This window comes from Curtobacterium sp. MCSS17_006, from assembly GCF_003234215.1.
GTDB classification, from domain to species: Bacteria; Actinomycetota; Actinomycetes; order Actinomycetales; family Microbacteriaceae; genus Curtobacterium; species Curtobacterium flaccumfaciens.
This window is the reverse complement of sequence record NZ_QKSO01000002.1, coordinates 57,672-288,357: the sequence shown is the minus strand read 5'-3', so window position 1 is coordinate 288,357 and position 230,686 is coordinate 57,672. Positions and strand designations below refer to the sequence as shown.

At 71.3% G+C, this 230,686-nt stretch carries 210 protein-coding genes and 7 tRNA genes (1 of these 217 running past the window's edge); 84 read left to right on the top strand and 133 right to left on the bottom strand.

Features of this window, described 5'->3' with window-relative positions; all coding sequences use genetic code 11:
• The 5 genes from DEJ21_RS03580 to DEJ21_RS03560 form a co-directional block, all read right to left on the bottom strand.
• On the bottom strand, positions 1–303 hold the 5' portion of the coding sequence (locus DEJ21_RS03580) for a hypothetical protein (protein ID WP_111022856.1). 12 nt of this gene lie to the left of the window's left edge; only the first 303 of its 315 coding nucleotides appear in the window; the start codon lies at positions 301–303; the stop codon falls past the left edge of the window.
• 191 nt (positions 304–494) lie between these two features.
• Positions 495–3,863 (bottom strand): ATP-binding protein, encoded by a 3,369-nt coding sequence (locus DEJ21_RS03575; RefSeq protein ID WP_111223714.1) that lies wholly within the window; start codon positions 3,861–3,863, stop codon positions 495–497.
• Entirely contained in the window at positions 3,860–4,648 is a 789-nt protein-coding gene (locus DEJ21_RS03570; RefSeq protein ID WP_111223713.1) for a DUF4194 domain-containing protein, read from the bottom strand. The genes DEJ21_RS03575 and DEJ21_RS03570 overlap by 4 nt, the downstream gene beginning before the upstream one ends.
• Entirely contained in the window at positions 4,645–6,210 is a 1,566-nt protein-coding gene (locus DEJ21_RS03565; protein WP_111223712.1) for a DUF3375 family protein, read from the bottom strand. Before DEJ21_RS03565 ends, DEJ21_RS03570 begins: the two co-directional genes overlap by 4 nt.
• A gap of 112 nt (positions 6,211–6,322) precedes the next feature.
• Positions 6,323–6,395, bottom strand: a tRNA-Val gene (locus DEJ21_RS03560).
• A 215-nt stretch (positions 6,396–6,610) separates the two neighbouring features.
• On the opposite strand from DEJ21_RS03560, the gene DEJ21_RS03555 reads away from it, so the two are divergent.
• The 3 genes from DEJ21_RS03555 (at position 6,611) to DEJ21_RS03545 (ending at position 6,960) form a co-directional block, all read left to right on the top strand.
• Positions 6,611–6,682: transfer RNA gene (locus DEJ21_RS03555), tRNA-Gly, on the top strand.
• A gap of 82 nt (positions 6,683–6,764) precedes the next feature.
• Positions 6,765–6,838 (top strand) — tRNA-Cys (locus DEJ21_RS03550).
• A gap of 47 nt (positions 6,839–6,885) precedes the next feature.
• Positions 6,886–6,960: transfer RNA gene (locus tag DEJ21_RS03545), tRNA-Val, on the top strand.
• A gap of 46 nt (positions 6,961–7,006) precedes the next feature.
• Here DEJ21_RS03545 and DEJ21_RS03540 read toward each other — a convergent pair.
• Positions 7,007–7,228 carry a DUF2188 domain-containing protein gene (locus DEJ21_RS03540; protein ID WP_111223711.1) on the bottom strand — a complete coding sequence of 74 codons (222 nt, stop codon included), beginning with the start codon at positions 7,226–7,228 and terminating at the stop codon, positions 7,007–7,009.
• A 169-nt stretch (positions 7,229–7,397) separates the two neighbouring features.
• Between DEJ21_RS03540 and DEJ21_RS03535 the strand changes: the two genes are divergently transcribed.
• A complete protein-coding gene (locus DEJ21_RS03535; protein WP_258374866.1) occupies positions 7,398–8,582 on the top strand; it encodes an MFS transporter in 1,185 nt (394 codons plus the stop codon).
• A 24-nt stretch (positions 8,583–8,606) separates the two neighbouring features.
• Here DEJ21_RS03535 and DEJ21_RS03530 read toward each other — a convergent pair whose 3' ends face one another.
• Complete coding sequence (locus DEJ21_RS03530; RefSeq protein ID WP_111223710.1) at positions 8,607–9,002, bottom strand: hypothetical protein; 396 nt, start codon at positions 9,000–9,002, stop codon at positions 8,607–8,609.
• A 225-nt stretch (positions 9,003–9,227) separates the two neighbouring features.
• Here DEJ21_RS03530 and DEJ21_RS18110 point away from each other — a divergent pair, with 225 nt between their 5' ends.
• From DEJ21_RS18110 to DEJ21_RS03520, 3 genes are all read left to right on the top strand, one after another.
• Positions 9,228–9,374: a hypothetical protein gene (locus DEJ21_RS18110; RefSeq protein WP_163343646.1), complete on the top strand. Its 147-nt coding sequence runs from the start codon at positions 9,228–9,230 to the stop codon at positions 9,372–9,374.
• A 76-nt stretch (positions 9,375–9,450) separates the two neighbouring features.
• Complete coding sequence (locus tag DEJ21_RS03525; RefSeq protein WP_111223709.1) at positions 9,451–9,945, top strand: hypothetical protein; 495 nt, start codon at positions 9,451–9,453, stop codon at positions 9,943–9,945.
• 246 nt (positions 9,946–10,191) lie between these two features.
• Positions 10,192–11,244, top strand: a complete 1,053-nt coding sequence (locus DEJ21_RS03520) for a BLUF domain-containing protein (protein WP_111223708.1) — start codon at positions 10,192–10,194, stop codon at positions 11,242–11,244.
• A 3-nt stretch (positions 11,245–11,247) separates the two neighbouring features.
• Here the strand turns inward: DEJ21_RS03520 and DEJ21_RS03515 are convergent, their stop codons facing one another.
• From DEJ21_RS03515 to DEJ21_RS03500, 4 genes are all read right to left on the bottom strand, one after another.
• Positions 11,248–11,748: a GNAT family N-acetyltransferase gene (locus DEJ21_RS03515; RefSeq protein WP_258374864.1), complete on the bottom strand. Its 501-nt coding sequence runs from the start codon at positions 11,746–11,748 to the stop codon at positions 11,248–11,250.
• Positions 11,749–11,778: 30 nt separating this feature from the next.
• A complete protein-coding gene (locus DEJ21_RS03510) occupies positions 11,779–12,081 on the bottom strand; it encodes a DUF4190 domain-containing protein (RefSeq protein ID WP_146247690.1) in 303 nt (100 codons plus the stop codon).
• Between the two features lie 244 nt (positions 12,082–12,325).
• The gene (locus DEJ21_RS03505; RefSeq protein ID WP_111223706.1) at positions 12,326–13,981 is read right to left on the bottom strand and encodes a catalase; all 1,656 of its coding nucleotides are present in this window, start codon (positions 13,979–13,981) and stop codon (positions 12,326–12,328) included.
• A gap of 159 nt (positions 13,982–14,140) precedes the next feature.
• Positions 14,141–14,893 carry an HpcH/HpaI aldolase/citrate lyase family protein gene (locus DEJ21_RS03500; protein ID WP_181435764.1) on the bottom strand — a complete coding sequence of 251 codons (753 nt, stop codon included), beginning with the start codon at positions 14,891–14,893 and terminating at the stop codon, positions 14,141–14,143.
• A 261-nt stretch (positions 14,894–15,154) separates the two neighbouring features.
• Here DEJ21_RS03500 and DEJ21_RS03495 point away from each other — a divergent pair, with 261 nt between their 5' ends.
• The 3 genes from DEJ21_RS03495 (at position 15,155) to DEJ21_RS03485 (ending at position 17,487) form a co-directional block, all read left to right on the top strand.
• Complete coding sequence (locus DEJ21_RS03495) at positions 15,155–15,748, top strand: HdeD family acid-resistance protein (RefSeq protein WP_111223704.1); 594 nt, start codon at positions 15,155–15,157, stop codon at positions 15,746–15,748.
• Between the two features lie 74 nt (positions 15,749–15,822).
• Positions 15,823–16,038 (top strand): hypothetical protein, encoded by a 216-nt coding sequence (locus DEJ21_RS03490; protein ID WP_181435763.1) that lies wholly within the window; start codon positions 15,823–15,825, stop codon positions 16,036–16,038.
• Positions 16,039–16,104: 66 nt separating this feature from the next.
• On the top strand, positions 16,105–17,487 hold the full coding sequence (locus DEJ21_RS03485) for a hypothetical protein (RefSeq protein WP_111223703.1): 1,383 nt from the start codon (positions 16,105–16,107) through the stop codon (positions 17,485–17,487).
• A 20-nt stretch (positions 17,488–17,507) separates the two neighbouring features.
• Here the strand turns inward: DEJ21_RS03485 and DEJ21_RS18105 are convergent, their stop codons facing one another.
• Positions 17,508–17,714 carry a hypothetical protein gene (locus tag DEJ21_RS18105; protein ID WP_181435762.1) on the bottom strand — a complete coding sequence of 69 codons (207 nt, stop codon included), beginning with the start codon at positions 17,712–17,714 and terminating at the stop codon, positions 17,508–17,510.
• A 133-nt stretch (positions 17,715–17,847) separates the two neighbouring features.
• Between DEJ21_RS18105 and DEJ21_RS03475 the strand changes: the two genes are divergently transcribed.
• Positions 17,848–17,919, top strand: a tRNA-Gly gene (locus DEJ21_RS03475).
• Positions 17,920–18,203: 284 nt separating this feature from the next.
• On the opposite strand, the gene DEJ21_RS03470 is transcribed toward DEJ21_RS03475, so the two are convergent.
• From DEJ21_RS03470 to DEJ21_RS03460, 3 genes are read right to left on the bottom strand one after another with little or no spacing between them, the layout of a single operon-like run.
• Positions 18,204–18,473, bottom strand: coding sequence for a DUF6510 family protein (locus DEJ21_RS03470; protein ID WP_111223701.1), 270 nt, complete (start codon positions 18,471–18,473; stop codon positions 18,204–18,206).
• Positions 18,473–19,264 carry a ferredoxin reductase gene (locus tag DEJ21_RS03465; RefSeq protein ID WP_111223700.1) on the bottom strand — a complete coding sequence of 264 codons (792 nt, stop codon included), beginning with the start codon at positions 19,262–19,264 and terminating at the stop codon, positions 18,473–18,475. Before DEJ21_RS03465 ends, DEJ21_RS03470 begins: the two co-directional genes overlap by 1 nt.
• Positions 19,261–19,854 (bottom strand): molybdopterin-dependent oxidoreductase, encoded by a 594-nt coding sequence (locus DEJ21_RS03460; protein ID WP_111022879.1) that lies wholly within the window; start codon positions 19,852–19,854, stop codon positions 19,261–19,263. Before DEJ21_RS03460 ends, DEJ21_RS03465 begins: the two co-directional genes overlap by 4 nt.
• Before the next feature lie 235 nt (positions 19,855–20,089).
• Between DEJ21_RS03460 and DEJ21_RS03455 the strand changes: the two genes are divergently transcribed.
• The 8 genes from DEJ21_RS03455 to DEJ21_RS03420 are packed head-to-tail and all read left to right on the top strand — an operon-like array spanning position 20,090 to position 29,156.
• Positions 20,090–21,691: an ABC transporter substrate-binding protein gene (locus DEJ21_RS03455; protein ID WP_111223699.1), complete on the top strand. Its 1,602-nt coding sequence runs from the start codon at positions 20,090–20,092 to the stop codon at positions 21,689–21,691.
• The gene (locus tag DEJ21_RS03450; protein WP_111223698.1) at positions 21,688–22,716 is read left to right on the top strand and encodes an ABC transporter permease; all 1,029 of its coding nucleotides are present in this window, start codon (positions 21,688–21,690) and stop codon (positions 22,714–22,716) included. Before DEJ21_RS03455 ends, DEJ21_RS03450 begins: the two co-directional genes overlap by 4 nt.
• Complete coding sequence (locus DEJ21_RS03445) at positions 22,713–23,600, top strand: ABC transporter permease (protein ID WP_111223697.1); 888 nt, start codon at positions 22,713–22,715, stop codon at positions 23,598–23,600. The genes DEJ21_RS03450 and DEJ21_RS03445 overlap by 4 nt, the downstream gene beginning before the upstream one ends.
• Complete coding sequence (locus DEJ21_RS03440) at positions 23,597–25,384, top strand: ABC transporter ATP-binding protein (protein ID WP_111223696.1); 1,788 nt, start codon at positions 23,597–23,599, stop codon at positions 25,382–25,384. Before DEJ21_RS03445 ends, DEJ21_RS03440 begins: the two co-directional genes overlap by 4 nt.
• The gene (locus DEJ21_RS03435) at positions 25,381–27,477 is read left to right on the top strand and encodes a CocE/NonD family hydrolase (protein ID WP_111223695.1); all 2,097 of its coding nucleotides are present in this window, start codon (positions 25,381–25,383) and stop codon (positions 27,475–27,477) included. Before DEJ21_RS03440 ends, DEJ21_RS03435 begins: the two co-directional genes overlap by 4 nt.
• On the top strand, positions 27,474–28,148 hold the full coding sequence (locus tag DEJ21_RS03430; RefSeq protein WP_071403870.1) for a TetR/AcrR family transcriptional regulator: 675 nt from the start codon (positions 27,474–27,476) through the stop codon (positions 28,146–28,148). Before DEJ21_RS03435 ends, DEJ21_RS03430 begins: the two co-directional genes overlap by 4 nt.
• Positions 28,149–28,177: 29 nt before the next feature.
• Positions 28,178–28,600, top strand: a complete 423-nt coding sequence (locus DEJ21_RS03425; RefSeq protein WP_071244660.1) for an SIP domain-containing protein — start codon at positions 28,178–28,180, stop codon at positions 28,598–28,600.
• A gap of 52 nt (positions 28,601–28,652) precedes the next feature.
• A complete protein-coding gene (locus tag DEJ21_RS03420) occupies positions 28,653–29,156 on the top strand; it encodes a Dps family protein (RefSeq protein WP_071244661.1) in 504 nt (167 codons plus the stop codon).
• An 86-nt stretch (positions 29,157–29,242) separates the two neighbouring features.
• On the opposite strand, the gene DEJ21_RS03415 is transcribed toward DEJ21_RS03420, so the two are convergent.
• From DEJ21_RS03415 to DEJ21_RS03390, 6 genes are all read right to left on the bottom strand, one after another.
• A complete protein-coding gene (locus DEJ21_RS03415; protein WP_111223694.1) occupies positions 29,243–29,905 on the bottom strand; it encodes a response regulator transcription factor in 663 nt (220 codons plus the stop codon).
• Positions 29,902–31,134, bottom strand: coding sequence for a sensor histidine kinase (locus DEJ21_RS03410; RefSeq protein ID WP_146247689.1), 1,233 nt, complete (start codon positions 31,132–31,134; stop codon positions 29,902–29,904). Before DEJ21_RS03410 ends, DEJ21_RS03415 begins: the two co-directional genes overlap by 4 nt.
• Before the next feature lie 11 nt (positions 31,135–31,145).
• On the bottom strand, positions 31,146–31,871 hold the full coding sequence (locus DEJ21_RS03405) for a DedA family protein (RefSeq protein WP_111223764.1): 726 nt from the start codon (positions 31,869–31,871) through the stop codon (positions 31,146–31,148).
• Positions 31,872–31,964: 93 nt separating this feature from the next.
• Positions 31,965–32,849: a glycosyltransferase family 2 protein gene (locus tag DEJ21_RS03400; protein WP_111223692.1), complete on the bottom strand. Its 885-nt coding sequence runs from the start codon at positions 32,847–32,849 to the stop codon at positions 31,965–31,967.
• Positions 32,846–34,339: a D-glycero-beta-D-manno-heptose 1-phosphate adenylyltransferase gene (gene rfaE2, locus DEJ21_RS03395; protein WP_111223691.1), complete on the bottom strand. Its 1,494-nt coding sequence runs from the start codon at positions 34,337–34,339 to the stop codon at positions 32,846–32,848. Before rfaE2 ends, DEJ21_RS03400 begins: the two co-directional genes overlap by 4 nt.
• Positions 34,336–35,895 carry an aldehyde dehydrogenase gene (locus DEJ21_RS03390; RefSeq protein ID WP_111223690.1) on the bottom strand — a complete coding sequence of 520 codons (1,560 nt, stop codon included), beginning with the start codon at positions 35,893–35,895 and terminating at the stop codon, positions 34,336–34,338. Before DEJ21_RS03390 ends, rfaE2 begins: the two co-directional genes overlap by 4 nt.
• A gap of 134 nt (positions 35,896–36,029) precedes the next feature.
• On the opposite strand from DEJ21_RS03390, the gene DEJ21_RS03385 reads away from it, so the two are divergent.
• On the top strand, positions 36,030–37,118 hold the full coding sequence (locus DEJ21_RS03385; RefSeq protein WP_111223689.1) for a glycosyltransferase family 9 protein: 1,089 nt from the start codon (positions 36,030–36,032) through the stop codon (positions 37,116–37,118).
• A 472-nt stretch (positions 37,119–37,590) separates the two neighbouring features.
• On the opposite strand, the gene DEJ21_RS03380 is transcribed toward DEJ21_RS03385, so the two are convergent.
• From DEJ21_RS03380 to DEJ21_RS03350, 7 genes are all read right to left on the bottom strand, one after another.
• Complete coding sequence (locus DEJ21_RS03380) at positions 37,591–38,295, bottom strand: SDR family oxidoreductase (protein ID WP_111223688.1); 705 nt, start codon at positions 38,293–38,295, stop codon at positions 37,591–37,593.
• Positions 38,296–38,336: 41 nt separating this feature from the next.
• On the bottom strand, positions 38,337–39,770 hold the full coding sequence (locus DEJ21_RS03375; protein WP_258374863.1) for a PfkB family carbohydrate kinase: 1,434 nt from the start codon (positions 39,768–39,770) through the stop codon (positions 38,337–38,339).
• Positions 39,767–40,390, bottom strand: a complete 624-nt coding sequence (locus DEJ21_RS03370) for an SIS domain-containing protein (RefSeq protein WP_035808290.1) — start codon at positions 40,388–40,390, stop codon at positions 39,767–39,769. The genes DEJ21_RS03375 and DEJ21_RS03370 overlap by 4 nt, the downstream gene beginning before the upstream one ends.
• Positions 40,387–41,715, bottom strand: a complete 1,329-nt coding sequence (locus tag DEJ21_RS03365) for a glycosyltransferase (protein ID WP_111022893.1) — start codon at positions 41,713–41,715, stop codon at positions 40,387–40,389. The genes DEJ21_RS03370 and DEJ21_RS03365 overlap by 4 nt, the downstream gene beginning before the upstream one ends.
• Entirely contained in the window at positions 41,712–42,713 is a 1,002-nt protein-coding gene (locus tag DEJ21_RS03360; RefSeq protein WP_111223687.1) for a glycosyltransferase, read from the bottom strand. The genes DEJ21_RS03365 and DEJ21_RS03360 overlap by 4 nt, the downstream gene beginning before the upstream one ends.
• Positions 42,714–42,800: 87 nt before the next feature.
• Positions 42,801–43,880 carry a glycosyltransferase family 9 protein gene (locus tag DEJ21_RS03355; protein ID WP_111223686.1) on the bottom strand — a complete coding sequence of 360 codons (1,080 nt, stop codon included), beginning with the start codon at positions 43,878–43,880 and terminating at the stop codon, positions 42,801–42,803.
• Positions 43,877–44,434: an HAD-IIIA family hydrolase gene (locus DEJ21_RS03350; protein ID WP_111223685.1), complete on the bottom strand. Its 558-nt coding sequence runs from the start codon at positions 44,432–44,434 to the stop codon at positions 43,877–43,879. The genes DEJ21_RS03355 and DEJ21_RS03350 overlap by 4 nt, the downstream gene beginning before the upstream one ends.
• 100 nt (positions 44,435–44,534) lie before the next feature.
• Between DEJ21_RS03350 and DEJ21_RS03345 the strand changes: the two genes are divergently transcribed.
• The 3 genes from DEJ21_RS03345 (at position 44,535) to DEJ21_RS03335 (ending at position 47,067) form a co-directional block, all read left to right on the top strand.
• A complete protein-coding gene (locus tag DEJ21_RS03345; protein ID WP_111223684.1) occupies positions 44,535–45,518 on the top strand; it encodes a glycosyltransferase family 9 protein in 984 nt (327 codons plus the stop codon).
• 50 nt (positions 45,519–45,568) lie between these two features.
• Positions 45,569–45,925, top strand: coding sequence for a PRC-barrel domain-containing protein (locus DEJ21_RS03340; protein ID WP_027465587.1), 357 nt, complete (start codon positions 45,569–45,571; stop codon positions 45,923–45,925).
• 185 nt (positions 45,926–46,110) lie between these two features.
• The gene (locus DEJ21_RS03335) at positions 46,111–47,067 is read left to right on the top strand and encodes an SGNH/GDSL hydrolase family protein (RefSeq protein ID WP_111223683.1); all 957 of its coding nucleotides are present in this window, start codon (positions 46,111–46,113) and stop codon (positions 47,065–47,067) included.
• Here the strand turns inward: DEJ21_RS03335 and DEJ21_RS03330 are convergent.
• Positions 47,024–47,893, bottom strand: a complete 870-nt coding sequence (locus tag DEJ21_RS03330; protein ID WP_111223682.1) for a universal stress protein — start codon at positions 47,891–47,893, stop codon at positions 47,024–47,026. The genes DEJ21_RS03335 and DEJ21_RS03330 overlap by 44 nt on opposite strands.
• Positions 47,894–48,069: 176 nt before the next feature.
• Here DEJ21_RS03330 and DEJ21_RS03325 point away from each other — a divergent pair, with 176 nt between their 5' ends.
• Both DEJ21_RS03325 and DEJ21_RS03320 read left to right on the top strand, forming a co-directional pair.
• Positions 48,070–48,534, top strand: coding sequence for an NUDIX domain-containing protein (locus tag DEJ21_RS03325; RefSeq protein ID WP_111223681.1), 465 nt, complete (start codon positions 48,070–48,072; stop codon positions 48,532–48,534).
• A 208-nt stretch (positions 48,535–48,742) separates the two neighbouring features.
• Positions 48,743–50,824, top strand: coding sequence for a collagen binding domain-containing protein (locus tag DEJ21_RS03320; RefSeq protein ID WP_111223680.1), 2,082 nt, complete (start codon positions 48,743–48,745; stop codon positions 50,822–50,824).
• A 520-nt stretch (positions 50,825–51,344) separates the two neighbouring features.
• On the opposite strand, the gene DEJ21_RS03315 is transcribed toward DEJ21_RS03320, so the two are convergent.
• Complete coding sequence (locus tag DEJ21_RS03315; RefSeq protein WP_111223679.1) at positions 51,345–52,706, bottom strand: MFS transporter; 1,362 nt, start codon at positions 52,704–52,706, stop codon at positions 51,345–51,347.
• A gap of 229 nt (positions 52,707–52,935) precedes the next feature.
• Positions 52,936–53,568 carry a hypothetical protein gene (locus tag DEJ21_RS03310; RefSeq protein ID WP_146247688.1) on the bottom strand — a complete coding sequence of 211 codons (633 nt, stop codon included), beginning with the start codon at positions 53,566–53,568 and terminating at the stop codon, positions 52,936–52,938.
• A 375-nt stretch (positions 53,569–53,943) separates the two neighbouring features.
• On the opposite strand from DEJ21_RS03310, the gene DEJ21_RS03305 reads away from it, so the two are divergent.
• Positions 53,944–54,159 (top strand): hypothetical protein, encoded by a 216-nt coding sequence (locus tag DEJ21_RS03305; RefSeq protein ID WP_027465592.1) that lies wholly within the window; start codon positions 53,944–53,946, stop codon positions 54,157–54,159.
• Here the strand turns inward: DEJ21_RS03305 and DEJ21_RS03300 are convergent.
• Both DEJ21_RS03300 and DEJ21_RS03295 read right to left on the bottom strand, forming a co-directional pair.
• Complete coding sequence (locus tag DEJ21_RS03300; RefSeq protein WP_111223677.1) at positions 54,156–54,893, bottom strand: membrane protein insertase YidC; 738 nt, start codon at positions 54,891–54,893, stop codon at positions 54,156–54,158. The two genes, DEJ21_RS03305 and DEJ21_RS03300, sit on opposite strands and share 4 nt — an antisense overlap.
• Positions 54,894–54,954: 61 nt before the next feature.
• Entirely contained in the window at positions 54,955–55,248 is a 294-nt protein-coding gene (locus tag DEJ21_RS03295) for a hypothetical protein (RefSeq protein WP_111223676.1), read from the bottom strand.
• 66 nt (positions 55,249–55,314) lie between these two features.
• On the opposite strand from DEJ21_RS03295, the gene ybaK reads away from it, so the two are divergent.
• The 17 genes from ybaK (at position 55,315) to DEJ21_RS03210 (ending at position 73,897) form a co-directional block, all read left to right on the top strand.
• Positions 55,315–55,800, top strand: a complete 486-nt coding sequence (gene ybaK / locus DEJ21_RS03290; protein WP_071244681.1) for a Cys-tRNA(Pro) deacylase — start codon at positions 55,315–55,317, stop codon at positions 55,798–55,800.
• Positions 55,801–55,896: 96 nt separating this feature from the next.
• Entirely contained in the window at positions 55,897–58,506 is a 2,610-nt protein-coding gene (locus DEJ21_RS03285) for an ATP-dependent Clp protease ATP-binding subunit (RefSeq protein ID WP_111223675.1), read from the top strand.
• A gap of 827 nt (positions 58,507–59,333) precedes the next feature.
• Positions 59,334–59,567, top strand: a complete 234-nt coding sequence (locus tag DEJ21_RS03280) for a hypothetical protein (RefSeq protein ID WP_146238520.1) — start codon at positions 59,334–59,336, stop codon at positions 59,565–59,567.
• A 180-nt stretch (positions 59,568–59,747) separates the two neighbouring features.
• Positions 59,748–60,290 carry an adenine phosphoribosyltransferase gene (locus DEJ21_RS03275; RefSeq protein WP_017887364.1) on the top strand — a complete coding sequence of 181 codons (543 nt, stop codon included), beginning with the start codon at positions 59,748–59,750 and terminating at the stop codon, positions 60,288–60,290.
• Positions 60,291–60,413: 123 nt separating this feature from the next.
• Positions 60,414–62,435, top strand: coding sequence for a threonine--tRNA ligase (gene thrS / locus DEJ21_RS03270; protein ID WP_110863745.1), 2,022 nt, complete (start codon positions 60,414–60,416; stop codon positions 62,433–62,435).
• Positions 62,435–63,088 (top strand): HIT domain-containing protein, encoded by a 654-nt coding sequence (locus DEJ21_RS03265; protein ID WP_258374862.1) that lies wholly within the window; start codon positions 62,435–62,437, stop codon positions 63,086–63,088. Before thrS ends, DEJ21_RS03265 begins: the two co-directional genes overlap by 1 nt.
• A 13-nt stretch (positions 63,089–63,101) precedes the next feature.
• Complete coding sequence (gene pdxS, locus DEJ21_RS03260; protein ID WP_017887361.1) at positions 63,102–64,022, top strand: pyridoxal 5'-phosphate synthase lyase subunit PdxS; 921 nt, start codon at positions 63,102–63,104, stop codon at positions 64,020–64,022.
• Positions 64,012–64,623, top strand: a complete 612-nt coding sequence (pdxT, locus tag DEJ21_RS03255) for a pyridoxal 5'-phosphate synthase glutaminase subunit PdxT (protein WP_071403846.1) — start codon at positions 64,012–64,014, stop codon at positions 64,621–64,623. Before pdxS ends, pdxT begins: the two co-directional genes overlap by 11 nt.
• 119 nt (positions 64,624–64,742) lie before the next feature.
• Positions 64,743–65,510, top strand: a complete 768-nt coding sequence (locus DEJ21_RS03250; protein ID WP_017887357.1) for a YebC/PmpR family DNA-binding transcriptional regulator — start codon at positions 64,743–64,745, stop codon at positions 65,508–65,510.
• Positions 65,511–65,512: 2 nt separating this feature from the next.
• Positions 65,513–66,160, top strand: a complete 648-nt coding sequence (ruvC, locus tag DEJ21_RS03245; RefSeq protein WP_035808297.1) for a crossover junction endodeoxyribonuclease RuvC — start codon at positions 65,513–65,515, stop codon at positions 66,158–66,160.
• Complete coding sequence (ruvA, locus tag DEJ21_RS03240) at positions 66,157–66,777, top strand: Holliday junction branch migration protein RuvA (RefSeq protein ID WP_111223674.1); 621 nt, start codon at positions 66,157–66,159, stop codon at positions 66,775–66,777. Before ruvC ends, ruvA begins: the two co-directional genes overlap by 4 nt.
• Positions 66,774–67,817, top strand: coding sequence for a Holliday junction branch migration DNA helicase RuvB (ruvB, locus tag DEJ21_RS03235; protein WP_071403843.1), 1,044 nt, complete (start codon positions 66,774–66,776; stop codon positions 67,815–67,817). Before ruvA ends, ruvB begins: the two co-directional genes overlap by 4 nt.
• 90 nt (positions 67,818–67,907) lie before the next feature.
• Positions 67,908–68,309 carry a preprotein translocase subunit YajC gene (gene yajC / locus DEJ21_RS03230; protein ID WP_051596726.1) on the top strand — a complete coding sequence of 134 codons (402 nt, stop codon included), beginning with the start codon at positions 67,908–67,910 and terminating at the stop codon, positions 68,307–68,309.
• Between the two features lie 91 nt (positions 68,310–68,400).
• Entirely contained in the window at positions 68,401–70,152 is a 1,752-nt protein-coding gene (secD, locus tag DEJ21_RS03225) for a protein translocase subunit SecD (RefSeq protein ID WP_111223673.1), read from the top strand.
• The gene (gene secF / locus DEJ21_RS03220; RefSeq protein WP_071403841.1) at positions 70,152–71,156 is read left to right on the top strand and encodes a protein translocase subunit SecF; all 1,005 of its coding nucleotides are present in this window, start codon (positions 70,152–70,154) and stop codon (positions 71,154–71,156) included. Before secD ends, secF begins: the two co-directional genes overlap by 1 nt.
• Positions 71,156–71,503 carry a rhodanese-like domain-containing protein gene (locus DEJ21_RS03215; RefSeq protein WP_111223672.1) on the top strand — a complete coding sequence of 116 codons (348 nt, stop codon included), beginning with the start codon at positions 71,156–71,158 and terminating at the stop codon, positions 71,501–71,503. Before secF ends, DEJ21_RS03215 begins: the two co-directional genes overlap by 1 nt.
• Positions 71,504–71,572: 69 nt before the next feature.
• The gene (locus tag DEJ21_RS03210; RefSeq protein WP_258374860.1) at positions 71,573–73,897 is read left to right on the top strand and encodes a bifunctional (p)ppGpp synthetase/guanosine-3',5'-bis(diphosphate) 3'-pyrophosphohydrolase; all 2,325 of its coding nucleotides are present in this window, start codon (positions 71,573–71,575) and stop codon (positions 73,895–73,897) included.
• A gap of 311 nt (positions 73,898–74,208) precedes the next feature.
• Here the strand turns inward: DEJ21_RS03210 and DEJ21_RS03205 are convergent, their stop codons facing one another.
• The 3 genes from DEJ21_RS03205 to deoC all read right to left on the bottom strand — a co-directional run bounded on the left by DEJ21_RS03205 (position 74,209) and on the right by deoC (position 76,797).
• Entirely contained in the window at positions 74,209–74,781 is a 573-nt protein-coding gene (locus tag DEJ21_RS03205; RefSeq protein WP_111223671.1) for a hypothetical protein, read from the bottom strand.
• A 196-nt stretch (positions 74,782–74,977) separates the two neighbouring features.
• A complete protein-coding gene (locus DEJ21_RS03200) occupies positions 74,978–75,931 on the bottom strand; it encodes an ROK family protein (protein WP_111223762.1) in 954 nt (317 codons plus the stop codon).
• Positions 75,932–76,065: 134 nt separating this feature from the next.
• Complete coding sequence (deoC, locus tag DEJ21_RS03195) at positions 76,066–76,797, bottom strand: deoxyribose-phosphate aldolase (RefSeq protein ID WP_111223670.1); 732 nt, start codon at positions 76,795–76,797, stop codon at positions 76,066–76,068.
• A 43-nt stretch (positions 76,798–76,840) separates the two neighbouring features.
• Between deoC and DEJ21_RS03190 the strand changes: the two genes are divergently transcribed.
• From DEJ21_RS03190 to DEJ21_RS03175, 4 genes are read left to right on the top strand one after another with little or no spacing between them, the layout of a single operon-like run.
• On the top strand, positions 76,841–78,373 hold the full coding sequence (locus tag DEJ21_RS03190; protein WP_175330830.1) for an SDR family oxidoreductase: 1,533 nt from the start codon (positions 76,841–76,843) through the stop codon (positions 78,371–78,373).
• On the top strand, positions 78,370–78,954 hold the full coding sequence (locus tag DEJ21_RS03185) for a GDSL-type esterase/lipase family protein (RefSeq protein WP_027465610.1): 585 nt from the start codon (positions 78,370–78,372) through the stop codon (positions 78,952–78,954). Before DEJ21_RS03190 ends, DEJ21_RS03185 begins: the two co-directional genes overlap by 4 nt.
• Positions 78,954–79,385 carry a DUF6804 family protein gene (locus DEJ21_RS03180; protein WP_111223669.1) on the top strand — a complete coding sequence of 144 codons (432 nt, stop codon included), beginning with the start codon at positions 78,954–78,956 and terminating at the stop codon, positions 79,383–79,385. The genes DEJ21_RS03185 and DEJ21_RS03180 overlap by 1 nt, the downstream gene beginning before the upstream one ends.
• 48 nt (positions 79,386–79,433) lie before the next feature.
• A complete protein-coding gene (locus DEJ21_RS03175) occupies positions 79,434–80,987 on the top strand; it encodes a stealth conserved region 3 domain-containing protein (protein WP_071403837.1) in 1,554 nt (517 codons plus the stop codon).
• A 520-nt stretch (positions 80,988–81,507) separates the two neighbouring features.
• Here the strand turns inward: DEJ21_RS03175 and DEJ21_RS03170 are convergent.
• The 5 genes from DEJ21_RS03170 to DEJ21_RS03150 form a co-directional block, all read right to left on the bottom strand.
• Positions 81,508–82,467 (bottom strand): phosphodiesterase, encoded by a 960-nt coding sequence (locus DEJ21_RS03170; RefSeq protein WP_111223668.1) that lies wholly within the window; start codon positions 82,465–82,467, stop codon positions 81,508–81,510.
• 167 nt (positions 82,468–82,634) lie between these two features.
• The gene (locus tag DEJ21_RS03165; protein WP_071403835.1) at positions 82,635–84,323 is read right to left on the bottom strand and encodes a ubiquinol-cytochrome c reductase cytochrome b subunit; all 1,689 of its coding nucleotides are present in this window, start codon (positions 84,321–84,323) and stop codon (positions 82,635–82,637) included.
• Positions 84,323–85,387, bottom strand: a complete 1,065-nt coding sequence (locus DEJ21_RS03160) for a ubiquinol-cytochrome c reductase iron-sulfur subunit (protein WP_027465615.1) — start codon at positions 85,385–85,387, stop codon at positions 84,323–84,325. Before DEJ21_RS03160 ends, DEJ21_RS03165 begins: the two co-directional genes overlap by 1 nt.
• A 33-nt stretch (positions 85,388–85,420) precedes the next feature.
• Positions 85,421–86,230 (bottom strand): cytochrome c, encoded by an 810-nt coding sequence (locus DEJ21_RS03155; RefSeq protein ID WP_071403834.1) that lies wholly within the window; start codon positions 86,228–86,230, stop codon positions 85,421–85,423.
• 21 nt (positions 86,231–86,251) lie between these two features.
• Positions 86,252–86,890, bottom strand: coding sequence for a heme-copper oxidase subunit III (locus DEJ21_RS03150; protein ID WP_027465617.1), 639 nt, complete (start codon positions 86,888–86,890; stop codon positions 86,252–86,254).
• A gap of 70 nt (positions 86,891–86,960) precedes the next feature.
• Here DEJ21_RS03150 and trpD point away from each other — a divergent pair, with 70 nt between their 5' ends.
• Positions 86,961–88,016 (top strand): anthranilate phosphoribosyltransferase, encoded by a 1,056-nt coding sequence (gene trpD / locus DEJ21_RS03145; protein WP_111030102.1) that lies wholly within the window; start codon positions 86,961–86,963, stop codon positions 88,014–88,016.
• Between the two features lie 484 nt (positions 88,017–88,500).
• Here trpD and glpK read toward each other — a convergent pair whose 3' ends face one another.
• Positions 88,501–90,012, bottom strand: a complete 1,512-nt coding sequence (gene glpK / locus DEJ21_RS03140; protein WP_071403832.1) for a glycerol kinase GlpK — start codon at positions 90,010–90,012, stop codon at positions 88,501–88,503.
• An 83-nt stretch (positions 90,013–90,095) separates the two neighbouring features.
• Entirely contained in the window at positions 90,096–90,821 is a 726-nt protein-coding gene (locus DEJ21_RS03135) for an MIP/aquaporin family protein (protein WP_111030103.1), read from the bottom strand.
• Positions 90,822–91,137: 316 nt separating this feature from the next.
• Between DEJ21_RS03135 and dhaK the strand changes: the two genes are divergently transcribed.
• The 3 genes from dhaK to dhaM all read left to right on the top strand — a co-directional run bounded on the left by dhaK (position 91,138) and on the right by dhaM (position 93,617).
• The gene (dhaK, locus tag DEJ21_RS03130) at positions 91,138–92,139 is read left to right on the top strand and encodes a dihydroxyacetone kinase subunit DhaK (RefSeq protein ID WP_111223667.1); all 1,002 of its coding nucleotides are present in this window, start codon (positions 91,138–91,140) and stop codon (positions 92,137–92,139) included.
• Between the two features lie 120 nt (positions 92,140–92,259).
• Positions 92,260–92,886, top strand: coding sequence for a dihydroxyacetone kinase subunit DhaL (gene dhaL / locus DEJ21_RS03125; RefSeq protein WP_111223666.1), 627 nt, complete (start codon positions 92,260–92,262; stop codon positions 92,884–92,886).
• Positions 92,883–93,617 (top strand): dihydroxyacetone kinase phosphoryl donor subunit DhaM, encoded by a 735-nt coding sequence (gene dhaM / locus DEJ21_RS03120; protein WP_111223665.1) that lies wholly within the window; start codon positions 92,883–92,885, stop codon positions 93,615–93,617. Before dhaL ends, dhaM begins: the two co-directional genes overlap by 4 nt.
• A 62-nt stretch (positions 93,618–93,679) precedes the next feature.
• On the opposite strand, the gene DEJ21_RS03115 is transcribed toward dhaM, so the two are convergent.
• Complete coding sequence (locus DEJ21_RS03115; protein ID WP_111223664.1) at positions 93,680–94,258, bottom strand: TetR/AcrR family transcriptional regulator C-terminal domain-containing protein; 579 nt, start codon at positions 94,256–94,258, stop codon at positions 93,680–93,682.
• Positions 94,259–94,312: 54 nt separating this feature from the next.
• Between DEJ21_RS03115 and DEJ21_RS03110 the strand changes: the two genes are divergently transcribed.
• Positions 94,313–95,533, top strand: a complete 1,221-nt coding sequence (locus tag DEJ21_RS03110) for a beta-ketoacyl synthase (RefSeq protein ID WP_111223663.1) — start codon at positions 94,313–94,315, stop codon at positions 95,531–95,533.
• On the opposite strand, the gene DEJ21_RS03105 is transcribed toward DEJ21_RS03110, so the two are convergent.
• Positions 95,520–96,353: a helix-turn-helix domain-containing protein gene (locus DEJ21_RS03105; protein ID WP_181435761.1), complete on the bottom strand. Its 834-nt coding sequence runs from the start codon at positions 96,351–96,353 to the stop codon at positions 95,520–95,522. The two genes, DEJ21_RS03110 and DEJ21_RS03105, sit on opposite strands and share 14 nt — an antisense overlap.
• Positions 96,354–96,455: 102 nt before the next feature.
• Here DEJ21_RS03105 and DEJ21_RS03100 point away from each other — a divergent pair, with 102 nt between their 5' ends.
• Positions 96,456–97,136, top strand: a complete 681-nt coding sequence (locus DEJ21_RS03100; RefSeq protein ID WP_111223661.1) for an SDR family NAD(P)-dependent oxidoreductase — start codon at positions 96,456–96,458, stop codon at positions 97,134–97,136.
• Positions 97,137–97,167: 31 nt separating this feature from the next.
• Here the strand turns inward: DEJ21_RS03100 and DEJ21_RS03095 are convergent, their stop codons facing one another.
• On the bottom strand, positions 97,168–97,608 hold the full coding sequence (locus tag DEJ21_RS03095; RefSeq protein ID WP_111103591.1) for a GNAT family N-acetyltransferase: 441 nt from the start codon (positions 97,606–97,608) through the stop codon (positions 97,168–97,170).
• 166 nt (positions 97,609–97,774) lie between these two features.
• Here DEJ21_RS03095 and DEJ21_RS03090 point away from each other — a divergent pair, with 166 nt between their 5' ends.
• On the top strand, positions 97,775–98,806 hold the full coding sequence (locus DEJ21_RS03090) for an alcohol dehydrogenase catalytic domain-containing protein (protein ID WP_111223660.1): 1,032 nt from the start codon (positions 97,775–97,777) through the stop codon (positions 98,804–98,806).
• Positions 98,807–98,821: 15 nt separating this feature from the next.
• Here the strand turns inward: DEJ21_RS03090 and DEJ21_RS03085 are convergent, their stop codons facing one another.
• From DEJ21_RS03085 to DEJ21_RS03065, 6 genes are all read right to left on the bottom strand, one after another.
• Positions 98,822–99,469 (bottom strand): copper resistance CopC family protein, encoded by a 648-nt coding sequence (locus DEJ21_RS03085; protein ID WP_111223659.1) that lies wholly within the window; start codon positions 99,467–99,469, stop codon positions 98,822–98,824.
• 190 nt (positions 99,470–99,659) lie between these two features.
• Entirely contained in the window at positions 99,660–99,815 is a 156-nt protein-coding gene (locus DEJ21_RS18100) for a hypothetical protein (protein WP_163343611.1), read from the bottom strand.
• A gap of 135 nt (positions 99,816–99,950) precedes the next feature.
• On the bottom strand, positions 99,951–100,235 hold the full coding sequence (locus DEJ21_RS03080) for a DUF4190 domain-containing protein (RefSeq protein ID WP_111223658.1): 285 nt from the start codon (positions 100,233–100,235) through the stop codon (positions 99,951–99,953).
• 123 nt (positions 100,236–100,358) lie between these two features.
• Positions 100,359–102,752, bottom strand: coding sequence for an excinuclease ABC subunit UvrA (locus DEJ21_RS03075; RefSeq protein ID WP_111223657.1), 2,394 nt, complete (start codon positions 102,750–102,752; stop codon positions 100,359–100,361).
• Between the two features lie 91 nt (positions 102,753–102,843).
• Complete coding sequence (locus tag DEJ21_RS03070; protein WP_111024421.1) at positions 102,844–103,296, bottom strand: NUDIX hydrolase; 453 nt, start codon at positions 103,294–103,296, stop codon at positions 102,844–102,846.
• Positions 103,297–103,306: 10 nt separating this feature from the next.
• Entirely contained in the window at positions 103,307–104,068 is a 762-nt protein-coding gene (locus DEJ21_RS03065) for an SDR family oxidoreductase (RefSeq protein WP_111054243.1), read from the bottom strand.
• A 154-nt stretch (positions 104,069–104,222) separates the two neighbouring features.
• On the opposite strand from DEJ21_RS03065, the gene DEJ21_RS03060 reads away from it, so the two are divergent.
• On the top strand, positions 104,223–104,696 hold the full coding sequence (locus tag DEJ21_RS03060; protein WP_111223656.1) for an NfeD family protein: 474 nt from the start codon (positions 104,223–104,225) through the stop codon (positions 104,694–104,696).
• Positions 104,697–104,701: 5 nt separating this feature from the next.
• Entirely contained in the window at positions 104,702–105,895 is a 1,194-nt protein-coding gene (locus DEJ21_RS03055; RefSeq protein ID WP_336620268.1) for an SPFH domain-containing protein, read from the top strand.
• A gap of 72 nt (positions 105,896–105,967) precedes the next feature.
• Here DEJ21_RS03055 and DEJ21_RS03050 read toward each other — a convergent pair whose 3' ends face one another.
• The 9 genes from DEJ21_RS03050 to DEJ21_RS03010 form a co-directional block, all read right to left on the bottom strand.
• On the bottom strand, positions 105,968–106,318 hold the full coding sequence (locus tag DEJ21_RS03050) for an RNA polymerase-binding protein RbpA (protein ID WP_027465636.1): 351 nt from the start codon (positions 106,316–106,318) through the stop codon (positions 105,968–105,970).
• A gap of 110 nt (positions 106,319–106,428) precedes the next feature.
• On the bottom strand, positions 106,429–108,021 hold the full coding sequence (lnt, locus tag DEJ21_RS03045; protein WP_258374857.1) for an apolipoprotein N-acyltransferase: 1,593 nt from the start codon (positions 108,019–108,021) through the stop codon (positions 106,429–106,431).
• Between the two features lie 11 nt (positions 108,022–108,032).
• Positions 108,033–110,471, bottom strand: coding sequence for an RNA helicase (locus DEJ21_RS03040; RefSeq protein WP_071244709.1), 2,439 nt, complete (start codon positions 110,469–110,471; stop codon positions 108,033–108,035).
• The gene (tatC, locus tag DEJ21_RS03035; protein WP_110863923.1) at positions 110,468–111,220 is read right to left on the bottom strand and encodes a twin-arginine translocase subunit TatC; all 753 of its coding nucleotides are present in this window, start codon (positions 111,218–111,220) and stop codon (positions 110,468–110,470) included. Before tatC ends, DEJ21_RS03040 begins: the two co-directional genes overlap by 4 nt.
• Positions 111,221–111,808: 588 nt before the next feature.
• A complete protein-coding gene (locus DEJ21_RS03030; RefSeq protein ID WP_111031702.1) occupies positions 111,809–112,780 on the bottom strand; it encodes a YafY family protein in 972 nt (323 codons plus the stop codon).
• Positions 112,773–113,825: a YafY family protein gene (locus DEJ21_RS03025; protein WP_111223654.1), complete on the bottom strand. Its 1,053-nt coding sequence runs from the start codon at positions 113,823–113,825 to the stop codon at positions 112,773–112,775. Before DEJ21_RS03025 ends, DEJ21_RS03030 begins: the two co-directional genes overlap by 8 nt.
• A gap of 71 nt (positions 113,826–113,896) precedes the next feature.
• Positions 113,897–114,817: an FKBP-type peptidyl-prolyl cis-trans isomerase gene (locus tag DEJ21_RS03020; protein ID WP_111039362.1), complete on the bottom strand. Its 921-nt coding sequence runs from the start codon at positions 114,815–114,817 to the stop codon at positions 113,897–113,899.
• 42 nt (positions 114,818–114,859) lie between these two features.
• Positions 114,860–116,059, bottom strand: a complete 1,200-nt coding sequence (locus tag DEJ21_RS03015) for a tRNA (adenine-N1)-methyltransferase (RefSeq protein WP_111223653.1) — start codon at positions 116,057–116,059, stop codon at positions 114,860–114,862.
• The gene (locus tag DEJ21_RS03010) at positions 116,056–116,814 is read right to left on the bottom strand and encodes an HAD family phosphatase (protein WP_258374856.1); all 759 of its coding nucleotides are present in this window, start codon (positions 116,812–116,814) and stop codon (positions 116,056–116,058) included. The genes DEJ21_RS03015 and DEJ21_RS03010 overlap by 4 nt, the downstream gene beginning before the upstream one ends.
• A gap of 147 nt (positions 116,815–116,961) precedes the next feature.
• On the opposite strand from DEJ21_RS03010, the gene DEJ21_RS03005 reads away from it, so the two are divergent.
• Positions 116,962–117,885 carry a proteasome assembly chaperone family protein gene (locus DEJ21_RS03005; RefSeq protein WP_027465645.1) on the top strand — a complete coding sequence of 308 codons (924 nt, stop codon included), beginning with the start codon at positions 116,962–116,964 and terminating at the stop codon, positions 117,883–117,885.
• A gap of 359 nt (positions 117,886–118,244) precedes the next feature.
• Here the strand turns inward: DEJ21_RS03005 and mshC are convergent, their stop codons facing one another.
• From mshC to DEJ21_RS02990, 3 genes are all read right to left on the bottom strand, one after another.
• On the bottom strand, positions 118,245–119,489 hold the full coding sequence (gene mshC, locus DEJ21_RS03000) for a cysteine--1-D-myo-inosityl 2-amino-2-deoxy-alpha-D-glucopyranoside ligase (protein ID WP_111223652.1): 1,245 nt from the start codon (positions 119,487–119,489) through the stop codon (positions 118,245–118,247).
• Entirely contained in the window at positions 119,486–120,316 is an 831-nt protein-coding gene (locus DEJ21_RS02995) for an undecaprenyl-diphosphate phosphatase (protein ID WP_111030121.1), read from the bottom strand. Before DEJ21_RS02995 ends, mshC begins: the two co-directional genes overlap by 4 nt.
• A 62-nt stretch (positions 120,317–120,378) precedes the next feature.
• The gene (locus DEJ21_RS02990) at positions 120,379–121,707 is read right to left on the bottom strand and encodes a M20/M25/M40 family metallo-hydrolase (RefSeq protein ID WP_111223651.1); all 1,329 of its coding nucleotides are present in this window, start codon (positions 121,705–121,707) and stop codon (positions 120,379–120,381) included.
• A 161-nt stretch (positions 121,708–121,868) separates the two neighbouring features.
• Here DEJ21_RS02990 and DEJ21_RS02985 point away from each other — a divergent pair.
• A tRNA-Leu gene (locus DEJ21_RS02985) sits at positions 121,869–121,954 on the top strand.
• A gap of 349 nt (positions 121,955–122,303) precedes the next feature.
• Here DEJ21_RS02985 and DEJ21_RS02980 read toward each other — a convergent pair.
• The 8 genes from DEJ21_RS02980 to DEJ21_RS02945 all read right to left on the bottom strand — a co-directional run bounded on the left by DEJ21_RS02980 (position 122,304) and on the right by DEJ21_RS02945 (position 131,959).
• Positions 122,304–122,888 carry a hypothetical protein gene (locus tag DEJ21_RS02980; RefSeq protein ID WP_111223650.1) on the bottom strand — a complete coding sequence of 195 codons (585 nt, stop codon included), beginning with the start codon at positions 122,886–122,888 and terminating at the stop codon, positions 122,304–122,306.
• Between the two features lie 11 nt (positions 122,889–122,899).
• A complete protein-coding gene (locus tag DEJ21_RS02975; RefSeq protein ID WP_111223649.1) occupies positions 122,900–124,039 on the bottom strand; it encodes a zinc-dependent alcohol dehydrogenase in 1,140 nt (379 codons plus the stop codon).
• 142 nt (positions 124,040–124,181) lie between these two features.
• On the bottom strand, positions 124,182–125,666 hold the full coding sequence (locus DEJ21_RS02970; protein WP_146247687.1) for an HD domain-containing protein: 1,485 nt from the start codon (positions 125,664–125,666) through the stop codon (positions 124,182–124,184).
• 154 nt (positions 125,667–125,820) lie between these two features.
• Entirely contained in the window at positions 125,821–127,149 is a 1,329-nt protein-coding gene (locus DEJ21_RS02965) for an NAD(P)/FAD-dependent oxidoreductase (RefSeq protein WP_111223647.1), read from the bottom strand.
• Positions 127,150–127,181: 32 nt separating this feature from the next.
• Entirely contained in the window at positions 127,182–127,391 is a 210-nt protein-coding gene (locus tag DEJ21_RS02960; protein WP_017887301.1) for a hypothetical protein, read from the bottom strand.
• A gap of 7 nt (positions 127,392–127,398) precedes the next feature.
• Positions 127,399–129,189, bottom strand: coding sequence for a DEAD/DEAH box helicase (locus tag DEJ21_RS02955; protein WP_071403990.1), 1,791 nt, complete (start codon positions 129,187–129,189; stop codon positions 127,399–127,401).
• 194 nt (positions 129,190–129,383) lie between these two features.
• Positions 129,384–130,628 carry a DNA polymerase IV gene (dinB, locus tag DEJ21_RS02950; RefSeq protein ID WP_111039369.1) on the bottom strand — a complete coding sequence of 415 codons (1,245 nt, stop codon included), beginning with the start codon at positions 130,626–130,628 and terminating at the stop codon, positions 129,384–129,386.
• Between the two features lie 167 nt (positions 130,629–130,795).
• Complete coding sequence (locus DEJ21_RS02945; protein WP_111223646.1) at positions 130,796–131,959, bottom strand: acyl-CoA dehydrogenase family protein; 1,164 nt, start codon at positions 131,957–131,959, stop codon at positions 130,796–130,798.
• Positions 131,960–131,982: 23 nt separating this feature from the next.
• Here DEJ21_RS02945 and DEJ21_RS02940 point away from each other — a divergent pair, with 23 nt between their 5' ends.
• Positions 131,983–132,777: an SGNH/GDSL hydrolase family protein gene (locus DEJ21_RS02940; protein ID WP_111223645.1), complete on the top strand. Its 795-nt coding sequence runs from the start codon at positions 131,983–131,985 to the stop codon at positions 132,775–132,777.
• Positions 132,778–132,823: 46 nt separating this feature from the next.
• Here the strand turns inward: DEJ21_RS02940 and DEJ21_RS02935 are convergent, their stop codons facing one another.
• Genes DEJ21_RS02935 through DEJ21_RS02920 form a run of 4 tightly spaced genes read right to left on the bottom strand, consistent with a single transcriptional unit; the run spans position 132,824 to position 137,433 of the window.
• Positions 132,824–134,158, bottom strand: a complete 1,335-nt coding sequence (locus tag DEJ21_RS02935) for a serine hydrolase (RefSeq protein ID WP_181435773.1) — start codon at positions 134,156–134,158, stop codon at positions 132,824–132,826.
• 42 nt (positions 134,159–134,200) lie between these two features.
• Positions 134,201–135,433 (bottom strand): D-alanyl-D-alanine carboxypeptidase family protein, encoded by a 1,233-nt coding sequence (locus DEJ21_RS02930; RefSeq protein ID WP_181435760.1) that lies wholly within the window; start codon positions 135,431–135,433, stop codon positions 134,201–134,203.
• Between the two features lie 25 nt (positions 135,434–135,458).
• Positions 135,459–136,127, bottom strand: a complete 669-nt coding sequence (locus DEJ21_RS02925) for a DUF1097 domain-containing protein (RefSeq protein ID WP_111223642.1) — start codon at positions 136,125–136,127, stop codon at positions 135,459–135,461.
• A complete protein-coding gene (locus tag DEJ21_RS02920; RefSeq protein ID WP_111223641.1) occupies positions 136,120–137,433 on the bottom strand; it encodes an amidohydrolase family protein in 1,314 nt (437 codons plus the stop codon). Before DEJ21_RS02920 ends, DEJ21_RS02925 begins: the two co-directional genes overlap by 8 nt.
• A gap of 147 nt (positions 137,434–137,580) precedes the next feature.
• On the opposite strand from DEJ21_RS02920, the gene DEJ21_RS02915 reads away from it, so the two are divergent.
• From DEJ21_RS02915 to DEJ21_RS02905, 3 genes are read left to right on the top strand one after another with little or no spacing between them, the layout of a single operon-like run.
• A complete protein-coding gene (locus DEJ21_RS02915) occupies positions 137,581–138,258 on the top strand; it encodes a FadR/GntR family transcriptional regulator (protein WP_111024984.1) in 678 nt (225 codons plus the stop codon).
• A complete protein-coding gene (locus DEJ21_RS02910) occupies positions 138,255–139,382 on the top strand; it encodes an acetamidase/formamidase family protein (protein ID WP_111223640.1) in 1,128 nt (375 codons plus the stop codon). The genes DEJ21_RS02915 and DEJ21_RS02910 overlap by 4 nt, the downstream gene beginning before the upstream one ends.
• A complete protein-coding gene (locus DEJ21_RS02905; protein WP_111223639.1) occupies positions 139,379–140,989 on the top strand; it encodes an AtzH-like domain-containing protein in 1,611 nt (536 codons plus the stop codon). The genes DEJ21_RS02910 and DEJ21_RS02905 overlap by 4 nt, the downstream gene beginning before the upstream one ends.
• Here DEJ21_RS02905 and DEJ21_RS02900 read toward each other — a convergent pair.
• Positions 140,986–141,804: an RNA methyltransferase gene (locus tag DEJ21_RS02900; protein WP_071403769.1), complete on the bottom strand. Its 819-nt coding sequence runs from the start codon at positions 141,802–141,804 to the stop codon at positions 140,986–140,988. The two genes, DEJ21_RS02905 and DEJ21_RS02900, sit on opposite strands and share 4 nt — an antisense overlap.
• Positions 141,805–142,058: 254 nt before the next feature.
• Between DEJ21_RS02900 and DEJ21_RS02895 the strand changes: the two genes are divergently transcribed.
• The 3 genes from DEJ21_RS02895 (at position 142,059) to DEJ21_RS02885 (ending at position 144,389) form a co-directional block, all read left to right on the top strand.
• Complete coding sequence (locus DEJ21_RS02895; protein ID WP_111223760.1) at positions 142,059–142,892, top strand: Sir2 family NAD-dependent protein deacetylase; 834 nt, start codon at positions 142,059–142,061, stop codon at positions 142,890–142,892.
• 76 nt (positions 142,893–142,968) lie between these two features.
• Positions 142,969–143,607 carry a histidine phosphatase family protein gene (locus DEJ21_RS02890; RefSeq protein WP_111024980.1) on the top strand — a complete coding sequence of 213 codons (639 nt, stop codon included), beginning with the start codon at positions 142,969–142,971 and terminating at the stop codon, positions 143,605–143,607.
• A gap of 50 nt (positions 143,608–143,657) precedes the next feature.
• The gene (locus DEJ21_RS02885; protein ID WP_111223638.1) at positions 143,658–144,389 is read left to right on the top strand and encodes a hypothetical protein; all 732 of its coding nucleotides are present in this window, start codon (positions 143,658–143,660) and stop codon (positions 144,387–144,389) included.
• Between the two features lie 147 nt (positions 144,390–144,536).
• On the opposite strand, the gene DEJ21_RS02880 is transcribed toward DEJ21_RS02885, so the two are convergent.
• A complete protein-coding gene (locus DEJ21_RS02880; protein ID WP_111223759.1) occupies positions 144,537–145,607 on the bottom strand; it encodes a glycosyltransferase family 1 protein in 1,071 nt (356 codons plus the stop codon).
• 5 nt (positions 145,608–145,612) lie between these two features.
• Positions 145,613–146,605: an alpha/beta fold hydrolase gene (locus tag DEJ21_RS02875; RefSeq protein ID WP_258374855.1), complete on the bottom strand. Its 993-nt coding sequence runs from the start codon at positions 146,603–146,605 to the stop codon at positions 145,613–145,615.
• Positions 146,606–146,718: 113 nt separating this feature from the next.
• On the opposite strand from DEJ21_RS02875, the gene treS reads away from it, so the two are divergent.
• Both treS and DEJ21_RS02865 read left to right on the top strand, forming a co-directional pair.
• Complete coding sequence (gene treS, locus DEJ21_RS02870) at positions 146,719–148,428, top strand: maltose alpha-D-glucosyltransferase (protein ID WP_111223758.1); 1,710 nt, start codon at positions 146,719–146,721, stop codon at positions 148,426–148,428.
• A gap of 35 nt (positions 148,429–148,463) precedes the next feature.
• Positions 148,464–149,210, top strand: coding sequence for a 3'-5' exonuclease (locus DEJ21_RS02865; protein WP_111223637.1), 747 nt, complete (start codon positions 148,464–148,466; stop codon positions 149,208–149,210).
• Positions 149,211–149,390: 180 nt separating this feature from the next.
• Here DEJ21_RS02865 and DEJ21_RS02860 read toward each other — a convergent pair whose 3' ends face one another.
• The 3 genes from DEJ21_RS02860 to glgA form a co-directional block, all read right to left on the bottom strand.
• Positions 149,391–149,639, bottom strand: a complete 249-nt coding sequence (locus DEJ21_RS02860) for a type B 50S ribosomal protein L31 (protein ID WP_017887280.1) — start codon at positions 149,637–149,639, stop codon at positions 149,391–149,393.
• A gap of 102 nt (positions 149,640–149,741) precedes the next feature.
• Positions 149,742–150,524 (bottom strand): ABC transporter ATP-binding protein, encoded by a 783-nt coding sequence (locus DEJ21_RS02855; RefSeq protein ID WP_017887279.1) that lies wholly within the window; start codon positions 150,522–150,524, stop codon positions 149,742–149,744.
• Positions 150,525–150,533: 9 nt separating this feature from the next.
• A complete protein-coding gene (gene glgA, locus DEJ21_RS02850; RefSeq protein ID WP_111223636.1) occupies positions 150,534–151,733 on the bottom strand; it encodes a glycogen synthase in 1,200 nt (399 codons plus the stop codon).
• Between the two features lie 47 nt (positions 151,734–151,780).
• On the opposite strand from glgA, the gene DEJ21_RS02845 reads away from it, so the two are divergent.
• Together DEJ21_RS02845 and serB are read left to right on the top strand one after the other, a co-directional pair.
• Positions 151,781–153,022: a glucose-1-phosphate adenylyltransferase gene (locus DEJ21_RS02845; protein ID WP_071403983.1), complete on the top strand. Its 1,242-nt coding sequence runs from the start codon at positions 151,781–151,783 to the stop codon at positions 153,020–153,022.
• Positions 153,023–153,194: 172 nt separating this feature from the next.
• Positions 153,195–153,833, top strand: coding sequence for a phosphoserine phosphatase SerB (gene serB, locus DEJ21_RS02840; protein ID WP_111039106.1), 639 nt, complete (start codon positions 153,195–153,197; stop codon positions 153,831–153,833).
• 12 nt (positions 153,834–153,845) lie between these two features.
• On the opposite strand, the gene fabG is transcribed toward serB, so the two are convergent.
• Positions 153,846–154,559 (bottom strand): 3-oxoacyl-ACP reductase FabG, encoded by a 714-nt coding sequence (fabG, locus tag DEJ21_RS02835; protein ID WP_027465673.1) that lies wholly within the window; start codon positions 154,557–154,559, stop codon positions 153,846–153,848.
• A gap of 165 nt (positions 154,560–154,724) precedes the next feature.
• On the opposite strand from fabG, the gene DEJ21_RS02830 reads away from it, so the two are divergent.
• Genes DEJ21_RS02830 through DEJ21_RS02820 form a run of 3 tightly spaced genes read left to right on the top strand, consistent with a single transcriptional unit; the run spans position 154,725 to position 156,435 of the window.
• Positions 154,725–155,147, top strand: a complete 423-nt coding sequence (locus DEJ21_RS02830; RefSeq protein ID WP_111223635.1) for a DUF3099 domain-containing protein — start codon at positions 154,725–154,727, stop codon at positions 155,145–155,147.
• A complete protein-coding gene (locus tag DEJ21_RS02825) occupies positions 155,147–155,455 on the top strand; it encodes a hypothetical protein (RefSeq protein ID WP_372439414.1) in 309 nt (102 codons plus the stop codon). Before DEJ21_RS02830 ends, DEJ21_RS02825 begins: the two co-directional genes overlap by 1 nt.
• Positions 155,452–156,435 carry an SURF1 family protein gene (locus DEJ21_RS02820; RefSeq protein WP_111223634.1) on the top strand — a complete coding sequence of 328 codons (984 nt, stop codon included), beginning with the start codon at positions 155,452–155,454 and terminating at the stop codon, positions 156,433–156,435. Before DEJ21_RS02825 ends, DEJ21_RS02820 begins: the two co-directional genes overlap by 4 nt.
• Positions 156,436–157,042: 607 nt before the next feature.
• On the opposite strand, the gene DEJ21_RS02815 is transcribed toward DEJ21_RS02820, so the two are convergent.
• Positions 157,043–158,641, bottom strand: a complete 1,599-nt coding sequence (locus tag DEJ21_RS02815; RefSeq protein WP_071403762.1) for an ABC-F family ATP-binding cassette domain-containing protein — start codon at positions 158,639–158,641, stop codon at positions 157,043–157,045.
• 115 nt (positions 158,642–158,756) lie between these two features.
• On the opposite strand from DEJ21_RS02815, the gene DEJ21_RS02810 reads away from it, so the two are divergent.
• Entirely contained in the window at positions 158,757–159,356 is a 600-nt protein-coding gene (locus DEJ21_RS02810) for a biotin transporter BioY (RefSeq protein ID WP_071403761.1), read from the top strand.
• A gap of 296 nt (positions 159,357–159,652) precedes the next feature.
• Here the strand turns inward: DEJ21_RS02810 and DEJ21_RS02805 are convergent, their stop codons facing one another.
• Genes DEJ21_RS02805 through sufB form a run of 5 tightly spaced genes read right to left on the bottom strand, consistent with a single transcriptional unit; the run spans position 159,653 to position 163,868 of the window.
• Entirely contained in the window at positions 159,653–159,982 is a 330-nt protein-coding gene (locus tag DEJ21_RS02805) for a metal-sulfur cluster assembly factor (protein WP_017887270.1), read from the bottom strand.
• Positions 159,982–160,755, bottom strand: a complete 774-nt coding sequence (sufC, locus tag DEJ21_RS02800; protein ID WP_071403760.1) for a Fe-S cluster assembly ATPase SufC — start codon at positions 160,753–160,755, stop codon at positions 159,982–159,984. Before sufC ends, DEJ21_RS02805 begins: the two co-directional genes overlap by 1 nt.
• 57 nt (positions 160,756–160,812) lie before the next feature.
• On the bottom strand, positions 160,813–161,139 hold the full coding sequence (locus DEJ21_RS02795) for a non-heme iron oxygenase ferredoxin subunit (protein WP_375342392.1): 327 nt from the start codon (positions 161,137–161,139) through the stop codon (positions 160,813–160,815).
• The gene (gene sufD, locus DEJ21_RS02790) at positions 161,139–162,449 is read right to left on the bottom strand and encodes a Fe-S cluster assembly protein SufD (protein ID WP_181435759.1); all 1,311 of its coding nucleotides are present in this window, start codon (positions 162,447–162,449) and stop codon (positions 161,139–161,141) included. The genes DEJ21_RS02795 and sufD overlap by 1 nt, the downstream gene beginning before the upstream one ends.
• On the bottom strand, positions 162,450–163,868 hold the full coding sequence (gene sufB / locus DEJ21_RS02785; protein ID WP_071403757.1) for a Fe-S cluster assembly protein SufB: 1,419 nt from the start codon (positions 163,866–163,868) through the stop codon (positions 162,450–162,452).
• Between the two features lie 251 nt (positions 163,869–164,119).
• Here sufB and DEJ21_RS02780 point away from each other — a divergent pair, with 251 nt between their 5' ends.
• On the top strand, positions 164,120–165,094 hold the full coding sequence (locus DEJ21_RS02780) for a heme A synthase (protein WP_071403756.1): 975 nt from the start codon (positions 164,120–164,122) through the stop codon (positions 165,092–165,094).
• Between the two features lie 507 nt (positions 165,095–165,601).
• Here DEJ21_RS02780 and DEJ21_RS02775 read toward each other — a convergent pair.
• A complete protein-coding gene (locus tag DEJ21_RS02775) occupies positions 165,602–166,528 on the bottom strand; it encodes a heme o synthase (protein WP_071403755.1) in 927 nt (308 codons plus the stop codon).
• Positions 166,529–166,952: 424 nt separating this feature from the next.
• Here DEJ21_RS02775 and tkt point away from each other — a divergent pair, with 424 nt between their 5' ends.
• The 6 genes from tkt (at position 166,953) to pgl (ending at position 175,268) form a co-directional block, all read left to right on the top strand.
• Positions 166,953–169,046, top strand: a complete 2,094-nt coding sequence (gene tkt, locus DEJ21_RS02770) for a transketolase (protein ID WP_071403754.1) — start codon at positions 166,953–166,955, stop codon at positions 169,044–169,046.
• Positions 169,047–169,184: 138 nt separating this feature from the next.
• Complete coding sequence (gene tal, locus DEJ21_RS02765; RefSeq protein ID WP_071403753.1) at positions 169,185–170,297, top strand: transaldolase; 1,113 nt, start codon at positions 169,185–169,187, stop codon at positions 170,295–170,297.
• Positions 170,297–171,895, top strand: coding sequence for a glucose-6-phosphate isomerase (locus DEJ21_RS02760; RefSeq protein WP_111223632.1), 1,599 nt, complete (start codon positions 170,297–170,299; stop codon positions 171,893–171,895). Before tal ends, DEJ21_RS02760 begins: the two co-directional genes overlap by 1 nt.
• A gap of 22 nt (positions 171,896–171,917) precedes the next feature.
• Positions 171,918–173,456: a glucose-6-phosphate dehydrogenase gene (zwf, locus tag DEJ21_RS02755; protein ID WP_027465683.1), complete on the top strand. Its 1,539-nt coding sequence runs from the start codon at positions 171,918–171,920 to the stop codon at positions 173,454–173,456.
• A complete protein-coding gene (locus tag DEJ21_RS02750; protein ID WP_027465684.1) occupies positions 173,453–174,397 on the top strand; it encodes a glucose-6-phosphate dehydrogenase assembly protein OpcA in 945 nt (314 codons plus the stop codon). The genes zwf and DEJ21_RS02750 overlap by 4 nt, the downstream gene beginning before the upstream one ends.
• A 100-nt stretch (positions 174,398–174,497) precedes the next feature.
• Positions 174,498–175,268 carry a 6-phosphogluconolactonase gene (pgl, locus tag DEJ21_RS02745; RefSeq protein ID WP_110864544.1) on the top strand — a complete coding sequence of 257 codons (771 nt, stop codon included), beginning with the start codon at positions 174,498–174,500 and terminating at the stop codon, positions 175,266–175,268.
• A 425-nt stretch (positions 175,269–175,693) separates the two neighbouring features.
• Here the strand turns inward: pgl and DEJ21_RS02740 are convergent, their stop codons facing one another.
• From DEJ21_RS02740 to uvrB, 11 genes are all read right to left on the bottom strand, one after another.
• Positions 175,694–176,062, bottom strand: a complete 369-nt coding sequence (locus tag DEJ21_RS02740; RefSeq protein ID WP_027465686.1) for an RNA polymerase-binding protein RbpA — start codon at positions 176,060–176,062, stop codon at positions 175,694–175,696.
• A gap of 3 nt (positions 176,063–176,065) precedes the next feature.
• A complete protein-coding gene (secG, locus tag DEJ21_RS02735) occupies positions 176,066–176,317 on the bottom strand; it encodes a preprotein translocase subunit SecG (RefSeq protein WP_017887256.1) in 252 nt (83 codons plus the stop codon).
• A gap of 108 nt (positions 176,318–176,425) precedes the next feature.
• Complete coding sequence (gene tpiA / locus DEJ21_RS02730; RefSeq protein WP_031259782.1) at positions 176,426–177,205, bottom strand: triose-phosphate isomerase; 780 nt, start codon at positions 177,203–177,205, stop codon at positions 176,426–176,428.
• Positions 177,202–178,419, bottom strand: a complete 1,218-nt coding sequence (locus DEJ21_RS02725) for a phosphoglycerate kinase (RefSeq protein ID WP_111223631.1) — start codon at positions 178,417–178,419, stop codon at positions 177,202–177,204. The genes tpiA and DEJ21_RS02725 overlap by 4 nt, the downstream gene beginning before the upstream one ends.
• Before the next feature lie 3 nt (positions 178,420–178,422).
• A complete protein-coding gene (gap, locus tag DEJ21_RS02720) occupies positions 178,423–179,427 on the bottom strand; it encodes a type I glyceraldehyde-3-phosphate dehydrogenase (RefSeq protein ID WP_111103024.1) in 1,005 nt (334 codons plus the stop codon).
• 269 nt (positions 179,428–179,696) lie between these two features.
• Positions 179,697–180,677 (bottom strand): DNA-binding protein WhiA, encoded by a 981-nt coding sequence (gene whiA / locus DEJ21_RS02715; protein WP_027465690.1) that lies wholly within the window; start codon positions 180,675–180,677, stop codon positions 179,697–179,699.
• Between the two features lie 75 nt (positions 180,678–180,752).
• A complete protein-coding gene (gene rapZ / locus DEJ21_RS02710; protein WP_027465691.1) occupies positions 180,753–181,652 on the bottom strand; it encodes an RNase adapter RapZ in 900 nt (299 codons plus the stop codon).
• Between the two features lie 103 nt (positions 181,653–181,755).
• Positions 181,756–183,810, bottom strand: a complete 2,055-nt coding sequence (gene uvrC / locus DEJ21_RS02705) for an excinuclease ABC subunit UvrC (RefSeq protein WP_111223630.1) — start codon at positions 183,808–183,810, stop codon at positions 181,756–181,758.
• Complete coding sequence (uvrA, locus tag DEJ21_RS02700) at positions 183,811–186,867, bottom strand: excinuclease ABC subunit UvrA (RefSeq protein ID WP_258374851.1); 3,057 nt, start codon at positions 186,865–186,867, stop codon at positions 183,811–183,813.
• A 48-nt stretch (positions 186,868–186,915) separates the two neighbouring features.
• A complete protein-coding gene (locus DEJ21_RS02695) occupies positions 186,916–187,833 on the bottom strand; it encodes an SDR family NAD(P)-dependent oxidoreductase (RefSeq protein ID WP_111223629.1) in 918 nt (305 codons plus the stop codon).
• Positions 187,823–189,895 (bottom strand): excinuclease ABC subunit UvrB, encoded by a 2,073-nt coding sequence (gene uvrB / locus DEJ21_RS02690; RefSeq protein ID WP_111223755.1) that lies wholly within the window; start codon positions 189,893–189,895, stop codon positions 187,823–187,825. Before uvrB ends, DEJ21_RS02695 begins: the two co-directional genes overlap by 11 nt.
• Positions 189,896–190,065: 170 nt before the next feature.
• Between uvrB and DEJ21_RS02685 the strand changes: the two genes are divergently transcribed.
• Entirely contained in the window at positions 190,066–191,394 is a 1,329-nt protein-coding gene (locus DEJ21_RS02685) for an MFS transporter (protein WP_111223628.1), read from the top strand.
• 216 nt (positions 191,395–191,610) lie between these two features.
• Here the strand turns inward: DEJ21_RS02685 and DEJ21_RS02680 are convergent, their stop codons facing one another.
• The 7 genes from DEJ21_RS02680 to polA all read right to left on the bottom strand — a co-directional run bounded on the left by DEJ21_RS02680 (position 191,611) and on the right by polA (position 202,163).
• Positions 191,611–192,888: an acyltransferase gene (locus DEJ21_RS02680; RefSeq protein ID WP_181435757.1), complete on the bottom strand. Its 1,278-nt coding sequence runs from the start codon at positions 192,886–192,888 to the stop codon at positions 191,611–191,613.
• A 14-nt stretch (positions 192,889–192,902) separates the two neighbouring features.
• Positions 192,903–194,399, bottom strand: coding sequence for an AMP-binding protein (locus DEJ21_RS02675; protein ID WP_111223626.1), 1,497 nt, complete (start codon positions 194,397–194,399; stop codon positions 192,903–192,905).
• A 22-nt stretch (positions 194,400–194,421) separates the two neighbouring features.
• A complete protein-coding gene (locus DEJ21_RS02670) occupies positions 194,422–195,465 on the bottom strand; it encodes a hypothetical protein (RefSeq protein ID WP_111223625.1) in 1,044 nt (347 codons plus the stop codon).
• Positions 195,462–196,064, bottom strand: a complete 603-nt coding sequence (gene coaE / locus DEJ21_RS02665; protein ID WP_111223624.1) for a dephospho-CoA kinase — start codon at positions 196,062–196,064, stop codon at positions 195,462–195,464. Before coaE ends, DEJ21_RS02670 begins: the two co-directional genes overlap by 4 nt.
• 92 nt (positions 196,065–196,156) lie before the next feature.
• The gene (rpsA, locus tag DEJ21_RS02660; protein WP_111223623.1) at positions 196,157–197,632 is read right to left on the bottom strand and encodes a 30S ribosomal protein S1; all 1,476 of its coding nucleotides are present in this window, start codon (positions 197,630–197,632) and stop codon (positions 196,157–196,159) included.
• A gap of 158 nt (positions 197,633–197,790) precedes the next feature.
• Complete coding sequence (locus tag DEJ21_RS02655) at positions 197,791–199,470, bottom strand: DUF885 domain-containing protein (protein WP_111223622.1); 1,680 nt, start codon at positions 199,468–199,470, stop codon at positions 197,791–197,793.
• 50 nt (positions 199,471–199,520) lie between these two features.
• Positions 199,521–202,163 (bottom strand): DNA polymerase I, encoded by a 2,643-nt coding sequence (gene polA, locus DEJ21_RS02650; protein ID WP_258374848.1) that lies wholly within the window; start codon positions 202,161–202,163, stop codon positions 199,521–199,523.
• A 128-nt stretch (positions 202,164–202,291) separates the two neighbouring features.
• Here polA and DEJ21_RS02645 point away from each other — a divergent pair, with 128 nt between their 5' ends.
• Entirely contained in the window at positions 202,292–202,660 is a 369-nt protein-coding gene (locus DEJ21_RS02645) for a PaaI family thioesterase (protein WP_051596794.1), read from the top strand.
• Between the two features lie 16 nt (positions 202,661–202,676).
• Here DEJ21_RS02645 and DEJ21_RS02640 read toward each other — a convergent pair whose 3' ends face one another.
• From DEJ21_RS02640 to DEJ21_RS02615, 6 genes are all read right to left on the bottom strand, one after another.
• Positions 202,677–203,147, bottom strand: a complete 471-nt coding sequence (locus DEJ21_RS02640) for a GNAT family N-acetyltransferase (protein WP_111109880.1) — start codon at positions 203,145–203,147, stop codon at positions 202,677–202,679.
• A gap of 109 nt (positions 203,148–203,256) precedes the next feature.
• Positions 203,257–203,862 carry an ANTAR domain-containing response regulator gene (locus DEJ21_RS02635; protein ID WP_017887240.1) on the bottom strand — a complete coding sequence of 202 codons (606 nt, stop codon included), beginning with the start codon at positions 203,860–203,862 and terminating at the stop codon, positions 203,257–203,259.
• A gap of 73 nt (positions 203,863–203,935) precedes the next feature.
• Positions 203,936–204,020 (bottom strand) — tRNA-Leu (locus DEJ21_RS02630).
• Positions 204,021–204,075: 55 nt separating this feature from the next.
• Positions 204,076–205,245, bottom strand: coding sequence for a helix-turn-helix domain-containing protein (locus tag DEJ21_RS02625; RefSeq protein WP_111223620.1), 1,170 nt, complete (start codon positions 205,243–205,245; stop codon positions 204,076–204,078).
• A 52-nt stretch (positions 205,246–205,297) separates the two neighbouring features.
• The gene (locus DEJ21_RS02620; protein ID WP_111223619.1) at positions 205,298–205,696 is read right to left on the bottom strand and encodes a DUF779 domain-containing protein; all 399 of its coding nucleotides are present in this window, start codon (positions 205,694–205,696) and stop codon (positions 205,298–205,300) included.
• Positions 205,696–207,237 carry an aldehyde dehydrogenase family protein gene (locus tag DEJ21_RS02615; RefSeq protein WP_071403735.1) on the bottom strand — a complete coding sequence of 514 codons (1,542 nt, stop codon included), beginning with the start codon at positions 207,235–207,237 and terminating at the stop codon, positions 205,696–205,698. Before DEJ21_RS02615 ends, DEJ21_RS02620 begins: the two co-directional genes overlap by 1 nt.
• Before the next feature lie 151 nt (positions 207,238–207,388).
• Here DEJ21_RS02615 and DEJ21_RS02610 point away from each other — a divergent pair, with 151 nt between their 5' ends.
• Positions 207,389–207,928, top strand: coding sequence for an HdeD family acid-resistance protein (locus DEJ21_RS02610; protein ID WP_181435756.1), 540 nt, complete (start codon positions 207,389–207,391; stop codon positions 207,926–207,928).
• Here DEJ21_RS02610 and DEJ21_RS02605 read toward each other — a convergent pair.
• From DEJ21_RS02605 to DEJ21_RS02525, 17 genes are all read right to left on the bottom strand, one after another.
• Positions 207,925–209,019, bottom strand: coding sequence for a VIT1/CCC1 transporter family protein (locus DEJ21_RS02605; RefSeq protein ID WP_111223618.1), 1,095 nt, complete (start codon positions 209,017–209,019; stop codon positions 207,925–207,927). The two genes, DEJ21_RS02610 and DEJ21_RS02605, sit on opposite strands and share 4 nt — an antisense overlap.
• 130 nt (positions 209,020–209,149) lie before the next feature.
• Complete coding sequence (gene pyk / locus DEJ21_RS02600) at positions 209,150–210,595, bottom strand: pyruvate kinase (RefSeq protein ID WP_017887208.1); 1,446 nt, start codon at positions 210,593–210,595, stop codon at positions 209,150–209,152.
• Positions 210,596–210,774: 179 nt separating this feature from the next.
• Positions 210,775–212,232, bottom strand: a complete 1,458-nt coding sequence (locus tag DEJ21_RS02595) for a glutamate synthase subunit beta (protein WP_111088757.1) — start codon at positions 212,230–212,232, stop codon at positions 210,775–210,777.
• The gene (gene gltB, locus DEJ21_RS02590; protein WP_375342391.1) at positions 212,225–216,829 is read right to left on the bottom strand and encodes a glutamate synthase large subunit; all 4,605 of its coding nucleotides are present in this window, start codon (positions 216,827–216,829) and stop codon (positions 212,225–212,227) included. Before gltB ends, DEJ21_RS02595 begins: the two co-directional genes overlap by 8 nt.
• Positions 216,830–217,053: 224 nt before the next feature.
• Positions 217,054–218,040, bottom strand: a complete 987-nt coding sequence (gene lgt, locus DEJ21_RS02585) for a prolipoprotein diacylglyceryl transferase (protein WP_181435755.1) — start codon at positions 218,038–218,040, stop codon at positions 217,054–217,056.
• 96 nt (positions 218,041–218,136) lie between these two features.
• On the bottom strand, positions 218,137–218,931 hold the full coding sequence (gene trpA, locus DEJ21_RS02580; protein ID WP_111023054.1) for a tryptophan synthase subunit alpha: 795 nt from the start codon (positions 218,929–218,931) through the stop codon (positions 218,137–218,139).
• Positions 218,928–220,142 carry a tryptophan synthase subunit beta gene (trpB, locus tag DEJ21_RS02575; protein WP_071244754.1) on the bottom strand — a complete coding sequence of 405 codons (1,215 nt, stop codon included), beginning with the start codon at positions 220,140–220,142 and terminating at the stop codon, positions 218,928–218,930. The genes trpA and trpB overlap by 4 nt, the downstream gene beginning before the upstream one ends.
• 100 nt (positions 220,143–220,242) lie before the next feature.
• Entirely contained in the window at positions 220,243–221,028 is a 786-nt protein-coding gene (gene trpC / locus DEJ21_RS02570) for an indole-3-glycerol phosphate synthase TrpC (RefSeq protein WP_111223751.1), read from the bottom strand.
• 19 nt (positions 221,029–221,047) lie between these two features.
• A complete protein-coding gene (locus DEJ21_RS02565) occupies positions 221,048–221,287 on the bottom strand; it encodes an HGxxPAAW family protein (RefSeq protein WP_017887200.1) in 240 nt (79 codons plus the stop codon).
• Positions 221,284–221,982, bottom strand: a complete 699-nt coding sequence (locus DEJ21_RS02560; RefSeq protein ID WP_110858960.1) for a Trp biosynthesis-associated membrane protein — start codon at positions 221,980–221,982, stop codon at positions 221,284–221,286. The genes DEJ21_RS02565 and DEJ21_RS02560 overlap by 4 nt, the downstream gene beginning before the upstream one ends.
• Positions 221,979–223,523 carry an anthranilate synthase component I gene (locus DEJ21_RS02555; RefSeq protein WP_111223617.1) on the bottom strand — a complete coding sequence of 515 codons (1,545 nt, stop codon included), beginning with the start codon at positions 223,521–223,523 and terminating at the stop codon, positions 221,979–221,981. The genes DEJ21_RS02560 and DEJ21_RS02555 overlap by 4 nt, the downstream gene beginning before the upstream one ends.
• Positions 223,520–223,918 (bottom strand): phosphoribosyl-AMP cyclohydrolase, encoded by a 399-nt coding sequence (gene hisI / locus DEJ21_RS02550; RefSeq protein WP_110864563.1) that lies wholly within the window; start codon positions 223,916–223,918, stop codon positions 223,520–223,522. The genes DEJ21_RS02555 and hisI overlap by 4 nt, the downstream gene beginning before the upstream one ends.
• Positions 223,919–223,943: 25 nt before the next feature.
• Positions 223,944–224,699 (bottom strand): imidazole glycerol phosphate synthase subunit HisF, encoded by a 756-nt coding sequence (gene hisF, locus DEJ21_RS02545; RefSeq protein WP_258374845.1) that lies wholly within the window; start codon positions 224,697–224,699, stop codon positions 223,944–223,946.
• 11 nt (positions 224,700–224,710) lie between these two features.
• Complete coding sequence (gene hisG / locus DEJ21_RS02540) at positions 224,711–225,550, bottom strand: ATP phosphoribosyltransferase (protein ID WP_027465727.1); 840 nt, start codon at positions 225,548–225,550, stop codon at positions 224,711–224,713.
• A gap of 70 nt (positions 225,551–225,620) precedes the next feature.
• The gene (locus DEJ21_RS02535) at positions 225,621–225,884 is read right to left on the bottom strand and encodes a phosphoribosyl-ATP diphosphatase (RefSeq protein WP_027465728.1); all 264 of its coding nucleotides are present in this window, start codon (positions 225,882–225,884) and stop codon (positions 225,621–225,623) included.
• 101 nt (positions 225,885–225,985) lie between these two features.
• Positions 225,986–226,645, bottom strand: coding sequence for a ribulose-phosphate 3-epimerase (rpe, locus tag DEJ21_RS02530; RefSeq protein ID WP_110864565.1), 660 nt, complete (start codon positions 226,643–226,645; stop codon positions 225,986–225,988).
• Between the two features lie 72 nt (positions 226,646–226,717).
• Positions 226,718–227,317 (bottom strand): TetR/AcrR family transcriptional regulator, encoded by a 600-nt coding sequence (locus tag DEJ21_RS02525; RefSeq protein WP_111223615.1) that lies wholly within the window; start codon positions 227,315–227,317, stop codon positions 226,718–226,720.
• A 62-nt stretch (positions 227,318–227,379) separates the two neighbouring features.
• Here DEJ21_RS02525 and DEJ21_RS02520 point away from each other — a divergent pair, with 62 nt between their 5' ends.
• On the top strand, positions 227,380–228,033 hold the full coding sequence (locus tag DEJ21_RS02520) for an NAD(P)-dependent oxidoreductase (protein ID WP_027465731.1): 654 nt from the start codon (positions 227,380–227,382) through the stop codon (positions 228,031–228,033).
• A gap of 24 nt (positions 228,034–228,057) precedes the next feature.
• Here DEJ21_RS02520 and DEJ21_RS02515 read toward each other — a convergent pair whose 3' ends face one another.
• Positions 228,058–229,563, bottom strand: coding sequence for an RsmB/NOP family class I SAM-dependent RNA methyltransferase (locus tag DEJ21_RS02515; RefSeq protein WP_111223750.1), 1,506 nt, complete (start codon positions 229,561–229,563; stop codon positions 228,058–228,060).
• Positions 229,564–229,622: 59 nt separating this feature from the next.
• Positions 229,623–230,558, bottom strand: a complete 936-nt coding sequence (fmt, locus tag DEJ21_RS02510) for a methionyl-tRNA formyltransferase (protein WP_111223614.1) — start codon at positions 230,556–230,558, stop codon at positions 229,623–229,625.
• Positions 230,559–230,686: the final 128 nt, after the last annotated feature.

The window sequence follows — 230,686 nt, the reverse complement described above, 5'->3', positions numbered from 1 at the left end:
GTCGGTCGTGACCGGCACCAGCTGACGACTCAGGACGGTCGCGCGCTCGAAGGGGCCGCGGCCGTCCTTCGTGTACGCGGGCTCATCGAAGGCGACGGTCCACGTGCGCTGTGTCCCGCCGATCTGACTCCCGCCGGGAGCCACGATCACCCCGATCGGCTCGTCGGCCCACTGCTCGCCACCCCGATCGGTGTCGATGACCTGCACGAGGGCACCGATGCCGAGACCGGGAGCGTCGTCGGGGCGGGGACTGGGGGAGCGGCGGCGTCCGAACACGCCATCGCCGTAGCGGCGCGTGGTCATGGAACGTCTGTGCGGCACCTGGCGACACGCTGACGGCCCGGCCGCCGGGTGGTCAGGACACCCCGCCTGCCGCGCGTCGAGTGGTCACGAACTGTCGGCTGCGCCGCCGCCATCCGACGGTTCGTGACCGCTCGGCGGAGGTGAGCGGGGTGTCTTGACCAGCCGACACGCGCGACCAGACCCGGCCCGCGTCAGACGGCGGCCGGCTCCACCCGGGCGATCTCGGTGACGGACGAGTGGCCCGTCTCGGGGTGCTTGCGCATCGACAGGAGCCGCTCCATCGACGGTTCGAGCGCCGTGACCTTGTCGAGCGGCGCACTCACGACGAGCTGGAACCCGAGCCGGAGCCACGCGGTGACCGCACGGCCGGCGAACTCCGAGTCCGCCTTGATGAACGCCTCGTCGAGGAACACCGGCGCGAACCGGGGACGGGGACGGGTCTCGTCACCGAGCTGGTAGCGCAGCGCGGCGCCGACGATGAACGCCACGAGCTCCTGCGTCTCCCCACCGGACTTGTCGCCGAGCGACGAGTACACGCCGAGGTCGTTGCCGTCGGTGTCGTACCGGACGGCCGTGATCTCCATGTGCCGTCGGACGTCGAGCACCGCGTCGCGCTGGGTGGTGCGGCCGCGGGCGGCGTCGGGGTCGGGCCGGATGACCGCCATGAACCGCCGGAGCCGTCGGAACCGGGTCTCGAGCACGTCGTCGGTCAGCTCGGTGTCGACCGAGGCGGACAGCGCGCGGAGCTCCCGACGGAAGGCGGTGACGTCCTCGCGGGTGACCCGGCGGATCTGGATCTTCAGGCGGTCCCGGTTCGCGCCGAACGGCAGCTCCCGCAGGATCTCGTTCACCGGCTCGAGGCGCTCCTCGATCTCGACGACGGCGCGGTCGAAGGCGCCGGCGAGCGGGACGAGGTCCTCGCCGCTCCACTGCGACAGGCGTCGACGCCACTCGCTCCGACGCGCGTGCAGGCCGGTCGCCACGATCTGGTCGAGGATCGCGTGGTAGTCCGGGTACGACGCGACGCCCGTGCCGAGGTTCGGGTCGGGCCAGGCGTCCTGGTAGCGCTGGAACGTCAGCGTCAACGAGGTCGAGGCCGCCGCGGCACCGTCGAGCGCCTGCGTGAGCCGCTCCTCGAGCCGGCGCTTCAGTCGTCGCGTGGCGTCGTCGAACCCGTCGACACCGTCCGGGGCACCGATCTCCTCGAAGGTCTCCTCGAGCAGACGGGACTGCTGGTCGTCCGGCAGCGAACCGGGCGAGGCCTCGAAGCGCTCCAGGATCTCGGCGGCGGCGTCCTGGCCGTCGACGAGCACCGCGTGGCGCTCCTCGAGCCGCTGGACGGACAGCCGTGCGGCGGAGCGACGGTCGGCCGCTTCGTCGAGGGACTTCCGGAGCCGCGCGACCGAGGCCCGCAGCGTCCGCAGGCCGTCGTCGGCGGCGAGCAGCGCCTGCCGTTCCTCGTCGAGCCGGGCGAGGGACGTCCCGAGCCCGTCGACGTCGATCGAGGCCCACGTGACGTCGACCACGTGCTGGTGCGCGGCGCGGAGCACGTCGAGCGCGGTGAGGTCCTGCGCGACGTCGGTGCGGCGGGCCTCGAGCGTGGCGAGGTCCTGCGCGATCGAGGCGAGCTCCTGCTCGACCGCGGCGACGCGGGCCTCGTTCGTGAAGCCGATGACGTTCGACTGGCGGCGGTCACCGTGCGCGCCACGACGGCCGTCGCGGAGCTGCCCGGACTCGGTGACCCGGCGGCCACCACCGCCGAGGTCCGACGCCGAGGCGACACAGCGGGCGTCGGTGCGGTCGGACTCGATCCGCTCGCGCACCCAGGTGCTGAACGGCGACGGCTTGATGGCGAGCTTGCCGGAGACCATCGCCGGGTCGCCGTCGAGGTCCAGGTGCGGGCCGGTCGGCACACCCTCGAACTGCACGCGGACGGGCAGGCGCAGTGCGTCGATCGCCTCGCTGAAGTCGCCGAGGCGGTCCTGGTCGACGAGCAGCGTGCGGGCGACGGGGGCCAGGACAGACTCGATGGCCGTGCGCCAGCGCTCCTCGCCGGGCAGCACGTCGAGCAGTTCCGCCACGAAGGGCAGTTCGGCCGGGTCGATGCCGGTGGCACGGGCCATCGCGAGCCGGGCCTCGTGCATCGGCAACGGCATGGCGCCCTGCCGGTGCTCGAGCGACTGGCGCTCCTGCCGCAGGGACCGTTCGCGGTCGAGGAGCGGGTACTCCTCGCGGGTCAGGGCGTCGCGGCGCTCGTCGAGGGCGGTCCGCGCGTCGGCGTACGACCCGAGGAACTCGTGCGCGGCACGCTGGATCCCGGTGAAGTCCTGCTCCGAGGAGACGGGGACCCCGAGCACCGCCGTGCGCTCGTCGAAGGTGGCGCGGGTGCGGACCACGGCGTCGCGCTCACGGGTGAGCCGTTCGATGCGGTCCTCGAGCTGGGCGAGTGCGTTGCCGCCCTGGTCGCGGAGCCGGGCCTCGGCGTCGCGCAGCTCGATCTCGACGGCGGCGTGCCGGGCCTCGGCCGCGGCGACCTCGGCGCGCGATGCCGTCCGCTCCCGGGCGTTGCGCGCGACCTCGGCATCGAGCAGGTCGCGCTTCCGCGAGGCCGTCCAGTGCGCGAACGGCGACACCTCGGCGCCGGTCGCGATGCCGTCCAGGGCCGCTGCGGCCTCGGTCGCGCGCGAGATCTCGTCGTGCAGGTCGGTGATGGGGGAGAGGATGCGGACCTTGCGCTCCTCGGTGTCCATCGCCTCGTACGCTTCGTCGAGGGCGGAGAAGTGCGCGAGGGCCCGGTCGGCCGCCTCGTACGTGCCGGGGGTCTCGAGCACGAGCGACTTGTACAGCGCGTCGACGGTCGGCAGGTGCTGACCGGCCTGGATCCGGGCGAGCAGGCGCATCGCTCGGTTGCCGCCGCCGGAGTCGCCGATGCCCAGCCGGGTCTGCAGCGTGTACGCGAGCTCCTGGTAGGTGTCGCGGATGACGAGCCCCGGCACACGGCCGGTCAGCTCGAGATGGTGGAACCGCGACGGCACGAACTCCTCGAGCCGACGCAGGTCGAAGGTGTCGTCGACCGTCGCCATGGTCATCTGGATGTCGCCGACCCCGCGGGCGCGCTTCGGCACGATGTACGCACGCAGCACCGTGAAGCGCCGCTCGTCGTCGTTCCGGAACGTGACCGCCGCCGCGCCCCAGGTGGTCTGGTCGTCGCCACGCAGGTTCACGTCGCGCAGGCTGCCGGTCTCCGGGTCGCGCCGGGTGTCGACCTTGCCGCGCAGGTACGTGAGCAGGTTGCGCTGGTCGGCGCTGCGGGCGCGGCCGGTGGTGGCGTCGTTTGAGGCGCCGTTGAACGGCACGTCGGACGGCATCATCACGGCCAGGTAGGCGTCCATCAGCGTCGACTTGCCGGTGCCCGAGGCGCCGGAGATGAGCGTCGCCGTGCCGGACAGCTCGACCTGCCGGTGGCCGTGGAAGCCACCCCAGTTGACGACCTGCATCGACTCGGCGCGCCACTGCGCGACCGTGTCGAAGAGCGCCGGGATCTCGAACGTGTCGGTCACGCTTCCGTCTCGCCTTCGTCGTCGGTGTCGGTCTCGGCTTCGCCGTCTGCCGGGAGGCCCGGGTCGTCCCCGTCGGTCGGCTCGCCGCCCGGGGCGGTCGCCTCACCCTGCGCGGTGGTGGTCCGCAGCCAGGTGTCCAGTTCGAGCAGGCGCTCCAGGGGGAGCAGCACCTCGACGACGCTCGCCACCCGGAAGCGGTCCGGGTCGGAGGTGCGGATCAGGATGCGCGCGGTGACGAGGCGCTCGATGGCCTTCGCCACCCGGCCCTCGTCGCGGGTGCGGTCCGTCGCGGTCGCTGGACGGAAACCCGCCACGTGCCCGAGGATCTCGGAGCGGTCGACGACGACCTGGTCCGGGCCCGGTCGGGCGTCGGCGCGCAGGCGCATCCGCAGGTAGACGAGGACGATCGTCTCCTCGCGGGTGTACGGCAGGTCGCGGAGCAGGGTCGGGAACGTGCGGCGCTGGCTCTCCGACCGCGCCTGGCGCTTCCACGCGACCTCGCGGTCGCGGTCGACGTGCAGCTCGAGGAACAGGTCGTTCAGGCGGGACCGCAGCTGGTACTCGGCGTCGAGCACCGCACGCCACTCGTCGGGGTGTGTGCGGGAGCTGACGTACGAGTGCCGCAGCAGGGCCACCAGGGCGCGTCGCTGGTGCTCGTCGAGCCGGCCCTCGTCGCCCTCGAAGAGGGCGAAGCTGGACTCGTCACGCTCGTCGTCCTGCATCACGGATGCGGGGTCGTCGTAGGGGACCGTGTCGTCGACCGGTGCCGGCGTCGTGTCGCTCACCGTGCCTCCTGTGCGTTCTCGTCGTGTGCGTCGCCGACCGGAGTGCGCTCGTCGTCGAGCGCAGCGGTGGGCATGTGGAAGGTGATCGCGGTGCCGTCGGGGCGGACCGTGCGGTGCTCGGCGACGTGGGCGGCCGACTCGAAGTCGTCGCGCCCCGTCAGCAGGTGCGCGAGGCCGAAGAGCTCGACCGGTCGGCGCTGCTCGGGCGGCAGCCCGTGGAACGCGTCGACGCTGGAGTCGGCCTCGGCGAAGCGGAGTGCCGCGCGCAGCTCGGTCAGGAGCGGCCCCCCGTGCTTGCGGAGCATCTCGACGTCGAGGTCCTCGAAGACGTCGTCGTCGGGTTCCTCGATGGGCGGTGGCACGGACTCGGCGTCCGGGTCGTAGAAGCGCTCGCGCAGCGTGCCGACCTCGGCCGCCGCCGGCAGGAGCGGCAGCGGGATCCGGTCGCGTGCACCGCCCTGGTCCATCAGGGTGGCGAGGCCGCGGTTGATCGAGCGGAGCACCGCGTCGAGCTCGCGGTCGCGCACCACGTCGTGTGCGACGATCTGGTCGCGGAGCGTGGCGGTGAGCTGACGGCGCTGGGCGAGGACGTCCTCGATGCCCTGGCGCAGGATCGTCACGGTGTTGCGGAAGGCCCGACGCTCGCCGGCCCCGAGGCCCTGCGCGAACGGGTGCGCCAGGATCGTCGCGATGTCGTCGCGGAGCCGCAGGAGCAGGGCGTCGTCCCGCAGCAGTTCGAAGGCGCCCTCGAAGGCACGGCCCTCGGGCGTCGCCTCCATCAGGTTGTCGGTGCGCGCCAGGTAGTCGTCGAGGATCTCGCCGATGGGGCGGACCTCTTGCCGGAAGTCCTCGACGATCGAGCGGTGCATCGTCGCGACCGCTTCTTCCACGCGCTTGAAGTCACTCGGCAGCTGCCGGATCAGGTCCGAGATGTTCGTGTACCCGTCGCGCATCCGGTCGTCGTCGACGGCCACGACGTCGTCGCCGTGCTCCAGGCGCTCCCGCTCTGCCTGCAGTTCGGCGATCTGGGCGTCGATCCGGCGGATCTGCACGTCGGGGTCGGGCTCGGCGCGGGCGGCCCACCGGTGCACGGCGTCGACGATCATCGCCAGCCGGCTCTCGCTGATGAGGGCGCGGTCGGCCGACAGGGCGTCGACGAGGCTCAGGGCTTCGAGCGCGTGGCTCGTCAGGGAGTACTGCTCGTCGCCGTCGGGGGAGTTCGAGCGGACGAGCCACTGGGCGCCGACCCACTCGCGGCACAGGGCGCGGCCGTTCGGGCGGGCCTCCTGCTCGCCCTCGGTCGGCTCGCTGTCGGTCTGCGCGCTGGCTGCCTGCACCGCCTGGTCGCTGGCGGGAACGCGGGCACCCGCCGCCTGCAGGCGCGCGACGTGTTCCTCGACCTGCAGGTGCATGCGGTCGGCGGGGACGTACTGCACGTCGCGATCGAAGACCGTGCGGAACACGGCCAGGACCGTGGCGCTGGTCGGCCGGGACATGAGCCGCAGGGTCGGACGGTCGAGGACCGCTCGGACCCGGGCGAACTCGAGGTCGACGTCGGTCATGCGCCCCTTCGTCCGATCGTGCTGGTGGTCTGGCCGCGTGCTGCGGCCTGATGAGATGACAAGAGCCCGACGCTGCTGCGTCGGGCTCTTGTCGGTGGTGGGTGTTGCTGTGTGGGCGATACCAGACTCGAACTGATGACCTCTTCGGTGTGAACGAAGCGCGCTACCAACTGCGCCAATCGCCCCCTGCACTGTTCGTGCGGATCGATACTAGCGGAAGTCCGGCGGTGCATCGAACACGTCGCGCGGCCCGGGTGTGGCGCGCTGTCCACAGGGGGTGTCGAACCGCCCCGATCCGCATGAACTCGGGGGACACGCCCGGTGAACGGGGAGGATTTTGGTGGAAGTGCCCCGGTGCGTATAGAGTTTACGTCGTCGCCGCGACAGCGGAACGACAAGTGCGGATGTGGCGCAGTGGTAGCGCATCACCTTGCCAAGGTGAGGGTCGCGAGTTCGAATCTCGTCATCCGCTCGAGTGTGGGTCTTCTCGAAGGCCCGCGACTCACCAGAGGGTATCCCACCGTTCGGGTACTCACGGAGACGTGAACCTCGATGGTGGGGTGGCCGAGAGGCTAGGCAGCGGCCTGCAAAGCCGTCCACGCGGGTTCGAATCCCGTCCCCACCTCCAGATCCACCCTCCAAGACCTTGATGGACTCCGGTCCACGCAGGGACCTGGGCGATTGGCGCAGCGGTAGCGCGCTTCCCTGACACGGAAGAGGTCACTGGTTCGATCCCAGTATCGCCCACCACCTGAAACCCCCGGCCTCGGCCGGGGGTTTCGTCGTTCCGACGGTGTCACCCGGGGATGTTCCGCGGATCGTGTCCGTACGTGGAGCGTTCGTGGATGGTGCCGTCCTCGTTGCGGATGATGTGCTCGACCTTCTCCGCCTTCGCCCGCTCCCGACCCAGCGCCACTGCCTCGCGCTTCGTGTGTGCGACGCCGAACACGTCGTCCGTCCCCTCGACTTTGCTCTGCCACTGCCCGTCCTGGTGGTACGTCTCGATGTCTCCTCGCATGGTTCCGACGGTGCCACGAGGTGGCCGAGCGGACGTCGAGGTGGGGCTGGTGCCGGCTCGCTGGCTCGTCGGTCAGCCTCGTCCGCCACCGCGGGTGCTCCGGGGCGCCGTACCCGCTCGGGGCCACGAGGAACTGGCGGCCTTGCGCCTGGTCGGCCAGGGTGGTCACGTGACCGCGCTGTCGACGACCACGCCCCCTCGGCTCGCTCCGCTGTACGCCGCGGGGTTCGTGACCGCCTTCGGGGCGAACGGCATCGCCGCGGCGGTCGGCGGCGAGCACCTCGAACTCGGCCTGACGCTCGCGTGGCTGGGGCTCTTCCTGGCGCTCTACGACGTCGCCGAACTCGTCCTCAAGCCGGTCTTCGGCGCACTTTCCGACCGCATCGGCCCGCGACCGGTGATCGTCGGCGGACTCATCGTCTTCGCGGCGGCTTCGCTCATCGGCGTCTTCGGGACCGGTCCGTTCTGGCTCGGGCTCGCCCGTCTGCTGCAGGGTGCCGGCGCCTCCGCGTTCTCGCCGGCATCTTCCGCCGCGGTCGCCCGCCTCGTGCCGGTGCACCGTCGCGGGACGTACTTCGGTCGGTACGGCTCGTGGAAGGGTCTCGGCTACGCCGGGGGACCGGTCATCGGTGCACTCGTGGTGCAGTTCGGCAGCACGCAGTGGCTGTTCGGGATCCTCGTCGTGATGGCTCTCGTGACGGCGGTGGCGGTGCTCGTCGCCGTCGAGCCGGTCGTGCCCCTGCCCCGGCAGCGGGCCACGCTCGCCGTGATGGTCCGAGCGGCCACGGACCGCCAGTTCCTGATCCCGGTCGTCGTCCTTGCCGTCGGCAGCGCTGCGATCGGCGCGCTGACCGGGATGCTCCCGGCGCTCGGCACCGAGGTCGGCATCCCGCTCCTGGTGTCGACGCTCGCGGTCGCCGTCCTCGCCGTGACGTCGTCGCTCGTGCAGCCGGTCGCCGGGCGGCTGCACGACGCCGGGCGTCTGGGCACCGGGGTCGCGGGGGTGGCCGGGACGGCCGCGGTGGCCGCTGCGTTCCTGGTGGTCGCCGTCGCACCCTCGGCGGTGGCCGTCTTCATCGCGGCCCTGCTCGCCGGGGCCGGTGTCGCCACGCTGACACCCGTCGCGTTCGCGCACCTCGCCGGGACGACTCCGCCGGATCGGCTCGGTCGCACCATGGGTTCAGCGGAGCTCGGGCGTGAGACCGGGGACGCCGTGGGGCCGCTCGTCGTCGGTGGTGTCGGCAGCGCGATCGGGCTGCCGTTCGGGTTCGCGGCCTTCGCGGTGGTGGCGCTCGTCGGGACGCTCGTGGCATCGCGGTTGCCGTCGAAGACAGACTCCGCACGGGACGCGTAGGGCACAGACGAACCCCATCGGGCGCTACGCGTACGGGTCAGCGGACACCGTCCCGTAGGCATTCGTCCGACGTCGACGATCGCGGCGCGCAGCGACCCAGCGAGCCACCGCGAGCGCGAGCAGCGCGGCGGACACCCCGGCGAGCAGCCACAACCACCCGTCGTCGTCCTCGATGAGCAGCCGCAGGGCCAGCACCCCGAGCGGTGCCGCGACCAGGATCCGTCGGAGCTCGCGCCAGGACGGCTTCCACAGCGTGGTGAGGCCCTTCTTCCACCGACCGACCACGACGTACGCGATCACACATCCTGGGATGCAGAGGGCGACCCAGTTCGCGACCGCCCGCACCCCGTCGTCGTAGAACGGATGCACCACTTCGCGGAGGACGCCGCCAGCAGCAGCCGCGACGAGCAGCACCCACATACGCGCTTCCCAGCGGCGAGGGTGCCACCAGGGCGTGCGCCACAACGGCACTCGCTCGCGGACCACCGGCATCGCGACTCCTCCCCGGTCGGGCGTCCAGCCTATGCGCGACGTCGATCGACGACGGGACCGACAGGCTGCCGTCCCTGGCGGGAATCCGGCCCGTCCGCGTACGGTGTGACGGGACGAGGCCGACACCGCAGGTCGGTCCGACGAGGGGGCGCCATGAGGATCTTGAGCACCGTGGCACGAGGGCTGGGCTGGTTGCTGACGACGGTCGCGAAGACGCTGGGCGGGATGCGGGGCGCGAAGCCGTACACCGATTCCCACGCGGCGCAGGTCCCGCCACGTCGCGAGGACTACCGCCCCTAGGATGCGCAACCGCGGTTCCGCGGCGTGACCGTAGGATCGTCGAGCCGCATCCAGCGGAACGACGGGGGAGCACCTGATGGAACAGCACGCCGATCAGCGAACGCGACCGCGGGTCGTCACGATCGCCGTGGCGCTCTGGTGGGCGTCCGTCATCATCAGCCTCGGGGCCGCCGCGCCCGGCATGGTCGTGTCCATGCGCGAAGCCGGCGGCGCGATCATCGGGGCGTCGCTCGGGCTCGTCCTCGTCCTCGCCTGGTCGGCACTGTTCGTGTGGCTGGCAACGCGGATGGGACGAGGCTCCGGGAACGCGCGTCTCTGGCTCGCGATCATCGCCGGGCTGAGTGCCTGCAGCACAGTGTTCGCCATCGCCACCGACGGCGTGGACTGGAGCTTCATCGAGGCCGTCTGCGTCGTCGTCGCCGCGGTGCTCAGCTACCTGCCCAGCGCCCGTCCGTTCTTCCCGCGGGACGAACGACGCCCGCGATCAGCGGAACCCCGCACCATCGGGTGGGACCCGACGACGGGCGAGCGCATCTTCGAGACGCACCCGTCGGGCGACCGCGCGAACTGAAGCGAACCCCCAGGAACAGCCGGAGAACGCCCGTTCCCCATTGTGGGGGTACCGCCGGACTCGGGCAGATGGTTCCATTCAGAGGTCGGCATCCTCCGGGTGCCGAACAGCCACGGACCGTCTTGCGTCGCAGTGAAGGTGGTCGCCGCTGGTTACGGTGACCACGAGGTGCCGTCGAGTCGATTCGGGTTCGACACGGCGGCGCCTCCCACACACCGGGGGACCGTCCGACCAGGAAGCAGCACCATGCGATCGCTCGTCTACACCAGCACCCAGACCCGTCCGATCACGGATTCCGAACTCGCCCAGATCCTGACGGTCGGTCGCGAGAAGAACACCCGGCTCGGCGTCACCGGCATGCTCGCGCACCGCGACGACAACTGCATCGGGATCATCGAGGGCGAGGACGACGTCGTCCGGGAGCGCTTCGACCAGGTCCGGGCCGACCCGCGGCACACGAACGTCCGGGTGCTGCTCGACGAGCCGATCGCCCAGCGCTCGTTCCCGGACTGGTCGATGGCGTTCCAGTCCCTCGACCCGCTGATGCACGACGTACCGGGGTTCAGCGACCTGTTCAGCCCGGGTCGCCCGACTGATCCGGCGTTCGGGGCCTCCCGCGCTCGCGCACTCCTGGACTGGTTCCGGAAGCACCCGCTGGCGCCACTGACGAACCAGAACGCCGCCGACGAGGAAGTCCCGCGCACCCGGGCGATCAACGGTGCGATCGCGGTCCTCCACGACGGGGGACTGTCACGCTTCTCGCTCGAGGGCGTCGCGTCCCGGTCGGGGATGCGGCAGGCCGAGCTCCTCGAGCTCTTCCCCTCCGAGCACGCACTGCTGGCCGCCGCGGTGATGCGGTGGACCCGTGCGGTGTCGGCACCGCTGCTGCCGCTCGCCGGTGAGAAGGGCACGGTCGCGTTCCTGCACGCGCTGCTCTCCGCCCACGCCGAGGACCCGTCCCTCATGCGTCTGATCGCCGCGACGCTGGCCATCTCGACCGACCCGTCGACGGACGGCGCCGACTACTACCGGTCTGCGTACCTGCAGTTCCGCGAGACCGTCCGCACCGCGCTGCAGGAAGACGTCCGCGCCGGCCGCGAACCGGCGACGATGGACCCGATCCGCGGGGCACAGCAGCTGCTCGCCCTCTACGACGGCATCCGCCTGCAGGCGCTGCTGACGCCGGACACCGACGTCGTCGACGCGTTCGACCGTGCCGCCGCACGGATGCGCCGCGGCTGGTCCGAGCAGTACGAGGAGACCACCGTGTGGGACATCTCCGCGCCGGCCGTGGACTGACATTCAGCGCACCAGACGCACGGTCCGGGGGATCGGTCCGAACGCCGACTCCGCGCCGTCGGGCGTGAAGCCGTTCCGCCGGTAGAAGGCGTGCGCCCGCGGGTTGTCCGCTGCCACCCACAGCGACGCCGGACGGTCGGCGAGCACGGTGTCGAGGAGTGCCTGGCCGGCGCCGGTTCCTTGCGCACGGGCCAGGACGTAGAGCGTCGTCAGCTCCTCGGGGCGGACGGCATCCGGCTCGGGGGTCGTCTGCGCCGCGGCGAAGCCCACGACGCCGCTGCTGTCCAGGGCGACCTGGACGGCTTCTCGGACGTCGGGACTCTCGAGCGTCGACCGCCACATGTCGACCCGGCGACCCGCGTCGAACCAGGGGCTCGTGTCCGGGTCGTCGACGAACCGGCCGTACGTCTCTCGCCACGACACCGTGTGCACGTGCGCGATCGCATCCGCATCGGCGAGCGTCGCCGGCCGGATCAGCGTCGAGACATCAGCATCGTTCCCCACTCGGTCAGGGTAGCGACCGGCGTCCGGTGCTCAGAGCTGGAGGTCCAGGTCGAAGAACCCCGTACCGCCGAGGAACAGCGGCACGATGACCCCGAACAACGTCAGCGTCGCCCCGATCAGGATCGCCGCGAACGCGATGCCGTCACCCCGCTCACCGGTCAGTCGCACGTCGCGGCGCGCGATGAACCCGACGACGAGACCGCCGATCGGTGCCACGAACGCGAGGGCGATCGCCACCACCGCGAGCAGGCTGAGGGGCGGTAGCGGCACGGCTGTCGATGCGGGGGACCCGGCGGCGCTCGGCGCGGTCTGGTCGGGAGCGAGGTCGGTCACGCCGGTCAGCCTAGGGTCGACGTCGACCGCTCCGCGCACCCCTGATCGAGGCTCACGCCGGAGGCCGCACCGCCCCGTCCACGTAGCGGACGAGGGCCCCCGCCACCGATCGTGCTCGGCGGGGGAGTCCTCACCCGTCGCGACCACGGTGACCGGCGAGCGGACGCTTGGGTCTCCACCCGGGACGGACGGGAGGCCCGGTGCCAGCTGGCACCGGGCCTCCCGTCCGTCCCGGGGTCGCGTCTCAGACGCGCACGGCGCGTTCGTCGGGGACGCAGTGCGTCATCATCAGGCCCTCGACGTCGCGGGAGCCGTTGTGACCGAGGTTCGCCAGGCGGGCGAGCTCGTCGTCGCTGAGCGTCTGGGACTGCAACGGGGGCAGGTCCTTGACCTCGTCGAGGGTGATGCCGAGTCCCTCGCCCACGCGACGACCCAGGTCGTCCTCGACCATGTAGAAGTGCCAGAGCATGCGCTCCTGCACCGGACGGGCCGCCTGCGAGATGAGGTCGACGAAGTTCGCGACGAGGTCGTCGCGCTCCCAGTCCTGCAGGAGCAGGTACCGCTGGCCGGCCTGGGTGTAGTCGTTCGTCCGGGGGATCCGCTTGCGGGTGAGGCGCCCGACGATCTCCGGCCCCTGGTCGTCGTGGGTCGGGTACTCCGCCTCGCGCAGGCCGCCGGTGATCGACGGCTCGTAGTTGACGTGCGGGTTCTCGCCGCCGTGGTCCTGGTGGTAGGCCATCTGCCCGTCGCGCTGGTTGGTCGCGACGGCGCCGTTCTTCGGGGCGTTCACCGGCAGCTGCAGGTAGTTCGGGCCGACGCGGTAGCGCTGCGTGTCCGAGTACGAGAACGTGCGTCCGACGAGCATCTTGTCGTCGGAGAAGTCGAGGCCGTCGACGAGCACGCCGGTGCCGAAGGACAGTTGCTCGTTCTCGGCGAAGTGGTTCGTGACGTTGCGGTTCAGGACCATCTTGCCGACGGGCTTCGGCGGGAACTCGTTCTCCGGCCACACCTTCGTGTCGTCGAGCGGGTCGAAGTCGAGCTCCGGGTGCTCGTGGTCGTCCATGAGCTGCACGCGGAGCTCCCACTCGGGGTACTCACCACGCTCGATCGCCTCGTACAGGTCCTTCGACGCGTGCCCGAGGTCGCCGGCCTGCACGGCGGCGGCGTCGGCCTCGGTCATCGAGGACACGCCCACCGACGGGATCCAGTGGTACTTGACGAGCTTGGTGTCGCCGTCGGCGTTCACCCACTTGTAGGTGTTCACGCCGAAGCCCTGCTGCGTGCGGTAGTTCGCGGGGATCCCGCGCGGGCTGAACAGGTTCACGAGCATGTGCATCGACTCGGGGGTCTGCGACATGAAGTCGAAGATGCGCGCCGGCTCCTGCCGGAAGGTCACGGGGTCGGGCTTGAGGGAGTGGATGACGTCGGGGAACTTGATGGCGTCGCGGATGAAGAAGACGCCGAGGTTGTTGCCGACGAGGTCCCAGTTGCCGTCCTCGGTGTAGAACTTCACGGCGAAGCCGCGCGGGTCGCGGGCAGCCTCGGAGGAGTCACGGCCGCCGATCACGGTGGAGAACCGGATCGCCAGGTCGGTGCGCTTGCCGGGCTCCTGGAACAGCTTCGCGCGGGTGTACGGCGCGATGGGTTCGTCACCCCACGTGCCGGTGGCCTCGAAGTACCCGAAGGCGACGGCACCGCGCGCGTGCACGACCCGCTCCGGGATCCGTTCGCGGTCGAAGTGGCTGATCTTCTCGAGGAACTGGTAGTTCTCGAGCGTCGCCGGGCCACGGGCCCCGACGGTGCGCTGGTTCTGGTTGTCGGAGACGGGGTGGCCCTGGCGGTTCGTCAGGATGCGGCGGTCGTCGCCCTCGGCGGGCGGTTGGCTGGAGACGTCGGTCATGTCTCGTCCTCTCTGCGGTCGCGGTCGGCTCGGGTTCCCGACCGAGTGTGGACCGGGGCGCGGGCACGCCCTCTCAGCGGCGTCGAGGACGCCGACGAGGACCGGTCGCCGGTGCGGCCGCCGCTGACGACCCGTCAGTACTTCGCCGCTGACGGCCCGTCAGTACGAGGTGCGACCGGTGGCCGCGGAGCCGAGCACCGCGGCCGCACCGTGCGCGAGCAGGGTCCCGTCGGTGACGACGGCGACGCGGTCGAAGCCGAGCGCGCGGAGCCGTTCGGCGCGGGCCAGGTCACCGGCGAAAGCGCCGGTGTGCTTGCCCGCGCGGCGGGCTGCGGCGACGATCGCGGGGAGGGGGTCCGTGGCGCTGTCGGCGTCGAGCAGCTCGCGCAGTTCCACGCCGAGCCCGATCGACAGGTCGAAGGGTCCGACGAACACCGCCGAGACGCCCGGGACCGCCAGGATCTGCTCGGCGGCACGGAGGCCCTCGCGTGTCTCGAGCATCACCCACACCTCGGGGTCGGCAGCGACGGCGGACGGTGCCGAACCGCCCCAGAGTCCCGCCATCGGCCCCCAGCTCCGCCGGCCCCGCGGTGGGTAGTGCGCGGCACGGACGGCGTGCTCGGCCTGCTCGACGGTCTCGATCATCGGGACGATCACGATGTCCGCGCCGAGGTCGAGCGCACGGCCGATGGCCGCGTCCGAGCCCTCGGCGACCCGGACGGCCACGGGGACCTGCGGTGCGACCGCGGCGAGCGCCGGCATCGTCGCCAGGAGCGTGGCGTCGTCGAAGGCGCCGTGCTGGGCGTCGAGGCCGAGCCAGGCGAACCCGTTCTGCGCAATCTGCGCGGTGGTGCGGGGTTCGCCGAGCGTGCACCACACGCCGTCGGCGCGGCCGTCTCCGAGTGCTGGCACCGTGGTCCTCCGTCTGGTCTGCGATCGCGAGCGCCGATGGTTCGGCGTCCGGCGCGCCAGGCTACCGCCCACGGGGACCTCGACGCTCACACGGCGGCGCCGGGGGACGGGCCGCGCCCCATGCGCACGCATGGGACATGGACAACCGCTCACCTCCGGGTGTAGTCCTGTGCGCAGGACGCACTCCACGGGCGGTCTCCGGTCGCCAGCACCAACCAGCACCACAGCACCAGTCGGGACCTGCAGGGAGGTCGGACGGACATGCGTGACGAACGTGACGTCGGCCAGCGGACTGGCTCGCTTCCGCCGGGCGGCGACGGGATCCGGGTGGCGTTCGGGATCGTCGGCGCGGTGGGCGTGCTCGCCGGACTGGCTGCGATCGTCCTGCCCCACGCGACGCTGTTCGCGGTGTCGTGGGTCTTCGGGATCTACCTGGTCGTGTCGGGGGCGGCGCTGGTCGTCCGGGGACTCCAGGTGCACCCTCGGGTCTGGTGGCGTCAGGTCGGGCTGGTGGTCCTCGGGGCAGTGGTGGTCGCCGGCGGTGTCGTCGCGATCGTGTTCCCGCCGATCGGGGCGCGGTGGGTGGCGCTGCTGCTCGGGTTCGCCTGGATCCTCGAGGGCATCGCACTCATCTACGCACCGTGGGTGGGCCGCCGTGCGCTGACCGTGGTGCTCGCCGTGCTCAGTGTGCTGAGCGGCATCCTGGTGATGAACCTGCCGGGCCTCGGCGCGCTGGTGACGGTGGCCGCGGTGGGGAGCGTGCTCATCGTGTTCGGTGTCGTCCAGCTCGCCGTCGCGTTCAGCTGGCCGCATCCGGACGGGGAGCGGGCCGGCCTGCCGGTCCCCGGCCCCTGATGCTCGCCGTCCGCTGGGAGCAACAGGGACCGAAGTCCTGGGTGGCGCGCGACCACGGGACCAGCCTGGGGCTCGTGCTGCACGTGCGTGAGCGGTTCCTGGCGTTCGACCAGGACGACCGCCCGCTCGGGAGCGCGGCGTCCCTGGCGGCGGCCCAGCAGCTCGTCGCCGGTGCCGTCCGCGCGAGTGCCCCGGCCCGGCGGGACACCGTCGCGGTGGTGCTGTCGGTGCTCGCGGCGCTGACCGTCGGGGGAGCGGCCGTCGTGCTCGCCGCTCGCGCGCTGATCTGAACGGCGATCATCGGCGGCGAGGCGGACCGGCGCACGCACGGCGGGTGCACCGGTACCGTTGCGTCCGTGAACGACGACCCCGATGCCGCCATCGCCCAGCACGTCCACGACGCCTGGGACGGTTCCCTGCGCCTGGTGCACATCACGATCTCGGACGAGGACGGTGACGCCTACCCCGGACAGGACGTCGACCGGTGGGTGATCGACGTCCGTGTCCCGATCACCGACGACGACGAGACCGAGGCGGTCTCCGTCGCCGAGGTCACCGCGTTCACGAGCCGTGCACCGGAGTCGCTCGAGGCACTGGTGCTCGGCTACCAGGTCTCCGACGTCGCCGGGTCCTTCGCGTCCGCCGTCGCCGCGCAGGACGCGACGGGGGAGACGTTCTTCTCGCTGCAGACCCACGCCGCCGAGATGCTCGGCAAGCCCGACCTGCTCGCCGTCGACCGGCTCACGGTCCGTCCCGCCTACCGGGGGCTGCCCGGACTGGTGCCGGCGATCGTCGAAGCCGTCCGCCACGGACCTGCCGGTCGCACCGCATCCTGGGTGCTCACCGACCCGACGGTGTGGGACGTGCCGTTCGGCGAGGACGACCGGTCCGCCGGCGCGTTCGTGCAGTGGGCCGACACCACGGTGCTCACCTCGATGAACGCCGCGCCGGACGACCTGGAACACCTGTCGCTCGTCCCGCCGGCCGGTGGCATCGTGATGGGGTCCCGGGCGGACGAGGTGCACCTCGGCGACGCGATCGACCACGCGATGACGCAACCCGCGATCGCGGTGCCCTTCGACCTGCCGCCGAAGCTCCCCGCCAGCATCTGGGCCGCCGCGCCCGAGGACGTCCACGGCGTGCACCCGGACGAGACCACCGGGTCGATCACGGTCGAGACGCACGACGAACAGCTCGAGGTCGTCGGTTCGCCCGGCACCGCACCGCAGCTCGTGGGGATCTCGGCCTCGGCCGACGCCGCGACCCAGGAGTGGCTCCGCACCGTGCACCAGCGCTGGTGGCAGTACGAGCCGGACCTGCACGCCCGCATCCACGACGTCGTCGACGAGTACCTGTCCACCGGACACATCGAGTCGGCGTCGGACGAGCTCGCCGGGCACCTGCACGCACCCGACCTGCCGCCGTACCGGACGGAGTGGCCGGGCACCGGTACCGTCCTGCTCGAGGAACTCGGTGAGGACACCGAGCCGATCGTCTTCGACGCCGTGCTCGAGGACGGCACCCGGCACGAGCACATCGGCGTGGTCGTCGTGCACGAGTCCGGACACGTCCGCGCGTTCCTGCACGACGAGTGGGAGCCCGGGTTCCCGGCCGCCGAGGCCGCGGTCGCGCACCTCATCAGCCTCGGTGCCGGCGAGTTCTTCGCGGACGCCCTGCACGACGAGCTGTCAGCGGGTGTCGAGCACGCGATCCTGACGGGTGACGTCCGCGGTCACTGACCGGGCCGCCCTGGGTCGGCTCAGACCGGGCGGTAGATCGCGATCGGCGGGGTGTCGTCGTCGCCCGCGTCGTGGGCGTCGCCCGTCGCGAACCAGGTGCGACCCTCGTGCTCGATCGTGGTCGGCAGGTCGCCGTGCACCAGGATCCGGATCGCGGGGGCGTCGCGGTCGACCAGGTCGACGCCGTGGGCCTCGGTCCCGCCTGGATTGTCGTGCACGTAGCTCATGGTCCGATCGAACTCCGTCGACCTGACGGACCGCCCGCGCCGCGCCGGACACGCCCGGAACCTCCACCGGAACCGGTGCTGCCGCCCTTCTTCGGGTAGAGTCATCTCCGCACGGCCAGGACGGCGTGTGAATGCGGATGTGGCGCAGTGGTAGCGCATCACCTTGCCAAGGTGAGGGTCGCGAGTTCGAATCTCGTCATCCGCTCAGAACAGGAAGACCGGAACCCCCGTCGCTCGGAAGAGCGGCGGGGGTTCCGTCGTTGCGGGGCGGCGTGGCACCGAAGGCGTGGGGGCCCAGCGGGCGCAGGCTTCGGGTTCCCGCGCCCACCGGGCGCGGAGGCGACCCTGCCCCCACCGGCACGCGCCGGGTGGGTGGCCCGGCGCAGTTCCGAGGATGTATCCGGAGCCGTCCCCCGTTCGGGTGGGAACCGGATCCAGGGTTGCGGGAACCCGCAAGAAACCCGCACGACCCGCCGTTCGAGCCTTGTGCTACTCGATGCCGTCCGGTAAGGACGCCGACATCGTGCGGGCGCCGGGCAAGCCGACCCACCGCCGGGCCCCGGACTCCACGACCGTGACGAGCACCGTGTCGCACCCGCGGCAGCGCGCCACCGACCCCATCGCGGTGCGGTGGACCGTGGTCTGCCCGAGCACCCCGAGCGAACCGCACCCGGCGCAGCGCAGGACAACCACGGTCGGCTCGGGTCCCAGGCTGTCGGCCAGCGTCCCCGCCAGCGCGTTGCCGTCCACGACGACCATCAGTTGCCCCCGAACCGTTCGGCGCGGACGTCACTCGTGTCGTGTCCGAGCTCGGCGAGCCAGCGCAGCACCTGCTCGACGAACGGCGTCGACCCGCACACGTAGACCAGGGCGGCCGCGTCCGGCGGGAACACCGCGGCAGCGAGGGCGTCCCGCGTCAGCCGTCCGGCCGGCACGGTCGAGCCTGGAGGCGCGGTGCGGCTGTACACGTGGGTCACCTCGAGCGGTGCCCGGCTCGCGAGCGCCTGGTCGAGTTCCGGACGGAAGAAGACGTCATCCGGTGTGCGGACGGCCGCGAGGAGCCGGAAGGGCGCCGGGTCGTCCGCCTCGGCGTGCGCGGTCACCATCGCGACGAGCGGCACGATGCCGGAGCCGCCGGCGATGAGCTGCACCGGCCGGGTGGAATCGCCCGGCCGCCAGACGAACCAGCCGCCCAGGGGTCCGTGGACCTCGAGCGCGTCGCCGACCTCGACGGCGTCGACGAGGAACGGCGAGACCTCGCCGCCGTCCACCCGGTCGACCGCGAGCACGACGTCGGTCGCGGGGCCGGCCGACGCGATGGAGTACGAGCGCTGTGCCTGGTAGCCGTCCTCGGCGGTCAGTCGCAGGTCCAGGTGCTGCCCGGGGTCGTTGCCCGGCCAGGTGGGGACGTCGAGGACGATCCGGCGCGCGTTCGTCGTCTCGCGGCCGACCGACGCGACGGTGGCGGCGTGCCAGGCCGGCCGCCTGCGGGTGGCGGGACGAGCGGAGGGGGTGCTCCGTGCCTCCAGGCCGGTGTCGGGGAGCGTCACCAGTACCGCTCTTCCTTCCACGGGTCGCCGTGCAGGTTGTAGCCCGCGTTCTCCCAGAAGCCGGGCTCGTCGTCGGACTGCATGACGATGCCGCGCACCCACTTGGCGCTCTTCCAGAAGTACAGGTGGGGGACCAGCAGGCGGGCGGGCCCACCGTGCTCGGGCGTCAGGGGCTCGCCGTCGGCCTCGAACGCGATCCAGGACTTGCCGTCGAGCAGCTCGTCGAGCGGGACGTTGGTCGTGTAGCCGCCGTAGCTGTGCACCATGCAGTAGTCGAGTTCGGTCTCGACGTCCTCGAACAGGCGGTCGAGCGGGACACCCCGCCACGGCATGTCGAGCTTGGTCCAGTGCGTGACGCAGTGGATGTCGACGGTGACGTCCTCGACGCCGAGTGCGTGCACCTCGTCCCAGGTCCACTGGTGCAGGCCGGACTCGGTGCGGATCGAGAAGGCCCAGTCGGTCGGCTCGATGTCGGGCGTCGCCCCGGCGGACAGGACGGGCCAGTCGCGGACCAGGGTCTGACCGGGCGGGATGCGGGTGTCGTCGCGGTCGTCGCGGCGACCGCCGAACCCGCGGGTGAACGTGGCCATGGTCCTCCTCGGGGACGTCGGTGCGTTCCCGATCATGCCGTGTGCCGGGCGGTGCCGTGTAACGGATTGGTAAACGTTCCACCCGTGGACGGAACGGACGTGCGCGGCGGCGGATCCGCGCGGGCTCGCCGATCGGGTCGGACGCGGTGGCGACCCGCGCGTCAGGAGCGGGCTTGGGGGATCGGCCCGGGACCTCTATCGTTCACCGGAACGATTACAGGAGGGGTCACCCCGAATGCAGCCCATCGTCCCCGAACCCCGCAATGCCCACGGTCCGAGCCGTCGGGCGCTCATCACCGGCGCCGCCGGTCTGGCCGGCCTCGGCCTGCTCACGCTCGCCGGATGCAGCTCCGGTGCGACCGCCGGCACCCCCACGATCCCCGAGGCCGCGGCCACCGGCGTCGCCCGTCGCGGCGGACGCCTGCGCATCGCCCGGCCCGCCGCGTCCGCCGCCGAGACCCTCGACTCCGCGAGCTCGCTGTCGGCCTACGAGTACCTCGGCGCGCTGTACAACCGGCTCGTCAAGCTCGACCAGCAGGGCACCCCGGTGCCGGACCTGGCCGAGGAGTGGTCCGCGAACGCCGACGGCACCGAGTGGACGTTCGCGCTCCGCCGGGGTGTGACCTTCCACGACGGGTCGCGGTTCACCGCCGACGACGCCATCGCGAGCATCCGGCACATCCTCGACGAGAAGACCGGCAGCCCGCAGGCCGGGGTGCTCGGCGAGGTCATGGACGCCGACTCGATGCGCGCCGTCGACCCGTACACGCTGCGCTTCTCGCTGACCAAGCCCAACGCCGAGTTCCCGTCGCTGCTCACGGCCTACCAGTGCTACATCGTGCCAGCCGACGCCGTCGCCGACATCGGCCGCACCGGGATCGGGACGGGGCCGTTCCGGCTGTCGTCGTTCACCCCCGCGGGTGCCGGCAGCGTCGAGGCGTTCGCGGAACACTTCGCCGGCCGCCCGGCGCTCGACGGCATCGACTTCTACTCGATCCAGGACACCACCGCGCGGGTGAACGCCCTGCTCGCCGGACAGATCGACCTCATCTCGCAGACCAACCTGGACTTCGCGACCGCCCGGGTGGTTTCGGCGTCCGACCGCGCCACCGTCGCCCGGTCGAAGAACGCCCAGTGGTACACGATCCCGATGCTCGCCACGAGCGACGAGTTCAGCGACCCGCGGGTGCGCCAGGCGATGAAGCTCGCCTACGACCCTCGGAAGATCGTCGACACCGCCCTGCAGGGCACCGGTTCGGCAGGTTGGGACAACCCCGTGCCGCCGCAGCTCGCCGCGTTCGTCGACGACCACCGCGAGTACGACCCGGACAAGGCCCGGGCGCTGCTCAAGCAGGCCGGGCGCGAGGACTTCCGCGCCGCGATCTACACGTCGAGCTACGAGTCGGTGTTCACCCCGATGGCCGTCGCCTACCGCGACGCCGTCGCCGACGCGGGCATCCGTCTGACCGTCCGCAACGCGAGTTCGGACTCGTACTACACGCAGATCTGGATGCAGAAGCCGCTCATGGTGAGCTACTGGTTCACGGGGCGGCCGATCGACCAGCTGCTCAACCAGATCTTCCGCTCGGGGTCGTCGTACAACGAGAGCGCCTGGTCGAACGAGACCTTCGACGGGCTGCTCGACGACGCCCGCGCCGAGATGGACGACGCCAAGCGGCTCACCCTGTACCAGGACGCCCAGCGGCTCGTCGTCGAGGACGGTGCCGACATGACGCCGATGTTCGGCGACCGGCTCGTGGGGCTGTCCCGCGACGTCGTGAACTACTCGGAGTACGGGTTCGAGTTCGACTACCTGCGGATCGGACTGCGCCGATGACGACCACGAACACGCCGTCGGACGTCCTCGTCCCCGTCCTCCGCCGCGTCGGCATCGCCGTGCTGACCGTGGTGCTCGCCTCGCTCTTCGTGTTCCTCGCGGTGCAGGCGCTCCCCGGTGACGTCGCCCAGCAACTGCTCGGGCAGAACGCCACCCCCGACGCCGTCAAGCAACTGCGCGAGACCCTCGGCCTCGACCAGAACGTCTGGCTCCGCTACCTGCAGTGGCTCGGCGGCGCCGTGCACGGCGACTTCGGCACCTCGCTCGTCAGCGGCGAACCGGTCGCCCCGACGCTGTTCACGGCCTTCCGGAACAGCATGCTCATCGCCGTGCCCGCGATGCTCGTCGGCGTCACGGTGTCCCTGACGCTCGGTGTCGTCGCCGGTGTCCGCCGCGGCCGTCCGAGCGACAAGGTGATCTCGATCGTCAGCCTGATCGTGATGAGCGTGCCGGAGTTCATGGTCGCCACCGTCCTGGTGCTGCTGTTCGCGATCGGCCTGCCGGTGTTCCCCGCCGTCGTGCTGCGGGGGAGCGACGCCACCGTCGCCGAGCTGCTGCCCACCATCTGGCTGCCGATCATCGTGCTGACGCTCGCGATGGCCGCCTACATCGTGCGGACGGCCCGCTCGTCGACCATCGACGTGATGGCATCGGAGTTCGTCACGACGGCCGAGCTCAAGGGGCTGACGATGCGCCGGGTGGTCTGGAAGCACGCGGTCCCGAGCGCCCTGCTCCCGACGCTGAACGTCGTCGCGCTCAACGTCGCGTGGCTGCTCGGCGGTGTCGTGGTGGTCGAGAACGTCTTCAACTACCCGGGCATGGGCAAGCTCATGCTCGAGTCGGTGTTCAACCGCGACCTGCCCACCATCGAGGCGATCGCCCTGCTGAGCGCCCTGATCTACGTCGTGTGCAACCTGGCCGCCGACCTCGTCGCGCTCGCACTCGACCCGAAGCTGCGGACCCGCCAGCGACGACCGCGCACGCGCACCCGCAGCGCCCGCAGCACCAGGAAGGCCGCCGCATGACCGCCACCGCACCCCGCCGCCGCGTCGGACGCGACGTGCTCGCCGGCGCGCTCGCACCCCTGCGCGGGTCGACGGCGCTGAGCATCGGCCTCGGCCTCATCGGCCTGCACGTCGTCCTCGCCCTGCTCGCGCCGGTCATCGCCGGGCACGACCCGGTCGCGACGAACGCCGGCGACGTGCTCGCCGGTCCGACGTGGACGCACTGGCTCGGCACCGACCAGTACGGGCGTGACGTGCTCTCCCGCACGCTGAACGGCGGCCGGTACGCGCTGTCCGTGACCTTCCTGGCCACCACGATCGCCGTCGCGGTCGGCACCGTGCTCGGCTGCGTCACGGCCTACGCCGACAACTGGTTCGACGAGGTCGTCATGCGCGTCGTCGACGCCCTGCTCAGCGTGCCGTCGATCCTCGCGCTCCTGGTCGTCGTGACGGTCTTCGACGCCGGCCTCTGGGTCATCGTCCTCGCCGTCACGGTCGTCTACGCCCCCGCGGTGACCCGGGTCGTCCGCGGCGCCGCCCGCACCGTGATCACCCAGGACTACGTCACCGCTGCCCGCGCCCGGGGCGAGCGGCCGCTGTCGATCGTGTTCCGCGAGATCCTGCCGAACGTGCTCGACGTCGTGCTCGTCGAGTACGCGATGCGGGCCTCGTGGATCGTGCTGCTCGTCGCGTCGCTGTCCTTCCTGGGCTTCGGCGCGAACCCGCCGACCCCGGACTGGGGCCTGATGGTGCAGGAGAACCGCACCGCGCTCACCGTGGTGCCGCTCGGCACGCTCGCCCCGATCGTGGCCCTCGCCACGCTGGTGATCGGACTGAACCTCGCGGCCGACGGCCTGAGCAAGTCGCTCGGCGTCGACCGTGCCAAGCAGGGAGTCAGCGCATGACCCGCACCGACACCGGCACGACGTCCGCCGCGACGGCGACCGTGCCCGACGCGATCGTCCGCGTCGACGACCTGTCCATCTCGTACGCCGCCGGCAAACGGCGCGTCCCCGTCGTCCGGGGTGTCTCGTTCACGATCGAGGCCGGTCGCACCCTCGGCCTGGTCGGCGAGTCCGGCAGCGGCAAGTCGACCGTCGCGCGGACGCTCCTCGCACACCTGCGCGCCGGGTCGGCGATCGACGGCGGGACGGTCCGCGTCGACGGTGCCGACGTGTTCGCCCTGTCGCCGGCCGGCCGCCGGGCGCTCCGCGGCGGCACCGCCTCGGTCGTCGCCCAGAACGCCGGACAGGCGCTCACCCCGTCGATGCGCGTCGGCGAACAGATCCGCGAGGCCCTCCGCGCCCACGGCGAGCCCGACGGCCCCGAACGGGTCGCCGAGCTGGTCCGGCTGGTCCGGCTGCCGGACCCCGACGCGATCGTCCGCCGGTACCCGCACCAGTTGTCCGGCGGGCAGCAGCAGCGCATCGCCATCGCGATGGCCGTCGCCGCCCGGCCGCGCGTGCTCGTCCTCGACGAGCCGACCACCGCCCTCGACGTGGTCACGCAGGCCGCGGTCCTCGACCTGGTCGCCGACCTCGGCCGGCAGCTCGGCATGGCCGTCCTGCTCGTCAGCCACGACCTCGGGGTGGTGTCCGCCATGGCGGACGAGATCGCCGTGATGCGCGACGGCGAGGTCGTCGAGCACGCCGCCACCGCGGCGCTCTTCGCCGCGCCGCAGCACGAGTACACGCGTGCCCTGCTGGCCGCGGTGCCGGACGGGCGGCGGCCTGGAGGCGCGGATCGCGACGCCCTGGACGCGACCGCCCCCGGGACGGTCGGCTCCACGGCCACCGGCACCGTGCCTCCCGAGCGCACAGCCCGCCCCGTGGTGACCGCGGACGACCTGGTGATCCGCTACGGCCGCGGCCTGCCGGCCGCCGTCGACGGCGTCTCGTTCACGATCGCCGCGCACGAGACGCTCGCCGTCGTCGGCGAGTCCGGCAGCGGCAAGTCGACGCTCGCCACGGCGCTGGCCGGCCTGGTACCGGCCGAATCGGGGACGTTCACGTACGACGACGGCACGACGAGCGGCGACCTGCGCGAGCCGATCGCCGGCCGCGCGCCCGCCCTGCGGCGCGCGGTGCAGCTCGTGTTCCAGAACGCGGACACGTCGCTCAACCCGCGGCGCACCGTGGGCGCAGCCGTCGCGCGGCCGCTCCGGTTGTTCAGCGGCTCGTCCTCGCGCGATCGCGTCGGGGCACTGCTCAGCCAGGTCGGGCTCGGGCCGGAGTTCGCCGACCGTCTGCCCGCGCAGCTGTCCGGTGGGCAGCGGCAGCGCGTCGGGATCGCGCGCGCACTCGCGGCCGAGCCGTCGCTCGTGATCGCCGACGAGATCACCACGGCGCTCGACGTGCAGGTGCAGGCGGGGATCCTCGCGCTGCTGGCCGACCTGCAGCGCGAGCGGGGCCTCGCCTGCCTGTTCATCAGCCACGACCTCGCGGTGGTGCGGGGCGTGGCGGACCGGGTCGCGGTGATGACCGGTGGCCGGATCGTCGAGATCGGACCGACCGAGCGGGTGTTCACCGGCCCGAACCACCCGTACACGTCGACGCTGCTCGCGGCGACCCTCGAACCCGGCAGCACGACCCTGCCCGACGTCGGTGACGGGGTGCCGCGCTGGCGGCACGCCGACGGCTGGACCGACCACGGCGACGGACACCGCACCCGCAACTGGGAGGACGCATGACGACCGACGACGGCACCGACCACGGCACCGCCGCCACCACCTTCACCGCCATCGGCAACCCCGGCTCGCTGCCCGCGGGCGTGACGGTCCGCGACGAGTGGATCCCGATGCCCGACGGTGTCCGGCTGCACGCCCGGATCTGGGCGCCGTCGCAGCCGCCGACGCAATCGGGTGCGCCCAGCGACCCGACGCCGGTGCTGCTCGAGTACCTGCCGTACCGGCTCGACGACTGGACCGCACCGCGCGACTCGGAGCGGCACCCCTGGTACGCCCAGCACGGCTATGCCTCGGTGCGGGTCGACATCCGCGGCACCGGGTCGTCCGACGGGTTCTTCGACGACGAGTACAGCGAGCAGGAGCTGCTCGACGGCGAGGCCGTGATCGCGTGGCTCGCCGAGCAGCCGTGGTCGACCGGTGCCGTCGGCATGTTCGGCATCTCTTGGGGCGGCTTCAACGCGCTGCAGCTCGCAGCCCGGGCACCCGCCGCCCTCAAGGCCATCGTGACGGTCTGCTCGACGGATGACCGGTACGACAACGACGTGCACTACGTCGGCGGCGCCGTGCTCGGCATCGACATGGCGGCCTGGGGCGCGACGATGTTCGCCTTCAACTCGCGGCCGCCCCGGCCCGAGGTCGTCGGTGCCGGGTGGATCGACCGGTGGCGGGAACGCCTCGAGGCGAACCGCCCGATGACGCCGGTGTGGCTCGCGCACCAGGAGCGCGACGACTACTGGCGGCACGGCAGCGCGGCCGAGGACTACGACGGCATCCGCGCCGCGGTGCTCGCGGTCGGCGGGTGGGCGGACCCCTACCGGGACGCCGTGCTCCGGCTCGTCGACCACGTCAGCGCCCCCGTGAAGGGCATCGTCGGCCCGTGGTCGCACCAGTACCCGGACCGTGGACTCGCGCCGGGGCCGTCGATCGGGTTCCTGCAGGAGACCCTGCGGTGGTGGGACCGCTGGCTGCGCGGGGTCGACACCGGCGTCGAGGACGACCCCGCACTGCGGGCCTGGATCAACGAGGGCGAAGCCCCCGCGCCCTACTACGCCGGCCGCCGCGGTCGCTGGATCGGTGCCGAGGCGTGGCCCTCCGCCGCGACCCACGAGCGTGTCCTGCCCCTCGCCGCCCTGCGCGGCGGTGACCTCGGGCCGGTCGTCGTGCGGTCGCCGCAGCACACCGGGGTGGACGCCGGTCGGTTCTTCCCGTTCGGCAACGCCACCGACCTGCCGACGGACCAGCGCGCCGAGGACGGCCGGTCGGTCACCTTCGACCTGCCCGTCGGCAAGGCGTTCGACCTGCTCGGCAACGTGCTCGTGCGGCTGTCCGTCACGAGCGACCAGCCCCGGGCCACCCTGACCGTGCGGCTCTGCGACGTCGCACCGGACGGCTCGTCGACGCTCGTCACGCGCGGGGTGCTGAACGCCGCGAAGCGTGACGGCATGGACCGCGACGACGTGCTCGTGCCCGGGACGCCCGCCGACCTGCCCGTGCGGCTGGTCTCGACCGGACACCGGTTCGCCGCCGGACACCGGCTGCGCATCGCGGTCTCGTCGTCGTACTGGCCGTGGGTGTGGCCGCACGGCGTCGAGGCCACCGTGACGATCGACCCGACCGCCTCGAGCGTCACCCTGCCCACCTGGACCCGGGAGACCGACGACGGGGTGGTCTTCGCCGAGCCCGAACGGTCCGAGCCGCTCGTGATCGAGCGTGTCGCGCCGGCCGACCCGCTGCCGCAGCGCACGGTGACGCACGACGTCGAGACGGGGGAGTGGACGCTCGACGTCGACCCCGGGTACGGCGGCGGCCGGGTCTACCCGGACGGCCTCGTGTTCACCGAGGACGCCCGCGAGACGTACCGGATCCGCTCCGACGACCCGACCAGCGCACGGGCGAGTTCCGGCTGGGCGATCGGGCTGACGAAGCCGGAGTGGGCCGCGCGCCTCGAGACGACGTCCGAGGTCACCGCCGACGCCCACACCTTCCACGTCGTCAACACCGTGCGCGCCTGGGCACGCGACGGCGGACCCGACGAACCCGAGGTGCTCGTCACCGAGCGGACCTTCGTCGACGACGTCCCACGGACCTCGGCGTGACCGCGGCGGCACGCGTCCGGCAGCGGCCGGAGGTCCGGCGCGCGATGATCGTCGAGGCCGCCCGCGCGGTGATCGTCCGGAACGGCGTTGGCGCCACCGGACTGCGTGACATCGCGGCCGAGGCCGGCGTCTCCGTCGGCACCGTGACGTACCACTTCGGCAGCGTCGCGGAGATCCTCAACGAGGTCGTGGTGCTCGAGACGGAGCGCTTCTACGGCGCCATCGTCGCGGCCGTCGACGCCGAACCCGACGTGCTGGTGGGGCTGCGGATGCTCGTCGCCCCGCTGTTCGGCGACACCGAGCAGGTCCGGCAGCACTGGCGGATCTGGTCCGACTACTGGACCGCGGTGGTGCGACGGCCCGAGGTCGCCGCCGAGTACGCCGAACGCATCCGCGTCTGGGAGGCCTGCCTGGTGCGGGTCATCCGGCGCGGGGTGGACGCCGGGGTGTTCGGTGGCACGCGCCAGGGCAGCGACGGCGGCGACCCCGTCGACGCCGACACCGTCGCGCTGCAGCTCGCCGCGTACAGCGACGGCGTCGCGACCCAGATCGCCCAGGGCGTGCCCGGCCTGACGAACACGGTCGCCCTCTCGTGGATGTGGCGGTTCCTGTCGCACGAACTCGGTGTGCCCGCTGTGGACATCGCCGGAACCGGTCGTTCCCCCTTGTGATGAGGTAAGGCTTCCCTTACCGTTGCCACATGGCACGGACCCGGCGACAGCCCAGCGAACGCATCCTCATCGCGGGCGGTGCCGAGGACCTCGTCGAGATCCACCGCCAGCTCGAGGAACTCCCCGAGAACGCGTACGGGCAGGTGTTCGTCGAGGTCGCCCTCGACGAGCAGATCCGCATCCTGCCGGCCCCGCCGCGCGTCACCGTGACCTGGCTGGTCCGGAGCGCCCGCAGCTCGGCCGTCGCCCCGCTGGTCTTCGCCGACCACGGCGAAGCGCTGGCACACGCCCTGACCGGGTGGGCCGCCGAGTGGTGCGTGACGGGCTGCGAGCCCCGCACCTCGGTGTGGATCGGGTGCGCGGACAGCCCGTGGATCGAGCGCGCTCGGTCCATGGTGCAGCTCGAGCTCACCGACGCCGGCCAGCAGGTCCAGGTCGAGTACGGCGGGTAAGGGCAGCCTGCTCTTCCTTGCAATGTGCAAAAGACGGGGGCATGGTTGTGCCATGACCACGCAGAGCAGCACCACCACCCCGAGCACCACGTCCCCGTTCTCGACCACGCCGGAGCTCGCAGCCGGGGTCGCCCAGTTCCTCGCCCCCGTCGTCATCGACCTCGAGGCGCTCGTCGTCAACGGCAAGCAGGCCCACTGGCACGTCCGTGGCCGCAACTTCGTCGGCGTGCACGAGCTCCTCGACGAGATCGTCGAGCACGCGCAGGACTACGCGGACAAGGCTGCGGAGCGCATCGTCGCCCTCGGCCTGCCGGTCGACTCGCGCATCGCGACCGTCGCCGCGAACACCACCCTGCCGCCGCTGTCGCAGGGCTTCCAGAACTCCGACGTCACCATCACCGAGGTGATCGCCCAGATCGACGCAGCGCTGCTGCAGGTCCGCCGTGCGGTCGACGGCCTGGACGAGGTCGACCTCAACAGCCAGGACGTCGCGATCGAGATCGAGCGCGCGCTGACCAAGGACCGCTGGTTCCTGCAGGCGCACCTCGCCGCCTGAGTCGCGACCACCCCGCTGACGGGAGGCCCGGTGCCAGCTGGCACCGGGCCTCCCGTCCGTCTCGGGTCGCGCTCCGGGCCCGCACCTCACGCGGACGGCGTGACCAGCCCGCTCTCGTACGCCAGCACCACGGCGTGCACCCGGTCCCGCAGCTGCAGTTTCGCCAGCACACGGCCGACGTGGGTCTTCACGGTCTGTTCGGCGATGAACAGCTCCGCCGCGATCTCCCCGTTCGACCGCCCCCGCGCCATCAGCAGGAACACGTCCCGCTCCCGGTCGGTCAGCACGTCGAGCACCTCGGTCCGCGGGGCCGCCGGCTGCGGACCGGCGACGAAGGCCTCGACGAGGTGCCGGGTCACCCTCGGTGCGAGCAGGGAGTCGCCGGCTGCGACGGTCCGCACGGCCTGCACGAGCTCCTCGGCGCTCGCGTCCTTGAGCAGGAACCCGCTCGCCCCGGCACGGAGCGCGTCGAACACGTAGTCGTCGATGTCGAAGGTCGTGAGCATCACCACGCGGACGGGCGACTCCGCGGGCGCCGCGGTGATCCGCCGGGTCGCCTCGATCCCGTCGAGCTCCGGCATCCGGACGTCCATCAGGATCACGTCCGGCCGGAGCCGGATCGCCATGACGACCGCGTCGGCCCCGTTCGCGGCCTCGCCGACGACCTCGACGTCGTCCTGGGCCTGGAGGATCGCCCGCAGTCCGACACGGAACATCTGCTGGTCGTCGACCACCATCACCCGCGTCATCGCGTTCCCCCGTCGGCCTTCGGCTGCGACGTGGTCGCGGTGGGCTGGGTGGGCAGACTGACGGCGACGCGGAAGCCGCCGTCCGGGTCCGGTCCGTGGTCGATGGTGCCGCGGAGCGCGGCGACCCGCTCGCGCATGCCCGCCAGACCGAAGCCGCCGTCGTCCGGCGGCGCACCGGGCACGCTGCCGGCCGGTGGCGCGGCGTTGGCGACCTCGACCGTGAGGGCCGACCCGTGCCTCCCGACCGTCACGACGGTGGTCGCACCGGGCGCGTGCCGGGCGACGTTGCCGAGCGCCTCCTGCACGACCCGGTACACGGTGAGCTGTGCGAGCCGGTCGACGTCGTCGAGGTCCGGGTCGAGCCCCTCGTCGAGTCGGACCTCGACGGGGATGCCGGCCGCGCGGGTGGCCTGCACCAGTGCGGGCAGGTCGGCGAGCCGCGGCTGCGGCGCACGCTCGGCGTCGGCGTCGCCACGCAGGGTGCCGAGCAGCTGCCGCATCTCCCGCAGGGCCGTGCGCGAGGTCTCGGCGATCGCGGCGAACTCGGTGCGGGCGTCCGGCGGCAGGTCCGCGACGCGGTACGGGGCGGACTCGGCCTGCATGTGCACGACGGACATGCTGTGGGCGACGACGTCGTGGAGCTCACGGGCGATCCGGGAGCGCTCCTCGACCGTCCGGCGTCGGGCCTGCTCGAGCTCGGTGTCGCGGCGGGCGGCGGCGAGTTCCTCGCGCACGGTCCGGCGCTGCCCGATGACGACCGCAGCGGCGGCCACGACGAGGGTGTCGCCGGCGCTCACCACGAAGCTCGTCGCCCAGACGTCGACCTGGCCCCACCGGTCGGGCGTCACGCCGATGAGCAGCAGGGTGAGCAGCGTCGCCGCAACCCAGACCACCGCGGTGAGCCGCCAGGTGGTGCGGACGCCCAGCACGACGAGCAGCACGCTCAGGCCGATGATGCTCGTGACCGAGACCGGCCAGGGCCCGATGGTGCCGGGTGCCGTCAGGACCCCGAGGCCGGCGAGGGCGACGAGGTGCGCGCCCGACGCCGTGCGGGGGAAGAGCGGTGCGAGGCCGATGCTCGCCGAAAGCACCGCGGTCACGAACAACGCGAGCGGCACGGGGACGCCGTAGAACACCGCGGTCACGGGTGCCGCGACGGCGAACAGGGACACCGCGACGACGACGAAGCCGATCTGCACGGCGGGCCGGACCCAGGTGGGTCGGGGCATCGGGACGACGGTCACGGGCGGGCGGTCTCTCCGGTTCGGGCGAGGCAGGGTTCGGGGGTGGGGGCGGTGGCTGTGGCGGGTGTGGCTGTGGTGCTTGTGGCTGTGGCTGTGGCAGCGGCTGCGGCGCGGGCGTCACGGGCTTCGCGCCTGCGGCTGATGCTACCGAGCACCCGGTCGACCGCGATCCCGAGCCCGGCGGCGACCACCATCGACACCAGGGCCGCGACGATCGGTTCGTGCAGCACGCTCGACGCGGCCAGGGCGATGCCGATCGACACCGCCGACCACGCCAGCCCCGCGATCGCGCTGATCGCCAGGAACCGGCGGTAGGACAGCCGGGTCGCTCCGGCGGTCATGTTGACCGCGACCCGGCCGACGGGGATGAAGCGCCCGGTCAGGATGAGGCTGGCGGAGCGGCGCTGCATCTGCCGCTCGGCGAACGCGAAGGCCGCCGCGATCCGTGGTCGCTTCGAACGGGCCAGCCGGGCGAACCCGATCCGGCGTCCGATCCAGTACGCGATCGAGTCGCCGGCGATCGCTCCGAGGGCGGCGGCGACGAGCACCACGGCGAGGACGGGCTGTCCGGACGTCGCGGCGATCGCGGCGACCGCGACCAGGGCGGACTCGCTCGGCACCGGCGGGAAGAAGCCGTCCACCAGGCACAGGACGAAGAGGACGACGTAGACGAGCGGACTCGCGGCCAGCTCGACGACGAGCGGGGTGATCTGGTCGAACACGGGGTGCTCCCTCCCGCCGACGGAACTCGTCGACGAGGACGACGCTACGGAGCCGATGCGCGCTGGCCATCCCGCGGCGGTCTCGACCACCCCCTACTGCGGTATGACGTTCCCGTCCGCGAAGACCACGTCGGGTGCGTCCACACGGCGGTCGACGACGGTGGTCGGTGCCTCCAGGTGTACGGCGCCCGAGGGCATGATGCCCGCGCCGCCGAACCGTTCCATCACCCGCCACTGCGCGACGACGTCCTCGCCGGCGTGCTCGGGCGGCAGGGTGTCCCAGAACCGGAAGCCCCCGACCTCCTCGAGAGCACGACGGTCGTACAGCGCGCAGGCACCGACCCACGCGACGCGGTAGGGCACCCACTCGCCGGGGTGCAGGTCGAGGTCGGCGGCGACGTGCGTCGGGTTCGCGGCGTTGTGCAGTGACCAGCGGTCGAAGCCGGGGGTCCCGCGGCGCACCACCTCGGGCACGACGGGGCCGTCCCACCGTTCGAACACCGCGGTCTCGTTCGGACGGCGGTCCTGCAGGTACGACAGGCCCTGCACGGCGCTGCCGACGAACCCGCAGCCCAGGGTGCGGAGCGCGTCGAGCATCCGCGCGATCGACCCCGGCTCGAGCCAGACGTCGTCGTCGAGGAACAGCACCGCGGCGGCCTCGGCGTGGTCGAGCAGGAACTGCCGGTGCTCTGCCAGGCCACGCCGTTCCGGGTGGGTGAGGAGCGTGACGGGCCGGCCCTGCGCCTCCAGGACGCGGAGCATCGCGGCGACCGCAGGCGCGCTGGCGGCGTCTCCGTCCGCGGACTGGTCGCTGAGCACGACGCGCAGGTCGACGTCGGTCTGGGCGGCGAGGCCGGCGAGCGTCGTGGCGAGTTCGGCCGGCCTGCCGACGGTCGGGATGAGCACGTCGACGTCGACCGTGCTCGTGTCCGCTGGATCGGGGGCCTTCGCCCAGGACCCGGACCAGCGGGCGGTCACGGTGCCGGGTCCGGTTCGGGCCGCGCAGCGGCTTCGCGGATCCGGCGCACGACGGCGCTGGTGGAGTGCTCGGGCACGTAATCGACCATGACGACCTCGCCGCCGTAGCCGCGCACGACCTCGGTCTCGGTCAGCATCTCGGGGGAGTAGTCGCCGCCCTTGACGTAGACCTCGGGGCGCAGCCGTTCGATGAGCGGGATGGGGGTGTCCGTCGCGAACACCGTGACCAGGTCGACGCAGGCCAGCGCGGCGAGCACGCCGGCGCGGTCCTCGGCCGGGTTGATCGGCCGCTCCGGGCCCTTCAGCCGGCGCACTGAGTCGTCGTCGTTCAGGGCGACGACGAGCAGGTCGCCCAGGTCACGGGCCTGGCGCAGGTACGTGGTGTGTCCGCGGTGCACGACGTCGAAGCAGCCGTTCGTGAAGACGACGCGGCGGCCGGCCTGGCGAGCGGCCTCGACGGCGGTGGCGAGCTCGTCGTGGTCGACGACGGTCGCCGCCGGAGCGGTCACCGAGTCGAGCAGGGCCGCGGCGGTGCAGACGGACGTGCCGGCCTCGCGGACGACGACGTCGGCAGCGGCCTGGGCGACGGCGACGGCGTCGCGCAGGGGTGCCTGCACGGCGAGGGCGACGGTCGCGGCGGCGCAGAAGGTGTCACCGGCGCCGGAGGCCTGCTGCTCCGAGGCGGGCGTCGCACGCGTGCGGAACCCCTGGTCGGAGCCGGGCTCGAGCAGCACGGTGCCGTCGCGGTCGAGCGTGACCACCGCGGCACGGGCGCCGCTGCGGGCGAGCACGTCGGCGCGGGCCGCGACGACCGTGCCGACGCGGTCGGCGCCGGTGCCCAGCTCCGTGCCGAGCAGTGCGGCGGTCTCACCGGCGTTCGGCGTGACGAGGTCGGGGTGCAGCGCGGCCCAGCGGGTCAGGTCGTGCGCGTCGACCACGACGGCACCGGGGCGGTCACGGTCGAGCATCGGCACGACGTCCTCGGCGCGGACGCCCAGGCCGTAGTCGCACACGACGGCGGCGTCGGCGCACCGGATGGCCCGGGACACCGAGCGGGCGAGGCGTTCGCCGTGCTCGGCGGTCGGGGTCGCGGCCAGTTCGTCGACCCGGACGACGACGCGGTCACCGCCGACCACACGCGACTTCGTCGTGGTGCGGGCGCCGGGGATCTCGACCAGGAACGACGTGTCGACGCCAGCTGCCTCGAGCCGCTGGCGCAGGACGTCACCGGCCTCGTCGTCGCCGATGAGCCCGACCATGCGGACCCGGGCGCCGAGGGCGCGGGCGTTCACGGCCGTGTTCGCCGCGCCGCCGGGCACCGCGATGGTCTCGGTGACGCGGACGACGGGGGCCGGGGCCTCGCGGGAGACCCGCTCGGCCTCGCCGACGGTCCAGCGGTCGAGGATGCAGTCGCCGATCACGACGACGAGGGGTTCGCGGTCGTCGATCGTGGCGACGAGGTCACGGACCAGCCGGACGTCGGCGGTCATCGGGTGCCTCCCACGGTGTCGGCGCTGCCGGCGGTCGCGCCGGCAGCGGCTGCGGGGCCGGTGGCGGTGCCGGTCGCGGTGCCGATGGTGGCTGCGGTGCTGCTGGTGGCTGCGCTGCTGCTGGTGGCTGCGCTGCTGCTGTCTGCTGCCGTCGACGGCTCGGCGGTGCGGCGCGGCGGGGCTGCCTCGAGGTGCACCACCGTCGTGGTCGTCATCTCGTCGAGCAGGTGCGGGCCGTACCCGAACCCGGCGCCCGAGGCACCGCGGGGCTGGGCGCTGCCGCCCGGAGCGCCGCCGAACACGGCGTTCACCTTGACAGTGCCGACGGGCAGCTCGGCCGCGGCACGGAGCGCGTGCGCGGTGTCGTTCGTCAGCACGGTGGCTGCGAGGCCGTAGCGGTCGGCCGCGGCGAGCCGGAGACCCTCCGCGAAGTCCGACACGACGCGCACCGGGGCGATCGGGCCGAAGGTCTCCTCGGTCAGCACGAGCATGTCGTCCGTGCAGTCGGTCAGGACGGTCGCCGGGTAGAACGATCCGAGCCCGCCGGGCGTCACGCCACCGGTCCGGGCCGAGGCGCCGCGGGCGATCGCGTCGTCGACGTGGTGCTGCACGAGCTCGCGCAGCCGGTCGTCCACGAGCGGCCCGAACTCGGCGGCGGGTGCGGCCGTGCGGCGCTCCGCCTCGGCGACGAGCGCGGCGACGAAGGGCTCGGCGACGTCCTGGTGCACGTACACCCGCTCGACGCTGGTGCAGATCTGGCCGGTGTTCGCGAACGCGCCGAGGGCGACCTGTGCGGCGGCCCACTCCGGGTCGACGTCGGCGTCGACGATGACCGGGTCGTTGCCGCCGTTCTCACGGATGACGTGGGCGCGGGTGGTCACGGACACCTCGCTCAGGCGGTCACCGGTCGCGGTCGACCCGACGTGCGCGTAGACGTCGATGCCCTCCTGCGCCAGGAGCAGCTCGCCGGTGGTCGCGTCGCCGTCGACCCCGATGAGCACGCCGTCCGGCAGGACCTCGGCGAGGAGCGCGTTGAGGCGGGCGAAGGTCGCCGGGCAGCGTTCGCTGCCCTTGTGCACGACGGTGTTACCCGTGACGATCGCTGCGCCGAGGACCCCGCAGGCCACGGCGACCGGGTCGTTCCACGGCGTCAGGGCGAGCACCACGCCGCGCGGGTGCGGCACCGACCAGTCGGCGGCACCGAACTGCCCGCGCAGGGCCTCACCGCGGTGCACCGGCCCGAGCTCGGCGTACTGCACGAGCGTGCCGATGCCGGCCTCGACCCCACCGAGGGCGTCGCCGGGCACCTTGCCGGTCTCGCGGGTGTTCAGGTCTGCCAGCTCCTGCGCGTGCGCACGGAGGTGCTCGGCCGCGGCGTGCAGCAGGGCACCGCGCTCGGCCGGCGCGGTCCGGGCCCAGGCACCGGCAGCGGCACGGGCGCGAGCGACGGCGTTGCGGACGTCGTCCTCGGTCGAGCGTCGCACGGTGGACGCGATCGATCCGTTCACGGGGTCGGTCACCACGAGGTCGTCGGCGGCGGGGGGTGCGATCGTCATGGGGTCCTTCCGGAGGCGGGCGGGGCCTCACACGGTGCTCGTGCTCCGCTGTGTGCGGTCACGGCATCGCGCTTCTCGTCCATCCGAGCGCGCTGCTGGGCGTCCGGACGGGTCCGACCGGTAGACGTGGAGCTGTGCAACAGATCGGTGTGGGCGGAGAACGGTTCGACGGTGTCAGCGAGATCGCGGTGCTCCGCGGCGGGGGACTGGGCGACCTGATGTTCGCCCTCCCGGCGGTCGAGGCCCTGGCCGCCGCGTACCCCGGAGCCCGGATCACGCTGCTCGGGGCGCCGACCGCGCGGCCGGTGCTCGAGGGCCGGAGCGAGGCCGTGCACGCCTACGAGGAGCTTCCCGTCGTGCCCGGGGTCCGGGACTCCGGCGAGGATGCACCGACCGAGCAGGACTTCTTCGACCGGCTGCAGGGGCGCTTTGACCTCGCGGTGCAGCTGCACGGCGGCGGCCGGAACTCGAATCCGTTCCTGCTCCGGCTCGGTGCCCGTCACACCGTGGGCACCGCCACCGAGGACGCCGAGGTCCTGGAGCGCTGGGTCCGCTACGTCTACTACCAGCACGAGGTCGTCCGGGCGCTCGAGGTGGCCTCGCTCGCCGGTGCCGAACCGGTCACCCTCGACCCCCGACTGCACGTCCCCGACGCCACGCGTGCCGGGGTCCGGCAGCGCCTCGGGGTCCGGGGACGACTCGTCGCGATCCACCCGGGTGCCACCGATCCACGTCGCCGCTGGAGCCCCTCGCGCTTCGCCGAGGTCGCCCGTGCCCGGCTCGCCGCGGGGGACGACGTCGTGCTCGTCGGCGACGACTCGGACGTGCCGGCGTCGTCCGCCATCGTCGCGTCGCTGCCGCTGGAGCTTCGGGAGCGCGTGCACGACCTCACCGGGTCACTGCCGCTCCGTGAGCTGCCCGACGTCCTCGCCGCTGCCGACGTCATGGTCGGCGACGACTCCGGCCCGCGGCACCTCGCCGTCGCCGTGGGGACCCCGACCGTCGGGGTGTTCTGGTTCGGCAACGTGATCAACGCCGGGCCGTTCGACCGTGGTCGGCACCGCGTGCACCTGTCCTTCGTGACGCAGTGCCCGGTGTGCGGCACCGACGTCACCCAGGTCGGCTGGACCGCCGAGCGGTGCGAGCACGACCCGTCCTACGTGGACCAGGTCGAGCCGGAGGCCGTCCTCGCCGACGTCGAGGACCTGCTCCGCACGCTCTGACGCTGCGCACGGCGCCACAAGCGCACGGTGCGAGCTTCCGCACTCCGTGGGACGCTTCGGCCCTTGCACGGAGTGCGGAAGCGCGCACCGAGCGGTGGGCGCGACCGGCTTCCGGCCTGGAGGCGCGGTGCCAGGCCGGCACGAGCCTCCCGTCCGCGCCGTGGCGCGTCACGAGCGCCCGGTGCGAGGTTCCACACTCCGTGCGGCGCTTCGGCCCCCGCACGGAGTGCGGAAGCTCGCACCGAGCGGTGGACGCGACCGTCGGACGGCCGGGAGGCGCGGTGCCAGCCCGGCACGTGCCTCCAGGCCGCGCCGCACACCGCCACGAGCGCCCGGTGCGAGGTTCCACACTCCGTGGCACGCTCCGGCCCTCGCACGGAGTGCGGAAGCCCGCACCAGTGCCCGGCACACGGCACACCGGGAGGCGCGGTGCCAGCCGGCACCGCGCCTCCCGTCCGTCAGCGGCGAGCGACTACGGCCAGCTCGGCTCCGTCGCAGGCATGATCGACAGCTCGCGGATCTCGCAGCCGGCCGGCTGCGACAACGCGAAGATGATCGAGTTCGCGACGTACTCCGGCTCGATGAGCTGCGCGTCCGGGCCCGGCTTGTACTGCTCGGTCCGGTCGGCGAAGAAGTTCGTGCGCATCCCGGCGGGGATGATGTTGGTCACGCCGATGCGACCGGCGGTCTCGGCGGCCAGCGCCTGCGAGAACCCGCGGACGCCGAACTTCGACGCCGAGTACGCGGTGCCGTCGCCGACGCCGCGCAGGGCGAGCGACGACGAGATCGTGACGACGCGGCCGTGCGTGGCCTCGAGGGCGGGCAGGGCGGCGCGCACGGTCGAGGCGGTGCCGATCAGGTTGACGCCGACGATCTGCTCCCACTTGCCGGACGAGATCGCGTCGATCGGGGCGGGGGTGTCGATGCCCGCGGCGGTGACGACGGCGTCGACGCCGCCGTGCCGCTCGGCAGCGTCACGGACCGCCTGCTCGACGGCGTCGGTGTCCGAGACGTCCACGGCGACGGCGTCGACGCCCTCGGGGACGGCGTCGATCCGCAGGTCGAGGACGATCGGGGTGCCGCCGGCCTCGGTGACGGCGGCCACGACGGCGGCGCCGAGTCCGGAGGCGCCGCCGGTGACGAGGACGCGGCCGATGGGGGTGGTGGGGACGGGCATGGATGTCCTTTGCGTAGTGGTGTGGAACGGCGAGCGGGCGCTCAGCCGACGCGTTCGATCGCGGCGGCGAGCCGGGTGGTCGACCGGCCCGGGTGGAACGGCACGGTGACGACGCGGCCACCCCACTCGGCGAGGGTCGCCGTCTCGGGCAGTTCGCTCGCGGTGTAGTCGCCGCCCTTCGCCCAGACGTCCGGACGGAAGCGGCGCAGGGCCTCGTCGGGGGTGGACTCGTCGAACACCACGACGGCGTCGACACAGTCGAGTGCCAGGAGCAGCTCGACCCGGTCGTCCTGGGTCATGATCGGCCGGTCGGGGCCCTTCAGAGCACGCACCGACGAGTCCGAGTTCAGGCAGACGACCAGGCAGTCGCCGAGCGCACGGGCGGCCGACAGGGTGCGGGCGTGCCCGGCGTGCAGCAGGTCGAAGCAGCCTCCGGTCGCGACGACGGTTCCGCCGGCGCTCCGGACGTCGTGCACCAGGCGCATGGCGTCCCGGTCGGCCCCGGGCACGGCGAGCGGCGCGGGGCCGTCGTCGGCGAAGAGCGCGGTGACGCCACCGGCGGCCAGGTACTCGGACGCGGCGACCACCCCGGCGGAGACGGCGTCGGGGACGTCCGCCCCGGACGCCAGCGCGACGGCGACGCCCGCGGCGAGCCGGTCGCCGGCACCGCAGGGGTCCCCGGCGCTGACGGACGGAGCCGGCACGAAGCGGCTGTCGCCCTGGGCGTCGGCGAGCAGCGCGCCGCGGTCACCCATCGTCACGGCGACGGCGCCGGCCTGCCACTGCTCGACGAGCCGGGCGGCTGCGACCGTCGCGAAGGGCACACCGTGTCCCTCGACGTCGGTGAAGCGTCGTGCCTCGGCCGCGTTCGGGGTGGCGACGGTGGTGCCGGGGACGGGGGCGGCGCCCTTGGGGTGCGGGTCCCAGACCACCGGCAGGTGCTCGGCCGCACGGGTGAGGGCGTCACGGAGTGCCGGGGCAGCGGCGACCCCGCGGCCGTAGTCGGCGACGACGATCGCGTCGACGCCGTCGAGGGCGGCGGTCATCGCGTCGGTGGCACCGGGCACGGGCGGGGTCGCGCAGCCCTCGTCGATCCGGACGAGGGCGTGGTCGACGACGCGCACGCGGGTCTTCACGGGGGTCGGGACTCCGGACGGTCCGGCGACGATCGTGACGTCGGGCAGCAGGTCGCGGATCTCCTGGGCACGGCCGTCGTCGCTCAGGACGGTGACCAGGGTGACGTCGTGGCCGTCGCGGGCGAGCATCGTCGCGACGAGTCCGGCACCACCGGCGCGGCGGTCGTCGGTGGCGACGTCCACCACGGGGACGGGGGCGTCCGGGCTCAGGCGCTCGCTCGTGCCGGACACGTCGACGTCGAGCAGGGTGTCCCCGACGACGGCGATGCGGAAGCGCGGAGAGGCGGCACGGCCACCGGCAGCACCGGAACGCGGAGCGACGGCAGCGGGCCCGCTCATCGACGGCCCCCGCGACGCAGCGTCGGCTCCATCGCCTTGCAGAGCGCGTGCACCAGGACGAGCTGCGCCTCCTGCACGTTGGCGGACGGCCCCTCGATGCAGATCGCGTCGTCGACCAGGTCGGCGAGCGGGTTCGGTCCGGACCCGGTCAGCGCGAGGGAGCGGGCACCCACGGCACGTGCGGCCTCGGCGGCCCGCAGCAGGTTGGGGCTCTTGCCACTCGTCGACAGCAGCACGAGGACGTCGCCGGCCCGGGCGTGCGCCGACACCTGCCGCGCGAACACCTGGTCGTAGCCGTAGTCGTTCCCGATGGCGGTCACGGCGGAGGTCTCGGCGTGCAGCGAGATGGCCGAGTACGCCGGCCGGTCGCCCTCGAAGCGGCCGGTGAGCTCGGACGTCAGGTGCTGCGCCTCGGCAGCGGAGCCGCCGTTGCCCGCGGCGAGCAGCCGACGCCCGGCGACGAGCCGCCCGGCGATGTCGTCCGCCCACTCGGCGATGTGGTCCCGGTGGTCGACGAGGGAGGCGATCACGGGGACCGACGCCGCGACGTGGTCGACGACGACGCGGGCGCTGTCGGTGACGGCGCGGTCCTCGAGCCCGGTCTGCTGGTCGATGGTCATCGTGCGGTCCTCTCCGTCGACTGCGCGGCGCGGGTGACCCGGCCGGCGTGGGTGGTGCGCGAGCGGCCGGCGGCGGGCCCGGTGGTGCTGGCGGACGAGGTCGTGCCGGCGAGCAGGCGCTCGTAGACGCGCTCGCTGTCGGCCGCGACCTTCTGCCACGTGTAGCGGGACTCGGCGCGCTGTCGACCGGCTCGGCCGTACGCCTCGCGGCGCTCCGGGTCGTCGAGCAGTGCGCCGACGGCCTCGGCCACCGCGGTCTCGTCGCGCGGCGGCACGTGCAGGCCGGTGGCGTCCTCGACGACGGTGTCGATGAGCCCGCCGACGCTCGACGCGACCACCGGGCGGCCGCAGGCCATCGCCTCGAGCGGCACGATGCCGAACGGCTCGTACCAGGGGGCGCAGACGACGACGTCGGCGCTGCGGTAGACGGCGGGCATGTCGTGCTGCCCGAGCTGCCCGCGGAACGTCACGTGGTCGCGCACGCCGAGCGACCGGGCGAGTGCGTCGAGGCGCTGGTACTCGGGGTCGTCCACCAGGTCGGCACCGGCGACACCGGCACCGCCCACGACGACGAGTTCGACGTCACGGCCCTGTTCGACGAGCGCGGCGAGTGCGGCGATCGTCGTCCCGACGCCCTTCCGCTGCACGAGTCGTGAGGCGGTGAGCACCCGGAGCGGACGGTCGCGCTGTTCGACGGGGCCGTCCGGACGGAAGAGCGACACGTCGACGCCGCACGGCACCACCGAGATGCGATGCAGCGGGACGCCGAGGGCCTTGAGCTCGAACGCCTCGTCCGAGCACGTCGCGACGACCTGGTCGACGCTGCGGCCGACGGCGGGTTCGACCCACTCGCGCTCGGCCGGGCTGGTGTCCGCGGCACCCTGGTGCCGGCGCTTCACGACACCCAGGGCGTGGAAGGTCTGCACCACCGGGATCCGCACGCCACCGGTCCGCGCCTGCACCTGCGTCACCGCGTCGAGGGCGGCGTGGCCCGACATCCAGAAGTGCGCGTGCACCACGTCAGGGCGGTCGAGGAACCACTCGGCGGCGAGCACCGACGCGAACGTCCCCATGAACGGGAACAGCTCGTCCTTCGGCACGGCACGCGCGGGACCGGCGTCGACGTGCACGACGTCCACGCCGGGACGCAGGGGCACACGGACCGGCTGCGACGCGTCGTCGCGCCGCGTGTAGACGGTCACGTGGTGGCCGCGGTCGGCCAGCGCACCGGACAGTTCGGCGACGTGGACGTTCTGCCCACCGGCGTCAACCCCGCCGAGCACGGCGAGCGGACTCGCGTGCTCGGACACCATGGCGATCTTCATCGCAGGCTCCCTTCGAGCGCGGCTCCCGCCGCACGGTTCCGTCGCGCACCGCGCGCGACCGCGTCGTCGAGCAGGTCGTCCCAATCGGCCAGGAACCGACCGAGCGCGTGCCGTGCGAGCACGGCCTCCCGCGCCACGAGCCCCCGTCGACGCGCCTCGTCCGGGTCCTCCAGCAGCAGCCTGGAGGCCCGCACCAGCTCCTCGACGTCGGTCGCGATGGCCCCGGCCTCACCAGGCACCGTGCGGGCCGCATCCGTCGTCGCGAGCACGAGGACCGGCATGGCCATGTGCATCGACTCGATGAGCGACAGGCCGAGTGATGTCCAGCGGTTCGGGTGCACGTAGGCCCGCCGTTCGGCCAGCGCCGCGTGCATGGGGTCGGCCTTGACGTCGCCCTGCGCGACCACGCGGTCGCCGAAGCCGAGCTCCGGCAGTCGTTCGGTGCCCATGCCCCAGACGTCGACCGGGGCGACCTCGGCGAAGCGGGGGAGCAGGTCGGTGCCGACGACGCGGTTGCGCCGGACGGGTTCGTTGATGACGACGCCGAGGCGCTCGAGCGCACCCGTGTACAGCGGGCCGGGGTCGACGACGCCGTGCTCGACGACGGTGGTCCGGGTGGTGCCGCAGTCCCACATCAGGGCGTTCCAGTGCGTCACGTGCGCGATCGTCAGGTCGTCGCGGTCGCGCATCGGGTGCAGGCTGTTCGGCACGTCGATCCGCGGGGCGTTGTGCTCCACGAAGACGATCGGGACGTCACGGTCGCCGAGCAGACGACGGGCTTCCTCGAGCTCTTCGGTGCGCTGCAGGACCACCACGTCGACCTCGGCCTCGGCGACGTCGGCCGGGTCGATCTCGATCGCGGAGTCCGGCCAGTCGCGCCCGCCACGGCCGAGTCCCCAGGCGTCGCGCGCCGGGGTGGTCGGGATGAGGTACTCGTGGGGGCCGCGGACGAAGGCGTCCATCCAGCCGCCGTGCACGTGCCACACGAGGATCCGCATGCAGGGCCTTCCGGTCGGTGTCGATGGGGTCGCTCCCCGCCACTGCCGGAGCAGCAGGAGAAGGAGCAGGAGAAGCAGTGGCGCACGCTACGCAGCGCCTTCTGAGCCGCCCCGCAGACTTCTCAGATCAGTCCGCGAAACGCGGTCGAGGAGCCGTTCGTGGGCCTCCAGGACGTCCGCGATGCGCACTCCGGACAGGCACGGGTGGCCGGGGACCGGGCACTCGCGAGCACGGCTGAGCCGGCACGGTGCGGCCTGGTCGCCGAGCAGTTCGACGAGCGGGGCGTACGGCGCCCACTTGACGGCGGGCACGACGGGCGAGAACAGACTCACGATGGGCGCTCCGACGGCCGCGGCGAGGTGGGCCGGACCGGTGTTCCCGACGACGACGACCTCGGCGCCGGCGAGGACGGCCGCGAGTTCGGCGGGGCTGGTGCGACCGCCGAGGTCGATGCCGGTGTCGCCCGCCACGGCGGCGGTCAGTGCACGTTCGCCGGGGGAGCCGGTGACGACGACGGGGACGCCGCGCTCGGCGTAGGCGGCGACGAGCGCACGGTGGTGGGACTCCGGCCACGACCGTGCCGGGACGCTGGCTCCGGGGTGGACGACCACGTAGCGGTCGAGGCCGGCCACGGGCGGGGGCAGGACGGCGTCGTGCCGCACCGCGAGCCTCCCGTCGTCGTCCGGCGGCAGCCGGAACCCGGCCGCCTCGGCCATCCGCAGCGCGCGCTCGGGCTCGGGGAGGTCCTCGGGCAGGTCCTCGCCGGGGCGCAGCCGCACGTCGAGCAGGGACCCGGGGTGGTCGACCGAGGCTCCGGAGACCCGGGGGACCCCGGCCAGGCGCAGGAGCAGCGCGAGGGGCAGGGGCGACTGGTGGAAGGACGTCAGGACGACGGCCTCGTCTGGTCGCTCCTCGGCGACCAGCGCACGGAACTCGGCGAGCAGGTCGTCGTCGATCGGGCGCGCGGTCTCGGTGACCCACGGTGCCGCCCACACCCGCACCCGGTCGATGCCGGGCAGCAGGTCGGCCGCCGGCGCTCCCTGCGGCCCGCACAGCATCGTCACGTGGGTGGCACCGGCGGCGACCGCGCGGACCGCTGGGCCGACGACCAGGACGTCGCCGAAGGAGTCGAGCCGGGCGACGAGGACGCGCCGACCCGCGCTCACGCCCGGTCCGCCACGCTGCCGACGTGCTCGAGCACCAGGGTGACGGCCTCGTCCAGGTCCGCGGCGACGGTGTCGGCCTCGTCGATCTCCTGAGCGCGGGTGCGCGGGGTGGGCACGAGGATCCCCTGCGCGCCGGCGTTCCGGGCAGCCTGCACGTCGGCGCCGATGTCACCGACGACGACGATCGACTCCGGCGGGATGCCGAGCCGCTCGGCGGCGTCGAGGACCATCCCGGGCCGGGGCTTCCGGCAGGCGCAGTCGTCACCGGCGTCGTGCGGGCAGACGCACCACACGTCGAACGGGCCGACGAGCTCGTCGACCCGGGCGTTGGTGGCGTCGACCTGTTCGCGCGTGGCCATGCCCTTCGCGATCACCGACTGGTTCGTGACGACACCGAGCGGCAACCCGGCGGCACGTGCCCGTTCGACGGCGCGCCGGGCACCGGGGACGGGGACGACCAGGTGCGGGTCGGCGTTGTACGGAACGTCCACCACGAGGGTGTCGTCGCGGTCGAGGAGCAGGCCGCGGATGACGCGGTCCGGTGCGAGGGCCATGCTCCGTGACTACCGGTCGACGGCCGGGGACCGCCCCAGGAAGAGCCGCGGAGCGCGGTCCCGGCAGGACCGTCAGCGTGTCGGGTCTACCGTCGCGGCGGTGACCGCCCTCGAGAAGCTGCCCGAACCCGACGGACGCCCGGAACTGCTCGTCCTCCGTGCCATCAAGCTCGGCGACCTGCTCGTCGCCGTCCCCGCACTGCACGCGCTCCGCCGCGCGTTCCCCGACCACCGCATCACCCTGGCCACCACGGCGTGGCTGGCGCCGGTCGTCGAACTCGTGCCGGCGGTGGACGTCCACCTGGCCCAGCACGGTCTCGACCACCCGATCGCGGTGCCGCACGGTGCCGTCGACATCGCCGTCAACCTGCACGGCGCCGGCCCGGAGTCCTCGGACCTCGTCGCCGCGCTCGCCCCGCGCCGGGTGATCGGGCACGCCGACCCGACCCACGACTACGAGGGCCCGGAGTGGCCGGACGACGTGCACGAGCGCGACCGCTGGGCGGACCTGCTCACGTGGCACGGCATCCAGGCGGACGCCACCGAGGTGCACATCGACCGCCCCGCCGAGCCGCCGGTGGTCGCCGACGCGGCCGTCGTGCACGTGGGCGCCTTCCACGGTGCGCGGCACTGGCCGACGGACCGCTTCGCCGACGTGGTGCGCGGACTGCGTGCGCGCGGTGCCGATGTGGTCCTGACAGGAGGCTCGGACGACGTCGTGCGCGCCCGTGCCGTCGCCGACGCGGCCGGTCTGGCGCCGGAGGCGGTCCTGGCCGGCACCCTGGACCTGCAGGCCTTCGCCGCGGTGATCGCCGCGGCGCGGCTCGTCGTCACAGTCGACACCGGCGCTGCGCACCTGGCGTCCGCGTACGGGGTGCCGTCGGTCGTGCTGTTCGGCCCGGCTCCGCCCGAGGCGTGGGGCCCGCCGTCGACCGGTCCGCACATCGTGCTCACCGACGCCTCGGTCCGTCGCGGCGACGTCTTCGCCGAGGACCCGGACCCGGCGATCCTGGCCGTGACCGCGGACGACGTGCTCGGCGCGGTGGACCGGCTCCGGGTGACCGCTCAGGCGGCCGGGCGGTAGCGTCGACCGAGAGCCACCCGGACCTGCCGGACGCTCGGAGGGAGTCCTTCGTGTTCGAAGCCGCGAACATCCGTGACTGGATCGGTCTGCCGGTCGTCGACGAGGCCGACGACAAGGTCGGCACGCTCGAGAGCATCTACTACGACACCGCCACGTCCGAGCCGGCGTTCGGTGCCCTGACCACCGGCATGGTCGGGTTCCAGAAGCTCGTCTTCGTCCCGCTGTTCGGCGCCACCGTCGCCCCGAAGCACCTGCGCGTGACGTTCCCGAAGAAGCTCGTCAAGGACGCCCCGTCGATCTCCACCGACGGCGAGCTCGACGCCGCGACCGAGCCCGAGCTGTTCCAGCACTACGGGCTGGAGTACCGCACCGGCAGCGGTGGCGAACGCCGACTCGGACGCCGCTGAGCCCGTCCCGCCCCACCGACCGACCACACCCGACCGACCGATCCGCCGCACCCGCCCGGAGGCCGCAACTGCTCCGCACCGCCCGTACGACGCTGCTCGCCGCCCTGGCGGCGGTCGCCGTGGTCGGGTTGGTGGTGGCCGGTGTCGCGGTTCCGGGCGGGGCGCATCCCGCGTCGGCCGCGCCGATGTGGCCCGTCCCGCAGCCCTACCCGGTGCCGGACGACCCGACCGAATCGCTCGCCGACCTCCCGCCCGGCAGCGAGTACGTCGCCCTCGGCGACTCGTACTCCGCCGGCTACGGACTCGGCGACCGGACCCGGCTGCCCACGAGCGCGTGCGTGCAGTCGGCCCGTGACTACCCGCACCGGCTCGCGGCGCGGTTCGGCCTCGACCTGACCGACGTCACGTGCGCGGGGGCCACCAGCGAGGACGTCACGACCGGACACCAGTTCACGGGCGTCCCCCCGCAGATCGAGTCGCTGTCCTCGCGCACCCGCCTCGTGACCCTGACCATCGGCGGCAACGACGCGGACCTGTTCGGCACGGCCGCGTCGTGCCTGGCGATCTCGGCCGACGGCCCGGTGTTCTCCGGACGTGACGCGCCGTCGTGCGAGAGCACGCTCGTGCAGGACGGTGAGGACCAGCTCAGCGTCAAGATCCAGTCGCGGGTCGCGCTCGGGATCGCCGACACCCTCGCAGCGGTGCAACGTGCCGCGCCGAACGCCGTCGTCGTGTTCCTCGGGTACCCGGCGATCTTCCCGGACGCCGAGCACACCCCGGCGAAGGGCTGCTTCCGTTCGGCGCTCGACCTCGGCACGCTCGCGGGGTCGTTCCCCTCGGACACCTTCCCCTTCACCGACGACGACGTGGCGTACCTCCACGGCGTCCAGGAGGAGCTCGACGCGGTGTCCGCGTCCGCCGCCGACGCCGCCGGGGTGCGGTTCGTCGACGTCCTCGAACGCACCGAGGCCCACTCGGCCTGCGCCCCGGCGGACGAGCGCTACGTCGCCGGCGTCAGCCTGACCGGCTCGAGCGACCTGCGACGCATCGACCTCAAGGCCGGCGCCCTGCACCCGAACGGCCGCGGTGTCGCGTACCTCACCGACCAGATGGCCGACGCGATCCGGGAACTCGCCGGCTGACCCGTCCGGACCCCGCGCTGTCCGTGTGCGCCGCCGGAGGGACGACACACACCGGAGCCGCCGTCTCACGAACGACGTCGTGGAGCAGTGCGCCGGACAGCACCCGCACGTGCCCCCGTCCGAGCACCACGAGCGACGCTTGCCGGGTGCGCGAGGCGATGGCGTGCCCCGGGTGTCCCTCCACGAGCAGCGGTCGGATCCGCACCGCCGGGAACCGCGCGGTCAGGTCCTCGGTGACCCGCTGCAGCAGTTCGGCGTTCCGGGCGCGCCACCGCAGGGGGTCCTCGGCGAAGTCGGTGAGCCCGGTCCGGGTCAGCACGGGCATCTCCCACGCCCGGAGCAGCGTCAGTCGTCGGTGCAGCCGGACGGCCTCGGCCACGGCGATCGAGACGGCCCGTTCGTCGATGGGTTCCTCGACGGCCAGCACCACGTCGCCGTCGATCGGGTGCGGGCCCTCGGGGACGATCACGGTCGGCACGGCCGCACGGACCGCGACGCGCGCCGGGTCGCCGCCGGCGGTCGAACCCCGTCGGCTCCGGAAGGTCCCGATCACCAGGAGGTCGCCGCCGTCCGACTCCTCGACCAGGGCGGTGGCGAACGGCCCCGCGTGCCGGTGCACCTCGACGGTCACTCCGGGCAGAGCGGCGCGCGCGGCCTCGGCCAGGCGGTCGGCGACCGGTCCGGGACCCTCGATCGCCGGGTCGGCTCCGATGATCCGGATCCGCTCGATCCCGCTGTCCGCGCGGGCGGCGATCCACCGCAGCGCCTCGTCGTGGGGCATCGCGGCGTCGGCGGCCAGCGTCACCGTCGTCCATCGTTCGTCCATCCCGATCGGCCTCCTCCATCGCAGGTCCTCCGGGGGCGTCACACGGCGCTCCGTGCGCCACACGGTACTCCCGGCGCGGACGTGGGGAACCGGCGGTGGAACCGGGCACGTCGGGTGGTGCGCGGCGCGCACGTGGTGATCCGGGCCTCCCGGCCGGGTCTGCGTAGTCTCGGGGCGTGGTCGTGAGCGCCGGACTGTTGCTGCACCGGACCGGTCCGTCCGGGCCCGAGGTCTTCCTCGCGCACATGGGTGGGCCGTTCTGGCGGAACCGGCCGCAGGCCTGGTCGATCCCGAAGGGGCTGGTCGAGGCGGGCGAGGAGCCGCTCGGCACCGCGCTGCGCGAGTTCGCCGAGGAGATCGGCGTGCCCGCACCGGTGACCGCCGCGGACCTGACCGACCTGGGGGAGTTCCGACAGGCGTCGGGCAAGCGGGTGCGGGTCTTCGCGGCACAGGCGTCGGGGTTCTCGGTCGACACCGTTCGGAGCAACACCGTGCGGCTCGAGCTGCCGCGCGGGTCGGGGCGGTTCGTCGAGGTACCCGAGGTGGACGACGCACGGTGGGTCGGCCTCGACGAGGCGCGGGAACTCGTGGTGGCCGGCCAGGTCGCGGCGCTCGACGCCCTGGTGGCGCGCGGTTCCTGACGCGCCGTTCGGTTTGGTCGAGGGGTCACGAACTGTCGTCCGGCGGCCCTCCAGCCGACACTTCTCGGCCACCCGGCGACCGGCACGCGGCAGGTCGTGACCACTCGGCGGGACCTTCTCGGCTGTGTCGGACACCGGACACGAGCCGCGCCCGCTGGATAGTCTGAGGGGGTGTCGGGTTCTCCGGCGCCACAGCAGGGGAGCACACATGCGGCGCTGGCGCGCGGTCACGGCTGGGCTGACGGCCCTCGCACTCGGAGCAGGACTCGCGATCGGCGGCGCGACCAGTGCGTCGGCGGAGCCGGTCGGCAACTGGGGGACCTTCACCCTCAGCGGAGCGAGCCGGGCCTACACCGGCACGATGACGCTCGCCGGGTTCCCCGAGACGACCTTCACGTCTGATTCGCGCCAGTCGACCGTCGTCAGCGGGGCATCGACCTGGCAGTCGGCGTCGACCCCGTCCGGCGCGGTCTACGGCACGAGCCGCGGCCAGACCTACATGAACCAGCGGCCGAACGTCGACTCGCCCACGTCCGGCGCCTCGACCACCACCTACACGTTCGCCGAGCCGACGCCGGGGGCCCAGAGCTGGTCGTTCGTGCTCGGCGACGTCGACGCCGACCGGGCGACCATCTCGGCCACCGTCTCCGGGGGCGGTGCCGCGACCGCGGAGCAGCTCGGCTACGTGAGCTCCTACAACTCGTGCTCGGCCGCCGTCGCCGGAGGACCGTCGTGCACCGCCGACCCCGACGGCACGACCGGGCAGGACCTGCCCACCTGGGACCCCGCCACCCGGACCCTGACGGGCAACACCGGGGCGGTCGACACCGCCGGCGCCACGGCCTGGTTCACGCCGACCGTCTCGCTCACCAGCCTGACGATCACGTACCAGCAGCGCAGCGGGTTCCCGGTGTACCAGACCTGGTTCGCCAACCGCACCGCCGCGATCACCGGCACGGCGACCCTCGACGGAGCGCCGATCCCCGGGGCGATCGTCCGTGTCACCGCTCCGCGCGGCACCGTCTACACGACGACCACCAACCCCGACGGCACCTACGCGTTCCCGCAGCTGCCGGTCATCGCCAACTACCGCGTCGAGATCACCCCGCCGGACGGCGCAGAGGGTCCTGACCAGCCCACGAGGGTCTCCCTCGCCCAGACAGGCTCCCCGGGCGGCGTGGACCAGCAGGCCGACTTCGCGTTCACGTCGCCGGAGGACACCGTGTCGGTCATCGGCACCGTGGTCGACGGGGACGGCCGACCGGTCTCGAACCTCGAGGTCGTCATCACCGACCCGGTCTCCGGGGACGTCCTCGTCGACACCGCGACGAACAGCGATGGCGTTTACACCGGCTCGGACCTGCCGGCGGACACCGATCTCGACGTGTCCGTCGCCGACGAGCCGCCCGTGACCATCACCACCGGCGACGTGGACGCGGCACCGGCAGTCCCCGACGAGATCGATGTGCCGGCCGCCGTCGTCGCGACGGTCGCGGGTGTGGTGTCGCTCGACGGTTCGCCCGTGCCCGCCGGAGCGGTGGTCGAGCTCCTCGACGGCACAGGCGTCGTGGTCGCATCGACGGAGACCGATGCCGACGGTCGCTACGTCTTCGCCACCGCGGCGGGAACGTACACCGTCCGGACCGAACGACCGGAGCCGGGGGCGACCGGGGCGACCTCGAACACCGGTGTGACGGCCGTCGCCGGCGAGCGTGCTGCATCCGACCTGCCGTTCGCCTCCGCCGCCGCAGCCGCCGAGGTCACGACCGACCAGCCCGGCACGGTCGTCGACACGAACGGCGAACCCCTTCCGGACGTCGAGGTCGTCGCGACTCCGACGGACACACAGTCCGGCGAACCCGTGTCGGTCGTGACGAACGACGACGGTGCGTTCGACCTGACCGGCCTGGAGCCCACGACCGAGTACGTCGTCTCGGTCGACGTCGAGGGGGCAGAGACGGCGACCGTCGTCACCCCGGAGTCCGGGGCTGCGACGCCGCTGGCGTTCGTGGTGCGGGCCGCGGCGGGTCCGGCGCCGGCTCCTGCTCCGTCGCCGTCGCCGAGCGGTTCTCCTTCGGCGGCTCCGACCGGCCCCGCTGCCGGCTCGGGCTCTGGCTCCGCGCCGGTGTCGGGCCAGGGCGACGCGGGGGACGGTGGACCGTTGGCGTACACGGGCGCGGACCTCGGCCCGGGTCTCATCGCCGCCGGGGTGCTCGTGCTGCTCGGTGCGGCGCTGCTGACCTACCGCGCGGTGCGCAACCGCCGCCGCACGGACCACCTGCAGGACTGACCGCGCGGCGGGCGCGGTGGCGGCGGTCGCGGTCGCACAACACGCCGCCCGCGTCCGCCGAGGGGCCACGAACCGTCGCCCGCCGACCCGCCAGACGACAGTTCGAGCGACCCCGACGCCCCACCAACGGCATGTCGTGACCACTCAGCGCCGGGCCGCACGCCTTCGTCGCGGTCGCACAACACGCCGCCCGCCTCCACCGCGGTCGCAGAACACGCCGCCCGCGTCCGCCGAGGGGTCACGAACCGTCGCCCGCCGGATCCGCAGACGACAGTTCGTGCGACCCCGACGCCACGCCAACGGCATGTCGTGACCACTCGGCGCCAGGCCTTCCGCCTCCACCGCGGTCGCACAACACGCCGCCCGCGTCCACCGAGTGGTCGCAAACCGTCGCCCGCCGACCCGCCAGAGGACAGTTCGTGCGACCTCGACGCCGCGCCAACGGCATGTCGTGACCACTCGGCGGGCCGACACGCCGCTCGGGCGCCGACCGCCGACCGCCCGCCGCCCGCGCCAGCCCCTACCGCGTCCGCGGCCGCCGCACCGAACCCGTGACGACGCCGATCGACCCCGTGACCGTCTGGATCGCCCGCCCGACGACCGGCACCGACGTGGTGACGACCGCGAGCGACGACGTGATCGCCTCGATGGACGAGGTCGACAGGTGCTCCTGCGTGTGCGAGTGCACCGGGAACCCACGGCGCGCCAGCACGACGACCCCGAGCGCCCCGACCAGCACCGCGGCACCGGCGAACGGCAGGTACTGCAGCCCGACGATCCCGAGGGCCTGCCCACCGAACGCCGCACCACCGGCGATGCCGATGTTCGACGCTCCGTTGACCAGTGCGCCGGCGATGTCGGGGGAGACGCCTCCGGCACGGATCGCCGCGGCCATGAAGAGCGTGCCGGTCGTACCGTTCGCGGCCATCCAGATGCCCGCGACGACCATCGTCCCGATCAGGGAGCCGTGCACGAACGGCATCGTCGCGAAGGCCACGGCCATCACGGCGACCGAGGCGATCAGCGTCTGCCGGGGCGCACGGTCGACGAACATGCCGGCGAGCCAGAGCCCGACGACACCGGTGCCACCGAGCACGAGCAGCGCTCCGCTGACCATGCCGGCGTCGAGCCCGGCGTCGATCGCGTACGGCCCGATGTAGGTGTAGACGACGTAGTGCCCGCCGAACAGGAGCATGTCGGCGATCACGACGGACAGCAGTCCGGTGCGCGCCCAGGCCTTCGGCGAACCGATGTGCGGCGACGAGGCTCCGCGGACGGCGGGCAGGAACAGCAGGGCGACGACCGCGAGTGCCGCTGCGGCGACACCGACGGAGAACACGGCCTGGCGCCAGCCGATGTGCTGCGCGACCCAGGTCGCGACGGGCACGCCGAGCACGAACCCGAGCGAACTGCCCGAGTACACGAACGCGATCGCCCGCCCGGCCAGCCGCGGCGGCACGATCCGGGTGGCGTACGCCGAGGCGACCGAGAAGAACAGCGCGTGCGCGATGCCGCCGACGACGCGTCCGGCGCAGACGACCGCGAAGGACGGTGCGAGCGCGACCATCAGGTTCGACACGGTGTAGCCGACGAGCGTGGCGACGAGCACGGTCTTGCGGGGCAGCTTCGCGGTCAAGGCGGTGAGCGGCAGCGCGAGGAGCGCGACGGCCGCGGCGTACACGGTGATGACGATGCCCATGGTGGCCTCGGTCACGCCGAGGTCGGCGCTCATCGTGCCGAGCAGCCCGACGGGCATGAGCTCGGTGGTGATGGCGAAGAACGTGGCCAGTCCGAGCACGGCGATGCCGACGATGGACTGGCTGGTGACGGTGATCGGCCGCGTGTGGGTCGACACGGCCGAGGTGGTGGTGTTGGTGGACACGCTGCTGACCTCCTCCGAGGCACGGTGGAGCGCGCGACGATGCCGATCGTTCTGACGGCGGTGACCGGGAGGGTCTGCGGGGCGCGCTCGCTGGCGGATGTGGATGATGTGGGTACGACTCCACGACGAGTGCGCTCATCCAGTGTTGCACGATGGAACGACTCTCGCGAGGGCATCCAGCAAATACATCGGAGCGCTCCAACGAAACACTCAGGTACTGATCGCCCGCTCAGTACTCGTTCGTCACCCGACCCTGCACACCGCCACCGCGCAGCTCGATCGTCAACGTGCCGCTCCTGGACTGCGCCGACATCGACACCGATCCGTGCAGCGCCGCCTGCCGCGGGAAGCACGCCGTCGACGACTCGATGCGGTCCGCCGTCGCCACCAGGCAGATCGTCGACCGGTCCGTCCCGATGCCGGCCCAGACGTTCCAGGGCGTCTCGGCGGTCCCGCCGTCGAGCGCCCGGTTCGTGAAGACCAGTCGCGTCGTGTGCAGGCTCACCGGCGCAGCGACCGGCCCCGGCAACTGGTCGGCGTACGTCTGCGGGACGTCGAGCAGCTGTTCGAGCGTCACCGTCCCCGCCGTCGGCGTGACACTCGGCGCCGCGGCGACGTCGGGTTGCGCGGTCCCGACGAGGGTCCCGGCGGCGAACGCGACGCCCACCGCCGCAGCCGCGCCGCCCGCGATCCAGGCGCGTGGTCGCTCCGTCCACAGCCACCGCCGCCACCGGGTCCGTCCGGTCGGCTCGGCCTGGAGGCCCGGCTCGTCCCCGCCGTCGCCCCCCGCGTCGTCGACGTGGTCGCCCCCACCGCCGTCGGTCGCCTCCGACACGTCGGCTCCGGCAGGCACGGCAGCCATGCCGGCGGGCGAGGACACGGGACCGGGCGCGGGCGCCTGCGTGGGCACGGACGCGTGCCCTGGCCCCGACCGCGTCGCGGACGGGACGGACGTCCGGACCGGACCCGGGCCTCCCGGCAGGAGATCCCGCGCCGTCGCGACCGCACGTGTGCGGGGTCGTCGTCCGCGTTCCAGGTCCTGCAACGCGATCCGGGCGCGCGCCGCGTCCGCCGGGCTCGACCCTGCTCCCCAGGCGACGGCTTCGAGCCGTGCCCGTTCCGCTGCCACGTCGTCGTGGGCCATGCGCACTCCCGCTCTGCCGGTCGCGTGGACAGGTCCATCGTGGCACCGCCGAGCCGTGCGCGCGCACCCAGAACGAGGGAGTAGGCGTGGTGCATGAGCACCGACCCCATGCCGCAGCACGACGCCGACGCCGAGACCCTCGAGCCGCTGAGCCACGACACCCAGTCCGGCGAGGCCGACTACGTCGCGACCAGCCCCGGCGGTGCCGGCACGGAACGTCACGTGCCGACCGCCGACGAGGAGCAGGGCCGCGGTACCGAGTACGACCCGGTCGACCAGGGACCGCAGCAGGAGGGCCAGGGCGGCTAGCGGACCACCCGGCGCAGCACGGCGCGTTCGCCGGAGGTCCAGGCCGCACTCGTGACGACGTAGAGCGCGGCGGCGAGCGGTGCGATCGCCGCGAACACGACCGTGACGAACGGCACGTACCGACCCACGGCGGCGGTCGCGCCGGCCCCGGGGACGCCCGGTTCCGGCGCCGACACCGGGTTCCAGTGCGCGTTCGACCGGCGGCTGAGCTCGACGACGACCGCGAGCACCGCCAGCAGGACCAGCACCACCCAGGCGTGCACCCACAGCGGCGACGTGAGCGTGACGACGAGCGAGTGGCCGAGCGGGACCCCGACGAGCGTCGCCTCCAGAAGGGCGTTCGCGGTGCCGCCGATCGAGGCGTGCGTGAACAGGGCGTAGACGAGCGACACGACGGGTGCCTGTGCCAGGACGGGCAGGCAGCCGGCCAGCGGCGAGACCTTCTCGTCGGTGTACAGCTGCTGCACCGCCCGCTGCAGGCGCTGGGTGTCGCGGCCGTACCGCTTCCGCAGCGCCGCGAGCTGTGGTGCGAGGCGCCGGCGGTCCCGCTCGGCCCGCACCTGCAGCACGGACAGCGGGACGAGCACCAGGCGGACGGCCAGGGTGAGGAGCACGACGGCGATCGCCGCGGCGAACGAGCCGGCGACTGGGGAGAGCGCCGCGGTGAGGGCGGCGACGAGATCCGCGCCGCCGTGCAGCAGCGGGCCGACGAGGGGCAGGGTGGACAGGTCCATGACGGTTCCGATCGGTGGTGGGTCAGCGGGGTGCGCGAGCGGCCCGGCCACCGGTCGGTGGTCAGGCCGGGGTCGCGACCCCCGGTGCCCGTGAGCGGACGTGCCCGTCGGCGTCGGGGTGGCTCCACCCGATCCGGGTGACCAGGTCGGGCACCGCCGACCGATCCGACACGGATGCCGAGCCGACCCCGAGGACGGCCGCCAGCACCGCGACGAGCAGCCGGGCGACGACGACGGTCACGGCGACGGCGGTCAGCCCGAGTGCCGCCACGGCCAGCAGGGGCAGCGCCCCGGCGGCCGGGTCGCCGAGCACCAGCGCGGCGGTGGCGCGGAGCAGCAGCAGGACGGCGGTCATGGTCCGTTCAGCGTAACGCCCGCGTGCCGTCGAGGACCGGAAGGTGCGGCGGGGGAGGATCACGGCATGACCGCAGGTTCGCCGAGCACCCCAGCGACCGTCGCGCTCGAGGCGGCCGGGGTCCCGTACACGCCGCACGTGTACGAGCACCACGAGAGCGCCACCAACTTCGGAGAAGAGGCGGCCGCCGCCCTCGGGCTGCGCGAGGAGCAGGTCTTCAAGACCCTCGTCGTCTCCGTCGACGGCACCCTTGCCGTCGCGATCGTGCCGGTGGCGAACCGGCTCGACCTCAAGGCGATCGCCGCCGCGGTCGGGGGCAAGAAGGCGACGCTGGCCGATCCCGCCCTCGCCGAGAAGCGCACGGGCTACGTGGTCGGCGGCATCAGTCCGGTCGGCCAGAAGACCCGGCTCCGCACCGTGCTCGACGAGTCGGCGCTGTCGTACGCGAGCATCTTCGTGTCCGGCGGACGTCGCGGCTTCGACGTCGAGGTGGCACCGACGGACCTCGCGCGGATCACCGAGGCGGTCGCCGCACCCATCGCGCGGACCTGAGTCGAGTCGCCGCAAGTTTTTTCGGCACCCGGGAATGACCCGAGCCCTCCTGCGTTGCATTGAGTCGAAGGCACTCAAGTTCCCCAGGAGGTCCCTTTGCCAGAGACGTTCGGCCCGACCGGTAGCAACGACTCGTTCGACGAGTTCCTCGCCCGCCTGCTCGCGGCACAGCGCACCGGTGACCAGCAGCGCGTCCGCGCGTTCGGTCGACCGGTCGACATCACCCGGCTGCTCAGCCGCCGGACCCACGAGCTGCTCCAGCACACCGCCGAGTACGCGGTCGCGCAGGGGCAGCACGAGATCGACGCACTGCACATCCTGCACGTGCTCGTCCGCACCGAACCGTTCGACGCCGTCGTGCGTTCCGCGGGGGTCGATCCCCAGCGACTCGCCGAGGAGATCGAGCAGCGCCTGCCGATGGCGCACGAGCCGCTCGCCGAGCAGCCCGGCCGCCCGGCGCTGACCGGCACCGCCCAGCGCATCCTCGTCGAGGCGACGCAGGCCGCGCGGGGCTTCGGCAGCACCTACACCGACCCCGAGCACGTCTTCTTCGCGCTCGTGATGGACCAGGAGACCGTGACCGGCCAGCTGCTCGCCAGCGCCGGGATCACCCCGCAGGTCATGCAGGACTACGCCCAGCAGGCCGCGGCAGCAGCACGAGAGGGGCGCCCCATGCCCGGAACCGGTGCGACGATCGGAACGGCCGAGTCCGGTTCCGACAGCGACACCCCGACGCTCGACCAGTTCGGCACCGACCTGACCGAGCGCGCCCGTGACGGACACGTCGACCCGGTGATCGGCCGCGCCGACGAGATCGAGCAGACCGTCGAGATCCTGCTCCGTCGCACCAAGAACAACCCGGTGCTGATCGGTGAGCCCGGCGTCGGCAAGACCGCGATCGTCGAGGGCCTCGCCCAGCGCATCGTCGACGGTGACGTCCCCGCCCTGCTGCAGGGAAAGCGGGTCGTCGCGCTCGACCTGCCCGGCATGCTCTCCGGCACCCGCTACCGCGGCGACTTCGAGGAGCGCCTCACCAAGGCGATGGACGAGATCGCGGCGCACGCCGACGAGCTCATCGTCTTCGTCGACGAGCTCCACACCGTCGTCGGCGCCGGTGGCGGCGGCGAGGGCGGCTCGATGGACGCCGGCAACATCCTCAAGCCCCGACTCGCCCGCGGCGAGCTGCACCTGGTCGGCGCGACGACACTCAACGAGTACCGCCGGATCGAGAAGGACGCCGCGCTCGAGCGCCGGTTCCAGCCCGTCACGGTGGGGGAGCCGAACGTCGAGGACGCCGTCGCGATCCTGACCGGCCTCGCCCCGCGCTACGAGGAGCACCACGGCGTCGCCTACACGCCCGAGGCACTCCGCGCGGCCGTCGAGCTCTCGCACCGCTACGTGACCGACCGACACCTGCCGGACAAGGCCATCGACCTCATCGACCAGGCCGGTGCACGCCGTCGCCTCGCCCTGTCGGGTGACGTCGACGTCGAGGCACTGCGTGCCCAGGTCGCCGACCTGACGGCCCGCAAGGACCGCGCGGTCGCCGAGGAGCACTACGAGGAAGCGTCCGACCTGCGCGACGAGATCGTCGGACTGGAGGCCCGGATCACCGCCGCCTCGTCGGCGGACGCCAGCCGCGCCTCCCGCCCGGAGTCCGCGGACACGTCGATCACGGAGGCCGACATCGCCGCGGTGGTGTCACGTGCCACCGGGATCCCGGTGACCCGCCTCGGCTCGGCCGACAAGACGCGGCTCGCCGCGCTCGAGAGCGAGCTGCACGACCGCGTCGTCGGTCAGGACGACGCCGTGCGGGCGATCGCGAAGGCGGTACGGCGCAGCCGGACCGGCATGGGCGACCCGCGTCGTCCGGTGGGCAGCTTCCTGTTCCTCGGCCCGACGGGCGTCGGCAAGACCGAACTCGCGAAGGCCCTGGCGTCGTCGCTGTTCGGTGACGAGTCCGCCATGCTCCGCTTCGACATGAGCGAGTTCGGCGAACGCCACACCGTGTCCCGCCTGGTCGGTGCCCCTCCCGGGTACGTCGGCTACGACGAGGCCGGCCAGCTCACCGAGCGTGTCCGCCGCAACCCGTACTCGGTGATCCTGCTCGACGAGGTCGAGAAGGCCCACCCGGACGTCTTCAACCTGCTGCTGCAGGTGCTCGACGACGGTCGCCTCACCGACGGGCAGGGGCGGACGGTCGACTTCCGGAACACCGTCGTCATCATGACGTCGAACATCGGCTCGGAGTTCCTGGCCTCCCGCTCGGGAGCGCTCGGGTTCTCCCCGGTCGGTGCCACCGACGGCTACGCGGAAGACGACCTGCGTGCCCGCGTGATGGGCAAGCTGCGCGAGGCGATGCGGCCCGAGTTCATCAACCGCATCGACGAGATCGTGCTGTTCCGCAAGCTCGACCGGTCCCAGATCGCGTCGATCGTGTCGCTGCTGCTGCAGGACACGGCGCTCCGGCTGGTCGCACAGGACATGCTCCTGTCGGTGTCCGACGCGGCGGTCGACTGGCTCGCCGAGCACGGGTACGAGCCGGAGTACGGCGCCCGCCCGCTCCGTCGGCTCATCCAGCGCGAGGTCGACGACCGCATCGCGACCCTGGTGGTCGAGGGCGGTGTCGCCGCGGGTGACACCGTGCGGATCGACGTCGAGGGTGACTCCCTGACGGCGAGCGTCGCGGAGCACGCGGCGGTCTAGTCCGGTCGCACGCACACGAAGGCCCGGTACCCATTCGGTACCGGGCCTTCGGCGTGCGCGGACCGCCGCCGTGCGCGCCGCCGCCGCGAACCGTGCCTGCTCCGTCACACGGTGCGAGGTTGCCCGCACCGTGCGCGCCTGCGATCCGGCACCGAGCGCGCAGGCTGCCACCGGTCCGCCGACGGCGCACGGTGCAGCCGGGAGGCCCGGCGCTGGTGCGCGACGGGAACGCGGCACACAGCAGGCTCGTCGACACGAGAACACGAACCTCGCACCGTGATCAGCCTGTTCGGGAATGCAATTCCGGAGGTTTTCCGGAAAAGGGGTTGCGCTCCGAATTGCGGTGCCGATAGTGTTCACTCGTCGCGAACGGTCGAACATTCGACCCGGACGACTCCGCCAGCTCGAGACCGAAAGGGGGCCGACCATGATGATCTCCGCAACCACTCCGTTCCGTGGAATCCGTGGACGCGTCGGTACCCCGTTCCGCGTCCGCTGACCCGGAGCGTCCCACTCTCCTGACACCTGTGCCTCCGGGCACCGTGCACTGAGCCGATCAGGCTCGTGCAGCACCGGTTCGTTCGTCTGCTGAACGGCTCGTCGACTCGTCGATGCGTGCCGTCCGATCTGCGCGGACGACGCCGGAAGAATGTCGGTGGACAGTGCGACGCTCTCGGTGTCGACGAGCATTCCGCGATCGTTGTCCGAACATTTCCGGACCATCCCGGAGTGCATTCTCACGCATTCAATTCCTGCTGCCCGCAACCCGGGCGGATTCGTCCTGCCCGACACCCGGGCAGCTCTGCCGTGCCCTGAAGGGGAACACCGTGTCCACGAAGACCACCACCCGTCCACCCGATACCCGCGCGGTGCGCCGCCGGGTCTCACTCGCCGACCGCATCGCACTCCGGGTCGGGATGTCGCTCATCATCTGGAGCCGACGCACCCGCAAGGAGCGGCCCGAGGTCGACCTCGCCACGCTGGCCCGCCTCGAGCGGGAGCGCCAGCAGCGCGAGGCCGACTGGATCACCCAGGGCGCCGCCATGCGGATGTGGCGCTGACCCGCGGCGCTGCGGCGCTGCGCGCCGGCGCCACACGCTCGCACGCATGGTGCGAGGTTCCGCACTCGGTGACCGCCCCTCGGGGTGGCACCACGTCCGGGACCTCGCACCATTCCTGGCACCCCTCGCACCGTGCGCCGACGTGTCGGACGCACCCCGGGCCTCCCGTACCGTTGGCGGGTGACCGAAACCGCAGCTGCACTCGTCGAACGCCTCACCGCCCTCGTGCCGGACTTCCCGAAGCCGGGGGTGCTGTTCCGTGACGTGACGCCGGTGTTCTCCGACGCCGTCGCGTTCGGCCGCGTGTGCGAAGCACTCGCGGCACCGTTCGCGGTCGGAGCCGGGTTCGACGCGGTCGCCGGCATCGAGGCCCGCGGCTTCGCACTGGCCGGGGGCATCGCCGCCCAGCACCAGGTCGGCGTGCTCACCGTGCGCAAGGCGGGCAAGCTCCCCGGCGAGGTCCTCAGCGAGCAGTACGCGCTCGAGTACGGCGAGGCCGAACTCGAACTGCGCCCGGGACAGCTGCCGGCCGGCACGCGGGTGCTCGTCGTCGACGACGTCCTGGCCACCGGCGGGACCGGCGCAGCCACCATCACGCTGCTCGAACGCGCCGGCTACCAGGCCATCGGGTTCGCCGCGCTGCTCGAGCTCGACGGCCTGAACGGGCGCGAGCGTCTCGAGCCGCGCCTGCCCGTCGCGACGCTCGGCGCCGTCCCGGCCTGATCGCGGGCAACCGCGCGGTCGGGGCGGCATCCGTTCTCTCCACAGGTGCGTCCCCGGCGTCCGCACGCGAGCACGTCTCGCACTAGTCTTGACGCACCATTTCGATCGAGGAGTCCCATCATCGTGACCGAGTCAGTCGCACCCGCGCCCGCCGAGCTTCCCCAGGCACCCGAGCCCCGGACCGCGACGACGACCACGACCGGCACCGAGCTCTTCGACGGTGAGCGCGGCGTCGTCGCGATCCGTGTCGACGGTGTCCTGAAGGACCTCGCTGCGGACGTGCAGGCCGGCGAGACCGCCGAGGCCGTCACCCTGCAGGAGCAGGACGGGCTCGACATCTTGCGGCACTCGGCAGCCCACGTGCTGGCGCAGGCCGTGCAGCAGATCAACCCGGACGCCAAGCTCGGGATCGGGCCGCCCGTCACCGACGGCTTCTACTACGACTTCGACGTCGCCGAGCCCTTCACCCCCGAAGACCTCAAGGCGATCGAGAAGGGCATGGACCGCATCGTCAAGCAGGCCCAGCGCTTCCGTCGCGTGGTCGTCACCGACGAGCAGGCACGCGAGCTGATGGCGGGGGAGCCCTACAAGCAGGAGCTCATCGGCCTCAAGGGTGCAGCGTCCGACGGTGACTCCGGCGAGAGCGTCGAGGTCGGTGCCGGCGAGCTCACCGTGTACGAGAACGTCGACCCGAAGTCGGGCGAGGTGCTCTGGCAGGACCTCTGCCGCGGCCCGCACGTCCCGCACACCCGCTGGATCGGCAACGCCGCCAAGCTCATGCGCGTCGCCGCCGCGTACTGGCGCGGCTCCGAGAAGAACCCGCAGCTGCAGCGCATCTACGGCACCGCCTGGCCCGACAAGGACCAGCTCAAGGCGTACCTGGTGCGCCTCGAGGAAGCCGCCAAGCGCGACCACCGCAAGCTCGGCGCCGAACTCGACCTGTTCTCGTTCCCCGACGAGATCGGTTCCGGCCTGGCGATCTTCCACCCGAAGGGCGGCATCATCCGCCGCGAGATGGAGGACTACTCGCGCCGTCGGCACGAGGAGAACGGTTACTCGTTCGTCTACACGCCCCACATCACCAAGGGCGACCTGTTCGAGACCTCCGGGCACCTCGGATGGTACAAGGACGGCATGTTCCCGGCCATGCACATGGACGAGGCGAAGGACGAGGACGGCAACGTCACCCGGCAGGGCGCCGACTACTACCTCAAGCCGATGAACTGCCCGATGCACATCCTGGCGTACCGGTCGCAGCCCCGCTCCTACCGCGACCTGCCGCTCCGGATGTTCGAGTTCGGCACGGTGTACCGCAACGAGAAGTCCGGCGTCATCCACGGCCTCACCCGCGTGCGCGGCCTGACCCAGGACGACGCGCACATCTTCACCACGCAGGAGAAGATGAAGGAGGAGCTGACCACGACCCTCGCGTTCGTGCTCTCGCTCCTGCGCGACTACGGCCTCGACGACTTCTACCTCGAGCTCTCCACGAAGGACCCGGAGAAGTACGTCGGCGACGACGAGGTCTGGGACGTCGCGACGGAGACCCTGCGCCAGGTCGCCGAGGAGTCCGGTCTCGAGCTCGTGCCGGACCCGGCCGGCGCCGCGTTCTACGGCCCGAAGATCTCCGTGCAGGCCCGCGACGCCATCGGTCGCACCTGGCAGATGTCGACCGTGCAGCTCGACTTCAACCTGCCCGAGCGCTTCGGCATCGACTACACCGCGGCCGACGGCTCCCGCCAGCGTCCGGTGATGATCCACCGCGCGCTGTTCGGCTCGATCGAGCGCTTCTTCGGTGTCCTCACCGAGCACTACGCGGGCGCGTTCCCGGCGTGGCTGTCGCCCGTCCAGGTCGTCGGCATCCCGGTCGCGGCCGAGTACGGCGACTACCTCGACGAGGTCATCGCGAAGCTCCGTGCGCACGGCGTCCGCGCCGAGGTCGACCACTCGGACGACCGCATGCAGAAGAAGATCCGCACGCACACCAAGGCGAAGGTGCCGTTCCAGCTCATCGCCGGTGGCGACGACCGCGATGCCGGCGCCGTCAGCTTCCGCTTCCGCGACGGCCGCCAGGACAACGCGGTGCCCGTCGACGAGGCCGTGGACCGCATCCTCACCGCGATCCGCGAGCGCACGCAGGTCTGATGGCACAGTCGGGAGGCCCGGAGCAGGCCGCGGGGACCGGTCACGTCGACGACGTGGCCGGCCCCACCGCCGCCGCGCCCTCCGAAGGCGCGGACACCGATCCGCTGGTGATCCGCGACGCGGCCACCGGCGCAGCCGTCCCGGACGCGTTCCAGCGGCTCTGGAACCCGCACCGGATGGCCTACATCGACGCCGGCCGCGAAGGCCGGGGACGCGGGCACGACGACGACTGCCCGTTCTGCGAAGCCCCGCGGAAGACCGACGAGGACGCCCTGATCGTGGCCCGGGGCGAGCACGCCTACGTGCTGCTCAACCTGTTCCCGTACAACAACGGGCACCTGCTCGTCTGCCCGTACCGCCACGTCCCGCTCTACGACGAGGCCACGCCGGACGAGCTGCGCGAGATCGGCGAGCTGACCCAGACCGCGATGCGGGTGCTGCGCGAGGTCTCGCACTGCGACGGCTTCAACATCGGCATGAACCAGGGCGAGGTCGCCGGTGCCGGCGTGGCCGCACACCTGCACCAGCACATCGTCCCGCGGTGGCAGTCGGACGCGAACTTCTTCCCGATCATCGCCCGGACGAAGTCCATGTCGCAGTTGCTCGGCGAGACCCGTCGACTCGTCGCCGACGGGTGGCCCCGGGCGCACTAGACTGGTCGGCATCATGAGCGACAGCACCAGCACCTCCGGCACCCCTGGCACCTCGATCACCGGCTCCGACCGCGTCAAGCGCGGACTCGCCGAGATGCTCAAGGGCGGCGTGATCATGGACGTCGTCGACGCCGAGCAGGCCCGCATCGCGGAAGAAGCCGGTGCGACCGCCGTCATGGCCCTCGAGCGCGTCCCCGCTGACATCCGTGCGCAGGGCGGCGTCGCCCGCATGTCCGACCCCTCGATGATCGAGGAGATCATCGCCGCGGTGTCGATCCCCGTCATGGCGAAGGCCCGCATCGGCCACTTCGTCGAGGCGCAGGTGCTGCAGGAGCTCGGCGTCGACTACATCGACGAGTCCGAGGTGCTGTCCCCGGCCGACTACGTGAACCACATCGACAAGTGGAAGTTCACCACCCCCTTCGTCTGCGGTGCCACCAACCTGGGCGAGGCGCTCCGTCGCATCACCGAGGGCGCGGCCATGATCCGTTCCAAGGGCGAGGCCGGCACGGGCGACGTGTCCGAGGCCACCAAGCACATCCGCACCATCACCAAGGAGATCGCGGCGCTCCGCAACCTGCGTGACGACGAGCTCTACGTCGCCGCCAAGGAGCTCCAGGCCCCGATCGACGTCGTGCAGGAAGTCGCCCGCACCGGCAAGCTCCCCGTCGTCCTGTTCACCGCCGGTGGTGTCGCGACCCCGGCCGACGCCGCGATGATGATGCAGCTCGGTGCCGACGGTGTCTTCGTCGGGTCCGGCATCTTCAAGTCCGGCGACCCGGCAGCGCGTGCCGCCGCGATCGTCAAGGCGACGACCTTCCACGACGACCCCAAGGTCATCGCCGAGGTCTCCCGTGGTCTGGGCGAGGCGATGGTCGGCATCAACGTCGCCGACGTCCCCGCACCGCACCGCCTCGCCGAGCGTGGCTGGTAGTCCGACGAGCGCCGCTCGGCCCCGCATCGGGGTCCTGGCGCTGCAGGGTGACTTCCGCGAGCACATCGCCTCGCTGACCGAGCTCGGCGCCGACGTGGTGCCGCTCCGTCGCCCCGAGGAGATCGAGACCCTCGACGGCGTCGTGATCCCCGGGGGCGAGTCGAGCGTGATGGACAAGCTGTCCCGCGCGTTCGGCGTCGCCGAGCCCCTCGCCGACGCGATCCGCGGTGGCCTGCCCACCTACGGCACCTGCGCCGGCATGATCATGCTGTCGTCGCGGATCACCGACGGCATCAGCGGCCAGCAGACCCTCGACGTGCTCGACACCACCGTGCGCCGCAACGCGTTCGGTGCGCAGAACGACTCGTTCGAGATCGACATCCCGATGCCCGACCTCGGCGAGGCCCCGGTGCACGCGGTGTTCATCCGGGCCCCCGTCGTGGAGCAGCGCGGCGACGACGTCCACGTCCTCGGCGCACTGCCCGACGGCCAGGTCGTCGCCGTGCAGCAGGGCAACGTCATCGCGAGTGCGTTCCACCCCGAGGTCGCCGGCGAGGACCGCTTCCACCGCCGGTTCCTCGACCTGGTGCGCAGCGCCTGAGGCGTGACCGTCCACCCGCCGCACCGACGGGACGGAAGCCGCGCCGCGCCTCCAGGCCGGTGTTCGGCCCACAGGGCCGCTAAACTGAGCGGGACTTTCCGCAAGACGCAAGGAGAACCGTGTCCGGGCATTCCAAGTGGGCAACGACCAAGCACAAGAAGGCGGTCATCGACCAGCGCCGTGCCAAGTCGTTCGCCAAGCTGATCAAGAACATCGAGGTCGCCGCGAAGATGGGCGGTGCCGACATGTCCGGCAACCCGACCCTGGTCGACGCCGTGCAGAAGGCGAAGAAGACCTCGGTCCCCAACGACAACATCGACCGCGCCGTCAAGCGCGGTGCCGGTCTCACGGGCGAGACCATCGAGTACACGACGATCATGTACGAGGGCTACGGCCCGAACGGCGTCGCGATGCTCATCGAGTGCCTCACGGACAACAAGAACCGTGCTGCGGCCGAGGTCCGGACGGCGATGTCACGCAACGGCGGCACCATGGCCGACCCGGGCAGCGTCGCCTACAACTTCTCGCGCAAGGGCGTCATCTCGGTCACGAAGACCGACGGCCTCGACGAGGACACCGTGATGACCGCTGTGCTGGACGCCGGTGTCGAGGACGTCATCGACCAGGGCGGCGGCTTCGAGATCATCACCGAGGCGAGCGACCTGGTCGCCGCCCGCACCGCCCTGCAGGACGCCGGCATCGACTACGACTCCGCCGACGCCGAGTTCGTGCCCGGCCTCAAGGTCCCGGTCGACGCCGAGACCGCCCGCAAGGTGTTCCGCCTGATCGACGCGCTCGAGGACTCGGACGACGTGCAGAACGTCTACTCGAACTTCGACATCCCCGCGGACGTCCAGGCCGAGCTCGACGAGGACGAGGGCGAGTAACCGTGCTCCGTGTGCTCGGGGTGGACCCCGGGCTCACCCGGTGCGGCGTCGGCGTCGTCGAGGTCGCACCGAACCGGCGCGCACGACTCGTCCACGTGACGGTCGTGCGCACCCCGCCGGACATGCCGCTCGAGCAGCGGCTGCTCCGCATCGCCGACGGCATCGCCGCCGAGATCGACGAGCACCACCCCGATGCGGTCGCCGTCGAGCGGGTGTTCGCGCAGGCGAACGTCCGCACCGTGATGGGGACCGCGCAGGCGGCCGGCCTGGCGCTGCACGCCGCGGCCGCCCGCGGCCTGCCCGTCGGGCTGCACACCCCGTCCGAGGTCAAGGCCGCCGTCACCGGCTACGGCAACGCCGACAAGCGTCAGGTGCAGACCATGATCGCGCGCGTGCTCGGGCTCGACGAGGCCCCGAAGCCGGCCGATGCCGCCGACGCGCTCGCGTTGGCCGTGTGCCATGCCTGGAGGCTCGGATCACCCGACGCCGCCGGCTCGCGTGCCACGAACCTCACCCCCGCACAGCGCGCCTGGCGGGACGCGCAGGGCGGCACCGTCGACTCGCCGCTGGCCCGCGCGGCCGCCGCCGCGGCCCGCCCGCAGCGTGGCAGGTCGGCGTCGTCGGTGGGCGGCCCTAGGCTCGGAGCATGATCGCGAGTCTCCGGGGCACCTGCATCGACATCGCCGGTTCGGCCGTGGTGATCGAGGTCGGGGGAGTCGGGTACGCCGTCACCGTGACCCCCGCGCACGCGCTGACGATGCGCCACGGGGCCGAGGTGTTCGTGCGGACCGCCATGATCGTGCGCGAGGACGAGCACCTGCTCTTCGGCTTCGAGTCGACCGACGCGCTGCAGGTGTTCGACCTGCTCCGCGGGGTCTCCGGCGTCGGCCCGAAGTCCGCGATGGGCGTCCTGGCCCACATGGACCCGGCGCAGATCGCGAACGCCGTCGCGAACGAGGACGACGGTGCCTTCCGCAAGGTCTCCGGCATCGGCCCGAAGACCGCCAAGCTCATCATCGTCGCGCTCTCCGGCAAGCTCGTGGCCTTCGAGCAGGCAGCCGTGGTCGCGGCCGCACGGGGGACCGCCGTGCACCCCGCCGCGGTCGACGTCGTCTCGGCGCTCATCGGCCTCGGCTGGCGCGAAGACGCGGCACAGTCCGCGGTCGACGACGCCGTGGCCAACGAGCCCGGTGCCGCCGCGATGGGCACCCAGGCCCTGCTCCGCGCCGCCCTCGGCGCACTCCGACCCGCGGCAGCCGGCCGGTGAGCGGCATCACGTCCGCCGGCGCCGAGTCGCAGGAGGAGCTCGCGTTCGAAGGCGCGCTCCGTCCGCGCTCGCTCGACGAGTTCGTCGGGCAGCGCAAGGTCCGCGGGCAGCTCGACCTGCTCCTCAAGGCCGCGGGCATGCAGGAGCGCACGCCCGACCACATCCTGATGGCGGGTCCTCCCGGCCTCGGCAAGACCACGCTCGCGATGATCGTCGCGCACGAGACCGGGCGACCGCTGCGCATGTCGAGCGGCCCGGCGATCCAGCACGCCGGTGACCTCGCCGCCGTGCTGTCGTCCCTGGTCCCGGGCGAAGTGCTGTTCATCGACGAGATCCACCGCATGGCCCGCTCGGCAGAAGAGATGCTCTACCTGGCGATGGAGGACTTCCGCATCGACGTGATGGTGGGCAAGGGTGCGGGTGCCACGAGCATCCCGCTCGACCTCGCACCGTTCACGCTCGTCGGCGCCACCACCCGGGCTGGCCTGTTGCCGAACCCGCTGCGCGACCGCTTCGGGTTCACCGCCCACCTCGAGTTCTACGAGAAGGACGAGCTCGAGCAGGTCCTGATCCGTGCGGCCCACCTGCTCGAACTCGACATCGACCGGACCGCCCTGCGCGAGATCGCCGGACGCTCCCGGGGCACCCCGCGCATCGCGAACCGCCTGCTCCGCCGGGTGCGCGACTACGCCCTCGTGCACCGCACCACCGACGGCATGGCCGCGGTCCAGGGTGCACTCGACCTGTACGACGTCGACGAACTCGGGCTCGACCGGCTCGACCGGGCCGTGGTCGAGATCATGCTGACCCGGTTCGACGGGGGCCCGGTCGGGCTGAACACCCTCGCCGTCTCCGTCGGCGAGGAGTCCGAGACGATCGAGTCCGTCGTCGAACCGTTCCTCGTCCGGGTCGGTCTCGTGACGCGCACGCCCCGTGGGCGCATCGCCACACCACGTGCCTGGCGGCACCTCGGCCTCACCCCGGGACAGGCCGACGGTGGGCAGCCGGGGCTCTTCGACGACCAGGACACCGACGACTGAACGCCGATCAGTCGAGTGACATGCCACGGACACCGGCGTGCCCTAGACTGCTACGGCCCGAAACCGAGCAACCAGAGAAGGCAACGCATCATGGGTCAAGAAGTCATCCTCATCGTCATCGTCGTGGCGTTCGCGGCCTTCATGTTCTACAACAGCCGCAAGCGCAAGAAGCAGCAGGCCGAACTCGTGGACAAGATGGTCCCGGGCGCCAAGGTCATGCTGTCCTTCGGCCTCTACGGCACGCTCCTCTCCGTGAACGAGGAGAAGGTCACCGCTGACGTCGAGATCGCACCGGGGACCATCGTCACCGTGCACCGCCAGACCCTGTCGCGCGTCGTCGACGACAACGCGTCCGACGTCGAGACCACCACGACCACCGAGGACGAGCCGAAGCCGGTGGCCGAGCTCAACGGTGAGCCGGTCTACGGCGAGCGTGTCGACACCGACCGCGTCGACGAGACCGACGCCACGAAGCGCAAGTCCGACGACTGACGCCCTCGGCCGCCGGGTCGTCTGACCCGGCGGCTTCCCTCTGCCGTCGCACGGTGTGCCGACGGTCCTGAACAGAAAGACGAGACGACCGGTGGCACGATCGACACCCGTCAAGAAGGCGCTGCGCTCGCTCACCTGGTTGGTGATCCTGATGGCGATCCTCGCCGGCGTGAACACCGCCGCGTCGATCCTCGCCGGCTCTTCGAAGGACGACACCGACAAGTGGTACCAGGGCGCGAGCTGGGTGCCGGAGCTGGCTCTGGACCTGCAGGGCGGCACGCAGCTGACCCTCGCGGCGCAGAACACCGAGGGCGACTCCGTCACCTCGCAGCAGCTGCAGCAGGCGGTGAACATCATCCGCCAGCGCATCGACGCCACCGGTGTCTCCGAGTCCGAGATCAACACCCAGGGCGCGAACAACATCGTCGTCTCGATCCCGGGTCGCCCCGACAAGGCCACGATCGACCGCATCGAGGCAGCCGCCAAGCTGACCTTCCGTCCGGTGCTCTTCACCGAGGCCGCGACGAACTCCGCCGTCGGTGACGACGGCAAGGGCACCGCATCGGCCACGCCGTACTCGCCGCCGGCCTCGCTCGCCGCGACGCCGAGCGCGAAGCCGACGAACGCGAGCGACCTGAACTGGGTCACGCCGAAGCTGCAGGACCTGTACACCAACTACAACTGCGCGGCTCCGGACGACGTCACCACGGCGCCCGACGACGAGCCCCTGGTCACGTGTGACCAGGACGGCGCGGGGAAGTACATCCTCGGTCCGGTCGAGGTCTCCGGTGCCGACATCAGCAACGCCACCTCGGGTCTCGCCACCGACTCGCAGGGCACGTCGACGGGCCAGTGGGCCGTCAACCTGACGTTCAACGGCGAGGGCTCGAAGGACTTCCGTACCGTCACGAACCGTCTCGTCTCGCTCCAGCAGCCGCAGAACCAGTTCGCGATCGTGCTCGACGGTTCGGTCATCACAGCGCCGACGACGAACTCCGCGATCACGAACGGCAAGGCGCAGATCACCGGGTCGTTCACGGCCGAGTCGTCGAAGACCCTGGCGGACCAGCTCAAGTACGGTGCGCTGCCGATCAACTTCCAGGTGCAGTCGAACGAGAACATCTCCGCGACGCTCGGCACCGCGCAGCTCATCGGTGGCCTCGTCGCCGGCCTGATCGGTCTGATCCTGGTGATCATCTACTCGGTCATCCAGTACCGGGCCCTGGCGTTCGTCACCGTGCTGTCGCTCGGGATCGCCGCCGTGCTCACCTACCTGGTGATCGCGATCATGTCGTGGCGCGTCGACTACCGCCTCTCGTTGGCGGGTGTGGCGGGTCTCATCGTCGCCATCGGCATCACGGCGGACTCGTTCATCGTCTACTTCGAGCGCATCCGTGACGAACTCCGTGACGGCCGTGCCCTCGAGAGCGCGGTCGAGTCCGGCTGGAAGCGTGCCCTCCGCACGATCCTGGCGTCGGACGCGGTGAACTTCCTCGCCGCCGTGACGCTCTACGTGCTCGCGGTCGCCGACGTGAAGGGCTTCGCGTTCACGCTGCTCCTCACGACCCTCATCGACATCGTGGTGGTCGCACTCTTCACCCACCCGATGATGCAGCTCATCGCCCGGACCCGGTTCTTCGGGGACGGCCACCGGTTCAGCGGGCTCGACCCGGCAGCACTCGGTGCCGTCTACCGGGGGCGTGCGCAGTTCCGCGCACCCGTCGTGGACGGCAAGCGCCAGCGCAGTGCCGGTGAGGCGCAGCGCCGACAGACGATCGCGGAGCGGAAGGCCCAGCAGGCCTCCGGCGACAACGGCTCGACGCCGGACGGGAAGGACGACTGATGGCCAGTTTCAGCCAGTTCGGCAGCGACCTCTACACGGGGAAGCGGTCGTACGACATCATCGGGCGCCGGAAGACCTGGTACCTCATCGCCCTCGCGATGATCCTGATCTCCCTGGTCACCCCGTGGCTCCGTGGCGGGTACCAGCTCGGCATCGAGTTCACCGGCGGCTCGGAGTTCACGATCTCCGACGTCAAGACGCTCGACCAGAACATCGCCACCGAGACCGTCGAGGACGTCGTCCCGGAGTCGATCCCGCGCGTCTCGCAGCTCGGCACGCACGGCATCCGGGTCCAGACCGGGCAGCTCACCGACCGGCAGACGACCGAGGTGCAGGACGCCCTGGCGAAGGCCTACGACGTCCCGGAGAGCCAGGTCGCCGCGACCTTCATCGGCGCGACGTGGGGTGCCGACGTGCTCGCGCAGGCCATCCGTGGTCTCGTGATCTTCCTCGCCCTCGCCGCGGTCTTCATGACGCTGTACTTCCGCACCTGGAAGATGTCGCTGTCCGCGATGGCGGCGCTGCTGCACGACCTGCTCATCACGGCCGGTGTGTACGGCATCGTCGGGCTCGAGGTCACGCCCGCGGCGGTCATCGGCTTCCTGACGATCCTCGGGTACTCGCTCTACGACACCGTGGTGGTCTTCGACAAGGTGCGTGAGAACACCGCGCAGGAGTCGATCCGGACGTTCAAGCAGTCGGTCAACCTCGCGGTCAACCAGACCCTCGTCCGATCGATCAACACCTCGGTCGTGGCACTGCTGCCGGTCGCGGCGATCCTCTTCATCGGGTCGTACGTGCTCGGCGCCGGTACGCTGCGCGACATCTCGCTCGCACTGTTCATCGGCATCATCGTCGGCACCTACTCGACGATCTTCATCGCGTCGCCGATGTACGCGCAGCTGCGCGAGAACGAGCCGAAGATCAAGGAGTCGGACGCCAAGAAGACCGCGGCGGCCGAGAAGCGCCGGCGTGAGGTCGACGCAGCGGAGGCGAACGTCTGATGCCCATCGAGATCCAGGACATCGACGTCGCCGAGGCCCAGCGCCGCATCGACGCCGGAGCCCGCCTGTTCGACGTCCGTGAGCAGGGGGAGTGGGACGAGGTCCACGCTCCCCAGGCCACGCTCGTGCCGATGTCGGAGTTCGTGGACCGCTGGCAGGAGATCGACGGCGGCGACCAGCCGGCCATCATCGTCTGCCACTCCGGCGGCCGTTCGTCGCGCATCGTCGCGGCGCTCGAGCAGTCGGGGGTCCCGGCCGTCAACCTCTCCGGCGGCATGCTCGCCTGGGAGCAGGCGGGGGCACCGGTGGAGCGCGACGCCCAGGGCGAACCGCGTCACGGGCACTGACCGGGGACGCGTAGTCTTGTCGGATCGAGCTCGGATCGAGCTCTCGGACCGAGTCCTGGGAGGCGCATCATGACGGACACCCGCGAAGAGCCGTCCGCGCCGAGCCGCCCGGGTTCCGCCCCGCGGCCCTCGAGCCCGATCGGTCCGAACACCACCGGCAACCTCGGTTCCCTCCGCTCGCTGCTGCCGCGCCTGTTCTCGCGCGCCCAGCCGGCCGGCGCCGTGGACACACTGATCCGCACGGTCCGCTCGCACCACCCCAAGGCCGACGTGACGCTCATCGAGCGGGCCTACTCGGTCGCCGAGCGCGCGCACGACGGGCAGAAGCGCAAGTCCGGTGAGCCGTACATCACGCACCCCGTCGCGGTCGCGCAGATCCTGGCCGACCTCGGCATCGGCACGATCACCATCGCGGCCGCCCTCCTGCACGACACGGTGGAGGACACCGACTACCAGCTCGACCAGCTGCGGGCCGACTTCGGCGACGAGATCGCGATGCTCGTCGACGGCGTCACCAAGCTCGACAAGGTCAAGTACGGCGACAGCGCCCAGGCCGAGACCGTCCGCAAGATGGTCATCGCCATGTCGAAGGACATCCGCGTCCTCGTCATCAAGCTCGCCGACCGCCTGCACAACGCCCGCACGTGGGGCTTCGTCGAGTCGACCTCCGCCACACGCAAGGCGAAGGAGACGCTCGAGATCTACGCGCCGCTCGCGCACCGGCTCGGCATCCAGATGATCAAGCTCGAGCTCGAGGACCTGTCGTTCGCGGTCCTGCACCCGAAGCTCTACGTCGAGATCGACAGCCTGGTCAAGGAACGCCAGCCGAAGCGCGAGCAGTTCGTCCAGAACGTCATCGGGACCCTGAAGAAGGACCTGAAGGCCGCCAAGGTCCGCGGCGACGTCATGGGTCGGCCGAAGCAGTACTACTCGATCTACCAGAAGATGATCATGCGGGGTCGCGAGTTCGACGAGATCTACGACCTCGTCGGCATCCGCGTGCTCGTGCCGACCGTGCGCGACTGCTACGCCATGCTCGGCTCGGTGCACGCCCGCTGGACCCCGCTGCCCGGTCGCTTCAAGGACTACATCGCGACCCCCAAGTTCAACCTGTACCAGTCGCTGCACACCACGGTGCTCGGACCGCAGGGTCGTGCGGTCGAGATCCAGATCCGCACGCACGAGATGCACCAGCGCGCCGAGTTCGGTGTCGCCGCCCACTGGAAGTACAAGCAACGCGCTGCCGGCCGTGACGCCGGCACCTCGTCGACCACGGACGACCAGGACATGGCGTGGCTCGCCCACATCACCGACTGGCAGGCCGAGACCAGCGACCCGGGCGAGTTCCTCGACTCCCTGCGCTACGAGATCGGCGCCAAGGAGACCTACGTCTTCACACCCCAGGGCAAGGTCATCGGACTCCCCGCGGGAGCCACGCCGGTCGACTTCGCCTACGCCGTGCACACCGAGATCGGCCACCGCACGATGGGTGCGAAGGTCAACGGCCGCCTGGTGCCGCTCGAGAGCCAGTTGTCCAGCGGCGACGTCGTCGAGATCTTCACGTCGAAGAACCCCGACTCCGGCCCCTCCCAGGACTGGCTGCAGTTCGTCCGCAGCCCCCGCGCGCGCAACAAGATCAAGCAGTGGTTCACCAAGGAGCGCCGCGAAGAGGCGATCGAGCAGGGTCGCGACGCCATCGCCCGGGCGATGCGCAAGCAGAACCTGCCGCTCCAGCGCATCATGAGCCAGGACAGCATCGCCGAGGTCGCCTCGTCGATGCGGTACGAGGACGTCTCCGCCCTGTACGCCGCCATCGGCGAGGGCCACGTCTCGACGCAGTCGGTGATCGAGAAGGTCCTCGGCAACGTCCAGACCGAGACCGAGACCGACGAACCCGAACTCGCGTTCCCGCGCCAGGTCACCAGTCGCCAGCTGCGCACGAGTGACAGCGGCGTGCTGGTCCGCGGTGCGCCCGACATCCTCGTGAAGCTCGCGAAGTGCTGCACACCGGTGCCTGGTGACCAGATCGTGGGCTTCATCACCCGCGGCCAGGGCGTCTCGGTGCACCAGTCGTCGTGCACCAACGTGAAGTCGCTCATGAACGAGCCCGACCGGATGATCGAGGTCGAGTGGGCCCCGTCGTCGAAGTCGGTGTTCCTGGTCCAGATCCAGATCGAGGCGCTCGATCGGTCGGGCCTGCTCAGCGACGTCACCCGGGTGCTGACGGACCACCACGTGAACATCCTGTCCGCGACGGTTTCGACCTCGTCCGACCGTCTCGCGCTGAGCCGGTTCGTGTTCGAGATGGGCGACACCATCCACCTCGACCGCGTGCTCAACGCGGTGCGACGCATCGACGCCGTCTACGACGTCTACCGCGTCAGCGCCGGCTAGCGGCAGGGCCCCGCGCGGCCCGGCCGTCGACCGGTCAGCAACCGTCGACTGCGGCCCCGCCAACCGACAGTCCGTGACCACTCGGCGGACGTGAGCGGGGTGTCGTGACCGCTCGCATGCGCCGGACCGGGAGGCCCGTGGCGGCCCCGCCCCGGGCCTCCCGCCCGCCGACCGGTCACGAATCGTCGCGCGGGCACCGTCGAGCGGTCAAGAACTGTCGCCTGCGGCCCTGCCAACCGACGGTTCGTGACCACTCGGCGGACGTGAGCGGGGAGTTGTGACCACCCGCGCCCGCACCCAGCGCGCAACCCCTACCGCACAGCACCCCCAGCCGCGCCCTGCAGCCCCCGCAACCGCCGCTCGGCCTGCCGCACCATGGGGATCGTCCCGAGCGACGTCAGGCGCGCCCGCAGCTCGGCAGCGGTGACCGCCCCGATCGCGAGCAGCCCGCGCACGGCCGTCGCCTCGGCCTCCCCGAACGCACCGGCCGAGGGGCCCGGCGTCCGGAGCAGGTCGACCGCGGTCCGCGCAGGCACCGTGACCCGCAGCCGCGAGAGCTCGACGGTGTCGTCGACGTCGATCCGGACCTCCCGCAGGCGCACGTCCGGCCCGACGTGGACGCGGATCTGCGGCGGGATGCAGGCCTCGAGCGGCACCGGCGGCCGCGACACCGCGCCCCAGATCCACGCGGCGGTCAGGGTGCAGGCGATCAGCCGCGCGTCCCGCAGGACCCAGACGGCAGCGGCGGCGCGCAACGACGGCGTCTGCGGCTCAGCGGGGGAGGCCCAGCAGGGACCGACGGCGACCAGCTCGCCGGCCAGGACCGCCGCGCGCAACTCGGGTTCCGGCCAGTCGTCACTGGTCAGCAGTCGCGGGCGGGGCACCCGCACATCCTGCCCGACCTGCGGCCGCGACCGACAGGCCTGTGGACAAGCCACGGGCAAGCCGGGAGGCCCGTGGCGGGCCCGCACCGCGCCTCCAGGCCGTCGCCGGTCACGTCCACGGCGAGGGCCGCTTCGACGAGGCAGCCAGCTGACGACCGTGCGCCGGATCGGACGCGGCCGGGCGCGACGCGCGCGCTCAGCGCAGGACGTCGGCGCGGTGCACGAGCGCCGCGGCACCGATGAGCGGACCGTCCTGGGACAACCCGGTCGGCACGATCTGCACCTTCGTGACGAACCCGAACTCGACGCGCTCCGCCACGGCTTGCCGGGCGTACTCGAACAGGTCCGGGGTGACGTGCGAGAACCCGCCGCCGACGGCGACGATCTCGAGGTCGACCAGGCTCGTGGCGGCGGCGATGGCCTGCCCGAGGGCACGGCCGCTCCGCTGGACCGCGGCGACCGCGATCTCGTCGCCGGCGGCGTACGCAGCCGAGAGCTCCTCGCCGGTCGTGCCGGCGAAGCCCTGACGCCGGGCCCAGGCGACGGTCTTCGGGCCGCTGGCGATCGCCTCGAGGCAGCCGGTGCCCCCGCAGGCGCAGGGGTCGTCGTAGCCGCCGCACTCGACGTGGCCGATGTGGCCGGCGTTGCCCGTCGGTCCGCTGACGGTGCGACCGTGCAGGATGAGCCCGCCGCCGACGCCGGTGGAGACGATCATGCCCATGACGTGCTCGTAGCCCTGGGCCGCGCCGACCCAGTGCTCGGCGAGGGTGATCGCCAGGCCGTCCATGCGGAGCGTCACCGGGACGTCGTCCGGCACGAGTGCCGCGATCCGGTCGCGCAGCGGGTGGCCACGCCAGACCGGCATGTTGAGCGGGGAGACGAGGCCGTGCTCCTCGTCGACCGGGCCGGCTGAACCGACGCCGACGCCGACGAGCGTCGCGTCGGCGGGCAGCGCGCCGAGCGCGGCCGTGACGACCTCGTCGACGGCGGCCTGCAGCTCGTCCGAGGTGCGCTGCGGCCCGGTGGGGCTGCGGAACCGGGTCGCCGGCAGCACGACGCCCTGGTCGGTGACGAGCGCGGCCTCGACCTTCGTGCCGCCGAGGTCGACGGCCAGGGCGAGGGCGGGGGACTGGGGTGCGGTGCTGGACATGCGCGCTCCGATGCGGCGGTCTGGAGGCACGGTGCGGGTCGCCGACGCGTCGTCGCGTCCGGTGGGCACCGGCCTGGTCGTGGTGGGTCGTGCTGGGTGCGTGGGCTCAGCGCGGTGGGGTCAGCCCAGTGGGTTCAGTAAGACGTCGTGTCGTCGCCGAGCGCCGACGCGGCGCCCGTCTCGGCGCGGTGCGCGACCTCGTCGAGGATGCGGGCCGAGGCGCTCGTGCCGATGCGGTCGGCGCCCGCCTCGACCATCTCGAGCAGGGTGTCGAGGCCGCGGACGCCGCCGGAGGCCTTCACGCCGGTGTCGGCACCGACCGTGCGGCGCATGAGGGCGATGTGCTCGGCCGTCGCGCCACCGCCGGCGAACCCGGTCGAGGTCTTCACGAAGGCGGCGCCGGCGGTCTGTGCCGCACGCGACGCCGCGACGATCTCGTCGTCGGTCAGGAACGCGGTCTCGAGGATCACCTTGACCACGGTGTCGCCCGCGGCGTCGACGACCGCACGGACGTCCTGCTCGACGCGCTGCCAGTCGCCCGACTTTGCTGCGCCGATGTTCTGCACCATGTCGAGCTCGAACGCGCCGTCGGCCAGGGCCTGCAGCGACTCTGCGACCTTCGCCGCGGTGGACGTGGTGCCGTGCGGGAAGCCGATCACGGTGCCGACGCCGACTCCGGTGCCCGTGAGGCGCTCGACGGCGTGGGCGACGTCGCTCGGACGGACGCAGACGCTGAAGACGCGGTGGGCGGCGGCTTCGTCGAGTTGGGCGTCGACGTCCGCGCGGGTGAGTTCGGGCTTCAGGATCGCGTGGTCGATGAGGCCACGGACGGCATCGACGGTGACGGGGAAGGCTGCGTTGTCCACCCGGCAAGCCTACCCGTCAGGCGTGCCGCGTAGCGTGCAGGGCATGCAGGTCCTCGTCACCGGCGCCACCGGGTACATCGGTGGTCGTCTCGTCCCTCGTCTCCTCGAAGCCGGCCACTCCGTCCGGGTGTTCGTGCGCAACCCCCGGAAGCTCCAGGACGTCCCGTGGAGCAGTGAGGTCGACGTCGCGGAGGGCGACCTCCAGGACGCCGAGGCGGTACGCGCCGCCGTCGACGGGATCGAGGCGGTCTACTACCTGGCCCACGCGATGGGGGCCGACGGCGACTTCGAGTCGGCCGAGCGCGAGGCCGCCGAGACCATGGCGCGCGAGGCGAAGGCGGCCGGCGTCAGCCGGTTCGTCTACCTGGGCGGGCTGCACCCGGACGGCGAGCTGTCCAAGCACCTCCGCAGCCGCAAGGAGGTGGGGGAGATCCTCCTCGGCTCGGGCGTGCCGACGGTGGCGTACCAGGCCGGGGTCGTGATCGGCTCGGGCAGCACCTCGTTCGAGATGATCCGGCACCTGACCGACGTCCTGCCGTGGATGCCCGCGCCGCGCTGGGTCCGCAACCACATCCAGCCGATCGCGGTCCGCGACGTCCTGTACTACCTGGTGGCCGCGCTCGACGTCCCCGCCGACGTCAACCGCACCTTCGACATCGGCGGCCCCGACGTCCTGCGGTACGGCCAGATGCTGAACGGCTACGCGGTCGAGGCGAAGCTGCCCCAGCGCCCGATCACGGTCCTGCCGGTGCTCACCCCGCGCCTCGCCGCGCACTGGTTCAACGCCGTCACCCCGATCCCGCGCAAGCTCGCGACGCCGATCATCGAGTCGCTGCAGTTCGAGTGCGTGCAGCGCGAGCACGACATCGACGACGTCGTGCCGCAGCCCGAGGGCGGGCTCACGTCGTACCGTCGGGCCGTCCGCCTCGCGCTCAACAAGATGCGCAGCGGTCAGGTCCAGACGAGCTGGCGCAGCGCGACGCTCTCGAGCGCCTCGGCCGACCCGATGCCGAACGACCCCGACTGGGCCGGGCACACCGTCTACGTCGACGACCGGAAGCGGCACTCCAGTGCCTCCGCAGAGGACGTCTGGCGCGTCGTCGAGTCGATCGGCGGCGACAACGGCTGGTACTCGTTCCCGCTCGCCTGGGTCGCCCGCGGCTGGATGGACAAGATCGCCGGCGGTGTCGGCCTGAACCGCGGCCGGCGTGACCAGCAGCGCCTGGAGCAGGGTGACGCGCTCGACTGGTGGCGCGTCGAACGACTCGAGCGCGGCCGGTACCTGCGGCTCCGCGCCGAGTTCAAGTCGCCCGGTCGTGCGTGGCTCGAGATGACCGTCACACCGAACCCCGACGGCGGCAGCGACTACCACCAGCGGGCGATCTACTTCCCGCAGGGCCTGGCCGGGCGGCTGTACTGGTACGGCATCCTGCCGTTCCACGGCGTCATCTTCCCCGGTATGGTCGAGCGCATCACCGCCGCCGCCGAGCGGGAGTCCGACCACACCGAGTCCACGCAGCGCAACCGGACGCAGCAGACCGGGACCCCCGAGCCGGCGCACGAGGAGGCAGCATGACCGACGACCGCAGCCCCGTCCTCTTCCTGGGGGACAGCATCACCGAACAGGGCGACTGGGACACCTGGCTCCCCGACGAGCACACGCTGAACCAGGGCATCGGTGGCGACACGACCGACGGCGTGCTGACGCGCCTCGACGCCGTCGTCGCCGAACAGCCCGAGGTGATCGTGCTGCTCATCGGCACGAACGACTTCGGCAACCACCGCGCCAGCGCCGAGCACGTGGTCCGCAACGTCGAGACCATCCTGGTCACGCTCCGCCGCGAGCTGCCGGGCGTGCGCCTGCTGCTCGTGTCGATCCTGCCCCGGCAGGCCGAGTACGCCACGAAGATCGAGCAGGCCAACCGACACCTCCGCCAGTTCGTCGCCACGTGCCACGCGCAGTACCTCGACGCCTGGCCCGCCCTGGCCGACGGCGACCACCTGGACGCCCGCTTCACCGAGGACGGCCTGCACCTGACCGAAGACGGCTACCGCGCGCTGGTCGGTGAGCTGGTGCCGGCGCTCGAGCGCGTCCGCGACCTGCCGCCGATGTCGCGGTCGATCCAGGCGATCGACCTCGACGGCTCCTCGGACTGATGGCCGCACGCAAGGGGCGGCCCCCGGTGGGGTCGTCCCAGCACGGCGTGCCCGCAGGGTCCCCGCGACCCGCAGCCGCCGCACCCGCCAACGGTGACCGCACCACCCCGCCCTTCACCCGGCCCGCGCTGGCGCCGTCGATGATCGCGGCGATCGTGCTGCTGGCCTGCGTCGCCATCGTCGACTCGTCGGGCTTCGTCTTCGCCCGCTGGGGCGTCACGGTGCTCGCGTTGATCGTGCTGGTCTTCAGCGTGCGCGGCAAGGTCTGGTGGGCCGCCCTGCTCATGGCCGCAGTCGCCGTCTGCTGGAACCCGCTCGTCACGGTGCCGATCCCCGGACAGGTGTGGGCGGCACTGCAGCTGGTGGCCGCCGCGCTGTTCATCGTGGTGGGCATCGTGGTCAAGGTGCCCCGCGAGTCGGACGGACGGTAGGATCGGCAGGTCGGGTACAGGACCCGGCCGCACACCCGAAGGGCATGGATGAACGACGAGACCGAGCCGGTGACCGAGAGTCCTCTGCTGAACCCTCGACCGTCCTCCGGCGGTCTCGACCGATCCGATGTCGTCGTCCGCAAGGGGCGGCTGACCCTGATCAACGGACACCTCACGCCGCAGCAGTCCATGATCGAGGACCTGCTGTTCCTCGACGACGCACTCACCGCGGCTGACGTCGACCACCTGCTCATCCGCGGCAACGACCAGCGCCCGGTGATCGCCCTCGACGAGCGTGACCGCCAGCGCGCCGAGAGCGCCGTGATGTCCGCGGCCGTCAACGAGCCCTTCTACGCGAAGCCCCCGGGCAAGCCGGCCGTGCTCGTGCAGGACGACGGACTCGGCTCCGTCGAAGAACCAGTGCTCCGCGTGTTCCGTCCGCGGCTCGAGCCGCTCGGACGCCTGCGCTACGGCGCAGAGACGAGCGTCCAGCTCGAGTTCTGGCGCGTCACCGACATCGAGGTCCTCGCGCCCGTCGAGAACGCCCTGATGCGTCGCAGCCTGCCGATCGACGAGTTCGTCCTCGTCGACATCGAGCGCTACGGCCGCACCTGGCGCACCGTCGAGCACATGTTCGACGACCACGTCTCGGACATCCGGTTCCCGATCGACATCGTCTTCTCGTGGGTCGACGGCAACGCCATCGAGTACCAGCGCGCCCGCCAGGCCGCACAGTCGAACGCGGTCCTGGGCGAGGGCGACGACGCCCCGGCCCGGTTCCGCCAGATCGACGAGCTGAAGTACGCGCTCCGATCGGTGCACACCTTCGCGCCGTGGATCCGCCAGATCTACATCGCGACGGACTCCCCGGCGCCGCACTGGCTCGCCGAGCACCCGAAGGTCCGCATCGTCCGCAGCGAGGAGTTCTTCGCCGACCCGTCCGTGCTGCCGACGCACAACTCGCAGGCCGTCGAGTCGCAGCTGCACCACATCCCGGGCATCAGCGAGCACTTCATCTACTCGAACGACGACATGTTCTTCGGGCGCCTCGTCGACCCTTCGGTGTTCTACAGCCCCGGATCGGTCACGAAGTTCATCCTCGCGTCGACCCGGATCGGCCTCGGCTCCAACAACCCGGCACGCAGCGGTTTCGAGAACTCCGCCCGCGTGAACCGTCGCCTGCTGCAGCAGCGCTTCGGTGCGGTGACGACCCGGCACCTCGAGCACGCCCCGACGCCCCTGCGCGCCTCGATCATGACCGAGATGGAGCACGAGTTCGCCGACGAGTTCGCGGCCACTGCGGCCTCACGCTTCCGCGCCGCCGACAACATCTCGGTGACGAACTCGCTGTACCACTACTACTCGCTGCTCACCGGCCGGGCGATCATCCAGGAGAACGCGGCCGTCGGGTACATCGACACGACCATGGTCTCCGGACTCAAGGCCCTCGACGAGCTGCTGAAGAAGCGGAACGTGGACTTCTTCTGCCTGAACGACGGCAGCTTCCCCGAGGTCAGCGACGAAGAGCGCACGCAGCGCGTCACGGGCTTCCTGGAGCGCTACTTCCCGTTCCCTGCGCCGTGGGAGCGCCCCAGCGCTTAGGACGCGCCAGCGGCCTGCTGGGAGCGCCCCAGCGTCTAGGACGCGCCAGCGGCCTTGCTGGGAGCGTCCCAGCGCTCAGGACGCGCCAGCGGCCTTGCTGGGAGCGTCCCAGCGCTCAGGACGCGCCAGCGGCCTGCTGGGAGCGCCCCAGCGGCCTGCTGGGGCGCTCCGGGCGAGCCTGCGGGCCCGGCGCCGGAACCCGGCCACGTGGTTCGGACGGCCCCACCGGCCTCGACGGACCTCGACCGGTCACGACACCCCGCCACCCCCACGCCGAACGGTCGCAACCCGCCGCCTCCGCCGCCGGCAACCAACAGAACGAGACCAGGCGACGCAGCACCTGCGGTGAGTCGCGACCACCCCGCGGGCCGGGAGGCGCGAGTCGGCGCCGCCACGCGCCTCCCGGCCGCCGCGCAGCGGGTCCACCGCGCGCGCGGCGACGCGCGCCCGCAATTGGTGAGCAGAAGAGGTCGGGTCCGCACCACGGACCCGACCTCTTCTGCACTCGAAGTGCGCGACGCTACCGGTGGATGGGGGAGACGGGCACCGAGTCGAGCGTGAACACCGGGATGCTCGAGGTGACCGGTGCCGGCTCGACGGCCGCGGGGATCGTCACGCCGTGCGCCGCGAGCTTCGCCTCGGTCTCGAGCGCGGAGACGGGCTGTCCGACGGTCGCGTAGTGCCCGATCGGCACGACCGAGTGCACGACGTTGTGGCCGTAGACGTGCACGAGGTTGAACGACTGCGCACCGTCTCGTCCGCGGGTGCCGCCCTGGTACTCCGTGAGGTCCTGCGTGTAGCAGGTGGCGCTGGCGACGGACACCGGGATGCCGGCGAACACCGCACTGGTGGAGTAGTGCAGGTGCCCGGCGATGATGGCGAGGACGTCACTTCCCTCGACGACCTCGGCGAGGGCCTGCTGGTCGCGGAGCTCGACGAGGACGGTGAGGTCCTGGACGCTCGGCACGGGAGGGTGGTGCATCGCGAGGATGGTGCCGTGCGGCGCGGCCTCGGACAGGACCTCGGCGAGCCAGTCGAGCTGCTCGGGGGAGACCGCACCGTGGTGGTGACCCGGCACGCTCGTGTCGAGGGTGATCACGCGGAGGCCGTTGACGTCGTAGACGAAGTCGACCGGGCGATCGGTGGGCTGCAGGCCGAAGAGCTCCTGGCGGAAGGCACCGCGCTCGTCGTGGTTCCCCATCGCCCAGATGATCTGTGCACCGATGCGCTGCGCGGCCGGTTCGAGGATCTCGCGGACCCGGGCGTACGCGCCCGGCTCACCTTTGTCGGCCACGTCGCCGGTGACGACGATCGCTTCGGGACGCGTGCCCGAGGCTTCGATGTCCGCGACGATCTGCGTGAGCCGAGCGGCGGAGTCGACATCGCCGTACAGGTCGCGGTCCCCGGAGACGAGGTGCGTGTCGCTGAGGTGGAGGAGGAAGTGGTTCGGCCTGGGGTGTTCGGCCGTCCGGCTGTCCATCGGGGTCTCATTCCGTTGGCGGATGCGTGGTGCAACACGTTGCCACACCGTCCTGGACGAGTCCAGCATGCGAGAGTGAACCAGCCGTGAACTGGGGGCGGCGTGTTGCCCTGTGCACGAAGAAACCCCCGCCACTTCGTGACGGGGGTTGCTTCGTGCGCTACCGATCAGTGATCGCCGGGGCCGACCTGGGGAGCCTGGTGGCCACCCTCGAGGTTCGGGCCGTGGTGCGCGGCGTGTGCTGCCTCGAGCTCTGCCTTCGAGACCGGCTCGATGCGGTCTTCGAAGAAGAAGCGGGAGACGCCGGCGCGGACCTTCTGCAGACCCGTGATCTTGCCCTTGGCGTTCGGGCGGATCATCAGCGGCTTGTACTCGTTGAACTGCAGGAGCTTCCACCGCTCGTACTCGTCGAGCTGCTCGTGCACCTCGATGTACTCGCCGTGGGGGAGTCGGACGATGCGGCCCGACTCGTAGCCGTGCAGGACGATCTCGCGGTCCTTCTTCTGGAGGGCGAGGCAGACACGCTTCGTGATCCAGAAGGCGATGAACGGACCGAGGACCGTCGTTGCCTGGATCACGTGGATCACGTGTTCGATCGACACCAGGAAGTGCGTCGCGATGATGTCCGACGAGGCTGCTGCCCAGAGGCTGGCGTAGAGCGTGATGCCAGCGGCACCGAACGCCGTGCGCGTCGGGGCGTTGCGCGGGCGGTCGAGGATGTGGTGCTCACGCTTGTCGCCCGTGACCCACGCCTCGATGAAGGGGTAGAGCAGGATCGCCAGGATGAGCAGCACCAGGACCGCGATCGGCGCCAGGATGTTGAACGACACCGTGTAGCCGAACCACACGACCTCCCAGTGCGGCGGGACCAGTCGGAGCGCACCGTCGGCGAAGCCGATGTACCAGTCTGGCTGGGTACCGGCGGACACCGGGGAGGGGTCGTACGGGCCGTAGTTCCAGATCGGGTTGATCGTGAAGAGCGACGCGATGAGGGCCAGGATGCCCGCGACGATGAAGAAGAACCCACCGGCCTTCGCGGCGAACGCCGGGAGGATCGGGACACCGACGACGTTCTCGTTGGTCTTGCCCGGACCGGCGAACTGCGTGTGCTTGTTGATCACGACGAGCACGAGGTGGACACCGAGCACCGCGACGAGGATCGCCGGCAGCAGCAGGATGTGCAGCGTGTACAGGCGGCCGACGATGTCGGTCCCCGGGAACTCGCCACCGAACAGCAGGTAGGCGATCCAGACGCCGATCACCGGGACACCCTCGATCATGCCGACGATGATCCGCAGACCGTTTCCGGAGAGCAGGTCGTCGGGGAGCGAGTAGCCGGTGAAGCCCTCGGCCATGGCGAGGACCCAGAGCAGGAAGCCGAAGACCCAGTTGAGCTCACGCGGCTTGCGGAAGGCGCCGGTGAAGAACACGCGGGCCATGTGCAGCATGATCGACGCCACGAACAGCAGGGCTGCCCAGTGGTGGACCTGGCGGACGAAGAGCCCGCCGCGGATGTCGAACGAGATGTCGAGCGTGGACTGCAGGGCCGTCGACATCGCCACGCCCTTGAGCGGGACGTACGAGCCGTTGTAGACGACCTCGGTCATGGACGCCTGGAAGAAGAACGTCAGGAAGGTCCCGGAGAGCAGCACGACGACGAAGCTGTACAGCGCCACCTCGCCGAGCATGAAGCTCCAGTGGTCCGGGAAGATCTTGCGGCCGACTTCCTTGACGAGGCCCGAGATGCTGGTGCGCTCGTCGATGTAGTTGGCAACCCCGCCGATGATGCGGGATCCGCGCTCCGGCGCCGGCTTGTTCGTCGACGTGTTCGGTGCGGTGGTGGTGGTGCTGGTCATCAGCGTTCACGCTCCCAGAAGGACGGTCCGACCGGCTCGTGGAAGTCGCTCTGGGCAACCAGGTAGCCGTCGTCGTCGATCGCGATCGGAAGTTGGGGGAGGGGGCGTGCTGCCGGACCGAAGATGACCTCGCAGTTGTTCGAGACATCGAAGGTGGACTGGTGGCACGGGCACAGCAGGTGGTGCGTCTGCTGTTCGTAGAGCGCGACGGGGCAACCGACGTGGGTGCAGATCTTGGAGTACGCGACGATGCCGTCGTAGCCCCAGTTCTCGTGGCCCTTGGACGGGTTGAGGTCCTTCGGGTCGAGACGCATGAGGAGGACGGAGGCCTTGGCCTTCTCTTCCAGCATGTGCTCGGACTCGAGCATGCCCTCGGGGATGACGTGGAACACCGAACCGATGGTGACGTCGGAGGCCTTGATCGGCAGACCCGTCGGGTCCTTCGTCAGGCGCAGCCCCTGCTTCCAGAAGGTGTGGCGGAGCAGCTCGTTGGGGTCCTCGGCCGGAGCGAGGTCGCGGACCAGGACGATGCCGGGGAGGGGGAACGCGGCCAGGGCACCGATCATCGAGTTGCGGATCAGCTTGCGACGACTGAAGCCCGACTCCTTGTCGGCGAGCTGGAACGCCTCGACGGCCTTGGCGCGAGTCGCGTCGGTGCCGCGGGTACCGTGACGGAGCTCGGTGATCTCGCGGTCGACGACGAGCGACTTCGACCAGTAGACGGCGCCGAGGCCGAGGGCGAGGAGCGCGAGGGCGATCGACAGGCCCAGGAAGAGGTTCGCGGTGCGGACCGTCCCGAAGTCGCTCGGGTCGATCGGGAAGGCGACGTACGCCGCGATCGACAGGACGCTGCCGACGATCGACAGGTAGAAGTACGCGGCGACCTGGCGCTCGGCCAGGCGCTGCTTCTTCGGGTCGACGTCGGTGCGACGCGGGCGGTGCGGCGGCTCGCCCGGGTTCTCGAACGGGTCGACGGGGAGGACCGCGATCCCGGGGGAGGTGGTCGTGCCGTGCTTCTCGACAGCCGAGGACGAGTTCAGCGTCTCGTCGTCGTGCTCTGCCATGGTGTTCCCTTCAGTGTCGTTCGACACGGACGATCAGTTGGACTTCGCGGTCAGCCAGACGGTCATCGCGACGACCGCGCCGAGTCCGAAGATCCAGATGAACAGACCCTCGGCGACCGGTCCCAGGGAGCCGAGTGCGAAGCCACCGGGGGACTTGTTGTCCTGCACGTACTTGAGGTACGTGATGATGTCGGCCTTCTGCTCCGGCGTCAGGTTCAGGTCGTTGAAGACCGGCATGTTCTGCGGGCCGGTGAGCATGGCCTCGTAGATGTGCTTGCCGGAGACCGTCTCGAGGTTCGGGGCGTACTTGCCCTCGGTCAGCGCACCGCCGGCGCCGGCCACGTTGTGGCACATGGCGCAGTTGATGCGGAACAGCTCGGCGCCTTCGGCAGCGTCGCCGTCCTCACCGTTGGTGAGCTCGGTGGAGGGGACCGACGGGCCGGGGCCGAGGGAGGCGACGTACTGCGCGAGCGCGTCGACCTGCTCGTCCGTGAACTGCGCGGGCTTCTCTTCGGCCTGCGGGCCCTGAGCGGCCATCGGCATGCGGCCGGTGCCGACCTGGAAGTCGACCGACGCGGCGCCGACACCGATGAGGGACGGGCCCTCGCTCGTGCCCTGCGCGGAGAGACCGTGGCAGGTGGCGCAGTTCGAGGCGAAGAGCTTCTCGCCCTCGTTCACCTGCGACTGGCTCGAGGCGGCGACGGTGTTCGTGCTGTCGTCGGCGTTCGCCGTGGAGCTGAACAGTGCGTACGCGCCACCGGTGGTCATGAGACCCACGACGATGAGCGACACGGTCGCCATCGGTGAACGGCGGCCCTTCTTGGACTTGGTTCTGTTGAACATGTGCTGGGGGGTGTCCAGTTCCTACTTGAGAAGGTAGATGACGGCGAAGAGGAAGATCCACACGACGTCGACGAAGTGCCAGTAGTACGACACGACGATGGCGGTGGTCGCTTCCTTGTGGCCGAAGTTCTTGGCGGCGAAACCGCGGCCGAGCGTCAGCAGGAAGGCGATGAGGCCACCGGTCACGTGGAGCCCGTGGAACCCGGTGGTCATGTAGAACGCCGAGCCGTAGGCGCTGGAGGAGAGCGTCACGCCCTCATGCCAGAGGTTGGCGTACTCGAAGATCTGGCCGCAGACGAAGATCGCACCCATCGCGTAGGTGACGAAGAACCACTCCGTCATGCCCCAGTGGCGCGGGTTCCAGCTCGTCCGGTGCACCTGGAAGCGCTCCGCGGCGAACACGGCGAACTGGCAGGCGAAGCTGGACAGCACCAGGATGATCGTGTTCACGGAGGCGAAGGGCACCTCGAGCTTCGCGGTCTCGGTCGCCCAGAGCTCAGGGGACGTGCTGCGGAGCGTGAAGTAGATCGCGAACAGGCCGGCGAAGAACATGACCTCGCTGCCCAGCCACACGATCGTCCCCACGGCCACGGCGTTCGGCCTGTTGAGGGCCGGACCGCTGGCTGATCTGGAGAGAGAGGTGCTAGTCACGTCCTCCATTATGGCCGAAACCCCCGACAGTGTTTTCGCAGGAGACTGGCGGGTCTCTCGAATTCACTACGATCGAGCCATGCCTGACGCACTTTCTTGGCCAGCGGTGATCAGCGCGCTCATGGCGCGCGAGGACCTGACGATCAGGCAATCCACATGGGCCATGGAGGAGATCGTGCACGGGCGCGCCACCCAGGCACAGATCGCAGCCTTCGCCGTGACGCTCCGCGCGAAGGGCGAGACCGTCGACGAGGTCGTCGGGTTCCGCGACGCGATCCTGGACGCCGCTGTTCCGCTCGACGTCGATCCGATGGCGCTCGACATCGTCGGCACCGGCGGCGACGTGGTCGGCACCGTGAACATCTCGACCATGGCGGCCATCGTGATCGCCGCCGCCGGGGTCCCCGTCGTCAAGCACGGCAACAAGGCAAGCTCGTCGAAGTCCGGGTCGAGCGACGTGCTCGCCGCCCTCGGACTCGATCTCACGATGGACGCCGCGCGTGTCGCGGACACCTTCCGGCGTGTCGGGCTGACCTTCGCCTTCGCCAACGCGTTCCACCCCGGTTTCGCCCACGCAGGCCCGGTGCGGCGCGAGATCGGCGTGCCGACGGTGTTCAACTTCCTCGGCCCGCTGGTCAACCCCGCACGGTGCGAGGCCAACGCCGTGGGGGTCGCCCAGCTCGACCTCGTCCCGATCATCACGGGCGTGTTCCAGACGCGCGGAGCGACGGCCCTCGTGTTCCGCGGCGACGACGGACTCGACGAGCTGACCACCACCGGGCACAGCCACATCTGGGAGGTCACGGGCGGCCGCGTCACCGAGCACGACCTCGACCCGCGGGACCTCGGCATCGCCCGGGCACGCACGGAGGACCTGCTCGGCGGCGACCCCGAGCACAACGCCGGCGTCGTCCACCGGGTGCTCGCGGGGGAGACCGGACCCGTCCGCGACATCGTCCTGCTGAACGCCGCGGCCGGCCTCGTCTCGTTCCGGCTGGCACAGGACCCGAACGAGTCCGACCGGCCGATCCTGCAGCGCTTCCGCGAGCAGCTGGTCGTCGCCGCCGAGGCGGTCGACTCCGGTGCCGGTGCGCGCAAACTGGCTGATTGGGTCGGCGCAGCCCCCGCCGCGTAGTCCACGCCGCCCCCGCGCACCGTGCGCGGTGCGTCACCTGGTGCGAGCCTGACGGCTCGGTGCTGCGCCACGAGCGCGCACCCGGCGGTCACCGCTGCACCCGGTGAACAAACGCGCACCGTGCCGTGCCGGCCACCCCGTGCCGGACCGGGGGGCCGTGGCGGGCCCGTCCCGCGCCTCCAGTCCGCACCGTGCGCGGTCCGCGATCCCGTGCCACCCCAGCGCGAGCCGCACCGTGCTCGGTGCGTCACCCGGTGCGAGCCTGACGGCTCGGTGCTGCGCCACGAGCGCGCACCGGGCGGTCACCGCTGCACCCGGTCAACAAGGCCGCACCGTGCTGCGCCGGCAACCACCCGACGACCGGCCGACCGCGACCGACCCGCAGGAGACGCAACACACAGGAGGCCCGGTGCCGGTTCACGGAACCGGCACCGGGCCTCCCGTCGGTGCGTTCAGTGCACGCGGTCAGCGTGCGCGTGCTTCGTTACTGCACGTCCTCGTCGACCCAGTCGAAGGTCTTCGTGACGGCCTTCTTCCACAGGCGGAGCGTGCGCTCACGCTCGGCGGCGTCGAGCTGCGGCTCCCAGCGCTTGTCCTCCTGCCAGTTGGCACGGAGCTCGTCGAGGTTGGCCCAGAAGCCGACCGCGAGACCTGCGGCGTAGGCCGCACCGAGCGCCGTCGTCTCCGCGACGACCGGGCGGACGACCGGCACGTTGAGCATGTCGGCCTGGAACTGCATGAGCTCGCTGTTCGCGGTCATGCCGCCGTCGACCTTGAGCTCGGTCAGGTCCACGCCGGAGTCGGCGTTGACCGCGTCGAGGACCTCGCGGGTCTGCAGCGCCGTCGCCTCGAGGGCAGCACGCGCGATGTGCCCCTTGTTGACGAAGCGGGTGAGGCCGACGATCGCACCGCGGGCATCGGGACGCCAGTACGGCGCGAAGAGCCCGGAGAACGCCGGCACGAAGTACACGCCACCGTTGTCCTCGACGGTCTTGGCCAGGGCCTCGACCTCCGGGGCGCTGCCGATCAGACCGAGGTTGTCGCGGAGCCACTGGATGAGCGAGCCCGTGACGGCGATCGACCCCTCGAGGGCGTAGTGCGTCTCCTGGTCGCCGAGCTTGTAGCCGACGGTGGTGAGCAGGCCGTTCTCGGAGCGGACGATCTCGGTACCGGTGTTGAAGATCAGGAAGTTGCCGGTGCCGTAGGTGTTCTTCGACTCGCCCTGGTCGAACGCGGCCTGACCGAAGGTCGCGGCCTGCTGGTCGCCGAGGATGCCGGCGATCGGGACCTCGCGCAGCAGGCTCGAGGACTCGACGTGGCCGTAGACCTCGGAGGAGCTGACGATCTCGGGGAGCATCGACTTCGGCACGCCGAAGTCGGCGAGGATGTCGTCGCGCCACTGCAGCGTCTCGAGGTCCATGAACAGCGTGCGGGACGCGTTCGTGACGTCGGTCTTGTGCACGCCGCCGTCGATGCCACCGGTCAGGTTCCAGAGGACCCAGGTGTCGGTGGTGCCGAAGAGCAGGTCGCCCGCCTCGGCCTTCTCACGAGCACCCTCGACGTTCTCGAGGATCCACATGATCTTGGTGCCGGCGAAGTAGGTCGCGAGCGGCAGGCCGACGATGGCCTTGTACTTGTCGGTGTCGCCGTCGGCGAGCTTGTCGACGAGCGCCTGCGTGCGGGTGTCCTGCCAGACGATCGCGTTGTAGATCGGCTTGCCGGTGGTCTTGTCCCAGACGACGGCCGTCTCGCGCTGGTTGGTGATGCCGACGGCTGCGACGTCGTGGCGCGTGATGTCGGCACGCGACAGTGCCTGACCGATCACCTCGCGGGTGTTGTCCCAGATCTCGGCGGGGTCGTGCTCGACCCACCCGGCGCGCGGGAAGATCTGCTCGTGTTCCTTCTGCCCGGTCGAGATGATCGAACCGGAGTGGTCGAACACGATTGCTCGGGTCGAGGTCGTGCCCTGGTCGATGGCGACGATGTAGTCGGCCATTGGTGCTCCTTACGGGTGTGTTCGGTGCGGGTGCGTGTTCGGTCGTGCGGAACGGCCGTCCACGCCTTCGGGGTGGGGGTGGGTCAGCTGACGATGGGCAGCAGGGCGACGGACAGGCCGGCGGCGAGGGCGCCACCGATCAGCGGTCCGACGACCGGCACCCAGGCGTAGGCCCAGTCGCTCGAGCCCTTGCCCTTGATGGGCAGGAAGGCGTGCGCGATGCGGGGGCCGAGGTCACGGGCCGGGTTGATGGCGTAGCCGGTGGGGCCACCGAGGCTGACACCGATCGCGATCACGAGGAAGGCGACGGGGATCGCACCGAGCGATGCCGGCGTCTGACCGTTCGAGAACGCGATGACGACGAAGACCAGCACGAAGGTGCCGATGATCTCCGTGACGAGGTTCCAGCCGTACGACCGGATCGCGGGGCCGGTCGAGAAGACGCCGAGCTTGGCGGCCGCGTCGGGCTCCTCATCGAAGTGCTGCTTGTAGGCGAGCCAGACGATGACCGCGCCGATGATCGCGCCGATCAGCTGCGCGAGCCAGTAGAGGAACATCTCGCCGACGGTGATCTTGCCGAGCAGGGCGAGCCCGAGGCTGACCGCGGGGTTGAGCTGACCGCCCGAGCTGTAGGAGACGGTGACACCGGCGAAGACCGCGAAGCCCCAGCCGATGGTGACCATCAGGAACCCGGCTCCGAAGCCCTTCGACTTCGCCAGCGACACGGCGGCGACGACGCCGCCACCCAGGATGATGAGCATCGCCGTACCGACGAGCTCGGACAGGAAATTGACGCCGATGCCGTCCATCGGTGACCTCCAGTGCGTGAGGGTGGGGGTCCGGCCGTGCTGCGCCGCACTCCCCGTTGAGTGATTGAGGCCAACCATAGTGATGCGGTTCACGGCCCGGCGATGAATTCGTGAGCGAAGTGCGGCATCGTGCACGAACGTGCAGGACGAGTGTCCCCAGCACGATCCCGAGCCGGTGGCGCGTCCTCGGCGCACTGCACGAACGTGCATCGGGAGCGGACGGCTGCCCGTGCCGTCGATGTAGATTGGGCCCACTCCGGTCGACGACGCGCGGTGTGACCGCCACGGTTCGACCCCGTACCCGTGGAGGCACCGCATGAAGAAGCTCATCAACGACCCGCAGGCCGTGGTCGAGGAGACCGTCCGGGGCTTCGCCCGGGCACACGCCGGACACGTCGTCCTGGTCGAGGACCCGATCCACCTGCACCGCGCTGACGCACCCGTCGCCGGCAAGGTCGGGATCGTCAGCGGCGGCGGCAGTGGCCACGAGCCGCTGCACGCCGGCTTCGTCGGGTACGGCATGCTCGACGCCGCGGTGCCCGGCCCGGTGTTCACGAGCCCGACGCCCGACCCGATCGTCGCCGCGACGAAGGCCGTCGACGGCGGTGCGGGCGTGCTGCACATCGTGAAGAACTACACCGGCGACGTGCTCAACTTCGAGACGGCCGCCGAGCTCGCGGCGATGGACGACGTCCGCGTCGAGTCCGTCGTGGTGGACGACGACGTCGCGGTGCAGGACTCCCTGTTCACCGCCGGCCGGCGCGGTGTCGCCGGGACCGTCGTGGTGGAGAAGTGCGCCGGCGCCGCCGCCGAGCGCGGGGACGACCTGGACGCGGTCGCCGCCGTGGCCCGGCACGTCAACGACGTCACGCGGTCGATGGGGCTCGCACTGGCATCGGGCACCGTCCCGCACGCGGGGGAGCCGTCGTTCGTCCTGGCCGACGACGAGGTCGAGCTCGGCATCGGCATCCACGGCGAGCCCGGCCGCGAGCGGATCGCGATGGCACCGGCGGACGAGCTCGTCGACCGCGTGCTCGAACCGATCCTGACCGACCTCGACGCCCCGGCCGGTTCGTCGCTGCTGCTCCTGGTGAACGGCATGGGCGGTACCCCGCTGTCCGAGCTCTACATCGCCTACCGACGCGCCGCCGAGGTCCTCTCGGACCGCGGCCACCAGGTCACGCGTAGTTTGGTCGGCGACTACGTCACGTCCCTCGAGATGCAGGGGTTCTCGCTCACCATCACGGTGCTCGACGACGAACTCACGGCCCTCTGGGACGCCCCGGTGGAGACCCCGGCCCTGCGCTGGGGACGCTGACCGACCGCGACCACGGCCGCGACCGCGACTGCAACGGCAAGCGCGACCGACCACGGCCGCTCGACCACCGGACCACGACACCGGGCCCCACCGGGCCGGACACACACGAAGGGAACCGCATTGGCGCTCGACACCGCATGGGCCATCGACTGGGTCCGTCGCACCGCCGCGACGATCGACGAACACCGCGCCGAGCTCGTCACGCTCGACCGTGAGATCGGCGACGGCGACCACGGCGAGAACCTCGACCGCGGGTTCCGGGCCGTGCTCGAGGCCGTCGACTCCGGGTCCTTCGACACCCCGGGTGCCGTGCTCAAGACCGTCGCGACGAAGCTCATCTCGACCGTGGGCGGGGCGGCCGGCCCGCTCTTCGGCACCGCCTACCTGAAGGCGGCGCAGGCCGCCGGTGACGCGGCCGAACTCGACGCGGACACCCTCGTCGCCGTCCTGACCGCCGCCCGCGACGGGGTCGTGTCCCGCGGCAAGGCCGCGGTCGGCGACAAGACGATGGTCGACGCGTGGAGCCCCGCGGTCGACGCCGCAGCAGCGGCCGCCGGTGCCGGCGACGACCCGAAGGCCGTGCTCAGCGCAGCAGCCGACGCCGCCGCGCAGGGTGCGGCGGACACCGAGCCGCTCGTCGCCCACAAGGGCCGCGCGAGCTACCTGGGCGACCGCGCGATCGGCTACCGCGACCCCGGTGCGCAGTCGACCGCGTACATCCTGCGCGCAGCGATGGACGCAGCGTGACCGTCGGCATCCTGGTCGTCTCGCACAGCGCGGCGATCGCGACGGGCACGGTCGAGCTGGCACGGCAGATGGCCGCGGACGTGCCGCTCGTCGCCGCGGGCGGAACGGACGACGGCGGCATCGGCACCTCGTTCGAGGCGATCACCGCCGGCATCGAGGAACTCGCCCAGGCGGACGCCGTCGTGGTCCTGTGCGACCTCGGCTCCGCCTACCTGACGACCGACACCGCGCTCGACTTCCTGGACGACGACGTCCGCGCACGCGTCCACGTGTCGCAGGCCCCGTTGGTCGAGGGAGCGGTGGCAGCCGCGGTCGCCGCCCAGACGGGCGGTGACGCCGACGCGGTGCTGGCCGCCGCAGCGTCGGCCGCGGGTTCCGAGGCGGACGCGAGCACCGCCTCCCGTCCGTCCGGTGACCAGCCTGGAGGCACGGGGCCGGCCGACGGGGCTGCCGCCGTCGACGACGCGGCCGGCTCCGACCGCGTCAGCGCGTCGGTCGAGCTGGTGAACGAGACCGGGCTGCACGCCCGGCCCGCCGCCGAGTTCGTGAAGACGGCGGCGAAGTACGACGCGAGCGTGCACGTCAACGGCGTGGACGCGAAGAGCCTGCTGGCGATCATGGCCCTGGCGCTGCCGAAGGGTGCGACGGTGTCGATCAACGCGACCGGGCAGGACGCGCAGGCCGCGGTCGACGCCCTCGTGGAACTGGTCCGGTCCGGCTTCGGCGAGTGACACCGCCGCCGGGCGAGTGACAGCGCCGCCGGGGGAGACCCCGGCGGCGGTGGCCACCCCGGTCACCCGATCGAGATCGTCCCCGCCAGGTCGAGGTCCGAGGGGCCGCCGGTGACCCCGGCGTCCGCGAGCAGGGTGGCACCGAACACGGCGCTCCAGAACGTGCGGGCGTCCCGGGCGACACCGCTGGGGCTCGTCCAGCCCTGGTCGGCGACGACGCGCTCCAGGTAGCGCTCGGACTGCCGGAAGAGCACGGCGAGCAGCAACCGCACGCGCTCACGCTGCGCCGGGTCGTCCCCGGCGGCCCCGAGCGCGCGGACCACGAGCGGGGTCGACGGCATCGCGAGGGCGGTGCGCGCGAGGACCTGCCGGAACGACTCCGCCGAGCGGGCACGACGGCCGGCCGCCTGCAGTCGCGTGGTGTCGCGGAGGAACAGCGCGAACGCGGCGTCGAGCACCAGGCGGTCCTTCGAGCCGTAGTGGTGCGTGATCTGGTTCGGGTAGACACCCGCGGCCCGGGCGACCTCGCTGACGGTGACGCTCCGAGCGCCCGCGCTGAGCAGTCCGGCCGTCGCGGCGAGGATCCTCGCCCGTGTCGCCGCGCCGCGTGCCGTGCCGGAGCCGTCCACCGTGGTTGCCATGTCGGAATTGTACGTGGTACAACTCCACTTGTTCAACATACAAGAGGAGTTCCCGTGGACATCGTCATCACCGGCTTCGGCGCGGTCTCACCCTTCGGCCACGGCGTCGCGCCGCTCTGGGACGCCCTGGTGGCCGGTCGCTCCGGCGTCCGCGCCCTGCACCGCGACGGAGCGCTCTGGGAACAGGTGCCGATCCGGGTCGGGGCCGATGCCGCACTCGACGCCGAGGGGGCGCTCGGGCGGGTCCGCGCCAATCGCCTGGATCGCAGTCAGCAGCTGGCGCTCGTCGCCGCGGACGAGGCCTGGGCCGACGCCGGTGCCCCCGCGGTGGAGGGCGACCGCCTCGCCGTGGTGATCGGCACCGGGATCGGGGGAGTGGAGACGCTCCTCGACGCCCACGACGTGCTCGGTGCGTCCGGTGCCCGGCGGGTCTCACCGCGCACGGTGCCGATGCTCATGGCGAACGGTGCCGCCGCGCAGATCAGCATCGCCTACGGGGCGCGGGGCGGCGCCTACACGACGGTGTCGGCATGTGCCTCCGGTGCGGAGGCCATCGCCACCGCCGCGCGACTCATCGCCACCGGTGAGGCCGACGTCGTCATCACCGGCGGGACCGAGGCCGCGGTCACCCCGGTGACGATGGCGTCGTTCGCCCAGTCGCAGGCCCTCGCGAAGCCCGACGGCGACGACCCGACGACCCTGTCACGACCGTTCGACGCCGACCGCCGCGGCTTCGTCCTCGGCGAGGGCGCCGGCATCGTCGTGCTCGAACGTGCCGACCACGCCGCCGCCCGGGGTCAGCGGTCGCACGGCACGCTCGCCGGGTGGGGGATCACCTCGGACGCGCACCACATCACCGCACCGCTGGCGGACGGCAGCGAGCAGGAGCGGGCGATGCGCGCCGCGATCCGGATGGCAGGACTCACCGGTGCCGACGTCGACCACGTGAACGCGCACGCGACCGGTACCCCGGTCGGCGACGTCGGCGAGGCGTCCGCCATCAGCCGTGCGGTGGGGACCGGAGCGCTGGTCACCGCTCCGAAGAGCGCGATCGGGCACATGTTCGGCGCTGCCGGCGCGGTCGAGGGGATCCTGACCCTGCGGGCGCTCGAGACCGGGATCGTTCCACCGACCCTGAACCTCGACCGGCTCGACCCCGCGGTTGACCTCGACGTCGTCGCCGGCACAGCCCGGACCGCGCCGCTCCGTGCGGCGCTGAACAACTCGTTCGGGTTCGGCGGTCAGAACGCGTCGCTGGTGTTCACCGCGGCGTGAGCTCCTGCAGGCCGGTGACCCGGAGCAGGTCGAGCTTCGCGGCGTCCTCGGAGCCCGGCACGACCGTGTAGACGACGATCCGCAGGTCACCGCCGGGGACGCTCAGCACGTCGCAGTCGATCTCCACCGGCCCGACCGGCGTGTGCACGACCTTGCGGCTCGCACGGTGCTCGGCGATCCGGCCGGTCTCCCATCGCCGGGCGAACTCGGGGGACTCCCGCAGCAGCCGTTCGACCAGGTCCGCCAGGTCACGGTCCGCCGGGTAGCGCCCGTACGCCTGCCGCAGGTCGGCGGCGAGGTCGCTCGAGAACTCCTCCTGGTGCTCGTCGTCCCAGTCCACCCCGTCGCGCTCCTGCGTGAAGTGCCGCCAGACCAGGTTGCGCTCGAGCCCGACGTACCGCGAGGGGTCGCCGTTCACCGCGGCCCACAACTCGTTCCAGAGCACGATGTCGTGGGTCGCCGTGAACACCGCGAGCGGCACGTCGCCGAGCCGGTCGACCAGCCGCTGCACGCCGGGCGTGATGTGCCGCGGCACCACCTGACGCGACGGCGGGGCAACACCGGCCACCCGGCACAGGTGGTCCCGCTCCTCGGACGACAGCCGGAGCGCCGTCGCGAGGGCACCGAGCAGCTGCGGCGACGGGTTCGTCGCCCGGCCCTGCTCGAGGCGGACGACGTAGTCGACGCTCACGCCCGCCAGCGCGGCGAGCTCCTCGCGACGGAGGCCCGGGGTCCGTCTGCCGGGGCCGGCCGGCAGGCCGACCGCCTCGGGACGCACCCGGTCGCGCCAGGAACGCAACACGTTCGCGAACTCGCTCATGTCCACCATCATCGCCCCGCGCCTCCAGTCCGTCCTGGTACTGCCGGTCCCACCGTCGCACCGTGCCTGGGGGAGCCGGGCCGACGGGGGCAGGCTGGACTCATGACAACGACACTGATCACCGGGGCCAACCGCAGCCTCGGACTCGAGACCGCACGCCGACTGCTCGAAGCCGGCCACACCGTGTACGCCGGCATGCGCGACCCAGCCAGCGGCGACGACGCCCGCGCACTCGGCGCCCACGTCGTGCAGCTGGACGTCACCGACCAGGCCAGCATCGACGCGTCGATCGCGACGATCCCCGAGCTCGACGTCCTCGTGAACAACGCCGGGATCCTCGGCAGCTCGTTCGGGGTCGATGACCTCGACGCGAGCGCGATGGCGACCGTGCTCGACACCAACGTCACCGGCATCGTCCGGGTGACCCAGGCCGCGCTGCCCCTGCTGCGACGTTCGGCGGCACCCGTCATCGTGAACGTCTCGTCGGGGGTGGGGTTCCCGCGCTGGCTGACGACACCGGGACACGACGAGTACGGGGTGCCGGCGGTGCCGTACGCGGCGTCGAAGGCGGCCGTGATCGCGTTGACCGTGCAGTACGCGAAGAACCTGCCCGGCTTCCGGGTGAACGCGAGCGACCCGGGCTACACGGCGACGGAGTTCAACGGGTTCGGCGGGCACCAGACGATCACCGAGGGCACCGACGCCACGGTCATGCTCGCGACGATCGGCACCGACGGGCCGACGGGGGAGTTCCACAACCGCGAGGGCCGCATCGAGTACTGAGGGGCAGCGCTGCGTGTGCGCCCGCGCCCCGTCAGTCGTGCACGTCGGCGCCGAACCCCGGCCCGGGACGCATCATCCAGCCGTCCGGGTCGGGCAGCGGGCGGAACCCGAACCGCTCGTACAGCCCGTGGGCATCCGCGGTGAACAGGGCGAAGCGCTTCAGGCCGAGCGGCTCGACCGCCTCGGTCACGCCGCGCACGAGTGCGACCCCGACGCCGCGGCCCCGGGCGTCGGGGTCCACGAACACGTCGGCGAGCCAGCCGAACGTCACGCCGTCGGTGATCACGCGCGCGTAGCCGAGCTGCTCGCCGGTCGTCGCGTCGTACACGCCGAAGTTCCGGGAGCCGGCGATGATCGCCTCCTGCGTCGCCCGGTCACGGCCGCGGGCCCAGTACGACTCCTCGCTCAGCCAGCGGTGTACGCGGTCGACGTCGAGGTCTTCGGGGTCGGCGGAGAAGCGCAGATCGGTCACGTGACGAGTCAACCGGCGGAGGCGCCTGCGGCGCAACGGCCGATCAGCGTGCGGTGGACCGCTCGGGCGGCCGTCGGCCTGGAGGCCCGTGGAGGCCCCGGCGCGCGGGTCGCCCCGGGCGGTCGGTCGCGATCGTCCGCCGTCCGGCGTCTGTCAGGATGGCCGCATGCGCGCCGTCCAGTACGACCAGTTCGGTTCCGTCCCCTCGATCGTCGACCTGCCGGAACCGGTCGCACCCGACCACGGCGTCGTCGTCCGGGTGGCTGCCACCGGCGTCTGCCGCAGTGACTGGCACGCCTGGAAGGGCCACGACGACTCCGTCCGGCTGCCGCACGTGCCCGGCCACGAGTTCGCCGGCGTCGTCGCGTCGATCGGCACGGGCGTCCAGCGCTTCGCCGTGGGTGACCGGGTGACGGCACCGTTCGTGTTCGCATGCGGGACCTGCGCCGAGTGCCTCGACGGCGCCACCCAGGTGTGCACCGCCCAGCAGCAGCCCGGGTTCGACCTGCAGGGCTCGTACGCGGACTCCCTGGTCGTCCCGCACGCCGACCTGAACCTCGTCGCGCTGCCCGATGCCGTGGACTTCGCGGTGGCGGCGGCGCTCGGCTGCCGATTCGGCACCGCGTTCCACGCCCTGCACGCCCGAGGGTGCGTCGCCGCAGGGGAGTGGGTCGTGGTCTACGGCTGCGGGGGAGTCGGGCTCTCCGCGGTCATGGTCGCCGTTGCCGCCGGCGCGCACGTCGTCGCCGTCGACGTCTCCGCGGCAGCACTCGAACGCGCCGCCGCCCTGGGCGCCGACACCGTGCTGATGGACGCCGATGTCGTCACGACGGTCCGGTCCCGCACGGGTGGCGGAGCGCAGGTCTCGCTCGACGCCTACGGCAGCCGTGCGACCTCGGTCGCCGCCGTGGCATCCCTGCGTCCGCGCGGCCGGCACGTGCAGGTCGGGCTGCTCCTCGACGACGAAGCCGCTCCGGCGATCCCGATGGGCCGGGTCATCGCGGACGAACTCGAACTGCTCGGCAGCCACGGCGCAGCGGTCGGGGAGTACGGCGCGATGCTCGACGCCATCGTGGCCGGACGACTGCGTCCTGAGCAGACGATCGGCCGCACGATCGGCTTCGACGATCTGCCCGAGGCGCTCGTCGCGATGGACCGACCGGCAACGTCGTCGGGGATGACCGTGGCGGTGTTCTGAGGCTCGAGCGTCCCGTCAGCCCTCGGTCCGCGCGTCGGCGCCCTGGCGGATGCGGAGCACGACCGCACCGATGACGAGCACTGCCAGGATCCCGACGACCCCGAACAGGAGTGCCGGGCCGCCGTGGCCGTGCGCGTGCGTTCCGGCACCCGTGTTCGGTGCGGCTCCCGCTGCCGCTGCCGCTGCCGACGGTTCCGAGGATGATGTGGGCGCGGCCGTCGGGCTCGTCGTCGTGGGTGGAACGGTCGGAGATGCGGCCGGTTCCACCGAGAACGCGAGCTGCCCCTCGATGGGATGGCTGTCGGGGGAGACGTACCGCCAGACGACGGTGTGGGGGCCGGGGGAGAGCGACACCGCCTTCGACATCGTGGTGCCCTCGACGGTCACCGCTCCGGAGGACTCGTCGGTGCCGCCGCCGTCGCGGACCTCGATGCGCAGACCGGCTTCGAGCCCGGCAAGCGGCGCCTCGCTGAAGGTGAGTGTCACTCGCTCAAGGTCGGCAGCCACCGTGGCGCCGTCCGCCGGATCACTCGAGGTCAGTGCTGCGTGCGCCGACGCAGGTGTCGTCCCGATCAGCACGAGGAACGCGGACAGGGCGACGGCGAACAGGACCCGGGGCGTCACGGTCCGTGAGCGGCGTTGGTCATCTCGGTGATCGTGCACGCGTCCACGCTAGGGAAGCGATGTCGAGCGTCCCGTCAGCCGAGCGGGCAGGGCAGGAACGCCTGAGTGACATAAGCCTGAGTTGACATAATATGCATTATCGGCGCAACGACTGACACGGTTCGTGAGCAGAAAAGGTCGAGTCCGCTGCACGGACTCGACCTCTTCTGCTCACTGGATGACGACGGTGTCAGTCGGCGGGCTTCGTCGGGACGTCGTCGGCGTCGATCTCGAGCGCCGCCGGCTCGCCGCCCTGTTCTTCCAGGGTGTCCTGGTCGGTGTCGGGTTGCTCCGGCGACTCGCTCTGGGTGGTCTCTTCGGCTGGGTCAGGCTGGCTGTAGCTCATGCGCCGGACGGTACGCCCGCGTTCCTGAACAGCTGCAAGCTCGGCGCCCGAGACGCTTGGTGAGCAGCAATGGTCGAGTCCATCCGCTGGACTCGACCATTGCTGCTCACGATGCGGGCAGGACCCGGATGAACGTCAGTTGTTGATCATCTGCGTCGCGACGACCGCGCCGATGATCATGAAGATGATCGCGACGATGATGGCGATGACGCTGAGGACGATGCCGGCGAGCACCATTCCACGGCTGCCAACCGCGCGCCGACGCGCGACGAAGCCGAGCACCAGGCCGATGATGCCGGCGATGAGCCCGACGATCGAGAACAGGAACGCAAAGACGACGCCGATGATGCCGAGGACGAGCGAGCCGACGGCGATTCCGTTGCCGCTGTTGGTCGCGGGCGCGTTGCCGGGGTTGGACATGGTGGAGCTCCTTCTGGTCAGGACGCCGATCCAGGCCGGGTAGCCGATCGTGAGCGTCGGTCAGTACGGTAGTCCTCGTACACGGCTCATGCCCAGATTCGCCGCCCGAGTCTGTCCCCCGGCTCAGGCTCCGACGTACGCAGCCAGGTGCTGCCCGGTCAGCGTCGACCGCGCCGCCACGAGTTCAGCGGGCGTCCCCTCGAACACGATCCGTCCACCGTCGTGCCCGGCCCCCGGCCCGAGGTCGATGATCCAGTCGGCGTTCGCCATCACGGCCTGGTGGTGCTCGATCACGACGACCGTCCGGCCGGCGTCGACGAGCCGGTCGAGCAGGCCGAGCAACTGGTCGACGTCGGCCAGGTGCAGGCCCGCGGTCGGCTCGTCGAGCACCACCACGCCGCCCCGGTCACCGAGGTGCGTCGCGAGCTTGAGCCGCTGCCGCTCTCCCCCGGACAACGTGGTGAGCGGCTGTCCGATCGCCAGGTAGCCGAGCCCCACGTCTGCGAGCCGGGCGAGGATCGTGTGGGCCGCCGGCAGTGCGGACTCCCCCGCCGCGAAGAACGCGAGCGCGTCGGCGACGGACATGCCGAGGACCTCGCTGATGTCCTTCCCGCCCAGGTGGTACCCGAGCACGGACTGGTCGAACCGCTTGCCGTCGCACTCGACACAGGGGCTCGCGACGCCCGCCATCATGCCGAGGTCGGTGTACACGACACCGGCACCGTTGCACGCCGGGCAGGCGCCCTCGGAGTTGGCGCTGAACAGTGCGGGCTTGACGCCGTTGGCCTTCGCGAACGCCTTGCGGATCGGCTCGAGCAGGCCGGTGTACGTCGCCGGGTTGCTCCGCCGTGACCCACGGATCCCGCTCTGGTCGATGGCGACCACGTCGTCGCGCCGGGCCAGCGATCCGTGGATGAGCGTGCTCTTGCCCGAGCCGGCGACCCCCGTGACGACGGTGAGCACCCCGGTCGGGACGTCCACGTCGACGTCGTGCAGGTTGTGGGCCGAAGCGCCGCGGATCTCGATCGCCCCGTCCGGACGACGGACCTCGGACTTCACGGTCACGCGGTCGTCCAGGTGCCGACCGGTCACGGTCCCGCTGGCACGCAGCCCGTCGACGGACCCCTGGTAGCAGAGCGTCCCACCGCCGGAACCGGCACCGGGTCCGAGGTCGACGACGTGGTCGGCGATCGCGATGACCTCGGGTTTGTGCTCGACGACCAGGACGGAGTTGCCCTTGTCGCGCAGCCGGACGAGCAGCTCGTTCATCCGCTCGATGTCGTGCGGGTGCAGCCCCGTGCTCGGCTCGTCGAAGACGTAGGTGACGTCGCTGAGCGAGGAGCCCAGGTGCTTCACCATCTTCACGCGCTGCCCCTCTCCCCCGGACAGCGTGCCGGTCGGGCGGTCGAGCGACAGGTAGCCGAGTCCGATCTCGACGAAGGACTCGAGCAGGTCACGGAGTCCCTCGAGCAACGGCCCGACCCCCGGTTCGTCCAGGCCCCGCAGCCAGGCGACGGCGTCGGTGATCTGCATCGCGCAGACGTCGGCGATGCTGCGGCCCGCGATCTTCGACGAGCGGGCGGTGTCGTTCAACCGGGTCCCGTCGCACGCCGGACACGTCGTGAAGGTCACTGCACGGTCGACGAACGCCCGGATGTGCGGCTGCATCGCCTCGCGGTCCTTCTGCAGGAACGAGCGGCGGACCCGGTGCACGAGCCCCTCGTAGGTCATGTTGATGCCGGCGATCTTCTGCTTCGTCGGCTCGCGGTACAGGAAGTCCTGCCGCTCCTGCTCGGTGAAGTCGCGGATCGGGGTGTCCCGGTCGAAGTAGCCCGACTCGGCGTACAGCCGCACGTTCCACCCGTCGGTCCCGTACCCGGGGATCGTGAGCGCGCCGTCCCCGAGCGACTTCGTGTCGTCGAACAGCTGTGTCAGGTCGATGTCGTTCACCAGCCCCCGGCCCTCGCAGTCCGCGCACATGCCGCCGAGCCGCGTGAACGAGACCTTCTGGGCCTTCGCGTCCGCACCCTTCTGCACCGTGATCGCTCCCCCGGCCGTCACGGTGGCGAGGTTGAACGAGAACGCGTTCGGTCCCCCGATGTGCGGCTGACCGAGTCGGCTGAACAGCACGCGCAGCATCGCGTTCGCGTCCGTGGCGGTGCCGACGGTGGAGCGCGGGTCGGCGCCGATGCGCTCCTGGTCGACGACGATCGCGGTGGTCAGGCCGTCCAGCAGGTCGACGTCCGGGCGCGCGAGCGAGGGCATGAACCCCTGCACGAACGCGCTGTAGGTCTCGTTGATCATCCGCTGCGACTCGGCGGCGACGGTGCCGAACACGAGCGAGCTCTTGCCCGAGCCGGAGACCCCGGTGAACACCGTGAGCCGCCGCTTCGGCAGGTCCACGTCGACGTCGCGCAGGTTGTTCGCGCGGGCACCGCGCACCCGGATCCGGTCGTGCCGGTCAGCAGGGTGCGCGTCGGCGCCCGTGGGGTCGTCGTCGACCGGATCGGTGTGCATGCGGGTCAGCGTACCGACGGGAGGCCCGTGGCGGGGCCGCCACGGCCCTCCCGTCCGGTCCTGGGTCGGCCGTCAGGCCGTGGTGCGGTGTTCAGGCGCCGTGTCGGCGCACCAGGTCCGGCAGCTCGGCGGGTTCGAACTCCTCGTCGGTCGCCTCGAGCTCGTCGGCGGTCCACCACCGCGAGGCGAGGATGTCGACGCGCTCGTCGTCGGTCCACTCGGCGTCCGACAGCTCGAAGCCGGGCGTGCGGACGACGTAGAACTCGGCGTGCCCGCGGTCGTGGTCGGCGAGGTCCCACTCGACCGTGAAGTCCCAGGACCACACCGGCTCGCCGGGTTCGTCGATGACGATCCCGGTCTCCTCGCGCAGCTCGCGGATCGCGGCGTCGCGGTGGGACTCCCCCGGGTCGACCCCACCACCCGGCGTGATCCAGCGGTGGGCACCGTCCGACGAGGGCGAATTCGTGTCCATCAGGAACACGCGGCCCTCGGGGTCGAGCAGCAGGATGCGGGAGGTGCGGCGCAGGCCGGGCTTGGCGGTCACCCGCCCGACGTTAGCCGACGAAGCCGCTGACGTCGCCGACCAGCTTGGTGTGGTCGGCGGGGATCGGCTCGACGGCGGCCAGGGCGATCTCGGCCGCGAACTCGGACACGCTGTAGAGCTTGCCGACCTCCTGCCGACGACCCTCGATCGCGCCGGGGTTCAGGCGGTTCAGCAGCGTCGCGGTGATCGTGCCCTCGATCATGTCGCCGGAGACGACGACGAACTCGATACCGGCGGCCTCGAGCTGCGGGATGAGCTCACGGAGGGCGAGTTCTCCGGCGCGCTTGCTCTTGGCGACCGGGACGTACTCGTCCATCGTCTCGGCGGTCTCGACGAAGTGGGCCTGGTGGCTCGTGACGAACACCACACGGGACCCTGCGGGCATGTGCGGCACGGCGGTCTGCAGCATGTCGACCTGGGCGTCGCGGTTCAGGCGGAGCGCGTAGTCCTCGCCGACGCCGGACTCCATTCCGCCCGACGCGTTGAGCACGAGCAGGTCGATGCCGCCCCACTCCTGGACGACGGTGTCGACGAGGGTCTGCACGGAGTCGTGCTCGGTGAGGTCGGCGCCGACGGCCAGGGCGGAGCCGCCCGCCTCGACGATCTTCTCGGCGATCTGCTCCGCGCGCTTGGCCTTGTTGCGGTAGTTCACGACGACCTTCGCACCGGCCTCGGCGAGGTACCCGACGGTGTCGGCGCCGATGCCACGGGACGAACCGGTGACGACGGCGCGCTTGTCGGTGAGGGATCCGGGGGCGAGGGGGTTGCTCACAGTCGTGTTCTCCAGGTCTGGTTCCGGCCGGTCGGGCGCACCGAGCCTACCAATCGCCTGCACGACCGTCGGACGGCCCTGATATGTTGAACGGAGTTGTACCGGCTGTCGCGACGCAGCGAGCCGCCGCGCGCGACCGAGGGAGGGAGATCGCGTGAACGGAATCGATTGGATCCAGAGCACCGTCTGGATCGGCCTGGTGTTGCTCCTGGGCGTGGTCGAGATCTTCACCCTCGACTTCATCTTCATCATGCTCGCGGCGGGTGCCGCCGGCGGGTTGATCGCCGCACTGCTCGGCGCCCCGTGGTGGCTGTCCGCCATCGTCGCCGCGGTGGCCGCCCTCGTGCTGCTGTCGCTCGTCCGACCGCGACTGCTCGTCGCGCTCGGCCGCGGCGCCGACCCGCACCGCACCAACGTCGAGGGCCTCATCGGGCTCGCCGGCACGGTCGCGGTCGCCTTCACCTCCTCCAGTCCTGGTCAGGTGCGCCTGGCCAACGGCGAGACCTGGAGTGCACGGTTCGCCGCGGACTCCGTCGACCGCACACCGCCACTCGGGACCCCCGTGGTCGTCGAGTCGATCGAGAGGTCGACCGCGGTCGTGCGCCTCGCAGAAAGGGCCACCTCGTGACCAGCATCTCCCCGGGGACGATCGCACTGCTCGTGCTCGTCCTCGTCGTCGTCATCTTCGTGATCGTCGTCCTGGCGAAGGCGATCCGGATCGTCCCGCAGGCCACCGCGGGCGTCGTCGAACGACTCGGCAAGTACCACAAGACCCTCAACCCGGGCTTGAACCTCCTCGTGCCGTTCATCGACCGCCTGCGGCCGCTGCTCGACATGCGTGAGCAGGTCGTCTCGTTCCCGCCGCAGCCCGTGATCACCGAGGACAACCTGGTGGTCTCGATCGACACGGTCGTCTACTTCCAGGTGACCGACGCCCGCGCCGCGACGTACGAGATCGCGAACTACCTCGGCGCCGTCGAGCAGCTCACCACCACCACGCTCCGCAACGTCGTCGGTGGCCTGAACCTCGAAGAGGCACTGACCAGCCGCGACAACATCAACGGCCAGCTCCGCGTCGTCCTCGACGAAGCCACGGGCAAGTGGGGCATCCGCGTCGGCCGAGTCGAGCTCAAGGCGATCGAGCCGCCCGTGTCCATCCAGGACGCCATGGAGCAGCAGCTCCGTGCTGAGCGCAGCCGACGTGCCGCGATCCTCCAGGCCGAGGGCACCAAGCAGTCCCAGATCCTCGAGGCCGAGGGACAGCGACAGGCAGCGATCCTGGCCGCCGAGGGTGACGCCAAGGCACAGGTGCTCCGTGCCGAGGGTGAAGCCCAGGCCATCGCGACCGTGTTCGAGGCCATCCACACCGGTGACCCGGACGAGAAGCTGCTGTCCTACCAATACCTGCAGACCCTGCCGAAGATCGCCGAGGGCACGTCGAACAAGCTCTGGATGATCCCGAGCGAGTTCACCGAGGCACTGTCCGGCATCGCGAAGGGCTTCAGCGCCAGCCGTGGTGGCGGCGCTGGTCCGGTCGCCGGCGGTGCTGGAGGCACGGACTTCCTGTCCCGCATCTCCAAGCTCGCGAACGAGAGCCTGGCGAACACCGCAGCCGCGGACACCACGATGCCGCGTGCGGACGCCACCGCCGCGGACATCGTTCCCGAGTCCGACCTCGACGCACGCCTGGCCGAGTCGAACCGCAGTGTCGACGCACACCTCGCGGCGGCCGACGACGCGACCGCTGAACAGGTCGCCGACACTCCGCCCACGCCGGGCGACGATGCCTCCGGTCACCGCACCAGCGACGGCTCCGGTCGGCGCTGACGCTCCGGCACCAACGAACGACGACGCCCGCCCCGGGGAACCGGGGCGGGCGTCGTCGTGTGTTCGGTGGTGTCAGGCGCCGCGTCGTGCGCGGAGGACCTGCAGGCGCTCTTCGAGGAGCTCCTCGAGTTCCTCGCGCGAGCGGCGCTCGAGCAGCATGTCCCAGTGGGTACGGGGTGCCTTCACGTCCTCTTCGGCGACCTCGACGGGGATCCCGTCGTCGCCGAGCAGGCGGCCCTCGCGACCGGAGCGCGGCTCCGACCAGGTCTGGGGGACGTCCGCATCGGCCGAGAAGACGATGTCGAACGTCTCACCCGAATCCGTCTGGTAGACCGCGCGCTTGCGATCTGAGAGCTCGACGCCCTCTTCGCTCTGGAGACTCTGACTCCCGAGCCGCATGCCGCGGAGACTCCGATCAGCCATGTGTGTGCTCCTCTCGCTCGTCTGCCCTCCACAACACTGTCCCACGCCCCATCAATCCCGTACCGGTGCATTCACAGTCCGTTCCCAGTGGCTGGGCGCGGCGGGCCCGATCAGGAGCGGGTGCGACGGCTCCAGGGCGCGCAGGCGAGGAGCACGAGGAGCCCGCCGAGGGAGAGCAGGAGCGTGATCGAGCCGGACAGGATCGACGCCGGGGTGGTGGACGTGCCGAGCGGTACGTCGGTCACCATCGACGTCGCGGTGTACTCCGGCACCCGGTCGATCGTGCGCCCGCTCGGGTCGATGACCTGCGACGCTCCGACGGTCGAGATGTTCACGAGCGACCGGCCGGTCTCGATGGCCCGCATCCGCGCGATCTCGAGCTGCTGCAGGTTCTCGTCGGTGCCCGAGAAGTCGGCGTTGTTCGTCTGCGCGAGGATCACCTGCGCTCCCCCGCGCACCATGTCGGCGGTCAGCCCGTCGTCGACGATGTCGAAGCAGATCGAGATGCCGGCACGGATGCCCGCGACGGAGAGCACGTTCGGCTTCGTCCCCGGCGTGTAGTCGCGCTGCAGCAGGCCGATCAGCGACGGCGCGAGCTTGGAGTAGAACCAGCGGTCGGGCACGTACTCGCCGAACGGCACCGGGCGCTTCTTGTCGTAGGACGACTGCCAGCCGTCGGCGGTCCACACGAACGACGTGTTGTGCAGTACCCCCGACGGGGTCTGCGTGATGGCACCCGCGACGATCGGAGCGTCGAGCGAGTCGACCACCGAGTCGAGGGCGGACGCGATGACCGGCTGCTGACGCGGGTCGTACTCCGCACCGGCCTCGGGCCAGACGACCAGGTCCACACCCTTCGCGTCCACGTCCGTCGCCGCGACCTGCGCCGCCAGGACGTCACCGGGCTCCGCACGGTCGAAGTACCCTGCGGGACCGTTGCCCTGCACCGCCTCGACCCGGATCGTGCCGCTCGCCGCCGTCGGCCACGCCGGCACGGCCAGGACCGCCGCGACGAGCAGACCCGCCGTCGCCACCCGCACCGGCAGCCGGAGCGTGCCGCCCGGCACACGGGGTGCCACGAGCGCAAGCGACACCACGACCGCGACGCAGTACACGACGATGAACGTCAGCCCGAGGACGCCGACGTACGCGGCCAGGTGCGTGAACGGCCCCTGCGACTGTGACAGGCCGACCCGCCCCCAGGCGAAACCACCGTACGGCCAGCTCCCCGAGAACCACTCGCGTCCGGTCCAGAGTGCGGCGACGACGGCCGGGAGGCCCCACACGCGTCCGGCGGTCGAGGGCACCACTCGGGCGACCCAGCGGTACGCCAGGGCGATGGCGACGCTGCCGAGCGCGAAGAACGCGGCTTCGAGCAGGCCGAGTGCGAACCACGGGACCGGGCCCAGGTAGCGACCGGCCCACGAGATGGCGGGGATCCAGAACGCCGCGCCGGCGAGGTAGCCGATCCACGCCGCACGCCGCGCTCGCTGCCCCATCACCGCGAGCAGCATGCAGGCGAGTGCCGGGTAGGCGAGGAACCACCACCCGGGCGACGGGAACGCGAGGGCGAAGAGGATCCCGCCGATGACGGCCAACGGCACCGCGGTGCCCAGCGGCAACGCGGCGAACGGGCCGGTCGCGACCGCCCCGCGGCCGACGCGAGCGGGCAGCCCGCGCACACTGGTCTCCGGAACCGGCACCGGGCCTCCTGTCAGACCGCCGCGTAGGCGACGATGCCGCGGCGAACCGCGTCCGTCGCCCGTCGGGCGGTCTGGGCGAGTTCGTCGTCGCCGGCGTTCCGGATCTGGTCGAGCAGGTCGATGACCTGCTTCGACCAGCGCACGAAGTCGCCGGCCGGCAGGTCGAGGGTGCGGAGGACGTCGTCGAGGGCCGAGCCCGAGGCCCAGCGGAACATGCCGACCGCCATCGCCGGGGTCGGCGGCTGCGAACCGGCCAGGCGCGCCGCACGCTCGATGTCGTCGAGGCGCGACCAGATGGTCAGAGTCTCGTCGAGTGCGGGGCGGAACGCACCGCGGGGCAGGGCGTGCTCGGTGCCGGGCGCGTCCTCGCGGCGGGGCTGGTAGATGATCGTCGCGGCCATGGCAGCGAGCTGTGCCGGGGTGAGGTCCTTCCAGACCCCCGCCTCGAGGCACTCGGCGACGAGCAGGTCGCGGTCGCCGTAGATGCGCTGCAGGCGACGGCCGCCCGCTGCCACCGTGGCTTCGCCGTTGCCGGCGTCCACCAGGTAGCCGAGCTCGAGCAGGACCTCGGTGACACGGTCGAACGTCGTGGCGACGGCGCCCGTGCGGGACCGGATCTGCTGGACGAGCTTGTCGTTGGCGCGCTTGAGCTTCCACCAGCGCTCGGACCAGCGGGCGTGGGCCTCGCGCTCCGGGCAGGCGTGGCAGGGGTGGCGCTGCAGCTGGCGGCGGACCGCCGTGATCGCGGCCTGGCGTTCCTGGCGGGCGCCGTGCGATGCCTCGCGGCCGCCGGGCACGTTCGTGCGCTCGAGGTCGGAGAGCTCACGACGGAGCGCCGAGTACTCGGTGAAGTCGCCGAGGTGGCACTGCATCGCCTCGCGGTAGCCGTCGAGGGATTCCTGCTGCGAGCGGACCTTGCGGGCGAGGTCGACCACCGACCGGTCGGCCTGGAACTGGGCGAACGACGTCTCGAGGACCTCGCGCGTGCGCTGCCGACCGAACTGGTCGATCAGGTTGACGGCCATGTTGTAGGTCGGCTTGAACGACGAGTTGAGCGGGTACGTGCGACGGCTGGCCAGCGACGCGACGGCCTGCGGGTCGAGCCCGTCGGTCCACTGGATGACCGAGTGCCCCTCGACGTCGATGCCACGACGGCCGGCACGACCGGTGAGCTGCGTGTACTCCCCCGGGGTGATCGGCACACGGGCTTCGCCGTTGAACTTCTCGAGCTTCTCGAGCACGACGGTGCGCGCCGGCATGTTCACGCCGAGCGCCAGGGTCTCGGTGGCGAACACGACCTTCAGGAGCTTGCGCTGGAAGAGGTTCTCGACGACCTCCTTGAAGGCGGGGAGCAGGCCGGCGTGGTGCGCGGCGACCCCGCGCTCGAGCCCTTCGAGCCACTCCCAGTAACCGAGGACGGCCAGGTCTTCGTCGAGCAGGGTGCGGCAGTGGTACTCCGCCGTCTCGCGGATCTCGTTGCGCTCCTGCACCGTCGTCAGGGACAAGCCCGAGCGCAGGACGTTGCGGACGCCCTGGTCGCAGCCGTTGCGGCTGAACACGAAGAAGATGGCGGGCAGGAGCATCCGCTCGTCGAGCATGTGCGCGATCTGCTCGCGGTGCACCTTCTCGGTGCGGGGCCCGCGACGCTCGGGGTAGCCACCACGACCGCGCCGGCCGCGGTGGCCGCCGCCGTTCCGCTCGCTGCGGGAACCGCCGCCGACCATGCGGAGCAGTTCCGGGTTCACGCGGTTCGTCGCCGCGGCACCGCTCGAGTCGAACAGGTCGACCATCTTCGAACCGACCAGGACGTGCTGCTCGAGCGGCACCGGACGGTCTTCGGAGACGATGACGTCGGTGTCGCCGCGGACGGTCTGCAGCCAGTCGCCGAACTCCTCGGCGTTGGACACCGTCGCGCTGAGCGAGACCAGGCGGACCTCGGTCGGGAGGTGCAGGATGACCTCTTCCCACACGGCACCGCGGAACCGGTCGGCGAGGTAGTGCACCTCGTCGAGGACCACCCAGGCGAGGTCGTCGAGGAGGTCCGAGTCGGCGTAGATCATGTTGCGGAGCACCTCGGTCGTCATCACGACGACGCGGGCGCGGGGGTTCACGTTCGTGTCCCCGGTGAGCAGCCCGACCTCGGATTCGCCGTAGACGTCGACGAGCTCGGCGTACTTCTGGTTGCTCAGTGCCTTCATCGGCGTCGTGTAGAAGACCTTCGCCGTCGGCTGGCGCATGGCGAGCCAGATGGCGAACTCGGCCACGATGGTCTTGCCGGCTCCGGTCGGAGCGGCGACCAGGACGCTGCGGCCCTGGTCGAGCGAGTCGCACGCGGCGAACTGGAACGGGTCGAGGTCGAACCGCAGGTCAGTCCGGAACAGCTCGAGGTTGCGGGACCGGTTGCGCACCTTGGCCGCGGCGAACCGCTCGGCCGCACTCGTGCCGCTCACAGGTCGTACTCCTCGTCGAGCTTCGCCTGGCGCTTGGCCAGACGGCGGTCGTGGATCCACGCGATGAAGCAGGCCGCGACGTACAGCACGGTCATCGGGATGGCCAGCAGGAACATCGAGATGACGTCGGCGCTCGGGGTGACGATGGCGCAGAACACCAGGATGCAGAGGATCGCGACGCGCCAGCTCTTGATGATCGCGGAGGCCGACAGCACCCCGACGAAGTTCAGCAGCACGATGAACACCGGCAGCACGAAGGCGATGCCCACCGCGACGATGAGCTTGATGACGAAGTCGTAGTACGCCTTCGCATCGACGATCGAGGTGTCCTGGCTCGACACGAAGCTGCCGAGGATGCCGACCACGTGCGGCAGGATGTACCACCCGAAGTAGCACCCGGCGAAGAACAGCGGGATCGCGGTGCCGAGGAAGCCCCAGACGTACTGCCGCTCACGCCGGACGAGCGCGGGCACGATGAACGCCCAGATCTGGTACAGCCAGACCGGGCTCGCGATGACGACGCCGATGGTGATCGCGATCTGCAGCTTCAGGTCGAACGCCCCGGTGATCATCGGGAAGTTCAGCTCGGCCGTGTGACCGCCGACCTTGGCGAGCTCGGTCACCGGTGCCCGGAGCGCGTCGAGCACCCACGGGGTGAGGAACCAGCCGCCGATCGCACCGACGACGATCGCCACGACTGCGCGGAAGAGACGGTTGCGCAGCTCGATGAGGTGCTGCCCGAGCGACATGCGGCCTTCGGCGTCGGTCTTCTGGCGCCCCTGCCGCTTCGCTCGCCCGCGCGCGGTCGTCGAAGCCATGTGCTCGATCTTACGGGGTCGGGACCGACAGTCCGCCGGGCGTCGGCGCGGTCGCGTGGCGAGTGGGTGGGTGGAGCGTGGGCGCGTGGGCGCGTGGCGAGCGGGCGGGATCGGGTGTACCTGGCGAGATCGGGCGTACCTGGTCGGAAGATCGCACCAGGTACGCCCGGAACGACCAGGTACCCGAGGTCCACCGTGCGAGATCGGGCGTACCTGGCGAGATCGGGCGTACCTGGTCGGAAGATCGCACCAGGTACGCCCGGAACGACCAGCTACCCGAGCTTCACCGTGCGGGATCGGGCGTGCCGCGCCACATCGGGCTTACCTGGCGAGATCGGGCATACCTGGCGAGATCGGGCGTACCGGGTCGAAAGATCACACCAGGTACGCACGGAACGACCAGGTACCCGAGGTCCACCGTGCGAGATCGGGCATCTCTAGCGAGATCGGGCATACCCAACGAGAACGGGCGTACCGGGTCGGGACGTGCAGCGATCGGACGAGCCGCCGCGGCAGACGTCAGCCCGCGGCGAGGGCCGCGGCCGCGAAGTCGCGCACGGCGTCACGAGCGGCGGGCGGGTCGAGCACCACGGCACGACCGGGCAACCCCGCGACGAGCCGGACCACCCCGTCGAACCCGTGCGACGCCGCGAGCCGGATGCGGACACGTCCGTCGGAGTCGGGCGCGTCGGCTGTGTCGGACAGGAAGTCGGCGACCAGGGGCAGCGACGTCGAGTCGAGTTCCACCGTGACGATGACGTCGTCGGCGGCCTGCTGGAACAGCGTGTCCGGGATGACGACCTGGTCGATCGTCTTCTCGGCCGGGCGGTCGTCGACCCGGGCCTCGGACATCCGGTCGAGCCGGAACGTCCGGAGCGCCTGCCGGTCGAGGTCCCACGCGCGCAGGTACCAGTCGGTGTCGATGGACTCGACCCGGAGCGGGTCGACCCGTCGGGTGCCACCCTGGGTGCGCGGTCCGGCGTACTCGAAGACCAGGCCGCGGCCGTCGGACATCGCCCGGCGGATGGTGGCGAGGGCGACGTCGTGCAGGTCCTGCCCGACGGCGACGGTCGACGCCGCTCCCCCGGCACCGCGGGAGAGCTTGGCCATGAGCGCGCGGATCGCGTCACGGTCGGCGGCCTCGGGCAGGGCGGAGAGGTACTGCAGACCGGCGATGAGCGCCGACGCCTCACGAGCCGACAGCCGCGGTGAGTCGTCGATCGCCACCAGGTTGGTCAGCACGATCATGTCGTTCTGGTCGAAGTCGTCCCAGGCGATGTCGAACAGGTCGCCGTGCTGGTACTGCATCGTCTCGCCAGGCACCCCGGAGACCGCGATGAGTTCGACGGCACGCCGGATGCGGGCCTCGGGCACACCGAAGTGCCGAGCTGCCTCGGCGACCGAGACCCGCTCGCGGTCGATCAGGTACGGCACCAGGGCGAGCAGGAACGCGAGCTTGTCCTGCGCCTGCAGGGGTTGGGCGTCAGCCACGAACGGGGTCCTCTCCGGGGGCTGCGGCAGGGTCGTCGTCAGTGTGGTCGCGCACGAGTGCACGGAGGCGCTCGTCGACCCGTGCCCGCAGGTCGTCGGGCTCGAGCACCCGGACCTCGGGCCCGAAGGCGGCGAGTTCCTCGGCGAGGATCTGCGGGTCGACGTGGTGCAGCACGAGCGCGCCGTCGGCGTCGGTCTCGGTGTCGCGGCGACGGGTCAGTCGGCGTTCGGCGTCGGAACCCGGCGTCACGGCGATGCGCGCGGTGCGCTCGGCCCAGATCCGCTCGAGCTCGGCGAGGGTGCGCTCCCCCGCGCCGACGGGAGCGGTGTGCTGCCCGACCTCGTACTGGGTGACCGGTCCGACGATGCGGGCCAGCAGGTAGTTCTTGTCCGAGTCCGTCGCGAACTCGTGGGCAGCGAGCATCCACCGGCCGCCGTGCTGCACCAGGGCGAGAGGAGCCACTTCGCGCCGACGGGCGTCGTGCTGCCCCGGCGTGATGTAGTCGAAGCGAACTGCGGCGCCGCGGTCGAGCGCGGAGCGGAGCGGCTCGAAGGAGGCGTCCCGGGCACGGAGCCGCGGGGCGTAGGCGTCGACCCCGAGCTGCAGGGCACCGTCGTCGTCCTCGGCGCCGGCCGAGCGGACCTTCAGCAGGCCACGGCGGGAGTCCGCGGACAGTGCGCCTTCACGCCAGGCCATCGCGGCCAGGGAGAGCAACGCGGACTCGTCCGGGGTGAATCGGACGTCGACGGGCAGGTCGTACTCACCCTTCGGGATCCGGTACCGGAGCGTCTGGTTGTTGCCCGCGGCGCCCGGGGTCTCGATGGTCTCGAGGGGGATGCCGAGCTCGCGCACGTCGTCCTTGTCGCGTTCGAACTGGCGCTCGAGCGAGGCGTTGTCGCCACCGGTCGAGAACCGCTGCCGGTACCCCTGCACGTTGGCCAGGATCTCGGCCTTGGTCAGCCCGGACTCCGTCGAGAGCAGCGCGAGCACGAGGCTGAACAGGCGCTCCTCGGCGGGCACACGGGGCACACGGGTCGCTGGCACGAGCCGATCCTACGGCAGCGCGGGTGCACCGGAGTGCACCCGCGCCGCGGTCCGTGGACGGTCGGACCGGGTCAGTTCGAGATCGCCCCGAGGACGTCGATCACGTACGCGTACGCGGTCCCCTGCTGGTTGACGATGGCCAGGACCTGGTCGCCGACGTGGTGCCCGACGATGGCGGACCGGACGCCCTCGTCGACCTGGCCCTTGGTGAGCGGGATGGCCTGCGCGCCGGATCCGTCGGTCCAGCTGGAGCCGGCGACGGACGGGTCTGCACCCCAGGTGACGGCGGTGTACTTGATGACCGCGGTGTCCTTCGCGGTGAGCTCGCGACCGTCGCCCTTGCGGAGCAGGTGCGTCTCGTTCGACTTCGGCGCGCTCCACGACGGGATCGTGATGCCGGGGGCGCCGGAGGGCGCGAGCACCACGGCCGGCATCTTGTCGCCGGCGAGCTGCGGGGTGCCGGTGGCACGGGCGTCGAACGCGCGCTTGACGTCGATGACGGCGATGACGGCGTCCTCGGTCTTCTTCGACGAGGAGCTGCCTGCGGTGCCGCCGGTGCTGCTCAGGGCGCTCTTCGGCAGGGCCACCGCCAGGCGGTCACCGACGCGGGCGCACTGGAGCGAGGCACCGAGGGCCCCGTAGTTGCTCGCACCGGCGGTGATCGGTGCAGTCTGGCCCGAGTAGCCGCTCGTCTGGGCGACCTGGCCGGTGGAGCCGTCGACCAGGGTGTACTCGACCAGGACGGGGGTGCCGTCGTCGATCGTGCGACCGGAACCCTGCTGCAGCACGGACACCTGGGTGCCCTTGGTGGTCAGGCCCTTCGGCACGTTGACCTTCGGCTCCGAGCCGAACTTGCCGGTGGCGGTCACCGCTTCGGACGCGGCGCCGGGAGCGGCACAGCTCGAGGGCGTGGTGCCGGCACCGTTCGAGGCGCAGGCGGTGAGGGACACCGCGAGACCGATGGTGACCAGGAGTGCGGGGATGGTGCGCACGGACCCTCTTTCCGTTCGATGCAGGACGGGCACGCCGTCAGCCTACCGTTCGTCCTCGACGGCCCCGGACGGAGCCGCAGCGACATCGGACGGAGCCGCAGCGGCATCCGACGAAGCCACAGCGCCCTCGGACGGAGCCACAGCACCGTCCACCGCCGACGACGCCTCGGCCGCCGCGACCTTGCGCGCCTGCGCCGCAGACTGCCGAGCCACCTTGCGGAGCTTCTTGTCGCTCGTCGCCCGCTCGCCCACGGCGCCGGGGGTCCAGGCCTCGATGTCCTCGTCCGAGAACTCCGCCTTGCCCGCGCGGCGCTTCAGGTTCGGCAGCACGGTGCCGTCGGCCAGGCGTCGTGCCGTGATGAGGAACCCGGTGTGCCCGACCATGCGGTGGTCCGGGCGGACGGCGAGGCCCTCGACGTGCCAGGTGCGCACCAGGGTCTCGCTCGGCATCGGGTCGGTGAAGCGTCCGGTGTCGCGGAGGGCCTCGGCCGTGCGGGACAGCTGCGTGACGGTCGCGACGTAGCAGACGATGAGTCCACCGGGCACGAGTGCGTCGGCGGCGGCGTCCACGCACTCCCACGGCGCGAGCATGTCGAGCACGACGCGGTCGACGCTCTGCGGCTCGGTCGCGTCGGGCAGCGACTCGACCAGGTCACCGACCGTGACGGACCAGTTGTCCGGGACGGCTCCGAGGAAGGTGCCGACGTTGCCCTTCGCGATGGCCGCGAACTCCTCGCGGCGCTCGAACGACTGCAGCTGCCCGGTCGGGCCGATCGCGCGGAGCAGGAACAGCGACAGCGCCCCCGAGCCGACGCCGGCCTCGACCACGCGGGCCCCGGGGAAGACGTCCGCGAAGGCCACGATCTGCGCCGCGTCCTTCGGGTAGACGATCGCGGCACCACGCGGCATCGACATGACGTAGTCGTTGAGCAGCGGACGGAGCGCGAGGTACTCGTCACCGGTGCTCGCCCGGATGACGGAGCCGTCGGGCTGGCCGATGACGTCGTCGTGCCGGAGCACCCCGCGGTGCGTGTGGTACTCACCCGCGGTCTCGAGCGACAGCGTCGTGAGCTTGCCCTTCGGACCGGTCAGCTGCACGCGGTCGCCGGCCCGGAACGGGCCGCGCGGCGGTGTGTGCGGTGCACCGCCCGCGGTGTGCGGGAGGGCTGCGGTCGGGTCCGCGGTCGGACTGGAGGCGCGGCTCGCGTCCGCCTCGTCGCGTGCGTCGTCGGTGTGGCTCATCGGGTGACCCCTTCGGTGTCCGCAGCGTGCGCCGGGCCCGGCACCGCGCCTCCAGAGTGCGCAGCCCGTGCGGCCAGTGCCGGCGTCGTCAACTCGACCAGCCGGTCGACGTCGACGCCCGCCAGGGTGGTCAGGTGCACGTCGCCGCCGGCGATCTCGGACAGCGGGACGATGTGCTCGACGGCGACCGTGACGGCGCCGGAGGCGACGGCCGACGCGACGCCGGTGGCGGAGTCCTCGATCGCGACGCACGCGGTGGGCTCGACGCCGAGCTGCGCGGCGGCGGACAGGTACGCGTCCGGGAACGGCTTCGGGCGGTCGACGTCGTCGCCGGCGACGACGACGCGGAAGCCACGCTCGCCCAGGGCCTCGGCGGCGACGAGCGCCATCTTGCGACGGGACATCGTGACCAGGGCGGTCGGGATGCCGCGGGCGTGGAGCTCCTCGACGAGCTCACGGGCACCCGGCCGCCACGGCAGTTCGCCGGCGCGCAGGTGCTCCATCACGTAGTCGGTCATCCACTGGATGATCTCCTCGACCTCCATGTCGACGCCCTTGGCGCGCAGGAGCTCACCGGACCGCTCGAGGCCGGACCCGACCAGGGACAGGCCGTCCTCGTGGGTCCACTCGGCGCCGTAGCGGTTCGTCAGGTCGACCTGGGACCGCTGCCAGATCGGCTCGGTGTCGATGATCGTGCCGTCCATGTCCCACAGCACGGCTGCGGGCGGGACGAGGGCAGGAGGATGCGCGGTCACGGGCGACGAGTCTACCGGGGCCGTTCCGCTGGGCGCGGACGCGCGCGTGCGCCGACACCCCCTGGGCCTACAGTGGATGCCTGAATCGTGTCCGGCCGGGGGCATCGCTCCCGCCCCGCTCCGCTCCACCACCAGGAGGTCCGCTCCGTGCCACAGCACTCCCCCTTCAGCGACGGTCGCTTGCTCGTCGTCGCCTTCGAGGGCTGGAACGACGCCGGCGAGGCCGCGAGCGGTCTGGCGCGTCGCATCGTCGAGTCGCTCGGGCTCGACGAGCTGCGCGAACTCGACGGCGAGCGGTACGTCGACTACCAGTTCAACCGGCCCACCGTCGGCACCGACGACAACGGCGACCGCGGCGTGCAGTGGCCCCGGATCGTGCTGCACGGCCCCGGTGCCGAGGGCCGTCCGGTGATCGGCGCCACCGGCTCCCCCACCGACCGTGACGTCTTCGTCCTCGTCGGCCCGGAACCCTCGCGCACCTGGCGGGGCTTCTGCTCGGAGATCATCGACCTGGCGGACGTCTACTCGATCGACGCCGTCGTCTTCGTCGGTGCGATGCTCGCCGACGTCCCGCACACCCGGCCGATCTCGGTGTTCGTGTCGAGCGAGAACGCCGGGGTCCGCGCCGCCTTCGACGTCGACAAGTCCTCGTACGAGGGCCCGACGGGCATCCTCGGGGTCCTCGCCGACGCGATGGACAAGGCCGGGCTGACCACGCTGTCCCTGTGGGCATCGGTGCCGCACTACGTGCACAACTCGCCCTCGCCGAAGGCCACGCTCTCGCTGCTCGACAAGATCGAGGAGCTCACGGACGTCACGGTGCCCCGCGGGTCGCTGCTCGACGACGCAACCGAGTGGGAAGAGGGCATCGACGCCCTCGCCGCCGACGACGAGGACATGGCGTCCTACATCGGGCAGCTCGAGCAGGCGCGCGACACCGTCGACTCCCCCGAGGCCTCGGGCGACGCCATCGCGCAGGAGTTCGAGCAGTACCTCCGTCGCCGTGAGCGCAAGGATGGCAAGGACGGCGGCACCGCCGGTGGCGAAGGGCCGTGGCGGCCCCAGCAGTAGCCGTCACCTGCTGACGGACAGGAGGCACGGTGCCGGCTGGCACCGTGCCTCCTGTCCGTGGGGGGCGCGCGGTCACGACATTCCGCTCACGTCCGGCGAGTGGTCACGAATTGTCGGCTGCCGACCGCCCAGGCGACAGTTCCTGCCCCCTCGGCAGCGCGCACCCGACGTGTCGCGACCACTCCGCGGACGGGAGGCACGGGGCAGGGCCGCCACGGGCCTCCCGTCCGGCGACCGCGAACGGTCACGACACCCCGCTCACGTCCGGCGAGTGGTTGCGAACTGTCGGCTGCGGCCCGTCCGCGCGACAGTTTCTGACCCCTCGTCGCCGGGCATACGGCGTGTCGCGTCCGCGCAGGTCAGGCCAGGCGGATGCCGAGCAGCGCGTCGATCAGGTCGAGGAGCTCCTGCGTGCACGCCGTGCCACCGGCGATCGCCGTGTCGACCGCGGCGACGGCACCGGGGGTGTCGAGGTCGTCGGAGACCCGCGCGCGGATGCGTGCCGCGACGTCCGCTGCGTCGTCGGCGTGCCCGGCGGAGGCTCCCGAGGCCCAGGCGTCCCAGCCGGCGAGCCGCGTCTGGGCGCTCGTCAGCTCGGTGTCGAACCACTCCCAGTCGTCGGAGTACTTGTGCGACAGCAGTGCGAGCCGGATGGCACGGGGGTCGGCGCCGTCGTCGAGCAGCCCGCGCACGGTGACGAGGTTGCCGAGCGACTTCGAGATCTTGGTGCCCTGGTAGGCGATCATCCCGGTGTGCACGAACGCGTTCGCGAGGGGCTGGTGCGCGAGGGCAGCAGCGTGCCCGGCGCTCATCTCGTGGTGCGGGAAGACCAGGTCGCTCCCGCCGCCCTGCACGCTGATCGGCAGCCCGAGGCGGTCACCGGCGATGACGCTGCACTCGATGTGCCAGCCGGGGCGACCGGGGCCGATCTCGGTGTCCCAGGCCGGTTCGCCGTCGCGCGCGGCGCGCCACAGCAGCGGGTCGAGCGGATCACGCTTGCCCGGACGTTCCGGGTCGCCGCCGCGTTCGGCAGCGAGGGCGAGCATCGTCTCGCGGTCCAGGCCGCTCTCGTCACCGAGGGTCCACGCGTCGGTGGGGCGGTTCACGTCGAAGTACAGGTCGTCGCCCTCGGCGCCGTCGGTCGGGACCTCGTACGCGTAGCCGGACTCCTGCAGGAACGAGACCGCCTCGGCGACGCGCTCGACCTCGTCGGTGACGGCCACGAAGTCGTCCGGCGGCAGGATCCGGAGCGACTCCATGTCGCGGCGGAACAGGTCGACCTGCTCAGCCGCCAGGGCACGCCAGTCGACGCCGTCGCGGGCGGCACGCTCGAGCAGCGGGTCGTCGACGTCGGTGACGTTCTGCGCGTACTCGACGTCGAGCCCCGCGTCACGCCAGGCACGGCCGAGCGTGTCGAACGCCAGGTAGGTCGCCGCGTGGCCGAGGTGCGTGGCGTCGTACGGCGTGATGCCGCAGACGTACAGCGCAGCACGGTCCTCGTCGCGGGCGGGGTCCACCGGCTTGCCCGTTGCGGTGTCGTGGACGACCGGTCGGGGCGCGGCGCCGGGGACGTCGGGGACGGATGGGGCCTGCCAGGCCCTCACGGCTGGATCACTCCGAGCGACAACAACACGATGAGCACGATACCGAGTGCGATCCGGTAGACGACGAACGGCATGAAGCTGCGCTTGCTGATGTAGTTCATGAACGCCGCGATCACGACGAACCCGACCACGAACGCGACGACGGTGGCGATGAGCGTGTCGGCGAGTCCGAACGGCGAGCCGTGGTCGCCGAGGCTCGTCGCGGCTTCGTAGAACCCGGACAGGAACACCGCCGGGATCGCCAGCAGGAACGCGAACCGCGCGGCGGCGGGTCGGGTGTACCCGAGGGCGAGGCCCATCGACACCGTCGCGCCGGAACGGGACACTCCGGGGACCAGGGCGAGCATCTGCGCCAGGCCGATGAGCAGACCACCGCGGAACGTCATCTGCTCGATCCGGCGCTCCTTGCGGCCGACACGGTCGAGCACCCCGAGCACGACACCGAACACGATGAGGACGATCGCGACGATCCAGAGGGACCGGAACGTGGTCTCGATCGAGTCCTTGAGCAGGAGCCCGGCGACCCCGATCGGGATCGTGCCGAGGATCACCAGCCAGCCGAGCCGGACGTCGGGGTCGCCCCTCGGCACGTCACGCTTGACCACCGACCGGAACCACCGCCCGATGATCCGGGTGATGTCCTTCCAGAAGTAGATGAGCACCGCGGTCTCGGTGCCGAGCTGCGTCACCGCGGTGAAGGCCGCGCCGGGGTCCTTCGCGTCGGGCAGGAAGAGCCCCACGATGCGCAGGTGCGCGCTGGAGGACACGGGCAGGAACTCGGTGAGCCCCTGGACGAAGCCGAGGAAGATCGCCTCGAGGATGTGCATCGCACGGGCCTTTCGGGGGGAGGTCGGTCAGGGCACCGCCACGACGGCGACCATGAACAATATCAGTACGTGGCGAGCAGGTCGCCGAGCACCCGCCGACCGAACGCCAGCGAGTCGAGCGGCACCCGCTCGTCGACGCCGTGGAACATCGCGGGGAAGTCGACACCGGCGGGCAGCTGCAGCGGCACGAACCCGTACCCGGCGATGCCGAGCGTCGAGAGCGCCTTGTTGTCGGTGCCGCCGGACAGCAGGTACGGCAGGACCGGTGCGCCCGGGTCGTGCCGGCCGAGGACGTCGCGGACGGCGTCGACCAGCGGGCCGCCGAAGTCCTGCTCGAGGCCGATGTCGCGGAACGACATGACCACCTCGACGTCGGGTCCGGCGAGTTCCCGCACCCGCTCGAGCACGGTCTCCTCGTCACCCGGCAGGCAGCGGATGTCGACCAGGGCCTCGGCGGTGTCCGGGATGACGTTGTGCTTGTAGCCGGCGGTCAGCACCGTCGGGTTCGACGTGGTGTGCAGCGCGGCGTGGATGAACCGCGACGCCGAGCCGGTGGCCAGCGCGACCTCGTCCGGGCCGGTCACCGTCGGATCGACCCCGAGGAACCGCGCCACCTCGGCCACCATCGCGTCCGTCGTGGCCGAGAGCCGGACGGGCCACTCCTCGCTGCCGATCCGGGCCACCGCCGCCGCGAGCTTCGTGACGGCGTTGTCACGGATCACGTGCGAGCCGTGGGCAGCGGTGCCGCGCGCGATCAGCTTCACCCACATGAGCGCCTTCTCGCCGGTCTGCAGCAGGTAGGCGCGACGGTCACCGAGCGTGATCGAGTACCCGCCGACCTCGCTGATCGCCGCCGACGCCCCCGCGAAGACCTCGGGGTGCTGGTCGACCACGTGGTGGGACCCCAGGACTCCCCCGGCCTCTTCGTCGGCGAAGTACGCGATGACCAGGTCACGCTCCGGCGCACCGTGCTGCTCGATGACGTCGGCCAGCGACGTGAGCATCATCGCGTCCATGTTCTTCATGTCGACGGCGCCCCGACCCCACAGCGATCCGTCCTTGACCACACCGCCGAACGGGTCGACCGACCAGTTCGCCGGATCCGCCGGCACGACGTCGAGGTGCCCGTGCACCACGAGCGCCGGCTTGTCACGGTTCCGGCCGGGCACACGCGCCACGACGCTCACCCGGTCCGGCTCCGACTCGAACAACTGCGGCTCGAGATCCAGCGCGCGGAGCTTGTCCTCGACGTAGTGGGCAGCCTCCGTCTCACCACGGGACTTCCCCTCACCCCAGTTCGTCGTGTCGATGCGGATGAGGTCGCGGGCGATCGCCGCGGTGGCCTCGAGCTCGGGCACGGACTGCGGCTCGGAGGGCTCCGGGTTCGTCATGGCTCCACGGTATCGGTCGGCACCGACCCCGTCGCCGGGGCAGCGCGCGCAGGACTCGCCCGGGATGCGCGACCGTGTTCATCGCGCGTTCAGACCCGTGCTAGTGTCTTCTCTCGGCAGGAACGCCGGGTTCAACCCGGGAAACAGACACCAGACACCCTGTCCGGGTGGCGGAATTGGTAGACGCGCTAGCTTGAGGTGCTAGTGCCCGTATTAGGGCGTAGGGGTTCAAGTCCCCTCTCGGACACAGGAAATGCGTGCCCCCTGACCTTTCGGTCGGGGGGCATTTTCTGTTGTGTCTTCCCGGCGAGTGCCGCCATCGCTGCGCTCAGGGCGTCACCGCCTCTGGGGCGCCACCTCGCTGCGCTCAGGGCGATCCCCGCCCGCGCCGCCTCGCTTCGCTCAGGGCGTTCTCCGTTCAGCGTCGGTGCGCGCGGGTGGACGCGGGACGTGCGGACTGGAGGCGCGAGGCGGGGCCGCAGCGCGCCTCCAGGCCGCAGTGGGCGCACGCCGCGGGCCGGTGCGAGGGTGCGCACTCCGTGGGACGGAAGAAGGTCGCACCGAGCGGGCAACGCCGCACCGCGCACCGCGCGCGGTCAGCGCGAGCGGCGCACCCGCCGCACCACCAGCACGACGGCGCCGAGGGCCGCCAGCCAGCCCCAGTTCGCGACCATCGGGTCGAGCACCTGGTGCCGCCAGTCCGACCGACTCGACCCCAGGCGCGACGCAACAGGGTGGTTCCCACGCTCCGCCGCGACGCCGGTCTCGCTGATCACCCGGTCCGGCCGACCCCGCAGCGCATCGGTCACCCGGTGCGTCGCGACGTCCAGGCGGTCCCCGACGACGAGCAGCATCCAGTGCGCCAGGCGCCCCTCGCTGAACCGCCGGTAGGCGTACCGCCGGACGATCCCGGGGACCCCGTGCAGGGGCTGCGCCGTGCCGAACACCGGCGTCACGTGGGCGTGCTCGATCGAGCGCTCCCGGCCGTGCGCACCATCCTGCTGCGGCGGGCGGTCCCAGTGGGCACCGGTCGCGGCACCCGCGGAGCGCGAGAGCTTCGGCACGGACGGCCGGTCCGCCGGGTCGAGGTCGCTCCCCCACCCCGGGATGCGGGTACGGAGCTCCTCGGAGGACGGCACCCGTCGGGGTGGATCGGCGATGTATGGGGTGTGGTCGGACATGTCGGGCCTCCTCACGGCACGACGGCGGTCTTGATGCAACCGTCGAGCTTGGACGAGAACAGGTGGTAGCCCTCGGCGATGTGCTCGAGGGGGATGCGGTGCGTGATGATGTCGCTCGGCTTGAAGTGCCCGGCCTGGATGTGCTCGAGCAACCGCGGCCACTGGCGCTTCACGTGCGCCTGGTTCGTGTGGATCGTGACGCCCTTGTTCATCGCGTCACCGAACTTGACCGCGCTCGGGATCGGCCCGTACGCGCCGACCGCCGAGACCGTGCCGCCCTTGCGGACACCGTCGATCGCCCAGTTGAGCGCCGTCGGGGACCCGCCCTGCAGCTTCAGCTTCGAGGCGGTGACCTGCTGGGTGAAGTTGCCGTCCGCCTCGGCTCCGACGGCGTCGATCACGCTGTCCGCACCCAGGAAGTCGGTCTGCTTCTTCATCTCGAGCACGACGTCGTCGACCTCGGCGAAGTTGATCGTCTCGGCGTGCGCGAAGCTCCGGGCCTTCTCGAGCCGGTACTCGAGCTGGTCGACGACGATCACCCGGCCGGCTCCCATGAACCACGCCGACGCCGCGGAGAACAGTCCGACCGGCCCGGCACCGAGCACCACGACGGTGTCGCCCTCGCGGATCGACGCCAGCTGCGCCCCGAAGTAGCCGGTGCTCAGTGCGTCCGTCATGAGGAGGGCGTCGTCGTCGTCGAGCCAGTCCGGGATCACCTGCGGTCCGACGTCGGCGAACGGCACCCGCACGCGCTCCGCCTGCCCGCCGTCGTACCCGCCGGTGGTGTGCGAGTACCCGTAGATCCCGCCGACCGCGGTCGCGTTCGGGTTCACGTTGTGGCAGTTCGCGAAGAGTCCGCGGGCGCAGAACCAGCACGTGCCGCAGAAGATGTTGAACGGGACCATCACGCGGTCGCCGACCGACAGGGTCTCGACGGACGAGCCGATCTGCTCGACCACCCCGATGAACTCGTGGCCGAACGTGTGCCCGACCCGGGTGTCGGGCATCATGCCGTGGTACAGGTGCAGGTCCGACCCGCAGATCGCGGCCCGTTCCACCCGGACGATCGCGTCGTTCGGGTGCTCGATCCGGGGATCCGGTTTCTCCTCGACGCGGATCCGGTAGGGGCCGCGGTACGTCATGGCGCGCATGGACGCTCCTCTCGTTCGCCGCGTCCACGCTGACGCGCGCCACGTTGGAACGGACACAGGACCGCAGATGGCGGACAAGCGGTGGGCGTCCGCACAGACGGACGGGAGGCGCGGTGCCAGCTGGCACCGCGCCTCCCGTCCGTCACCGGCGTGCGTCGACCGCTCGGCGCAGCCAAGCGCGGGCTCCGGCGACGTCATCGAAGACGCCGTCGTCCTGCGCCGCCGCGGACGCCACGAGGAGTTCGCGGAACACCGGCCCCGGGGTGAGTCCCGCGTCGACGAGGTCGCGGCCGGACAGCAGCCGCACGGGTCGACGCGCGACCTGGTCCCGGAGCGCGACGTCGAACCACGACCACGCCGAGGACCGGCTCGCCCCCGGACCACGCCCCTGCGAGTCGGCTTCGCACACCCGGGCCCACGACTCCATCGCGGGCAGGGACGATCGGAGCCGTCGGAACAGCCGCCGAGCAGCGGGAACGGACGGTGGCGCGCCGTTGGACGAGTGCGGGACCATGTGCTCGCGAACGAGCGGGACGACCCGCTCGACGATGTGGCGTGGCGCGCCGAGGCGACCGAGCAGCGCTGCTGCTGCCGCAGCGCCGGACACCTCGTGGCCCAGGCTGCGGATGCGGACCGCACCTGCGTCGTCGGCGAGGACCTGCGTGCCGGAGCCGGCCTTCCCCAGGTCGTGCAGGACGGCGGCGAGCACGATGACGACCCGGTCGTCACCCCGGATCCCGTCCGCGGTACAGGCGCGGGCGGCAGCGTCCCCCGCCGCTCCGAGGTGGACGTGCACGGGACCCTCCGGGTGCCACCGGGGGTCCTGCGGCACGTCTCGGACCGCGGCGAGCTCGGGCAGGTGTCGCTCCCAGCCGCTGTCGTGCAGCGTTCGGAGGGCAGCCGACACGTGGTCGCCGAGTGCCAGCTTGCGGATCTCGGGCCAGATCCGCCCGGTGGCGATCGACTCGAACCGTGCCGCGATCGACCGCGCCAGACGCAGCGTCGCGGGATGCACGGCGAAGTCGAACCGGGCGACGAGCTGTACGGCACGCAAGACCCGGAGCGGGTCCTCTCTGAAGCGTTCGGAAGCGTGCCGCAGCACGCCGATGACGGCATCGTCGATCCCACCGACCGCGTCGAGGAACACGTTCGTCCGGGGGTCCCAGGCGACGGCGTTCACCGTGAAGTCCCGACCGAGGGCGGACACCGTGCCCGGATCGAGCGCACCGGACTCCGCCGTCACTGCGACGTCGACGCGGGATCCGTCGAGCACCACCTTGAGGACCGGGAACCCCGCACCGGCCTCGACGACGATCGCGCCGGCCGCACGCAACGCTCCGACGACCACATCGGTCCTGGTGCCGTGCACCTCGACGTCGACGTCACCGGTGGTGGCGGGTCCGCGCCCGGCTTCCCGGAGCAGCTCGTCGCGGACTGCTCCGCCGACCAGGGAGGGCTGCCCGATCCTGCCCAGGACCTCGAGCACCGTTCGGGCTCCGGCGTCGAGGCCGAAGGCGCGGAGCGGGTCGGCCGGACCGGGGCACCGGTGGACGGTGCCGTCGTGACGCTCGGCGCCGCATCGGAGGCACGATCGGACGGAGGAGGTGGTGGTGGTGGTGGGGCGCACGTGTCGGTCGACTTCCGGGACCTCGTCGCCGTGGGCGCCGAGGGAGTCAGTATGCCGGAGCGCGGCAGGTGGGTGCGAACGCACCTGACGGACGGACGGACGGGAGGCGCGGTGCCAGCTGGCACCGCGCCTCCCGTCCGATCTTTGGGGCCGTCTAGCTCTTCGACGCCTCGACGAAGTTGCGTCGCGGGTCAGTCTCCTTGATCAGGGAGGTCGCGTCGCGACCGGACACCGCGCCGGTGATCCAGCCGATGATGATGCGGGCCTTCCGGTTCAGGGTCGGCATCGCGTACACGTGGTACGCGCGGTGAGCGAACCACGCGAGCAGGTTGGTCATCTTGATGCCCTTGATGTTCGCGGCACCCTTGCCGACACCGTACGACGCGACGGTGCCGATGGAGGGGTGGCGGTACTCCTCGAGCGGCTTGCCGGTGATGGTCGCGACGATGTTGTCGGCGGCGACCACGGCCTGACGGACGGCGTTCTGCGCGTTCGGCGGGTAGAACGCCGGCTGCTTGTCGGCGGTCAGGTCGGGCACCTGCGCGACGTCACCCAGGCCCCAGACGCCCTCGACGACCTGGTGGGTGTCCTCGGCCTCGACCTGGAGCTTCGCGTTCGCGGCGAGGTGGCCCTTCGGCCCGCGCGGCAGGTCGGAAGCGTCGAGGAGCGGGTTCGGCTTGACGCCCGCGGTCCAGACGAGCAGGCCGGTGGCGAACTCGTCGCCGTCGGAGAACTTGACGACACCGCCCTCGGCGCTCGGCATGGTGGTCTTCAGGCGGACGTCGATGCCACGGGCGCGGAGCGACTCGAGCGTCCACTTGGACAGCTCCGGGCCGACCTCGGGCGCGACGCGGTCGAGGGCGTCGATGAGCACCCAGCGGGGCTGCTCACCGGCGAGCGACGGGTAGGTCTTGATGGCGGCCTGCGACACGTCGAAGAGCTCGCCGATCGCCTCGACGCCGGTGTACCCACCGCCGACGAAGACGCTGGTCAGCAGACGGCGACGCTCGTCCTCGTCGCGGGTGGCAGCGGCCTTCGCGATGTTGTCGAGGAGCTTGGCGCGCACGTAGGCGGCCTCTTCGACGCTCTTGAAGCCGACGCCGTACTCCTCGAGCCCGGGGGTCGGGAAGGTGCGGGTGACGGAACCGAGGGCGACGACGAGGTGGTCGTAGCCGAGGGTGCGGTCGTCGCCGCCGGCGGTCGCGATCGAGACGGTCTTGTCCGCCGAGGAGATCGCGGTGACCTTGCCCTGGATCACCCGGGTCTTGCGCAGTGCACGGCGCAGCTCGACGGTGACGTCCTTCGGCGCGATGTGGCCACCGGCGACCTCGGGCAGGAACGGCAGGTACGTGTAGTAGGTGTTCTGGTCCACGAGCGTGATGCGCATGGGCACCGTGGCCGCGTGCTTCTGGAGCTGCTTGACCGTGGTGTAGCCAGCGGAGCCGCCGCCGAGGACGAGGACGTGAGGGATCGAGTCTGCCATTCCTCCGGTCTACCGGACTTTGGCTTGGCGCGTCATGAGTTCCGCGGCCTGTCGCGGAGCCGCCACCACGCGGTCTCGGCCAGTTCGGGCCCCGTGAACACCCCGTGCGGGGTGCGGCGGGACTCGGTGAGCGAGAACCGACGCAGTCGGTAGCCGCCGCCGAAGCGGTCGATGATCGCCTCGGGTGACGCCTCGGGGTCGCGCTTGACGTACCAGGTGCGGTCGTCGACCGGCTCGATCACGCCGGAGTCACCGTCGTCCGCCGATGCGGGAGCGCAGGATGTCGATGCGCTTCTGGATCTGCTCGATGCTCGCCTGCGCCACGGCCGGGCCACCGCTGATCCGCCGGAGTTCGGCGTGGATCGATCCGTGCGGCTCGTTCGAGTGCCGGGACCAGATCGACACGAGCCGGGCGAGCTCGGTGCGCTGCTCCTTGATCGTCATGTACATCGGGCGGTCGGGCTCGGGCGGCTTCGGCATGCCGTCCTTGGCCGTGCGGCCCTTGGAGCGCTTCGCCTGCGTGGCCTGTCGCGCGCGCAGGAGGTCGCGCACCTGGTCGGGTTCGAGGAGCCCGGGGATGCCGATGAAGTCGAGCTCTTCGAGGGAACCGACCTCGCCGCCGGTGCCGAACTCACCGCCGTCGTAGAGGACGCGGTCGAAGGACGCCTGCGAGTCGAGTGCCTCGAACGGCTGGACCTCGAGCAGGCTCTCGGACGCGCGGTCTTCCTTGTTGGCCTCGGCGACCATCGCGTCTTCGGGGTTGTACATGCCGTCGTCGGCGTCCTTCGGGCGGTCGAGGGCGTGGTCGCGCTCGAGCTCGAGGGTGGCGGCGAGGGCCATCAGGCCGGGGACGCTCGGCAGGAAGACGCTCGCGGTCTCACCGCGGCGGCGGGCACGCACGAAGCGGCCGATCACCTGGGCGAAGAACAGCGGCGTGCTCGCGCTCGTGGCGTAGACGCCGACGCAGAGCCGTGGGACGTCGACGCCCTCGGAGACCATGCGGACGGCCACCATCCAGCGCGAGGTGTCGTCGGCGAACGCGCTGATGCGGCTCGACCCGGCGGCTTCGTCGGACAGCACCACGGTGGGACGCTCCCCCGTGATCTGCTGCAGGATCCGGGCGTAGGCGCGCGCTGTGGTGGTGTCGGTGGCGATGACCAGGCCGCCGGCGTCGGGCACACCACGACGGACCTCGGTCAGGCGCTTGTCGGCCGCGGAGAGCACGGCAGGCATCCACTCGCCCTCGGGTGACAGCGCGGTGCGCCAGGCCTGCGCCGTGATGTCCTTCGTGACCTGCTCGCCCAGGGACGCCGACATCTCGTCGCCCATCCGGGTCTTCCAGCGCATCTGGCCCGCGTACGCCATGAACAGCACCGGGCGGACGACGCCGTCCTTCAGCGCTCGGCCGTAGCCGTAGTTGTAGTCGGAGATCGAGGTGCGGATGCCCTGCTCGTCGGGGGCGTACTGCACGAACGGGATCGGTGCGGTGTCGGACCGGAAGGGGGTCCCCGACAGCGAGAGCCGGCGGGTGGCGCCGGAGAACGCCTCTCGGATGCCGTCCCCCCACGTCAGGGCGTCGCCACCGTGGTGGACCTCGTCGAGGACGACCAGGGTGCGGCCGCCCTCGGTGATGCGCTTGTGCACCTCGGGGTTCATGCCGACCTGGGCGTACGTGATCGCCACGCCCTGGTAGTGCCGGCCGAACATGCCGTCGCCGTTCTTGAACATCGGGTCGATCCGGATGCCCACACGGTCGGCGGAGTCGGCCCACTGGCGCTTCAGGTGCTCGGTCGGGGCCACGACGACGATGCGGTCGACGGTGCCGCGGGCGAGGAGCTCGGTCGCCAGGCGCAGCGCGAAGGTGGTCTTGCCGGCGCCGGGGGTCGCGGCCGTGAGGAAGTCGCGGGGTTCCTTCTCGAAGTACTTCGTGAGCGCTTCGATCTGCCAGGCGCGGAGCTTCGATGCCGTGCCCCAGGCGGCCCGGTCCGGGAACGCCGGCGACAGGTGCTGGACGGCCGAGTTGCCGGCCGCTTCGGCCAGGGCCGCGGCGTCGGCTTCGGCACGGGCGGCGTCACCCTGCGACTGCGCCTGGGTTTGCTGTGCCAGGGTGCCGTCGTGCGTCGGCGACGATCCGCCATCGCCGGACTGGTCGTCACCCGACTCCGCCCACAGCGTGGCGGGCTGCTGGTCTTCGTACTCCGCTGCGCTCACTGAACCCGATTCTACCGCCACCGTCAGTCCTGCCGAGCGTGCGGGACGCCACCGTCGGGGGTCCGGCGGACCAGTGATGCCGGTCGCAGCACGCCGGCGCCGAAGCGTGCGGCGACCGCGTCGACCGTGGTCTCGGTGTCGCGCCACGGCGCGTCGTCGTCCCACAGGGCATTGCTCGCGGCCGCGGGCACGAGGTTCTCGCCGCGCACCCCGATCAGCCGGATCTGGTTGCCCGGTCGGTGCAGCACGTCGTACAGCTCGACGGCTTCGCGGTGCAGGCGCTTCGCGACGTCGGTGGGCTCCGCCAGGGTGCGTGAACGGGTCAGGGTGGTGAAGTCGGTGTACCGGACCTTGAGCGCCACGGTCCGGGCCTGCACGTCGGCCTGGCGCAGGCGGACGGCGACCTTGTCGGCCAGGCGCAGGAGTTCGCGGGCGACGTCGTCGCGCTCGGTCAGGTCGCGGCCGAACGTGACCTCGTGCCCGATGGACTTCTCGCCGACGCCGGTGTCGACCACGCGGGGGTCGCGACCCCACGACAGGTCGTGCAGCCGCTGCCCGCCGGCCGGGCCGAGTGCCGACACCAGCGACCCGAGCGGAGTGTTCGCCAGGTCACCGACCGTGCGGATGCCCCGGCGTTCGAGCGTCTCCTGCGTCTTGCCGCCGACGCCCCAGAGCGCGGACACGGGCTGCGGGTGCAGGAACGCCACGGTGTCGGCGGCGGGCACCACGAGCAGGCCGTCCGGCTTCGACCGGCTGGAGGCGAGCTTCGCGACGAACTTCGTCGATGCCGCACCGACGGAGCAGTGCAGACCGGTCTCGGCGAAGACCGTGCGGCGGATCGCCTGGCCGATCTGCCACGGGGTGCCGTACAGGCGGAGGGCGCCGGCGACGTCGAGGAACGCCTCGTCGATGCCGAGGCGCTCGACCCGCGGGGTGAACCGGTCGAAGATCGCCATCACCGCGGCGGACTGCGCCCGGTACTTCTCGAAGTGCGGCTCGACGATGACGGCGTTCGGGCAGCGGCGTTTGGCGATGGCCATCGGCATCGCGGAGTTGACCCCGTAGCGACGGGCTTCGTAGGTGGCGGCGGTGACGACGGAGCGGTCGGAGTCGTGTCCGACGATGACCGGCAGCCCCACCAGGTCGGGGCGGTCGAGCAGTTCGACGGAGGCGAAGAAGGCGTCCATGTCGACGTGCAGCACGGTCGCCGAGACGTCGTCCACCGGTGCGTCGGAGACGAGGCGGTTCCGTCCGTCCTGCTTGCTCACACCGAGATGATGCCAGGCGCCGCCGACATCGCCGTGCCCGGGGCCGATCGCGATCGGACGGTGCGAGGTTCCGGACGTGGTGCGAGGGGGCGCGGGTGCCACCACGTACGGGACCTCGCACCGGAGTGCCCCGGAGCGCAGCGCCTCGCACCGTGAGAGCGCAGCGCTCAGCCGAGCGGGCCGAGCACCGACGCCGCGATCGTCCGCGCCGCGGAGTCCCGCGACGACGGGTGGTACTGCCCCGCCCGGACGTCACGCGCCAGCCGCGCCAGCTCGCTCGACGACCGGAACGCCGAGCCGCCGACGACGCGCATGGCCTCGTCCACGACGTGCTGCGCGGTGTCCACCGCACGGGCCTTCGTGCCGACGAGCAGCGGGAACCAGCGGCCTCCGAGGTCGTCGAGCTCGTCGACCGACCGCGCCAGCGAGTCGACCTGCAGCGTGATCGCGTCGACCGCGCCGCGCAGGTCGGCGATCCCCCGGCGCACGTCGGGGTCCTGCGACCGCGGGGTGCCGTCGGCCCCGGTCCGCCCCGCCACGGCGGTCGCCGCGAGCGCGATCGCCCGCTCCGCGATCCCGGCGTACACCGAGGCGATGAGGAGCTCGAACGACGCGAAGATCCCGAACACGAGCGGGTCCTGGTTCGGCCCGACCGGCAGCGACCGGACGATGCGGTCGGCGGGGACGTGCACGCCGAGCAGCTTCGTGGTGCGGCTCTGCGTCGCGCGCATCCCGAGCGTGTCCCAGTCGTCCAGGTGCTCGACGTCGCCGTCGGACCGCAGGACGAACCCGTGCACGAGCCGTGGCTCCGGCCCCGAGGTGTCCTTGCCGAAGACGCTCATGACGTCCCACGCCGGTGCGAGGGACGTGAAGACCTTCGTGCCGGTGAACCGGTAGCCGCCGTCGCCGTCCGGCTCCGCCGTCGTCGACGAGTCGAACAGCACGGCGTCGTTGCCGGGTTCGCTCACCCCGAATGCGAGCAGGTGGTCGTCCGCAGCGTGGTCGGTGACGGCCTGGAGGAACGACTCGCCTCGCGTACGGACGGCGCGGGCCGCCTGCACCCACACCTGGTGCATGCCGAGGCCGAGTGCCGTCGCCGGTGCGGCCTGAGCGAGGGCGCGCTGCACCCGCGCGGTGGCGCGGAGGCCGAGGCCCGCCCCGCCCTGATCGACGGGGACGCCGATCCGCAGGTAGCCGGCGGCGCGGAGCTCGTCGAGGTCCTCGGTGCAGAACGCGTTCGCGGCGTCGTAGCCGGGGGCGCGCTCGGCGATGCGGCTGAGCAGCTCGTCCGGCACCGACCAGCCGACGGCGTCCGTGTTGGCCTTCGTCATGCCACGAGACTAGGGTCCGGGACGTGTCAGATCGTCATCCTTGGACCAGGTACGTCGCGATCGGTGACTCGTTCACCGAGGGCATCGGGGACCCCGACCCCACCGTCCCGGGCGGGAACCGCGGCTGGGCGGACCGCGTCGCCGAGGTGCTCGCACACCAGACCGACGACTTCGCCTACGCGAACCTCGCGATCCGCGGGCGGTTGCTGCAGCAGATCATCGACGAGCAGGCCGAGGCCGCCGTCGCTCTGCACCCGGACCTCATCACGGTGTCCGCCGGCGGCAACGACATCATCCGCCCCGGCTCGGACCCGGACGAGCTCGCGGAGCGCGTGGACCGGCTCGTCGCCGACCTGCGCCGCGACGGAGCCACCGTCGTGCTCTTCACCGGCCCGGACGTCGGGATGACCCCGGTGCTCGGCATGGTCCGCGGCAAGACGGCGATCTACAACGAGAACCTGCACGCCATCGCCCTGAAGCACGGCGCCCTGGTGGCGAACATGTGGGCCCTCCGGGTGCTCCGGGACCCGCGGATGTGGGCTCCGGACCGGCTCCACCACTCCCCGATGGGCCACTCCACGATCGCCGCCGCGGTGCTCGACACCCTCGGCGTGCCGCACGGGCTCGAACCGTTCAACCCGGACCCGCTCGAGGCGCGGCCGTGGCGCGAGGCCCGCGCCGAGGACCTCGGGTGGGCCCGGGAGTACCTGGTGCCGTGGGTGGTCCGCCGCATCAAGCACACCTCGTCCGGCGACGGGGTGACGGCGAAGCGACCCGAGCCGCAGATCGTCACCGAGCACCCCTCCGACACCCCGTAGGCGCGGCGCGGGGCCGAGGGACGAGAGGCCGCGGAGCCGCGGGCCCTCAGTCCGCTGGGCGCCGCAGCGTGAGCGGTCCGTCGTGCAGCGGCTCGGTCTGCCAGCTCGTCGTCGTCGATCCCGTGGCGGGGTCGATCCGGACGTGCGCCAGGTGCGGGGTCTCGACGAACCGCACGTCGACACGGACCGTCCCGTCGTCAGCGACGGCGCCGCTCGCGGCGAGCGGGCCCTCCACGGCCCACTCCCCCTGCCCGACGGGCACCGACAGGGAGCCGCCGTCGACGTCGAGCGTGAGCCGCCACCCGTCGCCGTCGCGGGCCAGCGGACCGACGTCAGCGAGGCCCTGCAGCGGACCACCGTCGACGGCGGGTAGTCCCAGGGAGGTGAGCCGGGCCTCCAGGGCGGATGCCGACGCCGCGTCGGACGCGCGGTCGACGGCGGGCAGCAGGTGTTCCCAGACCGCGTCGAGGACGGCCTGCATGTCGAGGCTCTGGCCGGTCATCGCGAGCACGACGTCCTGCTCCGGCAGGACGACGCAGAACTGGCCGTAGGCGCCGTCGCCGCGGAAGCCGTGGCGGGCCATCCAGAACTGGAAGCCGTAGCCCTGGGACCAGTCGGGGTTGGCCTCGTCCGGGTTGGCGACCTGCGTGCTCGTGGCCTGCTCGACCCAGTCGGCGTCGAGGATCCGCTCGCCGTCCCAGACGCCGCCCTGCAGGTACAGCTGGCCGAGCTTGGCGACCGCATCGGTCGGCGCGTAGCACCCGCTGTAGCCGAGCTCCGCGCCGGTGTCGTCGCGGCGCCAGGCGAGGTCGTCGATGCCGAGCGGATCGAGCAGGTGAGGGCGGAGCCACGCGACGAGGGAGCCGCCGGTCACCCGCCGGACGATCTCGGCGAGGGTGTACGTGCACGGCTGGTTGTAGGCGAAGACCGTGCCGGGCTCCTCGTCCGGCGGGAGCAGCAGGAACCCCCGCACCGTGTTCGTTGGGTCGAGGGCCCGGGCGCGGTCGATCGTCTCCTCGCGGTGGCCGCTCGCCATCGCGAGCAGGTGCCGGACGCGGATGCGGCGGCTGCGTTCGTCGGTGACGTCGGCGTCGAGCTCCGGGAAGTACGACAGGACGGTCGCGTCGAGGTCGATCAGGCCCGCACGGACGGCGATGCCGACCCCGGCGGCGGTGAAGCTCTTGCTCAGCGAGTAGAGCAGGTGCACGCGGTCCGCGGCGTAGGGCTGCCACCAGCCCTCGGCCACGACCTGGCCGTGCCGCAGCAACATGATGCTGTGCGGCTCCACGCCGGGCGTGGACTCGAGGGCGTCGAGCAGGGCGGTCACACCACCGGGATCGATGCCGAGGGCGGCGGGGGTGGTCCGGGGGAACGTCGTCATCGTCGTCACCCGACCGACTCTACGGTCGGCGGACGACGGGCGTCACGCCCCCTGGAACGGGTTCGTCCAGCGCCACCAGACGCCGGGGTCGTCGATCGTGCGTTCGAGCACGAGCGGCACCGTGACCGGGTCGTGGTCGGAGATGCGGAACCGCACCTGCCCGACCCGCTCACCCTTCGTGCCGAAGGTCACCTGCTCGAGCTTCGCGTTCGCGGTGACGGTCGTCTTGCCCCACACGAGCACCTCGGCGGCCTTCGTCGTGACCGCGTCGGCCTCGTCCTGCCACGGGGTCGAGAAGGTGCCGAAGGTCTGGCCCTGGTGCGTGAGCGTCACCACCTGGAAGTTGTCCGCCACGGACCGCAGCAACCGCTGCACGTCGACGTCGAGGGAGTCGTGGTCGACACCGCCGAGCATCACGCCGACGACGGTGACGTCCCTGCCGCCGCGCTCGTACGTCGCCGCGAACAGCAGACAGGCGCCGGCTTCGTCGAGGGTGCCGGTCTTGATCCCCTCGATGCCGTCGAGGCCGAGGAGCTTGTTCGAGTTCTCGATCTCGCCGACCGTCGGGATCGTGACGTCCTGGGTGCCGACGATGTCCTTGACCACCGGGTTCGCCAGCGCGAGCTGCCCGAGCTCGACCAGGTCGGTGGCGGTCGAGGTGTTGTCCGGGTCGAGGCCGGTCGGCTCGTGGATCGTGGTGTCGTCCAGGCCGTGTTCGTCGAGCCAGTCGTTCGCCGCGTGCTCGTAGGCGGCGATCGACCCGAAGGCCCAGATGGCGAGTGCGCCGGCGTAGTTGTTCGCCGACTTCATGAGCATCACCTGGAACGTCTGGTGCTCGGTGAGCTTCAGGCCGGCGGGCATCGGGGCGACCTCGCCGTTCTGCGCGGCGTACTTGGCGTACAGGCCCTCCATCTGCTTCGTGAAGCGGATGGACGGACCGGACTCCCCAGCGGCCATCGGCTTCTCGTCGAGCACCACGAGCGCCGTGACGACCTTCGTGATGCTCGCGATCGACCGGGGCTTCGTGTCGCCGCTGGTGCGCAGGCTCTCCGGGAAGTCCGTCGCTTCGACCGCCGTCGCGCCGTACCCCGGGAAGCTCAGCGCCGGGACGGTCGTCTTCGGGGCCGAGTACGTCGTGGTGCTGGCGCTCGCCGGGCCGAACGGCACGACGGCCGCGGCGACGAGGTACCCGGCCACCAGGAGCAGGACGGCGACCACCGAGATCGTGACCGGCCTCCGGACGGCGGAGCGGGGGCGGCGGACGACTCGTGACACGGGACCCGAGCGTACCGGTCCGCTCCTAGGCCGAGGCTGCGACCGGCTGGTCGGGCTGGCGTTCCGGAGCAGGAGCCGGGGTCGCTGCGCCGCCGGCGTCGGTCGCGACGACCGGGTCGGCCGAAGCGGCCGGGTCGGACGAGCCGGCCGAACCGGCCGAACCGGCCGAACCGGCCGAGCCCGTCGTCTCGGCCCGGGCGAAGGTCAGGCGGCGGGACAGGTAGGCGAACACCGGCCCGAGCGCGTTCATCAGCACGACCGACACCCAGGCAGCCCAGGCGTTCCCCGGGTCGAACCCGAAGCCGCCGAAGCAGGTCGCGAAGAACGAGGCGAACCCGAGGAACATGCCGGGGACGAGCCCGAACAGCTTCGTGCGACCGGTGTACATCAGGGCGCAGTTCACGACGAGGATGAGCAGCGCCAGGACGGTGTTCTGCGCCGCCTGCCCCTCGCCGAACAGCGTGCCGAACCGCTGGTCGAGCAGGACGATGACCAGGCCGAACGCCGACCCGATCGGCATCGCGGCCCACAGGCGCGTGGCGTTCCGCAGCGTCGGCTTGCTGCCGAGCAGGAACATCCCCGCCCAGCTGATGAAGATCGCCCAGGTCGGCAGGTGCAGGGCGTTGCCCCCGATGAACGCCGTGGCACCGGCCAGGACGGAGGCGACGATCTCGTGCGGGATCCGTTCACGCATGGCTGAGTTCCTTCGATCGGTTCGTGGTGCGGCTGGTGGTGAGGCGGGTGGTCCGGGTGGTCTCGGCGACGACCCGGCCGCGCTTGACGACCAGGGCGCGGTCCGGCCGGTCGAGCAGGACGCCGTCCGGGTCGGTGGTGGAGAGCACCACGAGGTCGGCGGCGGCGCCGGGCCGGATGCCGTGGGTGTCCGCGACGCCGACGACCTCGGCCGCCCCCGTGGTGGCCATGGCGAGCACCCGTCGCAGGTCGTCCGGGCCGGACAGGTGCCCGGTCTGCGCCAGGAGCAGCCCGACGTCGAGCAGGTCGGCGTTGCCGAACGGGGTGAAGGCGTTCCGGACGTTGTTCGACGCGTACGCGCTCGTGACCCCGGCGTCCCAGAGTTCGCGGACCGGCACGACCCCGCGCCGCACGTCGCGGTCGTCGGACCGGCCGCCCAGGTGCAGGTCGGTCGCGGGCAGCGGCACGACGGCGACCCCGGCAGCTGCCAGACGGTCGAACAACGCCCGGCGCTCGCGGCGGGGCAGGCTCGCGACCGAGGTCACGTGCCCGAGCGCCACCCGCCCCTGCAGCCCGCGGGCGGTCACGCGGTCGGCGATGTGCCCGGCGAGGGCGTACCGCGGGTCGGAGGTGTCGTCGGCGAAGTCGGCGTGCAGGTCGGCCGGCACCCCGAACTCCTCGGCGAGGTCGAGGACGGTCTCGACGTGCTCGTGGCACGCGGCCAGGGTGTGCTCGTTGTAGGTGCAGCCTCCGATGACGTCCGCCCCCGCGGCGAGCGCTTGACGGAGCAGCGCGAGGGTGCCCGGTGCCTTGGCGATGCCCTCCTGGGGGAACGCGACGATCTGCAGGTCGAGGGCGTCCCGGTACTCGTCGCGCAGGTCGAGCAGCACCTCGACCCCGGTGAGCCCGACGATCGGGTCGACGTCGGGGTGTGCGCGGACGAGCGTGGTGCCGTTCGTGATGGCCTGGTCGAGCAGGGTGCGGGCGCGGTCGCGGACGGTGGCGTGGGTGAAGCCGCGCTTGAGCTCCCCCGTGACGGCGATGGCGCCGGCGAGGGTGCCGTCGGGGTTCGGCCGTTCCCGGTCGAGCAGGGCCTTGTCGACGTGCAGGTGTGCCTCGATGAGCCCGGGGATGAGAACACGTCCGGCGCAGTCGACCACGCGGATCGAAGCCGCAACGGTGCCGGTGCCGTGCGCCGAACCCGGACCGGGCAGCGCGTCGGCCACGGTGACGATCACGCCGTCGGCGATGGTGACGTCGACGGATCGACCGTCGGTCAGCCGTGCGTTGGTGAGGACCAGGTCCACGTCGAACCCCTCTTCCGGTCGGTGCGGGTGGGACGTGCTCCACCATTCGCCCGCCGTGTTTCGGGTTCCGACGCCGCGTATGACGGCCGTGTAAAAGATGGTCGTACCAATGAACCAAGCAGACCAACCGGCCCTACGGTCGAGGGCATGCACCGTGGACGGACCCTGAGCGCGGCGACCGCCGCCCACCTCGGCACGCTCGTGCTCGACGACCTGCAGCCCGGCGACAAGCTGCCGCCGGAGCGCACCCTCGCCGAGGACCTCGCCGTGTCCCGCACGACCATCCGCGAGGCGCTGCAGGAGCTCGAGCGCCGTCGCCTGGTCTCCCGGACCCCTGGTCGTGGCACCGTCGTGCTGCCGCGACCGGAGGAAGCGTCCGCCCTGCTCGACCACCACCGCGACGACCTGGACCACCGGGCCGAGCACGTCGCCGAGTTCCGGACCGTCGTGGAGCCGCAGGTCGCCGGACTCGCGGCGGCGCGGGCGGGCGATGCCGACCTGCTCACCCTGGAACGCATCCTCGCCGCCACGCACGCGGGCCTGAGCCCGGAGGAGTCGCTCGCCCAGGACGTCGCCTTCCACGTGCAGGTCGCCCGCACCTCGGGGAACCCCCTGCTCGTGTCCCTGTGCGAGCTCAGCAGCGGCTGGGTGCAGGACGTCCGTGCCCGCTCGCACAGCACCAGCGAGGGGCGCCGGTCGTCGTTCGAGTGGCACGAGCGGATCCTCGAGCGGATCCGGGAGCACGACGTCGCGGGCGCGACGCGGGCGATGGCCGACCACCTGGCCGACGTGGCCCACCTGGTCGAACGGAGGACGGAACGATGACCACCACACACCGCACCACCACACGCGAGACCACCGCCCCCGCGGTGGCCACCCTGCAGCCCGGCACCGGACCCGTCCGCGGTGACCACTCCCTGCCCGTCGACCCGGAGACCGTCCTCTGGGGCCGGCTGCCGAGCGAGGCTGACACCCCGGCCCTGACGATCGGCCCCGGGGAGTCGGTCACGATCGACACCGTCAGCCACGAGGGGATCCTCCCCGACCAGGGCAGCGACCCCGTCGCCTGGTTCGGCGACCACGGCGTCGCTCCGGAGCACGTCCTCGCCGACGCCGTCGCGATCGCCCGCTCCGGTCACCGCGACCCCGCGTCGGACGGACCGCACGTCGTGTCCGGGCCGATCGCGGTGCGCGGTGCCCGTCCCGGTGACGTGCTGACGATGACGGTCCTCGAGACCCTGCCCCGGGTGCACTACGGCGTCGTGTCGAACCGGCACGGCCGCGGCGCCCTGCACGGTGAGTTCCCGGTCGACGGCACGACGGTGAGCGTCTTCGCCGACGTCGTCGACACCGACCAGGGCCGGCGGGGCCGTATCCCGCTCACCGCCGCCGGCGACCGCTTCGCGCACTTCCCCCTCGCCCCGTTCCTCGGGATCATGGGCGTCGCCACCCCCGGGGAGCGGCTGCACTCCGTCCCGCCCGGTCGCCACGGCGGCAACATCGACGTCAACCTGCTGCAGGCCGGGTCGCAGCTGCACCTGCCGGTGCTCGTCCCCGGCGCGCTCGCCCACGTCGGTGACCCGCACTTCGCCCAGGGCGACGGCGAGGTGGCGCTCACCGCGATGGAGGCCTCGCTCCGCGCGACGATCCGCTTCGACCTGACCCCGGCCGCCGAGGCCGCCGCGCGCTTCGGTGACCTGGTCTGGCCCGTCGCCGAGACGCAGGAGTTCCTCGTGCCCACGGGCATGGACCCGGACCTCGACGAGGCCGTCCGGCAGTGCGTCCGGCACGCCGTCGCGATCCTCGGCGCGCGCTGGGGCATGGAACGCCACCTGGCGTACGCGTACCTGTCGGCCGCGACCGACTTCAACATCTCGCAGGTGGTGGACCTGGTCACCGGGGTCCACGCCCGCATCCGCAAGGCCGACTTCGAGGAGCCCGCCCGATGACCACGCCCCCGGCGTCGCCCGCGCCCGACGCCGCGCCCGAAGGCCTGCTCGAGGCACTCGACGCCTACGAGGCCGCCCTGCTGGCGAACGACCTCGACGCCCTCGACGCCGCGTTCGTGGACTCCCCCGGCACGATGCGCGGCGACGACCGCGGCCTGCTCGTCGGGCACGACGCGATCAGCGCGTTCCGCGGGACACGGGGTGGGGTCGCGACCCGGTCGCTGACGCACGTCGAGGTCCGCCCCCTGACCGCGGACCGCGCCCTCGTCGTGTCGGTGTCCCGGTTCGCCGCGGGTGGGCAGGGCCTCCAGACCCAGCTCTGGCGCCGCGACGGCGACACCGGCGCCGGCCCCCGCTGGCGCATCGAGGCAGCCCACGTCACCGCCCGCCCCAAGGCCGTCGACACCACCGTCTGGCGGGCCGTCGGCGACCCGCTCGTCGCCCCCACCGCCTCCGGACCGCTCGACGGCCTGACCGTCGCGGTCAAGGACCTCTACGCCGTCCCCGGCCAGCCGGTCGGCGCGGGCAACCCGACGTACCTGCGCGAGGCCCCCGTCGAGACCGCGCCCGCCGCAGCGGTCGCCGCGCTCCTCGCCGCCGGCGCCTCGATCCGCGGGATCGCACGCACCGACGAGTTCGCCTACAACCTGACGGGCCGGAACGCGCACCACGGCACGCCGCCGAACAGCGCGGCTCCCACCCGACTGCCTGGAGGCTCGTCCAGCGGATCCGCATCGGCCGTCGGCCTCGGGACGGCCGAGATCGGGATCGGCACGGACACCGCGGGATCGGTGCGGGTCCCCGCCTCGTACCAGGGACTCTGGGGCCTCCGGACGACCCACGGCACGGTGTCCCGCGAGGGGCTGCTCCCGCTCGCGCCGTCGTTCGACACCGTCGGGTGGCTCACGCGGAGCCACGGTGTGCTGCTCGCCGCCCTCGACGCCACCGTGCCGCCGCCCGCGACGGCAGGGGCTTCTGACGCGACCGTGCTCGTCGTCCCCGAGGAACTCGTCGCACTCGTCGAACCGGCCGTCGCCCGGTCCTTCACCGCATTCGTCGACACACTCGACGAACCCGTCGCGACCGTCCGGCTGCGCGACCTCGGCATCCCGGACTCCGCAGCACTGCAGGAGCAGATGCGGCTCGTCCAGGCCGCCGAGGCGCTCGCCGCCCACGGCCCCTGGATCGACGCGCACCCCGGCGCACTGAGCACCGTCGTCGGTGACCGGTTCCGGGCGGCACGCGCGAACGACGCCGACACGACCGCCGACGCCGTGGCGCGCCTCGACGAGGTCCGTGCGACGATCCGCCGTGCTCTCGCCGGTCGGACCCTGCTGTTCCCGACCGCGCCCGGACCCGCACCGCTGCTCGACGCGGACACCGCTGCGCTCGAGCGCACCCGGACCGCCACCACGGCCATGACCGCGCTCGCGAGCGTCGGCGGCCTGCCCGCGGTGAGCGCACCGGTGCTGACCGTGGACGGCGCGCCCGTCGGCGTCTGCCTGGTGGGCGGGCCGGCCACCGACCGTGCCCTGGTGATCCGTGCCGGGGGCATGCTGCCCGACCAGGCCGCCCCGGGCCTCCCGACCGTCTCGGTGGTGCGCTAGGAGGCGAGCCGCCGGGCGTGGGTGACCGCCCACAGACCGACGGCGCTCGCCGCGGCCACGTTGAGCGAGTCGACGCCGTGCGCCATCGGGATCCGGACGGTCGTGTCGGCCGACGCGATCGCGGCCGGCGTCAGCCCCTGCCCCTCGGTGCCCATCACGAGCGCGACCTTGTCGGGCAGGTCCGCCACGAAGGCGTCGAGGTCGACCGACTCGTCGGTCAGCGCCATCGCGGCCAGGTGGAATCCCTGCGCACGGAGTTCCTCACCAGCCGCGGGCCAGTCGCCGATGCGGGTCCACGGCACCTGCAGGACCGTGCCCATGCTCACCCGGACGCTCCGGCGGTACAGCGGGTCGGCACACCGCGGGCTGACGAGCACCGCGTCGGCACCGAGGCCGGCGACGCTGCGGAACACCGCGCCGACGTTCGTGTGGTCGACGATGTCCTCGAGCACGACCACGACCTTCGCGTCCCGCACCACGTCGGCGACGCTCGGCAGCTCGGGGCGCTGCATCGCGGCGATCGCACCGCGGTGCATCCGGAAGCCGGTGAGCTCCTCGAGCAGGGCGTCCGCGCCGACGAAGACGGGGCCGTCGTGCTCCGCGACCAGGGGCAGGACACTGTCGAGCCACTTCTCCTGCACCAGGATGCTCCGCGGCACGTGCCCGGCGCGGACCGCACGCTCGATGACCGTGTTCGACTCGGCGATGTACAGGCCGCCCTCGGGCTCCGAGACCCGGCGGAGTGCCACGTCGGTCAGACGGGCGAAGTCGTCGAGGCGGGGATCGTCGAGGGAGTCGATGCGGACGGGGTGCACGGGGCTCGTTTCGGTGTGGTGCGGAGGCGGCGCGGGGGTTCGGCGGGCCGGGGCCGGTGCGGGTCCGGCGGGCCGGGCCGACACGGGTCCGGGCTGCCGACGGGCTGCTCCGGGCTGCCGCCGGACGGGTCCGCCGAGGATGCGCTCCGCCTGGGAAGCGACCGGGACGGTCGGGTGTTGAGGGTACCGTGAACAGGGTGCTGGATGATGCTGCGTCGACGACCGGACCGACCACCGGGGCGGCCGCCGGGTCGGTGCCCGCCGACGACCTGGACCGCGTCGTCGAGGTGCTCGCGGGCAAGCGGATCGCCGTGCTCTCCGGTGCCGGCCTGAGCACCGACTCCGGCATCCCCGACTACCGCGGTGCCGGGCGGGTGGTGCGCAAGCCGATGACGTTCCAGGAGTTCCTGGCCGACCCCGCGAAGCGCCAGCGCTACTGGGCCGGATCGCACCTGGGCTGGCGGAGCTTCGCGGCCGCCGTGCCGAACGACGGACACCGGGCGCTCGCCGCACTCGAGGACGCCGGGATCGTCGCCGGGGTCATCACGCAGAACGTCGACGGCCTGCACCTGCGCGCCGGCTCCCGCCGCGTCGTCGAGATCCACGGCTCGATGGACCGCGCCGTGTGCCTGCGCTGCGGGCAGGTGTTCTCCCGCTCCGACCTCGCCGCCACCATCGACCGCGAGAACCCCTGGATCGACGAGCCCGGGTCCGTGCAGCTGCAGCCGGACGGTGACGTCGAGATCACCGACGTCGAACGGTTCGTCGTGCCCGCGTGCACCGTGTGCGGCGGCGACCTGAAGCCCGACGTCGTCTTCTTCGGCGAGTTCGTGCCGGCCGAGAAGTTCCGCGAGGCCGTGTCGATCGTCGCCGACGCCGACGCACTCCTCGTCGTCGGTTCGTCCCTCACCGTGAACTCGGGCGTGCGGCTGGTCGACCACGCTGCGCGCCGCAAGAACCCCGTGGTCATCGTGAACCGCGGCGAGACCCGCAGTGACCGGCGGGCGGCCGTGAAGCTCGACGCCGGCACCACCGAGACGCTCGTGCACCTGGCGGAGCGGCTCAGCGCGGCGGTGGCGACCGACTAGCCGGTCGCGGCTGGACGGGCCTGGGCGGTCGCGGTTCCCGGACGGGCCTGCCGTTCGCGTCTGCGAAGATCGACGGGTGACGACCCTCCTGTACCTCGTCCGGCACGGCGAGACCGACTGGAACGCGCAGCGCCGCATCCAGGGCTCGACCGACATCCCGCTCAACGACACCGGACGACGGCAGGCCGCCGAGGCCGCCGAGCTCCTGACCCGCCGGCCGTTCGACGCGGTCGTCGCCTCCCCGTTGTCCCGTGCGGCCGAGACGGGCGCGATCATCGCCGACCGCCTGGGCCTCGACGCACCGACGACGTACCCGGGCCTGGCCGAGCGCTCCTACGGCGAGGCCGAGGGCCTGACCGACGACGAGGTGTCGGCACGGTACCCACACGACGACATCCCCGGTCGGGAGTCCCGCTCCGCGCTGCTCGCCCGCGTCACCGAGACGCTCGGCGAGATCGCGGTCCGGTTCGACGCCGGCGTCGTCGTGGTCGCGACCCACGGCGCGGTGATCCGCAGTGTCGTGAACGCCGCCGCCCCCGGCACCGCCGATCGCCGCAACACCCCGATCCGCAACGGGTCCATCCACTCGTTCCGGTGGGACCCCGAGCGCTTCCACGCCGAACTCGTCCGGTTCGACGACCCGATCGACGACGTGTCCGACGCCACCGGAGGGTCCGCGTTCGAGTACCAGAACCCCTTGGAGCGCCGGGGCTGACCGGGGGACTAGGCTCCGACGCACCCGCACACCGGGGTGAGGGGAGCCACATGTCCGACGACGGAACCAGCCGACACGGCCAGCATGCCCTCGACCAGCAGGCCGACGACCTCGACCGGGTGTTCGGTCCCGAGACGGCGAGCGTCCCCACCCGCACCCGGGCCCGCACGTGGTTCATCATCGGCGGGAGTGTCCTGGCAGTCGCCGCCGTCATCGCCGTGGTGCTCGGGTCGATCATCGGGAGCGTCCAGAACGGCATCGGCGGGGTCTTCCCACGGCCGGACGTGGCGCTCGACCGGTTCGACACGCGCGTGCGTGCGCTGCCCGGCGTCACCGACGTGCGGCACCATGCCCCGTCGAAGACGGCGTTCGCGAGCTACGACGCCATCGCCTCGGTCCGGGCGGACCCGTCGCTCGACACCGCCGCCCGGCGTGACCTGGTCGCCGCCATCAGCCGCGCAGCCGACGAGTCCGGCGGCAACGGTGTCCGCGTCGTCGTGGTCGCCGACCTCGGCAACCTGGAGGTCGGCGTCACCGGCGCCGGAGAGGTCGCCGCGAAGCGCCTGGCACTGGCGGACACGCTCGACCACATCGGCGGTGTGACGGAGGTCCGTTGCTCGTGGGAGCGCGGCGGGGATCCGTCCGACGCCGCACGCGACCAGTCGATCGTCGTGCGGACCCCGGGTCGGGGCGCCGCGGTGCCGCCGATCGTGTCGCGGGTCACCGAGGAGACGCAGAAGGTGTTCCCCGGGGCGGACGTACAGGTCATCGCGCCGGAGTGACGTGCGGTGGTGGCGCGGTGTGGCGTGGTGGTGGCGCGTCCGACGTGGAACGACACTGTCGACGTCGTACGACATCGACAGCGTCGTTCCGCATCGTCACGAAGGCGAGCCCGTGCCGCGCCCCGCGCCCGGCGCCCGCACCCGCCCTCAGCCCCGCCGGTCCCCCACGGCCCGCTCGACGGCCCGGACGACCTGTTCCGCCGAGTCCTGCCACCGGAACCGACCGGCACGCTCGATCGACTGCCGCGAGGCCTCGTCCCACCGTTCTTCGACCCGCCGGACGGCCGCGGCGAGGGCGGACGGCGACGCCGGGTCGAAGTACTCCGCCGCCGAGCCGCCGATCTCCCGGAAGATGGGGATGTCACTGACGACGACCGGGGTCCCGACGCCCATCGCCTCGACGAGCGGGATGCCGAACCCCTCGTCGTACGACGCGGTCGCCAGCGCGGTGGCCGAACGGAGCACGGACAGGTACTCCTCGTCGGTGGCGCCGTCGTGGAACACGATCGTCCCCGTGGGAGCCAGCGCCTCGAGCCGTGCACGGTCGGCGTCGGACACCCGCGTCATGCAGTGCAGCGTCCAGTCCGCCCCGAGGAGCGGCAGCGCCGCCGCCAGGGTCTCGACGTTCTTGTACGGCATGAACGAGCCCATGTAGACGAGCGAGCGTCCACGTGGCGCTCCGGGCACCCGCGGGGTCGCCGGGTCGGCCGCGTTGTAGGCGACCGTCACGGGTCGCTTCGTCAGCCGGTGCTCGGCGATCAGCCCGGCGGTCGTCTCGGACACCGTCACCACCCCGTCGGCGCCGTTCAGCAGGAACCGCTGCGGCGCCCAGGACAGGTGGAACGCCCGCCAGCCGAGCCGCAGCGGCCACGAGAACTCCCGCGGGGGCGTGCGGTTGCGGTAGTAGATCAGGTCGTGCAGCGTCAGGACGAGCGCGTACCGGCGCCCCCGCGACCCCATCGTCTGCATGGGCGAGAACACCGCGTCGAGCCCGATCCGGTTGACGCGCCGGGCGACGAGCGGCTCCCCCGCGTCCGTCGGCGCGGGCAGCAGCTCCCACGGCAGGTCGCTCGGCAGCGACTCGAGCTGGCGCTCGTCGCTGACGAGCAGCACGTAGTCGTGCCGGTCCGGCAGGTGCGCGACGACCCCGGCGGTGAACCGGCTGATGCCGTCGTGCCGACCGATCCGCACGTACCGGCAGTCGATGCCGATGCGCAGGCGCGTCACGACGCGTCCGCCGTCCGGGAGGCCCGCCCCGCCCCCGACGGTCGGCTGTCCGTCGCGGCCGCGCCGCGTCCAGTGCGTCCCTGGCGTCCGGCACGTCCGATCGTGTCCGCCATCCGGCGGAGCACCGCAGCCGCCGCCGGAGCCGGCGTCTCGTAGTGCACCAGGTGGCCGACCCCCGGGATCACGACGAGCTCGGCGTCCCGCAGCCGCTCGGCGAGTGCGCGCTGTTCGGGGACGGCGGTGATGTCGTCGTGCTCGGCCGCGACGAGCAGCACGGGCACCGTGATCCGGTCGGCGTACTCGGCGACGTCGTGGGTGACCGAGGTGCGGAACGCCTCGAGCACGCTCGTGCGGTTCGCGAAGGCCGAGAAGTACCGGTCGTGCTGGTCGTGCACCCACCGGCGGACGGCGGGGTCGTGCGACTTCAGCATCGCGATGCTCATCGCCCGGACGATCGCGCCGTTCCGCAGGATCCCGAGCCCGATCGGCTTCGGCAGCACCGCACCGGCGCGGTAGTACCCGATCGCGATCGCGGTCCCCACGGCACGCGGACCCTGCAGGGCCGGGGCGGCGATGGGGTTCACGAGCACGAGCAGTCGGGTGTCGAGCCCGGCGGCGACGGTGGCCGACACCACGATCGACCCGAACGAGTGCCCGAGCACGACGGTGTCGCGCCCGAGCCCGAGCGCGGCGTGGAAGCCGGTCAGCCAGGCCACGTACGCGTCGATGTCCGACACCGGCAGCGGATCGGACACGCCGAAGCCGGGCAGGTCCGGCACGATCACACGGACACCTTCGAGGTGCGCGGCGATGGTCTCGAGCCCGTGGTGGTCCCCGCGGAACCCGTGCACGGCGAGCACGGTGCGATCCGCGTCCTCGGGCCCGTAGACCCAGTAGTGCGTGGTCCGGCCGTCGACCTGGACGGCCCGGTGCACGACCGGGGTGGCGGCCATCAACGACTGGTACGGGGAGAGCACGGGCGGTTGCATCCGCGCCAGTCTAGGGAGCGAACCGCACGAAACCCCGGACACCCGCAGCATCTCGCGCCTATCGTGTCCGGGGCGGGCCGTCGACCGGTCCGTCGATGACGACGAGGAGCACGGTGACCTTCACAGCCCCGATCCAGCTGCCCGGCCTGACGCTCGACCCGCAGTGGTACAAGCGCTCGGTCTTCTACGAGTGCATGATCCGGTCGTTCGTCGACTCCAACGGAGACGGCATCGGTGACATCCAGGGCGTGATCGGCAAGCTCGACTACCTGCAGTGGCTCGGCGTGGACGCCCTGTGGCTGCCGCCGTTCTTCCAGTCGCCGATGCGCGACGGCGGGTACGACATCGCCGACTACCGGGCGATCCTGCCGGAGTTCGGCACGCTCGACGACTTCCGCGAGCTCGTGACGAAGTCGCACGAGCGGAACATGCGCATCGTGATCGACATGGTGATCAACCACACCAGCGACCAGCATGAGTGGTTCCAGCAGTCCCGCGAGGACCCGGACGGCCCCTACGGCGACTTCTACGTCTGGCGGGACACGGACGAGGACTACTCGAACATCCGCATCATCTTCGTCGACACCGAGGAGTCCAACTGGACCTTCGACCCGGTCCGACGCCAGTTCTTCTTCCACCGTTTCTTCTCGCACCAGCCCGACCTGAACTTCGAGAACCCCGCGGTCATCGAGGCGATCTACGACGTCGTCCGGCACTGGCTCGACATGGGCGTCGACGGGCTGCGGCTCGACGCGATCCCGTACCTGTTCGAGTCGGAAGAGGGCAACGGCGAGGGCGAGCCGGAGACCCACGAGTTCATCAAGAAGCTCCGCGCGATGGTCGACGACGAGTACCCCGGGCGCGTGCTCCTGGCCGAGGCCAACCAGTGGCCGCGCGAGACGGCGGCGTTCTTCGGGACCGACGAGGAGCCCGAGTGCCACATGGCGTTCGACTTCCCGGTGATGCCGCGCATCTTCTACTCGCTCCGTGCCCAGCACGCCGCCGAGCTCAAGGCGATCCTGTCCGAGACCCTCGACGTGCCGGCCAGCGCGGCGTGGGGCGTCTTCCTCCGCAACCACGACGAGCTCACGCTCGAGATGGTCAGCGAGGAGTACCGGCAGGCGATGTACGGCTGGTACGGCTACGACCCGCGGATGCGCTCGAACATCGGCATCCGCCGACGCCTCGCTCCCCTGCTCGACAACTCCCGCGCGGAGCTCGAGCTCATCCACGCGCTGCTGTTCTCGCTGCCCGGTTCGCCGTTCCTGTACTACGGCGACGAGATCGGGATGGGCGACAACATCTGGCTGCCGGACCGTGACTCCTCGCGCACGCCGATGCAGTGGACGCCGGACCGCAACGCCGGCTTCTCCACCGCCGACCCGGGCAAGCTCTACCTGCCCGTCGTCCAGTCGCTCGTGTACAACTACGCGCAGGTCAACGTCGAGGCGCAGCTCGCCCAGTCGCGCTCGCTGCTGCACTGGGTCCGCAACGTCATCCACACGCGCAAGGCCCACCCGGTGTTCGGCCTCGGGTCCCTGCACGTGCAGGAGACCTCGAACGACTCGGTCCTCGCCTTCGTCCGCTCGTGGGAGGGCTCCGGCCAGCAGTTCGGCCCGTCCGCCGAGGACGTCCTCTGCGTGTTCTCGTTCGCGACGAACCCGACCTCGGTCACGGTGTCCGCTCCGGAGTTCGCGGGGCGTCCGCTCTACGACCTGTTCGGCGGCAGCTCGTTCCCGTCGTTCGACGAGGACGGCACCGTCACGCTCACCATGGGCACGCAGTCGTTCTACTGGCTGCACGTCGGCGCGCCGACCCGGTAGTCGGGGGTGTCGGTGCGTCCCGTTAGCCTGACCGCGTGACGTTCCCCACAGCACAGCTCGACGCGCCCGCTCCGTCCCAGGACCTCACGGGTCGACCCTGGTGGCACGCGCTCGGCGTCTTCGACCTCGAGACCACCGGGGTCGACGTCGAGACGGCCCGCATCGTCACCGCCCACGTCGGGCTCATCGACATGACCGGGGCCTCCATCGTCGAGGGTGCCTGGATCGCCGACCCCGGCGTCCCGATCCCCGAGGGTGCCGCCGCCGTGCACGGCTACACCACCGAGCGTGCCCAGGCTGAGGGGCGTCCCGCGGCCGAGGTCGTCGCCGAGATCATCGCCGCGATCGAGGCCGTGTTCGCCCGGGGCATCCCCCTGGTGATCTACAACGCCCCGTACGACCTCACCGTGCTCGACCGCGAGGCGAAGCGGCACGGGTTCGCCTCCCCCGTCATCGGCAACGTCGTCGACCCCCTGGTGATCGACAAGGCGCTCGACACCTTCCGCAAGGGCAAGCGCACGCTCGAGGCCGCATCCGAGCTCTACGGCGTCACCCTCGACGACGCGCACGACGCCGGAGCCGACGCGATCGCTGCCGGGCGTGTCGCCCAGGCCATCGCGGGCAAGTACCCGGACGAGCTCGGCATCTCCGCCGAGGAACTCCACCGCAAGCAGGTCGGCTGGTGCGCCGAGCAGGCCACCTCGTTCCAGGACTACATGCGCAAGAAGCGCGACCCGACGTTCACCGCCGACGGCCGCTGGCCCCACCGCAACGGCGCCTGACCTCGCCCTGCCCCCTCGCACGGCACCGGTGTTCGCGCGCCGAACACCCGCAGCACGCGGCGTGACGCGCGAACACCGGTGTCCCGCGCCCCTGGGTCAGCGGCAGCCGGAGACACCGCACAACGCGAACGGGCGGCCCTCCCGGAGGAGGACCGCCCGTGGGCGTTGCGTGCGAGCTGCTTACTTGCTGAAGCCCTTGAAGCGCTGGTTGAACTTCTCGACGCGACCGGCCGAGTCGAGGATGCGCTGCTTGCCCGTGTAGAACGGGTGCGAAGCAGACGAGATCTCGACGTCGATGACCGGGTAGGTCGCACCGTCGAGCTCGATGGTCTTGTCGCTGTTCGCGGTCGAACGCGTCAGGAACGTCTCACCGGAGGCCAGGTCGCGGAAGACGATGGCGCGGTACTCGGGGTGGGTGTCGGTCTTCATGGAGATTCCTCGATAGCGGTGATGGGATTGCGCGAACTGCGCGGGAAGTCGTCGGCTTGCGCCAGCCGTCCACGATACCAGAGAGACGGCGGGATCGCAGCGCTACGCGGCGCGTGCCGTGTAGCGACCGGCGTCCTTGGTGACCGAGAGGTCGATGCCGAACGCCTCGGTCAGGGTCTGGTCCGTCAGGACCTCGTCGATGGGGCCGGCGGCCTGCACGTGGCCGTCGGCGAGGACGAGCGCGTGGGTGAAGCCGGCCGGGATCTCCTCGACGTGGTGGGTCACGATGACGATGGCCGGCGAGTCGGCGCTCTGGGCGTAGCCGCCGAGGGTGCGGACGAGGCTCTCACGGGCGCCGAGGTCGAGCGACGCGGCCGGTTCGTCGAGGAACAGGATCTCCGGGTCGGTCATCACGGCACGGGCGATCTGCACGCGCTTCTGCTCGCCGTCGCTCAGGTCGCCGAACGTGCGGTCGGTGAAGGACCCCAGGCCCCACTCCTCGAGCACGCGCTGCGCACGGCGGACGTCGAGCTCCTCGTACTCCTCGTTCCAGCGACCCGTGACCGAGTACGCCGCGGTGAGCACGACATCGATGACCTTCTCGGTCACCGGGATGCGACGGGCCAGGGCGGTCGACGCGAAGCCGATGCGCGGGCGGAGCTCGAACAGGTCGGCACCGCCGAGTTCGGTCCCGAGCACCTCGACGTCACCCGAGGTCGGGAACGTCTGGGCACCGGCGACCTGCAGCAGCGTGGTCTTGCCGGCGCCGTTCGCGCCGAGCACGACCCAGCGTTCGTCGTCCTGCACCTCCCACGAGATCGCGTCGAGGATGGTGGCCCCGTTGCGGACCACGGAGACGTCTGACAAGCGCACGACCGAGGGCATGCGACCAGCCTACGGGTTCTGGCCGAGCACCCGGTCGTAGACCTGCCGTGTCCTGGTGGCGATCGCGTCCCAGGTGAACTCGGTCTCGACACGGAGCCGTCCGGCGCGTCCCATGAGCTTCGCCAGCCCCTCGTCGGCGAGCACCTCGGTGAGGGTCGCGGCGAGGTCGGCCACGAAGCGGTCGGGGTCGGTCGGGGTCCCGGTACCGTCCTGCACCTGGTCGATCGGGACGATGCGGCCGGTGAGCCCGTCGGCGACGACCTCGGGGATGCCCCCGGTGCCGGTGCCGACGACGGGGATGCCGCACGCCATGGCCTCGAGGTTCACGATGCCGAGCGGCTCGTAGATCGACGGGCAGACGAACACGGTGCCCGAGGACAGCACGTTCACGATCTCCTCGTGCGCGAGCATCCGGTCGATCCAGACGACGCCTTCACGTTCCGCGCGGAGGCCCTCGACGAGCTCGGTGACCTCGGCGAGGATCTCGGGGGTGTCCGGCGCGCCGGCGCACAGCACGATCTGCACGTCCGACGGCAGCGACGCCACGGCGCGGAGCAGGTACGGCAGGCCCTTCTGGCGGGTGATGCGTCCGACGAACACGACGCTCGGGCGCGTCGGGTCGATGCCGAGGGCGCGCACGGCGTCCTCGTCGACGGTCGGCTTCCACGCGTCGATGTCGATGCCGTTGTAGACGACGTGGACCTTCGCGGGGTCGATCGACGGGTACGAGCGCAGGATGTCCGCACGCATGGCCTTCGAGACCGCGATGACGCCGTCGGCGTGTTCGAACGCCTCGCGCTCCATCCAGCTGGACAGGCGGTAGCCGCCGCCGAGCTGCTCGGCCTTCCACGGGCGGAGGGGCTCGAGACTGTGGGCGGTCACGATGTGGGGGATGCCGTAGGTCAGCTGCGCGATCCGGCCCGCGGAGTTCGCGTACCAGGTGTGCGAGTGCACGAGGTCGGCACCCTCGACGTCGGCCGCGATGGCCACGTCGGTGCCCAGGGCCTGCAGGGCGCCGTTCGCCTGGCCGAGGCCGTCCGGGGTCCGGTAGCCCCACACGTCGGGTTCGTCACGGAAGGCCCCGAAGGCCCGGACACGGACTTCCGTGTCCGTCCCCGACCGCAACGCGGCGGTGAGTTCGGACACGTGGACACCCGCTCCGCCGTAGACCTCCGGCGGATACTCCCTGGTCAGCAGATCGACTCGCACTGGTTCAACGTAACCGGTTCCCAGTGCTGACGCCTACTGTGAGCGGCATGGCACCAAAGAAGGTCTTCGGCATCGTGCTCGCCGGCGGCGAGGGCAAACGACTCATGCCGCTCACGGCCGATCGCGCGAAGCCCGCCGTCCCGTTCGGCGGCAACTTCCGTCTCATCGACTTCGCACTGTCGAACCTGGTCAACTCCGGTCTGCAGAAGATCGTCGTCCTGACCCAGTACAAGTCGCACAGTCTCGACCGGCACGTCGCGGAGACGTGGCGCATGGAGGGGCTGCTCGGCTCCTACGTCGCGTCCGTCCCCGCGCAGCAGCGGCTCGGCAAGCGCTGGTTCGCCGGCTCGGCCGACGCGATCCTGCAGTCGCTCAACCTGCTGCGCGACGAACGCCCCGACATCGTGGTCGTCGTCGGTGCGGACCACGTGTACCGGATGGACTTCCACCAGATGGTCGAGGCGCACATCGCGTCCGGCCGCAGTGCCACGGTGGCGGCGATCCGTCAGCCGATCGGGCTCGCCGACCAGTTCGGCGTGATCCAGGTGGCCGACGACGACCCCACGAAGATCGAGGCGTTCCTCGAGAAGCCGAAGGACGCGATCGGCCTGGCCGACTCCCCCGGCGAGATCCTGGCCTCGATGGGCAACTACGTGTTCAACGCGGACGCCCTCGTCGACGCGGTCCTGCGCGACGGCCAGCTCGAGACGTCCGCGCACGACATGGGCGGCGACATCGTCCCCGACTTCGTCAACCGCGGCGACGCCGGCGTGTACGACCTGCAGCGCAACGAGGTCCCCGGTTCCACCGACCGCGACAAGTACTACTGGCGCGACGTGGGCACCATCGACTCGTTCTTCGACGCCCACATGGACCTCATCGCGCCGGTCCCGGTCTTCAACCTGTACAACCAGGACTGGCCGATCTTCAACCAGCAGACGAACCTGCCGCCGGCGAAGTTCGTCCGCGACGCGAACGGCAACACCGGGTCCACGGTGGACTCGCTCGTGTCGCTCGGCTGCCTGGTGTCGGGTGCGCAGGTCGAGCGCAGCATGATCGGGCCCTGGTGCTCGATCGACTCCGGCGCGAAGGTCCTCGACTCGATCGTGTTCGAGCGCGCCACCATCGGCGCCGGCGCGGTCGTCAACCGCGCCATCCTCGACAAGGACGTCGTCATCGCACCGGGCGCGCAGGTCGGCGTCGACCGCGAGGCCGACGAGGCACGCGGCTTCACCGTCACCGAGTCCGGGATCACCGTGGTCGGCAAGGGCGTCCGCGTCGACGCCTGATCCGTCACCGAGTCCGGGCTCCGCCCATGCGTCGGCAAGGGCGTCCGCGTCGACGCATAGGCACGACGCGTAGGCAAGCAGACACCCGGGGCGCAGCCCCGGACGGACGGCCTGGAGGCACGGCTCGCGTCACGGACGCGGCCGTGCCTCCGCCAGTCGGTACCGTTGGTGCGTGCCCCGCTTCCTCGTCGTCCTCGATGCCGATTCCACCCTCCTCGAGGACGAGGTGATCGAACTGCTCGCCGACAGCGCCGGGACCCGGCCACAGGTGGCGGCGATCACGGAGCGCGCCATGCGCGGGGAACTCGACTTCGCCGAGAGCCTCCGGGAGCGTGTCGCGACCCTGGCGGGCCTCCAGGCAGACGTCTTCGTCCGCGCACAGCAGGCGGTCCGTGTGACGCGGGGCGCCGACCAGCTCGTCCGCGGGGTGCACGCCGCAGGCGGCACCGTCGGCGTGGTGTCCGGCGGGTTCCACGAGGTGCTCGACCCGTTCGCCGAGCAGCTGGGCCTCGACCACTGCCGGGCGAACCGCCTCGAGGTCACCGACGGCGTGCTCACCGGCCGCGTGCTCGGCGACGTGGTCGACGCACACGCCAAGGCCGTCGCGCTCCGCGAGTGGGCGGACGCCGACGGGGTCGACCCGGCACGGACCATCGCGATCGGCGACGGCGCGAACGACCTCGAGATGATGCGCGTCGCCGCGCTGTCGGTGGCGTTCGACGCGAAGCCGCGCGTGCGGGAGCAGGCGGACGTCGCGGTCGTCGACCGTGACCTGTCCGCCGTGCTCGCGACGCTCGGCCTGCGCGGCTGATCAGTCCGAGGGCTAGTGGCCCATCCCGAGGCCGCCGTCGACCGGGATGATCGCACCGGAGACGTACCCGGCGCCGTCGCTCGCCAGGAACAGCGTGGCGTCCGCGACGTCGTCGACCGTGCCGTAGCGGGCGGCCGGGATCGCCTTCTTGAACTCGGCCTGCAGCTCGTCGGAGAGCGCGGCGGTCATGTCCGTCTGGATGAAGCCGGGCGCCACGACGTTGGCGGTGATGCCGCGCGAGCCGAGCTCACGGGTGATCGACCGGGCCATGCCGACGAGGGCGGCCTTCGAGGACGCGTAGTTGACCTGGCCGATCTGGCCGTAGGCGCCCACGACGCTCGACATGAGCACGATGCGGCCGAACTTGGCCTTCATCATGCCCTTCGTGGCGCGCTTGACGACGCGGAAGGTGCCCGTGAGGTTCGTGTCGACCACGCTGGTGAAGTCGTCCTCGGACATGCGGAGGAGCAGCTGGTCGTTCGTGATGCCGGCGTTCGCGACCAGGACCTCGATCGGACCGAGCTCGGCCTCGACCTGCGTGAACGCGGCGTCGACGGAGGCCGTGTCGGTGATGTCGGCCTGCACCGTCAGCGCGCCCTCGGGACCACCCTGACCGCTGCGCGACGTCACGGCGACCCGGTGGCCGGCTGCGACGAACCGCTCGGCCAGCGCGTGGCCGATGCCGCGGTTGCCGCCGGTGATGAGGACGGTACGGGGGGTGCTCATGGTCGCTCCGTTCGGTGGGATCTGCTCGGCACGCGGTGCCGGGGACCCGGCGGACACGCCCGGACGAGCGTACCGGAGCGGACCACCCCGCCGGTTCGCGCGCGGCGCACCCACGATCGGTCCGGCGGGATTAGGCTTGACCACGGGTAGACGGAGACCATCTGTATGAAGAGCACGCACACGAGCATCACGTCGCTGCCGGACACACCGGAGCAGGACCGGGCGCACCGCCTGTCCCGCTACGTCTGGCAGATGGCCATCCGAGTGGTCCTCTTCGTCTCCGCCGTGCTCGTGTACTCGATCTGGCACTCATGGCTCGCGGTCATCCCGATCGTCCTCGCCGCGGTGATCCCCTGGGTCGCCGTCGTCATCGCGAACGCCGGCAGCCGGACCGAGAGCGACATGATCTCCCCCGCCGGGTCCATCGAGCTCTACGACGCCGTCGACCCGCGCCTCCGCGAACAGCAGGAGGACGCCCGGGCCCAGGCCTACCGCGACGAGCAGGACCGCCTCCGCCAGCAGGCGCAGCACGCGCAGGACGAGTGGCAGCGCAACGGCGACCGATCGAAGATGTGGGGACCCCGCTGATGGGTGCGACGTTCGACCTGCAGACCGAGCCCGGATCCACCCCGGTGTGCTCGCGAGCTGGTTGCACCTCGACGGCCGGGTGGCGCGTGAACTGGCGCAACCCCCGGATCCACGCGATCGACCGCGTGAAGATCTGGGCCGCCTGCGAAGAACACCGCGACTTCCTCGCCGACTACCTGCGGTCCCGCTCGTTCCCGGTGCGCGTCACCGGCATGCACGAGGACGTCGACCACCTCGACGACGAGCGCGAGGCGACCGCGGCGCCGAAGAACGACGTCGGGGTGCGCTCCACCGGCACCTCGCGATGACCGACGGCTTCGACCCGCAGTCCCGGTACGGCCGCAAGCACGCCGCCAAGCTGCAGCGCGCCGCGGCGGAGTCCCGCTCGACCGACGAAGCCAAGTCGGGCTCGTCCGGTCGGGACCCCGACGAACCGTTCGTCGGCTGGCGCTTCGTCCGGAGCCGCCGCTGGCTCGGCTACTTCGCGATCGCGGTCGCCTTCGCCATCGTGTGCGCACTGTTCGGCATGTGGCAGTGGGACCGCCGCAACGAGGCCGTCCGGCAGAACGAGCAGGTCGCGCAGAACTACGACCACACCCCCGTCCCCCTCGACCGGGCGCTGCCGAAGGCCTCGAGCTGGCAGGACGAGCAGGAGTGGCTCCGGGTCGCCGTGACCGGCCGCTACGACGTCGACTCGCAGCTGCTCGTGCGCAACCGCGTGCACAACGGGCAGCCCGGGTTCGAGGTCCTGACACCCCTGGTCACGCCCGAGGGCCGTGCCTTCATCGTCGACCGCGGGTGGGTGCCGACCGGCAACGCCCAGGACGCCCCCGACCACGTGCCCGCTCCCCCGTCCGGCGAGGTCACCGCGATCGTCCGCCTGCAGCAGAGCGAACCGCGCATCCCCGGCCGCTCCGACCCGAAGGACACCGACCAGGTGCAGTCGGTGACCTTGGCCGACGTGGCGGACAAGGTCGACGACCCGATCTGGACGGGCGCGTACGGGCAGCTCGCCTCCGAGTCCCCCGCCCCGACCGAGGCCCGCCCGCTCGGCTGGGAGCGTCCCAATGCGGACACCGGGCTGCACCTCAGCTACTTCATCCAGTGGTTCCTGTTCGCCGCCGGGGGCTTCGGCTTCCTGGCGTACGTGATGGTGCAGGAGTACCGGAACCTCAACCAGGACGACCCCGAGGAGCGCGAGCGCGCCCTCGAGCGCGAACGCCGCAAGAACGCGAAGCCGAAGACCGACGCCGAGATCGAGGACGAGCTCATCGCGTCACGTCGCTGACGTGCGGCCGTGGCGCGGCTGAGGCGCGGCCGCGGGTGCGCGTCGGCGCACCGTGCGCACCTCGCAACCCCGTGCGCGCTTGCGCGCACGGTGCAGCGCCACAAGCGGCCACCCAGCACGCAACGCCGCACCGGCTGGCGAACGCGGCACCGTGCGGACGGGAGGCGCGACGCACGACCGCCACCGCGCCTCCAGACCGCACCGTGCGCGCCTCGCAACCCCGTGCGCGCTTCCGCGCACCGTGCAGCGCCACAAGCGGGCACCCAGCACGCAACGCCGCACCGGATGGCGAACGCGGCACCGTGCAGACGGGACCGCACCGTGCGGACCTCGCAACCCCGTGCCCGCTCCCGCGCACCGTGCAGCGCCACAAGCGGGCACCCAGCACGCAACGCCGCACCGGATGGCGAAACGGGCACCGTGCGGACGGGAGGCGCGACGCGCGACCGGCACCGCGCCTCCAGACCGCACCGTGCGGACCTCGCAACCCCGTGCGCGCTTCCGAGCACCGTGCAGCACCACAAACGGCCACCCAGCACGCAACGCTGCACCGGACCGCGAACGCGGCACCGTGCGGACGGGCCTCGCCCGACCACACGCGCGGCAGCTAGGCGAGCTCGATGAGCTCCGCGTAGTCCTTGTTCCAGTGGTCCTCGGTGCCGTCCGGCAGCAGCAGGACGCGCTCGGGGTTGAGCGCCTCGACCGCGCCGGCGTCGTGGGACACCAGGACGACCGCACCCTCGAAGCCGGCCAGGGCGTTGAGGATCTCCTCGCGCGAAGCCGGGTCCAGGTTGTTCGTCGGCTCGTCGAGCAGCAGGACGTTCGCGCCGGAGACCACGATCATCGCGAGCGACAGACGGGTCTTCTCGCCACCGGACAGGACGCCGGCCTTCTTGTAGCCGTCGTCGCCCGTGAACAGGAACGAGCCGAGCACCCGACGGGCCTCGGTCTCGTTGAGGTCCGTCGACGCCGACACCATGTTCTCGATCACGGTGCGGTTGATGTCGATGTTCTCGTGCTCCTGCGCGTAGTAGCCGATGCGCAGACCGTGACCGGGCTGGATCTCGCCCGTGTCGGGCTGGTCGGCTCCCGCCAGGATGCGCAGCAGCGTCGTCTTGCCCGCACCGTTGAAGCCGAGGATGACCACACGCGAACCGCGGTCGATCGCCAGGTCGACACCCGCGAAGATCTCGAGCGACCCGTACGACTTCGACAGCCCCTCGGCCATCAGCGGGGTGCGGCCGCACGGGGCCGGCGTGGGGAAGCGGATCTTCGCGACCCGGTCGGCGACACGCTCGTCCTCGAGGCCGGCGAGCAGCTTGTCGGCACGCGCGACCATCTGGTGCGCGGCCGCGGCCTTCGACGCCTTCGCACCGAAGCGGGCGGCCTGGTCCTTGAGCGTGGCGGCCTTCTTCTCGGCGCCCGCGCGCTCCTTGCGACGGCGCTCCTCGTCGGCGACGCGCTGCCGCTGGTAGAGCTTCCAGCCCATGTTGTAGATGTCGATGGTCTGGCGGTTGGCGTCGAGGTAGAAGACGCGGTTCACGACCTCGTCGACGAGCTCGACGTCGTGGGAGATGATGATGACGCCACCGGGGTAGGTCTTCAGGTGTTCGCGGAGCCACACGACGGAGTCGGCGTCGAGGTGGTTGGTCGGCTCGTCGAGGATCATCGTCTCGGCGTCCGAGAACAGGATCCGGGCGAGCTCGATGCGGCGGCGCTGACCACCCGAGAGCGTCTTGAGCTGCTGGTCGAGGATGCGGTCGGGCAGCTTCAGGTTCGAGGCGATCGACGCCGCCTCGGCCTCGGCCGCGTAGCCACCGAGCGCGTTGAACTGGTCGTCGAGGCGGCTGTAGCGTCGCATCGCCTTCTCGGCAACGGCCGCGTCGTCGCTCGCCATGTCGAGCGTGGCGAGGCGGATGCCCTCCACGAGCTCACCGAGCCCACGGGCGTCGAGGATGCGCTTCCGCGCGGTCTCCTCCGGGTCGCCGGAGCGGGGGTCCTGCGGCAGGTAGCCGATCTCCCCGCCGCGGTCGATCGTGCCGCCGTTGGGCTGCGTCTCGCCCGCGAGGGCCTTGGTCATCGTCGTCTTCCCCGCGCCGTTGCGGCCGACGAGTCCGATCTTGTCGCCCTTCTCGACACGGAAGGACACGTCTTCCATGAGGAGACGAGCTCCGACGCGGATCTCGAGTTCGTGCACGGCAAGCACAGTGGACGTCCAATCAGTTGGTGGGTTTGCACAACGGTGTGTGCGTGAGGTGCACCGCTACGCTGACGGGACCGATGGTTCCGAACGGAACCAGCAGTCCATTCTAGGAGAATCCATGACGAACGCCACCGGGTTCGCTCCCCGCGCAGTCCTCGCCGACCGTCTGCGCACGCACGGGCTGGCCACCGACGCCGCCCTCGTCGCCGGCGGAGCCCTGTTCACCGCCGCCATGGCGCAGCTCGAGGTCCCGATGTGGCCGGTCCCGATCACCGGGCAGACGCTGGCCGTCGTGCTCGTCGGCGCGACCCTCGGCGCACGTCGCGGCATGCTCTCGCTGCTCGTCTACGCCGTCGCCGGACTCGCGGGCGCCCCGTTCTTCGCCGACATGCAGGGCGGTCTGCAGGCCCTGGCCCTGCCGAGCTTCGGGTACGTCATCGGCTTCATCCCCGCCGCCGGGCTCGTCGGCTGGCTCGCCCGTCGCAACTGGGACCGCAACGTCGGTCGCGCCGCGGTCGCGATGCTGCTCGCGAGTGCGATCCCGTTCGTGACCGGCCTGCCGTACCTGGCCGTGGCGCTCGGCCAGCTCGGCGCCCCGAACGACGTCCAGTCGGTGCTCGCCGCCGGCCTGTACCCGTTCATCGTCGGTGGCATCGCCAAGGCCCTCATCGCCGCCGGCATCCTGCCGCTCGCGTGGAAGGCCGTCGGTCGCCGCTGACCCGTCGCACGAGAACGGCCCCGCACCTGATCGGTGCGGGGCCGTTCTGCGTCCGGTGCGGGGATGAACAGTCCGTGCGGGGCCGGGCCGGGGTTTCGGTCGGTCACGACTCCCCGCCACCCGGACGCCGAGTGGTCGCATTCCGTCGCCTGGAGCGCTGTCAGCCGACAGAACGTGGCCACTCGGCGAACGTGAGCGGGCGGTCGCGACCACTCGGCGGCGCGTGACGTGCGCACAGACGGACGGGAGGCGCGGTGCCAGCTGGCACCGCGCCTCCCGTCCGTGGTGGGTCGCGACTAGATCGCGAACCCGAGGGCGCGCATCATCTCGCGGCCGTCGTCGGTGATCCGTTCCGGACCCCACGGCGGCATCCAGACCCAGTTGATCCGGAAGGCGTCCACGATGCCGTCGAGGGCGTTCGCGGTGTCACCCTCGATGACGTCGGTCAGGGGGCAACCGGCGCTCGTGAGCGTCATGCTGATGACGAGCGCGTTGGCGTCGTCGTCCCAGGCGAGGTCGTAGATCAGGCCGAGGTCGACGATGTTCACGCCGAGCTCCGGGTCCTGGACCTCCTTCAGGCCCTCGACGACCTCGTCGAACTTGTCGGGAGCGAGTGCGGCGATCATCAGGCCTGCGCCTCGGCGGCGGCGACCTGCACGTAGCGGTCGTAGCCCTCGTTCTCGAGGCGGTCGGCCAGCTCGGGGCCGCCCTGCTCCGCGATCTTGCCGGCGACGAACACGTGCACGAAGTCCGGCTTGATGTAGCGGAGGATGCGCGTGTAGTGCGTGATGAGCAGCACGCCGAGGCCGGTCGCGGCCTTGGCGCGGTTGACGCCCTCGGAGACGATCTTCAGCGCGTCGACGTCGAGGCCGGAGTCGGTCTCGTCGAGGACGGCGAACTTCGGCTTGAGGAGCTCGAGCTGCATGATCTCGTGGCGCTTCTTCTCGCCACCGGAGAAGCCCTCGTTGACGTTGCGCTCGGCGAACGACGAGTCCATCTTCAGGTCGGCCATCGACTGGCGGAGTTCCTTGATCCAGCCACGGAGCGCCGGGGCCTCGCCGTCGATCGCCGTCTTGGCGGTGCGGAGGAAGTTCGACACCGTGACGCCGGGGATCTCGACCGGGTACTGCATCGCCAGGAACATGCCGGCACGGGCACGCTCGTCGACGCTCATCGCGAGGACGTCCTCGCCGTCGAGGGTGATGGTGCCACCGACGACGTTGTACCGGGGGTGACCGGCGATCGTGTACGCCAGGGTGGACTTGCCGGAGCCGTTCGGCCCCATGATCGCGTGGATCTCGCCCTCGTTGATGGTGAGGTCGACACCCTTCAGGATCTCCTTGGTGCCCTGATCGGTGTCGATCGAGACCTTGAGGTCACGGATTTCCAGAGTGGACATTGCGTTCCTTCGGTTGCAGCTGTGTGCGGCGTCAGCCGCGGGAAGTGTAGGGGGTGCTCAGTCGACCGGGACGACGTCCTGCACGTCGACGTAGACGTCGCCGTCGCGGATCTCGACCCGGAAGACCGGGACGGGCTCGTAGGCCGGGAAGTTCTGCGGCTTGCCGGTGGCCAGCGAGAAGCGTGACCCGTGGGCCCAGCACTCCAGCGAGTCACCCTCGACGAAGCCCTCGGCCAGCGAGATGTCGCCGTGCGTGCAGGTGTCGCCGATGGCGTGGACCGTGCCGGACGAGTCCTTCACGATCGCGACTGCCGTGCCGTCGACGACCACCCGCATCGGGCTGTCCACCGCGATGTCGGCTTCGGCGCAGACCTTCTCGGCCATCAGGCGGTGGCCTCCGCGCCGTCGGACTGCGCGGCGGCGGCCTGTGCGTCGCCCGCCTCGGCCGGTGCGGCGATGACCGAACGGCCTTCGGCCAGCTCCTGCTCGACCGCGGCGATGAGGCGTTCCTCGAGCTCGGGCGCACCGATCTTCTGGATGACCTCGACCAGGAAGCCGAGCACGACGAGGCGCCGCGCTTCTTCTTCCGGGACGCCGCGGGACTGCAGGTAGAACAGCTGCTCGTCGTCGAAGCGACCGGTCGCACTCGCGTGGCCGGCGCCCTCGATGTTGCCCGTCTCGATCTCGAGGTTCGGGATGCTGTCGGCGCGGGTGCCGTCCGTCAGCACGAGGTTGCGGTTCTGCTCGTACGAGTCCGTGCCGTCACCGGCGCGGCCGATCAGGACGTCACCGATCCAGACGGTGTGTGCGCCCTGGCCCTGCAGCGCGCCCTTGTAGTTGACCCGACCGCGCGTGTTCGGCGCGTCGTGGTTCACGTAGACCTGCTGCTCGATGTACTGGCCGGCGTCGGCGAAGTACACGCCGTACATCTCCGTGTCGGCGCCCTGCGCACCGAGGTGCGTCGAGGGGTTGACGCGGATGACGTCGCCGCCGAGCGAGACCACGACGTGCTTGAGGAAGGCATCGCGGCCGACCTCGGCGAAGTGGGTCGAGACGTGCACGGCGTCGTCGTCCCAGTCCTGCAGGCTGACGACGGTCAGTCGTGCGTTCTGCTGCGCGACGATCTCGATGTTCTCGCTCAGCAGGGCGCTGCCGCGGTTGTCGAGCACGACGATGCCCTGGGAGTTCGGCTCGGCCGTGATGACCGTGTGCGCGGCGCGGGGCTGCGACCCGAAGTCAGAGCGGGTCACGGTGATGAACTCGTGTGCCTCGGTGGCCTTGATCGTGATCGCCAGGACCGCGTCACGCGCGGTCCAGGCTGCGGCCGAGGCGCGGTCCTCGGGCAGGCCGGCGGAGCCGACGCGGGGGTCGTCGCTGCGACCCCACTCGACGTCGGCACCCTCGGACTGACGGGCGAGGTACGGGTAGGCGGATCCGTCGAGCGCGCCGTCCAGCAGCGGCTGGAGCTTGGCGAGCGGCGCGAACTTCCAGTTGACCTCTCGGCCGGTGACCTTCGGGAACGCCTCGACGTCGCCGGACTGGAACCGCTCGGAGCGGGTCTGGACCGGCACCTTCTTGTCGGGGGCGTCCCAGCCGCCGTCGGAGTGGGCTCCGGCGCCGTGCTGGGTGCCGCCCTGCGCTGCGGCAGCGGGCTCGATCGGCTGGTCGATGTGGGGAGGGGTGGTGCTGGACATCTAGCCGACGGATCCTTCCATGCTCATCTCGATGAGCTTGTTGAGTTCGAGTGCGTACTCCATCGGGAGCTCGCGGGCGATCGGCTCGATGAAGCCACGGACGATCATCGCCATCGCCTCGTCCTCGGCCATGCCGCGGGACATGAGGTAGAAGAGCTGCTCCTCGCTGACACGCGAGACCGTGGCCTCGTGTCCCAGCTGCACGTCGTCGACACGGATGTCGATCGCGGGGTAGGTGTCGCTCCGGCTGATCGTGTCGACCAGCAGGGCGTCGCAGCGCACGGTGTTGGCGGCGTGGTGCGCGGCCGGGTCGACCCGGACCTCACCGCGGTAGCCCGCACGACCGCCACCACGGGCGATCGACTTCGAGACGATCGACGACGTCGTGTACGGCGCCATGTGGATCATCTTCGCGCCGGCGTCCTGGTGCTGACCGGGGCCCGCGAAGGCGACGGAGAGCGTCTCGCCCTTGGCGTGCTCGCCGGCGAGGTAGATCGACGGGTACTTCATCGTGACCTTGGACCCGATGTTGCCGTCGATCCACTCCATCGTCGCGCCCTCGTGTGCGATCGCACGCTTGGTGACGAGGTTGTAGACGTTGTTCGACCAGTTCTGGATCGTCGTGTACCGAACGCGGGCGTTCTTCTTCACGATGATCTCGACGACGGCCGAGTGCAGCGAGTCGGACTTGTAGATCGGGGCGGTGCAGCCCTCGATGTAGTGGACGTACGAGTCCTCGTCCGCGATGATCAGCGTCCGCTCGAACTGGCCCATGTTCTCGGTGTTGATCCGGAAGTAGGCCTGCAGCGGGATCTCGACGTGGACGCCCTTCGGGACGTAGACGAACGAGCCACCGGACCAGACGGCCGTGTTCAGCGCGGCGAACTTGTTGTCGCCGGCCGGGATCACGGTGCCGAAGTACTCCTCGAACAGCTCCGGGTGCTCACGGAGCGCCGTGTCGGTGTCCATGAAGATGACGCCCTGCTGCTCCAGGTCCTCGCGGATCTGGTGGTAGACGACCTCGGACTCGTACTGCGCGGCGACGCCGGCGACGAGGCGCTGACGCTCGGCCTCGGGGATGCCGAGCTTCTCGTAGGTCGCACGGATGTCCTCGGGGAGGTCCTCCCACGACTGCGCCTGCTTCTCCGTGGAGCGCACGAAGTACTTGATGTTGTCGAAGTCGATGCCCGTCAGGTCGGCACCCCACGTCGGCATCGGCTTGCGGCCGAAGAGCGACAGCCCCTTGAGGCGGTTCTTCAGCATCCACTCGGGCTCGTCCTTGAGGTTCGAGATGTCGGTGACGACCTCTTCCGAGATCCCACGACGGGCGGAGGACCCTGCCGAGTCGGAGTCGGACCAGCCGAACTCGTATTGGCCGAGCCCTTCGAGCTCGGGACGGTCGATGAGCACGTCGGACATGGTCTCCTCGTTTCCTTCTCGCGGGACAGCGTTACAGGTGTGAACCCGTGGCGTCTGGACGCCATTCCACCGCAGACCGCTGACATGCGGACCGGGTGCTGCTCCCTCGCAACGACAATGGTTCCACGCAGTCCGTGGGTTGATCGGCGATCTCGGCCCATTCGGAGCCGGCGCCTGCCTAGACTTGACTGCTGCTGAACCCTCGAATCCTACAGGTTCACTGCACGGAACAACAGGAAGGCACCACCCTCGTGACACGCGTCGGATCCCCCGTCGAGCAGGATCTCCGGACCGGACGGTGGTGGTCGCTCCCTCGCGTGGTCGACCGTCGTGTGGTCGCATTGGCCTGGGCGTCCTTCGTGGTCGAGGTCGTGCTGATCGGCACCGGAGGCCTGGTGCGCCTCACCGCCTCGGGCCTCGGATGCCCCACCTGGCCCAAGTGCACGGCGGATTCGCTGGTCTCCACGCCGGAGATGGGCATCCACGGCATCATCGAGTTCGGCAACCGTCTGCTCACCTTCGTGCTCGTGATCGTGGCCGTCGCGATGTTCCTCGCGGTCGTCCGGATGCTCCGCACGCGCCCCGAACTCTTCTGGCTCGCATTCGCTCAGGGCGTCGCGATCCCCGTGCAGGCCGTCATCGGCGGCATGAGCGTCTGGACGAACCTGAACCCATTCGTGGTCGGGCTGCACTTCGTCGTCTCCGCCGCCCTCACCTCGGTGACCGCTGCGCTGGTCTACCGCACGACGCACGGCCCGCGCACCGCCCAGCGCCTCGTCCCGCGCTGGTACACGGGTGTCGTCCGCGGCACCGTCGCCGCCGTCGTCGTGACCGTGCTCGTCGGCATCCTGACCACCGGCAGCGGGCCGCACGCCGGAGCCGACGCCGCGGTCGACGGTGGACGCCTGCACCGCACCGGGTTCGACCCCGCGGTCATGGAGCACGTGCACGCCTGGCCCGCGTACGCCCTCTTCGCCCTGACCCTGGTGCTCGTCATCGGAGCCGTCCGCCTGGGCCGCCCGAGCAAGTGGCCACTGCTGCTGCTCGTCGTCGAGTTCCTGCAGATCGCTGTCGGGCTCACGCAGGCGCGAACGGGTCTGCCCGTCGGGCTCGTCGGCACGCACATGGTGCTCGCCGGGCTGCTCGTCGGTGCGGTGACCGCCGTGGTGCTGTCGACGCGGGCCTCGGCCGGCCGAGACGCCGTCCGGGAACCCATCGACGCCTGACACCCGGGCGCGTCGCGCGCTCGACACCCGTCCCCCGACACCCCACGAGTCGATCGACTCGTGGGGTGTCGCGTTTGTGGTGGACGGCTCGGCGCCACGCTGCTGACGCGAAACGACACCGCGGACGTCGCACGACATCCGCACCACGCGCGGTCCGCAGCGACTCGCGTCCGCCCCGCGGCCGACGGCGGCAACGCCGGACGGGAGGCCCGTGGCGGGCCCGCACCGCGCCTCCAGGCCGCCTCGTGGCCGACGCAGGACGCCGGTGTCCTGCCGGTACGCCGCCGAACGCGCGAGACGCCGCCGGGTTCGGCGGCGTCTCGGCGTGGTGGTGGCGGCGTGCCGACACGACGGCGTCAACAGGACACGACGGCGTCAACAGGACACGACGGTGCCAACCGGACACGACGGCGTCAACAGGACACAACGGCGTCAACCGGACACAACGGCGTCACCTGAACACGACGGCGTCCTGCGGACCGAACGCGCGGGCGCCCGCTCGACCGCCTAGAAGGTGAAGACCTGCGGCAGCAGCGGGTCGATGCCCACGGCGATGAAGAGCAGCGTCAGGTACGTGATCGAGCTGTGGAAGACCCGCATCGGCTGCACGTGCTCGACGTGCTGGATGGCCCGCGAGTACAGGCGGTGCGACTCCACGACGAACCAGATGCCGCCGGCCAGCGCGACCACCGTGTAGAGCGGCCCCATGTGCCCGACCGGGATGAGCAGGAGCGAGCAGACGAGCGTCGCCCACGCGTAGAGCACGACCTGCAGGCCGACGACGGTGCGGCCACGGACCACGGCGAGCATCGGCACGTCGGCCGCGTCGTAGTCGTCGCGGTACTTCATCGACAGCGGCCAGTAGTGCGGCGGCGTCCACAGGAAGATCACCATGAACAGGATGACCGGGGTCCAGGTCAGCGACCCGGTGACGCCCGCCCAGCCGATGAGCACGGGCATGCAGCCGGCCGAGCCGCCCCACACGATGTTCTGCGGGGTGCGGCGCTTGAGCCACAGCGTGTAGACGAACACGTAGATGAGGATCGCGATGACGCTCAGCGCGGCCGCGAGCCAGTTCACCAGGAAGCCGAGCACCGCGGTCGACAGGATGCCGAGCACCCACGAGAACACGAGGGCCTCGCGGTCGGACAGTTCACCGGTGACCAGCGGTCGGGTGCTGGTCCGCTTCATCAGCCGGTCGATGTCGCGGTCGATGTAGCAGTTGAAGGCCGACGCCGAACCGGCCGACATCGCTCCGCCGAGCATCGTCCAGAAGACGAGCCACAGGTCGGGGACGCCGCGTTCGGCGAGGAACATCGTCGGCGCCGTGGTGACGAGCAGCAGCTCCATCACGCGCGGCTTCGTCAACGAGACGTACGCACGGACCTTGCGGGACAGCGGCGATCGGGGTCGATCGGTGTCGGGCCGGGTCACGGTGGCAGTCGGCAAGAGAACCTCAGTCTGTTCGCATCAGCTCGCACACTCGGTGGACGACTGCGACGGCGTCCGGGCATGCGCTGACCCGGAATGTCCACGGGTCCCGATCAGTTTACGGGATGGAAGCGCCGCGACGGTGCCCCGCTCCGACATCCCGGCGTGATCCGGACGCGCTCGACACGCCCGGATCGACCGTCGACGGCCACCCCGGTGTGAACATCGGGGGTCACCTGAACCCCTTCTGAGTACCGGGTCACTATGCTGGACACGCCCTCCCGCAGTGCGCGCCCCGATGACGTCGGCCGCGATGAGCCGGTCGGCCGCCGCTAGACGGCGACACGACTCGGCCCCGGGATGGCCACATGTCCGTGCGATGGCACGAGCCCTCGCACATGTCGCATCAAGAAGGGTCAACATCCAAGTGGCTGAATTCACCTGGGACGCCATCGACCGGAAGGCCGTCGACACGGCCCGCGTTCTCGCCGCCGACTCGGTCGAGGCCGCCGGCAACGGTCACCCCGGCACCGCGATGAGCCTCGCTCCGCTCGCCCACCTGCTCTTCCAGAAGGTGATGCGTCGCGACCCGAGCGACTCCACCTGGATCGGCCGCGACCGCTTCATCCTCTCCGCCGGTCACGCCTCGATCCTCCAGTACGTGCAGTTCTACCTGCACGGCTACGGGCTCGAGATCGACGACCTGCAGCACCTGCGCAAGTGGGGCTCGAAGACCCCGGGTCACCCGGAGTACGGCCACACCGACGGTGTCGAGATCACCACGGGCCCGCTCGGCCAGGGCCTCGCGTCCTCGGTCGGCTTCGCCTACGCCCAGCGCTTCGAGCGCGGCCTGTTCGACCCGGAGACCCCGGCCGGCCAGTCGCCGTTCGACCACTACACCTACGTGATCGCCGGCGACGGTGACATGCAGGAAGGCGTGACGAACGAGTCCGGCTCGCTCGCCGGCCGTCAGCAGCTCGGCAACCTCATCGCGTTCTACGACTCGAACCAGATCTCGATCGAGGACAACACCGACATCGCGTTCTCGGAGAGCGTCGCCGACCGCTACGAGGCGCTCGGCTGGCACGTCCAGATCGTCGACTGGAAGAAGACCGGCGAGTACTCCGAGGACGTCGAGGAGCTCCACGCCGCTATCGAGGCCGCCAAGCAGGTCACCGACAAGCCGTCGCTCATCGTCCTCAAGACGATCATCGGCTGGCCGTCGCCGACCAAGCAGAACTCGGGCAAGATCCACGGCTCGGCGCTCGGCGCCGACGAGATCAAGGGTCTCAAGGAGATCCTCGGCTTCGACACCGACAAGACCTTCGAGGTCGCCCCCGAGGTCCTCGAGTACACCCGCGGCGCCGTCGCCAAGGGCCAGGCCGAGCACGCCGAGTGGCAGAAGTCCTTCGACGCGTGGGCCGCGGCCAACGCCGACAAGAAGGCGCTGTTCGACCGTGTCCAGTCGAAGGAGCTCCCGGAGGGCCTCGAAGCAGCGCTCCCGGTCTTCCCGACCGACAAGGCCGTCTCGACCCGTGCCGCTTCCGGCAAGGTCATCAACGCCATCGCGCCGCTGATGCCCGAGTTCTGGGGCGGTTCGGCCGACCTCGCCGAGTCGAACCTCACCACGATCGAGGGCGCCAAGTCCTTCGGTCCGGCCGAGGCCTCGACGTCGACGTGGAGCACCGACCCGTACGGCCGCGTGCTGCACTTCGGCATCCGCGAGCACGCCATGGGCTCGATCCTCAACGGCATCGTCCTGCACGGGAACACCCGCCCCTTCGGCGGCACGTTCCTCATCTTCAGCGACTACATGCGTCCGGCGGTCCGTCTCGCCGCGCTCATGCAGGCGCCGGCGATCTACGTCTGGACCCACGACTCCATCGCCCTCGGCGAGGACGGCCCGACGCACCAGCCGATCGAGCAGGTCTCGTCGCTCCGTGCGATCCCCGGTCTCGACGTCGTCCGCCCGGCCGACGCCAACGAGGTCGCGTACGCGTGGCTCGAGATGCTCAAGCACACCGACCGCCCGGCCGGCATCGCGCTGAGCCGTCAGAACCTCCCCGTGTTCGAGCGTGGCGAGGGTGACGCGTCCGGTGAGGTCTTCGCTTCGGCGAAGAACGTCGCCAAGGGTGCGTACATCCTGGCCGAGGCGCCCAACGGCACCCCGGACGTCATCCTCATCGCGACCGGTTCCGAGGTCCAGATCGCGGTCGATGCTCGCGAGCAGCTCAAGGCCGAGGGCATCAACGCCCGCGTCGTGAGCGCGCCGTCGATCGAGTGGTTCCGCGCCCAGTCCGAGAACTACCAGGACCAGGTGCTCCCGAAGGACGTCACCGCTCGCGTGTCGGTCGAGGCCGGCATCGCCATGAGCTGGCGCGACATCGTCGGCGACAAGGGCCGCAGCGTCTCGATCGAGCACTTCGGTGCCTCGGCCGACTACCAGACGCTCTTCAAGGAGTTCGGCTTCACGACGGAGCACGTCGTGGCCGCCGCGAAGGAATCGATCGCAGCTTCCTGACCTGCAAGGGCCGGGTCCGGTTTCCGGATCCGGCCCTTCTTCCGGGAGGCCCGGCTCGGTTCCGCCACGGGCCTCCCGTCCCCGAAACCCCGACTCACGGTCCTCACGGACCCGTCGATGAAAGAAGAAGAGAAACACATGGCTGAGAACACCCCCACCGCCGCCCTCTCCGCGGTCGGCGTGAGCATCTGGCTCGACGACCTCTCCCGCGAGCTCCTCGAGACCGGCAAGCTCACCGAGCTCATCGAGCAGAAGAACGTCGTCGGCGTGACGACGAACCCGACGATCTTCGCGTCGGCCCTCGCCAAGGGCGAGCGCTACGACTCGCAGGTCAAGGAGCTCGCCGCTGCGGGCACCGACGTCACCGACGCGATCTTCGCGATCACCACGCAGGACGTCGCGAACGCTTCCGACGTCTTCAAGCCGATCTACGACGAGACCAAGGGCTTCGACGGCCGTGTCTCGATCGAGGTCGAGCCGGGCCTCGCGCACGACACCGCCAAGACCATCGAGCAGGCCAAGTTCCTGTTCGAGAAGGTCGGCAAGGAGAACGTCCTCATCAAGATCCCGGCGACGCTCGAGGGTCTCGAGGCGATCACCGAGGTCATCGGCGCCGGCATCTCCGTCAACGTCACCCTGATCTTCTCGCTCGAGCGCTACCGCGCCGTCATCGACGCGTACCTCGGTGGGCTCGAGAAGGCCAAGGCCGCCGGCCACGACCTCTCCAAGATCCACTCGGTCGCGTCCTTCTTCGTGTCGCGCGTCGACTCCGAGATCGACAAGCGCCTGGACGCCGTCGGCACCGACGAGGCCAAGGCCCTCAAGTCGAAGGCCGGCATCGCCAACGCGCAGCTCGCCTACCAGGTCTGGACCGAGGCGTTCGCCTCCGAGCGTGCCCTCGGCCTGCTCGAGTCCGGCGCCAACACGCAGCGTCCGCTCTGGGCCTCGACCGGTGTCAAGGACCCGTCGCTCCCCGACACGCTCTACGTGACCGAGCTCGCCGCCCCCAACACCGTCAACACGATGCCGGGCAAGACGCTCGACGCCACGTTCGACCACGGTGAGATCCACGGCGACGCCATCGCCGGCACGTTCGACCAGGCGCAGCAGGTCCTCGACCAGCTCGCCGCGCAGGGCGTCGACTACGACGAGGTCGTCGCACTGCTCGAGAAGGAGGGCGTGGACAAGTTCAACGTCTCCTGGGGCGAGCTCGTCGACACCGTCAAGGCAGCGCTCGAGGGCGCCAAGTAGTGACGGTTTCCATCGCAGCCAGCGGCGACGCCGCGCGGGCCATCGAACAGGTGGTCCCGCGGCTCGTCGCTGACCTGGTGGCCTCGGGCATCACCGCCCAGGACGCCGATCTGTGGGGAACCACCGCCGAGGCCGAGGCGTCGAAGCGCCTCGGCTGGGTGGAGGCCGTCTCGGTCTCCCGCCCGCTCGTCGCCGAGGTGACCGCGCTGCGCGAGTCGCTCCGTGCCGAAGGGGTCGACCACGTCGTCCTCGCCGGCATGGGTGGCTCGTCCCTCGCACCCGAGGTCATCACGCGCACCGCCGGCGTGCCCCTCACGGTCCTCGACTCGACCGACCCCGCACAGGTCCGCGCGGCCGTGACGACCGACCTCGAGCGCACCGTGCTCGTGGTCTCGTCGAAGTCCGGCTCGACGCTGGAGACCGATTCGCAGCGCCGTGTCTACGAGCAGGCCTTCCGCGACGCCGGCATCGACCCGGCCCGCCGCATCGTCGTCGTCACCGACCCGGACTCCGCGCTCGAGGCCGCTGCCATCGACGCCGGGTACCGCGTCTTCACCGCCGACCCCACGGTCGGCGGCCGCTACTCCGCGCTCACCGCCTTCGGCCTCGTGCCGTCCGGGCTCGCGGGAGCGGACATCGCCGAGCTCCTCGACGAGGCCGACGCGATCTCCGCGCTGCTCTCGGTCGACCTGGACGAGAACCCCGGGCTCGTGCTCGGTGCGGTCCTCGCCGGCACCGAGCCGCTGCGCGACAAGATCGCCATCGTGCCCGACGGCACGCACATCGTCGGTTTCGGCGACTGGGTCGAACAGCTGATCGCGGAGTCGACCGGCAAAGACGGCCGCGGCCTGCTGCCCGTCGTGCTGCACACGGACTCCCCCGAGGTCACCGCCGGCCTGCCCGACGTCCAGGTCATCCGCCTGGTCGGTTCGCGCGAGGACGAGCGTCACGTCGCCGAGGGCGAGGTCGAGATCACCGGCACGCTCGGTGGCCAGATCCTCGTCTGGGAGTACGCCGTCGCGGTCGCCGGTCGCCTGCTCGGCATCAACCCGTTCGACCAGCCCGACGTCGAGGCCGCGAAGGTCGCGACCCGCGCGCTCCTCGACGACCGCCCCGCTCCGGCGGAGCCAGCGTTCTCCGAGGACGGCATCGCCGTGCACGCGACGCCCGGACTCGCGGTCGGTGCGACGCTCTCGGAAGCCGTGTCGGGCCTCCTGTCCGCACTCGACCCGACCGGCTACGTGTCGGTGCAGGCGTACGTCGACCGCACCACGAACAGCGGCCTCGAGTCGCTGCGCGACGCGATCGCGGCGCGCACGGAGCGCCCCGTCACCTTCGGGTACGGCCCCCGGTTCCTGCACTCGACCGGCCAGTACCACAAGGGCGGCCCCGCCACGGGAGTGTTCCTGCAGATCGTGGCCGACGAAGCGGAGGACCTGGCGATCCCGGGTCGGCCGTTCACGTTCGGGCAGCTCCTCCGGGCCCAGGCAGCCGGCGACGCGAGTGTCCTCGCCGAGCACGGCCGGCCGGTCCTCACCCTCACGACGTCGGACGTCCACGCCGCCACCGCGGCGATCGCGTCCGCCGTCTCCCACTGACTCGTAAGGAGTTCACCGACTCATGTCACCGGTGGCAATCACCCCGGAGCACAACCCGCTCCGGCTGCCGACGGATCGTCGACTGAACCGGATCGCGGGACCGAGCACGCTCATCATCTTCGGCGTGACGGGCGACCTGTCACGCAAGAAGCTGATGCCCGCGGTCTACGACCTGGCCAACCGGGGGCTCCTGCCCCCGGGGTTCGCGCTCGTCGGGTTCGCTCGTCGCGACTGGGAGGACCAAGACTTCTCCCAGCTCGTCCACGACGCCGTCAAGGAGCACTCGCGCACCCCGTTCGACGAGGACGTCTGGCGTCAGCTCGAACAGGGCATCCGCTTCGTCCAGGGCTCGTTCGACGACCCCGAGGCGTTCCGCGAGCTCAAGCGCACCGTCGACGACCTCGACGCCGAACGCGGGACGCTGGGCAACCACGCGTTCTACCTGTCCATCCCGCCGAAGATGTTCCCGGTCGTCACCGAGCAGCTGAAGCTGTCCGGGCTGACCGAGAAGCGCGAGGGCTCCTGGAGCCGCGTGGTCGTCGAGAAGCCGTTCGGCTCCGACCTCCGCACCGCGCGCGAGCTCAACGCGATCGTCGAGAGCGTCTTCGCGCCCGACGACGTGTTCCGCATCGACCACTACCTCGGCAAGGAGACCGTCCAGAACCTCCTGACGCTCCGGTTCGCGAACCAGATGTACGAACCCATCTGGAACTCGAACTACGTCGACCACGTGCAGATCACGATGGCCGAGGACATCGGCGTCGCCGGGCGTGCCGCGTACTACGACGGCATCGGTGCGGCTCGCGACGTCATCCAGAACCACCTGCTGCAGCTCCTCGCCCTCACCGCGATGGAGGAGCCCGTCTCGTTCAAGGCCGCAGACCTGCGTGCCGAGAAGGAGAAGGTCCTCTCCGCCGTCCGTCTGCCCGAGGACCTGTCGACCGCCACTGCCCGCGGGCAGTACGACGGCGGCTGGCAGGGCGGCGAGAAGGTGCTCGGCTTCCTCGAAGAGGCCGGGATGAACCCGGAGTCCGGCACCGAGACGTACGCGGCGATCAAGCTCGACATCGCCACGCGTCGCTGGCAGGGCGTCCCGTTCTACCTGCGCGCCGGCAAGCGTCTGGGCCGTCGTGTGACCGAGATCGCGATCGTGTTCAAGCGCGTCCCCGAGGACGTCTACGGCAACACGCAGTCCCCGCTCGGCCAGAACGCGCTCGTCATCCGTGTCCAGCCGGACGAGGGCGTCACGCTCCGCTTCGGCTCGAAGGTCCCCGGCGTCGGCACCCAGGTGCGCGACGTGACGATGGACTTCGGCTACGGCCACGCGTTCACCGAAGCCTCCCCCGAGGCGTACGAGCGACTCATCCTCGACGTGCTCCTCGGTGACCCGCCGCTGTTCCCGCGGCACCAGGAGGTCGAGCTGTCCTGGAAGATCCTCGACCCCATCGAGGAGTTCTGGGCCACGCAAGGCCAGCCCGAGCAGTACCGTCCCGGCACGTGGGGTCCGGCATCCGCCGACGCCCTGCTCGCCCGCGATGGTCGGACCTGGAGGCGTCCGTGAAGATCGACATGCCCGACACCACGGTGTCGAAGATCCAGAAGAAGCTCGTCCGCATCCGCGAGGAGGGCGGCGCGGTCGCCCTCGGCCGTGTGCTGACCCTCATCATCTCGACGGCCCTCGGTCACGAGGAAGAGGCGATCGAGGCGGCCAACGAGGCGTCCCGCGAGCACCCGATGCGCGTGATCATCGTCTCGAAGAACAGCGGTGACACGAAGTCCCCCGGGCGCCTCGACGCGCAGATCCGTGTCGGCAGCGACGCGGGTGCGAGCGAGGTCATCGTCCTCCGGGCGTACGGCGAGACCGCGACCGACGAGGAGAGCCTGGTCACCGGCCTCCTGCTGCCGGACGCACCCGTCGTTGCCTGGTGGCCGCAGACCGCTCCCGAGCAGCCCGCGGCCTCGGCCCTCGGCCGCATCGCGCAGCGACGGATCACCGACGCGGCCGCGCAGAAGGACCCCAACGGCGCGATCGAGGCACTCGGTGCGTCCTACGTACCGGGTGACACCGACTTCGCGTGGACCCGTCTGACCCTGTGGCGGAACCAGCTCGCCGCGGCGCTCGACCAGCCGCCGTACGAGCCGATCACCGCCGTCGAGGTCTCCGGAGCGTCCGACAGCCCGTCGACGATCCTCCTCGCCGCCTGGCTGCAGCTGCAGCTCCAGGTGCCGGTGTCCGTCGTCACGTCGCCACGCGCGACGGGGTCGAGCGGCATCCACGGCGTGAAGCTCGTCCGCGAGTCCGGCACCATCGAGCTCGAGCGTTCCCTGGTGGACGTCGCGACGCTCTCGATGCCCGGGCAGCCGACGCACGACCTGTCGCTGCCACGCCGCAACCTGCGCGACTGCCTGGCCGAGGAACTCCGTAGACTCGACCCGGACGTCCTCTTCGGAGACGTCGTCAAGCACGGGGTGCCCCAGCTGCGCGAGACCATCGCCCGCTGATCAACACCCCACACGGTCGGGCCGCCTGTCTGGTGCAGGCGGCCCGACCGGACCGAAGGCGGTCGGACGACCGGTCGGCCGCCACGAACACGGGAGTCACGTGACCAACGAACGGCGGGTGCTCGTGCACCCGGACAAGCAGGCCCTCGGCGCTTCGGTCGCCGCACGCTTCATCACCAAGATCATCGACGTGCTCGACGAGCAGGAGCGTGCCGACATCGCGATCAGCGGTGGCTCGGTGTCCTCCCTCGTCCTCGCCGCGATCGGCCAGTCGCCGGCGCGCGAGAGCGTCGACTGGTCGAAGGTGCACGTCTGGTGGGTCGACGAGCGCTGGGTCCCCTCGGACGACGCCGACCGCAACACGATCGGCACGCAGACCGACTTCTTCGACCACGTCGACATCCCCGCGTCGAACATCCACCCGATGCCCGCGTCCGACGGGGGGCTCGACATCGAGGCCGCAGCGACCCAGTACGAGCGCGAGCTGCAGGACGCCGCGCCCGAAGGCGCCGTGGCTCCGCGCTTCGACATCACCCTGCTCGGTGTCGGCCCTGACGGACACACCGCCTCGCTCTTCCCGGAGTTCCCGCAACTCACGGTCACCGACCGTGCCGTCGTGTCGGTCGACGACTCCCCCAAGCCGCCGCCGCAGCGTCTGACCGTCACCTTCCCGGTGATCAACGCCTCGCAGCGCGTCTGGGTGATCCTCTCCGGTGCCGAGAAGGCCTCGGTCCTCGGGCTGGCCCTCGCCGGTGCGTCGATCGAGGACGTCCCCGTCGGTGGCGTGCAGGGTCGCAAGCGCACCGTCTTCTTCGTGGACCAGGACGCCGCACGCGACGTCCCCGAGAACCTGATCGCGTCGACGTACTAGACGCGCGTTCCTGACGGACGGGAGGCCCGGTGCCAGCTGGCACCGGGCCTCCCGTCCGTCTGTGGTCGCGCCCACTGCGCGCCGCGCCGCGACCGCGACCGCGACGCCGAGTGGTCACGAACTGTCGGCCGCGGGCGCCGCAGGCGACAGAACTGGCCACCACCGCGTACCGCACGCGGCGTGTCATGACCGGTCGGCAAACCAGCACTCCGCGGCACCTCGGGCGCCGAGCGGTCGCGACTCCCCGCCGGGCGACGCTGAGTGGTCACGAACTGTCGGCTGCGCGCACGCCGCACGACAGTTCGTGCCACCAGCACGCACCGCACGCGGCGTGTCGTGACCACTCGGCGACCGAGCCGCCCCTGCCCCGGACGCACGAAGGCCCCCGCACCATCGGTGCAGGGGCCTTCGTCAGCGTGTGTGCGCTAAGCCTTCTTCGCCGCGGTGCCGCGACGCTCTCGGAGCTGCTGGAGCGCGTCCTCGAGGAGCTGCGCTGCCTCTTCCTCGGTGCGGCGTTCCTTCACGTACGCGAGGTGGGTCTTGTAGGGCTCCGTCTTGGAGACCACGGGAGGGTTCTCCTTGTCGCGCCCGGCCGGCAGACCGCTCGACGGCGAGTCCACCGTCTCGGGGATCTCTTCGTCGGGCAGGTTCGCGGCGAAGTACCGCACGACCTCGTTGCCGAGGGCGTCCCAGTACGAGATCGCCACGCGCTCTGCCTGGACCCCGCGGTCCTGTTCGCCCATCGGTCCCGCGCCGACGCGAGACCCTCGGATTGCACTGCCTCCGCTTGCCATGGATCAGACCCCCGCCGTGAACTTGTTGATGAGACCGAGCACGATGATGGAGACGATCCAGACCAGACCGAGGATCACCGTGATGCGGTTGAGGTTGCGCTCGGCCACGCCGGACGCACCGAGGTTGCTCGTGACCCCACCGCCGAACATGTCGGAGAGGCCACCACCGCGGCCCTTGTGCAGCAGGATGAGGAGCGTGAGCAGGAGGCTCGTGATTGCGAGCAGGACCTGCAGCACGACGGAGAGTATCGCCACGACGTACCTTTCGTGTCAGTCAGCCGTACCAGTGTACCGGCCGCGCGGAGCACGGCCGGTACCTGGACGGGAGTGGTGCGGACGACTGCCCGCGACGACGCCTGTGGACTACAGCCCGACGTGCTGACGGAACCGGGCGATGGCCGCGAACTCCTGCACGTCGAGCGAAGCGCCACCGACGAGCGCGCCGTCGATGTCGGGCTCGCGGAGGAACCCCGCGATGTTGCCCGACTTGACCGAGCCGCCGTAGAGCACTCGGGTGTCGGCAGCAGCCTGGTCCCCCCAGGCTGCGGCGATGCCACGACGGATCGCGGCACACTCGTCTTGCGCCTGTTCGGCCGTGGCCGCCTGGCCGGAGCCGATGGCCCAGACGGGCTCGTACGCCACGACGATGTCGGCGGGCTTGACCGCGTCGAGCACGACGCGGAGCTGCTCGACCGGCACGACGCCGGCGCCGCGCTCCTCGCGCTGCTCGCCGGTCTCGCCGACGCAGACCACGGGGACGAGACCGTGCTTGACGGCCGCTGCGGTCTTCGCTGCGACGACCTCGTCGGTCTCACCGTGCAGCGTGCGCCGCTCGGAGTGGCCGACGATGACGTACTGGGCGTCGAGCGCGGCGAGGAACGCGCCGGAGACGTCACCGGTGTAGGCACCGGAGTCGAACTGCGACAGGTCCTGCGCACCGAAATGGATCGGCAGCTTGTCGGCCGAGATGAGCGTCTGCACGCTCCGCAGGTCGGTGAACGGCGGGAACACCGCGACCTCGACGTCGTCGAAGTCGTGCCGGGCGTCCTTGAGCGTCCACGCGAGCTTCTGCACGGTGGCGATGGCCTGGAGATGATCGAGATTCATCTTCCAGTTGCCCGCGATCAACGGAGTACGGGTCATGCGGTCCACCCCAGTGCTTCGAGACCGGGCAGCGACTTACCCTCGAGGAACTCGAGGCTCGCACCGCCACCGGTCGAGATGTGGCCGAACTGGTCGTCCGAGAAACCCAGCGACCGCACGGCGGCAGCGGAGTCGCCACCACCGACGACGCCGAGGCCGTCGACCTCGGTCAGCGCCTGCGCGACGGTCTTCGTGCCGGCGGCGAAGGCCGGGAACTCGAACACGCCCATCGGGCCGTTCCAGAACACGGTCTTGGAACCCGAGACGGCCGAGGCGAACCGCGCAGCGGTCTCCGGGCCGATGTCGAGGCCGATGCCGTCCGTGCCGAACGACGAGGACTCGATGGCGTCCGCCGCCACGGTCTCGTGGTCGGCGTCGGCCGCGAAGCCGGAGGCCACCACGACGTCGGTCGGCAGGTCGATGGTCACGCCGAGCTCCTTCGCCCGCGAGAGGTACTCGCGGACGACGTCGAGCTGGTCGGCCTCGAGCAGCGACTTCGCGACCCCGTGGCCCTGGGCCGCGAGGAACGTGAAGAGCATGCCGCCACCGATGCAGAGGGTGTCGACCTTCGGCAGGATGTGGTCGATGACACCGAGCTTGTCGCTGACCTTCGACCCGCCGAGCACGACCGTGTACGGCCGCTCCGGGTCCTTGGTCAGGCGCTCGAGCACGCGGAGCTCGGTCTCGATCAGCGAACCGGCTGCACTGGGCAGCGCGGACGCGAGTTCGTAGACCGAAGCCTGCTTGCGGTGCACGACACCGAAGCCGTCGGAGACGAAGGCGTCGCCGAGTGCCGCGATGCGGTCCGCGAAGGCGCTGCGCGAGGCGGCGTCCTTCGAGGTCTCCTCCGGGTTGAAGCGGAGGTTCTCGAGCAGCAGGACGTCGCCGTCCTCGAGGGCCTCGGCCGCGGCGGTTGCTTCGTCGCCGACGGTCTCGCCGACGAACGTGACCTCTTTGCCGAGCAGCTCGGAGAGCCGCTGGGCCACCGGTGCGAGCGAGAACTCGGGCTTGGGCTCCCCGTCGGGGCGGCCCAGGTGCGAGATCACGATGACGCGTGCGCCGGCGTTTACGAGGGTGTTCAGCGTGGTCAGCGACGCGCGGACGCGGCCGTCGTCCGTGATCGTGCCGTCCTTGAGCGGGACGTTCAGGTCACAGCGGACGACGACGCGCTTGCCGGCGAGGTCGCCGAGGTCCTCGAGGGTGCGGAGGGCCATGTGTTACAGACGCTCGCCGACGTACTCGGTGAGGTCGACGAGGCGGTTCGAGTAGCCCCACTCGTTGTCGTACCACGAGGTGATCTTCACGAGGCCGCCGATGACCTTGGTCAGGCCGGAGTCGTAGATCGAGGAGTGCGGGTCCGTGGTGATGTCGGTCGACACCAGCGGGTCCTCGCTGTAGAGCAGGATGCCCTTGAGGGGGCCTTCCGCGGCCTCCTTGTAGGCGGCGTTGATCTCGTCGACGGTGACCTCGGACTTGGTCTCGAGGGTGAGGTCGGTGATCGAGCCGGTGGGGACCGGGACGCGCAGCGCGAAGCCGTCGAGCTTGCCGGCGAGCTCCGGCATGACCTGACCGATGGCCTTGGCGGCACCGGTCGAGGTCGGGACGATGTTCAGCGCGGCGGCGCGGGCACGACGGGGGTCCTTGTGCGGGCCGTCCTGCAGGTTCTGGTCGGCGGTGTACGCGTGCACCGTCGTCATCAGGCCACGCTCGATGCCGAACTTGTCGTGGAACACCTTGGCGAGCGGCGCGAGGCTGTTCGTGGTGCAGGACGCGTTCGAGATGATGTGGTGGTTCGCCGCGTCGTACTGGTCCTCGTTCACGCCGAGCACGATGGTGACGTCGTCACCCGTGGCCGGGGCGGAGATGATGACCTTCTTGGCGCCGGCGTCGATGTGCTTCTGCGCATCGGCGGCCTTGGTGAAGAACCCGGTCGACTCGATGACGATGTCGACACCCAGCTCACCCCAGGGGAGGTTGGCGGGGTCGCGCTCGGCGAGGACCTTGATGGCCTTGCCGTCGACGACGATGTTGTCGCCGTCGAGCTCGACGGAGACGCCGAGACGGCCCGTGATGGAGTCGAACTTCAGCAGGTTGGCGAGCGAAGCGTTGTCGGTGAGGTCGTTCACCGCCACGATCTCGAGGTCGGAGCCCTTCGCGAGGGCGGCCCGGAAGAAGTTACGGCCGATGCGGCCGAAGCCGTTGATACCGATCTTGACGGTCAATGGATCTCCTGGTGAGTGTGGAGCGCCCAGGGGGCGCTGCTTTCGGGAGTCGCGCACCCTGGCGGGCCCGCGTGTGGTGGACGATACGCCCCGTAACGTCGCCGTAACGACCCTAGCAGTCGGACACTGCGTGCCCGAGCGGGATGACGGTCCGTCCGGACGGTCGCCGACCAGGCCGGGAACGGGTCCGAGAACGGGCCCGGGAACGGACGGGAGGCGCGGTGCCAGCTGGCACCGCGCCTCCCGTCCGTAGGGTCGACAGACCGCTCTCAGGCCCCTTCGAGCTCCTCGGGAACGCTCGCTTCGGTGCCCGGGATGCCGAGGTCGGAGGCCCGCTTGTCGGCCATCGCCAGCAGGCGACGGATGCGGCCGGCGATGGCGTCCTTGGTCATGGGCGGGTCCGCGTGCTGGCCGAGCTCGTCGAGCGACGCGTCGCGGTGCTGCAGGCGCAGCGTGCCGGCGTACTGCAGGTGGTCGGGGACCTCGTCGCCGAGGATCTCGAGCGCACGCTCGACCCGGGCGCAGGCGGCCACGGCGGCCTGCGCGGAACGGCGGAGGTTCGCGTCGTCGAAGTTGACCAGGCGGTTCGCGGTCGCACGGACCTCGCGACGCTGGCGCATCTCCTCCCAGTCGGCGGTGGTGCGCGCTGCACCCATGACGGTCAGCATCTGACCGATGGCCTCACCGTCGCGGATGACGACGCGGTGCACCCCGCGGACCTCGCGGCCCTTCGCGGCGACCCCGAGACGCGACGCGGCACCGACGAGGGCCATCGCGGCCTCGTTGCCGGGGCAGGTGACCTCGAGCGCTGCGGCCCGACCCGGGTCGGTCAGGGTGCCGGAGGCGAGGAAGGCGCCGCGCCAGATGGCGGCGAGGTCCTCACGGTTGCCCGTGGTGAGGCGGTTCGGCAGGCCGCGGACGGGACGACGACGGGCGTCCATCAGGCCGGTCTGGCGGGCGAGGGTCTCCCCCGCCTCGAGCACGCGGACCAGGTAGCGGGTCCCGCGGCGGGCGGACGCGGACGAGCCCACCGACGCCTCGCTGCGCACGCCGTAGAGCTCGGCGAGGTCCTTGCGGACCCGGTGCACGATGATCCGGGTGTCGAGCTCGACCTCGACCGCGATGCGGCCCGAGATGACGTGCAGACCACCAGCGAACCGGAGGATCGTGGCCAGTTCGGCGGCGCGGACCGTGTTGCGGTTCACGGCGACCCTGGCCAGTTCGTCCTTGACCTCGGCAGTCAACGGCACAGCATCATTCCTAACGTTCGTTCAGTGGTTCCCGCAGATCCGGCGGCACGGGCGTGGGAGCGGCCGGAGGGACGGTCACTCCCGGCCGAGATCTCGGTTCTTCACACGCACGGCGACGCCAGGCATCCCGCGGAGGAGGTTCGCCAACTCGGCGACGATGGCGACCGAGCGGTGCTTCCCGCCGGTACAGCCGATGGCGATCGTAGCGTGTCTTTTGTTCTCGCGCTGGTACCCCTCGAACACCGGCTCGAGGACGGAGGCGTAGCGGTCGACGAACGGACGGGCTCCGGCCTGGGCCAGCACGTAGTCCGAGACCGGCTGGTCCAGCCCGGTGTGGGGCCGCAGTTCCGGCACCCAGTAGGGGTTCGGGAGGAACCGTACGTCGGCCACCATGTCGGCGTCGGCGGGCAGACCGTACTTGAACCCGAAGCTCATCAGCGTGACCTGGACACCCACGAAGTGCTCGTCGGCGAAGTGCTCGATCACGGTGTTCGCGAGCTGGTGGATGTTGAGGTCGGAGGTGTCGATCACCACGTCGGACGCCTCGCGGAGACCGGCGAGACGCGCCCGTTCGCGGGCGATGCCGTCGAGCAGGGTGTCCTCGCCCTGGAGCGGGTGGGGTCGACGGACCTGCTCGAAGCGCCGGACCAGCACGGCGTCGGTGGCTTCGAGGAACAGCACCCGGACCCGCGCGGAGGTGCTCGAGCGGACCTGCTCGACCGCGTGTTCGGGGTCGGTGAAGAACCGCCCGCCGCGGACGTCGACCACGGTGGCGATCTTCGGGATCTTCTCCCCCGCGCGGTCGGCCAGTTCGGTCAGCGGGGCCAGCATCTGCGTGGGCAGGTTGTCGACGACGTACCAGCCCAGGTCTTCGAGGGCCTTGCCGACGGTGGACCGCCCGGCCCCGGACATGCCGGTGACGATGAGGATGTCGTGCTGCGACGCGTGGGTGGTCGCGGTGGCGCTGTCGGTCATCTGGGAGTGGGCTCCGTCGTGGCGGCCCGGGCGCGTCGCCCGGGGAGGTCTCGGCTGCCGGACCAGGCTACCGCCCGGTGGCGGCCGGGAGGCGCGGGGTTCGTCACGACGGTCGCTGCGGACCGTCGTCGGTCACCTCGGGGACCCGCACCGGGCCTCCCGGGTGGGTTGCGGTCTGCTGGGTGGCGGCGTTCTCGGTCACGGCGTCCGTGATCGCGTCGGCGTCCGGTTCGGGGGCGCTGGACGCGCTGGTCGCCGGCGCGCTCGTCGGCGTCTGCGCCAGCTTCGACACGACCGCGGCAGCGGTCGCCGGGCCGATGCCGTTCACCTCACCGATGTCCTCGGCCGTCGCTTCGCGCAGCCGTGCGACCGAGCCGAAGTGCTTCAGCAGGGCGTTGACGCGGCTCGGGCCGAGACCGGGGATCTCGGACAGCCGCGACCGGACGTCGCGCTTCCGCTTGCTGCGCTGGTGGGTGATCGCGAACCGGTGCGCCTCGTCGCGGATGCGCTGGATGAGGAAGAGCGCCTCCGAGTTGCGGGGCAGGATGACCGGGAAGTCGTCGTCGGGGAGCCAGAGCTCCTCGAGCCGCTTGGCGATGCCGACCAGGGCGATGTCGTGCACGCCGGCTTCGTCCATCGCGCGCTTCGCGGCCTGCACCTGGGGCTGGCCGCCGTCGACGATGAGCAGCTGCGGACGGTACGCGAACCGCTTCGTCGGCTTCGACCCCTCGACGACCTCGTCGGTCGTGACGTCGGGGACGTCCGGCAGCTCGGCGTCCTCGTCCAGCCGCGCCAGGCGCCGCGAGAGCACCTGGTACATGCTGTCGGTGTCGTCGGTGGTCTCGGCGATCGAGTACCGGCGGTACTGGTCCTTGCGCGGCAGACCGTCCTCGAACACCACCATCGACGCGACGACGTTCGTGCCCTGCAGGTGCGAGATGTCGTAGCACTCCATGCGGAGCGGCGCCTCGGTCATGCCGAGGGCGTCCTGGATGTCGGCCAGTGCCGCGGCCCGGGTGGTGTAGTCGGCGGAGCGCTTGGTCTTGTAGAGCATGAGCGCCTGCCCGGCGTTCTGCGCGGCCGTCCGGGCGAGTCCGGCGCGATCGCCGCGCTGTGCCGTGCTGAGCTTCGTGCCGCGCCCGTTCCGGCGCTTGCTGAGCCACTCCTGGAGCGCGTCGGCGTCCTCCGGCAGCTCGGGGACGACGACCTCGCGCGGGGGCTCGTCGGTGACGTAGACGCCCTGCACGATCTGCTCGACGAGGTCACCCGTGGCGATGTCGAGCTCCTTGTCGACGACCCAGCCGCGGACACCGCGGATGCGGCCACCACGGACGGAGAACAGCTGCACGGCTGCGGCGAGCTCGTCCTCCGCGATGCCGAACAGGTCGAGGTCGACCGAGTCGCGGAGCACCACGGCGGACTTCTCGAGCACGGCTTCGAGCGCCTCGACCTGGTCGCGGTACTTCGCGGCCTGCTCGTACTGCATCGCGTCGGCCGAGGCCCCCATGCGCTGCCGGAGTTCGGTGATGACCCGGCGGTCGTAGGAGTTCATGAAGCGCACGAACTCCTCGACGAGCGCGCGGTGCTCCTCGATCGTGACCTTCTGCGAGCACGGGCCACCGCACTTGCCGATCTGCCCCGGGAAGCACGGACGGCCCGTCTGCATCGCCTTCTTGTACGACGAGTCCGAGCACGTGCGGATCGGGAAGACCTTGATCATCAGGTCGATGGTGTCGTGCACCGCCCAGATCTTCGGGTACGGACCGAAGTACTTCGCGCCCTTGATCTTGCGGTTGCGCGTCACCATCACCCGCGGCGCTTCGTCACCCAGGGTGACCGCCATGTACGGGTACGACTTGTCGTCGCGGAACTTGACGTTGAACGGCGGATCGAACTCCTTGATCCAGGTGTACTCCAGCTGGAGCGCCTCGATCTCGGAGCCGACCGTCGTCCACTCGACACTGCGTGCCGTGAGGACCATGCGCCGCGTGCGCTCGTGCAGCGTCGGCAGCGGCGCGAAGTAGTTGCTCAGCCGGGCGCGGAGGTTCTTCGCCTTGCCGACGTAGAGCACCCGACCGGCTTCGTCACGCCATCGGTAGACGCCCGGGTCGGTCGGGATCTCTCCCGCCTTCGGACGCCACGGGACGGTGTCCGCCACCTACCGAGCACCCGCCTTCTGCTTGCTCGCCTGCTTGGTCGCGCCCTGCTGCTTGCCGCCCTGCTGCTTCTGGGTGGCCTGGCGTGCGCCGACCGCCTGCTGCTTGCCGACCCGGGCGTCCTGCGCGTCGAAGATCTCGCGCAGGAAGACACCGGTGTGGCTCTCCGGCACGGTCGCCACGTGCTCCGGGGTACCCGTCGCCAGGACCGTGCCACCACCGGAACCGCCCTCGGGTCCCATGTCGATCAGCCAGTCGGCGGACTTGATGACGTCGAGGTTGTGCTCGATCGTGATGACGGTGTTGCCCTTGTCGACCAGGCTCTGCAGCACGAGGAGCAGCTTGCGGACGTCCTCGAAGTGCAGACCGGTCGTCGGCTCGTCGAGCACGTAGACCGTGCGGCCGTTCGAGCGACGCTGCAGCTCGGTGGCGAGCTTGACGCGCTGCGCCTCGCCGCCGGAGAGCGTGGTCGCGCTCTGGCCGAGGCGCACGTAGCCGAGGCCCACGTCGACCAGGGTCGCCATGTAGCGGTGGATCGCCGAGATCGGCTCGAAGAACTCGGCCGCCTCGCTGATCGGCATGTCGAGGACCTCGGAGATGTTCTTGCCCTTGTAGTGCACCTGGAGCGTCTCGCGGTTGTAGCGCGCACCACCGCAGACCTCGCACGCGACGTAGACGTCGGGCAGGAAGTTCATCTCGATCTTGATCGTGCCGTCGCCCGCGCAGTTCTCGCAGCGGCCGCCCTTGACGTTGAAGCTGAAGCGGCCCGGCTGGTAGCCGCGGATCTTGGCCTCTTGCGTCTCGGCGAACAGCTGGCGGATGCGGTCGAACACGCCCGTGTAGGTCGCCGGGTTCGAGCGCGGGGTGCGACCGATCGGTGCCTGGTCGACGTGCACGACCTTGTCGAGCTGGTCGAGGCCCTTCACCCGGGTGTGCTTGCCCGCGATGTGCCGGGCGCCGTTGAGCTGGTTGGCGAGCACCTTGTACAGGATGTCGTTCACCAGCGTCGACTTGCCGGACCCGCTGACGCCCGTCACCGCGGTGAACACACCGAGGGGGAAGTCCGCGTCGATCGACTTGAGGTTGTTCGCGCGGGCGCCCTGCACGGTGATGGCGCGCTTCAGGTTGACCTTGCGACGCTCGGCCGGCACCTCGATCGCGCGTCGGCCGGCGAGGTAGTCACCGGTGATCGACTCGCGGTTCTCGATGATGCCCTCGTACGAACCGGAGTGCACGACGTTGCCGCCGTTCACACCGGCACCGGGGCCGATGTCGACGACCCAGTCGGCCGTGCGGATCGTGTCCTCGTCGTGCTCGACGACGATGAGCGTGTTGCCGAGGTCCTTGAGCTTGACCAGGGTGTCGATGAGTCGTCGGTTGTCGCGCTGGTGCAGGCCGATGCTCGGCTCGTCGAGTACGTACAGCACGCCCGTCAGCCCGGAGCCGATCTGCGTCGCCAGGCGGATGCGCTGCGCCTCACCGCCGGAGAGACCACCGGCACCACGTGCCAGCGTGAGGTAGTTCAGGCCGACCTCGAGCAGGAACTCGAGGCGTGCGCGGATCTCGCGGAGGACCGCGGCGGCGATGTGCGCTTCGCGGTCGGTCAGCGTCAGCTCGTCCATGAACGAGTACGCGTTGTCGAGCGACATGTCGGTGACGTCCGCGATGCTGCGGTCGTTGACCGTCACCGCGAGCACCTCGGGCTTGAGGCGGGTTCCCTCGCACACCGGGCACGGGACCTCGCGCAGGTACCCCTGGAAGCGCTGCCGCTGCGAGTCCGACTCGGCCTCGGCGAACTTGCGCTCGATGTAGGGCATGACGCCTTCGAACCCGCTCGTGTACCGCATCTCGCGGCCGAAGCGGTTGCGCCAGGAGACCGACACCTGGAAGTCCTTGCCGGTCAGGATCGACGCCTGCACCGCGGGGTCGAGCTGGTTCCACGGGGTGTCGAGCGAGAAGCCGAGCTCCTTGCCGAGGCCGCCGAGCAGCTTCTCGAAGTAGGAGTACAGCCCGCTCGTCCCGGTCCAGGGCAGCAGGACGCCGTCCCGCAACGAGGCCTCGGGGTCGCCGAGCACCAGGTCGGGGTCGACCGACATGCGGGTGCCGAGTCCGGAGCACTCGGGGCAGGCACCGAACGGCGCGTTGAACGAGAACGTGCGCGGCTCGATCTCGGTGAGTGCGAGCGGGTGGTTGTTCGGGCACGAGAGGTTCTCGGAGTAGTTCCGGACCGCTCCGGGCCCCTCGTGGTCCACCAGGTCGATGCCGACGGTGCCGTCGGTCAGGCGCAGGGCGGTCTCGAGCGAGTCGGTGAGACGACCGAGGATGTCGTCGCTCGCCACCAGGCGGTCGACGATGACCGAGATGTCGTGCTTGACCTGCTTCTTGAGCTTGGGCGGGTCGCTGAGCTGGATGCGCTCCCCGTCCACGATCGCGCGGGCGTAGCCGGACGCCGCGAGCTCCTGGAAGAGGTCGACGAATTCGCCCTTCTTCTTCGAGATCACGGGTGCGAGGACCTGGAAGCGGGTACCGGTCTCGAACTGCATGAGCTGGTCGGCGATCTGCTGCACGGTCTGCTTGCTGATCACCTCGCCACACGTCGGGCAGTGCGGGACCCCGATGCGCGCCCAGAGCAGACGCATGTAGTCGTAGACCTCGGTGATCGTGCCGACGGTCGACCGCGGGTTGCGGTTGGTCGACTTCTGGTCGATCGACACCGCCGGCGAGAGCCCCTCGATGAAGTCGACGTCGGGGCGGTCGACCTGGCCGAGGAACTGGCGCGCGTAGGCGGACAGCGACTCGACGTAGCGGCGCTGCCCCTCGGCGAAGATCGTGTCGAACGCCAGCGAGGACTTGCCCGAGCCGGACAGGCCGGTGAACACGACGAGCGAGTCGCGCGGGATCTCGAGGTCGACGTCACGGAGGTTGTGCACGCGCGCGCCACGCACGCTGAGCGTGGAGGTACTGTGCGGAGCGGTCCCGCCGGGGAGGTGGAGGTCAGCGGGCTCGCCGAAGGCGTTCCGGCCCGACGTCGAGGTACCGGGGTCAGAGGTGATGGTCATCGTCGTCGATTCTACGAAGCGGCACCGACATTCGGCCGGGATGGAGGGTCAGACGAGTGCGTCGAGAGCGAACGCGACACCGGATGCACGCTCGCTCGCCGCCCAGAGCTGCGCTGCGACGGTGCGGTCGTGCGCCCGAGGTTCGGCCGCGACCACCGTGGCCGGGCCCCGGAGCTGCATCCAGCCTGCCGGGCCCCAGTACTCCCCCGAGTGCACGTCAGGACCGACGGCCGCGTGCACGAGCGGCTGGGCGCCGACGTCCTTGCCCTGGGCGACGATGCGCTGCGCCGGGCGGATCCACTCGGGTTCGGCTCTGGTCGGGCTGACGTCGGGACGGCCCGGCGACAGGCGGTCGAGCGACAGGCCGGGGTGCGCGACGACGCTCGACACGGATGAGCCCGAGTCGGCCAGTCGCTCGGCGAGCTCGAAGCCGAACAGCATCACGGCGAGCTTGCTCCTGGCGTACTGGCGGTGGCTCGAGTACCGGCCGACGCCGAGCGGATCGGTCGCGTCGAGCTGGGCGAATCGGTGGGCGATCGACCCGAGGTGCACGACCCGGCCGGCTCGTCGTTCGAGCAGGGGCAGGACCCGGGCGGTCCACGCGAAGTGCCCGAGGTGGTTCGTACCGATCTGCAGTTCGGTGCCCTGTGCCGTGCTCCCCCGCGTCGACGCCCCGACGACCCCGGCGTTGTTCACGACCGCGTCGACGCCGTCGGGTTCCAGCGCGGCGAGTTCGTCGGCAGCGGCACTGACCGAGTCGAGGTCGGCGAGGTCGAGGTGGACGTGGGCGAGCGAGGCCCCGTCGACGTGCCGACGGATGCTGCGCTCGGCGGCGTCCGCCCGGCCGCGGTCGCGCGTCGCCAGCACCACACGGTGCCCCGCCGAGGCGAGCTGCTCGGCGGCGTGGTACCCGAGCCCGGCGCTCGCACCGGTGACGACGACCGTGCGGGCGCCGTCAGCTGACATGTCCGGCCGACTCCATCTGGCGCAGGGCCTTCTTCAGGTCCTGCACCTCGTCGCGCAGTCGCGCCGCGAGCTCGAACTTCAGCTCCGCCGCAGCCTGCAGCATCTGGTCGTTCAGGTCGGCGATGGTGGCACCGAGCTGCGTCGCACCCTCGCCCGCGATGCCGCCGCGCTTGAGGTTCGGCGTCGGTGACCGACGCCCGTCGGTGCCGGGGCGACCCTGCAGGAGCGCCTTCGTGTCGTCGTTCTCGCGCTGCAGGACCTCGGTGATGTCCGCGATCTTCTTGCGCAGCGGCTGGGGATCGATGCCGCGCTCCAGGTTGTAGGCGACCTGCTTCTCACGACGGCGATCGGTCTCCTCGATCGCGATCTTCATCGAGTCGGTCATCTTGTCGGCGTACATGAGCACCTGACCCGACACGTTGCGGGCAGCGCGACCGATCGTCTGGATGAGCGACGTCGACGAGCGGAGGAAGCCTTCCTTGTCGGCGTCGAGGATCGCGACGAGCGACACCTCGGGCAGGTCGAGCCCCTCGCGCAGCAGGTTGATGCCGACGAGCACGTCGTAGACGCCCTGCCGCAGCTCGGTCAGCAGCTCGACGCGCTTCAGGGTGTCGACGTCGGAGTGCAGGTACCGGACGCGCACACCGGCGTTCCCGAGGAAGTCGGTGAGTTCCTCTGCCATGCGCTTGGTCAGCGTGGTGACGAGGACGCGCTCGTCCTTCTCGACCCGCTGCTTGATCTCCTCGAGCAGGTCGTCGATCTGGCCGTCGCTCGGCTTGACCACGATCTCGGGGTCGATCAGGCCGGTCGGGCGGATGATCTGCTCGACCACGCTGTCGGTGACCCCGAGCTCGTAGCGCCCCGGGGTGGCCGACAGGTAGACCTTCTGCCCGACGCGCTCGAGGAACTCCTCCCACTTCAGCGGGCGGTTGTCCATCGCGCTGGGCAGGCGGAACCCGTGCTCGACGAGGGTGCGCTTGCGCGAGGCGTCACCCTCGTACATCGCGCCGATCTGCGGCACGGTGACGTGCGACTCGTCGATGACGATGAGGAAGTCGTCGGGGAAGTAGTCGATGAGGCAGTGCGGCGCTTCGCCCGGACCACGGCCGTCCATGTGCCGCGAGTAGTTCTCGATGCCCGAGCAGAACCCGATCTGCTCCATCATCTCGATGTCGAACGTGGTGCGCATGCGGAGGCGCTGGGCCTCGAGCAGCTTGCCCTGGCCCTCGAGCTCGGTGAGCCGTTCCGCGAGTTCTTCCTTGATGGAGGCGATCGCCCGGTGCATCACGTCGGTGTCCGCGACGTAGTGCGAGGCCGGGAAGATCGACACGGCGGGCAGGTCGTCGATGACGTTGCCGGTGAGCGGGTGCAGCGAGGAGAGCGCCTCGATCTCGTCACCGAACATCTCGATGCGGATCGCGTGCTCTTCGTACATCGGGATGATCTCGATGGTGTCGCCGCGCACCCGGAACGTGCCCCGGGCGAAGTCGACGTCGTTGCGCTGGTACTGCATGGCGACGAACTTGCGGACGAGCTGGTCGCGGGAGATCGTCTGGCCCACGTGGAGCGCGACCGATGCGTTCATGTACTGCTCGGGGGTGCCGAGACCGTAGATGCAGGAGACGGTGGACACCACCACGGTGTCGCGACGGCTGAGCAGCGAGTTCGTCGTGGAGTGCCGGAGTCGCTCGACCTCGGCATTGACGGAGGAGTCCTTCTCGATGAAGGTGTCCGTCTGCGGGACGTATGCCTCGGGCTGGTAGTAGTCGTAGTACGAGACGAAGTACTCGACCGCGTTGTTCGGCATCAGACTGCGGAACTCGTTGGCGAGCTGCGCCGCGAGGGTCTTGTTGTGCGCCAGCACGAGTGTCGGCCGCTGCACCTGCTCGATGAGCCACGCGGTCGTCGCCGACTTGCCGGTACCGGTCGCACCCAGCAGCACGACGTCGGTCTCACCGGCGTTGATCCGCCCGGCGAGTTCCGCGATGGCCGCGGGCTGGTCGCCACTCGGCGAGTACTCGCTGATGACCTCGAACGGACGCACCGCTCGGGTCGGTTCGATCGCAACACCCATGGGGACAACGGTAGTCGGCACCCCTGACACCGAGGGCCCCTGCTCGCCCTCGGCGTACTGTCCGCTGCAAGCAGGCTCCAAGTCGACTGATGGTCAACGGGCATACCGTCCGATCCGTTCAGTCACCCGACTCCTTCCCACTCCCCCGAAGAGGCCTCATGACCACGGCGAACCCGGCCGCACCGATCACGGGCACCCCGTTCCGCGGACGCATCCGCGGACGCGTGCTCGTCCTGCTCTGCTGCATGTACGCGATCTCGTACATCGACCGGACGAACATCTCGACGGCGCTGCCGCACATCACCGAGGAGTTCGGGTTCAACGAGGCGACCGCCGGCCTCATCGTCTCCGCGTTCTCGTTGCCGTACGCCCTGCTGCAGGTGTTCGGCGGCACGATCAGCGAGAAGTTCGGCCCGCGCCGGGCGCTCTTCGTCATCACGGTGATCTGGGGCGTCGCGACGCTCTGGACCGGGTTCGCGGTCGGCTTCTGGACCCTCTTCGCCGCACGGGCCCTGCTCGGGCTGAGCGAGGCCGCCGCGTTCCCGACCGCCACGCAGGCGATGAGCCGCTGGATCCCCCGCGACCGGAACGGCTTCGCCCAGGGCGTGGTGCACTCCGCGGCACGGCTCGGGAACGCCCTGGCCCCGCTCATCGTCGCGTGGGTGATCGGCGCGACGGGCAGCTGGCGCTGGGCGTTCTTCGCCACCGCGGTGCTGTCCCTGGCGTGGGCCGTCGTCTGGTTCGTCTGGTTCCGCGACAAGCCCGAGTCCGCGAAGGGCATCACGCAGGTCGAGCTCGCCGAGCTCCCACCGGTCGAGACCCGCGCGACCCGTCCCCCGGTGCCGTGGCGGCAGATGGCGAAGCAGATCCTGCCGGTCACCTTCGTCGACTTCGGGTACGGCTGGACCCTCTGGGTGTTCCTCACGTGGCTCCCGACGTTCCTCAGCTCCACCTACGGGCTGGAGATCGGCGACTTCGCCCTGTTCACCACCCTCATCCTGCTGGCCGGTGTCGTCGGGGACACGGTCGGCGGGATGCTCAGCGACCGCATCATCCACCGCGGCGGGAACACCCGGAACGCCCGCCGGACCATCCTGGTGATCGGGCTCGGCGGCTCGCTCCTCTGCCTCATCCCGCTCGTGATCGGGCAGGGCCTGCTCGTCGCGACGATCTCGCTGGCCCTGTCGTTCTTCTTCCTCGAGCTCTGCAACGCCAACCTCTGGGCGATCCCGATGGACGTCGCGCCGCAGTGGTCCGGCACGGCCTCGGGCTTCATGAACACCGGGTTCGGCATCGCCGGTGTCGTCTCGCCCATCGTGTTCGGTCTGCTCATCGACGCCTCGGGGTGGCAGGTGCCCTTCGCGCTCTCCTGCGTCCTGCTCGGAGCCGCGGCCGTCGTCGCGTGGTTCATGAAGCCCCAGCGGCTGACGTCCACCGACGGCGTGCTCGAGATCGGTACCCCGAAGGCCGAGCAGCGCTCGGCCTGACGGCCGGCAGCCGGTGCGCGGGACGTGCGCCGGCCCTGGTGGTCCGCACGCGACGGCCGGGAGGCGCGGGTCGGGCCCGCCACGTGCCTCCAGGCCGTCGCGCCACGTGTCCACTGCCCCGAACGGCTGGTGCGAGGTTCCGGACCCCGTGGGACGGCGTCACCGTCGCACCACGGACGGAACCTCGCACGAGAGCTGCGCCGTGCGGGCGAGCGCTCAGCGCGCGGCGCGCCGCCCGACGTCGTCGGTCTCGCCGACGAGGGCGTCGTCCGGCTCCACCGGTTCCGGCGACCGCTGCGGCACCCCCGCGCCTGCGGAACGACGCGCCCGCGCCGCTCGCGACGCCCGAGAGGACAACGACGGCCGCCCGGTCAGCGGCACGCTGAGCGGCGTCCACCGGAACAGCTCGGTCACCGCGACGGACAGCACCAGCACGAGCAGGTAGGTGACGAGCGTGAGCCAGGGTCGCGGCACGACGGCCTCGAGCCAGCTGTCGCCGTAGAGCAGGATCCAGATGACGAACGGGTGGCTCAGGAAGATGCCGAACGAGCGATCGGACGCGTAGTCGACGAACCGGGCGGTCCGGCTCCCGGGGCGCCGTCGGTCCGCCCAGGCCGCGCCGATCGCCAGGAACCCGACGAACACCGCGGTGCTCCAGACCACCTGGACCGGCTGCAACGGCGTCCCTGCGGCGTAGAGGGACTGCCCGAGGCCCACCTGCAGCGCCCACACGCCGAGGGTGAGCCCCCCGACGCCGGCGAACGCCCACAGGACCGAACGGCGGTGGACCCGGATGAACCGCAGGAACACGTCCGCGTGGTCGGCGGCGATCGCCCCCGAGACGATGAAGAAGACGTACGAGAAGAAGAACTGCTTCTGGTACCCCTGCATCCACGCGTCGCTCGCCGGGAAGTACTTGTACCCGGCGAACACCACCAGCTGGACCAGGAACGCCACGACCAGCACGGTCACGTGGTGCCCACGGGTCCGGCGCACCAGCCAGACGATCACCGGCAGGAGCAGGTACACCTGCATCGTCACGAGCAGGAAGTACAGGTGGTACCACGAGGTGCCGGTGACGATGCCCTCGGCCGCGGTGCGCACCAGGTCGGGGACGTCGCCACGGCGGGTGGGGCTCAGCAGCCACGCCGCCGCGACGTAGACGAACGACCACGCCAGGTACGGCACGCCCACGAGCAGGAACCGCTTCGGCCAGAACTGCGCCATCGGCCTCGGGCGCAAGGTGTAGCTGTACACGAGCACGAACGCGGTCAACGAGAAGAAGACCAGCCGGGTGAAGTGCAGCAGGGCGAGCAACGCGTTCAGCCCGACGTCGTCGGTGGCCGCGGTGTGGCTCGTGGTGTGCACCCCGATCACGCACGCGAACGTGAGTATGCGGAGCACGTCGACCTCGTACAGGTGCCGGGGCTTGCCCTCGGCCGTACGCGTCGGCGTCTGCACCCCCGGCTCGTCGCCGGTCGATGCCGGGGACACGCGTGATGGTCCGTTCACGATGGTCGGGCCATGGTCCGGACCTTCGCGCGCTGCACCTTGCCGGTGGGCGCACGCGGCAGGTCCGGCACGACGATGACCTCGACCGGTCGGCGGAACCGGGTCAGGTGTGCCTCGGCCCGGGCCACGAGGTCGGCCACGAGGGCTGCGTGGTCGACGGGTTCGTCGGGCTGCGGGATCACGTATGCGATCGGGACGGCACCGAGCACGTCGTCCGGGCGGGCGACGACGACCGCCTCGAGCACGCGTGGGTCGCCGAGCAGGACGTCCTCGACCTCGGACGGGTAGACCTTCTCGCCACCGCGGTTGATGACGTCGTCGGAGCGTCCGGCCAGGGACACCCAGCCGTCGGTGCTGACGGACCCGACGTCACCGGTGTGGAGCCAGCCATCGGCGTCGAACCGCTCGGACGCGCGGCCACCCAGGTAGCCCCGGACGATCCCCTCGCCCCGCACCCACAGCGCACCGATCTCGCCGGCGGGCAGCACCGAGCCGTCCTCGCCGCGGACCTGCACCTCGGAGCCGACCGGCACCCCGACGGTACCGGGCCGGGCCGGTTCGTCGAGCGGCGTCGCCGTGATCTGCGAGGCGCCTTCGGTCATGCCCCAGCTCACGACGAGCGGCACGTCACCGAGGGCGGCGCGCACCGGATCCGGCAGCGGCGCCGACGCGCTGCGCACGAACCGCAGGCCCGGCGGGAACTCGAGCGGCCCGGTCTTCGCCAGCACGGCCAGGATGGCCGGGACGGCGTTCAGCCAGGTGATCCGTCGTTCCGCGAGCAGGTCCCAGAACCCGGTACGACGGAAGCGCCGGTCGAGCACGAGGGTCGCGCCGGCGACAAGGGTCGCGAGCAGTCCGACCACCTCGGCGTTGACGTGGAACAGCGGCAAGGAGTTGAACCCGCGGTCGTCCGGCACGAGCCGGTTGTGCCGTGCGACGGCCCGGGCGACGAACAGCAGCTGCGTCTCGGGCAGCTCGACGCCCTTCGGCGTGCCGGTCGAACCGGAGGTGAACAGCACGACGGACCCCTGGCCCGGCGCGTGCGGGCTGTGGGCGGGCAGGTCGCCGTCACGGACGGCGGTCGGGAGGAACGTGGCCGGGTCGATCCCGCTCGCCGGTGCCCCGGGGACGGTCCCGTCCACCGCGCGGTCCGACACGACGATGGACGCGCCGCCGATCAGGTCGGCGAGACGGCCGGGCTCGGTGGCCGGCTGGCCGGTGTCGACGGGGATCGCCCGGCGACCTGCGGCGACGGCGCTCAGGTGCACGACCGCGAACGCGAGCGGGTCACCCACGTCGACCAGGACGGCACCCGACGGGGCGATGCCGATCGCGTCGAAGGTCCGCGACCACGCGGTCACCGCGTCGTCGAGCGCACGGTACGTGAGGACGCGCTCGGAGCGGGCGTCCTCGAGGAAGTGGCGCACGCCCCCGTCGGCCGCACGGGCCCGGATGAGCGAGCGCAGGTCGGGTTCATCACGAACGGGCTGCACGCAGGAAGGCTATTGCGCGACGCTATGAGCGGTCGGAGGGAAGAGCGGGATCTGTGGAGAACCGGTGCAGCATCCACTGCCACAGCGGGAGCATCCGGGGGACGCCGTCGCGGGTGAGCGGCGTCGAGTCCTTGATGATCAGGGAGTGTGCCTTGCCCTCGCCGCCGAGGTCGGTGAGGATCGCGTGCGGGTCCGCTCCGGCGACGGGCGGTGCGGTGTCCGTCTCGAACGGCCCGGACACACCGCTCAGCCCGAGGACGTCCCACGAACCGGTGATGCGGGGGCCGAACGTGTCACGGACGTCGTCGATGGCGTACATCCGGTCCACCGGTGTCCGGCCCGGGCGGTCCATCCACGCTGCGTGTGCCGGCCCGCGGGACTCGACGGGTGACGAGAACATCAGCGCGCCGTGGACACTGCGGATGTGGGCGATGTACGCCGCCTCTCCGCCGCCCTGCGAGTGCCCGGCCACGACGATGTCGTCCCAGACGATGCGGTCGTCGCCCTGGACGAACCGCCCCCAGCCGCCGTCGGGGTCGTGGTCGTCGAGGTACGCGACGGCGTCCCGGAAGCGCGAGACGATCGACCCGGCCGGACTGACCGCGCTGAACGCCGAGGGCCGCGTGCCGTCGAAGCGGTTCCGCTGCACCATGCCGTAGCAGCGTGCGTTCGCTTCACACGTGCCGGACAGGGTGCGGCCGAGGTTCCAGTAGTCGAGGCCGAGCACGTGGTACCCGTCGGCCAGGGCTGCTCCGAGGAAGCGCTGGTACTCCGCCGGACGGGATCGGGTCGCCGGCAGGAACAGCAGGAGCGGACCGTCAGCCGAGGTGCGCGCGGCGAAGTCGTCGCGGTTCGGGGTGAGCCGCTCACCGTTCACGGTTCCGAGCCGGAACCGGTGGAACTCCCCCTCGGGCCCGTGTTCGTCACCCGACGGCCGTTCGTGCACCGCGACGCGGCCGTTGTCCGCCACTCGCTGGGCACCGAGGACGTTCGCGGCGACGAGCGAGGCGGCCCCGATCGCCACGAGGACGAGCGCGGCGAGGATCAGCACCAGGCGGTGGTTCATGGAGTGATCCGCGCCCACACCTCGTCAGCGGAGTGGATCGTCTGCTCGAGCGTCCCGGTGGCGTCGACGACGTGGTCGGCGAGGGCGAGACGATCGGCATCGCTCGCCTGGGCGGCGACGCGGCGCTCGGCCTCGTCACGGGGCATCCCGCGGTGCGCGACGAGCCGTTCGATGCGCTGCGCCGCGGGGGCGTCGACCACCACGACCGCGTCGAACCGGAGCGGACGCGAGCCGCGAGCCTCGGCGAGCAACGGCACGTCGTAGACCACCACAGCGTCGGGGTCGGCGGCCTCGGCGGCGTCGAACGCCTGCTGCGCGAGCCGCCAGACCTCGGGGTGCGTGATGGCTTCGAGGTCCTTCCGCGCCGCGGGGTCCGCGAACACGATCGACCCGAGCGCCGGCCGGTCGAGCGAACCGTCGGCGGCGATCACCGACGGACCGAACCGCTCGGCGACCTGTGCCAGGCCCGGGCTGCCCGGTGCCACGGCGTCCCGCGCCAGTCGGTCGGCGTCGACGACGACGGCCCCGTGCTCGGCCCAGCGCCGGGAGACCGTCGACTTGCCCGCGGCGATGCCGCCCGTGAGTCCGATGATGTGCACGGCAACAGGGTAACGACCCCGATGCCCGGAAACGCCGGAAGCCCGGCACCCTGTCAGGGGTGCCGGGCTTCCGGTCGGGACGAACCGCTCGATCAGTTGTTGGTCGAGCTGAGCTTCTCGCGGAGTGCAGCGAGCGACGCGTCGTCGGCCAGGGGGCTCGCGCCACCCGTCTCGCCGGCGAACGACGAGGTCGACGACGACGAGGAAGCCGTGGCCGGGAGGTCGAAGCCACCCTGCGCCTCGTCGGCGATGGTCTTCGCGACCTGCGCCTTGTGGGCTTCCCAACGCCCCTGGGCGGCCGCGTACTGGCCCTCCCACTCGGTGCGCTGCGTGTCGTAGCCCTCGAGCCACTCGTTGGTCTCCGGGTCGAAGCCCTCGGGGTACTTGTAGTCACCCTTGTCGTCGTACTCGGTCGGCATGCCGTAGAGCGCCGGGTCGAACTCGTCGCTCTCCGGGTCGACGCCCTCGTTCGCCTGCTTGAGGCTGAGCGAGATGCGGCGACGGTCGAGGTCGATGTCGATGATCTTGACGAAGACCTCGTCGTTGACCGACACGACCTGCTCGGCGAGCTCGACGTGCTTGTTCGAGAGCTCCGAGATGTGCACGAGGCCCTCGATGCCGTCGGCAACGCGGACGAAGGCACCGAACGGGACGAGCTTCGTGACCTTGCCCGGTGCGATCTGACCGATCGCGTGGGTGCGGGCGAAGACCTGCCACGGGTCCTCCTGCGTCGCCTTGAGCGAGAGCGACACGCGCTCGCGGTCCAGGTCGACCTCGAGGATCTCGACGGTGACTTCCTGACCGACCTCGACGACCTCGCTGGCGTGCTCGATGTGCTTCCAGCTGAGCTCGGAGACGTGGACGAGACCGTCGACGCCACCGAGGTCCACGAACGCACCGAAGTTGACGATCGAGGACACGATGCCCTTGCGGACCTGGCCCTTGTGGAGGTTGTTGAGGAACGTCGTCCGGGACTCGGACTGCGTCTGCTCGAGGAGCGCACGGCGCGACAGGACCACGTTGTTGCGGTTCTTGTCGAGCTCGAGGATCTTCGCCTCGATCTCCTGGCCGAGGTACGGCGTCAGGTCGCGGACACGACGGAGCTCGATGAGCGAGGCGGGGAGGAAGCCACGGAGGCCGATGTCGACGATGAGACCGCCCTTGACGACCTCGATGACCGTCCCGGTCACGACGCCGTCGGACTCCTTGATCTTCTCGACGTCGCCCCACGCACGCTCGTACTGCGCGCGCTTCTTCGACAGGATGAGGCGGCCTTCCTTGTCCTCCTTCTGGAGAACCAGGGCCTCGACCTCGTCGCCGACCTCGACGACCTCGTTGGGGTCGACGTCGTGCTTGATCGAGAGCTCGCGCGAGGGGATGACGCCCTCGGTCTTGTAACCGACGTCGAGGAGGACCTCGTCGCGGTCGATCTTCACGACGGTGCCGGAGATGAGATCACCGTCGTTGAAGAACTTCAGGGTCTTCTCGACCTCGGCCAGGAAGTCATCAGCCGAACCGATGTCGTTGACGGCGACCTGCTTAGGAGCCTTGGTCGTAGTGGTTGTCATGTAGAGATTGCTCCGAACGGACATGAGTCGGGCCATGGCGTGCGGGGACTCGGCCCCCGTGGTGCACCGCCGTGGCGATTGATTGAGTGGCGCGGATTGCGCCGCACAAGTCTAACCGCACCGGCGGAGGCCCCACAACCGGGCGTGTCGACGGCGCGTCACCCGACCAGCGCGGTCCGCAGGGTGTCGAGCCCGATGCCGCCGAGCGAGAGCGCACGGTGGTGGAACGCCTTCAGGTCGAAGTCGGCTCCCTCGCGGGCGGCGACCTCGTCGCGGATGGACTCCCAGACGCGCTGACCCACCTTGTACGAGGGGGCCTGGCCCGGCCACCCGAAGTACCGGGCGACCTCGAACCGGACGAACGCCGGGTCCATGTTCACGTTCTGCCCCATGAAGTCGAGCGCGTACTCCCACGTCCAGCCGCCGCCGTCGGGGTTCGTCTTCTGCAGGTGCACGCCGATGTCGAGCACGACGCGGGCCGCACGCATCCGCTGCCCGTCGAGCATGCCGAGCCGGTCGCCGTCGTCGTCGAGGAACCCGAGCTGCTCCATCAGCCGTTCGGCGTACAGCGCCCAGCCCTCGACGTGCCCGGACGACCCGGACAGCTGCCGGCGCCACGTGTTCAGCTCGCCGCGGTTGTAGACGCCCTGGCTGATCTGCAGGTGGTGTCCGGGGACACCCTCGTGGTAGACCGTCGTCTTCTCGCGCCAGGTGCCGAACTCGGTGACGCCCTCGGGCACGGACCACCACATGCGGCCGGCACGGGAGAAGTCGTCGGAGGGGCCGCTGTAGTAGATGCCGCCCTCCTGGGTCGGGGCGATCCGGCACTCCAGGCGACGGATCGGGTCCGGGATGTCGAAGTAGGTCCCGGCCATGGCGGCGATCGACGCGTCGCTCGTCTCCTGCATCCACCGCTGCAGCGCGTCGGTGCCGTGCAGGATCCGGGACGGGTCGGTGTCGAGCACCTCGATCGCACGGGCGACGCTCGCACCGGACTCGATGCGGTCGGCGATGCGCTCCTGCTCGTCCCGCATGCGCGCGAGTTCCTCGAGGCCCCACTCGTACGTCTCGTCGAGGTCGACGACCGCCCCGAGGAACCGGCGCGAGTGCAGCTCGTAGGCCTCGCGACCGACGGCGTCGACGGGGGTGGCGAGCGGCAGCAGCTCGTGCTCCAGGAACTGTCCGAACGAGCGGTAGGCCGCCGCGGCGACCTCGGCACCGCGGTGCAGGTCGGCTCGGAGCGCCTCCGGCACGGGAACGTCGCCCTCGAACGCGGCGGAGTCGGCCAGCTGACGGAACATCCCGCCGTCGGCGCCGGTGCGCGCCGCCTGCTCGGCGATGAGCGCGACCTGGCGCTTCGCCGGGGTGACGTCCTCGCGGGTGCCCTCGAGCAGGGTCTCGCGGATGCCCTCGAGCGCGTCGGGCAGCGCGTGCAGCCGGCTCGCGATGTCCTGCCAGTCACCCTCGGTCGCGGTCGGCATCAGGTCGATGATCTCGCGGACCGACTGCGCCGGGCTCGCGATGACGTTGAGGTCGCGGAGGTGCAGCTTGCGCTCGTACGACTCCTGGATCAGGTCCAGCTCGGCGCCGAGGTCGGCCTTCGTCACCTGGTCCACGGAGTCGACGGCGGGAGCAGCGTCGAGCGCACGCTTCGCACCGCGCGCGGCCTCGGCCATCGCGGCGGCACCGGCGGGCGAGGTGTCGCCGTACTCCCCCGTGCGCCCCGGGACGCCGATGTACGTGGCGGTCGTGGGGTCGAGGTCGACGAGGGTGGTGACCCAGTCCTCGGCGACGCGGTCGACGGCGGACGGCTGGCGGACAGGACGCTCTTCGCTCATGCCCCGACCCTACCGACCCTCGGGTCGACAGGGCCCCCGGGCCGCCCGGGTCAGTGGGCGGCGCTCTCCCAGTTCGGCCCCACGCCGACCGAGACGTCGAGCGGGACGCTCAGCTCGGCGGCGCTGCCCATCCGGGTGCGGAGGATCTCCTCGACACGCTCCTGCTCCCCGGGCGCGACCTCGAGGATGAGCTCGTCGTGCACCTGGAGCAGCAGGTGCGACTGCAGCTCGCCGTCGCGCAGGTCGTCGGCGACCCCGAGCATCGCGATCTTGATGATGTCCGCGGCCGAACCCTGGATCGGGGCGTTCAGCGCGGCGCGTTCGGCGTTCTCGCGCAGGACCCGGTTCGGGCTCTTCAGGTCGGGGAACGGGCGGCGGCGTCCGAAGATCGTCTCGGTGTAGCCGTCCTCGCGCGCCTGCTCGACGACGTTGCGCAGGTAGTCGCGCACCGCACCGAAGCGGGCGAAGTACTCGGTCATCAGGGTGCGGGCCTCGGACTGCTCGATGCGCAGCTGCTTCGACAGACCGAAGGCGCTCAACCCGTAGGCCAGGCCGTAGGACATCGCCTTGACCTTGGTGCGCATCTCGTTGGAGACCTCGGACGGGTCGACGCCGAACACCCGGGCGCCGACGAAGCGGTGCAGGTCCTCGCCCTCGTTGAAGGCCTGGATCAGGCCCGGGTCGCCGGAGAGGTGCGCCATGATCCGCATCTCGATCTGCGAGTAGTCGGCGGTGACGAGCGTCGTGTACGGCTCGGCCACCGCGAACGCCGACCGGATCCGGCGACCGACGGCCGTCTTCACCGGGATGTTCTGCAGGTTCGGGTCGGTCGACGAGACCCGGCCGGTGCTCGTGCCGGTCTGCTCGTACCGGGTGTGGATGCGCCCGTCGACCACGGCGGCGTCGAGCGTGTCGACGATCTGCCGGAGCTTCGTGGCGTCGCGGTGCTGCAGCAGGAGACCGAGGAACGGGTGCGGGTGCTGTTCCTGCAGGTCGGCCAGGCTCGCGGCGTCGGTCGAGAACCCGGTCTTGGTCTTGCGGGTCTTCGGCATCGCGAGCTCGGTGAACAGGACTTCCTGCAGCTGCTTCGGCGACCCGAGGTTGACCTCGTGCCCGATCTCGGCGAAGGCCTGCTGCGCGAGTTCGGCGGCGCGCTCCCCCAGCTCCTTCGACAGGCCGGTGAGCACCGGGCGGTCGATGCCGACGCCGATGGTCTCCATGCCCGCGAGCACCGAGACGAGCGGCAGCTCGATGTCGTCGAGGACCTGCAGCGAGGACGCGTCGATCCGGGCGCGCAGGGCCGTGGTGACGCGGAGCACGAACCACGCGTGCACCCCGACGTTGACCGGGTCGGTCTCGGGGACCAGCTGGTTCGGGTCGGCCGTCGGCAGTTCTTCGCCGAGTTCTTGGTAGACGAGGTCGGACAGCGGCTGCCCCTGCTTGCCGGGCTGCGCGAGCCACCCCATGATCCGCGCGTCGCCGGCGATGCCGTTCACGACGAAGCCGGCGGTGCCGAGCACCTTGATGGCGGCCTTGGCGTCGTGGAAGTGCTTCGGCGCGTCGGAGGCGAACCAGGCCGAGAGCTGCTCGTAGTCCTTCGCGCCGCTGCCGCCCGGTACCAGCACGGCGTCGTCGTGGGTCGCGATGCCGATGGCGCTGAGGCGTCCGTCGATGACCTCGACCGCGACGCCGTAGCCGTTCGCCGCCTCGGTCGCGTTGCGGCGCTCGAGCCAGTAGCCGAGCTCTTCGTCGATCAGGGTCTTGACGGGCGGCGGGGTCGGCGCGCCGTCGGCGACGGCACCCTCGGCCGCGGGCTCGGCGGGGTCGCCCGACCCGGCGACCTTGAAGACGCGATCGAGCAGCGTGCGGAACTGCAGCTTGGCGAAGAGCTCGCGCACCGCGGTCTCGTCGACGGGGCGGAGTGCGACGTCGGCGGGACCGACGGGCAGCTCGACGTCGGTGACCAGGCGGTTGAGCCGGCGGTTCCGGATCGCCCGGTCCTGCTGCTCGCGCAGGTTGTTGCCGACGACGCCCTTGATCTCGTCGGCGTGCTCGAGGACGCCCTCGAGCGACCCGTACTGGGTCACCCACTTGACCGCCGTCTTCTCGCCGACCTTGTCGATGCCGATCAGGTTGTCGCTGGTCTCGCCGACGAGTGCGGCGATGTCCGGGTACTGGTGGGGCTCGATGCCGTAGCGCTCGTAGACCTTGTCGCGGTCGTAGCGGGTGAGTTCCGAGACACCGCGGACGGACGGGTAGAGCAGCGTGACGTCGTCGTTGACGAGCTGGATCGAGTCGCGGTCACCGGAGACCACGTAGACCGTGAAGCCCTGGTCGGCGCCCTGCTTGGAGAGGGTCGCGAGGATGTCGTCGGCCTCGTAGTCCTCTTTCGTGACGGTGGTGATGCCCATCGCCTCGAGCGCCTGCTGCAGGAGCGGGATCTGGCCCTTGAACTCGGCCGGGGTCTCGGAGCGGGTGCCCTTGTACTCGGCGTACTCACGCGTTCGGAACGAGAACCGGGAGATGTCGAACGCCACCGCCAGGTGGGTGGGCTTCTCGCGCTGCAGGAGCATCAGCAGCATCGAGATGAAGCCGTGGATCGCGTTGGTGTGCTGCCCCTCGCGGTTCACGAAGCTGTCGACCGGCAGCGCGTAGAAGGCCCGGAAGGCGAGCGAGTGGCCGTCGATGACCATGAGGGTAGGCTTTGCGGAGTCCGACACCCGGACAGCCTACCGACGCCCGCTGACACGGAAGGTCGACGCAGACCGTGACCGACGACACCGCATCGACCACGATCGATCCCCGCCTCGACGAACGCGGCATGGGCGAGCTGGCCGAGAAGATGGGCATGGTCATCACCGAGCTCTCGGCCGAGCGCGCGGTCGGTTCGATCCCCGTCGAGGGCAACCGCCAGCCGGTCGGCCTGCTGCACGGCGGCGCCTACGTCGTCCTCGCGGAGAGCCTCGGTTCGATGGCCGCGAACGTGCACGCCGGGCCCGGCCGCTACGCCGTCGGCATCGAGCTCAGCGCCTCGCACTCCCGCAGCGCCACGAGTGGCATCGTCACGGGCACGTGCACCGCCATCCACCTGGGCGGCACGCTCACCACCCACGAGATCGTCCTGACCGACGACCAGGGTCGCCGGTGCTCCACCGTGCGGATCACGAACATGATCCGCGAGCGTCGCTGACCGACGGACCGACGGCTCAGTCCTCCGGCGGCCGCTGCAGCAGCAGGCGGGCGTCGCCGAACCCGAGCCTCCGGTAGAGACGCTCGCCGTCCACGCTCGAGTGCACCGACGTCCGCTCCACGCCGAGCTCGTCGGCGAGCTCGAGCAGGGCCGTGACGAGTCGTCCGGCGACGCCGGAACCCCGCAGCTCCGGGTGCACGTAGACCGTCTGCAGTTCAGCGGCGAACCGGTCACCGTCGACGTGCGGCGCCGGCGGTCGCGGGTGGACCGCCAGCCACGCCATGCCGAGCACCACACCGTCCCGCTCGGCGACCACGCACCGGTGCGACTCCCGGTGGCGGGCGGCGAAGTCCGTCATCGCCCTGCGGTACTCCTCCGGCGTCTGCACCGGCGAGCGGCCGTCCTCGTCGACGCTCCACCGCCACCGCAGGTCGGCCACCGCAGGCATGTCGTCAGGCCGGGAGGCCCGGATCACCACGTCGTCCATGCCTCCAGCCTGCCAGGTGGTCGCGGCACACGCCCCGCCCCCGGACGCAGGAACGCCGCCGACCCCAGGGGGTCCGGCGGCGTTCCGTGAGCGACGGTGGTGCGCTGGACTACTTCTTGGCGCTGAGCTGCTCGATGATCGCCTTCGCGACGTCGTGCATGGTCAGGCGGCGGTCCATCGAGGCCTTCTGGATCCAGCGGAACGCCTCGGGCTCGGTGAGGCCCATCTTCTCGTTCAGCAGGCCCTTGGCGCGGTCGACGAGCTTGCGGGTCTCGAAGCGCTCGACGAGGTCGGCGACCTCGGCTTCGAGCGTGATGATCTGCTGGTACCGCGAGAGGGCGATCTCGATCGCGGGGAGCAGGTCGTTCGGGGTGAAGGGCTTGACCACGTAGGCCAGCGCGCCGGCCTCGGTGGCACGCTCGACGAGGTCCTTCTGGCTGAACGCGGTCAGCAGGACGACGGGCGCGATGTGGTTCTTGGACAGCTTCTCGGCTGCGGAGATGCCGTCGAGCTGGGGCATCTTGACGTCCATCACGACGAGGTCGGGGCGGAGGTCGGTCGCGAGCTGGACGGCGGTCTCACCGTCACCGGCTTCACCGACCACGTCGAACCCGTTGTCGCGGAGGATCTCCACGATGTCGAGGCGGATGAGCGACTCGTCCTCGGCGACGACGACGCGACGGGGTGCTGGTGCTGTTGCTTCTGTGTCACTCACGGACGAAAGCCTACTAGACGACGGAAGTGCCGTATCCCAGACCACGCAGATCGATCAGTCGCAGATCGATGCTTGGTACGAGTGGCGGGACTTGAACCCGCACGCCGTGAGGCAGAGCATTTTGAGTGCCCCGTGTCTGCCGATTCCACCACACTCGCGAGGAGGCCAACACTACCAGCCCGACCCGCGCCTCCCGGCCCGTCGTCGACCGTCTCAGGAGCCCTCGAGCGCCTCGATCGCCGCCACGAGACCGGCCCGTCGCGGCGACCGCCGCGGCAGCACCGCGAGCAGCGCGCGCAGCACGAGCGCGTCGGTCGCACCGTCCGGTGTGCGCGCCCACGCGAGCAGGGCGTCGACGCCGCCGTCGGCGACGACCGACTCCCGGAACCGCAGCCGCACCAGGTCACGCACCGCGTCGACGCCGGGTGCGGCGGAGCCCGGCAGGACCGGTCCGGCGTACCGGTCGACGGCCTGGAGGCGCGCCCCGCGTTCGAGCGCGGACAGCACGCCGTCGACGTCGGTCCGGACCCCGGTCACCCGGTACGGCCGCGACGTCACGGTCACGTCCGGCGCGTGCTGCGCGAGGACCCGGCGCAGCCGGACGACCTCGGCGCGCAGCGTGACGACCGCGCCCGGATCACCGTAGACGGCGGCGGCGAGGTCGGTCGCCGCGAGGCCGTCGGGGTGCGCGGCGAGCACGACGAGCAGTTCGGAGTGCCGCGCAGACAGCTCGACCCGGCGGTCGGCGATCCGGAGCACGGCGGTGTCGGTCCCGAGCACGGTGAGCTCGGCCGACGGCACGCGGGGGGTCCGCGCGCGTGGGCGGACCGCGGCGAGGGCGAGCTGGGCCTCGGCGGCGGCGACCGTGGCGGCGAGCAGCGACAGCGTGTGCCGCTCGACGGCGCGGTCGTCGCCCGTCAGGTCGAGCACCCCGACGGTGGCACCGCTCACGTCGTGGACCGGGACGGCCGTGCACGAGAACGGCTTGACGGCGTTCGCGTAGTGCTCGTCGGACCGGATCTGCACCGGACGGTCGAGGCGCAGTGCCGTGCCGGGCGCGCTGGTGCCCACGCGGTCCTCCGACCAGTCGGCCCCGGGGACGAAGCCCATGTCCTCGGCCGCGCGACGCGTGGAGCGGGCGCCGTCGACCCAGACGAGACGGCCCGCGGCGTCCGCGACGGCGACGACGCACCCGGCCGAGCGGGAGTCGTCGAGCAGCAGCTGGCGGACCACCGGCAGCAGGGTGGCGAGGGGGCCGTCGTGCTGGACGGCGTCGAGTTCGTCGTCGCCGAGGGCGAGGACGGGGGTCGCGTCGGGATCGACCCGGGCGGACCGCTGCCACGACGCGGCGACGAGCGGGCGGAGCGGACCGGGTGCGCGCATGCGTCCTCCGATCGACCCCACCCGCCGCTCCGTCGCGACGCGTGCGGTCAGCCTACGTCCGGGCCCCCCGCGGGACCAGGCCGAGATCGGCGAGCTCGGCGTCGTCGAACATCCGCGACCGGGTGAGGAACCGCTTGCCCTCCGGGACCTCGACCGAGAACCCGCCGCCCCGACCGTCGACCACGTCGATCGTCAGGTGCGTGTACTTCCAGTACTCGAACTGCGACACCGACATGTAGACCTCGACCGGCTCGAGGCCGTCCACCTGCAACGCGCCGAGCAGGACGTCCCCCGGACCGGTCCGGAACATGCCGACGGGGTAGCACATCGGGCTCGAACCGTCGCAGCAGCCGCCGGACTGGTGGAACATCAGCGGGCCGTGCCGGGCGGTGAGGGTGTGCAGGAGCTCCCCCGCCGCCGGCGTCACCGCGACGCGTGCGGTGTCGGGCATCAGAAGAAGCCCATCGGTCCATCTGCGTAGGAGACGAGCAGGTTCTTCGTCTGCTGGTAGTGGTCGAGCATCATCTTGTGGTTCTCGCGCCCGATGCCGGACTGCTTGTAGCCGCCGAAGGCCGCACCCGCCGGGTACTGGTGGTACGTGTTCGACCACACGCGCCCGGCCTGGATGTCACGTCCGGCGCGGTACAGGGTCGTGACGTCCCGGCTCCACACCCCGGCGCCGAGCCCGTACAGGGTGTCGTTGGCCGTGGCGATCGCGTCGTCGTAGCCGCTGAAGGACGTCAGGGCGAGCACGGGCCCGAAGATCTCCTCCTGGAAGATCCGCATCGAGTTGTCGCCCTCGAACACCGTCGGCGTGACGTAGTAGCCGCCGGAGAGTTCGCCGCCCAGATCGGCGCGCTCGCCACCGGTCAGGAGCTTCGCGCCCTCCTGCTTGCCGATGTCGATGTAGCTCAGGATCTTCTCGAGCTGGTCGTTGGACGCCTGGGCACCGATCATCGTCGACAGGTCGAGCGGGTGTCCCTGCTTGACGGCACGGACGCGTTCCAGGCCGTCGGCGACGAACCCGTCGTAGATCTCCTTCGCCACGAGTGCCCGCGACGGACACGTGCAGACCTCGCCCTGGTTCAGGTTGAAGAACGTGAAGCCCTCGAGCGCCTTGTCGTAGAAGGAGTCCTTCTCGGCCGCCACGTCGGGGAAGAACACGTTCGGGCTCTTGCCGCCCAGCTCGAGCGTCACCGGGATGAGGCTCTGCGAGGCGTACTGCATGATCAGCCGCCCGGTCGTGGTCTCCCCCGTGAAGGCGATCTTCCGGATGTCGGGGTGCTGCGCGAGCGGTGCGCCGACCTCGATGCCGAAGCCGTTGACGACGTTGAGCACCCCGGCGGGCAGCAGGTCGCGGATGAGTTCGACGAGCACGTGGATGGACGCCGGGGTCTGCTCGGCGGGCTTCAGCACGACGCAGTTGCCGGCGGCGAGGGCCGGTGCGAGCTTCCACACCGCCATCAGGATCGGGAAGTTCCAGGGGATGATCTGCCCGACCACGCCGAGCGGCTCGTGGAAGTGGTAGGCCACGGTGTCGTGGTCGATCTCGCCGGCGGAGCCCTCCTGTGCGCGGATCGCCCCGGCGAAGTACCGGAAGTGGTCGATCGCGAGCGGGATGTCGGCGCCGAGGGTCTCGCGGATCGGCTTGCCGTTCTCCCACGTCTCGGCGACGGCGAGCATCTCGAGGTGCTCCTCCATGCGGTCCGCGATCTTGTTGAGGATGACGGCACGTTCAGCCGCGCTCGTCCGTCCCCAGGCCGGGAACGCCTTCCATCCGGCGGCGACGGCCCGGTCGACGTCCGTGGAGTCACCGCGGGCCACCTCGGTGAACACCTTGCCCGTGACGGGGGTGGGGTTCTCGAAGTACTGCCCGCTGGCAGACGGCACGTACTCGCCGCCGATGAAGTGGTCGTACCGGGATCGGTACTCGACCAGGGAGCCGGGCTCGCCGGGTGCGGCGTAGCTGGTGGGCGAGGGTGCGATGGTCATGGTGGTGCCCTTTCGACGACGCTGTCGGGGCGCACGGGTCGCGCGCCTGCTCCGCACGGTACGACCGCGGGAGTTGCAGGTCGTTGCACGGTCCGGGGCTCCGACGGGTAGCGTGCTGGACACCAGCGCTGGCGATCAGGGAGGAGCGCTCGTGGATTCTCGTGCCGTCAGGACGTTCCGGGTGTTCGTCGTCGTCACCGCCGTCGTCGCCATCGCACTGGGCATCGTGGCCATCGTCTGGCCCCGCCCGTCGCTCGTGCTCGTGGCGCTGCTGTTCGGCGTGTACCTCGTCGTGGCCGGAGCGCTCCGCGTCTTCGCCGCGGTGCGTGGGCACGGCACCCGGCCGGTGTGGCGGTGGACGTCCGGCATCGTCGGCGGCCTGGTCGCGGTCGCGGGGCTCGTGACCCTGCTCGACCCGGCGATCCCGCTCGTCGTCTACGCCGTGCTCGCCGGGGTCGGGTTCCTGATCGAGGGGGTCGCCGCGATCGTCGGCGGCTTGGTCGGCCACCCGGGGTCGTCACGCGTCCCGACGGTCGTCAGCGGCGTGCTGTCGATCATCGGGGGCATCGTCGTGCTCGTCGCGCCCGGACTCGCGCTGACCGTCTTCATGGTCTTCGCCGGCATCGCGCTCATCGTCGTCGGGGCCGCGACCCTGCTGCTCTTGCCGCCGCGCGCCGCCGTCCGCCGCTAGGCCGACCCGGTGCCGAAGAGCAGCCCGAGCGCGTAGGTGACGATCGCCGCACCGAACCCGATGGCGAGCTGCCGGAAGGCGCGCTTGCCCGGGGACGCTCCGCTCAGCACGCCGACGACCGCACCGGTGCCGAGCAGGGCGATGCCCACCAGCCCGCCGGCCACTGCGATCGCCGGCCACCCCTGCATGCCGAACAGGAACGGCAGCACCGGGATGATCGCGCCCGACGCGAAGAAGCAGAAGCTCGACACCGCGGCGCTCAGCCCGGTGCCGACCGCCTCGTGGTCGTCCGCGACCGCGGTCGAACCGGTCGCCGGCCGCCGCTCGCCGATGCCGGACAGCACCTGCGCGGCGTGCTCGGTCGCCTCGGCCTCGGACATCCCGCGCGCGCGGTACACCAGCGCGAGCTCGTTCGCGTCGACGTCGAGGTCCGACACCACCTTGCCGGCCTCGGGGTGCGGCGCGGACGCCTCGAGCAGTTCGCGCTGCGACCGGACGGAGACGTACTCCCCCGCCCCCATCGACAACGCGCCGGCGAGCAGGCCGGCGATGCCGCTCAGCAGCACGAAGTGCCGGTCGGCCCCGGAGGCACTGATGCCGATGATGAGCGCCAGGTTGGACACCAGGCCGTCGTTCGCGCCGAACACCGCCGCCCGGAACGTACCGGACAGCCGCATGCGGCCCCGGTTCGCGAGCCCGCGCACGACCTCGCCGTGGATCCGCTCGTCGGCGGCCATCCGCGCGGTCGCGTCGGAGTCGTCGGCGTACGGCGAGCGGTCCTCGGCGCGCTGCATGAGCGCGAGGACGAAGACCGACCCGAACCGCTTGGCCAGCACGGCGAGCACCCGGGTGCGAAGGCTCCCCCGCTGCGGCCGTCCGACGTCGTCGCCGAGCAGGTCGAGCCAGTGGTCGGCGTGGCGTCCCTCGGCCTCGGCCAGCGCGGCGAGGATCTCGCGCTCCTCGCCGGAACGGCGGGCAGCGAGATTGCGGTACACGGCCGCCTCGGCACGTTCGTCGGCCAGGTAGCGACGCCAGCGGCGGACGTCGGCGCGCGGCGCCGGGGTGTCGGATCGGAGGCTCACAGCGACCATCCTGCCGCCTGCGGCCGACGTCCGGTCACCACCAGGGCCGTGGAGACACGGCAGGGCGCGGACCGGAAGCGGTCGGCGCTGCGCGCACCGGGCCTCCAGTCCGCGCCCTGGTGGCGACGGATCCCTCGGATCAGTCCCGGACGTAGGCCGGGGCGGCCTCGGCGTGGGCGTCGCCCACCCGGTGCACGCGCAGGTCGTTCGTCGAGCCCTCGATGCCGGGAGGGGACCCGGCCGTCACGATGACGCGGTCGCCGGGAGCGGCCAGGCCGTTCTCGAGGAGGACGTCGTCCACCTGCGAGAAGAGCTCGTCGGTGTGGGTCTTCCGCTCCACCAGGAACGAACGGACACCCCAGGTGAGGGCCATCCGGCGGCGCGTGGCCTCGTTCGGGGTGAAGGCGATGATCGGCAGACCGTGGCGCAGGCGCGACATGCGGCGGGCCGAGTCACCGGACTCGGTGAAGACGCAGAGGTACGACGCCTCGGTGAACTCGGCGATCTCGACGGCGGCGAGGGTGATCGCACCGCCGAGGGTGCGCGGCTTGGTGCCGAGCGGGGCGATGCGCTCGAGACCGTGGTCCTCGGTGGACTCGACGATGCGGGCCATGGTGCGGACGGTCTGCACCGGGTACTCACCGACGCTCGTCTCACCGGACAGCATGACCGCGTCGGCACCGTCGAGGACGGCGTTCGCGACGTCGGAGGTCTCGGCGCGGGTGGGGATCGGCGACGAGATCATCGACTCGAGCATCTGCGTCGCGACGATGACCGGCTTCGCCATGCGGCGGGACAGCTCGACGGCGCGCTTCTGCACGATCGGGACGGCCTCGAGCGGGAGCTCGACGCCGAGGTCACCGCGGGCGACCATGATGCTGTCGAAGGCGTCGATGATCTCCTCGAGCGCGTCGACGGCCTGGGGCTTCTCGACCTTGGCGATGACCGGCAGGCGCTTGCCCTCTTCGTCCATGATCTCGTGGGCACGCACGACGTCGCTCGCGTTGCGCACGAACGACAGCGCGATGAGGTCGGCGCCCTGGCGGATCGCCCAGCGCAGGTCGGCCTCGTCCTTCTCGCTCAGCGCGGGGACGTTGACGGCGACACCGGGCAGGTTGATGCCCTTGTTGTTGGACACCGTGCCGGGGACGACGACCTCGGTGCGGACCCGAACGCCGTCGGTGTCGAGGACACGGAGGCGGACACGGCCGTCGTCGATGAGCAGCGGGTCGCCGGGCTTGACGTCCTGCGGCAGGCCCTTGAACGTCGTGCCGCAGATCTCCTTCGAACCGGGGACGTCCTCGGTCGTGATGGTGAAGATGTCACCGACCGCGAGGTCGTGCGGGCCGTCGGCGAAGCGTGCCAGACGGATCTTCGGACCCTGCAGGTCGACGAGGATCGCGACGGGCTTGCCGAGTTCTTCGGCGGCACGACGGACGTTGACGTAGTTGGCCTCGTGGACGCTGTAGTCACCGTGGCTGAGGTTGAGGCGGGCGACGTCGACGCCCGCTTCGATGATCTCCTTGACGGTCTCGTAGTCCGACGTTGCCGGTCCGAGCGTCGAAACGATCTTTGCGCGTCTCAATGGATTCCTTCGTGGTGGTGGATGGAGCTTGGGTTTCCGCGCTGTGGGGCCGCGCGGAACGAAGCGAGGCCACCAGCACCCTACCGAGTGCTGGTGGCCTCACGCTCACGGGAGCGTGAGCATCTGGTGGAGACGGTCCGACATCTGGTGGCCGTCCGACATTCCGTGATCGTCCGACATCAGACGGAGATCGCCCGGTCGGTCGCCTTGACCGGTGCCGGCAGGATCGTGGAGCCCTCGAGGTACTCGTCGACCTGTGCGGCCGCGGCACGGCCCTCGGCGATCGCCCACACGATGAGCGACTGCCCGCGACCCGCGTCGCCGGCGACGAACACGCCGGCCTCGTTGGTCGCGTAGTCGGCACGGCGGTCGAGCGACCCGGAGACCGTGGTCGGCAGACCGAGCTGCGGCTCGATGGTGTCCGACTCGGGGCCGGTGAAGCCCATCGCGATGAGGACGAGGTCGGCCGGGATCTCCCGCTCGCTGCCCGCCTTCGGGACCCGCCGGCCGTCGAGGTACTCGGTCTCGGCGACCCGCAGTGCGCGGACCTCGCCGGCGTCGTTCGACAGGAACTCGACGGTGGAGGCGAGGAAGTGCCGCTCGCCGCCCTCTTCGTGGGCGCTCGTGATCTCGAACACGGTCGGGAACATCGGCCACGGCTGGTCGGACGGACGCTCGAGCGGCGGCTGCTTGCCGATTGCCAGGTTCGTCACGCTCAACGCGCCCTGGCGGTGAGCGGTGCCGATGCAGTCCGCGCCGGTGTCGCCGCCGCCGATGACGACGACGTGCTTTCCCTCGGCCGTGATCTGGTTGTCGACCGTCGTGCCCGCGTTCGCCTTGTTCTGCTGGACCAGGTAGTCCATGGCGAAGTGCACGCCCTCGAGGTCGCGCCCCGGGATCGGCAGGTCGCGCGGCACCGTGGCACCGGTGGCGACGACGACCGCGTCGTAGCGCGACTTCAGGTCGTCCCAGGTGATGTCCTTGCCGATCTCGACCCCGGCACGGAACCGGGTGCCCTCGGCCTGCATCTGGGCGAGGCGCGCGTCGATCTGGCGCTTCTCCATCTTGAAGTCCGGGATGCCGTAGCGGAGCAGGCCGCCGATGCGGTCGTCCCGCTCGTAGACGGCGACCGTGTGGCCGGCACGCGTGAGCTGCTGCGCGGCGGCGAGCCCGGCGGGACCGGAGCCCACGACGGCGACGGTCTTGCCCGTCAGGCGCTCCGGCGGGTGCGGGGTGACCCACCCGTTCTGGAACGCCTGGTCGATGATCGAGACCTCGACCTGCTTGATCGTCACCGGGGGCTGGTTGATGCCGAGCACGCACGACGACTCGCACGGTGCCGGGCAGAGCCGACCCGTGAACTCCGGGAAGTTGTTCGTCTCGTGCAGGCGCTCGATCGCCTGGCGGCCCTCACCGCGCCACGTCAGGTCGTTCCACTCCGGGATCAGGTTGCCGAGCGGGCAGCCCTGGTGGCAGAACGGCACGCCGCAGTCCATGCAGCGGCCGGCCTGACGCTTCAGGACACCGGACTCCTGCTGCTCGTAGACCTCTTTCCAGTCCATGAGCCGCACGGGCACGGGTCGCCGGGGCGGGAGTTCGCGTTCCTGGACCTTCAGGAATCCCTTGGGGTCAGCCACCGGTCACCTCCATGATCCTGTTCCAAACGATGTCACCGTCGGGGTCGAGTCCCTCGTCGACGGCTTGTCTGCGCGTCTCGAGCACCGCCGCGTAGTCGCGCGGCAGCACCTTGACGAAGTCGCTCAGGTCTCCGGACGCCAGCAGGTCGGACGCGAGCGTCGACCCCGTCTCGTCGGCATGCCGGGTGAGCAGGTCGGTGACGATCTCGACGTCGGCGCTGTCGAGCGCCTCGAGCCGGAGTTCGCCGGACGCCAGGGCGTCGGTGTTCACGTGTTCCTGGCGCAGGCCGCGGACGTACGCCGTCCCACCGGACATGCCCGCACCGAGGTTCCGGCCGGTCTCGCCGAGGATCAGCGCGAGCCCGCCCGTCATGTACTCGAGCGCGTGGTCGCCCACGCCCTCGACGACGGCCGTGGCACCGGAGTTCCGCACCAGGAACCGCTCGCCCACGATGCCGCGGATGAACATGCTGCCCTGGGTGGCGCCGTACCCGATGACGTTGCCGGCGATGACGTTCTCGGCGGGGTCGAAGCCCGAACCGGCGTCGGGACGGACGACGATCTGGCCGCCGGAGAGCCCCTTGCCGACGTAGTCGTTGCTGTCGCCGATGAGCCGCAGCGTGATGCCCGCCGGCAGGAACGCACCGAGCGACTGGCCGGCGGAACCGCGCAGGGTCACGTCGATCGAACCGTTCGGCAGGCCGTGCTCGCCGTGTCGCAGGGTCACCTGGTGGCCGAGCATGGTGCCGACGGCGCGCTCGGTGTTGCGGATGGGCAGGTCGAGCGCGATCGAACCGCCGTGGTCGAGCACGTCCGCGGTCTGCTGGATGAGCTGCACGTCGAAGTGCTGGTCCAGCTCGTGGTCCTGTTCGCGGTGGTGGCGGCGCGGTTCGGCGTCGTCGAAGTGCGGTCCCTTGAGCACCGGCGCGAGGTCGAGGCCCGACGCCTTCCAGTGCTCGACGGCACGGTCGACGTCGAGCGCGTCGGTCTGCCCGATGGCCTCGTCGAGGCTGCGGAAGCCGAGCTCGGCGAGGAGCTCGCGGACCTCTTGCGCGATGAACTCGAAGAAGTTCACGACGAACTCGGGCTTGCCGGAGAACCGCTTGCGGAGCTCGGGGTTCTGCGTGGCGACGCCGACCGGGCAGGTGTCCAGGTGGCAGACCCGCATCAGGATGCAGCCCTCGACCACGAGCGGCGCGGTCGCGAAGCCGTACTCCTCGGCCCCGAGCAACGCGGCCACGACGACGTCGCGTCCGGTCTTCATCTGCCCGTCCACCTGCACGACGACGCGGTCGCGCATGCCGTTCAGCATGAGCGTCTGCTGGGTCTCGGCCAGGCCGATCTCCCACGGGGTGCCGGCGTGCTTGAGCGAGTTCAGCGGGCTCGCGCCGGTGCCGCCGTCGTGGCCGGACACGAGCACGACGTCGGCCAGGGCCTTCGTCACGCCGGCCGCGACCGCACCGATGCCGGACTGGCTCACGAGCTTCACGTGGACGCGGGCGGCCGGGTTGGCGCGCTTGACGTCGAAGATCAGCTGCTTGAGGTCCTCGATGGAGTAGATGTCGTGGTGCGGCGGCGGCGAGATGAGGCCGACGCCCGCGGTGGCGTGCCGGGTGCGGGCCACCCACGGGTAGACCTTGGCCGGGGGCAGCTGCCCGCCCTCGCCGGGCTTCGCGCCCTGCGCCATCTTGAGCTGGATGTCGGTGGCGTGCGTGAGGTACATGCTCGTCACGCCGAACCGGCCGGAGGCGACCTGCTTGATCGCGCTGCGGCGCTCGGGGTCGAGCAGGCGGTCGACGTCCTCGCCGCCCTCACCCGTGTTCGAACGGCCACCGAGTCGGTTCATCGCGATGGCGAGCGTCTCGTGGGCCTCCTTCGAGATGGACCCGTAGGACATCGCACCGGTGTTGAACCGCTTGACGATCGACTCGATCGACTCGACCTCGTCGAGCGCGATGGGCTTGCGGGCGCCCTGCTTGAACCGGAACAGCCCGCGGAGCGTCATGAGCTGCTCGGACTGGTCGTCCACGGCGCTCGAGTACTCGCGGAAGATGTCGTACCGGCGGGCACGAGTGGCGTGCTGCAGGCGGAACACCGTGTCCGGGTTGAACAGGTGCGGCGGGCCCTGACGGCGCCACTGGTACTCGCCGCCGACCTGCAGTCGCTCGTGCGCAAGCACCGCGCCGTCCTGCGGGTAGGCCTGGGCGTGCCGCTCGGCGTTCTCCTTGGCGATGACGTCGATGTCGACGCCACCCAGGATCGACGAGGTGCCCGTGAAGTACTTGTCGACGAACTCCTGGCTGAGCCCGACGGCCTCGAACGCCTGCGCACCGGCGTAGCTGGACACCGTGGAGATGCCCATCTTCGACATGATCTTCAGCACGCCCTTGCCGAGCGCCTTGATGACGTTCTTGACGGCCTGCTCCGGGGTGATCCCAGGGATCATGCCGGCGCGGACCAGGTTCTCGCAGGTCTCCATCGCCAGGTACGGGTTGATCGCCGAGGCGCCGTACCCGATGAGGGTCGCCACGTGGTGGACCTCGCGCACGTCGCCGGCCTCGACGATCAGCCCGACCTTCATGCGCTGCTCGGTGCGGATCAGGTGGTGGTGGACCGCGGCGAGGAGCAGGAGGCTCGGCACCGGTGCCTGCTCGGAGTTGCCGTCGCGGTCGGACAGCACGATGAACTGCTTGCCGGACTCGATCGCGGCGTCGACCTCGTCGCACACGGCGGCGATGCGCTTCTGCATCGCCTTCTTGCCGGCGTCGACGCGGTACAGGCCCTTGATCGTGACGGTCAGGTGGCGACCCGACTCGGTCTCGAAGTGCTGGACCTTGGCGAGCTGGTCGTTGTCGATCACCGGGAAGTCGAGCGTGATCTGCTTCGCGTGCTCGGGACCGGCGGAGAGCAGGTTGCGCTCCGGACCGAGTCCCATCCCCATCGAGGTGATGACCTGCTCGCGGATCGAGTCGAGCGGCGGGTTGGTCACCTGCGCGAACTGCTGGGTGAAGTAGTCGAAGAGCAGTCGCGGACGCTCCGACAGCACGGCGATCGGGGTGTCCGAGCCCATCGCGCCGAGGGGTTCGGCACCCGCTGCCGCCATCGGGCGCAGCAGGATCCGGACTTCTTCCTCGGTGTACCCGAACGCGCGCTGCCGGCGGGTGACCGAGGCCGGGGTGTGCACGATGTGCTCGCGCTCCGGCAGGTCGTTGAGGTTGATGCGGCCGGCTTCGAGCCAGTCGCCCCAGGGACCCGAGGCGGCGAGCTCGCGCTTGACCTCGTCGTCCTCGATGATGCGGCCGGCCTCGGTGTCCACCAGGAACATCCGGCCCGGACGCAGGCGACCCTTGCGCACGACCTTGGCGGCCGGCACGTCGATGACCCCGGTCTCGGAGCCCATCACGATGAGGCCGTCGTCGGTGACCAGGAAGCGTCCGGGGCGCAGGCCGTTGCGGTCGAGGGTGGCGCCGACGAGCGAGCCGTCGGTGAAGGTGATCGCGGCGGGGCCGTCCCACGGCTCCATGAGCATCGAGTGGTACTCGTAGAACGCGCGGAGGTCCGGGTCCATCCCGACCTGGTTCTCCCACGCCTCTGGAACCATCATCGACACGGCGTGCGGCAGGGTCCGGCCGGTCAGGGTCAGCAGTTCGAGGACCTCGTCGAACGAGGCCGAGTCACTCGCCCCCGGGCTCACGATGGGCAGCAGCGGGGCCATGTCGCCGAGCAGTTCGCTCTCGAGCTGCGACTGGCGCGCACGCATCCAGTTGCGGTTGCCGCGCACCGTGTTGATCTCGCCGTTGTGGGCGATCGTCCGGAACGGCTGGGCGAGCGGCCACGACGGGAACGTGTTGGTGGAGTAGCGCGAGTGCACGATCGCGAGCTTCGACGCGAAGCGCTCGTCGCTGAGGTCCGGGTAGAACGGCTCGAGCTGCAGCGTCGTGACCATGCCCTTGTAGACCATGGTGCGGCTCGACAGCGACATGAAGTACAGGTCGTTGTCGTGCTCGGCGCGCTTGCGGAGGCGGAAGGCCTGACGGTCCAGCGCGATGCCGCTCCACGAGGCACCGTGCACGTCGTGCCGGATGGAGGCGACGAACAGCTGCTCGAACGCCGGCATCGCGGCACGGGCGAGCGTTCCGAGGACCTCCGGACGCACCGGGACCTCGCGCCACCCGAGGACCTTCAGGCCCTCTTCGCGGGCGAGCCGCTCGACGGCGCCCTTCACCGCGTGGCGGGCGTCGTCGTCCAGGGGCAGGTAGGCGGTACCGACGGCGTACTCCCCCGCTGCCGGCAGCTCGAACGGCACGACGGCCCGCAGGAACTCGTCGGGCACCTGGCACAGGATGCCCGCGCCGTCACCGGTGCCCGCGTCGGAGCCCACTGCACCGCGGTGCTCGAGGTTCCGGAGCGCACCGAGGGCCGCGTCGACGATGTCGTGCCCGGGCGTGCCGCGCAGGGTCGCGACCATCGCGAGACCGCAGGCGTCCTTCTCGTTCGCCGGGTCGTACATGCCCGTCACGTCCGGGATCGCGGAGAAGCGGCGGTACGGCGGCACGAGGCTCGTCGGTGCCGAGGGCTGGGTTGGCTGGAGCGCCATGGGGAACCGTCCTCACGAGGAAGTGGAACAGGGACAGCGGTGGCCCGGTGGTGCGTTCCGCCCGAGCGGGCGGGACTGGTGCCCGTGCCCGCCGTCAGTGAGTTGCCCTGCCGGCCGGCGAGGTTGCTGGGCCCCGCTTGTGGCGGAGACCGTCTGGTGCTGCTGCTGCTGCTGGTGCTGCACGTGACCGGTGGTCGTCGGGAGCGGGTGCTCCCACCACGGGATCAGCGAGTGGTCGTGACCGGTTCGTCGCTCGTGACGCCGTCTGCTTGGTCGTCGTCGTGCTCCGAGAAGGTGTCCTCGGAGTCTACAACGGAGGTCGGACGGGGCCCGCGACCCGGCAGGTACGGGCTCGGCTCCTTGCCGGTGTGCCGGCGGCTCTGCACCACGAAGATCAGGATGCCGATCACGACCGCAGCCAGGGCCACCCACACGTTGGTGCGGACGCCGAAGAAGGTCTCGCTCGTGTCGACGCGGATGGACTCGAGCACCGAGCGTCCGGCGCCATACCAGATCAGGTACAGACCGAGGACCTTGCCCCACTGCAGTGTGAACTTGCGCGCCAGGAAGAGGATGACGACGACGCCGAGGACGTTCCAGATGATCTCGTACAGGAACGTCGGGTGGAACAGCGTGCCCTCGGGCAGGCCCTTCGGGAACGCGGCGTTGCTCGAGTCGATCTCGAGGCCCCAGGGCAGGCTCGTCGGCATGCCGAAGAGCTCCTGGTTGAAGTAGTTGCCCAGGCGACCAAAGGCCTGTGCGAGCAGGACGCCCGGCACGACGGCGTCGATGAACGACGTGAACCGGAGGCCCACCTGACGGCAGCCGATCCACGCGCCGACCGACCCGAGGATGAGCGCACCGAAGATGGCGAGCCCGCCCTCCCAGATGTACAGGAAGGACAGCGGGTCGATGCCGGGGCCGAAGTAGTCGGACACGTGGGTGAACACGTGGAAGAGACGACCGCCGATGATGCCGGCGGGCACGGCCCAGATCGCGATGTCGATGATGATCCAGCGCTCGACGCCGCGGGCGTTGAGTCGGCGGTTCGCCAGGACGACCGCGGCCACGATCCCGATCAGGATGCAGATCGCGTACGCGTGGATGCGGAAGTCGAGGGGCAGCGACCAGCCGAACGCGTCGCGCAGCCAGGCGGTCAGGTCGAAGTACTGCCAGGCGGTGCTCGGGCTCGGGATGCTCAGGAGGGGCATGGAGGTGCTGTCGCCTTTCGGAACTGACGGGGCGCGGTCGACGTGGCGTCGGCCTCGCTCACTGTAGCGCGGCTCGCGGGCCGGACAGGAACTGGACTAGCGGCGGCGGGCGCCGGTGGCGAGGTCGGCGGCACGGTCGGCCACACCCTGCACGCCGAGGTCGGCCAGCGCACGGACGAACGCGGACCCGACGATGGCACCGTCGGCGTACTCGAGCACTTCGCCGACCTGCTCGGCCGTCGAGATCCCGAGACCGACGCAGGTGCGCTCGACCCCGGCGTCGCGCAGACGCGACACCACCGTGCGTGCGGCGACGTCGACGCCGACCCGGGCACCGGTCACACCCATCGTCGAGACGGCGTACACGAACCCACGGCTGGCCTCGACCGCCTGGCGCATGCGCTCGTCCGACGAGGACGGCGCGGCGAGGAAGACCCGGTCGAGCCCGGTCCGCTCCGAGGCCTCGGTCCACGCGGAGGCCTCGTCGGGGATGAGGTCGGGTGTGATGAGGCCGGCGGCACCGGCGGCGACGAGGTCGTCGGCGAAGCGGTCCACGCCGTAGCGCAGCACCGGGTTCCAGTAGGTCATGACGAGGACCGGCACGTCGGCCCGTTCGGTGATCTGCTGCACGGCGTCGAAGACCTGTGCGACCCGGAAGCCGTTCGCCAGGCTCTCCTCGGCTGCCCGCTGGATCACGGGGCCGTCCATCACGGGGTCGGAGTACGGCAGACCGAACTCGATGACGTCCACGCCGTTCTCGGCGAGGGCGACGGCGGCGTCGACGCTGGTCTGCAGGTTCGGGTACCCGGCGGGCAGGTAGCCGACGACGGCTCCGGCGCGCTCGGCGTTGGCCGTGTCGATCGTCTGGGCGACGGTCTTGTTCGTGGTCACAGCTGCACCGCGTTCTCGTCGAGGATGCCGAAGTAGCGACTGGCGGACGCGACGTCCTTGTCACCGCGGCCGGACAGGTTCACGAGCACGACGCCTTCGGGCCCGAGCTCCTTGCCGAGCTTCATCGCACCGGCGAGGGCGTGGGACGACTCGATCGCCGGGATGATGCCCTCGGTCTGGCTCAGCAGGCGGAACGCCTCCATGGCCTCGGTGTCGGTGATCGGCTGGTACTTCGCGCGGCCGATCGACGCCAGGTACGCGTGCTCCGGTCCGACGCTCGGGTAGTCGAGTCCGGCGGAGATGCTGTGGCTCTCGATCGTCTGGCCGTCCTCGTCCTGCATCAGGTACGACTTCGCGCCCTGCAGGACGCCCTCGCGACCGAGCGTGATGCTCGCCGCGTGCCGGCCGGTCTCGACGCCGTCGCCGCCGGCCTCGAAACCGTGCAGTGCGACGGACTCGTCGTCGAGGAACGCCTCGAAGATGCCCATCGCGTTCGAGCCGCCGCCGACGCACGCCGCGACGGCGTCCGGCAGGCGCCCGACGCGGTCGAGGACCTGCTGGCGCGCTTCCTCGCCGATGACCTTGTGGAACTCGCGCACCATCTCGGGGAACGGGTGCGGACCGGCGACCGTGCCGAGCAGGTAGTGCGTCGACTCGACGTTGGCGACCCAGTCGCGCAGGGCGTCGTTGATGGCGTCCTTCAGGGTGCGCGATCCGGTCTCGACGGGGATCACCTCGGCGCCGAGCAGGCGCATCCGGGCCACGTTGAGGGCCTGTCGCTCGGTGTCCACGGCGCCCATGTAGACGACGCACTCCATGCCGAACAGGGCTGCGGCGGTCGCGGTCGCGACGCCGTGCTGGCCGGCACCGGTCTCGGCGATCAGGCGGGTCTTGCCGAGCCGACGGGCGACGAGGGCCTGGCCGAGGACGTTGTTGATCTTGTGGGACCCGGTGTGGTTCAGGTCCTCACGCTTCAGGATGACCCGGGCACCGCCGGCGTGCTTCGCGAACCGCGGCACCTCGGTGATGATCGAGGGGCGCCCGGTGTAGTCGCGCTGCAGCTCGTCGAGCTCCGCGCGGAACGCCGGGTCCGCCCAGGCCTGGCGGAAGGCGGCCTCGAGCTCGTCGAGCGCGAGGACGAGGGACTCGGGGACGAAGCGTCCCCCGAAGTCACCGAAGTAGGGGCCGTGCAGGTCGCGGAGTGAGGTCACGATGTGTCTCCCGGGACGAGTCCGACGCGGCTGGTCGGCCGCGTCGGACGGGTGGAACGTGCGGCCGCGGTCGGCGGCCTCGATACGTGGGCGGAGCCGGTCAGGCCCGGTCGGCGGCGTCGACGAACGACGCCAGGGTCGCGGCGGGGTCGTCCCCCGTCACGAGCGCTTCGCCGACCAGCACGACGTCGGCGCCCGCCGCACGGTAGTGGGCGACGTCGGCCGGACCGGAGACCGCGGACTCGGCGACGCGCACGACCCCGTCGGGGATGCGGTCGGCGAGCGACCCGAACAGGTCGCGGTCGAGCGAGAAGTCGGTGAGGTCCCGCGCGTTGACGCCGAGGATGCGGGCACCGGCGTCGAGCCCACGCGTGACCTCGTCACCGGAGTGCGCCTCGACCAGCACGCGCATGCCGAGTTCTTCGGCCAGGGTGTGCAGCTCGACCAGACGGGGCTGCTCGAGCGCCGCCACGATGAGCAGCACGACGTCGGCGCCGGACGCCCGGGCCTCGATCACCTGGTACGGGTCGGCGATGAAGTCCTTGCGGAGCACGGGAACCCCGACGCGGGCCTTCACGGCCTCGAGGTCGGCGAGGCTGCCGAGGAACTTACGGCCCTCGGTCAGGACGCTGATCGTCGAGGCCCCACCACGCTCGTAGTCGGCAGCGAGGGCAGCGGGATCAGCGATCGCGGCCATCGACCCGCGGGACGGGCTGGCGCGCTTGACCTCGGCGATGATCTTCACCCGGTCACCCGGGCTGAGGAACGCGAGGGCGTCGAGCGGCGACGCCACCCGGTCGAGGTCGCGTTCGACGTCCGAGTACGGACGGTCGACACGACGGGCGGCGGCGTCCTCGAGCGCGCCCGCGACGAGGGTCTCGAGCACGTTCGGCATCGGGAGCCCCCTACTCGCCGTGGTGCTTGGGGACGAACTTCGGACCGTCGACGCCGTAGCCGGCCTTCTTCATCACGCCACCGACGATGAGGCCGATGAGGACGACGCCAGCGGAGGCCCAGACGCCCCACGGCTGGTCGAACCAGAAGAACAGCGTGCCTGCCGCGAATCCGATCAGCATGATCACGACGGCGGTCCAGGCGGCCGGCGAGTGGCCTTCGCCGAGTTCTGCGGGCTCAGTGTTGCTCACGGTGCTCCTCGTTCTGCTCCGGCGTCGTCGGTCGAGCGACGCCCTGTCGATCCTACCGTGTCGTCACTCGGCGCCCCCGCGCCCGCGCCGTCGGCGGTGGTCGGGTCCACGCCCGCGCTCAGGTCGTCCCAGTCGACGACCGCGTCGCGCTGGACGGGTGCTGCTGCACGTGCTGCTGCGGCGGCTCCGGCGGTGGCGGCACCGTACTTCCGGCTCGGGCCGGGCCAGGCGCGCTGGACCACGATGACGACCACGCCGAGCAGCACGGCGAGCACGCCACCCGCGATCCCGACGGCGGGCCACGGGCTCACGGAGACGCTCGACACGACACCGCGGACGGCACCGAGGTCACTGACCCCGGCGACCTCGCCGACGGCACCGCGTGCGGCGGCGATCGGGTCGCCGAGGGCGGTGATGCCGCTGACGACCACGCCGAGGCCGAGCAGGATCTCGACGGCGGCGAGCACGATGCGCAGCACCCGTCCGGCGATGGTCATCGCCAGGAAGAGCGCGAGGCTCGCGATCGCCAGCGCGGTGTACTGCGGCACGACCGCCGCCCCGTCGGCCGAGACCGTCGAGGTGACGGCGGCACCAGCGTGCAGGCGGACGGTGAACCAGGTCTGGGTCCAGGCGAGCATGATGACACCGGCGACCAGGAGCCCGGCGACGACCACGATCGGACGCGAGCGCTTCACGAGCGGACCTCGCGCATCCGGTTGGCGGTGGCGACGGCACGCAGTGGGGCAGCGGCCTTGTTGACCGCCTCGACGTGCTCGGTCTCCGGGTCGGAGTCCGCCACGAGTCCGGCACCGGCCTGCACGCGGGCCACGCCGTCCTTGATCAGGGCGGTGCGGATCGCGATCGCCAGGTCGGCGTCACCGGCGAAGTCGAAGTAGCCAACGACACCGGCGTACGCACCGCGCTTCGCCGGTTCGAGCTCGTCGATGATCTGCAGCGCACGCGGCTTCGGCGCACCCGAGAGCGTGCCGGCCGGGAACGTCGCGCGGAACACGTCGATCGCCGAGGCGTCGGGGCGCACCCGCCCCTCGACGCTCGACACCAGGTGCATGATGTGGCTGAACCGCTCGACGGTCATGAACTCGGTGACGCTGACGGTGCCGGGCTCGCACACCTTCTGCAGGTCGTTGCGCGCGAGGTCGACGAGCATCAGGTGCTCGGCGCGCTCCTTCGGGTCGCCGAGCAGGTCCTCGCCGAGGCGGACGTCCTCTTCCGGGGTCGCACCACGGGGGCGGGACCCGGCGATCGGGTGCGTGATGGCGCGGTCGCCCTGCACCTTCACCAGCGCCTCCGGCGATGCGCCGACGATCCAGAACCGCTCGTCGGCGGTGTCCGCGAGGGCGAGGAAGTACATGTACGGGCTCGGGTTCAGCGTCCGGAGCACCCGGTAGACGTCGAGCGGGTCGGCCGTGACCTCGTGGTCGAACCGCTGCGAGATGACGACCTGGAACACGTCACCGTCGCGGATGAAGTCCTTCGAGCGCTCGACGGCCGCCATGTAGTCGGCCGGGCTCGTGCGGTGGGTCGGGGTCGGCTCGGCGATCTCGAACGCCTCGGCCACGGTCGCGACGCTCGGCTGCACCAGGTCGCCCTGCATGCGGTCGAGTCGCTGCTGCGCGTCCGCCCAGAGGGTGTCCGCGTCGTCGGTGCCGTCGTTCAGCACGCTCGCGACGAGCAGCACGAGACCGGTGCGGTGGTCGAGCGCGGCGAGTTCGGAGACGAAGGACAGCGCCTGTCCGGGGACGTCGAAGTCGGCCGGCGGCACGTTCGGCAGGTGCTCGAGCTGGCGCACGGCCTCCCACCCGACGAAGCCGACGGTGCCGCCGACGAGGGGCGGCGAGCCGGGCACGCGGGGCGTCGCCCAGCGCTCGTGCAACCGCGCCAGGACGTCGAGCGGGGCACCGTCGAGCGACCCGACGGCGCGCTCGGCGTCGATGCCGGTGTCGATCCAGGCCGCGCGGTCGCCGTCCTGCGTCAGGACGCCGAAGCTCCGCACGCCGACGAACGACCAGCGCGACCACAGGCCACCCTGACCGGCGGACTCGAGCAGGAAGGACCCGGGGCGGCCGTCGGCGAGCTTGCGGTAGACGCCGACCGGCGTCTCACTGTCGCCGTACAGCGCGCGGACGACCGGCAGGACACGGTGGTCGCCGAGCAGGCCGTCGAACTCCGGTCGGGAGGTCGTGTGCGGGGTCTCGGAGATCGTCGCGGTGGTCATCGGGTCGGCTCCACGGCCGTGTCCGCCGGGGCGGACATGGTCACGGGCGCGAGCGGGTCGACGTCGAAGCACCGGTGCGCACCGGTGTGGCACGCAGCCCCGACCTGCTGCACCGTGACGAGGAGCGTGTCGTCGTCGCAGTCCAGCGCGGCACCGCGGACGTACTGGGCGTGTCCCGACGTGTCGCCCTTCCGCCAGTACTCGTTCCGCGACCGCGACCAGAAGGTCACACGGCCTTCGGTGAGGGTGCGGCGGAGGGCTTCCCGGTCCATGTAGCCGAGCATGAGGACGTCCTTCGACGATTCCTCCTGCACGATGGCGGGGAGCAGGCCGTCCGCACCGAAGTGTGCGCGGTCGAGGACCGCCTCGGTGTCGGTGCTGGTGCTGTCGGTCATGAGGCTCCTAGCCTACGGCGGCGGATCAGCGGACGGCGTGGCCGGTCGCGCGGAGCGCGGCCTTGACGTCCCCCACGGTCATCTCGCCACGGTGGAAGACGCTGGCGGCGAGGACTGCATCCGCACCCGCGTCGACGGCCGGGGCGAAGTGCTCGACGCGACCCGCGCCTCCCGAGGCGATCACTGGGACCGACGAGACGGCGCGCACCGCGGCCACGAGTTCGAGGTCGAACCCGTTCTTCGTGCCGTCGGCGTCGATGGAGTTGACGAGCAGCTCCCCCGCGCCGCGCTCGACGGCCTCGCGTGCCCACGCGATGGCGTCGAGGTCGGACTCGGTCCGCCCGCCGTGGGTGGTGACCACGAAGCCCGAGGGCATCCGATCGGCGCGCTTGACGTCGAGCGACAGCACGACGGCCTGGGCACCGAACCGGTCGGCGATCTCGCCGATGAGCTCGTGCCGGGCGATGGCCGCGCTGTTCACGCCGATCTTGTCCGCGCCGCACTGCTGCAGCCGCGAGACGTCGTCGACGCTGCGCACCCCGCCGCCGACGGTGAGCGGGATGAAGACCTGCTCGGCCGTCCGGGTCACGGTGTCGTACATCGTCGCCCGGTTCTCGACCGTGGCACCGACGTCCAGGAAGGTCAGCTCGTCGGCGCCCTGCTCGTAGTACCGAGCCGCGAGCTCGACGGGGTCACCGGCGTCCTGCAGGTCGAGGAAGTTGACGCCCTTGACGACGCGGCCGCCCTTGACGTCGAGGCACGGGATGACCCGGACCGACACGCCACCGGGGGTCACAGGCGTGCGGCGTGGATCGGGCTGACGAGGATCGCCCGGGCGCCGAGGTCGTAGAGCGCGTCCATGATGAGGTTCGCGTCGTCGCGCGGGATCATCACGCGGACCGCCGCCCAGTCGCGGTCGTGCAGCGGTGAGACCGTGGGCGACTCGATGCCGGACGCCACCGCGGTCGCCTGCTCGAGCAGGGCCGTGGGGACGTCGTAGTCGAGCATCACGTAGCCACGGGCGACGAGGACGCCCTGCAGGCGTCGGCGGAGCACGTCGATGCCCGGGATGGTCTCGTCGGTGGAGACGAGCACCGCGGTCGACTCGAGGATCACCGGGCCGAAGATCTCGAGGCCCGCCTGCCGGAGCGTGCTGCCCGTCGACACGACGTCGGCCACGGCGTCGGCGACCCCGAGCCGCACGGCGCTCTCGACCGCGCCGTCGAGCTTCACGAGCGTGGAGCTGACCCCGTGCTCGGCGAGGAAGGCCCCGACCAGGCCGGGGTAGCTCGTGGCGACCCGGACGCCGTCGAGGTCCTGCAGCGAGGCGAACCGACCCGGGGTGCCGGCGAACCGGAAGGTGGAGTCGGCGAAGCCGAGCGCGTCGACCTCGTGCGCCTCGGACCCGGAGTCGAGCAGCAGGTCGCGGCCGGTGATGCCGACGTCGAGCGCGCCGGACCCCACGTACGTGGCGATGTCCCGCGGGCGGAGGAAGAAGAACTCGACGCCGTTGCGCTCGTCGAGCAGGTGCAGCGCCTTCGGGTCACGGCGACCGGCGTACCCGGCCTCACGCAGCATGTCGGACGCGGTCTCGGACAGGGAGCCCTTGTTGGGCACGGCGATGCGGAGCATCAGGGGTCTGCTTTCTGGTCGGGGTCGTGGCGGATCGAGGTCGGTGCGCGGGCTGGTGCCCGAGCGCGTCCTACAGATGTCGCCAGACGTCCGCCGGGGTGAGCCCCTTCGCGACCATGAGGACCTGGAGGTGGTAGATCAGCTGTGAGATCTCCTCCGAGGTGCGCTCGTCGCCCTCGTACTCGGCCGCCATCCAGACCTCGGCGGCTTCTTCCACGATCTTCTTGCCGATCTGGTGCACGCCGGCGTCCAGTTCGGCGACGGTGCCGGAGCCCTCGGGGCGCGTGCGCGCCTTCTCGGTGAGCTCCTGGAACAGGTCGTCGAACGTCTTCACGGGGTCCAGGCTACCGGTCTCCGCTGACGCTGCCGACGCACCGTCCGGACGGGAGGCGGTGGTCGCCTCGCTCACGCCGGTACCGTCCGACGCTCCCCCGGTCACGAGCGAGCCCGAGCGGCGGCCTCGCGCAGGTCGGCGATGCGCGCGGCGGGTTCGCCGCCGTACACCGCGGAGCCCGCGACCAGCGTGTCGGCACCGCTCCGCACGGCCTCGGGCACGGTGTCCACGGCGATCCCGCCGTCCACCTCGAGCCACACGTCGAGCCCGGAGGCATCGACGGCGGCGCGGGCGTCGGCGAGCTTCGGCATCACGGACGGCATGAAGGACTGGCCGCCGAACCCGGGCTCGACGGTCATGAGCAGGATCATGTCGTATGCGTCGAGGTGGTGCAGCACCTGCGTGATCGGGGTGCCGGGCTTCACGGCGACGGCGGCGCGGGCACCGTTCGACCGGATCGCCGCGGCGGTCGCCACCGGGTCGTCGGCGGCCTCGAAGTGGAACGTGACGCTCGACGCACCCGTCTCGGCGTACTTCGGCGCGTTGCGGTCGGCGTCGGTGATCATCAGGTGCACGTCGAGCGGCACCGGCGACACCTGCTGCAGGCGCTGCACGATCGGCAGCCCGAGCGTCAGGTTCGGGACGAAGTGGTTGTCCATCACGTCGACGTGCACCAGGTCGGCGGTCTCGATGCGCTGGAGTTCGCGCTCGAGGTTCGCGAAGTCGGCGGACAGGATGCTCGGCGAGATGCGGATCGTCACCGGGCAAGCCTACCGGCGTGCGCCTGCCTGGCTGCGCTGCCCGGGTGCGCGCGGCGCCGTCCGGGGGCGGGGTCAGCCGTCGCCGAGGGCGCGCGTGCCGAGGTCGGACCGGAGCATCGTCCCGAGTGCTGCTTCGACCAGCCGCTCGCCCTGCGGGCGGTCGATCCGGCGCGACACGACGAGGCCCGCGATCCCCTGCATGGTCGCGGCGAACAGGAGCTTGAAGGTGGTCCGGGCGTCCTCGCCGGGCTCCGGCGCGGACGCTCCGAGCGCGCCGTCGAGCACGGCGAACAGCGATTCGGCGGCGGTCTGCACGGGGCCGGACCGGCCGGCCGTCGACGCCTGGAACATGAGGTCCATGAGCGCCGCGTCGTCGATGGCGAAGTCGACGTACGCCATGGCGACCCGACGGAACCGGTCGTCGAGGTCGCCCGAGCCGGAGAGGGCCCGGCGCACCGCGGTGGTCAGTCGCTCGAAACCGAGCACGGCGAGGGCGTCGAGGAGTGCCTGGCGGTCGACGAAGTGGCTCCGCGGCGCACCGTGGCTGACCCCGGCGCGCCGCGCCAGGTCACGGAGGGACAACCCGTCGATGCCGTCCTCGCGCAGGACCTGGACGGCCTCGTCGAGCAGCACGGCCCGCAGGTTCCCGTGGTGGAAGGAACGCTCCGGCATGGGGAGAGCCTATCGCGGTACTAGGCATTGCCTATTTTCTAGTCATTGCCTAGATTGGGTGGATGACACCTCGACAGCACCTGCTCGTGTTCGGCGCGACCGGACAGACCGGCCAGCACTTCACCCGGCTCGCACTCGATGCCGGACACCGTGTCCGCGCCGTCGTCCGGACACCGTCGAAGCTGGCGGTCCAGCACGACGACCTGCAGGTCGTGCAGGGCTCGGTCACCGACGGCCTCGACCTCGACGCGCTGCTCGAGGGCGTGACGGGCGTGGTCGTGATGCTCGGGGACGTCGCCGCGCAGCGCGAGCGACCGGTCAACACCGCGTTCGTCCGCACGCTCGTGCCGGCCATGCGCCGGAGCGGCACCCGGCGGCTGCTCTACCAGGCCGGTGGGCTGAGTGCGCCTCCCGGCAAGCGGCTCGCGCCCGTGCTCCGCCTCGTCCGGTCGACGCTCGCGCGGGAGTACATCGGACAGCACGCGGACAACGAGTCGGTGATGCGCTACCTCGACGCCGAGGCGCAGGACATCGCCTGGACGGTCCACCGCGCCGGCATCGGTTCGGACGGCCCATCCAAGGGCGAGCTACGCCGCTCGGCGCGGTGGATCAGCATCGGTACCTTCCGGGATTGCGCCGCGTACAACCTGCGCACCTTGTTCGACGACACGGCCGTGCACACGTGCGACGGCAGTGCCTACCGACGGTCGCGCTGAGCCCGATCCCGGTCGGCGGGGTGGTCAGTCGACGCGACGGAACAGCGCGATGAACATCGCGTCCGTCCCGATGCGGTGCGGCCACAGCTGCGCCGTGGCGCCGTCCGCGATCTCGGGGTCGCGTGCGGCGACACCCCGGACGATCGCGGCGGTGTCGAGCTGTTCGAGCCGGTCGCCGTGCCGCCCCATCAGCGCGTCGACCTGCCCGCGGGTCTCGGCCAGGTGCGGCGAGCAGGTCACGTACGCCAGCGTCCCGCCCGGTGCCAGCACCCGGACGGCGGCGTCGAGCAGTTCGGTCTGCAGGGCAGCGAGCTCCTCGACGTCCTCGGGGAGCTTCCGCCAGCGGGCCTCCGGTCGGCGACGCAGCGCGCCGAGCCCGGTGCACGGGGCGTCGAGCAGGATGCGGTCGAAGGTCATCCCGGTGCCGTCGCGTCCGTACCGACGGGCGTCACCCTCGACGACCCGCACGTGGTCGCCGAACACGCCGAGGGCGTTCCGCACGAGTCCGGCCCGGGCGGGCACGAGCTCGTTGGCGACCAGGGTCGCCCCGCCCTGCTGCGCCTCGGCGGCGAGCAGCGCGGCCTTGCCGCCGGGCCCGGCGCACATGTCGAGCCACCGCTCCCCCGCGCGCACGTCCGACGAGCGGCTCAGCGCCAGCGCGGCGAGCTGCGACCCCTCGTCCTGCACGCGCAGGTGTCCGGCGGCGACGCCCGGCACGCGCGCCGGGTCGCCGCTGATGCCACGGATGCCGACGGGCGACACCGGCGCGGCGTCCGCCTGTACGACGGGCTCGTCGGCCCGGACGGGAGGCACGGCGCCGGTCGCGCCGTCGGCCTCCGGTTCGTCGTCCGCGGGCACCAGGGCCGCGGGCACGTCGACCGCACCGGTCGCGTCGGCGAACGCGGCGTCGGTGTCGTCGTCTGGGGAAGTGCGGGCGGTCGCCGTGGCGATGTCCTCGTCGGTGGCGAGTCCGGGCAGGGCCGCGAGCTGCACCCGGGGTGCGGCGTTGTCAGCGGCGAGCAGGGCGGCGAGCTCGTCGCGGGAGCGTTCGGCGGCCAGGGCGTCGCGGAGCGCCGAGACGACCCAGACGGGGTGCGACCAGCGGGTGGCGAGCAGGGCGTCCCCGGCACGGCCCTCGGTGATCAGGGCGTCCCACTCCTGATCGGTGCGGGCGGCGATCTTGCGCATCACGGCGTTCACGAACCCGGTGGCGCGACGGGCACCGACCTCGCGGGCGAGCTCGACCGTGGCGTCGACGGCGGCGTGCGTCGGCGTGCGCATGGCGAGCAGCTGGTGCGCACCGAGGCGCATCACGTCGAGGACGTCCGCCTCGATGTTCTCGGCCCGGCGACCGGAGGCCAGCGCGATGATGACGTCGTAGCGGCCGAGCATCCGGATCGACCCGTAGGTGAGCTCGGTCGCGAACCCGGCGTCGCGGGCGGTGAGCCCGGCGCGGCGGATGCGCGTCGGCAGCAGCAGGTTCGCGTAGGCGTCGTCGACCTGCACGGCGCGGAGCACGTCGAACGCCACGCGGCGGGCACTGGCCGGACGCGGGCCGCGGCGGGCACCCTTGGGCTTCGTCTGGGGGCTCATGCGAGGACCTTCCCGTCCAGTTCGCCGAGGCCACGGGCCCAGGCGGCGGCGTCCATCGCCTTCTTGCCCGCCGGCTGCACCTCGAGCAGCACCAGCGGGGTGTCGGCGGTCCCGACCAGCAGCCGACCGCCGTGGAGTGCGAGCGCACCCGGCGCGAGCGACGGGGCGGGGTCCTGCGTGCCTCCTGGCCGGAGCGTGCTGCGGAGCAGCTTCACGCGGGTCTCGCCCAGGTGGGCGTACGCGCCGGGCTCGGGCGTGACCCCGCGCATCCGCGCGTGCACGGCGGCGGCGGGCGCGGCGAAGTCGATGCGGCCGTCGTCGATCGTGAGCTTCGGGGCGAGCGTGGGCTCGCCGGACTGCTCGGTCGCGACGGCGGTGCCGGCGGCAATGGCGTCCACGACGTCCGCCACCACGTCAGCGCCGACCTCGGCCATCGCGGCGAGGACCTCACCCGAAGTCGCCTCGGGGTCGATCTCGAAGGGCAGGGCGGCGTAGACCGGGCCGGCGTCGAGCGCCTCGACCAGCTGGAAGACCGTGGCGGCGGTCCGGGTGTCGCCGGCCATCACCGCACGCTGCACGGGAGCCGCACCGCGGTACGCCGGCAGGTCGGAGAAGTGCAGGTTGATCCACCCGTGCCGCGGGGCGTCGAGCGCCGGGCGGCGGAGCAGTGCGCCGTAGGCGACGATCACGCCGAGGTCGACGTCGAGGTCCGCGATCCGGGCGGTGACGGCGTCGTCGACACGCGAGGCCTCGATGACCGGCAGGCCGAGCTCCGCGGCGACGACGGCCACCGGGGTCGGCGTGAGGACGCGCTTGCGGCCCTGCGGGGTGGCCGGCCGCGTGAGCACCGCGACGATCTCGTGGTCGGACGCCGCCAGACGGCGGAGGGTGGGGACGGCCGCAGCGGGGCTGCCGGCGACGACGAGACGCATGGGTTCGATCCTCCCACGCCGACGGGCCCACCCGACCCCGACCGCCTGTCCGGAGCACGCGGCGCTCGGCACTGCCTGTGCACCAGCAGAGCGTGGGCTGCGTACGTTCTGGCTGCATCGACGGAAGG

Bases quoted from the DNA above. Each gene is read 5' to 3' on its own strand.
- DEJ21_RS02795 (WP_375342392.1), bottom strand. From the start codon at position 161,139: ATGGCCGAGAAGGTCTGCGCCGAAGCCGACATCGCGGTGGACAGCCCG.
- DEJ21_RS03320 (WP_111223680.1), top strand. From the start codon at position 48,743: ATGCGGCGCTGGCGCGCGGTCACGGCTGGGCTGACGGCCCTCGCACTC.
- DEJ21_RS03155 (WP_071403834.1), bottom strand. From the start codon at position 86,230: ATGTTCAACAGAACCAAGTCCAAGAAGGGCCGCCGTTCACCGATGGCG.
- DEJ21_RS03410 (WP_146247689.1), bottom strand. From the start codon at position 31,134: ATGCCCCGACCCACCTGGGTCCGGCCCGCCGTGCAGATCGGCTTCGTC.
- DEJ21_RS02725 (WP_111223631.1), bottom strand. From the start codon at position 178,419: ATGGCCCTCCGCACCCTCGAGGACCTCGGCGACCTCGCCGGCAAGCGC.
- DEJ21_RS02965 (WP_111223647.1), bottom strand. From the start codon at position 127,149: ATGGCAGACTCGATCCCTCACGTCCTCGTCCTCGGCGGCGGCTCCGCT.
- rfaE2 (WP_111223691.1), bottom strand. From the start codon at position 34,339: ATGACCGCCGACGTCCGGCTGGTCCGTGACCTCGTCGCCACGATCGAC.
- DEJ21_RS02990 (WP_111223651.1), bottom strand. From the start codon at position 121,707: ATGACGAACCCGGAGCCCTCCGAGCCGCAGTCCGTGCCCGAGCTCGAG.
- polA (WP_258374848.1), bottom strand. From the start codon at position 202,163: ATGGTCATCGACGGCCACTCGCTCGCCTTCCGGGCCTTCTACGCGCTG.
- DEJ21_RS03525 (WP_111223709.1), top strand. From the start codon at position 9,451: ATGGAACAGCACGCCGATCAGCGAACGCGACCGCGGGTCGTCACGATC.
- DEJ21_RS02995 (WP_111030121.1), bottom strand. From the start codon at position 120,316: ATGCACATCCTCGAGGCGATCTTCCTCGGCTTCGTCCAGGGGCTCACC.
- DEJ21_RS03505 (WP_111223706.1), bottom strand. From the start codon at position 13,981: ATGACCGACGTCTCCAGCCAACCGCCCGCCGAGGGCGACGACCGCCGC.
- DEJ21_RS03540 (WP_111223711.1), bottom strand. From the start codon at position 7,228: ATGCGAGGAGACATCGAGACGTACCACCAGGACGGGCAGTGGCAGAGC.
- DEJ21_RS03165 (WP_071403835.1), bottom strand. From the start codon at position 84,323: ATGACCAGCACCACCACCACCGCACCGAACACGTCGACGAACAAGCCG.
- DEJ21_RS02935 (WP_181435773.1), bottom strand. From the start codon at position 134,158: ATGACGACGTTCCCCCGGACCACCCCCGCCGCCCTCGGCATCGATCCC.
- DEJ21_RS03135 (WP_111030103.1), bottom strand. From the start codon at position 90,821: ATGGACGGCATCGGCGTCAATTTCCTGTCCGAGCTCGTCGGTACGGCG.
- DEJ21_RS02625 (WP_111223620.1), bottom strand. From the start codon at position 205,245: ATGCGCGCACCCGGTCCGCTCCGCCCGCTCGTCGCCGCGTCGTGGCAG.
- glpK (WP_071403832.1), bottom strand. From the start codon at position 90,012: ATGGCCGACTACATCGTCGCCATCGACCAGGGCACGACCTCGACCCGA.
- trpD (WP_111030102.1), top strand. From the start codon at position 86,961: ATGCCTGACGCACTTTCTTGGCCAGCGGTGATCAGCGCGCTCATGGCG.
- DEJ21_RS03075 (WP_111223657.1), bottom strand. From the start codon at position 102,752: ATGCACACCGATCCGGTCGACGACGACCCCACGGGCGCCGACGCGCAC.
- sufD (WP_181435759.1), bottom strand. From the start codon at position 162,449: ATGTCCAGCACCACCCCTCCCCACATCGACCAGCCGATCGAGCCCGCT.
- DEJ21_RS03090 (WP_111223660.1), top strand. From the start codon at position 97,775: ATGCGCGCCGTCCAGTACGACCAGTTCGGTTCCGTCCCCTCGATCGTC.
- tpiA (WP_031259782.1), bottom strand. From the start codon at position 177,205: ATGACCCGTACTCCGTTGATCGCGGGCAACTGGAAGATGAATCTCGAT.
- DEJ21_RS03360 (WP_111223687.1), bottom strand. From the start codon at position 42,713: ATGCGGATCCTCGTGTGGCACGTGCACGGCGGCTGGATGGACGCCTTC.
- fmt (WP_111223614.1), bottom strand. From the start codon at position 230,558: ATGCGTCTCGTCGTCGCCGGCAGCCCCGCTGCGGCCGTCCCCACCCTC.
- ybaK (WP_071244681.1), top strand. From the start codon at position 55,315: ATGACCGCAGGTTCGCCGAGCACCCCAGCGACCGTCGCGCTCGAGGCG.
- DEJ21_RS02830 (WP_111223635.1), top strand. From the start codon at position 154,725: ATGAAGAGCACGCACACGAGCATCACGTCGCTGCCGGACACACCGGAG.
- DEJ21_RS02945 (WP_111223646.1), bottom strand. From the start codon at position 131,959: ATGACGAAGGCCAACACGGACGCCGTCGGCTGGTCGGTGCCGGACGAG.
- DEJ21_RS03330 (WP_111223682.1), bottom strand. From the start codon at position 47,893: ATGGACGAACGATGGACGACGGTGACGCTGGCCGCCGACGCCGCGATG.
- DEJ21_RS03445 (WP_111223697.1), top strand. From the start codon at position 22,713: ATGACCGCCACCGCACCCCGCCGCCGCGTCGGACGCGACGTGCTCGCC.
- DEJ21_RS03170 (WP_111223668.1), bottom strand. From the start codon at position 82,467: ATGGACAGCCGGACGGCCGAACACCCCAGGCCGAACCACTTCCTCCTC.
- DEJ21_RS03105 (WP_181435761.1), bottom strand. From the start codon at position 96,353: ATGAGCGAGTTCGCGAACGTGTTGCGTTCCTGGCGCGACCGGGTGCGT.
- DEJ21_RS02740 (WP_027465686.1), bottom strand. From the start codon at position 176,062: ATGGCAAGCGGAGGCAGTGCAATCCGAGGGTCTCGCGTCGGCGCGGGA.
- DEJ21_RS03425 (WP_071244660.1), top strand. From the start codon at position 28,178: ATGGCACGGACCCGGCGACAGCCCAGCGAACGCATCCTCATCGCGGGC.
- hisI (WP_110864563.1), bottom strand. From the start codon at position 223,918: ATGACCGACAGCACCAGCACCGACACCGAGGCGGTCCTCGACCGCGCA.
- DEJ21_RS18105 (WP_181435762.1), bottom strand. From the start codon at position 17,714: ATGAGCTACGTGCACGACAATCCAGGCGGGACCGAGGCCCACGGCGTC.
- DEJ21_RS03265 (WP_258374862.1), top strand. From the start codon at position 62,435: ATGGCACAGTCGGGAGGCCCGGAGCAGGCCGCGGGGACCGGTCACGTC.
- DEJ21_RS18110 (WP_163343646.1), top strand. From the start codon at position 9,228: ATGAGGATCTTGAGCACCGTGGCACGAGGGCTGGGCTGGTTGCTGACG.
- DEJ21_RS02925 (WP_111223642.1), bottom strand. From the start codon at position 136,127: ATGCGTGAACGGATCCCGCACGAGATCGTCGCCTCCGTCCTGGCCGGT.
- rpsA (WP_111223623.1), bottom strand. From the start codon at position 197,632: ATGACAACCACTACGACCAAGGCTCCTAAGCAGGTCGCCGTCAACGAC.
- DEJ21_RS02670 (WP_111223625.1), bottom strand. From the start codon at position 195,465: ATGAACCACCGCCTGGTGCTGATCCTCGCCGCGCTCGTCCTCGTGGCG.
- DEJ21_RS03115 (WP_111223664.1), bottom strand. From the start codon at position 94,258: ATGGCAACCACGGTGGACGGCTCCGGCACGGCACGCGGCGCGGCGACA.
- lgt (WP_181435755.1), bottom strand. From the start codon at position 218,040: ATGCCCCTCCTGAGCATCCCGAGCCCGAGCACCGCCTGGCAGTACTTC.
- rapZ (WP_027465691.1), bottom strand. From the start codon at position 181,652: ATGACCGACAGCGCCACCGCGACCACCCACGCGTCGCAGCACGACATC.
- DEJ21_RS02805 (WP_017887270.1), bottom strand. From the start codon at position 159,982: ATGATCGCCGCACTCGCTCCCGACAAGTTCGACGAGGTCGTCGAGGGC.
- DEJ21_RS02875 (WP_258374855.1), bottom strand. From the start codon at position 146,605: ATGCAACCGCCCGTGCTCTCCCCGTACCAGTCGTTGATGGCCGCCACC.
- DEJ21_RS03415 (WP_111223694.1), bottom strand. From the start codon at position 29,905: ATGACGCGGGTGATGGTGGTCGACGACCAGCAGATGTTCCGTGTCGGA.
- DEJ21_RS03050 (WP_027465636.1), bottom strand. From the start codon at position 106,318: ATGGCTGATCGGAGTCTCCGCGGCATGCGGCTCGGGAGTCAGAGTCTC.
- DEJ21_RS03305 (WP_027465592.1), top strand. From the start codon at position 53,944: ATGAGCACCGACCCCATGCCGCAGCACGACGCCGACGCCGAGACCCTC.
- dhaK (WP_111223667.1), top strand. From the start codon at position 91,138: ATGAAGAAGCTCATCAACGACCCGCAGGCCGTGGTCGAGGAGACCGTC.
- DEJ21_RS02810 (WP_071403761.1), top strand. From the start codon at position 158,757: ATGACGAACGCCACCGGGTTCGCTCCCCGCGCAGTCCTCGCCGACCGT.
- DEJ21_RS03440 (WP_111223696.1), top strand. From the start codon at position 23,597: ATGACCCGCACCGACACCGGCACGACGTCCGCCGCGACGGCGACCGTG.
- DEJ21_RS02645 (WP_051596794.1), top strand. From the start codon at position 202,292: ATGGGCGAGCTGGCCGAGAAGATGGGCATGGTCATCACCGAGCTCTCG.
- DEJ21_RS03150 (WP_027465617.1), bottom strand. From the start codon at position 86,890: ATGGAGGACGTGACTAGCACCTCTCTCTCCAGATCAGCCAGCGGTCCG.
- DEJ21_RS02695 (WP_111223629.1), bottom strand. From the start codon at position 187,833: ATGTCAGCTGACGGCGCCCGCACGGTCGTCGTCACCGGTGCGAGCGCC.
- DEJ21_RS03450 (WP_111223698.1), top strand. From the start codon at position 21,688: ATGACGACCACGAACACGCCGTCGGACGTCCTCGTCCCCGTCCTCCGC.
- DEJ21_RS03335 (WP_111223683.1), top strand. From the start codon at position 46,111: ATGTGGCCCGTCCCGCAGCCCTACCCGGTGCCGGACGACCCGACCGAA.
- DEJ21_RS03375 (WP_258374863.1), bottom strand. From the start codon at position 39,770: ATGAGCGGGCCCGCTGCCGTCGCTCCGCGTTCCGGTGCTGCCGGTGGC.
- DEJ21_RS02640 (WP_111109880.1), bottom strand. From the start codon at position 203,147: ATGGACGACGTGGTGATCCGGGCCTCCCGGCCTGACGACATGCCTGCG.
- DEJ21_RS03390 (WP_111223690.1), bottom strand. From the start codon at position 35,895: ATGACGATCGCACCCCCCGCCGCCGACGACCTCGTGGTGACCGACCCC.
- sufC (WP_071403760.1), bottom strand. From the start codon at position 160,755: ATGTCCACTCTGGAAATCCGTGACCTCAAGGTCTCGATCGACACCGAT.
- gltB (WP_375342391.1), bottom strand. From the start codon at position 216,829: ATGGCGCTCCAGCCAACCCAGCCCTCGGCACCGACGAGCCTCGTGCCG.
- ruvA (WP_111223674.1), top strand. From the start codon at position 66,157: ATGATCGCGAGTCTCCGGGGCACCTGCATCGACATCGCCGGTTCGGCC.
- DEJ21_RS02525 (WP_111223615.1), bottom strand. From the start codon at position 227,317: ATGCCGGAGCGTTCCTTCCACCACGGGAACCTGCGGGCCGTGCTGCTC.
- DEJ21_RS02855 (WP_017887279.1), bottom strand. From the start codon at position 150,524: ATGCCCTCGGTCGTGCGCTTGTCAGACGTCTCCGTGGTCCGCAACGGG.
- DEJ21_RS02685 (WP_111223628.1), top strand. From the start codon at position 190,066: ATGACCACGGCGAACCCGGCCGCACCGATCACGGGCACCCCGTTCCGC.
- DEJ21_RS02975 (WP_111223649.1), bottom strand. From the start codon at position 124,039: ATGCGCGCCATGACGTACCGCGGCCCCTACCGGATCCGCGTCGAGGAG.
- DEJ21_RS03180 (WP_111223669.1), top strand. From the start codon at position 78,954: ATGGCCGCACGCAAGGGGCGGCCCCCGGTGGGGTCGTCCCAGCACGGC.
- tal (WP_071403753.1), top strand. From the start codon at position 169,185: ATGGCTGAGAACACCCCCACCGCCGCCCTCTCCGCGGTCGGCGTGAGC.
- hisG (WP_027465727.1), bottom strand. From the start codon at position 225,550: ATGCTCCGCATCGCCGTGCCCAACAAGGGCTCCCTGTCCGAGACCGCG.
- DEJ21_RS02555 (WP_111223617.1), bottom strand. From the start codon at position 223,523: ATGACCACCGCGACGATCTCCGAGACCCCGCACACGACCTCCCGACCG.
- DEJ21_RS02905 (WP_111223639.1), top strand. From the start codon at position 139,379: ATGACCACGCCCCCGGCGTCGCCCGCGCCCGACGCCGCGCCCGAAGGC.
- DEJ21_RS03455 (WP_111223699.1), top strand. From the start codon at position 20,090: ATGCAGCCCATCGTCCCCGAACCCCGCAATGCCCACGGTCCGAGCCGT.
- DEJ21_RS03215 (WP_111223672.1), top strand. From the start codon at position 71,156: ATGCCCATCGAGATCCAGGACATCGACGTCGCCGAGGCCCAGCGCCGC.
- DEJ21_RS03370 (WP_035808290.1), bottom strand. From the start codon at position 40,390: ATGACCATCGACCAGCAGACCGGGCTCGAGGACCGCGCCGTCACCGAC.
- zwf (WP_027465683.1), top strand. From the start codon at position 171,918: ATGTCACCGGTGGCAATCACCCCGGAGCACAACCCGCTCCGGCTGCCG.
- DEJ21_RS02910 (WP_111223640.1), top strand. From the start codon at position 138,255: ATGACCACCACACACCGCACCACCACACGCGAGACCACCGCCCCCGCG.
- DEJ21_RS02615 (WP_071403735.1), bottom strand. From the start codon at position 207,237: ATGACCATCGCACCCTCGCCCACCAGCTACGCCGCACCCGGCGAGCCC.
- secF (WP_071403841.1), top strand. From the start codon at position 70,152: ATGGCCAGTTTCAGCCAGTTCGGCAGCGACCTCTACACGGGGAAGCGG.
- tatC (WP_110863923.1), bottom strand. From the start codon at position 111,220: ATGTCGCTCGGGCAGCACCTCATCGAGCTGCGCAACCGTCTCTTCCGC.
- DEJ21_RS02980 (WP_111223650.1), bottom strand. From the start codon at position 122,888: ATGTCCGACCACACCCCATACATCGCCGATCCACCCCGACGGGTGCCG.
- DEJ21_RS02620 (WP_111223619.1), bottom strand. From the start codon at position 205,696: ATGCCCGACACCGCACGCGTCGCGGTGACGCCGGCGGCGGGGGAGCTC.
- DEJ21_RS03210 (WP_258374860.1), top strand. From the start codon at position 71,573: ATGACGGACACCCGCGAAGAGCCGTCCGCGCCGAGCCGCCCGGGTTCC.
- DEJ21_RS02520 (WP_027465731.1), top strand. From the start codon at position 227,380: ATGACACCTCGACAGCACCTGCTCGTGTTCGGCGCGACCGGACAGACC.
- DEJ21_RS02845 (WP_071403983.1), top strand. From the start codon at position 151,781: ATGGCACCAAAGAAGGTCTTCGGCATCGTGCTCGCCGGCGGCGAGGGC.
- DEJ21_RS03420 (WP_071244661.1), top strand. From the start codon at position 28,653: ATGACCACGCAGAGCAGCACCACCACCCCGAGCACCACGTCCCCGTTC.
- DEJ21_RS02655 (WP_111223622.1), bottom strand. From the start codon at position 199,470: ATGAGCGAAGAGCGTCCTGTCCGCCAGCCGTCCGCCGTCGACCGCGTC.
- DEJ21_RS03380 (WP_111223688.1), bottom strand. From the start codon at position 38,295: ATGCCCGTCCCCACCACCCCCATCGGCCGCGTCCTCGTCACCGGCGGC.
- pdxS (WP_017887361.1), top strand. From the start codon at position 63,102: ATGAGCGACAGCACCAGCACCTCCGGCACCCCTGGCACCTCGATCACC.
- DEJ21_RS03460 (WP_111022879.1), bottom strand. From the start codon at position 19,854: ATGGCCACGTTCACCCGCGGGTTCGGCGGTCGCCGCGACGACCGCGAC.
- DEJ21_RS02885 (WP_111223638.1), top strand. From the start codon at position 143,658: ATGTCCGACGACGGAACCAGCCGACACGGCCAGCATGCCCTCGACCAG.
- DEJ21_RS02915 (WP_111024984.1), top strand. From the start codon at position 137,581: ATGCACCGTGGACGGACCCTGAGCGCGGCGACCGCCGCCCACCTCGGC.
- DEJ21_RS03520 (WP_111223708.1), top strand. From the start codon at position 10,192: ATGCGATCGCTCGTCTACACCAGCACCCAGACCCGTCCGATCACGGAT.
- DEJ21_RS03435 (WP_111223695.1), top strand. From the start codon at position 25,381: ATGACGACCGACGACGGCACCGACCACGGCACCGCCGCCACCACCTTC.
- DEJ21_RS03565 (WP_111223712.1), bottom strand. From the start codon at position 6,210: ATGACCGACGTCGACCTCGAGTTCGCCCGGGTCCGAGCGGTCCTCGAC.
- DEJ21_RS18100 (WP_163343611.1), bottom strand. From the start codon at position 99,815: ATGAGCTACAGCCAGCCTGACCCAGCCGAAGAGACCACCCAGAGCGAG.
- DEJ21_RS03160 (WP_027465615.1), bottom strand. From the start codon at position 85,387: ATGGCAGAGCACGACGACGAGACGCTGAACTCGTCCTCGGCTGTCGAG.
- DEJ21_RS03495 (WP_111223704.1), top strand. From the start codon at position 15,155: ATGCGTGACGAACGTGACGTCGGCCAGCGGACTGGCTCGCTTCCGCCG.
- DEJ21_RS03350 (WP_111223685.1), bottom strand. From the start codon at position 44,434: ATGGCCCTCGCACCGGACCGCGTCATCCGCGGCCTGCTCCTCGACCGC.
- sufB (WP_071403757.1), bottom strand. From the start codon at position 163,868: ATGTCCGACGTGCTCATCGACCGTCCCGAGCTCGAAGGGCTCGGCCAA.
- yajC (WP_051596726.1), top strand. From the start codon at position 67,908: ATGGGTCAAGAAGTCATCCTCATCGTCATCGTCGTGGCGTTCGCGGCC.
- DEJ21_RS03100 (WP_111223661.1), top strand. From the start codon at position 96,456: ATGACAACGACACTGATCACCGGGGCCAACCGCAGCCTCGGACTCGAG.
- DEJ21_RS03190 (WP_175330830.1), top strand. From the start codon at position 76,841: ATGCAGGTCCTCGTCACCGGCGCCACCGGGTACATCGGTGGTCGTCTC.
- DEJ21_RS02605 (WP_111223618.1), bottom strand. From the start codon at position 209,019: ATGGTCGCTGTGAGCCTCCGATCCGACACCCCGGCGCCGCGCGCCGAC.
- DEJ21_RS03200 (WP_111223762.1), bottom strand. From the start codon at position 75,931: ATGTCCAGCACCGCACCCCAGTCCCCCGCCCTCGCCCTGGCCGTCGAC.
- DEJ21_RS03530 (WP_111223710.1), bottom strand. From the start codon at position 9,002: ATGTGGGTGCTGCTCGTCGCGGCTGCTGCTGGCGGCGTCCTCCGCGAA.
- DEJ21_RS03080 (WP_111223658.1), bottom strand. From the start codon at position 100,235: ATGTCCAACCCCGGCAACGCGCCCGCGACCAACAGCGGCAACGGAATC.
- DEJ21_RS03300 (WP_111223677.1), bottom strand. From the start codon at position 54,893: ATGGACCTGTCCACCCTGCCCCTCGTCGGCCCGCTGCTGCACGGCGGC.
- fabG (WP_027465673.1), bottom strand. From the start codon at position 154,559: ATGAGCACCCCCCGTACCGTCCTCATCACCGGCGGCAACCGCGGCATC.
- DEJ21_RS02860 (WP_017887280.1), bottom strand. From the start codon at position 149,639: ATGAAGACCGACACCCACCCCGAGTACCGCGCCATCGTCTTCCGCGAC.
- DEJ21_RS03310 (WP_146247688.1), bottom strand. From the start codon at position 53,568: ATGGCTGCCGTGCCTGCCGGAGCCGACGTGTCGGAGGCGACCGACGGC.
- DEJ21_RS03470 (WP_111223701.1), bottom strand. From the start codon at position 18,473: ATGGTCGTCGTGGACGGCAACGCGCTGGCGGGGACGCTGGCCGACAGC.
- DEJ21_RS02825 (WP_372439414.1), top strand. From the start codon at position 155,147: ATGGGTGCGACGTTCGACCTGCAGACCGAGCCCGGATCCACCCCGGTG.
- DEJ21_RS03175 (WP_071403837.1), top strand. From the start codon at position 79,434: ATGAACGACGAGACCGAGCCGGTGACCGAGAGTCCTCTGCTGAACCCT.
- uvrA (WP_258374851.1), bottom strand. From the start codon at position 186,867: ATGACCATCACCTCTGACCCCGGTACCTCGACGTCGGGCCGGAACGCC.
- DEJ21_RS03185 (WP_027465610.1), top strand. From the start codon at position 78,370: ATGACCGACGACCGCAGCCCCGTCCTCTTCCTGGGGGACAGCATCACC.
- DEJ21_RS02820 (WP_111223634.1), top strand. From the start codon at position 155,452: ATGACCGACGGCTTCGACCCGCAGTCCCGGTACGGCCGCAAGCACGCC.
- DEJ21_RS03295 (WP_111223676.1), bottom strand. From the start codon at position 55,248: ATGACCGCCGTCCTGCTGCTGCTCCGCGCCACCGCCGCGCTGGTGCTC.
- DEJ21_RS03015 (WP_111223653.1), bottom strand. From the start codon at position 116,059: ATGAGCCACACCGACGACGCACGCGACGAGGCGGACGCGAGCCGCGCC.
- DEJ21_RS03365 (WP_111022893.1), bottom strand. From the start codon at position 41,715: ATGAAGATCGCCATGGTGTCCGAGCACGCGAGTCCGCTCGCCGTGCTC.